General features: G+C 60.8%; 228 protein-coding genes, 2 tRNA genes and 2 pseudogenes (2 of these 232 cut by a window edge). 123 read left to right on the top strand and 109 right to left on the bottom strand.

The window, feature by feature from the left end; translation table 11 throughout:
- The 4 genes from H4W29_RS05135 to H4W29_RS05120 form a co-directional block, all read left to right on the top strand.
- On the top strand, positions 1-1,739 hold the 3' portion of the coding sequence (locus H4W29_RS05135) for an acyl-CoA dehydrogenase family protein (RefSeq protein WP_192727966.1). Its footprint begins 40 nt before the window's first position; 1,739 of the gene's 1,779 nt are visible here — the last part of the coding sequence; its start codon lies off the left edge, out of view; it ends in the stop codon at positions 1,737-1,739.
- A gap of 10 nt (positions 1,740-1,749) precedes the next feature.
- Entirely contained in the window at positions 1,750-2,502 is a 753-nt protein-coding gene (locus H4W29_RS05130) for a crotonase/enoyl-CoA hydratase family protein (RefSeq protein ID WP_192727965.1), read from the top strand.
- Between the two features lie 292 nt (positions 2,503-2,794).
- Positions 2,795-3,160 (top strand): ArsR/SmtB family transcription factor, encoded by a 366-nt coding sequence (locus H4W29_RS05125; RefSeq protein WP_192727964.1) that lies wholly within the window; start codon positions 2,795-2,797, stop codon positions 3,158-3,160.
- Positions 3,161-3,164: 4 nt separating this feature from the next.
- On the top strand, positions 3,165-3,638 hold the full coding sequence (locus H4W29_RS05120; protein ID WP_192727963.1) for an SRPBCC family protein: 474 nt from the start codon (positions 3,165-3,167) through the stop codon (positions 3,636-3,638).
- 3 nt (positions 3,639-3,641) lie between these two features.
- On the opposite strand, the gene H4W29_RS05115 is transcribed toward H4W29_RS05120, so the two are convergent.
- Positions 3,642-4,892 (bottom strand): class I SAM-dependent RNA methyltransferase, encoded by a 1,251-nt coding sequence (locus H4W29_RS05115; RefSeq protein WP_192727962.1) that lies wholly within the window; start codon positions 4,890-4,892, stop codon positions 3,642-3,644.
- Complete coding sequence (locus H4W29_RS05110) at positions 4,889-5,635, bottom strand: TlyA family RNA methyltransferase (RefSeq protein WP_192727961.1); 747 nt, start codon at positions 5,633-5,635, stop codon at positions 4,889-4,891. The genes H4W29_RS05115 and H4W29_RS05110 overlap by 4 nt, the downstream gene beginning before the upstream one ends.
- A gap of 313 nt (positions 5,636-5,948) precedes the next feature.
- Here H4W29_RS05110 and H4W29_RS05105 point away from each other — a divergent pair, with 313 nt between their 5' ends.
- The gene (locus tag H4W29_RS05105; RefSeq protein WP_192727960.1) at positions 5,949-7,892 is read left to right on the top strand and encodes a methyl-accepting chemotaxis protein; all 1,944 of its coding nucleotides are present in this window, start codon (positions 5,949-5,951) and stop codon (positions 7,890-7,892) included.
- A 67-nt stretch (positions 7,893-7,959) separates the two neighbouring features.
- On the opposite strand, the gene H4W29_RS05100 is transcribed toward H4W29_RS05105, so the two are convergent.
- Positions 7,960-8,835 (bottom strand): AraC family transcriptional regulator, encoded by an 876-nt coding sequence (locus H4W29_RS05100; RefSeq protein ID WP_192727959.1) that lies wholly within the window; start codon positions 8,833-8,835, stop codon positions 7,960-7,962.
- A 174-nt stretch (positions 8,836-9,009) separates the two neighbouring features.
- Between H4W29_RS05100 and H4W29_RS05095 the strand changes: the two genes are divergently transcribed.
- The gene (locus tag H4W29_RS05095) at positions 9,010-9,747 is read left to right on the top strand and encodes an SDR family oxidoreductase (protein WP_192727958.1); all 738 of its coding nucleotides are present in this window, start codon (positions 9,010-9,012) and stop codon (positions 9,745-9,747) included.
- 77 nt (positions 9,748-9,824) lie between these two features.
- The gene (locus tag H4W29_RS05090; protein ID WP_246517284.1) at positions 9,825-10,088 is read left to right on the top strand and encodes an Atu4866 domain-containing protein; all 264 of its coding nucleotides are present in this window, start codon (positions 9,825-9,827) and stop codon (positions 10,086-10,088) included.
- Positions 10,089-10,111: 23 nt separating this feature from the next.
- Here H4W29_RS05090 and dxs read toward each other — a convergent pair whose 3' ends face one another.
- The 5 genes from dxs to H4W29_RS05065 all read right to left on the bottom strand — a co-directional run bounded on the left by dxs (position 10,112) and on the right by H4W29_RS05065 (position 15,190).
- Entirely contained in the window at positions 10,112-12,028 is a 1,917-nt protein-coding gene (dxs, locus tag H4W29_RS05085) for a 1-deoxy-D-xylulose-5-phosphate synthase (RefSeq protein WP_192727956.1), read from the bottom strand.
- A 101-nt stretch (positions 12,029-12,129) separates the two neighbouring features.
- Positions 12,130-13,053: a pirin family protein gene (locus tag H4W29_RS05080; RefSeq protein ID WP_192727955.1), complete on the bottom strand. Its 924-nt coding sequence runs from the start codon at positions 13,051-13,053 to the stop codon at positions 12,130-12,132.
- A gap of 90 nt (positions 13,054-13,143) precedes the next feature.
- A complete protein-coding gene (locus tag H4W29_RS05075; protein WP_192727954.1) occupies positions 13,144-13,911 on the bottom strand; it encodes an SDR family NAD(P)-dependent oxidoreductase in 768 nt (255 codons plus the stop codon).
- 89 nt (positions 13,912-14,000) lie between these two features.
- Entirely contained in the window at positions 14,001-14,252 is a 252-nt protein-coding gene (locus tag H4W29_RS05070; RefSeq protein ID WP_003545921.1) for an exodeoxyribonuclease VII small subunit, read from the bottom strand.
- A 2-nt stretch (positions 14,253-14,254) separates the two neighbouring features.
- On the bottom strand, positions 14,255-15,190 hold the full coding sequence (locus H4W29_RS05065; protein WP_192727953.1) for a histone deacetylase family protein: 936 nt from the start codon (positions 15,188-15,190) through the stop codon (positions 14,255-14,257).
- Positions 15,191-15,377: 187 nt separating this feature from the next.
- Here H4W29_RS05065 and H4W29_RS05060 point away from each other — a divergent pair, with 187 nt between their 5' ends.
- Entirely contained in the window at positions 15,378-15,779 is a 402-nt protein-coding gene (locus H4W29_RS05060) for an acyl-CoA thioesterase (protein WP_192727952.1), read from the top strand.
- Here H4W29_RS05060 and H4W29_RS05055 read toward each other — a convergent pair.
- The 3 genes from H4W29_RS05055 to H4W29_RS05045 are packed head-to-tail and all read right to left on the bottom strand — an operon-like array spanning position 15,776 to position 17,645.
- Positions 15,776-16,339, bottom strand: a complete 564-nt coding sequence (locus H4W29_RS05055; protein WP_192727951.1) for a biotin transporter BioY — start codon at positions 16,337-16,339, stop codon at positions 15,776-15,778. The genes H4W29_RS05060 and H4W29_RS05055 overlap by 4 nt on opposite strands.
- 23 nt (positions 16,340-16,362) lie before the next feature.
- Complete coding sequence (locus H4W29_RS05050; protein ID WP_192727950.1) at positions 16,363-16,971, bottom strand: CbiQ family ECF transporter T component; 609 nt, start codon at positions 16,969-16,971, stop codon at positions 16,363-16,365.
- A complete protein-coding gene (locus H4W29_RS05045; RefSeq protein ID WP_192727949.1) occupies positions 16,971-17,645 on the bottom strand; it encodes an energy-coupling factor ABC transporter ATP-binding protein in 675 nt (224 codons plus the stop codon). The genes H4W29_RS05050 and H4W29_RS05045 overlap by 1 nt, the downstream gene beginning before the upstream one ends.
- Before the next feature lie 125 nt (positions 17,646-17,770).
- Here H4W29_RS05045 and H4W29_RS05040 point away from each other — a divergent pair, with 125 nt between their 5' ends.
- Positions 17,771-18,961: a winged helix-turn-helix domain-containing protein gene (locus H4W29_RS05040; protein ID WP_192727948.1), complete on the top strand. Its 1,191-nt coding sequence runs from the start codon at positions 17,771-17,773 to the stop codon at positions 18,959-18,961.
- Between the two features lie 30 nt (positions 18,962-18,991).
- Here the strand turns inward: H4W29_RS05040 and ribB are convergent, their stop codons facing one another.
- The 3 genes from ribB to H4W29_RS05025 form a co-directional block, all read right to left on the bottom strand.
- Positions 18,992-20,095, bottom strand: a complete 1,104-nt coding sequence (gene ribB, locus H4W29_RS05035) for a 3,4-dihydroxy-2-butanone-4-phosphate synthase (protein WP_192727947.1) — start codon at positions 20,093-20,095, stop codon at positions 18,992-18,994.
- Positions 20,096-20,105: 10 nt separating this feature from the next.
- Positions 20,106-21,203, bottom strand: a complete 1,098-nt coding sequence (aroC, locus tag H4W29_RS05030) for a chorismate synthase (protein WP_192727946.1) — start codon at positions 21,201-21,203, stop codon at positions 20,106-20,108.
- A gap of 172 nt (positions 21,204-21,375) precedes the next feature.
- Positions 21,376-24,549 (bottom strand): bifunctional diguanylate cyclase/phosphodiesterase, encoded by a 3,174-nt coding sequence (locus H4W29_RS05025; protein WP_192727945.1) that lies wholly within the window; start codon positions 24,547-24,549, stop codon positions 21,376-21,378.
- A 246-nt stretch (positions 24,550-24,795) separates the two neighbouring features.
- Between H4W29_RS05025 and H4W29_RS05020 the strand changes: the two genes are divergently transcribed.
- Entirely contained in the window at positions 24,796-25,056 is a 261-nt protein-coding gene (locus H4W29_RS05020; protein WP_112542941.1) for a DUF1344 domain-containing protein, read from the top strand.
- A gap of 16 nt (positions 25,057-25,072) precedes the next feature.
- Here the strand turns inward: H4W29_RS05020 and H4W29_RS05015 are convergent, their stop codons facing one another.
- From H4W29_RS05015 to H4W29_RS05000, 4 genes are all read right to left on the bottom strand, one after another.
- Positions 25,073-25,432: a phosphoglycerate mutase family protein gene (locus H4W29_RS05015; protein WP_192727944.1), complete on the bottom strand. Its 360-nt coding sequence runs from the start codon at positions 25,430-25,432 to the stop codon at positions 25,073-25,075.
- Positions 25,433-25,463: 31 nt separating this feature from the next.
- Complete coding sequence (gene fabI, locus H4W29_RS05010) at positions 25,464-26,282, bottom strand: enoyl-ACP reductase FabI (RefSeq protein ID WP_112573377.1); 819 nt, start codon at positions 26,280-26,282, stop codon at positions 25,464-25,466.
- Between the two features lie 122 nt (positions 26,283-26,404).
- Positions 26,405-27,598, bottom strand: coding sequence for a DnaJ C-terminal domain-containing protein (locus tag H4W29_RS05005; protein ID WP_192727943.1), 1,194 nt, complete (start codon positions 27,596-27,598; stop codon positions 26,405-26,407).
- 286 nt (positions 27,599-27,884) lie between these two features.
- Entirely contained in the window at positions 27,885-28,343 is a 459-nt protein-coding gene (locus H4W29_RS05000) for an RT0821/Lpp0805 family surface protein (RefSeq protein ID WP_192727942.1), read from the bottom strand.
- A gap of 64 nt (positions 28,344-28,407) precedes the next feature.
- Between H4W29_RS05000 and pdxH the strand changes: the two genes are divergently transcribed.
- The gene (gene pdxH / locus H4W29_RS04995; RefSeq protein WP_192727941.1) at positions 28,408-29,028 is read left to right on the top strand and encodes a pyridoxamine 5'-phosphate oxidase; all 621 of its coding nucleotides are present in this window, start codon (positions 28,408-28,410) and stop codon (positions 29,026-29,028) included.
- Positions 29,029-29,033: 5 nt separating this feature from the next.
- Here pdxH and H4W29_RS04990 read toward each other — a convergent pair whose 3' ends face one another.
- A complete protein-coding gene (locus tag H4W29_RS04990; RefSeq protein ID WP_192727940.1) occupies positions 29,034-30,068 on the bottom strand; it encodes a polysaccharide deacetylase family protein in 1,035 nt (344 codons plus the stop codon).
- A 233-nt stretch (positions 30,069-30,301) separates the two neighbouring features.
- On the opposite strand from H4W29_RS04990, the gene H4W29_RS04985 reads away from it, so the two are divergent.
- Together H4W29_RS04985 and H4W29_RS04980 are read left to right on the top strand one after the other, a co-directional pair.
- Entirely contained in the window at positions 30,302-31,588 is a 1,287-nt protein-coding gene (locus H4W29_RS04985; protein ID WP_192727939.1) for a D-alanyl-D-alanine carboxypeptidase family protein, read from the top strand.
- Between the two features lie 63 nt (positions 31,589-31,651).
- On the top strand, positions 31,652-31,960 hold the full coding sequence (locus H4W29_RS04980; protein WP_192727938.1) for a nucleoside triphosphate pyrophosphohydrolase family protein: 309 nt from the start codon (positions 31,652-31,654) through the stop codon (positions 31,958-31,960).
- On the opposite strand, the gene H4W29_RS04975 is transcribed toward H4W29_RS04980, so the two are convergent.
- The 4 genes from H4W29_RS04975 to H4W29_RS04960 all read right to left on the bottom strand — a co-directional run bounded on the left by H4W29_RS04975 (position 31,941) and on the right by H4W29_RS04960 (position 35,267).
- On the bottom strand, positions 31,941-32,567 hold the full coding sequence (locus H4W29_RS04975) for a hypothetical protein (protein ID WP_192727937.1): 627 nt from the start codon (positions 32,565-32,567) through the stop codon (positions 31,941-31,943). The genes H4W29_RS04980 and H4W29_RS04975 overlap by 20 nt on opposite strands.
- Before the next feature lie 42 nt (positions 32,568-32,609).
- Complete coding sequence (locus tag H4W29_RS04970) at positions 32,610-33,098, bottom strand: GNAT family N-acetyltransferase (protein ID WP_192727936.1); 489 nt, start codon at positions 33,096-33,098, stop codon at positions 32,610-32,612.
- A 12-nt stretch (positions 33,099-33,110) separates the two neighbouring features.
- Positions 33,111-34,526: a metalloprotease TldD gene (gene tldD, locus H4W29_RS04965; RefSeq protein ID WP_192727935.1), complete on the bottom strand. Its 1,416-nt coding sequence runs from the start codon at positions 34,524-34,526 to the stop codon at positions 33,111-33,113.
- Positions 34,527-34,604: 78 nt separating this feature from the next.
- Positions 34,605-35,267 carry an invasion associated locus B family protein gene (locus tag H4W29_RS04960; protein WP_192727934.1) on the bottom strand — a complete coding sequence of 221 codons (663 nt, stop codon included), beginning with the start codon at positions 35,265-35,267 and terminating at the stop codon, positions 34,605-34,607.
- A gap of 314 nt (positions 35,268-35,581) precedes the next feature.
- On the opposite strand from H4W29_RS04960, the gene coxB reads away from it, so the two are divergent.
- The 6 genes from coxB to H4W29_RS04930 all read left to right on the top strand — a co-directional run bounded on the left by coxB (position 35,582) and on the right by H4W29_RS04930 (position 40,902).
- The gene (gene coxB / locus H4W29_RS04955; RefSeq protein ID WP_192727933.1) at positions 35,582-36,475 is read left to right on the top strand and encodes a cytochrome c oxidase subunit II; all 894 of its coding nucleotides are present in this window, start codon (positions 35,582-35,584) and stop codon (positions 36,473-36,475) included.
- A 16-nt stretch (positions 36,476-36,491) separates the two neighbouring features.
- On the top strand, positions 36,492-38,195 hold the full coding sequence (gene ctaD, locus H4W29_RS04950; protein ID WP_192727932.1) for a cytochrome c oxidase subunit I: 1,704 nt from the start codon (positions 36,492-36,494) through the stop codon (positions 38,193-38,195).
- A 67-nt stretch (positions 38,196-38,262) separates the two neighbouring features.
- Positions 38,263-39,219 (top strand): heme o synthase, encoded by a 957-nt coding sequence (locus H4W29_RS04945; RefSeq protein WP_192730673.1) that lies wholly within the window; start codon positions 38,263-38,265, stop codon positions 39,217-39,219.
- The gene (locus tag H4W29_RS04940) at positions 39,219-39,356 is read left to right on the top strand and encodes a cytochrome c oxidase system small membrane protein (RefSeq protein ID WP_192727931.1); all 138 of its coding nucleotides are present in this window, start codon (positions 39,219-39,221) and stop codon (positions 39,354-39,356) included. Before H4W29_RS04945 ends, H4W29_RS04940 begins: the two co-directional genes overlap by 1 nt.
- A 4-nt stretch (positions 39,357-39,360) precedes the next feature.
- Positions 39,361-39,966, top strand: a complete 606-nt coding sequence (locus H4W29_RS04935) for a cytochrome c oxidase assembly protein (protein WP_192727930.1) — start codon at positions 39,361-39,363, stop codon at positions 39,964-39,966.
- A gap of 57 nt (positions 39,967-40,023) precedes the next feature.
- On the top strand, positions 40,024-40,902 hold the full coding sequence (locus H4W29_RS04930) for a cytochrome c oxidase subunit 3 (protein ID WP_113323078.1): 879 nt from the start codon (positions 40,024-40,026) through the stop codon (positions 40,900-40,902).
- Positions 40,903-41,083: 181 nt separating this feature from the next.
- Here H4W29_RS04930 and H4W29_RS04925 read toward each other — a convergent pair whose 3' ends face one another.
- Positions 41,084-41,725, bottom strand: coding sequence for a chloramphenicol phosphotransferase CPT family protein (locus H4W29_RS04925; protein WP_192727929.1), 642 nt, complete (start codon positions 41,723-41,725; stop codon positions 41,084-41,086).
- Between the two features lie 224 nt (positions 41,726-41,949).
- On the opposite strand from H4W29_RS04925, the gene H4W29_RS04920 reads away from it, so the two are divergent.
- The 5 genes from H4W29_RS04920 (at position 41,950) to rnhA (ending at position 45,626) form a co-directional block, all read left to right on the top strand.
- Positions 41,950-42,330, top strand: a complete 381-nt coding sequence (locus H4W29_RS04920) for a DUF983 domain-containing protein (RefSeq protein WP_007817996.1) — start codon at positions 41,950-41,952, stop codon at positions 42,328-42,330.
- Positions 42,323-43,075: an SURF1 family protein gene (locus H4W29_RS04915; protein WP_192727928.1), complete on the top strand. Its 753-nt coding sequence runs from the start codon at positions 42,323-42,325 to the stop codon at positions 43,073-43,075. Before H4W29_RS04920 ends, H4W29_RS04915 begins: the two co-directional genes overlap by 8 nt.
- Before the next feature lie 61 nt (positions 43,076-43,136).
- Positions 43,137-44,141 (top strand): 4-hydroxy-3-methylbut-2-enyl diphosphate reductase, encoded by a 1,005-nt coding sequence (ispH, locus tag H4W29_RS04910; protein ID WP_037105628.1) that lies wholly within the window; start codon positions 43,137-43,139, stop codon positions 44,139-44,141.
- 70 nt (positions 44,142-44,211) lie between these two features.
- Entirely contained in the window at positions 44,212-45,177 is a 966-nt protein-coding gene (locus H4W29_RS04905) for a homoserine kinase (protein WP_192727927.1), read from the top strand.
- Positions 45,174-45,626 (top strand): ribonuclease HI, encoded by a 453-nt coding sequence (rnhA, locus tag H4W29_RS04900; protein WP_113323084.1) that lies wholly within the window; start codon positions 45,174-45,176, stop codon positions 45,624-45,626. Before H4W29_RS04905 ends, rnhA begins: the two co-directional genes overlap by 4 nt.
- On the opposite strand, the gene H4W29_RS04895 is transcribed toward rnhA, so the two are convergent.
- From H4W29_RS04895 to H4W29_RS04885, 3 genes are all read right to left on the bottom strand, one after another.
- Positions 45,627-46,703: a zinc-binding metallopeptidase family protein gene (locus H4W29_RS04895; RefSeq protein ID WP_192727926.1), complete on the bottom strand. Its 1,077-nt coding sequence runs from the start codon at positions 46,701-46,703 to the stop codon at positions 45,627-45,629.
- 87 nt (positions 46,704-46,790) lie between these two features.
- Positions 46,791-46,982, bottom strand: coding sequence for a CsbD family protein (locus H4W29_RS04890; RefSeq protein WP_007818007.1), 192 nt, complete (start codon positions 46,980-46,982; stop codon positions 46,791-46,793).
- An 89-nt stretch (positions 46,983-47,071) separates the two neighbouring features.
- A complete protein-coding gene (locus tag H4W29_RS04885; protein WP_007818010.1) occupies positions 47,072-47,677 on the bottom strand; it encodes a YqgE/AlgH family protein in 606 nt (201 codons plus the stop codon).
- Positions 47,678-47,818: 141 nt separating this feature from the next.
- Here H4W29_RS04885 and H4W29_RS04880 point away from each other — a divergent pair, with 141 nt between their 5' ends.
- The 6 genes from H4W29_RS04880 (at position 47,819) to H4W29_RS04860 (ending at position 52,078) form a co-directional block, all read left to right on the top strand.
- Positions 47,819-48,658, top strand: coding sequence for a protein-disulfide reductase DsbD domain-containing protein (locus H4W29_RS04880; protein WP_192727925.1), 840 nt, complete (start codon positions 47,819-47,821; stop codon positions 48,656-48,658).
- A gap of 71 nt (positions 48,659-48,729) precedes the next feature.
- Positions 48,730-49,215, top strand: coding sequence for a peroxiredoxin (locus tag H4W29_RS04875; protein WP_192727924.1), 486 nt, complete (start codon positions 48,730-48,732; stop codon positions 49,213-49,215).
- A 213-nt stretch (positions 49,216-49,428) separates the two neighbouring features.
- Complete coding sequence (locus H4W29_RS34645) at positions 49,429-49,557, top strand: hypothetical protein (protein ID WP_281401181.1); 129 nt, start codon at positions 49,429-49,431, stop codon at positions 49,555-49,557.
- A complete protein-coding gene (locus tag H4W29_RS04870; protein ID WP_192727923.1) occupies positions 49,554-50,294 on the top strand; it encodes a metal ABC transporter ATP-binding protein in 741 nt (246 codons plus the stop codon). Before H4W29_RS34645 ends, H4W29_RS04870 begins: the two co-directional genes overlap by 4 nt.
- Positions 50,291-51,163 (top strand): metal ABC transporter permease, encoded by an 873-nt coding sequence (locus H4W29_RS04865; protein ID WP_192727922.1) that lies wholly within the window; start codon positions 50,291-50,293, stop codon positions 51,161-51,163. Before H4W29_RS04870 ends, H4W29_RS04865 begins: the two co-directional genes overlap by 4 nt.
- Before the next feature lie 15 nt (positions 51,164-51,178).
- Positions 51,179-52,078, top strand: a complete 900-nt coding sequence (locus H4W29_RS04860; protein ID WP_192727921.1) for a metal ABC transporter solute-binding protein, Zn/Mn family — start codon at positions 51,179-51,181, stop codon at positions 52,076-52,078.
- Positions 52,079-52,090: 12 nt separating this feature from the next.
- Here the strand turns inward: H4W29_RS04860 and H4W29_RS04855 are convergent, their stop codons facing one another.
- The 5 genes from H4W29_RS04855 to thrC form a co-directional block, all read right to left on the bottom strand.
- On the bottom strand, positions 52,091-52,399 hold the full coding sequence (locus H4W29_RS04855) for a Dabb family protein (RefSeq protein WP_192727920.1): 309 nt from the start codon (positions 52,397-52,399) through the stop codon (positions 52,091-52,093).
- Positions 52,400-52,497: 98 nt separating this feature from the next.
- Entirely contained in the window at positions 52,498-55,410 is a 2,913-nt protein-coding gene (locus H4W29_RS04850) for a sensor domain-containing phosphodiesterase (RefSeq protein ID WP_192727919.1), read from the bottom strand.
- Positions 55,407-56,021, bottom strand: coding sequence for a GNAT family N-acetyltransferase (locus H4W29_RS04845; protein WP_113323094.1), 615 nt, complete (start codon positions 56,019-56,021; stop codon positions 55,407-55,409). The genes H4W29_RS04850 and H4W29_RS04845 overlap by 4 nt, the downstream gene beginning before the upstream one ends.
- A 30-nt stretch (positions 56,022-56,051) precedes the next feature.
- On the bottom strand, positions 56,052-57,350 hold the full coding sequence (locus tag H4W29_RS04840) for a M16 family metallopeptidase (protein WP_192727918.1): 1,299 nt from the start codon (positions 57,348-57,350) through the stop codon (positions 56,052-56,054).
- Positions 57,351-57,377: 27 nt separating this feature from the next.
- On the bottom strand, positions 57,378-58,778 hold the full coding sequence (gene thrC, locus H4W29_RS04835; RefSeq protein WP_192727917.1) for a threonine synthase: 1,401 nt from the start codon (positions 58,776-58,778) through the stop codon (positions 57,378-57,380).
- 264 nt (positions 58,779-59,042) lie between these two features.
- Between thrC and H4W29_RS04830 the strand changes: the two genes are divergently transcribed.
- On the top strand, positions 59,043-59,729 hold the full coding sequence (locus H4W29_RS04830; protein WP_192730672.1) for a hypothetical protein: 687 nt from the start codon (positions 59,043-59,045) through the stop codon (positions 59,727-59,729).
- Positions 59,730-59,861: 132 nt separating this feature from the next.
- On the opposite strand, the gene H4W29_RS04825 is transcribed toward H4W29_RS04830, so the two are convergent.
- On the bottom strand, positions 59,862-60,551 hold the full coding sequence (locus tag H4W29_RS04825) for an HAD family hydrolase (RefSeq protein WP_192727916.1): 690 nt from the start codon (positions 60,549-60,551) through the stop codon (positions 59,862-59,864).
- Positions 60,552-60,712: 161 nt separating this feature from the next.
- Between H4W29_RS04825 and H4W29_RS04820 the strand changes: the two genes are divergently transcribed.
- Positions 60,713-61,381: a GntR family transcriptional regulator gene (locus tag H4W29_RS04820; RefSeq protein WP_192727915.1), complete on the top strand. Its 669-nt coding sequence runs from the start codon at positions 60,713-60,715 to the stop codon at positions 61,379-61,381.
- A 169-nt stretch (positions 61,382-61,550) separates the two neighbouring features.
- On the opposite strand, the gene H4W29_RS04815 is transcribed toward H4W29_RS04820, so the two are convergent.
- A complete protein-coding gene (locus H4W29_RS04815; RefSeq protein ID WP_192727914.1) occupies positions 61,551-62,237 on the bottom strand; it encodes an ArsR/SmtB family transcription factor in 687 nt (228 codons plus the stop codon).
- A gap of 78 nt (positions 62,238-62,315) precedes the next feature.
- On the opposite strand from H4W29_RS04815, the gene H4W29_RS04810 reads away from it, so the two are divergent.
- The 3 genes from H4W29_RS04810 to H4W29_RS04800 all read left to right on the top strand — a co-directional run bounded on the left by H4W29_RS04810 (position 62,316) and on the right by H4W29_RS04800 (position 64,281).
- Positions 62,316-62,645: an NIPSNAP family protein gene (locus tag H4W29_RS04810; RefSeq protein WP_192727913.1), complete on the top strand. Its 330-nt coding sequence runs from the start codon at positions 62,316-62,318 to the stop codon at positions 62,643-62,645.
- On the top strand, positions 62,642-63,001 hold the full coding sequence (locus H4W29_RS04805; protein ID WP_192727912.1) for an antibiotic biosynthesis monooxygenase family protein: 360 nt from the start codon (positions 62,642-62,644) through the stop codon (positions 62,999-63,001). Before H4W29_RS04810 ends, H4W29_RS04805 begins: the two co-directional genes overlap by 4 nt.
- A gap of 149 nt (positions 63,002-63,150) precedes the next feature.
- Positions 63,151-64,281: a site-specific DNA-methyltransferase gene (locus H4W29_RS04800; RefSeq protein WP_192727911.1), complete on the top strand. Its 1,131-nt coding sequence runs from the start codon at positions 63,151-63,153 to the stop codon at positions 64,279-64,281.
- A 126-nt stretch (positions 64,282-64,407) separates the two neighbouring features.
- Here H4W29_RS04800 and H4W29_RS04795 read toward each other — a convergent pair whose 3' ends face one another.
- The 3 genes from H4W29_RS04795 to mutY are packed head-to-tail and all read right to left on the bottom strand — an operon-like array spanning position 64,408 to position 66,485.
- The gene (locus tag H4W29_RS04795; RefSeq protein WP_192727910.1) at positions 64,408-64,773 is read right to left on the bottom strand and encodes a nuclear transport factor 2 family protein; all 366 of its coding nucleotides are present in this window, start codon (positions 64,771-64,773) and stop codon (positions 64,408-64,410) included.
- A 3-nt stretch (positions 64,774-64,776) separates the two neighbouring features.
- The gene (locus H4W29_RS04790; RefSeq protein WP_192727909.1) at positions 64,777-65,391 is read right to left on the bottom strand and encodes an HAD family hydrolase; all 615 of its coding nucleotides are present in this window, start codon (positions 65,389-65,391) and stop codon (positions 64,777-64,779) included.
- A 2-nt stretch (positions 65,392-65,393) separates the two neighbouring features.
- Positions 65,394-66,485: an A/G-specific adenine glycosylase gene (mutY, locus tag H4W29_RS04785; RefSeq protein ID WP_192727908.1), complete on the bottom strand. Its 1,092-nt coding sequence runs from the start codon at positions 66,483-66,485 to the stop codon at positions 65,394-65,396.
- A gap of 97 nt (positions 66,486-66,582) precedes the next feature.
- Between mutY and H4W29_RS04780 the strand changes: the two genes are divergently transcribed.
- The 6 genes from H4W29_RS04780 to ppdK all read left to right on the top strand — a co-directional run bounded on the left by H4W29_RS04780 (position 66,583) and on the right by ppdK (position 75,270).
- The gene (locus H4W29_RS04780; RefSeq protein ID WP_192727907.1) at positions 66,583-67,071 is read left to right on the top strand and encodes a DUF721 domain-containing protein; all 489 of its coding nucleotides are present in this window, start codon (positions 66,583-66,585) and stop codon (positions 67,069-67,071) included.
- A gap of 58 nt (positions 67,072-67,129) precedes the next feature.
- Entirely contained in the window at positions 67,130-67,354 is a 225-nt protein-coding gene (relB, locus tag H4W29_RS04775; RefSeq protein ID WP_192727906.1) for a type II toxin-antitoxin system RelB family antitoxin, read from the top strand.
- Entirely contained in the window at positions 67,338-67,607 is a 270-nt protein-coding gene (locus tag H4W29_RS04770; RefSeq protein ID WP_192727905.1) for a type II toxin-antitoxin system RelE family toxin, read from the top strand. The genes relB and H4W29_RS04770 overlap by 17 nt, the downstream gene beginning before the upstream one ends.
- Before the next feature lie 139 nt (positions 67,608-67,746).
- Positions 67,747-68,445 carry a DsbA family protein gene (locus H4W29_RS04765; RefSeq protein WP_192727904.1) on the top strand — a complete coding sequence of 233 codons (699 nt, stop codon included), beginning with the start codon at positions 67,747-67,749 and terminating at the stop codon, positions 68,443-68,445.
- 258 nt (positions 68,446-68,703) lie between these two features.
- Positions 68,704-72,162, top strand: a complete 3,459-nt coding sequence (locus H4W29_RS04760; RefSeq protein WP_192727903.1) for a chromosome segregation SMC family protein — start codon at positions 68,704-68,706, stop codon at positions 72,160-72,162.
- A gap of 441 nt (positions 72,163-72,603) precedes the next feature.
- Positions 72,604-75,270 (top strand): pyruvate, phosphate dikinase, encoded by a 2,667-nt coding sequence (gene ppdK, locus H4W29_RS04755; RefSeq protein ID WP_192727902.1) that lies wholly within the window; start codon positions 72,604-72,606, stop codon positions 75,268-75,270.
- Here ppdK and H4W29_RS04750 read toward each other — a convergent pair.
- Both H4W29_RS04750 and H4W29_RS04745 read right to left on the bottom strand, forming a co-directional pair.
- Entirely contained in the window at positions 75,264-75,539 is a 276-nt protein-coding gene (locus H4W29_RS04750; protein ID WP_037105558.1) for a hypothetical protein, read from the bottom strand. The two genes, ppdK and H4W29_RS04750, sit on opposite strands and share 7 nt — an antisense overlap.
- A gap of 67 nt (positions 75,540-75,606) precedes the next feature.
- Positions 75,607-75,804, bottom strand: a complete 198-nt coding sequence (locus H4W29_RS04745; protein ID WP_192727901.1) for a hypothetical protein — start codon at positions 75,802-75,804, stop codon at positions 75,607-75,609.
- A gap of 109 nt (positions 75,805-75,913) precedes the next feature.
- On the opposite strand from H4W29_RS04745, the gene H4W29_RS04740 reads away from it, so the two are divergent.
- Positions 75,914-76,159 (top strand): hypothetical protein, encoded by a 246-nt coding sequence (locus H4W29_RS04740; RefSeq protein ID WP_007818080.1) that lies wholly within the window; start codon positions 75,914-75,916, stop codon positions 76,157-76,159.
- Positions 76,160-76,265: 106 nt separating this feature from the next.
- Here H4W29_RS04740 and H4W29_RS04735 read toward each other — a convergent pair whose 3' ends face one another.
- The gene (locus H4W29_RS04735; RefSeq protein WP_192727900.1) at positions 76,266-76,655 is read right to left on the bottom strand and encodes a hypothetical protein; all 390 of its coding nucleotides are present in this window, start codon (positions 76,653-76,655) and stop codon (positions 76,266-76,268) included.
- A gap of 225 nt (positions 76,656-76,880) precedes the next feature.
- Here H4W29_RS04735 and H4W29_RS04730 point away from each other — a divergent pair, with 225 nt between their 5' ends.
- Entirely contained in the window at positions 76,881-77,786 is a 906-nt protein-coding gene (locus tag H4W29_RS04730) for a DUF1499 domain-containing protein (RefSeq protein ID WP_192727899.1), read from the top strand.
- A 169-nt stretch (positions 77,787-77,955) separates the two neighbouring features.
- On the opposite strand, the gene H4W29_RS04725 is transcribed toward H4W29_RS04730, so the two are convergent.
- Genes H4W29_RS04725 through H4W29_RS04715 form a run of 3 tightly spaced genes read right to left on the bottom strand, consistent with a single transcriptional unit; the run spans position 77,956 to position 79,626 of the window.
- Complete coding sequence (locus H4W29_RS04725; protein ID WP_192727898.1) at positions 77,956-78,411, bottom strand: thiol-disulfide oxidoreductase DCC family protein; 456 nt, start codon at positions 78,409-78,411, stop codon at positions 77,956-77,958.
- A 1-nt stretch (position 78,412) separates the two neighbouring features.
- Positions 78,413-79,327 (bottom strand): MBL fold metallo-hydrolase, encoded by a 915-nt coding sequence (locus H4W29_RS04720; RefSeq protein WP_192727897.1) that lies wholly within the window; start codon positions 79,325-79,327, stop codon positions 78,413-78,415.
- Positions 79,328-79,329: 2 nt separating this feature from the next.
- Positions 79,330-79,626: a cupin domain-containing protein gene (locus tag H4W29_RS04715; protein WP_192727896.1), complete on the bottom strand. Its 297-nt coding sequence runs from the start codon at positions 79,624-79,626 to the stop codon at positions 79,330-79,332.
- Positions 79,627-79,784: 158 nt separating this feature from the next.
- Between H4W29_RS04715 and H4W29_RS04710 the strand changes: the two genes are divergently transcribed.
- Positions 79,785-79,859, top strand: a tRNA-Gln gene (locus tag H4W29_RS04710).
- 129 nt (positions 79,860-79,988) lie between these two features.
- On the opposite strand, the gene H4W29_RS04705 is transcribed toward H4W29_RS04710, so the two are convergent.
- The gene (locus H4W29_RS04705) at positions 79,989-80,399 is read right to left on the bottom strand and encodes a hypothetical protein (RefSeq protein ID WP_183745036.1); all 411 of its coding nucleotides are present in this window, start codon (positions 80,397-80,399) and stop codon (positions 79,989-79,991) included.
- Between the two features lie 261 nt (positions 80,400-80,660).
- Here H4W29_RS04705 and H4W29_RS04700 point away from each other — a divergent pair.
- Together H4W29_RS04700 and H4W29_RS04695 are read left to right on the top strand one after the other, a co-directional pair.
- A tRNA-Pro gene (locus H4W29_RS04700) sits at positions 80,661-80,737 on the top strand.
- Positions 80,738-81,441: 704 nt separating this feature from the next.
- Positions 81,442-81,627 carry a hypothetical protein gene (locus tag H4W29_RS04695; RefSeq protein ID WP_192727895.1) on the top strand — a complete coding sequence of 62 codons (186 nt, stop codon included), beginning with the start codon at positions 81,442-81,444 and terminating at the stop codon, positions 81,625-81,627.
- Between the two features lie 330 nt (positions 81,628-81,957).
- On the opposite strand, the gene yghU is transcribed toward H4W29_RS04695, so the two are convergent.
- Complete coding sequence (gene yghU, locus H4W29_RS04690; RefSeq protein ID WP_192727894.1) at positions 81,958-82,836, bottom strand: glutathione-dependent disulfide-bond oxidoreductase; 879 nt, start codon at positions 82,834-82,836, stop codon at positions 81,958-81,960.
- A 141-nt stretch (positions 82,837-82,977) separates the two neighbouring features.
- A complete protein-coding gene (locus H4W29_RS04685) occupies positions 82,978-83,643 on the bottom strand; it encodes a GNAT family N-acetyltransferase (protein WP_192727893.1) in 666 nt (221 codons plus the stop codon).
- A 106-nt stretch (positions 83,644-83,749) separates the two neighbouring features.
- Here H4W29_RS04685 and pdxR point away from each other — a divergent pair, with 106 nt between their 5' ends.
- Positions 83,750-85,156 carry a MocR-like pyridoxine biosynthesis transcription factor PdxR gene (gene pdxR, locus H4W29_RS04680; protein WP_192727892.1) on the top strand — a complete coding sequence of 469 codons (1,407 nt, stop codon included), beginning with the start codon at positions 83,750-83,752 and terminating at the stop codon, positions 85,154-85,156.
- A gap of 51 nt (positions 85,157-85,207) precedes the next feature.
- On the opposite strand, the gene H4W29_RS04675 is transcribed toward pdxR, so the two are convergent.
- A complete protein-coding gene (locus tag H4W29_RS04675) occupies positions 85,208-86,713 on the bottom strand; it encodes a DegQ family serine endoprotease (RefSeq protein ID WP_192727891.1) in 1,506 nt (501 codons plus the stop codon).
- Positions 86,714-87,234: 521 nt separating this feature from the next.
- On the opposite strand from H4W29_RS04675, the gene H4W29_RS04670 reads away from it, so the two are divergent.
- Positions 87,235-88,287 carry a LacI family DNA-binding transcriptional regulator gene (locus tag H4W29_RS04670; protein WP_113015054.1) on the top strand — a complete coding sequence of 351 codons (1,053 nt, stop codon included), beginning with the start codon at positions 87,235-87,237 and terminating at the stop codon, positions 88,285-88,287.
- Positions 88,288-88,314: 27 nt separating this feature from the next.
- Here H4W29_RS04670 and cysN read toward each other — a convergent pair whose 3' ends face one another.
- Genes cysN through H4W29_RS04655 form a run of 3 tightly spaced genes read right to left on the bottom strand, consistent with a single transcriptional unit; the run spans position 88,315 to position 91,515 of the window.
- Positions 88,315-89,799: a sulfate adenylyltransferase subunit CysN gene (gene cysN, locus H4W29_RS04665; protein WP_112543003.1), complete on the bottom strand. Its 1,485-nt coding sequence runs from the start codon at positions 89,797-89,799 to the stop codon at positions 88,315-88,317.
- Between the two features lies 1 nt (position 89,800).
- Entirely contained in the window at positions 89,801-90,754 is a 954-nt protein-coding gene (gene cysD, locus H4W29_RS04660; protein WP_192727890.1) for a sulfate adenylyltransferase subunit CysD, read from the bottom strand.
- Between the two features lie 17 nt (positions 90,755-90,771).
- Positions 90,772-91,515, bottom strand: a complete 744-nt coding sequence (locus H4W29_RS04655; RefSeq protein WP_192727889.1) for a phosphoadenylyl-sulfate reductase — start codon at positions 91,513-91,515, stop codon at positions 90,772-90,774.
- Positions 91,516-91,935: 420 nt separating this feature from the next.
- On the opposite strand from H4W29_RS04655, the gene H4W29_RS04650 reads away from it, so the two are divergent.
- The gene (locus H4W29_RS04650) at positions 91,936-92,382 is read left to right on the top strand and encodes an RrF2 family transcriptional regulator (RefSeq protein WP_007818882.1); all 447 of its coding nucleotides are present in this window, start codon (positions 91,936-91,938) and stop codon (positions 92,380-92,382) included.
- On the opposite strand, the gene H4W29_RS04645 is transcribed toward H4W29_RS04650, so the two are convergent.
- Positions 92,383-93,726 carry a chloride channel protein gene (locus H4W29_RS04645; RefSeq protein ID WP_192727888.1) on the bottom strand — a complete coding sequence of 448 codons (1,344 nt, stop codon included), beginning with the start codon at positions 93,724-93,726 and terminating at the stop codon, positions 92,383-92,385.
- A gap of 142 nt (positions 93,727-93,868) precedes the next feature.
- Here H4W29_RS04645 and H4W29_RS04640 point away from each other — a divergent pair, with 142 nt between their 5' ends.
- The 4 genes and pseudogenes from H4W29_RS04640 to H4W29_RS34285 form a co-directional block, all read left to right on the top strand.
- Complete coding sequence (locus tag H4W29_RS04640) at positions 93,869-94,255, top strand: DUF6152 family protein (RefSeq protein ID WP_192727887.1); 387 nt, start codon at positions 93,869-93,871, stop codon at positions 94,253-94,255.
- A 7-nt stretch (positions 94,256-94,262) separates the two neighbouring features.
- On the top strand, positions 94,263-94,733 hold the full coding sequence (locus H4W29_RS04635; RefSeq protein ID WP_192727886.1) for a DUF6644 family protein: 471 nt from the start codon (positions 94,263-94,265) through the stop codon (positions 94,731-94,733).
- Between the two features lie 615 nt (positions 94,734-95,348).
- Entirely contained in the window at positions 95,349-97,505 is a 2,157-nt protein-coding gene (locus tag H4W29_RS04630; RefSeq protein ID WP_246517123.1) for a methyl-accepting chemotaxis protein, read from the top strand.
- A gap of 119 nt (positions 97,506-97,624) precedes the next feature.
- Positions 97,625-97,714, top strand: a pseudogene (locus H4W29_RS34285) (type II toxin-antitoxin system RelE/ParE family toxin); the annotation flags it as partial.
- Here the strand turns inward: H4W29_RS34285 and betA are convergent.
- The 3 genes from betA to betI are packed head-to-tail and all read right to left on the bottom strand — an operon-like array spanning position 97,715 to position 101,505.
- Positions 97,715-99,367 carry a choline dehydrogenase gene (gene betA, locus H4W29_RS04625; protein ID WP_192727884.1) on the bottom strand — a complete coding sequence of 551 codons (1,653 nt, stop codon included), beginning with the start codon at positions 99,365-99,367 and terminating at the stop codon, positions 97,715-97,717. It lies immediately after the preceding pseudogene.
- A 52-nt stretch (positions 99,368-99,419) separates the two neighbouring features.
- Entirely contained in the window at positions 99,420-100,883 is a 1,464-nt protein-coding gene (gene betB / locus H4W29_RS04620; RefSeq protein WP_192727883.1) for a betaine-aldehyde dehydrogenase, read from the bottom strand.
- 34 nt (positions 100,884-100,917) lie between these two features.
- Entirely contained in the window at positions 100,918-101,505 is a 588-nt protein-coding gene (gene betI, locus H4W29_RS04615; protein ID WP_192727882.1) for a transcriptional regulator BetI, read from the bottom strand.
- A gap of 141 nt (positions 101,506-101,646) precedes the next feature.
- On the opposite strand from betI, the gene H4W29_RS04610 reads away from it, so the two are divergent.
- From H4W29_RS04610 to H4W29_RS04595, 4 genes are all read left to right on the top strand, one after another.
- On the top strand, positions 101,647-102,195 hold the full coding sequence (locus tag H4W29_RS04610) for an HdeD family acid-resistance protein (protein WP_192727881.1): 549 nt from the start codon (positions 101,647-101,649) through the stop codon (positions 102,193-102,195).
- A 213-nt stretch (positions 102,196-102,408) separates the two neighbouring features.
- Positions 102,409-102,651 carry a ribbon-helix-helix domain-containing protein gene (locus H4W29_RS04605; RefSeq protein WP_192727880.1) on the top strand — a complete coding sequence of 81 codons (243 nt, stop codon included), beginning with the start codon at positions 102,409-102,411 and terminating at the stop codon, positions 102,649-102,651.
- Positions 102,652-102,804: 153 nt separating this feature from the next.
- Positions 102,805-104,610, top strand: a complete 1,806-nt coding sequence (locus H4W29_RS04600; RefSeq protein ID WP_210332142.1) for a GGDEF domain-containing protein — start codon at positions 102,805-102,807, stop codon at positions 104,608-104,610.
- A gap of 78 nt (positions 104,611-104,688) precedes the next feature.
- Positions 104,689-105,687 carry an NAD(P)H-quinone oxidoreductase gene (locus H4W29_RS04595; RefSeq protein WP_192727879.1) on the top strand — a complete coding sequence of 333 codons (999 nt, stop codon included), beginning with the start codon at positions 104,689-104,691 and terminating at the stop codon, positions 105,685-105,687.
- On the opposite strand, the gene H4W29_RS04590 is transcribed toward H4W29_RS04595, so the two are convergent.
- Complete coding sequence (locus H4W29_RS04590) at positions 105,668-107,092, bottom strand: MFS transporter (protein WP_192727878.1); 1,425 nt, start codon at positions 107,090-107,092, stop codon at positions 105,668-105,670. The genes H4W29_RS04595 and H4W29_RS04590 overlap by 20 nt on opposite strands.
- A 102-nt stretch (positions 107,093-107,194) precedes the next feature.
- On the opposite strand from H4W29_RS04590, the gene H4W29_RS04585 reads away from it, so the two are divergent.
- Entirely contained in the window at positions 107,195-107,818 is a 624-nt protein-coding gene (locus tag H4W29_RS04585) for a helix-turn-helix transcriptional regulator (protein ID WP_192727877.1), read from the top strand.
- Position 107,819: 1 nt separating this feature from the next.
- On the opposite strand, the gene H4W29_RS04580 is transcribed toward H4W29_RS04585, so the two are convergent.
- Positions 107,820-109,031 carry an MFS transporter gene (locus H4W29_RS04580; protein ID WP_192727876.1) on the bottom strand — a complete coding sequence of 404 codons (1,212 nt, stop codon included), beginning with the start codon at positions 109,029-109,031 and terminating at the stop codon, positions 107,820-107,822.
- Positions 109,032-109,228: 197 nt separating this feature from the next.
- Between H4W29_RS04580 and H4W29_RS04575 the strand changes: the two genes are divergently transcribed.
- Both H4W29_RS04575 and H4W29_RS04570 read left to right on the top strand, forming a co-directional pair.
- Positions 109,229-110,236 carry an asparaginase gene (locus H4W29_RS04575; RefSeq protein WP_192727875.1) on the top strand — a complete coding sequence of 336 codons (1,008 nt, stop codon included), beginning with the start codon at positions 109,229-109,231 and terminating at the stop codon, positions 110,234-110,236.
- Between the two features lie 27 nt (positions 110,237-110,263).
- The gene (locus tag H4W29_RS04570) at positions 110,264-111,253 is read left to right on the top strand and encodes a hypothetical protein (RefSeq protein WP_192727874.1); all 990 of its coding nucleotides are present in this window, start codon (positions 110,264-110,266) and stop codon (positions 111,251-111,253) included.
- A 43-nt stretch (positions 111,254-111,296) separates the two neighbouring features.
- On the opposite strand, the gene H4W29_RS04565 is transcribed toward H4W29_RS04570, so the two are convergent.
- Positions 111,297-112,052 (bottom strand): DeoR/GlpR family DNA-binding transcription regulator, encoded by a 756-nt coding sequence (locus H4W29_RS04565; RefSeq protein WP_192727873.1) that lies wholly within the window; start codon positions 112,050-112,052, stop codon positions 111,297-111,299.
- Between the two features lie 123 nt (positions 112,053-112,175).
- On the opposite strand from H4W29_RS04565, the gene H4W29_RS04560 reads away from it, so the two are divergent.
- Together H4W29_RS04560 and H4W29_RS04555 are read left to right on the top strand one after the other, a co-directional pair.
- Positions 112,176-112,532, top strand: coding sequence for a DUF4406 domain-containing protein (locus H4W29_RS04560; protein WP_192727872.1), 357 nt, complete (start codon positions 112,176-112,178; stop codon positions 112,530-112,532).
- A 104-nt stretch (positions 112,533-112,636) separates the two neighbouring features.
- Complete coding sequence (locus H4W29_RS04555) at positions 112,637-113,257, top strand: glutathione S-transferase family protein (protein WP_192727871.1); 621 nt, start codon at positions 112,637-112,639, stop codon at positions 113,255-113,257.
- Here the strand turns inward: H4W29_RS04555 and H4W29_RS04550 are convergent.
- A complete protein-coding gene (locus tag H4W29_RS04550) occupies positions 113,254-113,607 on the bottom strand; it encodes an MmcQ/YjbR family DNA-binding protein (protein ID WP_192727870.1) in 354 nt (117 codons plus the stop codon). The two genes, H4W29_RS04555 and H4W29_RS04550, sit on opposite strands and share 4 nt — an antisense overlap.
- Before the next feature lie 42 nt (positions 113,608-113,649).
- Positions 113,650-113,844, bottom strand: coding sequence for a hypothetical protein (locus H4W29_RS04545; protein ID WP_192727869.1), 195 nt, complete (start codon positions 113,842-113,844; stop codon positions 113,650-113,652).
- A 168-nt stretch (positions 113,845-114,012) separates the two neighbouring features.
- Here H4W29_RS04545 and H4W29_RS04540 point away from each other — a divergent pair, with 168 nt between their 5' ends.
- Positions 114,013-114,909 (top strand): LysR substrate-binding domain-containing protein, encoded by an 897-nt coding sequence (locus H4W29_RS04540; protein WP_192727868.1) that lies wholly within the window; start codon positions 114,013-114,015, stop codon positions 114,907-114,909.
- A 2-nt stretch (positions 114,910-114,911) separates the two neighbouring features.
- Here the strand turns inward: H4W29_RS04540 and H4W29_RS04535 are convergent, their stop codons facing one another.
- A complete protein-coding gene (locus H4W29_RS04535) occupies positions 114,912-115,577 on the bottom strand; it encodes a glutathione S-transferase family protein (protein ID WP_192727867.1) in 666 nt (221 codons plus the stop codon).
- A 97-nt stretch (positions 115,578-115,674) separates the two neighbouring features.
- Positions 115,675-117,057, bottom strand: coding sequence for a TIGR03808 family TAT-translocated repetitive protein (locus H4W29_RS04530; protein WP_192727866.1), 1,383 nt, complete (start codon positions 117,055-117,057; stop codon positions 115,675-115,677).
- A 225-nt stretch (positions 117,058-117,282) separates the two neighbouring features.
- Between H4W29_RS04530 and H4W29_RS04525 the strand changes: the two genes are divergently transcribed.
- Positions 117,283-119,580: a putative bifunctional diguanylate cyclase/phosphodiesterase gene (locus tag H4W29_RS04525; RefSeq protein WP_192727865.1), complete on the top strand. Its 2,298-nt coding sequence runs from the start codon at positions 117,283-117,285 to the stop codon at positions 119,578-119,580.
- Here the strand turns inward: H4W29_RS04525 and H4W29_RS04520 are convergent, their stop codons facing one another.
- Positions 119,581-120,552, bottom strand: a complete 972-nt coding sequence (locus H4W29_RS04520; RefSeq protein ID WP_192727864.1) for a glycerophosphodiester phosphodiesterase family protein — start codon at positions 120,550-120,552, stop codon at positions 119,581-119,583.
- Between the two features lie 139 nt (positions 120,553-120,691).
- Here H4W29_RS04520 and H4W29_RS04515 point away from each other — a divergent pair, with 139 nt between their 5' ends.
- A complete protein-coding gene (locus tag H4W29_RS04515; RefSeq protein ID WP_192727863.1) occupies positions 120,692-121,258 on the top strand; it encodes a dienelactone hydrolase family protein in 567 nt (188 codons plus the stop codon).
- A 5-nt stretch (positions 121,259-121,263) separates the two neighbouring features.
- On the opposite strand, the gene H4W29_RS04510 is transcribed toward H4W29_RS04515, so the two are convergent.
- Positions 121,264-121,860, bottom strand: coding sequence for a DUF922 domain-containing Zn-dependent protease (locus tag H4W29_RS04510; protein ID WP_192727862.1), 597 nt, complete (start codon positions 121,858-121,860; stop codon positions 121,264-121,266).
- A gap of 158 nt (positions 121,861-122,018) precedes the next feature.
- Here H4W29_RS04510 and H4W29_RS04505 point away from each other — a divergent pair, with 158 nt between their 5' ends.
- The 5 genes from H4W29_RS04505 (at position 122,019) to H4W29_RS04485 (ending at position 127,884) form a co-directional block, all read left to right on the top strand.
- A complete protein-coding gene (locus tag H4W29_RS04505; protein ID WP_192727861.1) occupies positions 122,019-123,029 on the top strand; it encodes a ligase-associated DNA damage response exonuclease in 1,011 nt (336 codons plus the stop codon).
- A 229-nt stretch (positions 123,030-123,258) separates the two neighbouring features.
- Positions 123,259-124,884, top strand: coding sequence for a cisplatin damage response ATP-dependent DNA ligase (locus H4W29_RS04500; RefSeq protein WP_192727860.1), 1,626 nt, complete (start codon positions 123,259-123,261; stop codon positions 124,882-124,884).
- Between the two features lie 115 nt (positions 124,885-124,999).
- On the top strand, positions 125,000-125,923 hold the full coding sequence (locus H4W29_RS04495) for an alpha/beta hydrolase family protein (RefSeq protein ID WP_192727859.1): 924 nt from the start codon (positions 125,000-125,002) through the stop codon (positions 125,921-125,923).
- 146 nt (positions 125,924-126,069) lie between these two features.
- Positions 126,070-126,882 carry a L,D-transpeptidase gene (locus tag H4W29_RS04490; protein ID WP_192727858.1) on the top strand — a complete coding sequence of 271 codons (813 nt, stop codon included), beginning with the start codon at positions 126,070-126,072 and terminating at the stop codon, positions 126,880-126,882.
- Between the two features lie 276 nt (positions 126,883-127,158).
- The gene (locus H4W29_RS04485) at positions 127,159-127,884 is read left to right on the top strand and encodes a L,D-transpeptidase (RefSeq protein ID WP_192727857.1); all 726 of its coding nucleotides are present in this window, start codon (positions 127,159-127,161) and stop codon (positions 127,882-127,884) included.
- A gap of 151 nt (positions 127,885-128,035) precedes the next feature.
- Here the strand turns inward: H4W29_RS04485 and H4W29_RS04480 are convergent, their stop codons facing one another.
- On the bottom strand, positions 128,036-128,998 hold the full coding sequence (locus H4W29_RS04480) for a LysR family transcriptional regulator (RefSeq protein WP_192727856.1): 963 nt from the start codon (positions 128,996-128,998) through the stop codon (positions 128,036-128,038).
- Positions 128,999-129,121: 123 nt separating this feature from the next.
- On the opposite strand from H4W29_RS04480, the gene H4W29_RS04475 reads away from it, so the two are divergent.
- Entirely contained in the window at positions 129,122-130,522 is a 1,401-nt protein-coding gene (locus tag H4W29_RS04475; protein ID WP_192727855.1) for an MFS transporter, read from the top strand.
- A 61-nt stretch (positions 130,523-130,583) separates the two neighbouring features.
- On the opposite strand, the gene H4W29_RS04470 is transcribed toward H4W29_RS04475, so the two are convergent.
- Positions 130,584-131,060: a MarR family winged helix-turn-helix transcriptional regulator gene (locus H4W29_RS04470; protein ID WP_192727854.1), complete on the bottom strand. Its 477-nt coding sequence runs from the start codon at positions 131,058-131,060 to the stop codon at positions 130,584-130,586.
- Positions 131,061-131,187: 127 nt separating this feature from the next.
- Between H4W29_RS04470 and H4W29_RS04465 the strand changes: the two genes are divergently transcribed.
- Positions 131,188-131,610, top strand: a complete 423-nt coding sequence (locus tag H4W29_RS04465; RefSeq protein WP_113427204.1) for an organic hydroperoxide resistance protein — start codon at positions 131,188-131,190, stop codon at positions 131,608-131,610.
- A gap of 57 nt (positions 131,611-131,667) precedes the next feature.
- Here H4W29_RS04465 and H4W29_RS04460 read toward each other — a convergent pair whose 3' ends face one another.
- Entirely contained in the window at positions 131,668-132,966 is a 1,299-nt protein-coding gene (locus H4W29_RS04460) for a cytochrome-c peroxidase (RefSeq protein ID WP_192727853.1), read from the bottom strand.
- 211 nt (positions 132,967-133,177) lie between these two features.
- On the opposite strand from H4W29_RS04460, the gene H4W29_RS04455 reads away from it, so the two are divergent.
- Entirely contained in the window at positions 133,178-134,722 is a 1,545-nt protein-coding gene (locus H4W29_RS04455; RefSeq protein WP_192727852.1) for an acid phosphatase, read from the top strand.
- Between the two features lie 64 nt (positions 134,723-134,786).
- Here H4W29_RS04455 and H4W29_RS04450 read toward each other — a convergent pair whose 3' ends face one another.
- The 3 genes from H4W29_RS04450 to H4W29_RS04440 form a co-directional block, all read right to left on the bottom strand.
- Positions 134,787-135,782, bottom strand: a complete 996-nt coding sequence (locus tag H4W29_RS04450) for an aldo/keto reductase (RefSeq protein ID WP_192730670.1) — start codon at positions 135,780-135,782, stop codon at positions 134,787-134,789.
- Positions 135,751-136,158, bottom strand: a complete 408-nt coding sequence (locus tag H4W29_RS04445) for a MerR family transcriptional regulator (protein ID WP_192727851.1) — start codon at positions 136,156-136,158, stop codon at positions 135,751-135,753. The genes H4W29_RS04450 and H4W29_RS04445 overlap by 32 nt, the downstream gene beginning before the upstream one ends.
- Before the next feature lie 112 nt (positions 136,159-136,270).
- Entirely contained in the window at positions 136,271-136,717 is a 447-nt protein-coding gene (locus H4W29_RS04440) for a MarR family winged helix-turn-helix transcriptional regulator (RefSeq protein ID WP_192727850.1), read from the bottom strand.
- 90 nt (positions 136,718-136,807) lie between these two features.
- Between H4W29_RS04440 and H4W29_RS04435 the strand changes: the two genes are divergently transcribed.
- The 3 genes from H4W29_RS04435 (at position 136,808) to H4W29_RS04425 (ending at position 138,941) form a co-directional block, all read left to right on the top strand.
- On the top strand, positions 136,808-137,551 hold the full coding sequence (locus tag H4W29_RS04435; protein WP_192727849.1) for a DUF899 domain-containing protein: 744 nt from the start codon (positions 136,808-136,810) through the stop codon (positions 137,549-137,551).
- 33 nt (positions 137,552-137,584) lie between these two features.
- A complete protein-coding gene (locus H4W29_RS04430; protein ID WP_192727848.1) occupies positions 137,585-138,049 on the top strand; it encodes a DUF1579 domain-containing protein in 465 nt (154 codons plus the stop codon).
- A 115-nt stretch (positions 138,050-138,164) separates the two neighbouring features.
- Positions 138,165-138,941, top strand: coding sequence for a VOC family protein (locus tag H4W29_RS04425; protein WP_192727847.1), 777 nt, complete (start codon positions 138,165-138,167; stop codon positions 138,939-138,941).
- Positions 138,942-139,099: 158 nt separating this feature from the next.
- Here the strand turns inward: H4W29_RS04425 and H4W29_RS04420 are convergent, their stop codons facing one another.
- Positions 139,100-140,623: an ABC-F family ATP-binding cassette domain-containing protein gene (locus H4W29_RS04420; RefSeq protein ID WP_192727846.1), complete on the bottom strand. Its 1,524-nt coding sequence runs from the start codon at positions 140,621-140,623 to the stop codon at positions 139,100-139,102.
- A 383-nt stretch (positions 140,624-141,006) separates the two neighbouring features.
- On the opposite strand from H4W29_RS04420, the gene H4W29_RS04415 reads away from it, so the two are divergent.
- The 3 genes from H4W29_RS04415 to H4W29_RS04405 all read left to right on the top strand — a co-directional run bounded on the left by H4W29_RS04415 (position 141,007) and on the right by H4W29_RS04405 (position 142,525).
- Positions 141,007-141,510: a GNAT family N-acetyltransferase gene (locus H4W29_RS04415; protein ID WP_192727845.1), complete on the top strand. Its 504-nt coding sequence runs from the start codon at positions 141,007-141,009 to the stop codon at positions 141,508-141,510.
- Between the two features lie 51 nt (positions 141,511-141,561).
- A complete protein-coding gene (locus H4W29_RS04410; protein WP_192727844.1) occupies positions 141,562-142,056 on the top strand; it encodes a metal-dependent hydrolase in 495 nt (164 codons plus the stop codon).
- Positions 142,057-142,222: 166 nt separating this feature from the next.
- Positions 142,223-142,525, top strand: a complete 303-nt coding sequence (locus H4W29_RS04405) for an alkylphosphonate utilization protein (RefSeq protein ID WP_183735631.1) — start codon at positions 142,223-142,225, stop codon at positions 142,523-142,525.
- Between the two features lie 95 nt (positions 142,526-142,620).
- Here the strand turns inward: H4W29_RS04405 and H4W29_RS04400 are convergent, their stop codons facing one another.
- Positions 142,621-144,183 carry a helicase HerA-like C-terminal domain-containing protein gene (locus tag H4W29_RS04400; RefSeq protein ID WP_192727843.1) on the bottom strand — a complete coding sequence of 521 codons (1,563 nt, stop codon included), beginning with the start codon at positions 144,181-144,183 and terminating at the stop codon, positions 142,621-142,623.
- A gap of 227 nt (positions 144,184-144,410) precedes the next feature.
- Here H4W29_RS04400 and H4W29_RS04395 point away from each other — a divergent pair, with 227 nt between their 5' ends.
- From H4W29_RS04395 to H4W29_RS04375, 5 genes are all read left to right on the top strand, one after another.
- The gene (locus H4W29_RS04395) at positions 144,411-144,803 is read left to right on the top strand and encodes a hypothetical protein (RefSeq protein WP_192727842.1); all 393 of its coding nucleotides are present in this window, start codon (positions 144,411-144,413) and stop codon (positions 144,801-144,803) included.
- An 81-nt stretch (positions 144,804-144,884) separates the two neighbouring features.
- Positions 144,885-146,246, top strand: a complete 1,362-nt coding sequence (locus tag H4W29_RS04390; RefSeq protein ID WP_192727841.1) for a metallophosphoesterase family protein — start codon at positions 144,885-144,887, stop codon at positions 146,244-146,246.
- A gap of 81 nt (positions 146,247-146,327) precedes the next feature.
- Complete coding sequence (locus H4W29_RS04385; RefSeq protein ID WP_192727840.1) at positions 146,328-147,206, top strand: MurR/RpiR family transcriptional regulator; 879 nt, start codon at positions 146,328-146,330, stop codon at positions 147,204-147,206.
- 347 nt (positions 147,207-147,553) lie between these two features.
- Positions 147,554-149,722, top strand: a complete 2,169-nt coding sequence (locus tag H4W29_RS04380) for a TonB-dependent receptor family protein (protein ID WP_192727839.1) — start codon at positions 147,554-147,556, stop codon at positions 149,720-149,722.
- Between the two features lie 253 nt (positions 149,723-149,975).
- Positions 149,976-150,269, top strand: coding sequence for a hypothetical protein (locus H4W29_RS04375; protein ID WP_192727838.1), 294 nt, complete (start codon positions 149,976-149,978; stop codon positions 150,267-150,269).
- Positions 150,270-150,292: 23 nt separating this feature from the next.
- Here the strand turns inward: H4W29_RS04375 and zwf are convergent, their stop codons facing one another.
- The 4 genes from zwf to H4W29_RS04355 all read right to left on the bottom strand — a co-directional run bounded on the left by zwf (position 150,293) and on the right by H4W29_RS04355 (position 154,296).
- Complete coding sequence (zwf, locus tag H4W29_RS04370) at positions 150,293-151,801, bottom strand: glucose-6-phosphate dehydrogenase (RefSeq protein ID WP_192727837.1); 1,509 nt, start codon at positions 151,799-151,801, stop codon at positions 150,293-150,295.
- Between the two features lie 188 nt (positions 151,802-151,989).
- Positions 151,990-152,706 (bottom strand): hypothetical protein, encoded by a 717-nt coding sequence (locus H4W29_RS04365; RefSeq protein WP_192727836.1) that lies wholly within the window; start codon positions 152,704-152,706, stop codon positions 151,990-151,992.
- A gap of 218 nt (positions 152,707-152,924) precedes the next feature.
- The gene (gene tam, locus H4W29_RS04360; protein ID WP_192727835.1) at positions 152,925-153,695 is read right to left on the bottom strand and encodes a trans-aconitate 2-methyltransferase; all 771 of its coding nucleotides are present in this window, start codon (positions 153,693-153,695) and stop codon (positions 152,925-152,927) included.
- Positions 153,696-153,831: 136 nt separating this feature from the next.
- Positions 153,832-154,296 (bottom strand): cupin domain-containing protein, encoded by a 465-nt coding sequence (locus H4W29_RS04355; RefSeq protein ID WP_192727834.1) that lies wholly within the window; start codon positions 154,294-154,296, stop codon positions 153,832-153,834.
- Between the two features lie 272 nt (positions 154,297-154,568).
- Between H4W29_RS04355 and H4W29_RS04350 the strand changes: the two genes are divergently transcribed.
- The gene (locus tag H4W29_RS04350) at positions 154,569-155,387 is read left to right on the top strand and encodes a sugar phosphate isomerase/epimerase family protein (protein WP_192727833.1); all 819 of its coding nucleotides are present in this window, start codon (positions 154,569-154,571) and stop codon (positions 155,385-155,387) included.
- 42 nt (positions 155,388-155,429) lie between these two features.
- On the opposite strand, the gene tet is transcribed toward H4W29_RS04350, so the two are convergent.
- Complete coding sequence (tet, locus tag H4W29_RS04345) at positions 155,430-156,608, bottom strand: Tet(A)/Tet(B)/Tet(C) family tetracycline efflux MFS transporter (RefSeq protein ID WP_192727832.1); 1,179 nt, start codon at positions 156,606-156,608, stop codon at positions 155,430-155,432.
- Positions 156,609-156,685: 77 nt separating this feature from the next.
- On the opposite strand from tet, the gene tetR reads away from it, so the two are divergent.
- Positions 156,686-157,297, top strand: coding sequence for a tetracycline resistance transcriptional repressor TetR (gene tetR / locus H4W29_RS04340; protein ID WP_192727831.1), 612 nt, complete (start codon positions 156,686-156,688; stop codon positions 157,295-157,297).
- Between the two features lie 3 nt (positions 157,298-157,300).
- Here tetR and H4W29_RS04335 read toward each other — a convergent pair whose 3' ends face one another.
- Positions 157,301-158,215, bottom strand: coding sequence for an adenylate/guanylate cyclase domain-containing protein (locus H4W29_RS04335; RefSeq protein WP_192727830.1), 915 nt, complete (start codon positions 158,213-158,215; stop codon positions 157,301-157,303).
- 107 nt (positions 158,216-158,322) lie between these two features.
- Entirely contained in the window at positions 158,323-159,363 is a 1,041-nt protein-coding gene (locus tag H4W29_RS04330; protein WP_192727829.1) for a zinc-dependent alcohol dehydrogenase family protein, read from the bottom strand.
- A gap of 251 nt (positions 159,364-159,614) precedes the next feature.
- On the opposite strand from H4W29_RS04330, the gene H4W29_RS04325 reads away from it, so the two are divergent.
- Positions 159,615-160,502 (top strand): branched-chain amino acid aminotransferase, encoded by an 888-nt coding sequence (locus H4W29_RS04325; protein WP_192727828.1) that lies wholly within the window; start codon positions 159,615-159,617, stop codon positions 160,500-160,502.
- 11 nt (positions 160,503-160,513) lie between these two features.
- On the opposite strand, the gene H4W29_RS04320 is transcribed toward H4W29_RS04325, so the two are convergent.
- From H4W29_RS04320 to H4W29_RS04310, 3 genes are all read right to left on the bottom strand, one after another.
- On the bottom strand, positions 160,514-161,695 hold the full coding sequence (locus H4W29_RS04320; protein WP_376776578.1) for an adenylate/guanylate cyclase domain-containing protein: 1,182 nt from the start codon (positions 161,693-161,695) through the stop codon (positions 160,514-160,516).
- 45 nt (positions 161,696-161,740) lie between these two features.
- Positions 161,741-163,363: an MDR family MFS transporter gene (locus H4W29_RS04315; RefSeq protein WP_192727826.1), complete on the bottom strand. Its 1,623-nt coding sequence runs from the start codon at positions 163,361-163,363 to the stop codon at positions 161,741-161,743.
- Between the two features lie 77 nt (positions 163,364-163,440).
- On the bottom strand, positions 163,441-164,655 hold the full coding sequence (locus H4W29_RS04310) for an HlyD family secretion protein (RefSeq protein WP_192727825.1): 1,215 nt from the start codon (positions 164,653-164,655) through the stop codon (positions 163,441-163,443).
- A 137-nt stretch (positions 164,656-164,792) separates the two neighbouring features.
- Here H4W29_RS04310 and H4W29_RS04305 point away from each other — a divergent pair, with 137 nt between their 5' ends.
- On the top strand, positions 164,793-165,695 hold the full coding sequence (locus H4W29_RS04305) for a LysR family transcriptional regulator (protein WP_192727824.1): 903 nt from the start codon (positions 164,793-164,795) through the stop codon (positions 165,693-165,695).
- Positions 165,696-165,794: 99 nt separating this feature from the next.
- Here H4W29_RS04305 and H4W29_RS04300 read toward each other — a convergent pair whose 3' ends face one another.
- The gene (locus tag H4W29_RS04300; protein ID WP_192727823.1) at positions 165,795-167,024 is read right to left on the bottom strand and encodes an MFS transporter; all 1,230 of its coding nucleotides are present in this window, start codon (positions 167,022-167,024) and stop codon (positions 165,795-165,797) included.
- Between the two features lie 187 nt (positions 167,025-167,211).
- Here H4W29_RS04300 and H4W29_RS04295 point away from each other — a divergent pair, with 187 nt between their 5' ends.
- Positions 167,212-167,559: a nuclear transport factor 2 family protein gene (locus H4W29_RS04295; RefSeq protein WP_192727822.1), complete on the top strand. Its 348-nt coding sequence runs from the start codon at positions 167,212-167,214 to the stop codon at positions 167,557-167,559.
- Here H4W29_RS04295 and H4W29_RS04290 read toward each other — a convergent pair.
- The 3 genes from H4W29_RS04290 to H4W29_RS04280 all read right to left on the bottom strand — a co-directional run bounded on the left by H4W29_RS04290 (position 167,556) and on the right by H4W29_RS04280 (position 170,740).
- Positions 167,556-168,287 carry a sulfite exporter TauE/SafE family protein gene (locus H4W29_RS04290; protein ID WP_192727821.1) on the bottom strand — a complete coding sequence of 244 codons (732 nt, stop codon included), beginning with the start codon at positions 168,285-168,287 and terminating at the stop codon, positions 167,556-167,558. The two genes, H4W29_RS04295 and H4W29_RS04290, sit on opposite strands and share 4 nt — an antisense overlap.
- A 71-nt stretch (positions 168,288-168,358) precedes the next feature.
- Positions 168,359-169,063: a class I SAM-dependent methyltransferase gene (locus H4W29_RS04285; protein WP_210332141.1), complete on the bottom strand. Its 705-nt coding sequence runs from the start codon at positions 169,061-169,063 to the stop codon at positions 168,359-168,361.
- 135 nt (positions 169,064-169,198) lie between these two features.
- On the bottom strand, positions 169,199-170,740 hold the full coding sequence (locus tag H4W29_RS04280; RefSeq protein WP_246517117.1) for a coiled-coil domain-containing protein: 1,542 nt from the start codon (positions 170,738-170,740) through the stop codon (positions 169,199-169,201).
- Between the two features lie 503 nt (positions 170,741-171,243).
- On the opposite strand from H4W29_RS04280, the gene H4W29_RS04275 reads away from it, so the two are divergent.
- The 5 genes from H4W29_RS04275 (at position 171,244) to H4W29_RS04255 (ending at position 173,927) form a co-directional block, all read left to right on the top strand.
- On the top strand, positions 171,244-171,846 hold the full coding sequence (locus tag H4W29_RS04275; RefSeq protein WP_192727819.1) for a superoxide dismutase: 603 nt from the start codon (positions 171,244-171,246) through the stop codon (positions 171,844-171,846).
- A 157-nt stretch (positions 171,847-172,003) separates the two neighbouring features.
- Positions 172,004-172,327: an ArsR/SmtB family transcription factor gene (locus tag H4W29_RS04270; RefSeq protein WP_192727818.1), complete on the top strand. Its 324-nt coding sequence runs from the start codon at positions 172,004-172,006 to the stop codon at positions 172,325-172,327.
- Positions 172,324-172,734 (top strand): SRPBCC family protein, encoded by a 411-nt coding sequence (locus H4W29_RS04265; RefSeq protein WP_192727817.1) that lies wholly within the window; start codon positions 172,324-172,326, stop codon positions 172,732-172,734. The genes H4W29_RS04270 and H4W29_RS04265 overlap by 4 nt, the downstream gene beginning before the upstream one ends.
- A gap of 41 nt (positions 172,735-172,775) precedes the next feature.
- On the top strand, positions 172,776-172,997 hold the full coding sequence (locus H4W29_RS04260; protein ID WP_192727816.1) for a hypothetical protein: 222 nt from the start codon (positions 172,776-172,778) through the stop codon (positions 172,995-172,997).
- Between the two features lie 84 nt (positions 172,998-173,081).
- Positions 173,082-173,927 (top strand): metallophosphoesterase, encoded by an 846-nt coding sequence (locus H4W29_RS04255; protein ID WP_192727815.1) that lies wholly within the window; start codon positions 173,082-173,084, stop codon positions 173,925-173,927.
- Here the strand turns inward: H4W29_RS04255 and H4W29_RS04250 are convergent.
- Entirely contained in the window at positions 173,924-174,838 is a 915-nt protein-coding gene (locus H4W29_RS04250) for an AraC family transcriptional regulator (protein WP_192727814.1), read from the bottom strand. The genes H4W29_RS04255 and H4W29_RS04250 overlap by 4 nt on opposite strands.
- A gap of 158 nt (positions 174,839-174,996) precedes the next feature.
- Between H4W29_RS04250 and H4W29_RS04245 the strand changes: the two genes are divergently transcribed.
- Positions 174,997-175,767 carry an SDR family NAD(P)-dependent oxidoreductase gene (locus H4W29_RS04245; protein ID WP_192727813.1) on the top strand — a complete coding sequence of 257 codons (771 nt, stop codon included), beginning with the start codon at positions 174,997-174,999 and terminating at the stop codon, positions 175,765-175,767.
- A 37-nt stretch (positions 175,768-175,804) separates the two neighbouring features.
- Here H4W29_RS04245 and H4W29_RS04240 read toward each other — a convergent pair whose 3' ends face one another.
- Positions 175,805-176,506 (bottom strand): helix-turn-helix transcriptional regulator, encoded by a 702-nt coding sequence (locus H4W29_RS04240; RefSeq protein ID WP_192727812.1) that lies wholly within the window; start codon positions 176,504-176,506, stop codon positions 175,805-175,807.
- Positions 176,507-176,633: 127 nt separating this feature from the next.
- On the opposite strand from H4W29_RS04240, the gene H4W29_RS04235 reads away from it, so the two are divergent.
- From H4W29_RS04235 to H4W29_RS04220, 4 genes are all read left to right on the top strand, one after another.
- Complete coding sequence (locus H4W29_RS04235) at positions 176,634-177,269, top strand: LysE family translocator (protein ID WP_192727811.1); 636 nt, start codon at positions 176,634-176,636, stop codon at positions 177,267-177,269.
- Positions 177,270-177,403: 134 nt separating this feature from the next.
- On the top strand, positions 177,404-177,847 hold the full coding sequence (locus tag H4W29_RS04230; RefSeq protein ID WP_192727810.1) for a c-type cytochrome: 444 nt from the start codon (positions 177,404-177,406) through the stop codon (positions 177,845-177,847).
- Between the two features lie 127 nt (positions 177,848-177,974).
- Positions 177,975-178,889: a cytochrome c gene (locus H4W29_RS04225; RefSeq protein WP_192727809.1), complete on the top strand. Its 915-nt coding sequence runs from the start codon at positions 177,975-177,977 to the stop codon at positions 178,887-178,889.
- 39 nt (positions 178,890-178,928) lie between these two features.
- A complete protein-coding gene (locus tag H4W29_RS04220; RefSeq protein ID WP_192727808.1) occupies positions 178,929-179,207 on the top strand; it encodes a hypothetical protein in 279 nt (92 codons plus the stop codon).
- 18 nt (positions 179,208-179,225) lie between these two features.
- Here the strand turns inward: H4W29_RS04220 and H4W29_RS04215 are convergent, their stop codons facing one another.
- The 5 genes from H4W29_RS04215 to H4W29_RS04195 all read right to left on the bottom strand — a co-directional run bounded on the left by H4W29_RS04215 (position 179,226) and on the right by H4W29_RS04195 (position 182,653).
- Positions 179,226-179,804 carry a type 1 glutamine amidotransferase family protein gene (locus H4W29_RS04215; RefSeq protein WP_192727807.1) on the bottom strand — a complete coding sequence of 193 codons (579 nt, stop codon included), beginning with the start codon at positions 179,802-179,804 and terminating at the stop codon, positions 179,226-179,228.
- A gap of 40 nt (positions 179,805-179,844) precedes the next feature.
- On the bottom strand, positions 179,845-180,339 hold the full coding sequence (locus H4W29_RS04210) for a GNAT family N-acetyltransferase (RefSeq protein WP_192727806.1): 495 nt from the start codon (positions 180,337-180,339) through the stop codon (positions 179,845-179,847).
- A gap of 216 nt (positions 180,340-180,555) precedes the next feature.
- A complete protein-coding gene (locus tag H4W29_RS04205) occupies positions 180,556-181,101 on the bottom strand; it encodes a redoxin family protein (protein ID WP_192727805.1) in 546 nt (181 codons plus the stop codon).
- Positions 181,102-181,253: 152 nt separating this feature from the next.
- Entirely contained in the window at positions 181,254-181,970 is a 717-nt protein-coding gene (locus tag H4W29_RS04200; protein ID WP_192727804.1) for a hypothetical protein, read from the bottom strand.
- Positions 181,971-182,011: 41 nt separating this feature from the next.
- On the bottom strand, positions 182,012-182,653 hold the full coding sequence (locus tag H4W29_RS04195) for a MarR family winged helix-turn-helix transcriptional regulator (protein ID WP_192727803.1): 642 nt from the start codon (positions 182,651-182,653) through the stop codon (positions 182,012-182,014).
- A 114-nt stretch (positions 182,654-182,767) separates the two neighbouring features.
- Between H4W29_RS04195 and dmeR the strand changes: the two genes are divergently transcribed.
- From dmeR to bla, 3 genes are all read left to right on the top strand, one after another.
- Positions 182,768-183,040 (top strand): Ni(II)/Co(II)-sensing transcriptional repressor DmeR, encoded by a 273-nt coding sequence (gene dmeR / locus H4W29_RS04190; protein WP_007816163.1) that lies wholly within the window; start codon positions 182,768-182,770, stop codon positions 183,038-183,040.
- A gap of 29 nt (positions 183,041-183,069) precedes the next feature.
- A complete protein-coding gene (gene dmeF, locus H4W29_RS04185) occupies positions 183,070-184,029 on the top strand; it encodes a CDF family Co(II)/Ni(II) efflux transporter DmeF (protein ID WP_192727802.1) in 960 nt (319 codons plus the stop codon).
- Between the two features lie 71 nt (positions 184,030-184,100).
- Positions 184,101-184,985 carry a class A beta-lactamase gene (gene bla, locus H4W29_RS04180; RefSeq protein ID WP_192727801.1) on the top strand — a complete coding sequence of 295 codons (885 nt, stop codon included), beginning with the start codon at positions 184,101-184,103 and terminating at the stop codon, positions 184,983-184,985.
- 122 nt (positions 184,986-185,107) lie between these two features.
- Here the strand turns inward: bla and H4W29_RS04175 are convergent, their stop codons facing one another.
- The 4 genes from H4W29_RS04175 to H4W29_RS04160 all read right to left on the bottom strand — a co-directional run bounded on the left by H4W29_RS04175 (position 185,108) and on the right by H4W29_RS04160 (position 190,240).
- Positions 185,108-185,611: a hypothetical protein gene (locus H4W29_RS04175; RefSeq protein ID WP_246517115.1), complete on the bottom strand. Its 504-nt coding sequence runs from the start codon at positions 185,609-185,611 to the stop codon at positions 185,108-185,110.
- Positions 185,612-185,686: 75 nt separating this feature from the next.
- The gene (locus tag H4W29_RS04170; RefSeq protein ID WP_192727800.1) at positions 185,687-188,026 is read right to left on the bottom strand and encodes a glucose/quinate/shikimate family membrane-bound PQQ-dependent dehydrogenase; all 2,340 of its coding nucleotides are present in this window, start codon (positions 188,024-188,026) and stop codon (positions 185,687-185,689) included.
- 121 nt (positions 188,027-188,147) lie between these two features.
- On the bottom strand, positions 188,148-188,693 hold the full coding sequence (locus tag H4W29_RS04165) for a glutathione peroxidase (RefSeq protein WP_281401175.1): 546 nt from the start codon (positions 188,691-188,693) through the stop codon (positions 188,148-188,150).
- 44 nt (positions 188,694-188,737) lie between these two features.
- Positions 188,738-190,240 carry a protein adenylyltransferase SelO gene (locus H4W29_RS04160; RefSeq protein ID WP_192727798.1) on the bottom strand — a complete coding sequence of 501 codons (1,503 nt, stop codon included), beginning with the start codon at positions 190,238-190,240 and terminating at the stop codon, positions 188,738-188,740.
- A gap of 259 nt (positions 190,241-190,499) precedes the next feature.
- Here H4W29_RS04160 and H4W29_RS04155 point away from each other — a divergent pair, with 259 nt between their 5' ends.
- Positions 190,500-191,954, top strand: coding sequence for a DHA2 family efflux MFS transporter permease subunit (locus H4W29_RS04155; protein WP_192727797.1), 1,455 nt, complete (start codon positions 190,500-190,502; stop codon positions 191,952-191,954).
- A gap of 16 nt (positions 191,955-191,970) precedes the next feature.
- On the opposite strand, the gene H4W29_RS04150 is transcribed toward H4W29_RS04155, so the two are convergent.
- Together H4W29_RS04150 and H4W29_RS04145 are read right to left on the bottom strand one after the other, a co-directional pair.
- A complete protein-coding gene (locus H4W29_RS04150; RefSeq protein ID WP_210332140.1) occupies positions 191,971-192,210 on the bottom strand; it encodes a hypothetical protein in 240 nt (79 codons plus the stop codon).
- A gap of 18 nt (positions 192,211-192,228) precedes the next feature.
- On the bottom strand, positions 192,229-193,176 hold the full coding sequence (locus H4W29_RS04145) for a homocysteine S-methyltransferase family protein (protein WP_192727796.1): 948 nt from the start codon (positions 193,174-193,176) through the stop codon (positions 192,229-192,231).
- 218 nt (positions 193,177-193,394) lie between these two features.
- Here H4W29_RS04145 and H4W29_RS04140 point away from each other — a divergent pair, with 218 nt between their 5' ends.
- A complete protein-coding gene (locus H4W29_RS04140) occupies positions 193,395-194,075 on the top strand; it encodes a TetR/AcrR family transcriptional regulator (RefSeq protein WP_192727795.1) in 681 nt (226 codons plus the stop codon).
- A gap of 2 nt (positions 194,076-194,077) precedes the next feature.
- Here the strand turns inward: H4W29_RS04140 and H4W29_RS04135 are convergent, their stop codons facing one another.
- Together H4W29_RS04135 and H4W29_RS04130 are read right to left on the bottom strand one after the other, a co-directional pair.
- Positions 194,078-194,599 (bottom strand): DUF1697 domain-containing protein, encoded by a 522-nt coding sequence (locus H4W29_RS04135; protein WP_192727794.1) that lies wholly within the window; start codon positions 194,597-194,599, stop codon positions 194,078-194,080.
- 230 nt (positions 194,600-194,829) lie between these two features.
- On the bottom strand, positions 194,830-196,938 hold the full coding sequence (locus H4W29_RS04130; RefSeq protein WP_192727793.1) for a S9 family peptidase: 2,109 nt from the start codon (positions 196,936-196,938) through the stop codon (positions 194,830-194,832).
- Between the two features lie 233 nt (positions 196,939-197,171).
- Here H4W29_RS04130 and H4W29_RS04125 point away from each other — a divergent pair, with 233 nt between their 5' ends.
- On the top strand, positions 197,172-197,564 hold the full coding sequence (locus tag H4W29_RS04125) for a DUF930 domain-containing protein (RefSeq protein ID WP_192727792.1): 393 nt from the start codon (positions 197,172-197,174) through the stop codon (positions 197,562-197,564).
- Positions 197,565-197,716: 152 nt separating this feature from the next.
- Positions 197,717-198,499 (top strand): polysaccharide deacetylase family protein, encoded by a 783-nt coding sequence (locus tag H4W29_RS04120; RefSeq protein ID WP_192727791.1) that lies wholly within the window; start codon positions 197,717-197,719, stop codon positions 198,497-198,499.
- Positions 198,500-198,535: 36 nt separating this feature from the next.
- On the opposite strand, the gene H4W29_RS04115 is transcribed toward H4W29_RS04120, so the two are convergent.
- From H4W29_RS04115 to H4W29_RS04105, 3 genes and pseudogenes are all read right to left on the bottom strand, one after another.
- On the bottom strand, positions 198,536-199,828 hold the full coding sequence (locus tag H4W29_RS04115; protein WP_192727790.1) for an NAD(P)/FAD-dependent oxidoreductase: 1,293 nt from the start codon (positions 199,826-199,828) through the stop codon (positions 198,536-198,538).
- Positions 199,829-199,852: 24 nt separating this feature from the next.
- Positions 199,853-201,019, bottom strand: a complete 1,167-nt coding sequence (locus tag H4W29_RS04110) for an AI-2E family transporter (protein ID WP_192727789.1) — start codon at positions 201,017-201,019, stop codon at positions 199,853-199,855.
- 80 nt (positions 201,020-201,099) lie between these two features.
- Positions 201,100-201,999 (bottom strand): annotated as a pseudogene (locus tag H4W29_RS04105) (LysR family transcriptional regulator).
- A gap of 96 nt (positions 202,000-202,095) precedes the next feature.
- On the opposite strand from H4W29_RS04105, the gene H4W29_RS04100 reads away from it, so the two are divergent.
- Positions 202,096-203,169 carry an aldo/keto reductase gene (locus H4W29_RS04100; RefSeq protein WP_192727788.1) on the top strand — a complete coding sequence of 358 codons (1,074 nt, stop codon included), beginning with the start codon at positions 202,096-202,098 and terminating at the stop codon, positions 203,167-203,169.
- 99 nt (positions 203,170-203,268) lie between these two features.
- On the opposite strand, the gene H4W29_RS04095 is transcribed toward H4W29_RS04100, so the two are convergent.
- Both H4W29_RS04095 and H4W29_RS04090 read right to left on the bottom strand, forming a co-directional pair.
- On the bottom strand, positions 203,269-206,085 hold the full coding sequence (locus H4W29_RS04095; RefSeq protein ID WP_192727787.1) for a phospholipase D-like domain-containing protein: 2,817 nt from the start codon (positions 206,083-206,085) through the stop codon (positions 203,269-203,271).
- A gap of 234 nt (positions 206,086-206,319) precedes the next feature.
- The gene (locus H4W29_RS04090) at positions 206,320-207,276 is read right to left on the bottom strand and encodes a VOC family protein (protein ID WP_192727786.1); all 957 of its coding nucleotides are present in this window, start codon (positions 207,274-207,276) and stop codon (positions 206,320-206,322) included.
- A 197-nt stretch (positions 207,277-207,473) separates the two neighbouring features.
- On the opposite strand from H4W29_RS04090, the gene H4W29_RS04085 reads away from it, so the two are divergent.
- The 5 genes from H4W29_RS04085 (at position 207,474) to H4W29_RS04065 (ending at position 210,389) form a co-directional block, all read left to right on the top strand.
- Positions 207,474-207,884: a universal stress protein gene (locus H4W29_RS04085; protein WP_192727785.1), complete on the top strand. Its 411-nt coding sequence runs from the start codon at positions 207,474-207,476 to the stop codon at positions 207,882-207,884.
- A gap of 11 nt (positions 207,885-207,895) precedes the next feature.
- Complete coding sequence (locus H4W29_RS04080) at positions 207,896-208,216, top strand: TraR/DksA family transcriptional regulator (protein WP_192727784.1); 321 nt, start codon at positions 207,896-207,898, stop codon at positions 208,214-208,216.
- 120 nt (positions 208,217-208,336) lie between these two features.
- Positions 208,337-209,005 (top strand): PAQR family membrane homeostasis protein TrhA, encoded by a 669-nt coding sequence (gene trhA, locus H4W29_RS04075; RefSeq protein WP_192727783.1) that lies wholly within the window; start codon positions 208,337-208,339, stop codon positions 209,003-209,005.
- Between the two features lie 72 nt (positions 209,006-209,077).
- Positions 209,078-209,587: a GNAT family N-acetyltransferase gene (locus tag H4W29_RS04070; RefSeq protein ID WP_192727782.1), complete on the top strand. Its 510-nt coding sequence runs from the start codon at positions 209,078-209,080 to the stop codon at positions 209,585-209,587.
- Positions 209,588-209,690: 103 nt separating this feature from the next.
- Positions 209,691-210,389, top strand: a complete 699-nt coding sequence (locus H4W29_RS04065; RefSeq protein WP_192727781.1) for a pentapeptide repeat-containing protein — start codon at positions 209,691-209,693, stop codon at positions 210,387-210,389.
- Positions 210,390-210,450: 61 nt separating this feature from the next.
- Here H4W29_RS04065 and H4W29_RS04060 read toward each other — a convergent pair whose 3' ends face one another.
- Both H4W29_RS04060 and H4W29_RS04055 read right to left on the bottom strand, forming a co-directional pair.
- On the bottom strand, positions 210,451-211,197 hold the full coding sequence (locus H4W29_RS04060) for a class I SAM-dependent methyltransferase (RefSeq protein ID WP_192727780.1): 747 nt from the start codon (positions 211,195-211,197) through the stop codon (positions 210,451-210,453).
- Positions 211,194-211,733, bottom strand: a complete 540-nt coding sequence (locus tag H4W29_RS04055; RefSeq protein ID WP_192727779.1) for a GNAT family N-acetyltransferase — start codon at positions 211,731-211,733, stop codon at positions 211,194-211,196. Before H4W29_RS04055 ends, H4W29_RS04060 begins: the two co-directional genes overlap by 4 nt.
- Before the next feature lie 76 nt (positions 211,734-211,809).
- Between H4W29_RS04055 and H4W29_RS04050 the strand changes: the two genes are divergently transcribed.
- Entirely contained in the window at positions 211,810-212,877 is a 1,068-nt protein-coding gene (locus H4W29_RS04050; RefSeq protein WP_192727778.1) for an NAD(P)/FAD-dependent oxidoreductase, read from the top strand.
- A 44-nt stretch (positions 212,878-212,921) separates the two neighbouring features.
- Here the strand turns inward: H4W29_RS04050 and msrB are convergent, their stop codons facing one another.
- Entirely contained in the window at positions 212,922-213,335 is a 414-nt protein-coding gene (gene msrB / locus H4W29_RS04045; protein WP_192727777.1) for a peptide-methionine (R)-S-oxide reductase MsrB, read from the bottom strand.
- A 216-nt stretch (positions 213,336-213,551) separates the two neighbouring features.
- Here msrB and H4W29_RS04040 point away from each other — a divergent pair, with 216 nt between their 5' ends.
- The 10 genes from H4W29_RS04040 (at position 213,552) to H4W29_RS03995 (ending at position 221,872) form a co-directional block, all read left to right on the top strand.
- A complete protein-coding gene (locus tag H4W29_RS04040) occupies positions 213,552-213,755 on the top strand; it encodes a hypothetical protein (protein ID WP_192727776.1) in 204 nt (67 codons plus the stop codon).
- Between the two features lie 133 nt (positions 213,756-213,888).
- Positions 213,889-216,246, top strand: a complete 2,358-nt coding sequence (locus tag H4W29_RS04035; protein ID WP_192727775.1) for a putative monovalent cation/H+ antiporter subunit A — start codon at positions 213,889-213,891, stop codon at positions 216,244-216,246.
- 265 nt (positions 216,247-216,511) lie between these two features.
- Positions 216,512-216,931: a Na+/H+ antiporter subunit B gene (locus H4W29_RS04030; protein ID WP_192727774.1), complete on the top strand. Its 420-nt coding sequence runs from the start codon at positions 216,512-216,514 to the stop codon at positions 216,929-216,931.
- Positions 216,931-217,308, top strand: a complete 378-nt coding sequence (locus H4W29_RS04025; protein ID WP_192727773.1) for a Na+/H+ antiporter subunit C — start codon at positions 216,931-216,933, stop codon at positions 217,306-217,308. The genes H4W29_RS04030 and H4W29_RS04025 overlap by 1 nt, the downstream gene beginning before the upstream one ends.
- Before the next feature lie 301 nt (positions 217,309-217,609).
- Positions 217,610-219,157 carry a Na+/H+ antiporter subunit D gene (locus H4W29_RS04020; protein ID WP_192727772.1) on the top strand — a complete coding sequence of 516 codons (1,548 nt, stop codon included), beginning with the start codon at positions 217,610-217,612 and terminating at the stop codon, positions 219,155-219,157.
- Positions 219,154-219,633 carry a Na+/H+ antiporter subunit E gene (locus H4W29_RS04015; RefSeq protein ID WP_192727771.1) on the top strand — a complete coding sequence of 160 codons (480 nt, stop codon included), beginning with the start codon at positions 219,154-219,156 and terminating at the stop codon, positions 219,631-219,633. The genes H4W29_RS04020 and H4W29_RS04015 overlap by 4 nt, the downstream gene beginning before the upstream one ends.
- Positions 219,630-219,950, top strand: coding sequence for a cation:proton antiporter (locus H4W29_RS04010; RefSeq protein WP_192727770.1), 321 nt, complete (start codon positions 219,630-219,632; stop codon positions 219,948-219,950). Before H4W29_RS04015 ends, H4W29_RS04010 begins: the two co-directional genes overlap by 4 nt.
- On the top strand, positions 219,950-220,282 hold the full coding sequence (gene mnhG, locus H4W29_RS04005; RefSeq protein WP_192730668.1) for a monovalent cation/H(+) antiporter subunit G: 333 nt from the start codon (positions 219,950-219,952) through the stop codon (positions 220,280-220,282). The genes H4W29_RS04010 and mnhG overlap by 1 nt, the downstream gene beginning before the upstream one ends.
- Before the next feature lie 437 nt (positions 220,283-220,719).
- On the top strand, positions 220,720-221,151 hold the full coding sequence (locus tag H4W29_RS04000; RefSeq protein ID WP_007821525.1) for a Ros/MucR family transcriptional regulator: 432 nt from the start codon (positions 220,720-220,722) through the stop codon (positions 221,149-221,151).
- Positions 221,152-221,446: 295 nt separating this feature from the next.
- Positions 221,447-221,872, top strand: a complete 426-nt coding sequence (locus H4W29_RS03995) for a YciI family protein (protein ID WP_192727769.1) — start codon at positions 221,447-221,449, stop codon at positions 221,870-221,872.
- Positions 221,873-221,962: 90 nt separating this feature from the next.
- Here H4W29_RS03995 and H4W29_RS03990 read toward each other — a convergent pair whose 3' ends face one another.
- On the bottom strand, positions 221,963-222,023 hold the end of the coding sequence (locus tag H4W29_RS03990) for a SufE family protein (protein WP_192727768.1). It continues 362 nt past the right edge of the window; only the last 61 of its 423 coding nucleotides appear in the window; its start codon lies off the right edge, out of view — the gene reads right to left on this strand; it ends in the stop codon at positions 221,963-221,965.

Genomic DNA, 222,023 nt, shown 5'->3' with positions numbered 1-222,023 from the left:
AGCATGTCGCCGGCATGGCAGAGGCGATCGACAGTGGCCTTTTGGGCGATCTTGGCGAGGATCTCGTCGATGCCATCCTGGCCGAGGCGGGACGATTCGCCACGGAGGAAATCGCCCCTCTGGCCGACATAGGCGACCGCCAGGGCGCCCGCCTTTCCAACGGTGAGGTGAAGACGCCGGACGGCTGGCGCGATCTCTACCGCAACTGGGCAGCCGGCGGCTGGAACGGCCTGACCGCGCCGGAAGAATTCGGCGGGCAGGCCTTGCCGCATATGCTGAATGTAGCAGCGTTGGAGATGTGGAATTCCGGCTCCATGGCTTTCGCGCTCTGCCCGACACTGACCATGGGCGCGATCGAGGCCCTGAATGTACATGGCAGTGCCGCCCTCAAGGAAAAATATCTGGCGCGCATGGTGTCCGGTGAATGGACCGGCACGATGAACCTCACGGAACCTCATGCCGGTTCCGATCTCGGCGTCCTGAAGGCGCGTGCCGAACGCCGCGACGACGGCAGCTACCGCATCTTCGGCCAGAAGATCTTCATCACCTGGGGCGAGCATGACGCGGCCGACAACATCATTCATCTCGTGCTCGCCCGCCTGCCGGGTGCACCTGCTGGCACGCGCGGCATCTCGCTCTTCCTCGTGCCGAAATTCCTCGTCAATGATGACGGCTCGCTCGGTGCCCGCAATGATCTTCACTGCCATTCACTGGAGCACAAGCTCGGCATCCACGGCTCGCCCACCTGCACCATGATCTACGGCGACGGCAAATTCGGTGACGAGAAGGGGGCGATCGGCTGGCTGATCGGCGAGGAGAACAAGGGTCTCGCGTGCATGTTCACGATGATGAATAACGCCCGCCTCGCTGTCGGCATGCAGGGTGTCGCGATCTGCGAGGCGGCGACGCAGAAGGCGATCGCCTATGCCAGGGAGCGCACGCAGGGCAAGGCCCCTGGCTGGAGCGGCTCCGGTATGAGCCCGATCATCGACCATCCCGATGTCATCAGGATGCTGCTGACCATGAAGGCCCTGACGCAGGGCTCGCGCGCCATCGCCTATGCCTGCGCACACGCGATCGACATGGCTCATCGCGCCAATGAGCGACGCGAATACTGGCAGGAGCGCGCTGCGCTGCTTACGCCGATTGCCAAATCCTTCGCGACGGATGCAGGCGTCGATGTCGCCTCCCTCGGCATCCAGGTGCACGGCGGTATGGGTTTCATTGAGGAGACAGGCGCTGCCCGTTATCTCCGCGATGCGCGCATCGCCCCGATCTACGAAGGCACGAACGGTATTCAGGCGATCGATCTTGTCACCCGCAAACTGCCTTTGTCTGATGGCAAGCAGGTCAGGGGCTTTATTGCCGAGCTGAAGGCGATCGCAGAGGCTGTCCGCAGTTCAAACCTCGACGGTTTCGGCGCGACGGCCGACAGGGTGGATTCCGCCCTTGCAGATCTGGAGGAGGCGACAAGCTGGCTTCTCGCGCGCCTTGCCGAGGGCAAGTCAGCCGAGACCCTGTCGGGCGCAACGCCCTATCAACGTCTGTTCGGCCTTGCTCTCACCGGCTGCTATCTCGCCAAAGGCGGCCTTGCCCGCACCGCGGAAGGGGCAGGCGAGGGCCGCATCGCGCTCTGCCGTTTCGTAGCCGAAAACCTTTTGTCCGAAACAGCGGCGCTGAAAGACCGTGTCGTCAACGGTGCCGACAGCCTTGCCGCTGCCCGCGCCGTTCTTGCTTAAGGAGCTGAAAATGAGCGATCCCATCATCATCGAACGGTCTGCAGATCATCCGGCCGTCCAGCTCATCCGTTTCAACCGGCCGGAAAAGAAGAATGCCTTCACTCGCGCCATGTACCGTACCATGACCGACGCGCTGAATACGGCCAATGCCGATACCGATATCCGGGTGACGGTCTTTCTCGGCACCGAAGGCTGCTTCTCGGCCGGCAATGATATCAGCGATTTTCTCGCCGTGGCCATGGGCGGCAGCATGGGCCAGGAACTGATCGATTTTCTCTATGCACTCGTCAATGCCGAAAAGCCGCTCGTCTCGGGCGTCGATGGTCTGGCGATCGGCATCGGCACGACGCTCAACCTGCATTGCGACCTGACTGTTGCCTCTGACCGCAGCCATTTCCGCACGCCCTTCGTCGATCTGGCGCTGGTCCCGGAGGCGGGCTCGAGCCTGATCGTCCCGCGCATTATGGGCCATCAGCGCGCCTTCGCCATGCTCGTTGCCGGCGAGGCCTTGATGGCTGAGGATGCGAAGGAAGCCGGCCTGATCTGGAAGGTGACGACGCCGGAAGAGGTGGAAGGCCAGACGATCGCTGCGGCCGCAAAGCTTGCCGCCAAACCGCCGGAAGCGTTGAAGATCGCTCGCGACCTCGTTGGCGGCCCGCGGGAGGAGATCATCGCGCGCATCGATGAAGAGGCCCGCCACTTCGCCGCCCGCATGAGAAGTGATGAGGCGCGCGCTGCCTTCGAGGCTTTCATGCGCCGCTGAACCCTAAAAATCAGTGGTTATTATCGGATGCGAATTTAAAGCCTCTCTTAAGCACAGTCTAACTACTGAATAGAGGATGGTTCCCCCGAACTGTCCGGGCCGGTGACGTGTTTCGTACGATCCCCTGTCCGAATTCATCCAACGTCTATCGCCCGTTCGCAGCGCGCTTAACCCCCGCGCTGCGAAACCGTTGGCGACGCGCATCCCAGCCACGTACCCCTTCATCTGCAATAGTTAGGTGTTTGCCGAACTATTTATTGACTCTCGCCATCTCATATCTATAGTTAGGTATATGCCTAACCAATCGCATGTACTTGATTTGATGTTTCAGGCGCTGGCCGACCCCGCCCGGCGCAGCATGGTGGACCGGCTCTGCAAAGGGCCAGCCTCTGTAAAAGAGCTGGCGGAGCCATTGTCCATGGCGCTGCCTTCCGTTCTCCAGCATCTGCAGATGCTGGAAGCGAGCGGCCTCGTGCGTTCGGAAAAAACCGGCCGCGTGCGTACCTGCCGGATCGAGCCGCAGGCGCTGCGCTCCGCCGAAGCCTGGATCAACGAGCGCCGCACGCTCTGGGAGCACCGTCTCGACAGGCTGGGCGCATATCTCGAAGCCAATCCGGAAATGCCTGACAAACCCGAGAAGCAGAACGAAAAGGAGTAAGACCATGCAGGAAGAGTACAGCACCCTTCATTCCACCTTCTCCATCGAGCGCACCTATGATGTGCCGGCCCCGCGTGTCTTCGCCGCCTGGTCCGATCCGAAGGCGCGCCTGCAGTGGGAAGCGATCGGCGAGAACTTCACCACCACTTATACGGAGAATGATTTCCGCGTCGGCGGCCGCGATATCAGCCGGTTCAACTTCGGCAAGAGTGACGAATATGTCGCCGACGCCCGCTATGAGGATATCGTCAGGGATCGCCGCATCATCTACGCCTATACGATGTCCCACAATGAGCGGCGCATCTCCTCGTCGCTGACGACAATCAGCCTGACGCCGGTGGCTGAAGGCACGCATGTCGTGGTGACGGAGCAGATCACCATCCTCGACGGCGGCGACAAGGTGGAATACCGCCAGGCCGGCATCGCCGGACAACTCGACCAGCTCGGCCGCTATCTCGCCGGCGAAAAGGTCGGCTGACCGCTACTTTTCCAGCGTTGCCACTACCTCGACATGCGAGGTCCAGAGGAACTGGTCGATGGGCGTGACTGATGTAATCCGGTAGCCGCCCTCGACCAGGATGGCGAGGTCGCGGGCAAGCGTCAGCGGATTGCAGCTGACGGCCACGACCTTCTTGACGATCGAGCGCGCCAGCTCCTTGCACTGGAACTCCGCGCCTGCCCGTGGCGGATCGAAGACGACGGCGTCGAAGACTTTGAGCTCCGAGGTCATCAGCGGGCGGCGGAAGAGATCGCGCTTTTCGACGGTCACCGGCTTCAGGCCCTGCGTATTGCGCGCCGCGTAGTCGAGTGCCGCAATCGCCTTGCCGTCGCCTTCAACGGCATGCACGCGGCCGAGACGGGCAAGCTGCAGCGAAAAGGTGCCGGCGCCGGCAAAGAGATCGGCGATCCGCTTGGCCTTGCCGACATGCGCAAGCACCAGCTTTGCCATTGCCTCTTCGGCGGGCTTCGTCGCCTGCGTGAAGCCGCCGGCAGGCGGAGAGACCCGGATACCGCCGAACTCGACGATCGGCTTGGCCGGCTCGATCAGGATTTCACCATCAAGAGAGACGCGGGCAATGCCGCGAAGGCCGAGTACGACCTCGACGGCCTTGCGACGCTGCTGGTCCGACAGCTTCTTGACGCCCTCTACCGAGAGATCGAGGCCCGACAAGGTCTCCAGAACTGCGATGCGGAAAGCATCGGCATTGGTCGCGACCGCCGCTCCAACCGCCTTGATCGCCGGCAGCCGGGAGATGATCCCCGCCGACGAGATGGGACATTCCTCTATGGCGACGATGTGATGGCTTTCGGCCTGGTTGAAACCAACAAGCATATCCTTTTCGGTCTTGCGTGCCGCAAAGACGACGCGCCGACGTTCGCCGGGATGGGCGGCAACGATTTCGCCGACCTCGGGCGTCAGTCCCTTGGATTTCAGCGCATCGATGACGAGCTGCCGCTTGAAGGCGCGATAGGGCACATCTGCCATATGCTGCAGTGTGCAGCCGCCGCAGGTGCCGTTGACTCCGTCCGGCCCGAAATGCCGGCAGGGCGGCTCCTGCCGGTCGGCGGAGGCTGACGCGATCGACATGACCGTGCCCTGGTTCTTGACGCGGGCGATCGCGACCGTCTCTCCCGGCAGCGTGAAGGGCACATAGACAGGTCCGTCCTTGCCGTTGGCGATACCGTCGCCCTGTGCGCCGAGCCTGTCGATGGTGATGGTTTCCGTGCTCACGCTTTTGTCCCTGCCAATAGAAATTCCTGATTGCCGTCTCCGCCCGAAATGGGCGAGGGGATGAGCCCGAAACTCTTCCAGCCCATATCTTTAGTGAACCATCGCTCCAGCTCAGCCGCCACGGCCGGGCCGGAAGTCGGATCCTTGAGCAGCCCGCCCTTGCCGATCGCCTCGCGCCCCGCCTCGAATTGCGGCTTGACGAGGATCGCTGCAAGCGCTGCCGGCTCTGCAATATCGAGCGCCGGAGCAAGCGCCAGTTTCAGCGAGATGAACGAGACGTCGGAGACGATGAAATCCACGGGCTGGCCGATATCCTCAGCCGTCAGATTGCGGGCATTGAGCCCTTCGATATTGGTCACGCGCGGATCTGCCGATATCCTCGGATGTATCTGCCCGTGGCCGACATCGATTGCCGTCACATGCGCAGCTCCCCGCTCCAGCAGCACTTCCGTGAAGCCGCCGGTCGAAGCGCCGACATCGAGACAGTGCCGTCCCGCCGGGTCGAGCCCGAAGTGATCGAGTGCTGCCACCAGCTTCAATGCTGCGCGCGAAACATAATCCTGCGCCGGGTCGTCGATCTCGATTGCCGCATTGGCGCCGAAGACGGCGCCGGCCTTCGTCACCACCTTGCCGGCGACCTTCACCGTGCCACGTGCCACGGCGTCTCGCGCCCGCGAGCGGCTCGCAAAGAGGCCGAGGGTGACGAGAAGCTGGTCGAGGCGCTGGCTGTTTTGATCTGACATCGGCTGTGAATGACCGTCAAAGCCGCCGGTTGCAAGCATTTTGTTGGCCTCACGGATATGTCGGTACGGCCTCGTATCGCCGGAACTGCAATAATCCGAACCAACTTGTGCTGCGACGCACAAATTTAAACAATTTTAAAGCCCGCTCGCATAGGTTCCCTTTGATTGCAGCGGTTCGCGTTTGAATCGCTTCGGGCCATGAAGGCTTGCGCGTCCTCCCCGCCGATCATGTTCCTCATCAAGAAGTCTTGTGGCTGCGTACTTCGCGTGGCCGCCCCTTGTCGCGCCTGATGTCGCCAGGAGAAATTGACCGATGTTCGCTCGAAACATATCTTTGAACGGTAAGCTTGCGGCCACTTTCGCAGCACTCATCCTTATTTTCGTATCCGTTTCCGCTTTCGTCTATTCCAAGGCAACGACCTCGGCGAGCGCCTCCGCCGAGCAGGAAAAATCCGAACTTCTGGTCAACCAGATCGACGACGCGCTGCAGGCCATGCTTGAACAGGCCGTCAACCTGCGCGGCTTCATTCTCTTTCGCAGCGACAGCACCTATGGCGATATTTTCGCCAATCGCGAGCGCATGCTGAAGGCGATTGCCGCTGCAAAGCAGACTGCCGCTTCCCAGCCTGAGCTCGTCTCGATGATCGACGACATGCAGAAGGCTGCAGACCTTTATTTCCACGAGCTCGCCGAGCCGCAGGCCAAGGCCCGCAAGGAAACAGAAACGCCGATCGCGGAGGTCGTCAAGATCGGTGTCAACGCCACGAAGGGCCAGCTCGACGGCTTCCGCGCCGCTTCCGCCAAGATCAAATCCCTCGCCCGCGACAAGTCCATTGCGCTCGCTGCGGCTCAGGCGGATGCCAACAGCGATCTCAAGACCACGCTTCTCGCCGGCGGCATTGCCGCGGCGGTCGCCGCTGCCGCTCTCGCCTGGGCTCTGTCGCGCACCATCGTTCGCCCGATCGTCGGCATGACGGCCGCCATGGACCGTCTGGCCGGCGGCGACCACCATATCGAAGTTCCGGCGACCGACCGTCAGGACGAAGTCGGCCGCATGGCCCAGTCCGTGCTGGTCTTCAAGGATGCTGCAATCGAAAAGCAGCAGCTGGCCGGTGAAACCGACCGCATGCGTGGCGAAGCCGAGCGTCAGCGCCAGATGAGCGACGAGCAGAAGGCCCGTGAAGAAGGCGAGATCCGCTTTGCGGTCGAAGCTCTGGCCGGCGGTCTTGCCGGCCTTGCCGTTGGCGATGTCGCAGCCCGCATCCACACGCCGTTCGCGCCGCAGTACGATAGCCTGCGCAACGATTTCAACAACGCCGTCGAAAAGCTGCAGGCTGCCTTGCAGTCCGTTGGCCGCAACGCTTCGGCGATCAACGCCGGCGCAGGTGAAATCCGTTCTGCTGCCGACGATCTCGCCCACCGTACCGAGCAGCAGGCCGCTGCTGTCGAGGAGACCGCCGCCGCTCTCGAAGAAGTCACGACCACCGTCCGCGACTCCGCCAAGCGTGCCGAAGATGTCGGCAACCTTGTTGAGCGCACCCGCCTCGGCGCTGAAAAGTCCGGCGAAGTCGTCCGTAAGGCGGTTTCGGCCATGCAGCAGATCGAAAAGTCCTCGGGCGAGATCTCCAACATCATCGGTGTCATCGACGACATCGCTTTCCAGACCAACCTTCTGGCGCTGAACGCCGGCGTCGAAGCAGCACGTGCCGGTGAAGCCGGAAAGGGCTTTGCGGTCGTCGCACAGGAAGTCCGCGAACTCGCCCAGCGTTCTGCAAACGCCGCCAAGGAAATCAAGGCGCTGATCAACACGTCGAGCGAACAGGTCAATTCCGGCGTCGGCCTCGTCGGCGAAACCGGCAAGGCGCTGGAAGCGATTGTCGCCGAGGTTCAGGAAATCAACCGCCATGTCGGCGCGATCGTCACCGCGACCCGCGAACAGTCGATCGGCCTGCAGGAGATCAACACCGCCGTCAACAACATGGACCAGGGCACCCAGCAGAACGCGGCCATGGTCGAAGAGCAGACGGCTGCAAGCCATGCGCTCGCACAGGAAGCTTCCGCCCTCGACGATCTGCTGCGCCAGTTCAAGCTTGGCGCCCAGACTGCCGCTCCGGTTCAGCGGACGGTTGCTGCAACCGCTGCGTCGCGCCCGGTCGCCTCTCCGGCCCGCGCGCTTGCCAGCAAGGTCACCAAGGCCTTCGGCGGCAAGCAGGCGACGGCTGCCGCCGTCGTCCAGGAAGACTGGACCGAGTTCTGAGAGCGATCTCTCCGGATGGATGAAAAGGGCAGGGCGGCATTCGGTGCCGCCCTTTCCATTTTTGGAGTTAACCGGCGGAAGCGCGCATCCGCTCGATATCGCGCCGCGGCGGAACATTATGGACGCGCACATAGTCCCGGCTGAACTGCGAAGGGCTGTCATAGCCGACACGGAAACCTGCCTCGGCAGCACTCAACCCTTCCGCCACCATCAGCCGTCGCGCCTCCTGCAGGCGAAGCTGGGTGCGGAACTGCAGTGGGCTCATCGCCATGACAGTCTTGAAATGCTCATAGAAGGATGAGGCGCTCATGCCCGCCACCGAAGCCAGATGCTCGATGGCAAAGGGCTCGTTGAAATTCTTCCGCACGAAATCGATCGCTCGACCGATCTGGTTGAGCCTGCTTTCGCCATTGGCGATCTGCCGCAAGAGAGCGCCCTGCGGCCCGCGGATGAGCCGGTAGAGAATTTCCCGCTCGATAAGCGGCGCCAGAACCTCCGCATCCTCGAGTGTATCGAGCAGGCGCAACAGCCGCACGGCCGCGTCAACAAGCTCAGGCGTCGTGGCGCTGACGCCGGCCGCAGGGCTTTCCGGCATGCGCCCCTCTACGGCAGGCAGCATTTCGGCGAGCATGCCGCGGTCGAGTTGCAGCCGCAGGCACAGGTATGGCCGGTTGGCGCTCGCCTCGACGACGGCGCCGATGACGGGCAGGTCGACACCGACGACGAGATAGTGCGCGGCATCATAGACGTGAGCGATGTCGCCGATCACGGCCCGCTTGCGCCCCTGCGCCACGATGCAGAGCGAAGGTTCGTAGAGCGTATGGATCGGTTCGGTGCGGGCGGAGGATCGTATGATTCCGACCCGTGGCAGCGCCGTGTCGAAGTTCCCGTCCGTCTCGGTGTGGCGATCAATCAGATCCGCAAGTTCGGCAATCTTTTCCATGAAAGCAGCATGAACCTTGCTGTCGCAAATGCCAAGCGCCTGAAGCGGCTTTCGGAAGATCGTGCAAGAAATCCGGAAAAGCTTGCTATCGGTTTCTGCCCTTCAAGCCCAAGCTCATGCGCATGGATCGGCAGCATCCGGCTGCGGTCCCGATTGAAGCATGAGGAAAAGAACATGACGGGTATCAAAGGCAAGACAATTCTCATCACTGGCGCCAGCAGCGGCATCGGCGCCGGCACCGCACGCGAACTGGGTGCTGCCGGCGCCAAGCTGATGATCGGCGCACGCCGCACCGACCGGCTGGAAGAGCTGGCAAAGGAAATCCGCGCGGGTGGCGGCACGGTCGAGTTCCGCGCGCTCGACATCACCGACCGGGCCGATACCGAGGCTTTCGCCAGGGCAGCGGTCGAGGCTTTCGGCGGCATCGATGTTCTCGTCAACAATGCCGGCGTCATGCCGCTGTCGCTGATGTCGTCGCTTAAGGTGGAGGAATGGGACCGGATGATCGACGTCAACATCAGGGGCGTGCTCTACGGCATTGCCGCGGTGTTGCCGATCATGAATGCACAGGAGCGCGGCCAGATTATCAACGTCTCCTCGGTCGGCGGCTTGGCGGTGGTGCCGACGGCTGCCGTCTACTGCGCCACGAAATATGCGGTGCGGGCGATTTCCGATGGCCTGCGTCAGGAAAACAGGAAGCTTCGCGTCACCTGCATCTATCCCGGCGTCGTCGAATCCGAATTGGCCGATACGATCACCGAACCTTTCTCGGCCGAAGCCATGGTCGCCTTCCGCGAGATAGCTCTGAAGCCCGATGCCATTGCCCGGGCGATCCGTTTCGCCATCGAGCAGCCCGAGGATGTCGATGTCAACGACATCACCGTGCGCCCGACGGCGAGCGTGGGACTGTGATCATGCAGATCCGCGGGGCTCTCGCCGTGGCGATGCTTTCGCTTGCCGCCTCATCCGCTCTTTCAGAGGAAACGAAAATGCAGAACCGTCCCTATCTCGGCCCCTATCTCGGAATGTGGATTACCGGTGACGGGCACATCCGCCAGGAACTGTTGCCGAACGGCCGTTATGACGAGGCGCGCGGCACACGAAAGAGTGCCTACCGGGGTCGCTATGAAGTGACCGGGGACCATATCGAATATTGGGACGATACAGGCTTTACCGCCGATGGCGACTTCATCGGTGACGTGCTGCATCACGGCGGAATGATCTTCTACCGTGATGGCAAAAAGCCCGAGTGAGAAAAGCCTGTCGGCGTGCCGCCTTAACCGGCCACGCCGACCGCAACACCACGTCCGAGCGCGTTGAACACCGTCGAGACGATGCCGGCACGGTCGAGACCGGCATGGGCGATCATCGCTTCCGGCTTAGCCTGCTCCATCCAGATATCGGGCATGACGAGCGAACGCACCTTCAGGCCGCGATCAAGCAACCCATCCATCGCCATGAACTGCATCACCTGGCTGCCGAAGCCGCCGACAGCGCCTTCTTCGACGGTGATGAGGATCTCGTGGTGGCGGGCAAGCTGGCGGATAAGGGCGTGGTCGAGCGGCTTTGCGAAACGCGCATCGGCAACCGTCGTCGAAAGGCCAGCGGCATCGAGGTCTTCGGCCGCCAGCAGACAGTCGGCAAGCCGCGTGCCGAAGGAAAGAAGCGCAACCTTGGTGCCTTCCTTGACGATACGGCCCTTGCCGATCTCGAGAATCTGGCCGCGCTCGGGCATGTCGACGCCGACACCTTCGCCGCGCGGATAGCGGAACGAGATCGGGCCGGCATCATAGGCAACGGCGGTACGCACCATATGCTTCAATTCCGCCTCGTCAGCGGCGGCCATGACGACGAAGCCGGGCAGGGTGGCGAGGAAGGCGGTGTCGAAGGAACCCGCATGCGTCGGTCCGTCAGCGCCGACAAATCCGGCACGGTCGATCGGGAAGCGCACGGGCAGGCCCTGAATCGCCACATCATGCACGACCTGGTCATAGGCGCGCTGCAGGAAGGTGGAGTAGAGCGCTGCAAACGGCTTGAAACCTTCCGCAGCAAGGCCGGCGGCAAAGGTCACGGCATGCTGTTCGGCAATGCCGACGTCGAAACAGCGTGACGGGAAAATCTCGGCGAACTTGTCGAGGCCGGTGCCGGTCGGCATGGCGGCAGTAATGCCGACAACGCGGTCGTCGAGTGTTGCTTCCTGGACCAGCGTCTCGGCGAAGACATTGGTATAGCTCGGTGCATTCGGCTTCACCTTCGCCTGCGTGCCGGTGATGACATCGAATTTGTTGACGCCATGATATTTGTCGGCTGCAGCTTCCGCCGGCGCATAGCCCTTGCCCTTTTGCGTCACGACATGGATCAGCACCGGACCGTTGGCATTATCGCGCACATTGCGCAGCACGGGCAGAAGGTGATCGAAGGAATGACCGTCGATCGGCCCGATATGATAAAAGCCCATCTCCTCAAACATCGTGCCGCCGGTCACGTAGCCGCGGGCATGCTCGACGGCACGAGTAATCGCCCGGTCGATGTTCTTGCCGAGATAGGCCGTCAGTTTCTTGCCGAAGTCGCGGAAGCCCATATAGGTACGGCCGGACGCAAGGCGGGCGAGATAGGCGCTCATTGCCCCGGTCGGCGGCGCGATCGACATGTCGTTGTCGTTGAGAATGACGATCAGGCGGGCATCGAGCGCGCCGGCATTGTTCAACGCCTCATAGGCCATGCCGGCCGACAGTGCACCGTCGCCGATAACGGCGATCACGCGGCGATCCGTCTTGTCGATATCGGCAGCAACAGCCATGCCGAGGCCTGCGGAAATCGAAGTCGAGGAATGTGCGGCGCCGAAGGGATCGTATTCGCTTTCGGCCCGGCGGGTGAAGCCGGACAGCCCGTTTTCCTGGCGCAGCGTCCGGATCCGGTCGCGGCGCCCGGTCAGGATCTTGTGCGGATAACATTGATGGCCGACATCGAAGATCAGCCGGTCGTCAGGCGTATTGAAGACGTTGTGGATGGCGATCGTCAGTTCCACCACGCCGAGACCCGCGCCGAGATGCCCACCGGTGCGGGAAACGGCGTCGATCATTTCGTCCCTGACTTCGCGTGCCAGCTGCGGCAGGTCGCGGTCCTCGAGCTTGCGCAGGTCGGCCGGATAGGTGACCTGGTCGAGCAGCGGGGTCTTCGGGGATTGTGTCACGGGCGGGGCTCTTCTTTGACTGATCGGCTTTGCTTTATTCGATTGAATTGCGGCAAAACAACTACTTTTGCATAACCGCAAGTTTTTCACCTTAGAGCACTTCAGCCCTCCGGCAAAGGCACGAATTCCTCTTCGTCGCCGGGAACGATATCGAAACGGCCGGTGCGCCACTCCTCCTTGGCCTTCTCGATACGCTCTTTCGAGGAGGACACGAAATTCCACCATATGTAACGCTTCGAGTTCAGCGCCGCACCGCCAAACAGCATCAGATGACAGCCCTCGGCGCCCGCTTCGAGCGTGATCGCATCGCCGGGCCGGAAGACGAGAAGCTGGTCGGCCGCGAACCGGTCGCCGGCAATGACGACCTCACCTGAGAGTACATAGACCGCACGCTCTTCATGGGCCGCGCCGAAGGGAAATTTCGAGCCCGGCTGCAGAGAAACGTCGGCATAGAGCGTATCGGTGAAGACCTCCACCGGCGATTTCAGCCCTTCGAACGAGCCGATGACAACGCGGCCGGTCACCCCTCCATCGTCGATAACAGGCATGTCGCTCTTTTCGGTGTGGGCGAAAGAGGGGGCGATCTCCTCCTTGTCGTCGGGCAGCGCCAGCCATGTCTGCAGGCCGGACATGGACAGCGGATGGCCGCGCAGATTGTCCGGCGTGCGCTCGGAATGCACGATGCCGCGACCGGCCGTCATCAGGTTGATGTCGCCGGGCCGGATGACCTTTTCCGTCCCGAGACTGTCGAGATGGCGGATTTCGCCGTCGAAGAGGTAGGTGACCGTCGAAAGCCCGATATGCGGATGCGGCTTCACATCCAGCGCTTCATTCGGCTTGAGGATCGCCGGCCCCATGCGATCGAAGAAGATGAACGGCCCGACGAGCCGGCGCTGGCGCGTCGGCAGGGCGCGGCGCACCTGGAAGCCGCCGATATCGCTGGTGCGCGGAATGATCAGGTTCTCGATCGCGTCACAGGCGAAGGCATCGCCGGGGAGGGGGTCTTTACCGGGGAAGAAGGACATGGCGCACTCCGATCACAAAGGCTTGGAGCCACAGATAGCGCCTGCCGGTCTGTGGCGAAAGGGCCAGTTTGTCAGATAGCGGTGAAGCGCTCAGATCGCCGTGAAGCCATTATCCACGAAAAGATGCGCCCCATTGACGAAGATCGATTCATCGCTGGCAAGATAGAGCGCTGCGCGAGCGACATCTTCCGGCTCGCCGATCCGGCCCTGCTGCGCGGCAATCGCTGCGTCCGAAACATCAACGCCATGCGCCTGCAATTCCTTCACCTCGCGCAGGCCATGTGGCGTGCGGATGAAGCCGGGGCAGACGGCATTGCAGCGGATATTGCGGTCCCGGAATTCCACCGCGATGGCACGCGCAAACATATGCACCGCACCCTTCGTCGTATCGTAAAGCACTTCCATCGGCGTGGCGGCAACCGCCGAGATCGACGAGGTGCAGACGATCGATCCGCCGCCGGCTTCGATCATCTTCGGCAGCACTGCCTTGGTCATCAGGAACATCGAGCGCACGTTGACGGCGTGCAACCAGTCCCATTCCTGCAGCGTGGTTTCTAGGAAAGGCTTGATGACGATCGTGCCGGCATGATTGAAAAGCACCGTGACCGGGCCATAGCGCTCTTCAACGCCGGCAACCGCTTCGTTGACGGCTCCTTCTTCGGAAACATCGGCTGTCCAGTAGTCGGCCTCGCCGCCGGCAGCACGGATCTCATTGACGGTTTTCGCCGCCGCCTCGCCATTGCGATCGATGATGGCGACGCGCGCGCCCTCAGCCGCAAAGAGCTTCGAGGCAGCGCCGCCCATGCCGGTCGCACCACCTGAGATAATGGCGACCTTGCCCTTCAATCTGTCCGTCATCTTGCTGTTCCCTTGATGTTTATCGAGGGATCATAGATCGGTCGGAAGCCGGTCGCCAAGCGTCTTAAAAGGGAGTTTCGGTACGCGCTTCAAGCGCCGTCGAGCGGCTCCACGCCCTGCGGCTTGCCGGCGCGGTCGAGGCGGATCTTCTCGATGCGGTTTTCGGCGGCCGAAAGCAGTGTCTCGCAATGCTTCTTCAGTGCTTCGCCGCGCTCATAGATCTCGATGGATTCATCCAGCGCCACGTCGCCGCGTTCGAGGCGTGCAACGATGCTTTCGAGTTCGGCAACCGCCTTTTCGAAGGAAAGACCGGAAACCTCCGGCTTGGCACTGTCAGTCATTCTCAACCCTTCATCATTCTGAGGATATGCATGCCCGCCGACTCGGCTAGGCCTTCCAGATCATACCCGCCTTCGAGCAGGCTGACGACCCGGTTATTGGCGCTGCGGTCGGCAACTTCGAGAAGCCGGCCCGTGGCCCAGTCGAAATCCTCGCCTGTCAGGTTGATCTGCGCCAGCGGATCGCGGTGATGCGCGTCGAAACCGGCCGAAATGATTATGAGGTCGGGCCGGAAATCGGTAAGCGCCGGCAGCACGCGCGACTTGAAGGCCTCGCGGAAATGATCGCTGCCGACATTGGGCGAAAGCGGCGCATTGACGATCGTTCCATGCGCACCATTCTCGTCCTTGGCCCCCGTGCCGGGATAAAGCGGCATCTGATGGGTGGAACAGAAGAGCACGGAAGGATCGTCCCAGAAGATATCCTGCGTGCCGTTGCCGTGATGCACGTCCCAGTCGACGATGGCGACGCGCTCGGCACCGTGAGCCTTCTGCGCATGGCGGGCGGCGATTGCCGCATTGTTGAAGAAGCAGAAGCCCATCGCCGTCATCTTCTCGGCGTGATGTCCCGGCGGCCGAGCAGCGACGAACACATTGTCCGCCTTGCCGCGGAACACGTCGTCGACGGCGGCCATCGCCCCGCCGATGCCGGTCAGCGCCGCCTGCAGGCTCTTTTGGCTGGCATAGGTATCGGCTTCGAGCTGGTTGATCTTGTCTTCCTCTTCCGGAATCTGCCGCATGACAGCGATCAGATGCTCTTCCGGATGCGCAAGCAGCACGGCATCTTCATTCGCCTGCGGGGCTTCCTTTCGATCGAGACGCTCGAAATTCGGATGCTCCAGCGCCACATTGAGCGCGCGGATACGGTCGGAGCGCTCGGGATGGCCAGACGGCGTCACGTGCTCGAGAAAGATGGGATGTTCGTAAAGACGGGTGCTCATGCCGGCACTCTATCGGTCACAAATGTCATGATCCACAGCAGATGGGGCACTGTCTGCTGATTTCAACAAGCCGCATTGTCGCGGTCAACACTCCGCATCCCCGCGTTTACGCTATTTTAATTGTTTCGTTTACATCGCCGGACCCCATGCTAGGCTCACTGCGATAACCTGCAAGGCAGACCTGTAAATGAGTAAGACGAACCGCCCGGACATGATGGAGATACGCGTACCGTTTCGTGATGTGGATATGAACGGCCAGATGTTTCTGGCGTCCTATATTTCCTATGCCGAATCCGTACTTGCAAGCTTCTGGTCGTCGCGGCCCGATGTCGAGGATGAGCCCGTCTATACTCCCGGCAAGGTTTCCTGCATCCTTCACCGCCCGCTGCACTATCACGAGACGGTCACCTTCACCGCCGGCGTTGACAAGATCGGCGTACGTTCCATCGGCTTCCTCATCGCCTTCGAGATTGACGACGAGCGTGCCGCGGAGGTGGAAATCGTCTGGCAGGCGCACACCCGCGAGGATGGTTCGCCAGCCGCACTTCCCGAAGAAACACGCGACTGGCTCTACAGCTTCCTGGATTAGATTCGGACCGGCAGTAGCGGATAGCCGACCATCACGGCCCGGCCAACAAGTGCTGCGACGAAGGCCTTGATGACGTCACCCGGGATGAAGGCCATGCTGCCCACGAAGGCCTGCGTCAGGCCGATATTGGCGGCAAATGCCAAATAAAGGATGCCGAAGGCATAGAGCACGACGATGCCGCCGATCATGGCGGCAAGGAAGAAGCTCACCGTCTGTACCAGTCCGGACTGGTCGCTATGAACCAGCCGTTCGCTGAGAAAGCCCGTGGCGAAAGCGGCAAAGGCCCAGCCGATCAGAAAGCCCGAGGTCGGAGCGACAAATGCCGCAAATCCACCGCGGCCGCCCGAAAGTACCGGCAGGCCGATCGCGACAAGCACCAGCACGATCAGCACGGCGACCGCGCTGCGCCTTGCGCCGAGCACGACGCCCGCCATCATGACACCAAGCGATTGCGCCGTGATCGGTACAGGAATGAAACCCAGATAGATGGGCGGCAGCAGGCCGAGAGCCACGATGATCGCGGCGAAAAGAGCGGCAAGAACGAGGTCGCGCGTGCTCATCGTCATCTCCAATTCATAAGTCGTTAACTGACATGCCGCCGAATGCCGCGCGCGTCAATCGCAGCAGCGATGTTATCCGCATCCCTCAGCGTCAAAATGATGAGCGGGATAAGGATCGTCGCCGGCCGTACTTTCAGCCCGCGTGCCGCATGTGCCTCGCTGAGTGCGTGGTAGCGGGCAATAATATCTGGCACGAAACGCAGAACGAGACCGACTGCAAGCCCTACGTCGTCGGCCTTCACCCAGCCGGTCCGCTCCAGTGGTCGGGCAAGTGCCGTTATCTCATCCATGAATTGCGTGATCGTCGTCGTCGCGGTTACGGCGGCAGCAAAGAGCATCAGGGCCGTCAGTCGCAGCAGGGCGACCAGTGCATCGTGCCAGGGATTGAAGAGGAGAGTGAAGAGCGCCACGAACGCGATGGTCAAGAAGATCGGCTTCAACCGGGTAGCTGATTCTTTCAACGGCAGGCCGACGCTCCGATAGATCAGAGCCGTCAGCAGAGTGACGATGACGAGCAGCGGAAGATTGTCGCCAAGAAACAGCACGAAGCCGAGCAGGAAGAGGGAAAAGATCTTTGCCCGGGGCGAAAGCCGATGCAGGGCGCTGTCGCCGTCGACATAGAGCGATTGCATCAGACGGCGAGCTCCCTGTAGCGGGCGATCGCATCCGTTGCCGGCGCGTCGGCCGCCAGCCTGCCCTCATGGAATAGGAGTACGCGCTCGAAACCGGATATCAGCTCGAGATCATGGGTGATGACGACGACATTTTCTTCGAGCCCATCGATGGTCGTCTGTACTAGCGCGCGGTTGCGCAGATCGAGCTGGTTGGTCGGCTCGTCGAGGATGAGGATATCGGGACCGGTCGCAAGCACCGAGCAAAGCGCTGCGATCTGCAGCTCGCCGCCCGAAAGCTCGTGCGCGCGGCGACTGGCCAGTTCCCTGGCGTTGAAGCGAGCCAGCACCAGCTCGACCTTTCTTTCGATCTCTGCCTTGGTGAAGCCGCGGCCCTTGAGCCCGAAAGCGATGTCGTCCTTGACGACCGGCAGGATGATCTGGTTCTGCGGCGACTGGAAGATGAAGCCGACATCGGCAAGCGCCGTCTTCTCGTCGCGCGTATCCCGTCCATTGACAATAACCTTGCCTGTGGTGGGTTTCATGAGCCCGTTGATCATCCGCGCGAAGGTCGTCTTGCCCGAACCATTGAGCCCGATGACGCCGAGACGGTTTTCGGTAAGAGACAATGTGAGCGGCTCGACCGCAACCCTTGCTCCGAAGCTGGCGCCCGCGCTGTCGAAACGAATATCCAAATATGGTCCCCTTGTTAGAGCCCTTGCTTCTATAAGCCGGCGGCCATGCGATAAAGGATCAAAATCAAATCATCGCGAATATGCTATCGGGTGGCTAGGAAGATTTTCCGCGCTATGATGGCGGTATGACGAATCTGCTCTCCAATTCCGACGCCCGCCGTATTTTTCTCGCCAAGCAGGGACTGAGCGCGCCTCCGAACCGCGCATTGACCAAGGCCGGCCTGCTGGACCTCATTCACGATCTCGGCTTCGTACAGGTGGACAGCATCCAGACGGTGGAGCGCGCCCATCATCAGATCCTTTTTTCCCGCAACCAGACGTATCGGCGCGAACATTTGACTGCGCTTCTGGAAAAGGATGGTGCGCTCTTCGAGCATTGGACGCATGATGCCTCCATCCTGCCGAGCGCTTTTTTCAAATACTGGAAGCACAAATTCCGCGATGAGGAACTGGCAATCGTCGAGCGCTGGCGCAAGTGGCGCGGCGAGGGCTTCGAAGCCTCCTTCGAGGAGACCTATGACCGCGTCGTCAAGGACGGGGCGATCCTGGCGCGCGACCTGAAAGCGGATGGCCACGTCTCCGGCGGCTGGTGGAATTGGCATCCGAACAAGACGGCGCTCGAATATTTCTGGCGCACCGGCAAATTCGCCATCGCCGGCCGCTCCAATTTCCAGAAGATCTACGATCTCGCCGAGCGCGTCATCCCTGCCGAATTCCACGCGCCGGAGGTCAGTCGCGAGGATTTCGTGGACTGGGCTTGCCGCAGTGCGCTCGCCCGCCTCGGCTTTGCCACCCACGGTGAAATCGCCGCCTTCTGGGATCTGCTGTCGCCGGATGAAGCAAAGGCCTGGGTGGCGGAACATCGCGATGAGCTGACCGAAGTACTGATCGAGCCGGCGCTTGGCGGCAAGCCGCGCTCCTCATGGGCATCAGCCGATTTCCTTGGCACGCTCGATAGCTACCCGGAAGCGCCGCCGCGAATCCGGGTGCTTAGCCCGTTTGATCCGATGATCCGGGACAGAAACCGAACGGAACGACTGTTCGGTTTCTTCTACCGTATCGAGATCTTCGTGCCGGAGCCGAAGCGCGAATACGGCTATTACGTATTTCCGCTCCTGGAAGGCGACAGGCTCATCGGCCGTATCGACATGAAAGCCGACAGGAAGAAGGGCACGCTGGATGTGAAGCGGCTGTGGCTGGAACCGCGTGTGAGAGCGTCCGCGGGGCGGCTTGAAAAGCTGGACGCGGAACTGGGGCGCCTGGCGCGCTTCGCCGGTGTGGAGAAAGTCGTCTATCTGGACGGCTGGAAAGGATAATCTCTTCTCCCCGCGGGGAGAAGGGCACAATCAGCAGATCTGGGTGGTGGAAATCTTGATGCCGAAGCCTTCCAGGCCGACATAGTGCCGTTCGCGGCTGGTCATCAGCTTGATGGAGCTGACGCCGAGATCCTTAAGGATCTGCGCACCGAGGCCGATTTCCAGCCATTCACTGTCACGTGTCTGTGCTTCGGCATGTGCCTCACGGCCTTGATTGCGCGCCTTGCGGCCGTTGTCGTAATGGCCGACTCCAACAGAGCCTTCACGCAGGTAGACGATGATGCCGCGGCCCTCCTCGGCGATCTTCTGCATATAGAAGTCGACCGGCTTGCGCTTGCCGAACAGGTCGTCGGCTACGTTTTCCGGATGCAGGCGCACCGGAATATCGACACCGTCCCTGATATCGCCAAAGACGACGGCGAGATGCTGCATCGGATCCCACGGCAAGGAGTAGGTATGCGCCTTGGCCCTGCCGAACGGCGTCTCGATATCGAAGCTTGAGCCGAGCTCGATCAGCGTTTCCTTGCGCTGGCGATAGGCGATGAGGTCGGCGACCGAAAGAAGCTTCAGCCCGTGCTGTTCGGCGAAATCCACGACCTGCGGGCCGCGCGTCACCGTGCCGTCGTCATTGACGAGTTCGGAGATAACGCCGATCGGCGGCAGGCCGGCAAGCTTGCAGAGATCGACCGCCGCTTCCGTATGGCCGGAACGCATCAGCACGCCGCCTTCGCGGGAGACCAGCGGGAAGATATGGCCGGGGCGAACGAAATCCGACGCGCCGACATTCGGATTGGCAAGATTGCGCACCGTCAGCGTGCGGTCGTCGGCGGAAATGCCCGTCGTCGTACCGTGCTTGAAGTCGACGGAAACGGTGAAGGCGGTCGTATGGGCGGAATCGTTTTCCGCCACCATGGCGTTGAGGTTCAGGCGTTTCGCCTCCTCTTTCGGCATCGGCGCGCAGACGATGCCTGACGTGTGGCGCACGATGAAGGCCATCTTTTCAGGCGTCGCATGCACGGCGGCAACGATCAGGTCACCCTCGTTTTCACGATCATTGTCATCCATGACGACGACGATCTCACCGGCTTCAAAGGCCCTGATGGCATCGACAACGCGCTTCTGATCATAAGGCATGGGACAAATCCTATTTCAGCCGGCCGGTCTGGCCGCGGTCGCGAAGATAGTGATCGGCAATGGCGCAGGCGATCATCGCCTCGCCGATCGGCACGGCGCGAATACCGACGCAGGGGTCATGGCGGCCCTTTGTGCGGATATCGACATTCTTGCCGTCGGCATCGATCGACTGCCGTTCGGTGAGAATGGAAGAGGTCGGCTTGACGGCAAAGCGGGCGACCACCGGCTGGCCAGTCGAAATGCCGCCAAGGATACCACCGGCATTGTTTGACAGGAAGATCGGCTGACCGTCATTACCCATGCGCATCTCGTCGGCATTGTCCTCGCCGCTTGTCTCCGCGGCGGCAAAACCGTTGCCGATTTCCACACCCTTCACAGCATTGATCGACATCAGCAGCGAAGCGATATCCTGGTCGAGCTTGCTGTAAATCGGTGCGCCGAGACCTGCCGGAACGCCCTCGGCGATCACCTCGATGACGGCGCCGATGGAAGAGCCGGCCTTGCGGATGCCGTCGAGATACTCTTCCCAGACGGGCACGATCTCGGCATCGGGGGAGAAGAACGGGTTTTGCCCGACCTGATCCCAATCCCAGTTGGCGTGGTTGATTTTGTGTTTACCGATCTGCACCAGCGCGCCACGGATGGTGACACCAGGCACGACGAGCCGGGCAATGCCGCCGGCTGCGACGCGGGCAGCGGTCTCGCGGGCAGACGAACGGCCGCCGCCGCGATAGTCGCGAATGCCGTATTTCGTATCATAAGTATAGTCGGCATGGCCGGGCCGATACTGCCGGGCGATCTCGCCGTAGTCCTTGGAACGCTGGTCGGTATTCTCGATTAGCATGGAGATCGGCGTTCCGGTCGAAATCATCGTCTCGCCGTCGGCGTCCATCATGACGCCGGAGAGAACTTTCACGAGGTCGTCTTCGCGCCGCTGGGTGACGAAACGGCTCTGGCCTGGCTTGCGCTTGTCGAGCCAGACCTGCAGGTCTTCGAGCTTGAAGCGCAGCCCCGGAGGGCAGCCGTCGACGACGGCGCCGAGCGCCGGCCCGTGGCTTTCGCCCCAGGTGGTTACACGGAAGAGGTGACCGAATGTATTGTGCGACATGTGTTCCCGCCGGACGCGCGGAGCCGGTCGTCACCGGCCGCGCCATTACTTAAAAAGGCGCGACACTCATAGGCTAAAAAGCCGTTCAGGCAAAAGCCTTTCTTTGCGTCTGATGATGCGATCAGGGAAATGGTATTTCCCGTATTTGCGACCGATAGCCTCGGCTTCAGCACTAGGACGCCAGCAGCCAGGCCGTGCCACGCGCCTCGATGGCGAAATCGTCGAAGGAGAGGGGGCGTGCGAAGGCGTAACCCTGCAGGAGATCGCAGCCGAGATCGCGCAGCAGTTCGGCATGATCAAGCGTCTCGACACCCTCGGCCACCGTCTCCACGCCGAGCGAGCGGGCAATCTCGATGATGGAGCTGACGAGCGCGCGCTCCTGCGAGGAGGAGACGATAGGCTTTACGAGCTGGCGGTCGATCTTCAGCCGCTTCGGCTTGAGCTTGAGCAGTGACACGATCGAGGTATGGCCAGTACCGAAATCGTCGATCTCGATATCGATACCGAGTGCCTTGATCCGTTCGAGATTCTGCGAAACCACGTCCTCGCTTTCGTCGAGGAAGATGGATTCCACCAGTTCGAACGAAATTTCGCCGGGACGGATCTGCAGGCCACTAAGCGATTCCAGAAGGCTGCCATCATGCAGACGCCGCGCCGAAACGTTGACGGAGATTTTCGGTACGAAGATGCCCTGTGCCGCCCAGCGCATCTTGTCGCGCAGTGCGGTTTCCAGGACGATGCGATCGAGCGTCTGTACGACGTTGATCTCGTCGGCAATACGCAGGAATTTGTCCGGCGTGAGCAAGCCCTTGGAGGGATGATGCCAGCGCACCAGCGCCTCCACGCCCGTCAGCTTCATCGAGCGTGCACAGAACTGCGGCTGGTACCAGGCAGTGAACTCGCCATTGTCGATGCCGGCAAGGATCTCATCGGCCGTGCGTTTATTGTTGATGATATCGGCCTGCAGATTGTGGTTGAAGAATTCGAAACGGTTACGGCCGAGGCTCTTGGCGCGATAGAGCGCGATGTCGGCATTGATCAGCACCTTGCGGGCATCGACATGAATGCCGTTCGCCAGCGCAATGCCGATCGACACGCCGCAACGGCAGGGAAAACCCTGGAAATCGATCGGCTGGCGCATTTCCTCGATGACGCGGCCTGCAAGTTCCGCCATCTCCGTGTCGCCCACGTCGAAGGAGAGGATGACGAACTCGTCGCCGCCGATACGCGCAACGACATCACTGGCACGCAGATTTCTGGAAAGCACGCGTGAAGCATGCACCAGCATCGCGTCGCCGGCGGCATGGCCCAGCGTGTCGTTGATTTCCTTGAAACGGTCGAGGTCGATATGCAGGATCGCGAATTTCTGCCGCTCGCTGCGGCCGGCATCCGTCAGGTTTTCCAGCGCGATATCGAGCTTGCGGCGGTTGGCGAGCGAAGTCAGCGGGTCGTGCAGGGAATTGTGCTCGATCCTGGTCTTGGCGAGTTCCAACTCGATATTCTTGGTGATCGCCTCATCCTTCGCGGCCTTGAGGCGCAGCGTCATCAATGCATCCTCGGTCGAATCGAAGGCGATGCCGATGATCTTCATCTCGCCGGTCGGCGTGCGGTGCACCTTGCCGACGGAACGCACGTAGCGCACGCCGCCATTTTCGTCCGGCACGCGACAGACGAGCGTATGCGTGTCTCCAAGCTGCTTGAAATGCCGGGCGCTTTCGAGCGCGAGCCCGCGGTCATCAGGGTGGATGCAGGAAAGCCAGGCGTCTTCCGTTACGAAGGCATTGCTTTGCTTCAACCCATAGAGCTCGTGCATCCGCTCGTCCCAGATCGAGCCTCTCTTGCCGAGAATTGCCTCCCAGATGCCGCATTGATAGGAATCGAGCGCCAGATCGAGCTTGCCGGAGAGTTCGGCAAGCTCCGCCTCACGGCTTGAAAGTTCTTCCAGCGCGAGTTCCAGTTCGGCATTCTTGAGCTCGCTCGTTTCCTTGGCAAGGCGAAGGGTGCTGGTGACTTCCGCATCTGCCGTCACGTCCCAGACGATGCCGATCGTCTTTCCTGTGCCGCCGGCATCCGTATAGAAGGCGCCGATGGAGCGCAGGTGGCGAATGCGGCCGTCTTCCCGCATCACCCTGTATTGCGCCGTGCAGGCTTCTCCCGCAATGCTGCAACCGAAGAAATGAACCTCGGCGATTTCGCGGTCTTCGGGCACAATCGTCGAAAGCCACACGTCCAGTGGTCGGCTGCCTTCGGTCGCTTTGAGGCCGTGAAGGACGGATGCTCGTGCATCCCAGGCAAGGTTCGTGGCATTCTCCTGCAACTCCCATATGCCGATCCGGGAGGATTCCAGCGCCAGGTTGAGGCGCTGCGAGAGTTCCAGAAGTTTGGCTTCGCGAGCCTCGAGTTGCACGATGTTGCGGTTGCGTTCGCCAAGCAACAACGTGGCGAAGAAGATCGGGATGATGATCACGCAGCCTGCGGCTACGATGATCAGTCGCAATTCACGCTGGTTGCCGGGAACCGCATGCCAGCCGGCGTTCGGCACCGCAGCCAGCTCCCATCGCCCGCCCGCAAAGCTCATTTTGCGCCGAAGCGGATCCTTCTTGTAGATATCGGCAGGACCGAAGAAAGGCGCGGCCGTTTCGTCCGGAATGCCGATGTCGCGCACCGCGATCGACAGATGGTCGAGATGCGGATAGCGCTCCCGGTTTTCGCTGTTGCGCGCGGGCTTCAAGCCGGTCGCCTCGTAGAACATGTTCTGGTCGACGACCACCTCGACCGCGCCCCAGATACGACGCTGTCCGTTCTGCTTGACGAAAACCGGGAAGAAGATCGCGAAGGCGTCTTCTGCATCCGTCGTCTTGAAAGGACCATAGAAGCGGGCCGACTGGTCGCCGGTATTGCGGCTGATCGACATGCGCTCCATCAGCCGCTCGCGCACATCCTTGCCGATCCTGTCTCTACCGGATTGCGCCGGATAGACCGCCTTGACAATGAAATCAGGCGCGACCGCAATATGGATGAAATGCGGGTTCTGGATCAGCAGCCAGTTGATCTGCCGCTCCATCTCCACCTCGTTCGTCTGCGTGCTGAGCGAGATCAGGTTGGAAAGGTCGCGGACGGCAGTAATGTCCATGTTGATCTGCGCCATCATGCGGGCACGGATCAGGTTCGTCTCGTTTTCAGTGCGGATCTGCAGCTCGCGCAGATAGGCGGCAGTATTGGCACCGTCGAGTGCAAAGCCGACGGCAATAACGACAACCGCCACGAGGGCGGAAACCAGCAGCGAGACGCGCGTATTCTTCAGAACACGCCGCAGCTGGTTGCCGTTGCTCAGCCGGAATTGCAAATCACACACCCCTACATTCGCGCTGACTTTAGGGTGCAGGGGTTAATTTACGATTGCGCGCATTCGCGCCTGCTAAATCGCGTAAACAGAGAGAAAAAGACGGTTAATCGAGCCTCTTGATTATCCGTAAAATCCTATTCATCAATTGGGCGCCGAAAGCCATTCTTCCGGGCAATTTTCGCCATATTCAGGAGTTTATCTGTGGCCACTCGATATCAATGGCAGCGCTTCAAAGGGATTGCCGACATGCGTTTCGTTATTGCTACGCTTCTGGCCACGGCAAATTTTCTTTCGCCCATGAGCAGTTTTGCCGAGAGCGCCGATGTCGAGGCGACGATCAAGAAGGTCGACACGACCAATCTCGTCCTGACGCTCGATGATGGCAAGACCTATCAGGCGCCTGAGGAATTCGATTTCGAAGGCCTGAAGGCCGGCGTCAAGGTTGTGATCTTCTATACGGAAGTCGACGGCAAGCGCGTCATCAACGATCTCGACATCGTCAAGTAAGCACGCCCCATCTGGGCTAGACCCAGCCGATCAGGCTCTGCGACGTCTCGATCTTCAAAATCCGGTCCTGCGGGATTTCGCCTTCAGAGGCGACGTCCTTCGGCAGATTGGAGATTATCTTGAACAAGCTTCTGATGACACCGCCATGGGTGACGCAGACGGTCGGCCGGTCGACCGAATTCAGCCATGCGCCGGTCCGCCATGACATGATCTCGTAGCTTTCCGCATCCTCGCCCCTTAGGACCGCCGCAAGGGCGATCCCGTTCTGTCTGGCCTGTTCGCGGCCGATCGTATTGATCGGAATATCCTTCTGCCCCTGCAGGCGACGTTCCGCATTCCAGTCGGTCTGGCCGTGTCTGATCACATAGATGAGCACGGGGATCGGCTCCGCTTGGGGATAGGACGCCTCAGTCCTTGATGACGGAAATATCAGGCGCGTCCACAGCCTTCATGCCGATGACATGATAGCCGCTGTCGGCATGATGCACTTCACCCGTCACAGAACGCGACAGGTCCGAGAGAAGGTAGAGGCCGACATCGCCCACTTCCTCGATGGTCACGGTGCGGCGCAGCGGCGCATTATACTCGTTCCACTTGAGGATATAGCGAAAATCGCCAATACCGGAGGCAGCCAGCGTCTTGATCGGCCCTGCCGAAACGGCGTTGACTCGGATGTTCTTCGGTCCGAGGTCGACGGCGAGATACTTGACGCTCGCTTCAAGGGCAGCCTTGGCGACACCCATGACATTGTAGTTCGGCATCACCTTTTCTGCACCGTAATAGGTGAGGGTGAGCATCGAACCGCCTTCCGTCATCAGCTTCTCGGCGCGGCGAGCAACCGACGTGAAGGAGTAGACGGAGATCTGCATGGTCTTGGCGAAGTTATCAGGCGTCGTATCGACATAACGGCCTGTCAGCTCGTCCTTGTCGGAGAAGCCGATCGCGTGCACGATGAAATCGATCTTGCCCCACAGCTTCTCGACGTTCTCGAAAACGGCATCGATCGTGGATTCGTCGCTGACGTCGCAATGGCCCACCATGACGGCGCCGATTTCGGCAGCCAGCGGCTCCACGCGCTTCTTCAGGGCATCGCCCTGATAGGTGAATGCAACTTCTCCGCCCTGCGCATGAATGGCCTTGGCAATACCCCACGCAATCGAACGATTGTTGGCGACACCCATGATGACGCCGCGTTTGCCTGCCATGAGGCCGGATGCTTGAGCCATATTTCGCTTCCCTAGGAATTCTGATGATCCTGCCTATGGCATAGGCCGTTAATCGGTTCAAGCAGGCCCAAGATCATCAACTGTTAGGGATCGTAACAAAGGGTGCGATTGTCACCAAAATTTCATAAAAACAGCCCTTCACGCATGCTGCGCATGAGATCAGTGACTTTGGCGTCGGGTTTTTCCCACAACATAATACGCAACTCGACGACGAGATCGCCTTTTCCGCCGCTGTCGTTGGGCAGGCCCTGGTCGGGAATGCGGATCGTCTTGTCGGAGCCCGACCATGCAGGGATCGTTACATTGAGTGGTCCCTGTGGACCGTCAACACGCGCCTCGGTACCAAGCACCGCGTTTTCGATATTGAGCGGCAGCACGACATGCACGTCGAAACCATCGACGGTGAAGCGCGGATCGGGCGCGATGTGGATATTGATGACGGCGTCGCCGCGCTGCATGCCCGGCAGCTTGAATCCCTGACCCTTGAGCCGGACCTGATGGCCTTCAGTCGTTCCGGCCGGCAGTGCGAAGCCGACTTCGCGTCCCTCGGGAAGGGAAACCGTCGTCCAGCTTCCCTTCATGATGTCTTCGATCGTCACGGTCGCGGTCGCCACCTCATCCGGGGCCTTCTCAAGGCCAGGCTGGCCGGCGCCGGTGAAGCGGCGCACAAGCGAGGTCAGCAGGCTGAGCGGTAGCGACATGTTGGCGCCCGCACCAGTGGTGGCCTCTATATGCTCTTCCTCCGCCTTGGCGGATTCGGCCTCCGTGGTTTCCTGTTCCGGCTGCTTTGTCGCTTCTGTTGCATGCGGTTTGGCTTGTGGTTGCTGCGAATGCGCCTGCTGGGCGTGCGGTTGCGTCTGTGCGCCGGCGGTGCGGGTCGCCTGTGCGCCAAAAATGCGTTCGACCATCTCTTCTGCGGCTTCGGTTGCACCTGCCTGCTGCTGTTTGGCACCTGCTGCTGTGGCCTTCTGCGCATTGGCATTGGCGCGCGCAAGTTCTTCCATCACGCGCTCGGCATTGGCCTGCGCGGCCTTGGCGCGAGCGGCGGCCTCACGGGCAGCCTGGCGCTGCTGCATGATCGTCTGCTCCTGCTTCTTGGCTTCTGCCATGCGCACGGCGCTGTCGAAGAGATTGCGCTTCCTCGGATCTTTCAACGTTTCATAGGCGCGGCCGATCTCGGCGAAACGAGCGGTCGCCGTCGGGTCGCCCTGATTGTGATCGGGATGCACGGCCTTGGCCATGTTGCGCCAGGCAGCCTTGATTTCGTCCGCTCCTGCGTCGCGCTTGACGCCCAGCACCTTGTATGGATCACGCATTGTTCGCACCGCCGCTGTCGCAATCCGGGAGGCATGTTCCTCGTGGCCGTTCCGGAAACCGAATCTCAACTCATGACGCGCCGTCCGGTTCGCTCTCGCGACGGGAAAGCCCGCTCGTTGGGCGATCGTGCGGAAGAGTTGCTAATCACTTCTTATTTCCGACGTTGGATATGGGGTGTTTTGCCGCGAATGGTTAGCCTTTCACTAAACATTGAGGCGAATCGGCACGGCGCATTAACCCTGACGTGTCAGGGCGCATCGTGCCGAAACAAGTGGCCAGACGGGATCAGCTTTCCGGCTGGAAGCTCAGAAGCTGCCAGTTGCCGCCGCCGACAAGGCAGGTCTTGCCATAGAATTTGGCGATGCCGACATAGGAATGCCGCGTCGTGCGGAACTGGCGGCAAACCTGGCCGGCGTTATTATTCTCGACGATCGTGTCGATGATGCCGGCACTGCCGGTAGACGCATTGGCCCAGGGAAGCGGTTGTCCCTCGAGCTTCTGGATATCGGCAGACGTCACGGCGTTGCGCACCGTCATCTCGTCGGAAAGCGTATCCGTGCTGGGGGCGGGCTGCGGCACCGTGCCGGTCGCAACTGAACGATCCACCTTTGCCGAACTCAGGAAGTCGAACCCTCCGGTCATGCAGCCGGAAAGGGACAGAATCGCGATACCGACGATGGAGAGCCTGACGCTGCGGCGCAGCGAACCCTTTGTATGGCGATGTGTCTTTGCTATGACTTCCACCCTGTATCCTTCCCTAGCTTCAAAAGCTGGGTCAGTTTTCATAAACCGCGGGATTTGAATTAATATGTCGGCAAACGGGTTAACAGGTGGTGACTTTACCGAAAGTGAAGAGCCCTTCAAGCTCTTTGGGGAGTGGCTGAAGGAGGCGGAGGCTTCCGAAGTCAACGACCCCAATGCTGTCGCGCTCGCGACGGTCGATGAAGATGGGCTGCCCAATGTCCGCATGGTTCTCCTGAAGGGTTTCGATACTGACGGATTCGTCTTCTACACGAATTTCGAGAGTCAGAAAGGTCGCGAAATCTTGGGACAGAAGAAAGCTGCCATGTGTTTCCACTGGAAAACGCTGCGCCGTCAGGTGCGCGTTCGCGGCCCTGTCGAACTGGTCACCGACGCAGAGGCCGACGCCTACTTTGCGACGCGTGCCCGCGGCAGTCGTATCGGCGCCTGGGCTTCCAAGCAGTCGCGCCCGCTCGAAAGCCGCTTCGCGCTGGAAAAGGCCGTTGCCGAATATACGGCGCGTTATGCCATTGGCGACATTCCGCGCCCGTCTTACTGGTCTGGTTTCCGGATCCGGCCGACCTCGATCGAGTTCTGGAAAGACCAGAAATTTCGCCTGCACGACCGCATCGAGTTTCGTCGGTCGACGCCTGAAGGGGCTTGGGACAAGGTGCGAATGTACCCTTAAGGGGGTTATTTTCCGAGCAGTTTCAAGGGAATGCCTGATGCCAGCGCCGAGACATAGCGCGGCTTCTGGTAAAAGCCGTTGAGCGAGATGCGCGGCATGTAGGTGGGCAGGCTTGGGGTCGGAAAGCCCGGCTGCGTTGTTACCGCGATGGCAAAGCCGAGCTTTGCCGCGAGGTCCGCTTCGCGGCCTGTTGTTGCCTCCGTCGTGCCGTAGGGAAAAGCGATCGTCCGGGGGCGAGTGCCGGTGATCGACTCGACATAATCGGCCGAGATTTCCATCTCGATCCGAGCTTCCGCATGCGGCAGGCGGGCAAGCGCCCGGTGGCTGATCGTATGGGCGCCAAGACTGGCGAGCGGGCTTGCCGCGAGCTCGCGCAGTTCCTGTGGCTCCATGACCAGTTCCCGCGTGATATCGACCGGCTCTATACCGTGGCACCGCGCCAGTGCATCCACCTCCGAGATGGCGCGACTTTCGTCCTGCCTGTGGATAAACTCGGCAAGCCGGTCGAAGGCGTCCCATTTCCGGACGGGAGTATCGAGCGCCAGCCTCTCTCTGCCTTGGCCGAAATTGAACTCGATGCTGTTCTCCCTGCCGAGCAGCACCGCCAGCGTCTCCCACCAGATGCTGTGCGAGCTTTCGGCAAACCCTTGCGCAACGAAAACCGTAAAGGGTGCGCCATGCCGTTCGAAAACGGGTAGGGCATGGACGAAATTGTTGCGATACCCATCATCCAGCGTGAAGGCGGCGAATAGGCGATCGTCCTGCGGGTCCGACAAGAGGGAGGGCACCGCATCGAGCGGCACGAAACGATAGCCGCTCCGCTTCAGCCGCCGGAGCGTCGCATCCAGAAATTCCGGCGTGATTTCAAGATGTTGGTTCGGCTCGAACGGTTGGGCAATATGCGGGCGTACATGATGGAGCGTGAAGATGACGACGCGTCCGCGGGCCTCTTTCACGAGCCCGGCGGCATTCGCCAGCCAGGCCGCTTCCAGCCCGCCGCCGATCGCGATGCGCTTCAGACGCCGCTTCCACTGCCCCATTTTTCCCGTGACCCCGCTTTGAATTCGTGTCACACAGACTAACAATGCCGCCGTTAAACCTTGCTGAATCCGGGTTGGAAAGCTGTTTATTTACCGGCCCTTAACCAAGCGAAACAAAAGCTTGGAAAAAACTTGGGCGTTGCCTCAAAGTCGCGCCAGATTATGGGCATCTGTCACAATACGGGACATAATTTCGGTTGTAGCGACTAGCCGGATATAATGAGGGGAAGTGCATGAGAAGGCTTTTGGCTGCCATTTTGACCGCGACGCTGGCAATTACTGCACCCGTTGCGGCCTTTGCCGGAAGCGCTTCCCTCGTGCTCGATGCCCGCACCGGCAAGGTCCTTGCGTCCGAAAACGGTGATACGCTGAACCACCCGGCCTCGCTGACGAAGATGATGACGCTTTATCTCACCTTCGAGGCGCTCAATCGCGGCAAGATCACCTGGGATACACCGATCACCATGTCGAAATATGCGGCCTCGCGTCCGCCGACGAAGCTCGGCGTGAAAGCGGGCGGTACGATCACCGTGCGTGAGGCGGTCTATGGCATGATCGTCAAGTCGGCCAACGATGCTGCTGCCGCCATCGGTGAAAAACTCGGCGGTTCGGAAAGCAATTTCGCCCGGCTCATGACCCAGAAGGCCCGCCAGCTCGGCATGAGCCGCACGGTCTTCGTCAATGCATCCGGCCTGCCGGACAAGCGCCAGATTACGACGGCGCGCGACATGTCCACGCTCGCCGTGGCGCTGTTGAAGAATTATCCCAGCGAGTATCGTCTCTTCTCCATCGCAAGCTTCAATTTCCGTGGCCAGACCATCCGCGGCCACAACAATCTCATGTATCGCTATCAGGGCATGGACGGCATCAAGACCGGTTACACCAATGCCTCCGGCTTCAACATCGTCAGCGCCGTGAAGGACGGCAATCGCCGCGTGGTCGGCGTGGTACTCGGCGGGCGCACGGCCCGCAGCCGCGACGCCAAGATGGCCGGATTGTTCGACCGCTATATGGGACGTGCCTCCTCCGGCGGCGCCAAGCTGACCGCCAGCATCAATGCAAAACAGCAAGTCGAGGTCGCCTCGGCCGCGGATGAAACCGATGTTCCTGCGCCGGCGAGCGCGCCGCGCGTTGCGGACGAGGCAGCAACACTCGCACCGAAGGCGCTCGGCTTTGCCAATGACGGCGTTATCCCGCTGGAGCGCCCGGCGGCAATGGACGAGATCATGAACGCCGGCAAGGCGGCGAAAGCGCCGGCCGGTAAGGCAGGTGGCTGGCAAATCCAGATCTCGGCTGCCCCGAGCGCCGATGCTGCCCGTGCGCTTCTTGCGCAGGCGCAGTCCGAGGCAGGTGCGCCGCTCGTTTCCGCCTCGCCCTACACCGAAGCTGTTGGGAAGGGGCCTAACACGATTTACCGCGCCCGTTTCGTCGGCTTCCAGAGCAAGGAAGATGCTACCTCCGCCTGCGATGCCCTGAAGAAGCGCTCATACGACTGCATGCTTCTGCCGAACCAAGGCTGAGCTGGCTGCTCTGGACAATTTCCGGGAATCGGCGCTCTCCTCATAAACAAAAGGAGAACGCCCATGCTGCAACGGCTCGCCGACCAGTTCGAAACTTCATCCTCCGCCTACGCCGCCGCCAACGACATCGAGCGTGATGCCGACTGGTTTCTGCTGAAACTGCAGGAGGAGATGGGTGAACTCACCCAGGCCTGGAACCGCCTGACCGGCCGCGGCCGTGCCAAAGGTCGCTCGCCCGAGGAGATGGAGCGCGACCTCGCCGACGAGACTGCCGATATTCTCGGCCATGTCCTGCTCTTCGCCCGTCGCCATGAGGTCGATCTTGCCGCTGCAATCGAGCGAAAATGGAAATTCAAGCCTTCGGCGCATTAGCGTTTCCTGCTTCACCTCTTTGCGCGATCCACCATTGGCATTGTTCTTCTGTATAGCCGAGCAGACGCCCCAGGCGGTACTCGCTTTCGCCCGTCCAACGCCTTTCGCGCATCAGCTCGGTATAGGCGTCGAACCGCCATTCTTCTTTCGGCAGCGCGTAGAGAATGCGAACCAGGCGAAACTTGCCCTCAACGATTGGCTCGACCCGTTCGATGATTGCACCGCTATCGACGTAGGGCTGAAAGTAGACTCGGACCTTCTTTAAAATCCCCGAACTTTCTTCGTCCGAAAACATGGCGAATGGCTTGTGGCCATCCAGCATCAGGGCGAGCTCGAAATTGGTATGGACCAGATAGGGCACGCTATCGATCCATTGCGGCCGGGTGAGCACAACCCCACCATCCGGTTCGGGAAAGGGGAGGCCCAGCATCGAGGACAGCGCGTCCAGCTCACCTATCTCAAGGTAGAAGAGATGCTCTGCCAGCTCGGGCGTTTCTACATCGAGAATGGCCGCAACAACCTCCATCGGAGCCTCGAAGCGCATCTCGTGGGCCGAGCAACCCGTCTCGGGTGACAGGAATTTCAGCAGAAATGTTTCCGTCGCCAAGCAACGCCCCATCGGCTCGAGGTTCTATTGCTTGAGGCTAGCCTAAATTGTCCGCCGATAGAACTTGCTGTCGACAGCCATCCGCGGGAATGTTCGCGGCAGGCCCTGGCTGGCAATCTCGGAAAAACCGTTCTTTTCATAGAACCGATGCGCGGCGACGAACTTGTCCGTCGTGCCGAGGAAGATATCGGTCACGCCCACGTCGCGGGCATGGGCAAGGAGCGCCTCGAGCAGCCGGGTGGCCACACCATGTTCGCGGCCCCGCACCTCGACGGCCACGAACATCTTTCGAAGGGCCGCCTGGTTGTTGCCGATATCCTTGAGGCCTACCGTGCCGACGATGGCGCCGTCTTTGACCGCCACCCAGAACTGGCCTTTGCCCGACTGATAGAAATCGGGAATGACGCGCAGGTCCGGCTGCGCGTCGGCGGTGATGTCGATGCCGAATTCTTCACGCTGGATCGGCAGGATGACCGAAATTACGCCGTCGGCATCGTCAGGAGAGAAGGTTCTGATCTCGATTTCGGCCATGATCGCACCGCCTCAGGCCTGCGTGCCGCCGACTGTGACCTGATCCATGCGCAGGTGCGGCTGGCCGACGCCGACAGGCACCCATTGGCCTGCCTTGCCGCAATTGCCGATGCCGGTATCGAGCTTCATGTCGTTGCCGATCATCGACACGCGCTTCATCGCATCCGGGCCGTTGCCGATCAGCATGGCGCCCTTGATCGGTGCGCCGATCTTGCCGTTCTCGATAAGATAGGCCTCAGTGCAGCCAAAGACGAACTTGCCCGATGTGATATCCACCTGACCGCCGCCGAAAGAGACGGCATAGACGCCCTTCTTGACCGAAGCGATGATCTCTTCCGGCGTCTTGTCGCCGCCGAGCATATAGGTGTTGGTCATGCGCGGCATCGGCACATGCGCATAGCCCTGGCGGCGGCCGTTGCCGGTCGGTGCCAGGCCCATCAGCCGGGCGTTCTGCCGGTCCTGCATATAGCCGACGAGCTTGCCGTTTTCGATCAGCACGTTGTAGGCGGACGGTGTGCCTTCGTCGTCGATGGTGATCGAACCGCGGCGGCTGTCGATCGTGCCGTCATCGACGACGGTGACACCAGGTGCCGCTACCATCTGGCCGAGAAGACCGGCAAAGGCCGAGGTCTTCTTGCGGTTGAAGTCGCCCTCGAGCCCGTGGCCGACGGCTTCGTGCAGCATCACACCCGGCCAGCCGGAGCCGAGCACCACATCCATCGTACCTGCTGGCGCATCGATCGCCTCAAGATTGACGAGCGCCTGCCGCAGAGCCTCGTCGGCCCCGCGCTGCCAGCTTCCGGTCGCGATGAAATCGCCGAAGCCGACGCGGCCGCCCTGGCCATAGGAGCCGCTCTCCTGCCGGTCGCCTTCGCCGACCATGACGGAGATGTTGATGCGCGTCATCGGACGGACGTCCTGCACCCGATGGCCGTCGGCGCGCAGGATATCGACCACCTGCCAGCTTGCCGCAACCGAAGCCGTGACCTGCCGCACTTTGTCGTTCTTGCCGCGCAGATAGGCGTCGATATCGGTCAGCACCTTCACCTTCTCCTCGAAGGTCGGCGAACCGATCGGGTTCTCGTCGGTGTAGAGCTTCAGGTTGGTGCCCTGGGGGGCGGCTGCGTAGGAGCCGGAATAGCCGCGTGTGACGGCGCCCACCGCATCTGCAGCGCGCTTTAGCGCCGAAACGGAAAGGTCGCCCGCATGCGCATAACCGACGGCCTCGCCCGCGACTGCTCGCAGGCCAAAACCCTGTTCGGTGTTGAAGCTGCCGCCCTTGAGGCGGCCATTGTCGAAGGTCAGCGATTCCGCCTGCGCGTGCTCGATGAAGAGCTCGCCGTCATCGGCGCCGGAAAGCGCCTCGGCAACATGCTTGCGCATCGTCGCTTCATCGGCATCAAAAAGCGTCAGGAGATCGGTGGTCATGGTTTTATGCTCCGCAAGAAGAGCGGTAATGCTCAATAGCCGATGTAGGTCTGATGCACTGCGCGAGCAAGCCCCGCATCAGGGCAGGGCGTCATAGCCTTCTGCGAAGCCCTTGAGGTCGACGGGGATGCCGATGCCTTCTTCCGGCGTCTGGAAGACGATGAAGGTTGCCTGCGCGCCGCTGCGGAACGTCTTCAAGAGCTCGTCCTCGAGAACGACTTCGGCATAGCAGCCGTCGGCGAAGCAGCGCACGAAATAGGCGCGGCCGATATCCTTGCCGTCGACATTGAGGCCGAGGCCGTTGGGCAGCAGCACGCCGAGCGGCGCCAGCACGCGCAGGATCTTCGACTTGCGGTCAGCCGTCTTCAGGACGACGACGGAGAGACCCACTTCCGGACGGTCTTCGGCGATGACATTCTGCATCAGCGCGCACTGCTCGGTCGAGGCGCCAGCGGGCTTGTCGCAGACGACGGACCATGCGCCATGGTTGGAACGGACCGTGCCGGGAGCCGGCGGCTGAGCCTGGCTGGGCGTCACCTGCTCGACGTTCGGCGTCGCAGACGGTGCAGGCTGCTGTGCCGGGGCGGGCTTCGGAGCGGGCGTGGCAGGACGCGACTGCGCGGGCGTCGGCGTCTGCTGCGCGAAAACGGGGCTCGTCGCGGCGGTCGCGATGCCTGCGGCCAGAACAAAAGGCCGCGCGAGGGAACGGAAACCCATGAAAACCTCTGGATATCGAATCATTGCCGCTATTTGTGAAGCTGCCCACAGAAAATGAAAAGCCCCACCCCGTGAAAACCGGGGGACTGCGGCAGAAATAGGACCTCGCCAAAAGAATGTGCAGCGGGCGGATTGGCCCTGAAGCACGTTTTTCGTATGCTGATGAAAAGCTTGCAATGTTTTGCCGTGGCTGAGGAGGCAGTCTTTGAGCAAATATGCCGCATAGACAATTGCTTCTGCCTGTTGCGGCGGATGCCAAACTGTGGTTTGAAGCGCAGAAGATGGCAAGGATTCTGCATCCGATTTGATGCAGATCAGCGCTCGAGGGAGATTACAAGGTGATTAAGAAGGCTTTTGCAGCTCTGACCGCGCTGGTCTGTCTGCTTTTTGCTTCCGGCACATATGCCGATCAGCCGATGCCGTGGCAGGCTACCCTGCAGCCGGCAGCAACGCCGATCATGCGGGAGATCCACTGGTTCGAACAATACACGCTGTGGTTCATCGTTCCGATCACGCTGTTTGTTCTCGTTCTCCTTCTGGTCGTCTGTTTCAAGTTCCGTGCTTCGGCAAACCCGGTTCCCTCCAAGACGAGCCACAATACGGTGATCGAAGTTATCTGGACCGTGGGGCCGGTCTTGATACTTCTTTTCCTCGCTATTCCCTCCTTCACGCTGCTGACCGCGCAGCTCACCCTGCCGGAAAACCCTGATGTGACCATCAAGGCGACCGCGACCCAGTGGCAGTGGAACTACGAATATGAAGGTTCGGGTGAAACGCCCGTCGCCTTCGACTCCTATCTTCTGAAGGAGCCGGATCGTGCCGCTGCCGGCAAGACCGATCTTGCCGTCTATCCGCGCCTGCTCGCCGTCGACAACGAACTCGTGCTGCCGGTCAACAAGACCGTTCGCGTTCTCGTCACCGCCGCGCCGACCGACGTTATCCACGCTTTCGCCATGCCGTCCTTCGGCGTCAAGATCGATGCCGTTCCGGGCCGCCTGAACGAAACCTGGTTCCGCGCCGAGCGTGAGGGCCTGTTCTACGGCCAGTGTTCCGAGCTTTGCGGTAAGGACCACGCGTTCATGCCGATCGCCATCCGCGTCGTCTCCGAGGACAAGTACAAGCAGTGGCTGGCTTCGGCCGCGACCGACTTGCCCGGCGCCTACAAGACACTGATCGCCGCTGCCGATGGTTCTGCAAAGACCGTCGATGTCGCTGAAAACGTCGCAAAGTAAGATAGGGATCGGGACAATGGCTGGACCTTCCGCTCACGACGATCATTCTCATGATCACCACGCTCATGACGCCCACGCGCATGACGACCATCACGATCACTCTCATACGCCGAGCTTTGCCGACCGCTGGTTCTTCTCCACGAACCATAAGGATATCGGCACGCTCTACCTGATCTTCGCGATCTTTGCCGGTATCATCGGAGGCCTTCTCTCCGTTGCCATGCGCATGGAGCTGCAGGAGCCGGGCATCCAGATCTTCCACGGCCTGGCCTCAATGGTCTACGGCTTCGAAGGCGATGCCGCCATCGATGGCGCCAAGCACATGTTCAACGTCTTCACCACCGCTCACGCGCTGATCATGATCTTCTTCATGGTCATGCCGGCGATGATCGGCGGTTTCGCCAACTGGATGGTGCCGATCATGATCGGCGCGCCGGATATGGCTTTCCCGCGTCTGAACAACATTTCCTTCTGGCTGATCGTTCCGGCCTTCCTGCTGCTGGTCATCTCGATGTTCGTCGAAGGCCCGGCCGGCGCATATGGCGCAGGCGGCGGCTGGACCATGTATCCGCCGCTCGCCGTCGGCGGTCAGCCGGGACCGGCGGTCGACCTGGCGATATTCTCGCTGCACATTGCCGGCGCCTCGTCGATCCTCGGTGCGATCAACTTCATCACCACGATCCTCAACATGCGCGCTCCCGGCATGACGCTGCACAAGATGCCGCTCTTTGCCTGGGCCGTTCTGATCACCGCCTTCCTGCTGCTGCTCTCGCTGCCGGTTCTGGCTGGCGCCATCACCATGGTGCTCACCGACCGTAACTTCGGCACCGCCTTCTTCGCGCCGGAAGGCGGCGGTGACCCGATCCTCTACCAGCACCTGTTCTGGTTCTTCGGTCACCCGGAAGTCTACATCCTGATCCTGCCGGGCTTCGGCATCGTCAGCCATATCGTTTCCACCTTCTCCAAGAAGCCGGTCTTCGGCTATCTCGGCATGGCCTACGCCATGGTCGCCATCGGCGCCGTCGGCTTCGTCGTCTGGGCTCACCACATGTATACGGTCGGCCTGTCGCTCGACGCGCAGCGCTATTTCGTCTTCGCAACGATGGTCATCGCCGTTCCGACGGGTGTGAAGATCTTCTCCTGGATCGCGACGATGTGGGGTGGCTCGATCACCTTCCGCACGCCGATGATCTGGGCGATCGGCTTCATCTTCCTCTTCACCGTCGGTGGTGTCACGGGCGTCCAGCTCGCAAACGCCGGCCTCGACCGCTCGCTGCATGACACCTATTACGTCGTGGCTCACTTCCACTACGTTCTGTCGCTCGGCGCCGTCTTCGCCATCTTCGCTGCCTGGTATTACTGGTTCCCGAAGATGACCGGCTACATGTACAGCGAATTCCTCGGCAAGCTGCATTTCTGGGTCATGTTCGTCGGCGTGAACCTCGTGTTCTTCCCGCAGCACTTCCTCGGCCTTGCCGGCATGCCGCGCCGCTACATCGACTATCCGGATGCATTTGCCGGCTGGAATTATGTCTCGTCGATCGGCTCCTACATCTCCTTCGTCGGCGTGATCATCTTCCTCGTCGGTGTCTGGGAAGCCTTCGCCAGGAAGCGCGTTGCCGGTGACAATCCGTGGGGCGAGGGCGCAACGACCCTCGAGTGGCAGCTGCCTTCGCCGCCGCCCTACCATCAGTGGGAACAGCTTCCGCGCATCAAGTAAGATGCTGAAATCCCGGACGCCGCAGCCCCCTGCGGCGTCTGGCAATTCATTTATTCAGGACGGAATGATGACGGTAATCGACAATCACGAGGCTCTTGCTGAAGACGGCGACTTTCGTCTGTCGGAAGCCAGTGCACGCGATTATTTCGAGCTTCTGAAGCCGCGGGTCATGTCGCTCGTGGTCTTCACGGCCTTTGCCGGCCTGGTGCTGGCGCCGGACCACATCAATCCCGTTCTCGGCCTGATCGCTATTCTCTGCATTGCCGTCGGCGCCGGCGCATCGGGTGCGCTGAACATGTGGTATGACGCCGACATCGACGCCGTTATGAGCCGCACCGCAAAGCGCCCGATCCCGGCCGGCCGCATCATGCCCAAGGAGGCGCTTGCCTTCGGCCTCGTGCTCTCCTGCTTCTCGGTGACGATCCTCGGTCTTGCGGTCAACTGGCTGTCGGCCTTTATCCTCGCCTTCACCATCTTCTTTTATGTCGTGATCTATACGATGTGGCTGAAGCGCTCGACGCCGCAGAACATCGTTATCGGTGGCGCGGCCGGTGCTTTCCCGCCGATGATCGGCTGGGCGTGCGTGACCAATTCGGTCACCATCGAAAGCACGGTTCTATTCCTCATCATCTTCCTGTGGACGCCGGCGCATTTCTGGGCGCTCGCCCTCTTCAAGATGCGAGACTACGAAGCGGTGGGCGTGCCAATGCTGCCGAATGTTTCGGGTGAGCGCACCACCAAGCATCAGATCGTTGCCTATGCCGTGCTGACGGCCATCTGTGCAGTGCTGCCGACCTTCCTTGGCTTTGCCAGTGTCGGTTATGGTGTGGTTGCCGCAGTACTCGGCGCGGCCTTCATATACTGTTCCATCGCCGTCTGGCGCATGCCTGACGGCGATCTCAAGATGATCCCGGCGAAGAAGCTGTTCGGCTTCTCGATCTTCTATCTCTTCGCCGTATTCTCCGCGCTGATGCTCGACCGGCTGGTTGCCATGCTGGGTTCGTATGCAGGAGGCTCGTTCTGATGGAATTGGTCAAGCTTACAGAAGCGCAGCGCAAGTCGCGCCGCAACCGCAACATTGCGCTCGGTGTCGTACTCGCCGGCCTGGTGGTTCTTTTCTACGTCATCACCATCGTCAAGTTCCTCGGGCATGGGGGCTGATGGGATGAGCGACGCCGTCAACGCACCGAAGAAGCCGCGCAACAATGCTGCCGTCGTCTTCATGTGCCTAAGCTTCGTCGTCGGCATGGGTGCGGCGAGCTATGCGGCCGTGCCGCTCTATCGCCTTTTCTGCCAGGTGACCGGCTATAACGGCACCACGCAGCGTGTTGATCAGGTTTCGAGCGTCATTCTCGACCGCACGATGCGCGTCACCTTCGATGCGAACGTCGCTCCCGGCCTGCAGTGGGAATTCAAGCCGGTCGAGCGCGAGGTCAATCCGAAGATCGGCGAGACTATCCAGGTCAATTTCATCGCCGAAAACCGTTCCAACGAAACCCAGCGCGGCCAGGCGATCTTCAACGTGACGCCGGGCGAGGCGGGCGCCTATTTCAACAAGGTGCAATGTTTCTGCTTTAATGAAACGGACCTGAAACCGGGCGAAAAGCTTGAAATGCCGGTCGTGTTCTACATCGATCCGGAAATTACCAAGGCCGCGGAATCGAAAAGCATTCGCACGGTCACGCTTTCGTATACGTTCTATCCCAAAGAGGGTCCGAAGCCGGTGGCTTCGAATGAAGGTGGAACGGAAAAGACTGAAAAGAAACTTTGATTGAGGAGTGTTTCCGGCGGTGCCGGAAGCGGAGAAGGAAGACACCGGGGATCTGACATGGCCGATGCTCATCAGAAGAATCACGACTATCACATCATAGCTCCGAGCCCATGGCCGATACTGGCCTCGCTCGGCGCATTCCTGATGGCCTTTGGCGGCGTCGGCTACATGCGCTACCTGAACGGCGGCTCGCTGCACGTTTTCGGTATCGAATGGGCCCATCCGTGGCTCTTCTTCATCGGGCTGGCTGTCGTTTTCTACGTCATGTACGGCTGGTGGTCCGACACCGTGAAGGAGGCCCATGAGGGTGCTCATACACGCGTCGTGTCGCTGCACCTGCGCTACGGCATGATCATGTTCATCGCTTCGGAAGTGATGTTCTTCGTCGCCTGGTTCTGGGCCTATTTCGACGCCAGCCTCTTTCCGCACGAAGCCATCCAGGCTTCGCGCCTTGCCTATACCGGCGGTGTCTGGCCGCCGAAGGGCATCGAGGTTCTCGATCCCTGGCACCTGCCGATCTACAATACCGTCATCCTGCTGCTCTCTGGCACGACGGTGACCTGGGCGCACCACGCTCTGCTGCATAACGACCGCAAGGGCCTTATCCAGGGTCTGACGCTGACGGTCCTGCTTGGCGTGCTCTTCTCCTCCGTCCAGGCCTATGAATATGCTCATGCTCCGTTCGAGTTCCGCAACTCGATCTACGGCGCGACCTTCTTCATGGCCACCGGTTTCCACGGCTTCCACGTTCTGGTCGGCACCATCTTCCTGCTGGTCTGCCTCCTTCGTGCGTTGCGCGGCGACTTTACGCCGAAGCAGCACTTCGGCTTCGAGGCGGCTGCCTGGTACTGGCACTTCGTCGACGTCGTCTGGCTGTTCCTGTTCTTCTGTATCTACGTCTGGGGCGGCTGGGGAGCTCCGGTCGCTGCAGGCTGATCGAGGCCGAATTGAAATCAGAAAAGGCGGGTGCCACTGGCCCCCGCCTTTTTCTTTGTCTCAGAGATAGAGCATCTCCGTCGTTCCTCGAAACACGAAAACGCTCTATCTCCCTGTTTTCACGCAATTCCGGACGCAAGACCGCTGCACACTTTTGCTGGAATTGCTCTGGCTCGTCATCCTACCGTTGACCAGCCAGCCTCTCGAAGGCCGAAGGCTCGGGAATGCCGAGATCCAGCTGATGGCGGATCGCCTCAGCGCATTCGAGCGCGGTCAGTACCGATGTATCGACCTCCATGTCGTAGAGGCCGGGACGATGAACCTCGTCCTGCCAGCGCTGCACTGGTTCCGGCACGGGTGTCTCGCCGGTGGCGCGCAGGTAGAGGGTCTCACGCCCTTCCTCTGCGATTTCCCGCCGCTGCATGATCGCCTCGATCGGACATTTGACGCCAACGAACAGCACGGGAAAACCGTCCAGTCGTCTGGCGCAGTCGCCGAGGATGCCGAGTGGCTGTGAGTAGCTGTCATGGTGGCCGAGGTCGGAGACGACGTTGAGCCCCAATCCGGCATGGATGGCGATCGATTCATAAAGCGCCGCATAGAGGAACGGCACGAGTTCTTCGAGATCCGGCCGTTCTCCGCCGGGCCTCAATCCGATACCGGGCAAGTAGCGCTTCGGCGTCATGGCATTATAGGTGTCGACGCCGAGGTTGATCCACGGCCCCTCGAATTCTTCCTGGATTGCGCGCGCAATGCTGGATTTGCCGCTTCGCGGCGCGCCGTTCAGGATAATGATCTGTCCGGCATGGCTATCGTTGGTCATCAGTCTTCTTCTTCTGTTTGGCGCGAATCATTACAGCGCCGCACGTCCTTCCGGACGAGCAAAGGACGCTGTAACACTTTGAATTGCTGCATAATTCTTTAAATCGAATCCGATTTGAGGAATTATGCAGCGGGCGAAACCGCGCAGGCATTTCCATTCGGGATGCGAATACTTTATGGGAGAGTTAAGGCAGACGACAAAAAGCCGCCTGCATGGAGATCGATATGAACGAAGATAGCGCGCAATTTCCGCCGGTCGATCCGGTCAAGACCGGCATCAAGGGATGCTGCCCGCGCTGCGGTCATGGGCAGCTCTTCGATGGCGTGCTCGGCCTGAAACCGAACTGCGCCGCCTGCGGGCTGGATTATTCCTTCGCCGATGCAGGCGATGGGCCCGCCGTTTTCGTCATCCTCATCGTCGGCTTCATCATCATCGGTTCGGTGCTCTGGCTGCAGGTCAATTATGCCCCGCCGATCTGGGTTCATATTCTGCTCTTTGCCCCGCTCACAATCATACTCTCGCTGCTGGCGCTGCGCTGGTGCAAGGGCATCCTCATCGCCATGCAATATCGCCACAATGCCCGCGAGGGACGCTTGAGTGACTGACATCGAGAGTCCGGCCCCGCGCCGCAAGCTGCCGGTCTTGACCGGCATAACGGTTCTCATCGCTCTCGCCATCCTGATTTCGCTCGGCACCTGGCAGGTGGAACGTCTTCACTGGAAGGAAGGCCTGCTCGCCGATATCGCAGAGCGCCGAGCCGCGGCCCCGGTTCCACTTGCCGATATCGAGACCATGGCTGCTCAGGGCGGCGATATCGAATACCGCACGGTCACCGCCACCGGCCGCTATATCAACAACAAGGAGCGCCACTTCTTCGCCACCTGGCGCGGCCAGACCGGTTATTACATCTACACGCCGCTGCAGCTTGCGGACGGGCGCTACCTCTTCGTCAACAGAGGCTTCGTTCCCTATGAGAACAAGGAGCCGGAAATGCGCATGCAGGGCCAGTTGACCGGTCAGCAGACCGTAACCGGCCTCGCGCGCGCCAAACTCCCCGGCAAACCCTCCTCGCTTGTGCCCGACAATGACGTGGCGAAGAACATCTTCTACTGGAAAGATCTCGACGTGATGGCCTCGAGTGTCGACCTCGACAAGGGTAGCGTCGTGCCCTTCTTCGTCGACGCCGATTCCACGCCCAACCCGGCGGGCTTTCCGATCGGCGGTGTCACGCAGGTCGATCTGCCGAACGACCATCTGCAATATGCTTTCACCTGGTACGGGCTGGCTGCGGTGCTTCTCGTTGTCGTTGCCATCTCCTGGTTTCGTCCCCGCAAGGGTGCAGCGCAATAGTATCGCTTCAATTCCGACCCATATTGGGTTAGAGGTCCCTGAAGCTTAACCTGGGTATGTTATGAACATTGCGGCAAAACCTCCGTTGACGATCAGGCTCTGCGGTCCGCGCGGCTTCTGCGCTGGCGTCGATCGGGCGATCCAGATCGTTGTGCTGGCACTGAAGGCTTACGGCGCGCCTGTATATGTCCGCCACGAGATCGTCCATAACCGCTATGTCGTGGAAGGTTTGGAAGCCAAGGGAGCTGTCTTCGTTGAGGAGCTTGACGAGATCCCGGCGGAACACCGTGCCCAGCCGGTCGTCTTTTCCGCCCATGGCGTGCCGAAATCCGTGCCCGAGGATGCGAATGCCCGCAACCTCTTCTATCTCGACGCAACCTGTCCGCTGGTCTCCAAGGTCCACAAGCAGGCGATGCGCCATAATCGCCTCGGCCGCCATGTCGTCCTGATCGGCCACGCCGGTCATCCCGAAGTGATCGGCACCATGGGTCAGTTGCCCGAAGGCACTGTTTCGCTCATCGAAACTGTCGAGGATGCGGACGTTTATCAGCCTGATGATCCCGATAATCTCGGCTATGTCACGCAGACGACGCTTTCGGTCGACGATACCGCCGGCGTCATCAAACGGCTGGAAGAGCGTTTCCCCAAGCTGCAGGCACCGGCTGCCGATTCCATCTGCTATGCCACGACCAACCGCCAGGAAGTGGTGAAGGAAGCGGCCCCCGGCTGCGATCTTTTCATCATTGTCGGCGCGCCGAATTCGTCCAATTCCAAGCGGCTCGTCGAAGTGGCGCTCCGCGCAGGGGCGAAGAAGTCGATCCTCGTGCAGCGGGCTTCCGAGCTCGACTGGGATGAGATCGGCCCGATTGCCACGCTCGGACTGTCCGCCGGCGCTTCCGCCCCGGAAGTGATCGTCAACGAGATCATCGAGGCCTTCCGCACCCGCTTCGATGCCCGCGTCGAGCTTGCCGAAACCGTGCAGGAAAACGAGCATTTCCTCGTCAATCGCGAACTGCGCAGCCTTGAATTGACGACGGCTGACATGGCATTCGTGAATGGAGAATAAGGAGGCGAGGGTGGCCACCCGCTCTGTCCCGCCTACCTGATGACACCGCTTCTACAGTGAGATACCCACCTTGGCAGTTTATACCGATATCGCCGAAGACGATCTGAGATGGTTTCTCACCGAATATGATGCCGGTACGCTGCTCTCCTACAAGGGCATCGCGGAAGGCGTGGAGAATTCCAATTTCCTGCTGCACACATCCAAGGCGCCGCTCATCCTGACACTCTACGAAAAGCGGGTGGAAAAGAGCGATCTGCCTTTCTTCCTCGGCCTGATGCAGCATCTGTCAGCCGGCGGCCTGTCCTGCCCGCTGCCGCTGCCGCGCAAGGACGGCGCGCTGCTCGGCACGCTGTCGGGCCGTCCCGCCGCCCTTATATCCTTTCTGGAAGGCATGTGGCTCAGAAAGCCGGAGGCCAAACACTGCCGCGAAGTCGGCAAGGCGCTGGCGCAGATGCATGTTGCTGGCGAAGGTTTTGCACTGACGCGGCCAAATGCCTTGTCGCTGGAAGGCTGGCAGGTGCTGTGGGACAAGTCGGAAGCACGCGCCGATGAAGTCGAGCCTGGGCTGCAGAACGAGATCCGCAGCGAGCTCAATTTCCTGCGGGCCCATTGGCCGAAGGATTTGCCTGATGGCGTCATCCACGCCGATCTTTTCCCCGACAACGTCTTCTTCCTCGGTGACGAGCTCTCGGGCCTCATCGATTTCTATTTCGCCTGTAATGATCTGCTCGCCTATGACGTCTCGATCTGCCTCAATGCCTGGTGCTTCGAGAAGGACGGCGCCTACAACATCACCAAGGGCATGCAGATGCTGGAAGGGTACCAGAGCGTACGGCCATTGAGCGAGGCGGAGATCAAAGCTCTGCCGGTTCTTTCCCGTGGCTCGGCGCTGCGCTTCTTCCTGACCCGTCTTTACGACTGGCTGACGACGCCCGAGGGTGCGATGGTCACCAAGAAGGATCCGCTGGAATATCTGCGCAAGCTGCGCTTCCACCGCCAGATTTCCTCGCCCGTCGAATATGGACTGAGCCTATGAAGCACATCGATATCTTTACCGACGGGGCATGCTCCGGCAATCCCGGCCCCGGCGGGTGGGGCGCTGTGCTGCGCTACGGCGAGGTCGAAAGGGAACTCTCCGGCGGCGAGGCTGAAACCACCAACAACCGCATGGAACTCCTGGCTGCCATTTCCGCACTGACTGCCCTGAAGGAGCCCTGCGAGGTCGATCTCTATACTGACAGCGCCTATGTGAAAGACGGCATATCCAAGTGGATATTCGGCTGGAAGAAAAACGGCTGGAGAACCTCGGACAATAAGCCGGTGAAGAATGCCGAACTCTGGCAGGCGCTGGAAGAGGCCCGCAACCGGCACAAGGTAACCCTCCATTGGGTCAAGGGTCACGCCGGCCATCCTGAAAATGAACGTGCTGATGAACTCGCCCGCAAGGGTATGGAGCCGTTCAAGAAGAGCAAGAAGGCAGGCTGATCAATCCGCCTGCTGCTGCTCCACGGCCGCGTTCTGTATCAGCCGGTGCATATATTCCAGCTTCGTCACGACAGGCGGAGACAGCACGAAGGGATAGGAATCCGGCTGTCCCATGCTGCGCTGGATCGCGTTGATCGCAAGGCTGAGTGGCACCCAGGCGCCGACGAGCTGTTCGGCGCTTTGCGCTCGATAGGGATTGAAATCCACCTCACCAGCGATCTCTTCATGCCCGCGCGGATCGATCGCGATGCCGAAGCTACGCGCCGTTTCCAGCGTATCGACGATGTGCAGGTAGTGCGCGAAGCATTCTGCGAAATCTTCCCAGGGGTGGACGGAGGCATAGGCGCTGATGAAGTTCTCTTGCCAGCCTGCAACTGGCCCATTGGCATAACGATCCTGTAGTGCGGCGCCATAGTCCTGTTGCTCATTGCCGAAGACTGCGCGGAATTCGTCGAACCCATTGCGGTCGCGGACCAGCTTGTTCCAGACGAAGTGTCCGGTCTCGTGACGGAAATGGCCGAGCAGCGTGCGATAAGGTTCATCCATCGCCGTGCGGGCCTGCTCGCGGGTCACGTCGTCTGCTTCCGCTGCGCGGATCGCGATCAGCCCGTCCTCATGGCCGGTCATCGCCGGTACGACATTGCCGTCATTCTGCACAATGTCTTCGAGGAAATCGAAAACGAGGCCGCCCTGCGGGTCTTCCTGCCGGTCGGGATGCGGCAAGTTCCAGCGCAGTAGCGAATAGAAGAGGTGGCGTTGCGCCTGGCTGATGCGGCGCCAGCGGTCGATGCCGTCTTGCGTGTCGGTATTCGGCACCAGCCGGTTATGCCGGCAGGCGATGCAAAAATCATTGCCGTCATCGACCAGCCAGTTGCAGATGTCGAGGCCCGCATTGGCACAGAACTGCACGAGCCGGTCCGGATCGGAGACCAGCTGCCAGTTCGCCTCGTCGCGCGATTCCAGCGCATGCATGGAAAGATCGCCCGCAAAGAAGCCGAGGCGGTGGTTGCAGCGCACGCACTGCCTGTTGTCGAAATGGATGATCTGATCGCAATTGTCGCAGGCAAACAGCCTCATGGCAGCCCCCCTACAGGCAGGATATGACGGAAAATGCCCGCCGCACACGGATGCGACAGGCATTGCACATATGAATGAAATGGGGCGTCAAAGCCGGTCGACAGCGCCCTTCAGCTTGTCCTTGACCTTGCCGCTTGCGACCTGGGCCTTGCCCTTGGCTTCCTGCATGCCACCCTTGGCCTGCATTTCGCGGTTGCCGGTGGCCTTGCCGGCCGCCTTCTTCGCCTTGCCGGCCATCTCATTGACTTTGCCGGAAATCTTGTCGCCAGTGCTACCCATTTGTGTGTCTCCTCTCGGATCACGGACGGAGTATCCGTGTTTGCCGACAGAAAACGCTAATGAACGAGTTTCGTTCCGGAATGATGCAGTCAGGCGTGGCCGGCTTCGGCCGAAAGCATGGCAGGCGTGATACCCATGCTGGCAAGCGCCCGCTCATACTTGTCATCGAGGCAGCGATCGAAGATCAACTCTTCATTGGCCGCGCAATTGAGCCAGCCATTGGAGGCCACCTCGTTTTCGAGCTGGCCCGCACCCCAGGAGGAATAGCCGAGCAGCATGGTGGCCCGCTTCGGACCGCCGCCCTTGGAGATCGCGCGCACGATATCGAGCGTCGCCGTCAGGCAGATATCGTCACTGACGGGAATGGAGGAGTCGCTGACATAATCGTCGGAATGCAACACGAAACCACGACCGCTCTCGACCGGCCCACCGGTCTGGATAGGAAACTCCCGTGCATCTTTCGGCAGCACGATGGAATCTTCCTGCTTGATCATATCGAGATGCAGCAGGACATCGGTGAAGGTGAGACTCTGCGGGCGATTGATGACGAAGCCCATGGCCCCTGCATCCGAGTGGGCGCAGATGTAAATTACTGTGCGCGCGAAGTTGCGATCCTCCATGCCCGGCATGGCGATCAGAAACTGACCGTCGAAAAATCCGCGTTCCCGTCTGTTCTTCAGCGTTGCTAGGGACATGGTTCCTCCTGCCGCCAGACCGCACAAAGGCTCCGACAATAGAAACATGGGGCAATGTCACAAATCAATCAACTGAAAATGAAGATTTAAATGGGCGGGACTTCTGGCGGCAATTGGCAAGTTTCGGTAAACCCTTGTTCCATGAGAGTTATTTCATTGCTTGTGCGCGCGCCATTAATTGCGGTCATTTCGGCTGCGTCCATGCTCGGATTGTTGCGTCCGGCGCCTGCCGAAATGAGTGACTGGGTGCAGAACGAGGGCGGCCGGATGCGTCTCGTGGCACTGCCGCCGGACGCTGCCGGCCATATAAGGGCAGGCCTGCAGATCGAGCCGAAACCTGGCTGGATCACCTATTGGCGTGAACCGGGCAATAACGGCATCCCGCCGCAGATCACCATCGCACCGCAAAGCGGCGTCACGCTTGACGCCATTTCCTATCCCGTTCCGAAACATATCTCCAGCGGCAAGGTCGAGGACATCGGCTATGAGACGCCGGTGACCCTGCCATTATCGCTGACGGCTTCGAAAGCGGGGCCGGTCGTTCTCGACGCCACCGCTTTCATCGGCATCTGCAAGGATATCTGCATTCCTTTCCAGGCGCAGCTTTCACTGAAATTTGGCGCTGCCGCCCAGTCGCGCCCGCAGGAGGAGATGATTCTTCAGAGCGCTGCTGCCCGCCTTCCCGAAGCGCCGTCTGCCGATTTCGAGGTCGTGGCACACGCGATGTCATCCGACCTGAAGCAACTCTCGCTTAAAGTTACTCTGCCGGAAGCAGGGAATGGAACGCCCGAAATCATCGTCACCGGGCCGAGCGGCTATGCCTTCACCAAGCAGATGAATGTGGGGCGCAACGGCAGGGCCTATTCCGCCGATATCGCCATCGGGAAGCTACCGAAGAATTACGATATCAAGGGCAAGCAGTGGGGAGTGCTCATCGTTGACGGCGCCCGCGCCATGGAAACCACGCTTGTCTTTGATTGACCGCATCTTATAGTCCCTCTCAATCCCCATGCGGTCTTGCCCGCAACCAGCCAGAACCGAGGAGAAAATCCATGACGATCGCGATCGGCGACAAGCTTCCTGCCGCCACCTTCAAGGAAAAGACCGCCGACGGCCCGGTGGAAACCACCACCGAGCAGCTTTTTGCTGGCAAGCGCGTCGTGCTGTTCGCCGTACCCGGCGCTTTTACGCCCACCTGTTCATTGAACCACCTGCCGGGCTATCTGGAAAACCGCGACGCCATCCTCGCCAGGGGCGTTGACGACATCGCCGTTCTCGCCGTTAACGACTGGCATGTCATGGGCGCCTGGGCGCAGTCTTCGGGCGGCCTCGGCAAGATCCATTTCCTCGCCGACTGGGATGCCGGCTTCACCAAGGCAGTCGGCCTCGATGCCGATCTCTCCGCCGGTGGCCTCGGCGTGCGCTCCAAGCGTTATTCCATGCTGATCGAGGACGGTGTCGTGAAGTCGCTTAATGTCGAGGAATCGCCCGGCCAGGCAACGGTTTCCGGTGCTGCGGCGATGCTCGAACAGCTCTGAGCAGGAAAAGCTCCTGTTGTTACGCAAGGGCGCCTTTTGGCGCCCTTTTTTATTTGATCGCTGAAGTAAGCGTCAATGTCGCGACGATACGGCATCTCTTGCGGCGCTGAGGATGTCGCGCCGGGCATCCGCTTGCGCAAAGAACATCCTTGCCTCATTTTTGCCGTAATCGTTATAACATAACCGTAATGTTATTACGTATAAGGATTGAGAATGCCGCCCGACCAGGAACGTTTCGCCGTCAGTCTCCTCGGGCAATCGGCGCCTATGCGCGTCTGCTTCGTGGTTGCCATCGTGGCGCTTCTCTGGCTCGCGATCCATTGGGCGATCCTCCTGCCATGAGCGCGCCAGTCATCCGTCTCGACAATCTGACGGTCTCCTATGATCGTCATCCTGCAGTCCATCATCTCTCCGGCACTTTCCAGCCCGGCAGCCTGACAGCAATCGCCGGGCCGAATGGGGCGGGAAAATCCACGTTGCTGAAGGCGATCATGGGGGAGTTGCGCCCCGCCGAAGGGCGGGTGGAGCACCTGATGCAACGCACTGATTTCGGCTATCTTCCGCAGGCGGCTGACATCAACAGGCGTTTCCCGATCTCGGTGCTGGATACGGTGCTGCTCGGAAACTGGCGTTCGGCCGGTGCCTTTGGCCGTATGGCAAAGCGGGACACTGCGCGCGCTCGCACCGCACTCGCTACCGTCGGTCTGGAAGGATTCGAAAGGCGCCATATCGGCTCACTTTCGGCCGGCCAGTTCCAGCGCGTGCTCTTTGCCCGCCTGCTGCTGCAGGATGCGCGCATCATCCTGCTTGACGAACCCTTCACTGCCATCGACACCCGCACGACGAGGGATCTGCTCGACATTGTCGTCCGCTGGCATGGCGACGGGCGGACGGTGATTGCTGTGCTCCATGATTTCGCACAGGTGAGGGCGCATTTCCCGGAAACCCTGCTGCTCGCCCGCCGGCTGATCGGCTGGGGGCCGACGCAGGAGGTTATGTCATCTGTCAATCTTCTGCAGGCCTGCGCCATGGCCGAACGCTGGGATGAGGATGCTGAAGCCTGCGAGCCGGCGGCATGACGGCCTACGATATCTTCTTCGCCCCCTTCGCCGACTATGGCTTCATGCGCCGCGCGCTCGTCGCCTGCCTATGTCTCAGTCTCGGGTCCGGCCCCATCGGCGTCTTTCTCATGCTTCGCCGCATGAGCCTGATGGGGGACGCGATGAGCCATGCCGTGCTGCCGGGAGCGGCAATTGGTTATCTCGTTGCCGGCTCGCTGTCGCTGACGGCAATGGGCATTGGTGGTCTCGTTGCCGGTCTCTCCGTCGCGCTGCTATCAGGTGTCGTCAGCCGCATGACCGTGCTGCAGGAGGATGCGAGTTTCGCAAGCTTCTATCTGGCGTCACTGGCCTTGGGTGTCCTCATCGTTTCCTTGCGCGGTTCGAACATCGATCTGCTGCATGTACTTTTCGGCACCATCCTTGCCATCGACGCGCCGGCACTGACGCAGATCGGCGCCATCACGTCGGTTACATTGCTGGCGCTCGCGATCGTCTATCGCCCGCTGGTCGCGGAATGTTTTGATCCGGGCTTCCTGCGCGCCGTCGGCGGGCGCGGGCCGGTCTATCATTTCCTCTTTCTGTTGCTTGTGGTGCTGAACCTTGTCGCGAGCTTCCAGGCGCTTGGCACGCTGATGGCCGTCGGCCTTATGATGCTGCCGGCCGCGATCGCACAGCTCTGGTCGCGCAGTCTGCCGGCCATGATGATGACAGCGGCGGCAAGTGCAGCGGCATCCGGCTATCTTGGGCTCATCACCTCCTATCATCTCGAACTTGCCTCCGGCCCGACGATCATCATGACGGCGGCGCTGCTCTATGGCCTCTCCATCTTCTTCGCGCCGTCGGGCCTTGCCCGACGCTTCTTCCCCCGCCCGCATCTGAAGGGCTGATACCAGGAGACATCGATGTTACCTAGAAGACTGCTTCTCTCCGCCGCCTTGCCGGTGCTGATGACGCTTTCGGCCGTGCCGGCTTCGGCCGAAACGCTGAAGGTCGTTGCCTCCTTCACCGTGCTTGCCGATGTCGTCCGACAGGTCGGCGGCGATCACGTCAAGGTCACGAGCCTCGTCGGTCCGAACGGCGATCCCCATGAGTTCGAGCCGGCGCCGGCCGATGCCAAGGCGCTGAATGCTGCAAAAGTTACCTTCGTCAGCGGCGAGGGGTTGGAAGGCTGGATGGACCGCCTCATCACCGCCTCCGGCTACAAGGGAAATCCGGTCACAGTGTCCGAAGGCATCAACACCCGCACGATGGAAGAGGATGGTAAAACCGTCACCGATCCGCATGTCTGGAACAGCCCTGTCAATGTGAAGGTCTGGGTCGCCAATATCGAGAAGGCACTTTCCGCAGCCGATCCGGCCGATGCCGCCGCCTTCAAGGCGAATGCCGAGAAATACACCAGGAAGCTTGACGAACTGGACGGCTATGCACATTCCAAGTTCGACAAGATCGCCAATGATCGCCGCAAGGTGCTGACCAGCCACGATGCCTTCGGCTATTTCGGCCGGGAATACAATGTCAGCTTCTTGGCACCCCTCGGCCTCTCCACCGAAAGCGAAGCATCGGCCGCCGACGTTGCCAAGCTGATCGAGCAGATCAAGCAGGAACACGTGAAAACCTATTTCTTCGAGAATTCCAACGATCCGCGCCTCGTCAAGCAGGTTGCCACTGCGACGGGCGCCGAGCCGGGCGGTGAACTCTATGTCGAATCTCTCTCGGACTCAAAAGGCCCAGCCCCGACCTACGAGAAGATGTTCCGCTACAATGTCGACCAGCTCTCCGCAGCGATGGCGAAGTCGAGCTGAGCTGACGGGATCTTAGATAACGAGATCGAAAACCAGGAGGCCCGCCAGGCCTCCATCCGTCGACGAGACAATGCGCTCGCCGACGGTCACATGCTCGGGATGCACGAGATAGGTATCGCGTGCCTCGGGGCTTTCGAAGGTCACGGCAAAGCCGTCGACGAAACCGCCATGCAGTCCCTCGGGTGAAACATTCGGCCCGTATTTGATGTCAAGAATTCCCGGGATCACCTGCTTCAGCGCCACGATGGCGTCGAACAGCGCCTGCTTATCGTCAGGCGTCATAGCGCTCTTCAGCCGCATGAATACGCAGTGCAGGATCATAAGGTGCCTCCCGGTTGTGTTTTCGGGCAGAATAGCGGCAGCGTTGGAGAGGGCAAGGCAGTAAACCGCGTCCTCCCCCTATTCCTCTGCGGGGATGCTCAGGCCCGCTTCGTCAGCGGAAACCGTTCTCTCAGCAGCCGCAGCACCGATTCCGACGGCATTGGTGGGCCGAAGAGATAACTCTGCCCGTAGCTGCAGCCCATCTTGGCAAGCTCGATCGCATCCTCGTTGGACTCGATGCCTTCGGCCACCACTTTCATGTCCAGCTCGCGCGCCATGGAAATCACCGATTTCAAGATGGTCGCCTTCTTGTCGCTGTTGTCGCGAACCAGCGCCTTATCGAGCTTGATCGTGTCGAAGGGGAAGCGGGTCAGGTAGGCGAGCGAGGAATAGCCGGTGCCGAAATCGTCAAGCGCGAGGCCAAGACCAGCTTCCTTCAGCTTCTGCAGTACGAGACGAGCCTGTTCCGGATTTTCCATCACCATGGATTCTGTCAGTTCCAGCTTCAGCCGCGAAGGATCGCAATGGGTCTTGGCCAGTACCGAACGGACGTCGTCGTAAAGATCGTTGTTGAGAAGCTGCACGCTCGACAGATTGATCGAGACGAAGATCGGCAGCTCGCCGGTCTGGTTCTGCCAACCCATCAGGTCGTTGGTCGCCTGCTCCAGCGCGAAGATGCCGAGCGCACCGATAATGTCGGACGCTTCGGCGATCGGGATGAATTCCGACGGCGGGATGTTGCCGCGCTTGGGATGTTCCCAGCGCATCAGCGCTTCGAAGCCGGCAATCTCGACATCCTCCAGCCGCGCAATCGGCTGGTAGACCATCGAAAGTTCCTTGCGCTCGATGGCACGGCGCAGATCCGATTCAAGCTGCAGGCGGTCGGTGCCGAAATCACGGAAAGCCGGCTGGAAGGGCTCCACGCGATTGCCGCCAGCACGTTTGGCCCGGTACATGGCAAGCTCGGCATCGCTGAGCAGACCCGACGCGCTCTCCTGCTGGTCCACCCAGGAGGTGAGACCGATGGAGGCGGTCAGGATGATCTCGCGGTTGGAGAAATTGATCGGTACCATGATTGCCTTGCTCATCGCATCGGCAAAATCGGCAACCTTGGCCGGATCGTGCTCGGAAACGAGGATGACGCCGAACTGGTCGCCGGAAAGGCGCGCCAGCGTATCCTGCGGTTTCAGGAGGCGACGCAGGCGGCGGGTGAGCGCGATCAGAATATTGTCACCGGCTGCGACACCGAGGGAATCATTGACCAGCTTGTAGCGGTCGATGTCGATCACCATGACGGTCGGGCGCAGCGTCTCGCCGCCCGGCGCCAGTGTCAGCACCGACTGCAGGCGGTCTATGAAGACCTGTCGGTTCGGCAGGCCCGTCAGGTTGTCGTGCAGCGCATCGTGCAGCAGCCGCTCGACGGAATTCTTCTGCTCGGTCACATCGACGATCGTGCCGACGCAGCGGATGATTTCGCCGTTCGAGCCGAGCACCGGCCGGGCACGGATCAGGAGCCAGTGAAAGTGCCCGTCTTCGGCGCGGATGCGGAACTCGTGGTTCAGCCGGCCGCGGCGATGTTCCAGGAGCACATCAAGCGTTGCCCGGAAACGGTCGCGATCGTCGGGGTGCAGCCGCGGCAGCCAGTTGCGCGCCGCGCCATGCATCGTGCCCGGTGAAAGCCCGAGTTTTACGGAAACATCGGGAATGGTGACGACGCGATCGCGCGCCACATCCCAATCCCAGACCATGTCGCCCGAGCCCGTCAGCGCCAGCGATTGACGCTCGAGATCGGAGAAGAGACCTTGCTGGAAGGCGCCTCCCGCAAAGGCATGCTGCATGACGGTGAAGCCGATCAAGAGCACGATCAGCACGAGGCCGCCGCCGAGTGCGGGCTGGATGATGTCATTGTCAAGCCGGCCGGTGATCGTCATCCACGCGCCGAACAGCCAGACGAGCGTCAGCGCCCATGCCGGCACGAGCAGGATGGCGCGGTCATAGCGGTTGAAGCCGAGATAGATGATCAGCAGCAGGCCGGTCGCCGCTGTCAGTGCGAAAGATAGACGGGCAATGCCGGCCGCAATCGACGGATCGTAGATCGCAACGCCGAAGAGCAGGGCAAGACCCAGCACCCAGGCAAGCGTGGCGTAGCCGAGATGCACATGCCATCGGTTGAGATTGAGATAAGTGAACAGGAAGATGACGAAACTGGAGGCGAGCGCCACCTCCGCACAGGCGCGCCATATTCGTTGATCCGCTGAGGCGACACTGATCAGCTTTCCGAGAAAGCCGAAGTCGACGCAGATATAGCCGAGTACCGCCCAGGCGAGAGCCGCCGTCGCCGGCAGCATCGAGGTTCCCTTCACGACGAAGAGGATCGTCAGGAACACCGCGAGCAGGCCGGCAATGCCGAGCACGATGCCGCGATAGAGCGTGAAGGCGTTGATCGTGTCCTTGTAAGCGTCTGGCTCCCACAGATAGATCTGTGGCAACTCCGGCGTGGCAAGCTCGGCAACGAAGGTGATGACAGCGCCTGGGTTCAGCGTGATGCGGAAGACGTCGGCCTCATCGCTCGGCTGGCGGTCGAGCGCAAAACCTTCGCTTGGCGTGATCGCAATAATGCGCTGCGAGCCGAGATCGGGCCAGAACAGCTTGGAATTGACGAGGCGGAAGTGCGGCGCGACGATAACGCGTTCGAGCTGCTCCTCGGAGACGTTAGCGAGCGCAAAGACCGCCCAGTCGCCCTGATGGTTTTCCGAGCTCGCGCGCACCTCGATACGCCGGCGGATACCATCGGCGCCGGCAGCGGTGGAAACCTGGAAGGCCTCGCCCTGGTTGGCGTAGATTTCCGTCGTGGCAGTCAGGTCCAGCGCAGTATCGTCGCGGGAAATCTTTACCGGTTCGGCCGCCTGCACAGTTCCCGCCGCAAGGGCGAACACCGACAGGAGAAGGGCTGCGATCACCGCGATCACTCGTCCGGACGGTGACGTCAGCAGCATGCGGTCTTTGTTCATCGGCTGTTGGGTTTCCTGCCTGTATCCGCGTCGGTGGCCAAGCGTGAAAACATCACGTGATCATGCCACTGACCGTTGATCTTCAAATATCCGCGCAGGTAGCCTTCCCGCTGGAACCCGGCTTTCTCAAGCAGGCGAATGCTCCGTGCGTTATCTGGAATACAGGCTGCTTCGATACGGTGCAACTCAAGCCCTGTGAAGATATAGGGAATAACCAATTGAAGTGCGGCGAACATATGTCCCTGGCCGGCATAACGCTCGCCCATCCAGTAGCCAATCATGCAGCTTTGGGCGGCTCCCCGGCGGATATAGCCGATGGTGATGCCGCCAACGAGCGTCATATCCTTTCTCAGAAAAATGAAGAGCGGGATCGCCTGTCCCGAAGCATATTCCTGCTTGCCCCGGATGACGCGGGCGCGAAACGAGCCTTCGGTCAGCTCGTCGCGCCGCCATGTCGGCTCCCAGGGTTCCAGAAAACGGCGGCTGTCGGCGCGCAGCCGGTGCCACTGATTGAAATCCTGGTAGCGCGGCAGGCGCAGGACATATTTGTCGTTTTCGAGTTCGACCGCTTCAGGCTGTCGCGACAGGAACCGAAAAACCGATTTTGGCATCGATAACCCCCGGCGCAACGTATGTGTCGGTCAGCGGCTTGCCTGCTTCGTCTTCGGTGCCGGAACCGAAAGCGAGGCAGTGATGTCTTCCATCGGGGCAAGCTGCTCGAGCGGACCGATCGCCGAAAGCGTCGGGACGGTATCGTAGAAAAGGCGACCGGCAAGATCGGTCAGGCGCTCGATGGTGATACCCTCCAGTCGCTCCATCATTTCCGGATTGGAGATCGGACGGCCATAGAGCATCATCTGCCGGGCGACCTGGCCGGCGCGGGCGGCGGGGCTTTCCTGGCCCATGAGGAGCTGGGCGCGGATCTGTGCCCGGGCACGCTCGATTTCCTTCTGGTGAATGCTGTCTGCCGACTTGTGCAGCTCGTCGATGATGACGGGCACCAGCTCCGGCAGATTCTCGCCACCGGTTGCGGCATGGATGCCGAAGATGCCGGTATCGGAAAAGCCCCAGTGGAAAGCGTAGACGGAGTAACAGAGGCCGCGAAACTCGCGTACTTCCTGGAAGAGGCGGGAGGACATGCCGCCGCCGAGGATATTGGCGAGGATCTGCGAGCAGTAGAAATCGCGGGCATGATAGGCCTTGCCCTCGAAGCCCAGCAGGATCTGCGCGTCCATGAGGTCGCGCGGCTCGCGCACATTGCCGCCGATATAACGGGCGGCTTCCATGACCGGCGGCGCGTTGGGCGTGGTCGGCAGGCTGGCGAAGCGGTCTTCGACCAAGCGAACGAATTCGTCATGCTCGACGGCGCCCGCCGCCACCACGAACATCCGGTCGGTCGTATAGTTGCGACCGAGATAGGTGCGGATCTGCTGCGGCGTGAAGGAAACGACGGTTTCCGGTGTGCCGAGGATCGGTCGTCCGAGCGTCTGGCCACGATAGGCGACCTCGGAGAAGCGGTCGAAGACGACGTCGTCGGGCGTGTCGTTGGCCGCGTTGATCTCCTGCAGGATGACCTGCTTCTCGCGCTCCAGCTCTTCTTCCTCGAAGGCGGACTCCGTCAGGATATCGGCGAGGATATCGACGGCGAGCGGCACGTGATCCTTCAGAACGCGGGCATAGTAAGAGGTCGTCTCAGTGGAGGTCGCGGCGTTTACTTCGCCGCCGACATCCTCGATTTCCTCGGCGATCTCACGGGCGGAACGTCGTGCCGTTCCCTTGAAGGCCATGTGTTCGAGCAGGTGGGCAATGCCGTGTTCGTCTTCCGTCTCGTTGCGCGAACCTGATTTGATCCAGACTCCGAGCGCAGCGCTTTCAAGGTGCGGCATGGTCTGTGTGACTACTGTCAGCCCGGATTTGAGCCGGGTGCACTCAACTGTCATGTGCTATCTTTCTGCGCCTGCCGTCATCTAGCTGCGGGCATGCTTGCCGATAAAGGTTTCAACCGCTTTGAGCTCGGGCTCGATGATCTGGAAGCGCTCCTCCCTGTGCATCACATCAGCAAGCCACGTCGGAAGCGCCGGGTCAATACCGGAGGCGGATTTTACGGCAGCCGGGAATTTCGCCGGATGGGCGGTGGCAAGCGTCACCATCGGGGTATTAGGCTTTTCCCTCTTGGCGGCCACGAAGACGCCGATCGCCGAATGCGGATCGAGCAGATAGCCGGTTTCCGCGTAGGTCTTGCGGATCGTTTCCGCCACCTGTCGTTCGCTTGCGCGGCCGGCGCGGAAATCCTTCTTGATGAATTTCAGCGCTTCGGGCGAGATCTCGAAACCATTGGATTGCTTGAGGCTTTCCATGGCGGCGCGAACCTTGGAGGCATCGCGGTCATAGGCTTCGAACAGCAGCCGTTCGAAGTTGGAGGATATCTGGATATCCATGGAAGGCGAGGTGGTGGCCTTCACCGCCTTCATGTCATAACGGCCGGTCTTCAGCGTTCGCGCCAGGATATCGTTCTCATTGGTGGCGATGACGAGCTTGTCGATCGGCAAGCCCATGCGCTTGGCACAGTAGCCGGCGAAGATATCGCCGAAATTCCCAGTCGGTACCGTGAACGAGATCTTCCGATCCGGTCCGCCGAGTGCGATCGCCGTTGTGAAATAATAGACGATCTGCGCCATGATGCGCGCCCAGTTGATCGAGTTGACGCCCGAAAGCTTTACCTTGTCGCGGAAGGCAACGTCATTGAACATGGCTTTGACGAGGTTCTGGCAATCGTCGAAATTGCCCTCGACGGCAAGCGCATGCACATTGCCTGATGTCGACGTCGTCATCTGCCGCTGTTGTACTGGCGAAACCTTGCCATGCGGGAAGAGGATGAAAATGTCGGTGCGCTCGCGGCCCGCGAAGGCGTCGATCGCAGCCCCACCGGTATCGCCCGAAGTGGCGCCGACGATAGTCGCCCGCTCGCCGCGCTTTTCCAGCGCATAATCCATCAGGCGGGCAAGAAGCTGCATCGCCACATCCTTGAAGGCGAGTGTCGTGCCGTGGAAGAGTTCCATCACGAAACTGTTCGGGCCGGTCTGGATCAGCGGCGCGATCGCCGGATGGCGGAAAGTGCCGTAGGCCTCGTCGATCATCGCCCGGAAGGTTTCATCGGGGATTTCGCCATTGGTGAAGGGCGAAAGGATGGTGAAGGCAATCTCCTGATAGGTCTTGCCGCGCAGCGCGCGGATTTCCTTCTTGGAAAAGCTCGGCCATTTGCGGGGAACGTAGAGCCCGCCATCGCGCGCCAGCCCCGCCAGAAGGGCGTCGCAAAAGCCGAGGGAAGGGGCCTCGCCGCGGGTCGAGATATAGTCCACGTTCGTCATCCTTGATCTATGGCTGGAGAAATTCCGTGCGCAAACGGGACGCTGCCGTTCCGCCGAAAAGAGGGGGCTTAACGGCCTGCTGGGGCAGTGTCGCAGGTATCCTATTGAAGTTGCCCGCAGCCGGCGCCGAAAAGTGCATCAAAACGGTGCTTACCCAATCGATTTTTCTTTGCGCCGCTGATATAGACCATCGCCAACTGTCATGAAAGGCCTTGCGCGAAAGTCGCAAGCACCTAGAAGAAAAGCGTTTGCAAGGGGTGGAATATCGTGCTCGGCAAGGTCTCTCGTCTCATCGTTTCCGCATTCCTTTTTGCGGCTCTTGCCGGCTGCAATTCGCTCGGCCTCGGCGGCGACAGCAAGCCTGAAGCCGCAACTGCGAGCAGCGGCCCCGCTCCGCTTCAGCCGAACGGCAATGCCCAGATCATGCCGGTCGCGCCGACCAGTCCTTCGTCGAACCAGGCCCCGATCGGCACCGGCATTACCGCGCAAGGAACGGTCGCACCTGTTGTGCAGGGTGCATGCCCGCAGATCTTCATGCGTGACCAGGACGCGATCTACCGCACCTATGCGAAAGGTGCGAAGACCGGTGATCCGCAGCAGGTCGTCTTCCAGGCATCTTTCGGTGACTATAGCCGCCAGTGCATGCTCAACGACACGGCGCTCTCCATGACCGTCGTGGCGCAGCTTCGTCTTGTTGCCGGCCCAGGCGGCACGCCAGGCCCGGTCACGCTGCCGATCCGGATCTCGGTGCTGGATGGACAGGACGTCCTGTCGTCCGAAGTCGTCAATTTCCCGACGCAGATCCCGGCCGGCGCGCCGGCCACGCAGGTCATCTTCCGCCACGAGGGCATCAAGATGCCGGTCGGCTCCGGGGCGCTGGTCCGGGTCAATGTCGGCTTCGACAATCAGCCCGCCAAGAACGTCAAAAACTCCAAGAAGAAAAGCAGCTGAGGCGCCGGCTGCTGACAATCGGTCAGCCCTAATGGCGTCGCGAAAGCGGGCGCGCCTCTGCAAGCAAAAAACCCGTTGCGTGAATAAGAGCTGCCGCTTCTTGCAGGCATTAGGGCGGCGAAGCCGCTGCCCTTAGAGCACGCCTTCCCACTCTGCCAATGCGGCGACAACGCCTGGCAGATCGTTCATGCGGGAAATCACCGTCTCCGCACCAGCATCCGTCAGCTTATCAGCATGCGAGGGATAAGTGTGCGAACCGCCGGTAAAGCCGATCACCCGCATGCCGGCAGCGCGTGCAGCATGAACACCATGCGTAGAATCTTCGACGACGACGGTCCTGGAAGGCGAAACGCCCATCTGGCTTGCACCATGCAGGAAGATATCCGGCTTCGGCTTGGCGCGGTCGGGGCCGAGATCCTTGGCAGAGAAGATGTTCGGCGCAAAGAGCTGCTTCAGGCCGACCTTACCCAGCATCATGTCGAGCCGCCGGCTCGAGGAGTTCGAACAGATGCAGCGCTTCATCGAGAGGCGGCTGACGGCGAATTCGACGCCGGGAATGGCCTGGACTTCCTGTTCGAGCCTGATGTCGAGAAGTTTCTGAGACTGATCGAGCAGCGATGCCGAGAGCGGGATGCTGGCTTCCCGTTCGATCTGGAAGAGGATGTCCTGCCATGTGAGGCCGGCGAAACGCTCGTTCATTTCCTCGATGCTGATCGGATAGCCTGCTTCCGTCAGCAGCTTGGATTCAACATCCGCCGCAATGATTTCGGAATCGACCAGAACGCCGTCGCAGTCGAAGATGATGAGGTCGAAGCCGTCCATATACTCATGCCTTGTTTGGGGATGATGCGGCTTTACACGATGGCCGCTGAAAGCTCAACCGATGGCGAGACATGGCTGGAATGCACAGTGCGAGCAGCTTTGCGGGGGAGCGGCTTTCATGCCACCTCGACAAGCCCTGCAGGGCTCGCTACTTGATGGCAATGAGCAGGGAACCTGAAGACACCATCGCCGCGCGCATTGCCCGCGTGCTTGCAGAGCGCATCGTGCATGGCGAGCTTGCGCCCGGTGCGCGTCTTCGTCAGGACCATGTTGCCGAGGAATTCGAGACCAGCCATGTGCCGGTGCGCGAGGCCTTTCGCCGGCTCGAGGCGCAGGGCCTGGCGATCAGTGAGCCGCGCCGTGGTGTACGCGTCGCCTCATTCGATCTCGCCGAAGTGCGAGAAGTGGCCGAAATGCGTGCTGCCCTCGAAGTGCTCGCCCTGAAGCACGCCATCCGCCACCTGACGCCCGCCATCTTCGATGCCGCCGAAGAGGCGACGCGCGAGGGCGATGCCGCTGCCGATGTGCATGCTTGGGAAGAGGCGAACCGCCGCTTCCACCGCCTGATCCTCACCCCTTGCGCGATGCCGCGCCTGCTGGCCTCGATCGATGACCTGCATGCGGCAAGCGCTCGCTTCCTGTTCTCCGCCTGGCGATCGGGCTGGGAAAAGCGGACCGATCACGACCATCGCGCTATCCTTGCCGCACTTCGCCAAGGCAAGGCGGAGGAGGCTGCTGCCATCCTCCAGAAGCATGTGCAGTGGATTGGGCGCGCGCCGCAGCCCGCTCAAAAGGGCGGCGAGCGGGAAGCTTTTGCCATCGTCGGCTAAAGTCTCAAAATTATAGAATTTCTTAGCATGTGAATTCTCCCAATTCGGGGGAATTCCGCGTGCCTTTGCGCTTTTCCGTGATCCAATTGCATTCAGGTTCTGCGTACCCGAGCGAGCTTGGCACCACGGTCGCTCGCAAGCATTTCAGGAATACGCTTATCGCGCCTTGTTAGCCTTCCAGCGGAAAAAGCTTGAGAAACTGCCGCTCGCCTTCCGGCGAAAAGACCACCGATCGACTTTCCGGCATCCGCCGCGCCCAGCCCTTTTCCATCAAATTCGCAAGCAGCGCCTTGCCGAGGCTGCCGGCAAGATGGGCACGGCGTTCACTCCAGTCGAGGCAGGAGCGGCAGAGCGGCCGGCGCGAGGATTTGAGGCTGCCGACGTCGATGCCGATGCATTGCAGATCGCTCTCGCCCCTGGCCGTCACGGCAAGCCCGTCGCCGATGGCATCGATCGATCCGGATGCAACCAGGCTGTCCAGCATGCGCACGCCAAAATCACCAGCGAGATGGTCGTAGCAGATGCGCGCCTTGCGCAGCGCCGGATCCTTAGGGCCGGGCTGGTGGCGCAGATGCCCTCGGCTTGCTGCAAGGCCCATCATGCTTTCGATCAGCCGGGCCACGGCCTCATCGGCCAGCGTGAAATAGCGGTGCCGCCCCTGTTTACGCTGAGCCAGCAGCCCGCCGGTTTCGAGCTTCGAAAGATGAGTGCTGGCAGTCTGCAGCGTGATGCCGCCGGCTGCCGCAAGTTCGGTCGCGGTCAGCGCACGACCGCCGGTCAGCGCCGCCAGCATATTAGCGCGCGCTGGATCGCCGATGAGTGCGCCGATCTGCGCTATGTCGGGTCCTTCCTTCATACTTCGATCGTAACCGAAGCATCTTCGTATCGCAATGTGCGAAAACGCCTCTCATACGAAACACGAAAGGAGAAAGCGATGATCACCTGCTTCATCCGCTACGAGATCGACCCCTTCCGCAAGGATGCTTTTGCCGAATATGCCCGCAACTGGGGACAGGCGATCCCGAGAAACGGCGCCGACCTGATCGGCTATTACGGCCCGCATGAGGGCTCGGCAACAACGGCTTACGGTGTCTACAATATCGAAAGCCTCGCGGCCTACGAGGCCTATCGCGCCAGGCTTGCTGCCGATCCGCTCGGCCGGGAGAATTACGAATTTGCCCGCCGCGAGCGCTTCATCGTGAAAGAGGACCGCATCTTTCTGAAGAACGTCTCGGCCCCTCATGCGAAGCTCGTGCTGCCATGATCGCCGTTATCTTCGAGGTTATCCCCTATGTTGGCGAGCGCCATCGATATCTGGACCTTGCCGGCGAACTCAGATCCGAGCTCGAAAAGATTGATGGCTTCATTTCTATCGAGCGTTTCGAGAGCCTGACGATGCGCGGCAAAATCCTCTCGCTTTCCTTCTTCCAGGATGAAGAGGCGCTGCGCGAGTGGCGCAACCTCGAAGCCCATCGGGCGGCCCAGAAGGCTGGCCGCAACGGCATTTTTGCCGATTATCGCCTGCGCATCGGCCATATCGTCAGGGACTACGGCATGGTCGAGCGCACTGAGGCGCCTGAGGATAGCAGGCAGGTCCACATACTCTCGGCGGCGGAGTGAAATCGGGGCGGGCGCAGCCGAGTGTCCGCCTCTTTCTTGTAGGTAAACCGGAATATTTTCCCGAAACGGGTCGGTGCTTCAGGCTTTGGTAACCAACTTGCGTAACCATAACGGACAGTTAAGCGTAAAGCGTATGAGTGAGTATCTACATGGCGTCTGTATTTCCGCTTGCCGACCTCAAGACTTCCGTCAAGCCGGGCTCCTGGGTCGACACGATCATCAAGGGTGATTGCGTTGCAGCCCTTGAGGCTCTTCCCAGCCAGTCCGTTGACGTCATCTTCGCCGATCCGCCCTACAATCTGCAACTTGGTGGCACACTGCACCGGCCGGACCAGTCGCTGGTCGATGCCGTTGATGACGAGTGGGATCAGTTCGCCTCCTTCGAGGCCTATGACGCCTTCACCCGCGCCTGGCTGCTTGCCTGCCGCCGCGTCCTGAAGCCGACGGGCACGATCTGGGTCATCGGTTCCTATCACAACATTTTCCGCGTCGGTGCCACGCTGCAGGATCTGAACTTCTGGATCCTGAACGACATCGTCTGGCGCAAGACCAACCCGATGCCGAACTTCAAGGGCCGTCGTTTCCAGAACGCCCACGAGACGATGATCTGGGCAAGCCCGAACGCCAAGGCCAAGGGCTACACTTTCAACTATGATGCCATGAAGGCGGCCAATGACGATGTGCAGATGCGCTCCGACTGGCTCTTCCCGATTTGCAGCGGCAACGAGCGCCTGAAGGGCGAGGACGGCAAGAAAGCCCATCCGACGCAAAAGCCGGAAGCATTGCTCGCCCGTGTCATCATGGCCTCGTCCAAGCCTGGCGATATCATCCTCGATCCCTTCTTCGGTTCGGGAACGACCGGCGCCGTCGCCAAGCGTCTCGGCCGCCATTTCGTCGGCATCGAGCGTGAGCAGGACTATATCGATGCGGCCTCCGCCCGCATCGCCGCCGTCGAGCCGCTCGGCAAGGCGGAACTGACCGTGATGACCGGCAAGAAGGCTGAAGCCCGCGTCGCCTTCAACGTGCTGGTCGAAAGCGGCCTCATCAAGCCCGGCCAGGTACTGACGGACGCAAAACGGCGCTACAGCGCCGTCGTGCGCGCCGATGGCACGGTCGCCGCTGGTGGCGAGGCCGGCTCCATTCATCGCCTCGGCGCGAAAGTGCAGGGCCTTGATGCATGCAACGGATGGACCTTCTGGCACTTCGACGATGGGCAAACCCTGCGCCCGATCGACGAATTGCGGTCCGTCATCCGCAGTGACCTTGCAAAGGTGGGTTGAGCAACCTCCTTGCAAGGACAGGACCAAGCCTCTTCCGGTTTGTACCTCCAGTTAGGGAAGAGGCATAAAAGAAAGCCCGGGGCCGAAAGACCCCGGGCTTCCTATTATTAACGCTAAGATCCCGCGTCAGAATTCCTGGTAATCGGTCACCTCGACGCGCGTAACCTTGCCGTCCTCGTTGAAAGTGATCGTTTCCTCGCCTTCGCGGATCAGCGGCTTGCCGGTCTTGCTGTGTGTTGCTCGAACGGACCACACGGCGCGGCCGGAGAACGGCGTCAGCGTCTCGACCACAGAATTCTCCGCCGTCTGGTCCGGGTAGTCGTCGAAGTAGCGGCGGAATGCGGCCATGATCTCGGCCCGGCCGGCAAGGCTGCCGACGCCGTTAGAGACATAAGTGGCATCCTCGGCAAACCAGTTCTCGATCTCGGGAAAATCTAGATCGTTGATCGCGGTGTGGAAGCGGTCAATGGCCGCTGCGGGGTCGAAGGCCATGGCTCAGGCCTTCAGTCCATAGGTGGCGAGATCGGCGCGCAGCTTGTCGGCGCCGGTAAAGAGCACGGCATTCCAGCCGGCAGCCTTCGCACCCTCGACATTGACAGGCGCGTCGTCAATGAAGATCGTCGCGGCCGGATCGAGGTCGAAGCTCTTGGTATGCGTTTCGTAGATCGCGATGTCAGGCTTGATGAGGCCGACATCGCCGGAAACGGTCACACCACGGGGCTTCCTAAGGAAGGGAAAGCGCTCCTGAGCCTCGCGGAACGTATCGGAGGCGAAATTCGTCAGCATGGTCACATCCCGACCCTCGTTGATGAAACCTTCCATGATTGCGACGCTGTCTTCATAGGCATGCGGCACCATCTCGTGCCAGTTCTTGCGGAAGGCGCGGATATGCTCTTCGCGGGTCGGATGCTGTGCGATCAGCAACGCTTCGGCATCCGCCCAGGTGCGGCCGCGGTCCTGTTCGATGTTCCAGTCGTGCGTGCAGATATTGGCGAAAAACCAGTTGCGCTCGGCCTCATCGGGAATGAGGCGGCTGAAGGGAATATGCGGGTCGTAATGAATAAGAACTTTGCCAATATCGAAAACGATATGCTTGATGTCGTTTGCCATAATCATCCCTTGGCTGTTTTGAACGCGAGAGGAATAGCCGCTGCGATCGCTTTTTTCATGATAGTCGGCAGCGCCTGAGCTTCAAGATTTGTAACCGGCTCCCACCAGCCGTCATCGATTTTAAGGCGATTGGCAATTGCCACTCGGAAGATCGAAAGCCTGAGCTCGAAATGGGTGAAGACGTGGGTGACGCTGCCGGCGCTCTCCCAGTCAGCCTTGAAGGGCGCCGCTTCGGCTGAGGTCTCGCCATCCTGCCGCGCGGTCCATGCCGTCGTCGGAATTTCCGTCATGCCGCCGAGCAGCCCGCTTTCGACACGCCGCCGCAGCAGGATATCGCCATCTGAGGTGACTGCCACGAAGGCCGCACCCCGCCGGATCGGCTTTTCCTTCTTGGTGGCCTTGACTGGAAACTGCTCGGGATCATGCAGGCTGAGCGCCTCGCACGATCCGTTGAACGGACAGAGCGAGCAGGCCGGGCGCTTCGGCGTGCAGATCGTGGCGCCGAGATCCATCATCGCCTGGGCGAAATCGCCGGGTCGGTCGGCTGGCGTCAGCAGAGCCACCTTCTGGCGCATCAGCGGCTTGGCGGCTGGAAGCGGCGTGGCGATGGCATAGAGCCTGGAGATGACCCGCTCCACATTGCCGTCCATCACGGCCGCCTGCCGGTTAAAGGCGATGGCCGCGACCGCAGCCGCCGTATAGTCGCCGATGCCGGGCAGCGCTTTCAGGCCTTCTTCGGTGTCGGGAAAGATGCCGTCATGCTGGCTCGCGACGGCCTCGGCGCATTTCTTGAGATTGCGTGCCCGCGCGTAATATCCAAGCCCTGCCCAGGCTGCCATCACCAGCTCGCTCGGCGCATTGGCGAGATCGGTCACCGTTGGCCATTTCGCCAGGAAATTGGCGAAATAGGGTTTGACCGCCTGCACCGTCGTCTGCTGCAGCATCACCTCGGACAGCCAGACGTGATAGGGATCGGCCTTGATGCCGCGTCTGGCCATCGGCGGCGAAACCCGCCAGGGCAGGTCGCGATGATGGCGGTCGTACCATTCGAGAAGAGGGGAGGCGGTCGGCGCGTCCGGTGTGCGTATCGTCATTATTTGCCGCAATCGGGGGAAGTGCTCTATACTTGGCAAAGCAAAGCGGCGTGATCAAGCCGATGGCCTCGAATGGCCATCGCTTACCAAGGTTTCGATGAGTTATCCACGCAAAGATGGGAAGCAGATTTCCGAGCTGACGAACGGCATCATCGATCCCGTTCTCGCCCGCCGTGCCGGCATCAACAGCGCGCTTCTCGGCTCATGGGACGAAATCGCCGGCGAGGACTTCGCCGATTGCACCCGACCGGAAAAGATCGCCTGGGCCCGCGGCGGCGATGACGGCAGCTTCCGCCCGGGCGTGCTGACGGTTGCCTGCGAAGGCGCGCGCGCTCTTTTTCTGACCCATGCGCAAGGCGAACTCATCCAGCGCATCAACAGCTTCTTCGGCTTCGCCGCCGTCCACCAACTCCGCATCGTCCAGAAGCCGGTCTACCAGCCGGTCAAACGCTCCCGCACGCCACCGCCTTTGAAGGGCGAAGCCGCCCGCAAGCTGGAAGGCATGATGCAGGGCATAGAGGATGACAAATTGCGCCAGGCGATCGCTCGTCTGGGTACGGCAGTATTGGGCAAGCGGGGCAAATAGATTTCGTTTGGTATCGGACTGGCCCAATGCTATACATGTATAGCAAACGGAGGCAGCCATGCTTGCTTTAAGATTGCCGCCGGAAATTGAAGCTCGGCTGGATGCGCTTGCAAAACGCACTGGGCGAAGCAAGAGTTTCTATGCGCGGCAGGCCATTCTCGAACACCTTGACGATATGGAAGATATCTTCCTTGCAGAAAAGCGTCTCGAGGAGTTCCGCAAGGGAGAAACCGATACAGTGCCGCTCCCGGAGTTGATGAAGCGGTATGGCGTGGAGAATTGAGTTTCACCGGGCTGCCGAGCGTGAGCTCGAAAAGCTCGGTCGCGACGCTGTTAGTCGCATCCTCCGCTTTCTGAACGATCGCGTTGCTAAGCTGGACGATCCAAGATCGCTCGGGGAGGCGCTGAAGGGATCCGAATTGGGAAATTTTTGGAAATACCGCGTCGGAGACTATCGCGTGATTGCCGATATCGACGACGGCGCGGTACGGATTCTGGTTGTGCGCGTTGGCAATCGCCGCGATGTGTATCGATAACACCAAATCCTGCACGGTTTTAAAGCTTCGTCTTTCGCAGGTCACAATTCTTTGAAGAAAGTTGGCGAAGCGTGCCTTGTTCGCGGCTTCTGGCCGTTATATCGCACAACTAGCTGCCACACTTGTTTATGGGGAACCCATGCGCATCTCTGAAATGCAACTGACGAAACGCCAGCTTCTGGGCGGTGTCGCCGCCGCAACCGCATCCATGGCGGTATACGGTACGGCGCAGGCGCAAGCAGCCCCGGAAATCCCGAAGCCGGACGGCGATGTTGACATGGCCAAGGTGCTGGAGCCTGGCGCGCTGCCGGAAATGGCACTCGGCAAATCCGATGCCCCGGTCAAGATCGTCGAATATATGTCGATGACCTGCCCGCATTGCGCCCACTTCCACAACACGACCTTCGATACCATCAAGCAGAAATACATCGACACCGGCAAGGTCGAGTTCATCCTGCGCGAATTCCCCTTCGATCCGCGCGCTGCCGCCGCCTTCATGCTCGCCCGCTGCAACCCGCAGAAGCCGGAAGAGCTCGCAACGCCGGAACAGTATTTCCCGATGGTCGCCATGCTCTTCAAGCAGCAGCAGGTCTGGGCTGCCGCCGATGATGGCCGTGCTGCGCTGCTGCAGATGTCGAAGCTTGCCGGATTTACTGAGGATAGCTTCACGAAGTGCTTGACGAACCAGAAACTGCTGGATGAAGTGAATGCCACGCGGGAACGGGGTTCCAAGGATTTTGGCGTCAATGCCACGCCGACGTTCCTCATCAATGGCAAGCGCTATTCTGGAGACATGCCGGTTGACACCATGTCGGCCCTCATCGACAGCCTCCTCTGATCCGTACCGTTTTGCGAAGGCGGGCGACGGCGAAAGCCGTGCGCCCGCTTTTTGTTTTGAGCGCAGCTTGTGGGTGCGGCCCCCTCATCCGCCTGCCGGCACCTTCTCCCCGAGGGGAGAAGGGGGACGCTGCCTACTTTTCGCTTCCATTATTCGACGGAAGATGTGGGCACGGCGTTTGCCGCAAGTCTCTTCTCCCCAGCGGGGAGAAGGTGCCGGCAGGCGGATGAGGGGGCTTTCTGCCACGGAGCTCCCCGCATGAAGTTCAACAAGCTCCGCCTTATCGGCTTCAAGTCCTTCGTGGAACCGACCGAATTCATCATCGAGCGCGGCCTCACCGGCGTCGTCGGCCCGAATGGCTGCGGGAAGTCCAATCTCGTCGAGGCCCTGCGCTGGGTCATGGGCGAGAATTCCTACAAGAACATGCGCGCGTCCGGCATGGATGACGTGATCTTTTCCGGTTCCGGAAACCGCCCGGCGCGCAACACCGCCGAAGTCGCGCTCTATCTTGATAACGGCGAGCGCACTGCACCCGCCGCCTTCAACGACAGCGATGAAATCCAGGTCACCCGCCGCATCGAGCGCGAGCAGGGGTCGATTTACCGCATCAACGGCAAGGAAAGCCGCGCCAAGGATGTGCAGCTTCTTTTTGCGGATGCTTCCACCGGCGCTCGCTCTCCTTCCATGGTCGGGCAGGGGCGCATCGGTGAGCTGATCGCCGCAAAGCCGCAGGCCCGCCGCCAGTTGCTGGAAGAGGCCGCCGGCATTTCCGGCCTGCACTCCCGCCGCCACGAGGCCGAGCTTCGCCTGCGTGCCGCCGAAAGCAATCTGGAACGGCTGGATGACGTCACCTCGCAGCTCGAAAGCCAGATCGAGAGCCTGAAGCGCCAGGCCCGCCAGGCAAACCGTTTCAAGACGCTCTCTGCCGATATCCGCGCCCGCGAGGCGATGCTCTTGCATATCCGCTGGGTGCAGGCAAAGGAAGCCGAGGCCGAGTCCGACAGCGCGCTGAACCAGGCAACCGTCGTCGTTGCCGAGAAGGCGCAGATCCAGATGAATGCGGCAAAGGACCAGGGCATCGCCGCCCTGAAGCTGCCCGAACTGCGCGAGGGCGAGGCGCGAGCGGCTGCCGCACTCCAGCGCCTGCAGATCGCCCGCAGCCAGCTCGAAGAGGATGCCAACCGCATCCTGCGCCGCCGCGATGAACTCACTCGCCGTCTGGCGCAACTTGCCGAAGACATCAGACGCGAGGAGCGGCTTGTCGCCGATAATGCCACGTTCCTTGCGAGACTCGATGCCGAAGAGGCCGATATTGCTGAAATTCTGGCCGATTCCGGCCGTTATGCCGAAGAGACGCAGCGGGCTTTCGAAGAGGCGGCCGCCAAACTTGCCGACAGCGAGCGTATCTTCACCACCCTGACCGCAGAGCGCGCTGAAGCCGCAGCCGGACGCAATCAGCTGGAACGCGCAATTCGCGACCTCGCTGACCGCAAGCTGCGGCTCGAACGCCAGATGGACGATGCCAATCGCGAACTCGCCGGTGTCGGGGAGAGGATCGCGACTCTGCCTGACCCGGAAGAAAAGCGCGCAGTGGTGGAGGCCGGCGAGATTGCTGTCGCCGAGGCCGAAGCGGCGATCCAGTCTGTCGAACTGGCGCTGGCCAAGGCGCGCGAGACGGAAGCGCTCTCCCGCGCTCCGGTCGATCAGGCACGCAGCAAGCTCAACGCGCTTGAGACGGAAGCACGCACCATCCAGCGCATGCTGGCAGGCGCCGCTGCTGGCGAATTCCCGCCGGTTGCCGAAGTGCTGAAAGTCGATCGCGGTTTCGAAACGGCGCTCGGTGCCGCCCTTGGAGATGACCTCGAATCCCCCCTCGACCCGAATGCGCCTGCCCACTGGTCGGAAAATGGCGATGGCGCCGGCGATCCGGGACTGCCTGCCGGTACCGAGCCGCTGCTGAACCATGTTCGAGCACCTGCCACGCTGATCCGTCGTCTGCGCCAGATTGGCTTGGCGACCGCCACCGATGTGCCGCGTCTGATGAAGGAGCTCAAGGCCGGCCAGCAGCTGGTCACCAGGGAAGGCGCCGTCTATCGCTGGGATGGCCATGTCACCGGTGCGGACGCACCGAGTGCGGCCGCTCTTCGTCTCGCCCAGAAGAACCGCCTTGCTGAACTCGAAGGTGAGGCGGAACTTGCTCGCGATGTTCTGACCGAGGCAGAGGAGCGCCTTGCCGCTGCTGCCGATACGATCCGAGAAGAAGAGCGCAGGCTCACTGACGCCCGCGACATGAACCGCCTGTCCGCCCGTCATCTGGCCGAGGCACGCGAGGCTCTGGCTGCTGCGGAGCGCGCTTCGGGCGACCTTATTCGTCGCCGCGACGTCATCGCCGAAGCCGTCAGCCAGTTGCAGGCGCAGCTCGAAGATGTCGCCGTTCAGGAAGAAAATGCCCGCATCGAGCTGGAGGATGCGCCAGATCTAACCGCGCTCGATGACCGGCTGCGCTTCCAGCAGGCCGAAGTCGCGACCGATCGCGGTGCGCTTGCTGAAACACGCGCGCGCCATGAAAGCCTCAACCGCGAGAACGATGCGCGCCAGCGCCGCATCGTCGCCATCGGCCAGGAGCGCGAAACATGGCGCCAGCGCGCTGCAAGCGCTGAAGATCACATCGCCACGCTGCGCGAGCGCGAGGAGGAGGCCCGAGAGGAGGCTGCCGAGCTCGAAATGGCGCCTGATGAATTTGACGACAAGCGCCGCGCTTTACTAACGGAATTGCAGAAGGCCGAGGAGGCCCGCCGTCATGCCGCTGATCTGCTGGCGGAGGCCGAACTGCTGCAGCGTGACGCCGACCACAAGGCGGCGACCGCGCTTTCGGAACTCGCCGAAAGCCGCGAGCGCCGCGGCCGCGCCGAGGAACGCCTCGTCTCCGCACGCGAGAAACGACAGGAGAGCGAACAGCGCATTCGCGAGACACTGAATGTGCAGCCGCATGAGGCGATGCGCCTTGCCGACCGGCCGGGACTGCAGACCCTGCCGGATCCGCGCGAGGTCGAACGCGAGGTGGAGCGACTGCGGATGGAGCGCGAGCGGTTGGGTGCGGTCAACCTGCGCGCCGACGAGGAGCAGAAGGAACTCAGCGAGAAGCTGGAAGCGCTCATCAAGGAACGTGACGACGTCATCGACGCCATCAGAAAGCTGCGCGGGGCGATCCAGAGCCTGAACCGCGAAGGCCGTGAGCGCCTGATCGCCGCCTTCGATGTCGTCAACGCCCAATTCCAGCGCCTCTTCACCCACCTCTTCGGCGGTGGCACAGCGGAATTGCAACTGATCGAATCCGACGATCCGCTGGAAGCTGGTCTCGAAATTCTTGCCCGCCCGCCCGGCAAAAAGCCACAGACCATGACGCTGCTCTCGGGTGGCGAACAGGCGCTGACGGCGATGGCTTTGATCTTCGCCGTCTTCCTCACCAATCCCGCGCCCATCTGCGTGCTGGACGAAGTGGACGCGCCGCTCGATGACCACAATGTCGAGCGTTACTGCAATCTGATGGACGAGATGGCGGCTTCCACCGAGACCCGATTCGTCATCATTACCCACAACCCCATCACCATGGCGCGCATGAATCGCCTCTTTGGCGTCACGATGGCCGAGCAGGGTGTTTCTCAACTTGTCTCGGTCGATTTGCAGACCGCAGAGCGTCTCCGTGAGACGGCTTGAGGGGGCATTTTAATTAAAGACCAAAAAAGGTCACCCTGACATCGGGTGCGTACCCCATTTGGGTGATGCTCTTTTGCGTGTATTGCATTAGAAGTTGTTTTATCGCAACCGCGCCGTTACGGATAAGTAGCAATCGGTCGTTGTGATCCGTTGAATTTGCAATGCTGTCTTCGGGTTGGGGATAGGCCCCGAAGGTCACAAGGCATAAATGGACCCCCCGTCCGGTTTTCCTGGCCGGACGGAAACAAGGCTTTGCGGGACCGTTGTTGCAGTCCCGCAAAGCTTTTTTTATGCGCCTTCGCTGCGCCTCATCAGTTTCAATCGTTTGATTTTTTATCCTGTTACAGATTTATTGTGCGGCGCAACATTTCGCCGCATTTGTCGATTTTCATTTCAACACCAAGGGATTAAGCTGGTCCCCGAAATGGTGTTGGGGGGAAGATGACCAAGTGGGTCTATACGTTCGGCAACGGGCAGGCTGAAGGCCGGGCGCGAGACAAGGAGATCCTTGGCGGCAAGGGCGCCAATCTTGCCGAAATGTGCAGCCTCGGCTTGCCGGTTCCTCCCGGACTCACCATCATCAGCGAAGCCTGCAGCACCTATTACAAGAACGGCCGCAAGATCGATCGAGCGCTGAAGGAGCAGGTGCTCGCAGGCATTGCGGGTATCGAGGAGATTACAGGCCGCCGTTTCGGTGCGGGCAAACAGCCTCTTTTGCTCTCCGTTCGCTCAGGTGCCCGTGTTTCCATGCCGGGCATGATGGATACGGTGCTCAATCTCGGCCTGAATGACGAGACGGTGCAGGCCCTCGGCCATGATGCCGGCGACGCGCGCTTTGCCTGGGACAGCTATCGCCGCTTCATCCAGATGTATGCCGATGTCGTTATGGGGCTCGGCAATGATCTCTTCGAGGAAATCCTCGAGGACGAGAAGGGGCGCCTTGGCCACGAGTTCGATACCGAACTCAACGCTTCCGAATGGCAGCATGTCGTTTCGCTCTACAAGGCGCTGATCGAGGAAGAGCTGGATGAGGCTTTCCCGCAGGATCCTGCGGTACAGCTCTGGGGTGCTGTCGGCGCGGTGTTTTCTAGCTGGATGAGCGCACGTGCCGTTACCTATCGCCACCTTCATAATATTCCGGAAGCCTGGGGCACGGCGGTCAACATCCAGGCGATGGTCTTCGGCAATCTCGGCAACGCGTCTGCCACGGGTGTCGCCTTCACGCGCAATCCCTCGACCGGGCAGAAGCTGCTTTACGGCGAGTTCCTCGTCAATGCACAGGGCGAAGACGTCGTCGCCGGCATCCGCACGCCGCAGAGCATCACAGAGGAGGGGCGTATAGCCTCAGGTTCCGAAAAGCCCTCGATGGAAAAGCTGATGCCGGAGGCCTTTGCCGAGTTCGGCCGCATCTGCGATCGGCTCGAAGCCCATTACCGCGATATGCAGGACATCGAATTCACCATCGAGCGCGGCAAGCTCTGGATGCTGCAGACGCGTTCCGGCAAACGTTCGACACGGGCAGCCATGAAGATTGCCGTCGACATGGTGGACGAAGGCGTCATCACCGAGGAAGAAGCCGTCCTGCGCATCGAGCCTTCGACGCTCGACCAGCTTCTGCATCCGACCATCGATCCCCGCGTTACCCGTCAGGTAATCGGCTCCGGCCTGCCGGCTTCGCCCGGTGCAGCGACCGGCGAGATCGTTTTCACGGCGGAAGAGGCCGTTGAGGCAGAGTCGGAAGGTCGCAAGGTCATCCTGCTGCGCGTCGAGACGAGCCCTGAAGACATTCACGGCATGCATGCGGCCGAAGGCATTCTGACGACGCGCGGCGGTATGACCAGCCATGCGGCCGTCGTTGCCCGCGGCATGGGCATCCCCTGCGTCGTCGGCGCCGGCACCATGCGCATCGACGCCCGCAATGAGCGGCTGATTGGCGTCGGCGTCACGCTGAAAAAGGGCGATGTCATCACCATCGACGGCTCCGCCGGCCAGGTCCTTAAGGGCGAGGTGCCGATGATCCAGCCGGAACTGTCGGGCGATTTCGGCCGCATCATGGGTTGGGCGGACCGCGCCCGCCGCATGACTGTGCGCACCAACGCAGACACGCCCGCCGACGCCCGCGCCGCCCGCTCCTTCGGTGCCGAAGGCATCGGCCTATGCCGCACCGAACACATGTTCTTCGAGGGCGAGCGCATCCATGTCATGCGCGAGATGATCCTGGCCGAGGACGAGAAGGGCAGGCGGGGCGCGCTCGACAAGCTCCTGCCGATGCAGCGGGGCGATTTCACCAGCCTGTTCACCGTCATGCACGGCCTGCCGGTAACGATCCGCTTGCTCGATCCTCCGCTGCACGAATTTTTGCCGAAGAGTGATGAGGAGATCGCCGAGGTCGCCTATGCCATGGGCATGGAGCCTTCGGCCCTGCGCCAGCGCGTCGATGCACTGCACGAGTTCAATCCCATGCTCGGCCATCGCGGCTGCCGCCTTGCCATCTCCTATCCTGAAATCGTCGAGATGCAGGCCCGCGCCATCTTCGAGGCGGCGGTTGCCGCGGCACAGGAAACGGGGGCCGCCGTCGTTCCCGAAATCATGGTGCCGCTCGTCGGTCTGCGCTCCGAGCTCGATTACGTGAAGGCGAAGATCGATGCGGTTGCACTGGATGTCATGTCGGAAGCCAGGATGCGTATCGATTATCTGGTCGGCACGATGATCGAACTGCCGCGTGCCGCATTGCGCGCCCATGTCATTGCCGAAGCAGCCGAGTTCTTCTCCTTCGGCACCAACGACCTGACGCAGACGACCTTCGGCATTTCACGCGACGATGCCTCGGCCTTCATTCCGACCTACCAGCGCAAGGGCATCATCGAGCATGATCCCTTCATATCCCTGGATTTCGATGGAGTAGGGGAGCTGATCCGCATCGCTGCGGAGCGCGGCCGGCGCACGCGCAACGATATGAAGCTCGGCATCTGCGGTGAACATGGCGGCGATCCCGCCTCGATCCATTTCTGCGAGACGATCGGTCTCGACTACGTCTCCTGCTCGCCTTTCCGCGTGCCGATTGCGCGGCTTGCAGCCGCGCAGGCGGTGATTTCAGGCGCTCAGTGACGGTAGCGATAGTAGCGCGGATAAACGTAGGGACCGTTCAGATTATAGGCCATGTCGGCCATAACCCAGTCGCTGTCGTAGCGGGCCTGCGCGCGGCGGTCGAGATCGATGCGCTGCAGGCAGTTTGCAAAGCCGTCCGTTCCGCGCTTGAAGCCGTAGCCGAGGCAGGTCTGTTCGTCACGTGCCCGGCGCTCCTCGGGCGTCAGGGTCTGGCAGGCGGCAAGCCCGGCGGCCAGAACGGCAAGAAGCGGCAGAACATATGGGCGCATCGGTCTATTCCTTGAGCATGAACGTCCGACCAAGAAAATCCATCTGCCAGGCGCCGTCAACCTGATATCAAGCCGCGCCCGCTGGGTCGCCAATCGGCAACAGCGCCGGGTCAAGCGGCCGGCCTTCCGGGTTCTTCGTATCGCTCGGGTCGCGTGCCGGCGCCAGCGGTGGTTTTTCCTGAATGCGGTCACGAATACCAGGGGTCGGCTTCGGGCCGAGCGGCTTCTTTGCGCCGGACGTGTGAATCGGATCTCTTTTCGGCATGATTCGCCTCCTTCACTGAGGAGGGAACGACAGGATACATGCTTGGTTCCACTTTCGTCGCCATGCGTTCCTATGTAAGAGCAGAGACAGCAGCACTGGAAAGAGCACTATGGCGATCCGCGATCGATTCTCGAAGAAACTCACCTGCCCCCAATGCGGCAATAGCGGTTTTGCCGAAGCCTCCGAGATCGACGATGCCAAGCGCAAGACCCCCGACTTCAAGGTGGATCAGCTGCCGCGCGGTTTCTTCGTGCAGCGCCCTTCGGTCCATCAGGAAACGTTCATGCTGAAATGCGAATGCGGCCGCAAGTTTCCTTTCCGCTCGTTGGCGGAAGCTGCAGCCGGCCGCGATTAAGGCATGTCGCGCAAAACTGTGCAGCGGTTTTGCGATAACGACATGCGTAAAACAAAGAGCTAAAGCGCGGCGGCCGAATCCTAGAGATCGCGACACGCTTTAGAATTCAGATCCGCTCGAGAACCTCGATGAAGGCATCGGCGAAACGCACCAGATGTTCAGTATCGTGATCGGGCGCCTGCATGCGGATTTCCGTGCCATTCTGGTCGAGCAGTGCCAGAACCACGCGCATCTTCTTGTCCGAGGTCGGGATGCGCAGCACGGCGATTCGCCTGCAATCCTCAACAAGCCCCGCCGCCGGCAGGTCGAAGAGGAACTCACCATGGGTTTCGGCAGCAGCTTTGCGCACCGCTTCGCAGAATCCGGCCTCGCCATCGGCATAGCCTTCCAGCGAAAGTTCGAGTTCGAGAAGTTCCAGCGGCAGGAGCGGCTCAGCACGCTCGATGCCGCTAAGCGAGGATGCCTGCGGCCTTTCCCTCATTTCGGACGAGATCATCTGTCTCTCCTGTTTCGTGGGACATGTATCAGACCCCGGCAGAATGGCCTTTTTACGGCATATCAGCAATAGCTTACGGAAGGAATGCCCTCAGGCTTGGACCTTTGACGTGGATTGCGTTGGCAATGCTCAGACAAGAGTTTCAATTTAGACGAATCTTGCACTAGAAAAGTCGTTGGCAGCTGGCGCGTCCGATGCGTCGCTGCCGACCAACCGGTAAGTTTGATGGCCATCCGTTTCGATCGTCCCGTTTCCAGCGCTGCCCGCTTTTCGCGGCACTTCGGGGCGTTTGCGCTTGTGCTTTCGATGGCGGTGCTGATAGCCCATCGCTTCGGCGGTCTGGCAACACCCTATCTCGTTCTGGTACTGCTCGTTTCCGTCGGCTGCGCGATCCTCGCGACCCTGTTGGCCGCCATCGGCCTGCGCAGCCTCTGGATGACCGGTGCCGAAGGTGGATTGAATGCGCTGGCGGCGCTCATTTATGCCGCTTTTCCGCTCGGTATCGGCGCCTTTGCGGCGGAGCGCTATTTCACTCTGCCGGCGATCTATGACGTGACGACGGATACGGCCACCGCACCAGACTGGCTGTCGACGCCGCAGGCCGACCAGATCTGGCTGCCCCGCGAACCCGTCGTGACGTCAGGCGACCGCGAGAGGCAGCTTGCCGCCTATCCGGAGCTCACGGGCCGCCGTTACGACGGCGCGCTCGACCGTGTTCTCGAAGCCGTAAAGAAGGTCGCCAAGCAAAACGGCATCACCATCACCAAGAGCGAAGGCGACACGACGCCCGGCCGCGAACTTGAAGACAAGCCCGTTCCGCCGCAGCCGGAAAGCGGTGTGGCCGATTCGCCCGATGTCATCCCCGTGCCGACGCCGCGCCCCTATGAGGACGATGTGGCGAAGCTGATCCGCGGCGCCAATGGCGTGATCCTGCAAGGCACGACCCGCACCTTCATCCTCGGTCTGCGTTTCGATTTCATCATCCGCCTGCGCGAAGAGGCCGAAACCACCTTCGTCGACGTGCGCGTCGCCTCCCGCTATGGCCAGCACGATCTCGGCTTCAGCGCCGAAGAGGCCGAGCAATATCTTGGTGCCCTCGATTCAGAACTTCTGGGGATCGCGGGTGGGTGAGGCCCGGTGCTGCGGAGCAGCAGCAATCGATCCAGTGAATCGATTGCAGGGCCGAACGCCCTGAGCCACGCGAAGGGCCGGGATACGGTGAGGCATATTAAAACACCCCTACTACAAACCTCTCCTGGAATGCGACGAGCCAGCAAGTCCCGTGCGGTCCAGCGCACGCCTACCCCAGAAACCGCTCCCGCACTTCAGCCGTCGGCACCATGCAAGTCTCCCGTCGCCCCGCTATCCTCAGCCGGTTTCGCGCAACCACCCCATAGGCTGCATCCGCAATCCGCCGCGGCACGATCCGCAACACCCCGGCCAGAGCCCACGGCATGCCAAGCCCCTCCAGCATCCGGATCGTCGCATCGGACTTATAATAAGCCCGTCCCCTGTCGAGCAGCAGGTTGGTCTCATAGTCCCGCGTCTCCAGCCCGTAATGCCGGTAGAGCGCCTCGCCAAGCGGCGTCTGGGCGACGATAAAGCGGTAGCGTTTTTCTCTATCCCGCTTCAGCAGGAACTGTACCCAGCCGGAGCAGAAGACACATTCGCCATCGAAAAGGAGCAGCGGCTTGTCGTCCGCAAAAGCCGGCACGGATGGGTCGTCGCGGTAGCTATAATCCGAATGCTCCGCCACCTCAGCCTCCTGCCAGCCGATAATGCGCAACGAGGGAAGGCGGCCTGTCGGCTGTTACCTTGCCGCGCTCCATCAGTTCCTCGATATGCGCCAGCACCGAAAGGGCCGCCGCACCATGCAGCCGCTTATCGGTATCGCGGTAGATCACCTCGACCATCTTGGGGATGGTGCTGTCCCCCGCCCGGATGCGCTCGATGATGGAGCGCTCCCGCAGGCGCCGGTGTGTCTTCAACCCGCGCAGGAAAGGCGCAGGCGAAGTCACCGGCCCTCCATGGCCGGGCAGCAGCAGCTTGTCGTCACGGGCGATCAGCTTGTCGAGCGAGGCCATATAGTCCGCCATGGAGCCATCCGGCGGCGCCACGATCGTCGTTGCCCAAGCCATCACATGGTCGGCCGAAAACAGGATGCTGCTGCCCTCAAGCGCGAAGGCCGCGTGATTGGCAGTGTGACCAGGCGTCAGAATCCCCGTCAGAGCCCAGCCATCGCCCGAAATCGTCTGCCCGTCACGAATAGAGACATCGGGCACGAAATCCGTATCCGAGCTTTCGGCAAAGGGATTGATCTCGCCTTCGCGCAGCGGCCGCGAGGGGCGGTGCGGTCCTTCGCCAACCGTCAGTGCTCCCGTTTTTTCCTTCAGCCGTTTTGCAAGCGGCGAGTGGTCCCGATGGGTGTGGCTGACGAAAATATGTGTCACCTGGCGGCCGGAAAGCGCTGCCATCAGCGCTTCGAAATGCGCCTCGTCCTCCGGCCCGGGATCGATGACAGCGACCGATGCGCCGCCGACGATATAACTGTTGGTGCCGCGGAAGGTGAAAGGGCTCGGATTATTCGCCGTCAGGCGCTGGATGCCGGCTGTGATTGGAACCGCCCGCCCGTAAGCCGGATCGAAGAAAAGATCGAAGTTCGCGCCGGACATGTCTATTTATATTCGATCTCGATGAAGGACATGGGCTGCTCGCCCGCATTGACGACATTGTGCTCCGTGCCGGCCTCGCGGCGATAGGCAGCCCCTTTAGCGACATCCACCCGCCTGCCTCCCTCTGCATCCTCGATCAGGAACTGGCAATCGGTCATCGGCACGACCACATAGCCAAACCCATGCGTATGAACGCCGGTATCGGCACCCGGCTCGAAATCCCACTGGGTGATACGCACGACGGCATCATCGAGGATCAGCGTCGCAAGCGCCGGCGGACGGGCGCGATATTGGCTCAACGGTATCTCCATTGGCGGTGTCTATGCTTTAAGTCCTACCATGCCGGCATGGCCGCGCATACAAATATGACGTCGCAGTGAACTTAGTGATTGTGGCGCAGTCCGACCTTTGCTAATCAGGCCACGTTTTGGCGAAGCGGCATTCGCTTCAGCTCTGGTGGGGCGTAGCCAAGCGGTAAGGCAGCGGTTTTTGGTACCGCCATCCCCTGGTTCGAATCCAGGCGCCCCAGCCACAATCCAGGTAATCGAATATCCCTGCTGTCAAGCCTCACGAGGCTTTCACACTTCTCGCCGCCACGACAAAGAGAACCCGCCGATTTTCACCGGCGGGCGCAAGTCATACAAAACTCAAGCAGTCGAACTTACTTCTGTTCCGGCGCCAGGAATTCGGCGCAGTAGGAAGGACCGTTCACACCGGGGATATCGGTAACGGTACGAATGTCACGGATCGTATAGTCGGAATTGGTGGTGATTTCGGCCTGGCAGCGCAGGTAGAGCGTGCGGGCGCTCGCAATCTGCTTGCCGCGCTTACCGTCAGCACCTTCGGCATATTTTGCGGGTACGCGCACCGTCTTGTAACCGCCCTTCCAGGTGTAGATCGTCGACGAGCCTTCGTCGCGGTCGCTGAGCGGCGGGCCGTAAGCGGCAAAGAACTTGCCGGCCGACTGGCCGACCCAGCGTGCCTCGATCGGGTTGCCGGCAGAAGGTATGGTGGTGCATCCGGCAAGCGCAATCGCAAGCGCGGCGGCCCCGGTCATGGTGCGGAGTTTCATCGTGTCGTCCCTGATATCTAGCCAGTGGCTGCGAAGCTGCCTTCGCGACGGTTTCGCCTGTCCCGTCAAGCCCTTTAGCGTGTAACCCGGCAAAAGAAAATTGCCTGTTCGGCGCTTGTGAAGAATTTGCCGAGGGTGTGGCTTTTTGCTGCATGGCCGGCTGAAAGGTCCTGTCACGAGCCTGTCAAAAATTCCCATGCCTTTTTGAATTTTGGCGCTTGCGCAACATGATAGGCCGGTCTATAGAGGCGCCGCTGGTCACGGAGTGTAGCGCAGTCTGGTAGCGCACCACGTTCGGGACGTGGGGGTCGAGTGTTCGAATCACTCCACTCCGACCAGCCGAAAAGCCCGCGAAAGCGGGCTTTTTTCTTTTGTGGTATCGCTGTGTGAAAATTCAAGGCAATGAATGGTCACTTCTTCCACCCGGCTCGGCCGGTGGTGAATGCAACGGCCCCGGCGTTCGACTTCGCGACCCGGCTTGACCGCTATCTTCAATAGCTGCAGGACAGCGCGTTGGTCGGCCTGAAGCCCTGGCTACAGGCAGGATTCACCGAAGTCCTGGGCTGATACTGGAAATCGGCACGATTTGAAGTTTGGTGCGTCGTGCAGGCTGAGACTAGAGTGGTCAGCCAGATCAACGCCACGCCTATTATCAGTGTCTGAAATCTGCTCATCTTGGTCACCTTCCCGTGGCAAAGCGCCTGAACGCAAAATGTCGCTCCCTTAGACGGATGCGAGAGCCATCACGAACACTTGACCGCTCCCGGACTGATGCGCCGACAAGGAGAAGCGTCGTGCAAAAATACTGCGCGCATATGGGGCTTGAATACAAACTCGAGAGCATTCTGGTCTAGTGACTGCCCCGGTGCGCCGGCATCAGGATGAGCAAGGCAGACCTCACCGGCGCCGGTATTCACCGAGGCCCGACAGACTCTGTTTCTTCCTCCGCCCACCAATTTGAAATAGCCAAAACGTTAAATTTTAGACATTGCTAACGAACAAATAGACGCTAAGCTGGTTTCCTTCGGAGGAGGAAGCATCAATGAAGAAGATGAACAATCGACAAGTTCGAATTCCCGGCCCGAAAGATCAGGATATCACGGAGCATTGCCGAAAATTCGGAATAGGCCCGGCCGAGGAGAAGAAGCTGAAGAAGCTCCTGGGCCATCGGGCGCCACTCCACGAGATCCAGGCGAATGCTCCGACGCCTCAGCCGAAGTGGCGCTAAGCGCTGTTTCACCCAAAGCTCTGCCCATGACCGTCGACGCCAGTCCGCTCTGGCGCAGGTGAGAAGTTTTCCCACTTCCCGGATGCCTGAAATAAAAAGCCCCGCCGGTGGCTTTCGGCGGGGTAGATGGGGAAAGCTCTCCGAAAGGTGGCAGGAGAGCTTGGGCATTTCAGCAAGACTGGAAGAATGAGGCGAGGGCACTTTTGCCGGATTCGGTACAGTTCGCTTAAAAACCCGTAATTTTTAGTGGGAAAAATGCGATCCTGGCCTCACGCCGTTTTTTCGGCAGGGGCAGGCGCGCGCTAAGGCGCGCGCGCCGGTCCGAACAGGTTAGCCGGCGGCCTGCAGCTTGTCCTGCGTCTTCGTTTCGAAGTCGCTGGCGTCATGGCGTTCGTGAAGCTGGCTGGAGGGCTCGCCGCTGACGCGATTGACCATGCGGCCGCGCTTGACGGCGGGCCGGTCGCCGATCAGATCGGCCCAGCGCTTCATGTTCTTGTATTCCTGCACTTGCAGGAATTCGGCAGAATCACCGTACATCCAGCCCTTCACGAGGCCGCCATACCAGGGCCAGATCGCCATGTCGGCGATGGTGAACTCGTCGCCGGCGATATATTCGCTTTCGGCGAGACGCCGGTCGAGCACGTCGAGCTGGCGCTTGGTCTCCATGGCGAAACGGTTGATCGCATATTCGATCTTCGTCGGCGCATAGGCATAGAAATGGCCGAAGCCGCCGCCGAGATAGGGCGCGCTGCCGACCTGCCAGAGGAGCCAGGAGAAACATTCAGCGCGCTTGGCCGGATCGGTCGGCAGGAAGGCGCCGAATTTTTCCGCAAGGTAGGTGAGGATCGCGCCGGATTCGAAGATACGAACAGGCTTTTCGCCACTGCGGTCCATTAGCGCCGGGATCTTGGAGTTCGGGTTGACCTCGACGAAACCGCTGCCGAACTGGTTGCCATCGCCGATCCTGATCAGCCAGGCATCGTATTCCGCGCCGCTATGGCCAAGCGCCAGCAGCTCTTCCAGCATGATCGTCACTTTCACGCCATTCGGCGTTCCAAGCGAATAGAGCTGCAGCGGGTGCCGGCCGACCGGCAGTTCCTTCTCACGGGTCGGCCCGGCAATAGGGCGGTTGATGCTGGCGAACTGGCCGCCGTTTTCCTTATCCCAGGTCCAGATCTTGGGGGGCGTATACTCGGACGAACTGGTCATATGAGCTCCTGACAGAACAACTTCGTGCTTTGCATGAAAGGCCCAATCCTTAACCTCAATTGGGACCCCTGAACATATTGGTAGCAATGAAGTTATTGTCATCGGGGCGACGGCTTTTTAATTGCCGCCGCCAGAGCCACGTTAGAAGCTGAGCTTGCTTTTTTGCTGTCCCTCGGCATCGAAGTTTTCAGGCGCCAGCCATGCCTCATAGCCGGCCTTCAGCTTCGGCCAGTCGCTGTCGGTCATGGCAAACCAGGCAGTGTCGCGGTTGCGGCCCTTCTGCACCATGTGCTGACGGAAAACGCCTTCGAAGGCGAAGCCGAAGCGCTGTGCTGCGCGCTTGGACGGTTCGTTGAGATTGTTGCACTTCCATTCGAAGCGCCGGTAGCCGAGCGTGTCGAAGACATAAGCGGCGCAGAGATAGAGCGCTTCGGTCGCCACCCGCTTGCGGGCGATCTCAGGTCCCCAGAGAATATTGCCGATCTCGATCACGCCATTGGCGGTGTCGATCCGCATCAGCCCCTGCCGGCCTTCGGCGCGTCCCGTCGCCTTGTCGATCACGGCAAAGAACAGCGGGTCTTCGCTTGCGACGGACTTTTCCAGCCAGGGCGTGAAGGCTGCCATATCAGCCGGCGCTACTTCGAAGAGATAGCGGAAGCGATCCTCCGCGCCCGGCTGCTGCGCCGAACGGAGCAGATCGGCGCCGTGCTTTGCGGCGTCCAGCGGTTCCAGTCGGGTGTAGCGGCCTTCAATCGGGGCGCGGGCGGGGCGGGCAACACCCTTCCAGTCGGCAAGATCTTTTGTCATATCCGTCATTCCATTGAATTTATGCATTGAACTCCGACTGCTCTTGCCTTGCAAATGGACTGGAGTAAAAGTCCAGTTTTGAACTTTCTGGCAGACCAGTTGACGCATGACATCGGCACCCACATGGTTGAGCCTCGATCGAAACGGCGGTGACCTGACCGGGCAAATCTATCGAAGCCTGCGCGATCGTATCCTGCTTGGCCAGCTTCCGGCCGGCCATAAGCTGCCATCGACCCGTGCCTTTGCGGCTTCCCTCGGTGTTGCACGCTCAACGGCGGTAGAGGCCTATGACCGCCTAAGATCCGAAGGTTATATCGAGGCGTCTGCGGGTGCAGCGACGCGGGTTGCCGCGCTTGAACGAATGCGGCCCGAGCACCAAAGGGACGAGCGTGCTCCCGTTGAGGAAAAAAGATCGGACCGGCCTTCCTATCGTGGCCTGTTCCGGCCCGGCGTGCCCGATGTATCGGATTTCCCGCATGCCGCCTGGAGCCGTCATCTTGCCGCACGCAGCCGCTCGCTGCGCACCCATCAGCTCGGCTATGAGAACCCGACTGGTATCCGCGAGCTGCGTGAAGCCATCCTTGAGCATATTTCTGCGACGCGCAGCGTGGTCGCCGAGCCGGAGCAGATCATGATCATGCCCTCCACGCGCGCAGCGATCGACATGCTGGCGAGGTCAATGCTGCGAAGGAGCGGGCGCAAGACCGCGTGGATGGAGGATCCTGGCTACCCCGCTGCCCGCCTGCTGCTCGGCGATGCCGGCGCCGACATCGTGCCTGTCCCCTGCGATGAGCAGGGCATCGACGTATCGAAGGCGGAAGGCCCGCAGCCGGCGCTGATCTATGTGACGCCATCCCATCAATACCCGACCGGCGCCACGCTCAGTCTGCCGCGCCGGCTGGCGCTGCTCGAGGCTGCGGGCCGTCACGAGAGCCTTATCGTCGAGGATGATTACGACAGCGATTTTCAATATGGCTCGCGACCGATTGCCGCCTTGCAGGGCATCGACAGGGCGGAGGCCGTTGCCTATGTCGGTACCTTCTCGAAGGTGCTGGCACCCGGCCTGCGTGTTGCCTATGCCGTTGTACCGCGCTGGCTGGTGTCAGAGGCTTCCGAGGCGTTGCACCGCAGGGGAGTGGCCGTCTCCACCCATATCCAGGCGGCACTTGCCGATTTCATCAACGAGGGCCGTCTGCGCGCCTATCTGCGGCGCATGAACCAGCAATATGCTGAGCGCATGGCCCGGACGGTAGAGATGCTGGAGAGCCATTTTGGAGGAAAACTTACCGTTTCGGGCGGCAACGGCGGACTGCAGCTTGCGGCCTGGTTCCGCGATGGGACGGTGGATGACCGGGCGTTTGTCGCGAAAATGAATACATCAGGATATGGTCTGATGCCGATGTCGGGTTTCTTTATCGGCACATCTGCCCCCGGCATTCTCTTCGGTATCTCGCAAGCGGAAGCAGCTGCCGTCCAAAGACTGGCAGCCGATCTCAAGTTGATGCTTGATTAGAAACAACTGCGCCCGGAGCGGGTCCGGGCGCAGCGCTCACGTGGGTGCCCCTCAAGCGGCGGCGAAGGGCACGGCCACGAAGGTCTTGTTGCCGCCGCGTTCGATCAGGAGCAGCACCGACTTGCGGCCAGATTTGCCGGCGTCGGCAACGGCGGTCTTGACATCACGGGCATCGTGCACCGGCTTGTCGTTGACTGAGACGATCACGTCACCGGGCTGGATGCCGGCAGCAGCGGCTGACTTGTCCGGGTTGACGTTGGCAACGACGGCGCCCGCAACGCTGTGGGGCAGGTTCAGCTGCTGGCGGATATCAGGCGTCAGGTCAGCAAGGCCGATGCCGAGGCTCGGCTGACCGGCAGCCTGGCCCGGATCATCGCTGCTTTCGACGGCGGCCTGCTTCTGCGTGTCTTCATTGCCGCCGACGGTCACGTTGAGATCGACCGTCTTGCCGTCACGCCAGACGGCCAGCGTTTCCTTCGCACCCGGCGACAGGTCGGCAACGAGGCGCGACAGGTCCTTCGGTGTCTTGACATTTTCACTGCCGACGGCGGTTACGATGTCACCCGTCTTGACGCCGGCATGGGCAGCAGGCGTCCCGTTGGTAACGGCGGCAACCAGCGCGCCTTCAGCCTTGGAGAGACCGACGGCATCGGCGACATCCTGCGTGACCGGCTGGATCTGCACGCCGAGATAGCCGTGATCGATCGAACCGTCCTTCTGCAGCTTGGCAACGATCGTCTTTGCTTCAGATGAAGGAATGGCGAAGCCGACGCCGACGCTGCCGCCGTTCGGCGAATAGATGGCGGTATTGATGCCGACGACATTGCCGTCACGATCGACCAGCGGGCCGCCGGAATTGCCATGGTTGATCGGCGCATCGATCTGGATGAAATCGTCATAGGGGCCGCTATGCAGGTCGCGGCCGCGGGCAGAGACGATGCCCGCCGTTACCGTGGTGCCGATGCCGAACGGATTGCCGATGGCAAGGATCTGGTCGCCGAGCTTCAGCTTGTCGGAATCGCCCCAGGCGACGGTGGCAAGCGGATGCGGAGCCTGGACCTTCAGAACGGCGAGGTCGGACTTGGGATCGGCGCCGAGCAGCTTGGCCGGCAGTTCGGTACCGTCGTCGAGCGTGACCTTGATGTCGATGGCGTTGTCGATGACGTGGTTGTTGGTAACGATCACGCCGTCGGGGCTGATGACGAAACCGGAGCCGAGCGCCATGGCATGCTGCTGCGGCTGTTGCTGCTGCGGTGCCTGATGCGGTAGTGGAATACCCTGCTGTTCGAAGAATTGCCGGAACTGCTCGTCCATCGGCGAACCGTCTGCACTGGCATTGGTGGCCTTCATCGTGGTGGTGATGGTTACAACGGCCGGCTTGTCGGCATCGACGACGGCAGCAAAGGAGCCGCTGGAGGTAAGAGCGCCCCCTGCCTCAGCCGGCGCGGCAAGAGCCGTCGAGGAAGAGGAAAGGGCAAACGGCAGGGAGGCCGCGCCGAGAACGATGGCCGCTCCGACAAGTGCTGCGGCCCGGTGCTTGCGAAGAATGTTTGACATAGTGGAAGTCCCTTGCGAGAGCGTTGGCATTGAATGGCGTCTTGGTTCCATGCCATGGACCTTGGCGTCAACGAGTATTTCCACCAGCTTTTACCGTTGATTACTTATATTTCGCCTGTATGATTTGGCGAATACTATGATCGGTAAGAATTGGCGCTTGATACCTATATGATCCGTTCTGCGGGATTTACAAATTAAACATTGATCATGTTTATATTACGGTATCGTAACACATTACTATAATTTAATCTTGACTGGCCAAGCATTGCCGAAATTATCCCGGCGCTCGTGTTGCCTGCCTCGCGAGGCGCCAGAATAGTGAAATATATTCCACTTTTCCGTGATCCATCAGCCTGCAAGCGACGTATTAAACCGAAACATTTGCGATATTTGTTCATGTTTTTTCGCGTTTCGGTTGAGATGGACTTTAAAATGTTAGTAGACTCTAAATTAATTTTTCTTCAGAAAGGGAAGGCTGCGAATCGACGGGAGGCGGGGCTCGCGGTGGCATGCGGGAAGCGATGAGGGATTCAGTGAAGCCGGGGCGGGAAAAGAAGCGCGGTTCCCATGTGAAGCTGAGCGACGTCGCAAAGAGGGTAGGGGTCAGTCCGATCACCATCTCGCGCGCGCTTCGCAACCCCGAAATCGTCTCAGAAGAGCTGCGCGAGGTCATCCTGCGCACTGTCGACGAAATGGGTTACATCCCCAATCTTGCGGCTCGCGCGCTTGCCGGCCGTCACAGCGGCATCGTCGGCGTCATAACGCCCTCGCTTCACCACCCCTGCTTTACCGGCGTGATGATGGGCATCGAGGAGCGGTTGCGCGCTACGGATCTGCGCGTGCAATATGCCAACACCCTCAACGACGCTGATCAGGAAATCAGCCAGTTCAAATCCTTCCTGGCGCAGAAGCCGGCCGGGATCATCCTCGTGAACGCGGAATATTATGACGGCCTTGCGATGCTGATGGATGCAGCCGCCTTTCCGGTCGCCCATGTTGCCGATCTCAGCCAGCCGCCGGAAACGCTGCTTGTCGGCATGTCGCATCATGTGGCCGCGACAGCCGCCACCCGTTTCCTCCTGTCGAAAGGATACAAGCGGATTGGTTTCATCGGCGGGATAAGCGACATTCGCTCGCGCCGTAGTCGTGCGGGACATGAGGAGGCGATGCGCCAGGCCGGCCTCGGCAATCCATCGCTGATGCACGGCGTCGACGGCTCCACGAGCATCGGTCTCGGACGGCGACTGTTCACCGAGTTGCTGGAGCGGATGCCTGATCTCGATGCGATCCTCGCGCAAAACGACGATCTCGCTCTTGGCGCTCTGATCGAGTGCAATGAACGCGGCATCAAGGTGCCGGATGATTTCGGTATCTGCGGCTTCAACGATCTGGAGTTCGCGCAGTTTACCTCGCCATCCCTGACGACGGTGCATGTTCCGCGTCATGACCTCGGCCGCCGCGCCGCCGATATGCTGCTGCGCGCCATCCGCGAGGAGCCGCCGGAAGAGCAGAGGGTCGATCTCGGCTTCTCGATCATCGAGCGCGGGTCGACACGCTCGATGCCGAAGCAATAAAAAAGGGGCCGATCGGCCCCTTTTTTCTTAGATATCGCTTGCCGCGCTCGACCAGAGTTCGGCCGCTTCCGATGCCGTCATGCGGCGCACCTCCGCTTCGTGGCTGCGCTTGGCGAACAACTCGCTTGCCATGATCTGCTCGGCGAGATCGGCCGGAAGCGACAGGATCACGCGGGCATCATTGCCATGAAGGCCGCTGACGTCGGCGCGCTTCCCGGTCACCATGCCGCCGGCGATCGTGTTGTTGGTCTCCGGGTCGATCAGGATGAAGGAGCCGGTGGCCCGGTTCTGTTCATAGGGATCGAAGATCGCGGCTTCGTCGAAAACCAGGCGCACCTTGCCGATGGCGTTCATGTAGAGCCGCTGAGCCGAGTTCCAGGTGCCGCTCTTCAGTTCCAGCTGGCTGACGGGTTCGACCTGGACACGCTGGCGGCGCGAGCCGCTCTTCAGCCAGTAGCGCTTGCCGGCTTCAATGCCTTCAGGCTGCAGGGCAACGACCTGTGCGTCGAAGGAAAGACCGGTCTGCGGCTGGCTGTCGATCGAGACGATCATGTCGCCGCGTGCCACATCCACCTGACGGTCGAGAACGAGCGTGATCGCGTCACCGGCAACGGCCGCATTGCGCACCAGATCGAAGGTGACGATCTTGGTCACATTGGCGACCATGCCCGACGGCAGGATCATGACGCTGTCACCAGGCTTCACCGAACCGCCGGCAACCGTGCCCTGATAGCCGCGAAAGCTTTCGCCGGGGCGCGAGACGCGCTGTACCGAGAGGCGGAAGCCGGTCGACTGGCCGGAGCGCACGGTTGCGTGTTCCAGCGTCTCGACCAGCGTCGGGCCGTTATACCACGGCATGGCTGCCTGGCCGGAATAGACGACGTTCTCGCCCTTCAATGCCGACATCGGGATCGCGGTGATCTGCTTGACGCCAAGCGACAGCGCAAATTCCTTGAACTCGTGGGTGATCTTGTCGAAGCCGGCACGGTCATAGTTCGTCAGGTCGATCTTGTTGACGGCGAGTACGAACTGCTTGATGCCGAGCAAGGAGGCGATCGTCGCATGGCGGCGCGTCTGCTCGAGAATGCCGGCGCGGGCATCGACCAGCAATACGGCAAGATCGGCGGTCGAAGCGCCGGTCGCCATGTTGCGGGTATACTGCTCGTGGCCGGGTGTGTCGGCGACGATGAAGGAGCGCTTGTCGGTCGAGAAATAGCGATAGGCGACATCGATGGTGATGCCCTGTTCGCGCTCGGCCTGCAGGCCGTCGAGCAACAGCGCGAAATCGGGCAGGCCGAGATCGTTCTGCTTGCCGGTGGAATCGCGGCGAAGCGCTGCTGCCTGGTCTTCCTTGACTGCCTTGGTGTCCCAGAGCAGGCGGCCGATCAGGGTAGACTTGCCGTCATCGACGCTGCCGCAGGTGATGAGGCGCAACGGGCGCGAGTCGCGCACGGCCTTCAGAGGCTCGGCGGCGGGCACGGCGACGACGTTTGCGGGAATTGCTGCACTCATCTCAGAAATATCCTTCACGCTTCTTCTTTTCCATGGAGCCGGACTGGTCGCGGTCGATGGCGCGGCCCTGGCGCTCGGAAACCGTGGCGATCTCCAGCTCCGCGATAATGTCTTCAAGGGTAGTAGCGGTCGAGCGGATCGCGCCCGTCAGCGGGAAGCAGCCGAGCGTGCGGAAGCGGATGAAGTCTTCCTGCTTGGTTTCGCCGGGCAGCAGCTCCAGGCGCGGATCGGAGGCCGCTATCATCATGCCGTCGCGCTCGACATAAGGGCGCTTGGCCGCGAAATAGAGCGGCACGATCGGAATTTCCTCGGCCTGGATGTAGCGCCAGATGTCGACCTCGGTCCAGTTCGATAGCGGGAAAACGCGCACGCTCTCTCCCTTGCGGATCTGGCCGTTATAGACATTCCAGAGTTCCGGGCGCTGGTTACGCGGATCCCAGCGATGATCGGGCGTGCGGAAGGAATAGATGCGTTCCTTGGCGCGGGAAGCTTCCTCATCGCGCCGCGCGCCGCCGAAGGCTGCGTCGTACTGGCCGGCATCCAGCGCATTGCGCAGCGCTTCCGTCTTCATGATGTCGGTATAGCGGGCAGAGCCAAAGGTGAAGGGCGTGATATTTTCAGCCGCCCCGCGTGGATTGATGTACTCGATCAGGTCGAGATCGTATTTCTTCACAATCTCGTTGCGGAAGGTGATCATCTCCGCGAACTTCCAGCCAGTGTTGACGTGCAGCAGCGGGAAGGGCACGCGGCCGGGATAGAAGGCCTTGCGGGCAAGATGCAGCAGAACGGAGGAATCCTTGCCGATCGAATAGAGCATCACGGGACGCTCGAATTCGGCAGCAACTTCGCGGAAGATGTGGATCGCTTCGTTTTCCAGGGCTTTCAGATGCGGGTCGAGCGGCGGCTTGGCGCTCTGCGGATTGGTCAGTTCCGTATCCTGACGGGTATCGGGCATAAAATACTCCAGACTTCTTATTGCTGCACGGCGATCGACACCGCCTCTTCGGCGACATGCAGACCGCATTCGCGCTTTTCGTCCTGTTCCCACCACCAGCGGCCGGCACGTTCGGGCTCACCGGGCTTGATGGCGCGGGTGCAAGGCTCGCAGCCGATCGAGGGATAGCCGCGGGCATGCAGCGGGTTTATCGGCACACCGTTGTCGGCGACGAAGGCCTTGATCCTGTCGATGTCCCAATCGGCGAGCGGGTTGACCTTCAAGAGGTGTCGCTCTGCGTCATATTCGGCAAAGGGCGTCTCGGCGCGATTGGCCGATTGGCCGCGGCGCAGGCCGGTAATCCAGATCGTCGCGCCTGCCAGCGCCCGCGCAAGCGGCTTCAGCTTGCGCACGCCACAACAGGCATGCCTGGCTTCGACGCTCTCGTAGAAACCGTTCATGCCGTATTTCGCCGCGTAAGCGTCGATGTCGGCCTGCTCCGGTTCATAGCGGGTGATGTGAATGTCGTACTGGCTCTCGGTCTCGTCGATAAGCGCAAGCGTTTGGGGGAAAAGCCGGCCCGTCTGCAGCGTAACGACATCGATCGGCAGGCGATGCGTGCCGATTTCGGCTGATATGACCTGGTCCTCGATGCCGAGCGAAGTGGTGAAGACCACACGCCCGCCAAGGCCGGCGACAAACGAAAGCCGGCCAGCAAGGTCGAGACCCGAAAGCTTGTCAGCCAAAGCCTCGGCTTCTTCGATCGGATTGATAACAGTCATGGGGGATCCTGTCCTTGATATTGGCCGGAGTATTACAGCTGAAGGGCGGATCGGACAGAAAAAGGGATTTCGAAAGGACTGCTTAGCGGAGCAAATATCTCTCCCATCCTGCCGCAATGCAGAAAAGCAGCCGCCGGCGCAGAAAGGACGCCTCGAACTTAATGTCTATAGAAATAGTAGTGTTACACGGCGCCTGTCAATTGGAAATTTGAATTGATGGCAGGAATGATGAAAATTGCCCTCTTTTGACATAGATTATCAGCTGTTGGCCGAGGGTGAAAAACGGGGCCAAAATACTTGTCTCTCAAGGCTTTTTCCAGTGCGTTCAAATTCCGTTCATGCTGGCCGTGCGATAGAGGCAGTTAGCTTTTTTGGCGATGTCGGGATTCGACACCGCTCTGTGTGTGTCGACGGTCCGAGATGATTACGCAAAAGGCAAAATATGCGCTGCGGGCGCTGACGGTTCTGGCGGAAGCTGCGGCTGACGAGCCGGTCATGATCTCCGACATTGCCGTGCAGCAAAAGATCCCGAAGAAGTTTCTGGAACAGATCCTGCTCGACCTCAAACATCACGGCATCGTCGTCAGCCGCCGCGGCAAGCAGGGCGGATACCTGCTGCTGAAGCCGGCCCACAGCATCACCTTCGGGGAAATCCTGCGTATCATCGATGGCCCGATCGCGCCGCTGCCCTGCCTGTCGATCACCGCCTACCGCAAGTGCGATGATTGTGACGGAGAGCAGACGTGCCAAATTCGCCACGTCTTCGCCAAGGTAGCGGACGCCACCCGCAAGGTGCTGTTCTCGACGACGATTGCCGATGCTGTCGGCACCAAGCGCGGTGCGGAAGTTACCCGGCTGCTTGCCTGATCAGCCTTCCGCCACTTCCTTCGCGCGCCGCGCCCGGATCGCCGCGGCAATGAAGACCCGCGACAGGCCGTGATAGAGCGGCTCGCGAGACAGAATGCGCGAGGTGACATAACCGATCATCGAAACAGCCATGATCGGTATGACGGCCTGATGATCTCCCGTCATTTCCAGAATGATGACGAAGGCCGTCATCGGCGCCTGCACGACGCCGGAGAAATAGCCTGCCATGCCGAGAATGGCCGCAAGCGCGATACCGCTTCCCATCAGATATCCGACGGTGCTGCCGAAGCCGGCGCCGACCGCGAGCGACGGCGCGAAGATGCCGCCCGGGATGCCGGAGAGCATCGAAAGAAAGCTCGCCAGCAACTTTTCGACGAAAAAGAGCGGAGGTAAGACCTGGCCCTCGACAGCGCCCTTTGCCTGTTCGTACCCGGTGCCAAAGGTCGCACCGCCGGAAATGACGCCGATCACGGCAACGGCAAGACCGCAGGCCGTCGCCAGCATCAACATGCGCCGCAACGGCTGCGAATGCGCCCAGCGGCGGACATGCTGCCCGATGTGAAGCGCCATCCCGCTGAAGGCCGCTCCAAGCACGCCACCGCCGATCCCGCAAATGAGGACCAGTTCCCAGTCTCGCATCGTCGCAGGCGCGACGGAGGTCGTGCCAAAATAGTTGTAGCTGCCGGCAAGCCCGAGCGCGGCCAGACCCGAGAGAATGACTGCAGTCAGTACCAGCCCGTTTGCACGCGATTCATAGGTCCTGCTCATCTCTTCTATCGCAAAGACGATGCCGGCGAGCGGCGTGTTGAAGGCAGCGGCAATACCCGCCGCGGAGCCGGCAAGGATCAGCCCTCGTGCCTGCGCCATGCCGCCGAACCGGGCGACGGCCAGCATGATGGAGGCTCCGACCTGCACCGTTGGCCCCTCGCGGCCGATCGATGCGCCACTGAAGAGCCCAAGCACGGTCAGCACGATCTTGCCGAAAGCCAGCCGTAGCGACAGAAGGCGCGTCCGGTCGTCCTCCTCGCGCAGGTGCCGCGCTGCTATCGCCTGCGGAATGCCGCTGCCCTGCGAGTTCGGGAAGAGCGTTATCGCAAGATAGGCCGACAGCATGAAACCGAGAGGGGTGATGACCAGCGGCAGCAGAAAGCTCCATTCGCCCGAAGCGGTCGTGGCCGAAAAGGCTTTCTGCGCGAGATCGGCAAGTTTGGCGAAGCCGACGCTGATAATGCCGATCGCGAGCGCCCCGCACCAGAAGATCAGCCGCGGCCGCCAGAGCGAAAAGGAACCCCACAGGACGCGGGATCGGCGGAGGAGTCTGGACTTGCGGTACAACACTGGCATGCCGGGGGAGATGTTGAATATGATCTCTTCCTAAACCTGTTTGCCGGCGCAGGACCACCCCTTTCTTCAAGATTTGGTGAAATGCCTTCCTTTCCGCCGTCCATGCTCCACCTGCCCGTGCATTCGGGTAGGGAGAAACATCATGTTTGGACTTTCGGGAAAGAGAGCGCTGGCGGCTGTCCTGCTGTCGGCTACAGTCGCAACCGGTGCTGCGGCCCATCACGGCTGGTCATGGGCGGAAGCGGACCAGATCGAGCTTCGCGGCACCATCCAGCAGATCTCGATGGGCGGGCCGCATCCGACGCTCGATGTTGCAACCGTTGATGACGGTGTCTGGCGCGTCGAGCTTGGCAATCCGCGCCAGACGGAACGCGCCGGTTTCGTGGAAGGTGTCGCAAAGCCTGGCGATCAGGTCATAGCGCTCGGAAACCGTTCGCAGGACCGTACAGAGAAGCGGCTGAAGGCGGTGCGCATCACCATTGGTGAAAAGCGCTACGATATCTATCCGGAACGCATCCAGACGAACTGAAGTCGTCATGGAGCTTCTCGAATGGCTGGCTGCCACCACGCTCGCGGTCGAGCTTCGGCGCTCCGCGACACTTTACATGTTCGTCAATGCCGCCCATATCCTGGCAATCGGCCTTCTGGTGGGCGCTATCCTGCCGCTTGATCTCAGGCTTGCAGGTTTGTTCGAGAAGGTGCCATTGGAAGTCATCGCGCCATTCCTGTCCCGCTCGGCCGGCGTCGGCCTCGCCCTGGCTTTGCTGACCGGCTTCTGCCTCTTCAGCGTCCGCCCGGGTGAGTATGCCGCCAATCCCGCCTTCCTCGCCAAGCTCGGACTAATCGCTTTCGGTATCCTCAATGTGCTGGTGGTTCATGCCGGGCAGGGCTGGCGAACCGCAATCACGATCGGCATCGTCCGTCCCGCCATGCGGTTCTCCGCGGCTCTTTCGGCGATGATATGGATCGCCGCTGTCGTCGCCGGCAGGTGGATTGGTTTTCTCTGACGTGGCCGTCCGCCTGATGTCGCTCAACTGCGCCGTCGGCGGGCAGCCCCTGCCGAAACGGCGCCGACGAGCATCCGCCGTTTCTTGTGACCAGGCAGATCGACAAATGGCCTCAACCATTCCGTCAGGCACCATCCCAATCCATGGCCCGTCCTCCTTAGAGGACATGCCTTCCCACCTATTGGTTGATTAACCCTCGATTCGCCAAAGTAGCGCTAGTCTCAGTTAGGCACGCATGACTGATTCGCCAAAGAGTGCAAGACGTGGGGCTCAGTGTCCATTCGCACACTGACGATCGTCGGTCTAAAGTTGCGTCGGTCCCTGCGCATGGCATCTGGCGAAAAAACCGAGAGCTGCAAGCCAGTCATATTGTAACCTGCAAGCGTTTAATTCAATTTTTATCGTTTTCGCACAAGCTCATAATATCTTTGAACGCAACGGGTTTCGGGTAGGCAATTCGGTTGCTGCAGGAAGCATTTGTTGAGCTTCGACGAAGCATAAATCAGGCCGTGATTGCTATCTTTTGGGGTAATTAAAGTGAAAATTTCGATCAAGCACACTTTGGTTCTAGCTTTTGTGGGATTAAGTCTTGCAGTCATTGGACTTGTCGGCAGCATGCTGCAGCAGGAAGTTCGCGTCTATCAGAATTCCACACGGCTTTCGGAGCTCACTCAACTCGACGCGAGGCTGTTCGATGCACTGCTCGGATTGCGCGGCGAGCGCGGTGCTATTTCGTCGGCCATCAAACTCGAGCCCTCTGAAACGCAATCCAGCCTGGTCAACCTCGAAGCGGGGCGAAAGAGTGTCGATCCCGCGTTTGCAGCGATCAAAGACTTGAATGACGACAGCGATTCGACCGTGCTGCGGACCTCGCTTTCCCCTGTCCTTCAGGGGTACAGTCAATGGATGTCCTTCCGTCAGCAGATCGACGCGGCTCTGAAAATGCCGGTCGCTAATCGTGACCCCGCCTTGGCCGCACAGGTTCTGCCACTGGCGGATAAGATGCTGGGCGACCTCGAAAAGGCCGCCAACGACGTCGAGGCTGCCATCAATGCGCGCGAGCCCGGAATGATGATGTTCACGCAGCTTCGCTCGCTTGCATGGTCGGCCCGCACTAATGCCGGATCGGCAAACTCGACATTTGTGGGTGCGATTATCGCCAAAGAAGCTTTGCCTGCCGGCAAGCTTGCGGAAATCGCTCTCCTGGATGCGAAGGTCAATTTTGCATGGAGTGTCATCACGCAGATAGTACGCAGCCCGGCAACGCCTGCGCCGCTCGTGAAATTGTACGACACCGCGCAGACGACCTACTTTGCCGGACCCTTTGCGGATCAGCGGGTAGCAGCGATCAAATCTTTCCAGGCCAGTCAGCCGATGAACATCGCCGTCGACGAATGGCGCAAACCTGCAGGCCCGGCGCAGGCTTCGCTCGCAGACATCGCAGCAGCGGCGCTGACGGAGATGACGAACGCAACGTCTGAAAATGTTTCCGCCGCAACGCAGTCGATCATTATTTATGGTGTCGCCACACTCCTTACATTTGCTCTGTCGATCGCCGGAATCATGATGGTAGTTTTTCGTGTCGCCAATCCGATTAGCATGCTGACGGCGGTCATGCGCAAGCTGGCAAGCGGGGACCTTTCGGTTGTCGTCTCTGGCGCCAACAGAACGGACGAGATCGGCGAGATGGCCCGCGCGGTCGAAGTGTTCAAGCAGGCCGCGCTTCACAACAAGAACCTGGAAGCAGAAGCGGAGCGTTCGCGCCAGGCGTCCGAGATCGAGCGTATCGCCCTCCAGCAAAAGGTGGAACGCGAGGCGGAAGAGCGTTTGACGCAGGCGACATCGGGACTTGCCGACGGTCTCAAGCGTCTCGCCTCCGGCGATATGTTGTGCGAAATCGACGAGGTCTTCAGCGAACAATTCGAGACGCTTCGCCACGACTTCAACGATTCCGTGCGCCAGTTGCGTACTACGCTTGAAAGTGTGAGCCATACTGCGCGCAGCGTTCGCAGCGGCAGCGGCGAAATTTCGACCGCCTCGGACCAGCTTTCCAAGCGCACCGAACAGCAGGCTGCGTCGCTGGAAGAAACGGCGGCCGCGCTGGAGCAAGTCACGACCAACGTCAAGCAGACATCGGAACGCGCCAGCGAAGCACGCGAGATGGTCCGTCATGCGAGCGCTCGTGCGGAAACCTCCCGGGAAGTGGTATCGAACGCTGTCGATGCCATGCAGAAGATCGAAACCGCATCCAGCCAGATCAGCAACATCATCGGTGTCATCGATGAGATCGCGTTCCAGACCAACCTTCTTGCGCTGAACGCCGGTGTCGAGGCAGCCCGGGCGGGCGAAGCCGGTAAGGGCTTTGCGGTTGTGGCTCAGGAAGTTCGTGAGCTTGCCCAGCGTTCTGCCCATGCGGCCAAGGAAATCAAGACGCTGATCGGCAACTCCGAGGCTGCGGTCAATCAGGGTGTTACTCTGGTCAACAATACCGGCGACGGTTTGAAGGAAATCGCGCAACTGGTTGTGGCGATAAACCAGCATATGGAAGCGATCGCAGTTGCCGCCAAGGAACAGGCATCCGGTCTTTCCGAAATCAATACATCCGTGAACCATATGGATCAGGTCACGCAGCAGAACGCCGCGATGGTCGAAGAGATGAACGCCGCCGGAGCAGGTCTCGCGGAAGAAAGCGGTCGTCTTTCCGAATTGCTGGCCCAGTTCCAGATGCGAACGCAGAGAGAGCAAGGCCGAAAGGTATCTCGCGCGGCCTGAAGCCGGATGATTTCAGGTCGAATCGACCTGAAATCTGAACCCGTCTCTCAATCAAAAAGATAAGAGCGGGATGCCGAAAACCGCGCAAACTTTCTGGCATCCCGCTCTAGTTTTTTTTACCATTCGGCTCGGCTGGGTATGTCATCCTTTTCAAAGCGACCGTCATCGTGCTCGCCGTCCGTCACCACCGCGAAGACGACTACCACTGACTACCGGTCGCTCACCGCCGCGCGCGGATTGATCCACGGCTCCTGATTGGATCGTGCCATCAGCTGTTTGCCGAGAATATGATCTGCGGCCTTCTCGCCCGTCATGATCGACGGACCATTCAGATTGCCATAGGTGACATGCGGGAAGATCGAGCTGTCTGCGACGCGCAAGCCGTCCACGCCGATCACCCGCGTGTCGGGATCGACCACCGCCATCGGGTCGTCCTTCGGCCCCATCCGGCAAGTGCCGCAGGGGTGGTAAGCGCTTTCCAGGTGTTCGCGCAGGAAGGCGTCGATCTCATCGTCCGTCTGAACCTTCTCGCCCGGCTGGATTTCCGGACCGCGATAATGGTCGAAAGCCTTCTGGCCGAAGATCTCGCGCGTCAGGCGCACGCAGTGGCGGAACTTCTCCCAGTCCTCGGCATGGCTCATATAGTTGAAGCGCAGCACCGGATCGGCCTTTGGATCGGCGGAGCGCAGCGTGACGTTGCCCCGTGATTTCGACAGATTGTAGCCGACATGCACCTGGAAGCCGTGTGTATTGGCCGCCGCCTTGCCGTCATAGCTGATGGCGACCGGCAGGAAATGATACTGGATATCCGGCTGCTTCAGCCCCGGCGCGGAACGCAGGAAGGCGCAGGCCTCGAACTGGTTGGAAGCGCCGAGGCCGCCCTTGGAAAGCAGCCATTGCGTACCGGCAACCCCCTGCCAGAACCATGGCAGCCAGGAATAGAGCGACACCGGCTTCGTCGAGATCTGCTGGAAATAGAATTCCATATGGTCCTGCAGATTGGCGCCGACGCCCGGCCGGTCGACGTTTACCTCGATGCCCATGTCCTGTAGATGCCCGCCGGGGCCGATGCCTGACAGCATCAAGAGCTTCGGCGAGTTGAAGGCGGAGGCCGAGACGATCACCTCGCGATTGGCCTTGACGATCTCGGTTGCGCCGCCGCGCTCGATCTCGACGCCGGTCGCGCGGCCGTTCTCGATGATGATCCTGCGCGCAAAGCCCTTGACGAGTTCGACGTTCGGCCGCTTCAGCGCCGGCTTCAGATAGGCGCTCGCCGCCGACCAGCGCCGGCCGCGATGGATGGTCTGTTCCATCAGCCCGAAGCCTTCCTGTTTCGAGCCGTTATAATCCTCGGTCGTCTCGAAGCCGGCCTGTTTTCCGGCATCGATGAAGGCGTGAAACAGTGGGTTCTTCACCACGCCGCGCTGCACATGCAGCGGCCCGTCCGTGCCGCGCCAGCCTTCTTCCCCGCCTTTCGAATGTTCCATGCGCTTGAAATAGGGCAGCACGTCCGCATAGGCCCAGCCATTCGCGCCCAGTTCTTCCCATCGGTTGTAGTCTTCCGCGTGCCCGCGCACGTAGACCATGCCATTGATGGAGGAGGAACCGCCGATCACCTTGCCGCGCGGCGCGGTGATGCGCCGGTTGTTGAGGTTCGGCTCGGGCTCGGAAAGATAGCCCCAGTTATAACGCTTCATGCTCATCGGCCAGGCAAGGGCCGCCGGCATCTGGATGAACGGCCCGAAATCCGAGCCGCCAGCCTCGATGACGATGACCGTGTTCTTGCCGTCTTCCGAAAGCCGGTAGGCCAGTGCCGAGCCTGCCGAGCCGGAGCCTACGATGACGAAATCTGCCTGTTGCATGCTGTTCCCTTTGGATTGTCGTGTGCAACGGATGCGTCGATTTTGGATGGGCTCAGTACGGCGAGGCGACCGGCCCCATGCCGACATAAACCGTCTTCAGCTCGCTATAGTGCTCGAGTGCGGCCAGCGAATTCTCCCGTCCGAAGCCCGATTGCTTCGATCCCCCGAAGGGAATTTCCACCGGGCAGAGATTGTAGGTATTGATCCAGAGCGTGCCGGCTTCCAGCTGGTCGACGACGCGGTGCGCGCGAGTCAAATCGGCGGTGAAGACGCCCCCCGAAAGGCCGAATTCCGTCGTGTTGGCGCGCTTGATGACTTCGGATTCGTCATCGAAATCGAGCACGCACATGACGGGGCCGAAGATTTCTTCGCGGGCAATCGTCATGCCATCGGTCACATCGGCAAAGACGGTCGGCTGCACGTAATAGCCTTCGCCCGTCACATGGTTCGGAATGCCGCCTCCGGTCACCAGCGTGGCACCCTCGGCCTTGCCCTTCTCGATATAGGCGAGCACCTTCTCGCGCTGCGCCCAAGAGACCATTGGACCAAGCTGTGTGGCCTCGTCCATCGGGTCGCCGATGAGGATTGCTTCGGTGCGCGTCTTCAGCCGCTTCAGGAATTCGCCCTTGATCTTCTTCTGCACGAAGACACGCGTGCCGTTGGAGCAGACCTGACCCGTGGAATAGAAATTGCCGAGCATCGCGCCACCGACGGCGCTGTCGAGATCGGCATCGTCGAAGACGATCAGCGGCGACTTGCCGCCAAGCTCCATCGTCACATGCTTGAGCTGGCCCGCGGCCGCGGCAGCCACCTTGCGCCCGGTTGGAACCGACCCGGTCAACGAAACCTTGGCGACATCGGGATGGTTGACGAGCAGCGGTCCGGTATCCCGGTCGCCTTGGATGACGTTGTAGAGCCCCTTCGGCAGGCCGGCCTCATGCAGGATCTCGGCAATGGCAAGTGCGCCGAGCGGCGTGGTTTCCGAGGGCTTGAAGATCATGGCATTGCCGGCAACCAGCGCTGGCGCACCCTTCCAGCAGGCGATCTGCTGCGGATAGTTCCAGGCACCGATGCCGACGCAGACGCCGAGCGGCACGCGTTTCGTATAGGCAAAGTCCTGGCCGAGCGGGATATGCGAGCCATTCAGCCCCGCGGGCGCTACGCCGCCGAAGAATTCGAAGGCATCGGCGCCCGAGGTCGGGTCGGCGACAACGGTTTCCTGGATCGGCTTGCCGGTATCGAGCGTCTCCAGCTCCGAAAGCTCGCGGTTGCGCTCGCGCATGATCTCGGCCGCGCGCTTCAGTATGCGCCCGCGCGCCATCGGGCTCATGGCCGCCCATTCCGGCTGCGCGCGTTTGGCAGCCGCGATCGCTTTTTCGACGATAGCAGGCGTTGCGGCATGGAGCCGGGCGATCACTTCGCCGGTTGCCGGATAGATGCTTTCGATGAGGGTGCCGCTGTCATCCTCGACATATTCCCCGTCGATGAAGTGCGATGCTTTCGGCTGGGCTTTCATGTCGCTGGTCCCTGGCTGGTTGTCATGGTGTCGTTCATTTGCCGGTGCGGGCAAGCTGCATCGTCACGTAATCCTCCGTCAGCGCGATCGAGGCTGTAATGCCGATCGGTGCCGATTTCAGACTTTGCCGGATATAGAGCCCGTCGATCATCGCGGCCGCGCCCTCGGCGATGCGTTCTGCGGCATCATCAGGGCAAAGCGCCTTGAGGGCTGCAAGCAGGTTGGAGCGCAGGCGCCGCGCGTAGATGACGAGGAAACGCCGTGTCTCCTCGGATCGCTGTGCCTCGGCATAGAAGGCAAGCCAGGCGGCAATCGTCTGCGGTGCGAACTGGTCGGCGTTAAAGCTGACGCGGATGATGGCCGAGACCCGCTCCCGCGGTGTTATCGCTTGCCCCAGTGCCGCCACCGCGTTGTCGCGCAACTGGCGTAAAAGGAAACGAACCGTCTCGATCAGCAGCTGTTCCTTGCTGCCGAAGTAGTGGTGGGCAAGAGCTGGCGAGACCCCAGCTCGCCGGGCGATATCGGACATGGTGACGGTCAGCGAGCCGTGATCGCCAATCACCCGCAGCGCTGCATCCACAAGCGCCTTGCGGCGCACCGGTTCCATTCCGACCTTCGGCAAGCTCTGTTCTCCCGAGAATGGATTGAAGCGTATTTTTGATTGACTGATCAATCAATAAAAATCTTTCGCCGGATTGATCCGGATCACCTCTTTTCGCGATAAATTGCTGCAGCATATCTCCAGCAATCAGGAGGTGCGCCAATGGCCAATATTTACGACGGAATGCCTGAATCCCCATTGCGGTCGAAATGGGTGTGGTTCGTCGGTCTCGGCGTATTGCTTCTCATCTGCGGCCTCATCGCTCTCAGCAACCTGCTGATGGCGACCGTCGCTTCGGTCTTTTATGTCGGCATGCTGATGCTGGCAGGCGGTGTCATCTATCTCATCCACGCCTTCCAGGTGCGCGGTTGGGATCATGTGCTCTTCTGGGCGTTGAGTGGTGTGCTTTATGTGCTCGCGGGCGTCTGCGCCTTCATTAACCCCATCCTCACCTCGGCTGCCTTGACCCTGTTTCTGGCCATAGCGCTGCTCATTGCCGGTGTTTTCCGCCTTTTTGTCGGCATGCGGATGCGGCCGCTCAAGGGCTGGGGCTGGATCGTTGCGAGCGGCCTGATTACCGCTCTCGCAGGCTTCGTGATCGCGCTTGGCTGGCCCGTCAACAGCCTGTGGATCCTCGGTCTCTTCCTAGCGGTCGATCTTGTCGTTCAGGGCTGGACAATGCTCGCCTTCGGCCTAGGTATCCGCTCTTGAAACTGTGGAGAGAGGCGGGCCGGTGATCCGATTCGGCCGTTTCTCTTTTGACAAGAACATGACGGGGTACTAAAATTCTACGATTGAGGGTCGGCTCCGCAGAAGAGCCGCCTCATGTGCTGAGGCACTTCGGCATTGGCGTTTGTCGCCTTGAGAAGCCGAAAATGGACCCCCGAGGCAGTCTCTGCCGAAATAGAATGGGAGGAGAATTCCATGCCGATGGTCACCGTTTCCATCTCACCGCTCCAGGCAGCCGGCATTCGCGATGCTGTCGATCAAGGTGGATATGCATCGAGCAGCGAAGTCGTGCGCGAAGCACTGCGCCTGTGGGACGCCACCCGCAAACTGGGTGAATATCGCAGCGAGGTTCTGGCCGATGAAAGCGCACCCGGAGGCGGCAAATGCGTCGCCGATATGTTCGCCGATCATGAAGCCGAGCATCGCCGTTTGGCCTGAATAAGCTGTTGATTGTAAAATCAAAAATCTAACAAGCGCTTGGCGTGCATGAGCGGTTGCGTGTTCATGAAAGTTTCATATTGAGGAAAGGGTTCGTTGACCCTTCTGCTCCATTGTCCGGCCGAAAAAGAAAAGGTCACAGTGGAGATTGGCATGTCTTTGGCTGCCAGCGTCGAACCGGGTGTCGTGCGTCGTTATGCCAGCGATCAGATCGTTACCCTCGCCAAACTTGTCGTTGAAAATGCGTTTCAGCCGATTGTCGAAGCCGGTACCGGTACGGTCTTCGGTTATGAATCCCTCATGCGCGGGCAGGAGCGTATCGGCTTCGAAACGCCGATCGAAATTCTCGACGAAGCCCATGAAACCGGCCAGCTCCTGCAGCTTGAGCAGATGGTCGCCAACCGCGCGCTCGCCAAATTCGCGACGCTCTCGAACTTCGCGACGGCCACGCTTTTCCTCAATCTCGACGTTCGCCTCATCCCGCATGGCAATCGCCTTGTCGAGAGCCTGCTGCTACAGCTGAAAACGGCGAATATCCCGCCGTCCTCCGTCTGCTTCGAATTCTCCGAGCGCTTCGACAATACCAGCGTACCCGAATTCGCCGATCTCGTCTCGCGCCTGCGCAAGGCCGGCTTCAAGCTGGCGATCGACGATTTCGGCGTCGGTCATGGCGAGATGAAGCTGCTCTGCGACTATTCCGTCGATTACCTGAAGATCGATCGCCATTTCGTCGCCGATATCGACCGCAGCCCGCGCAAGCGCCACCTGCTGAAGAGCATCGTCAACATGGCCCACGTGCTCGGCACCCGGGTGATCGCCGAGGGCATCGAGACGGAAGCCGAATTCATCGTCTGTCGCGATTATGGCGTCGATCTCGTGCAGGGTTGGTTCATCTCGCGCCCGTCGACGCATATCTCGGAGCTCGTGCCGGCCTTCCCGCACCTGCAGGAACTCGGCAAGAACAAGGGCAACAGCCAGTCGCTCGACGAGATCCTCATCCGCAAGCAGATCGAAATGCTGCCGACCGTCTATGAGAGCGACGCGATCGATACCGTCTTCGAACTCTTCCGCCGCAATCCGCGCCAGGCCTATTTCCCTGTTCTCAATGCCAATGGCGAGCCGCGCGGCATCATTCACGAGCATCACCTAAAAGAATACATCTATCAGCCCTTCGGCCGCGACCTTCTGAAGAACAAGGACTACGAGCGCACTATCTCGCATTTCGTCGAGCGTGCGCCCATCGTCGGCCTCGACAGCGATGCTGATCAGTTGATGGTGATCTTCGCCAATATGGAAGGCAGCAACTGCCTGATCCTCACCGACAACATGCGCTATGCCGGCGTCGTCTCCGCCGCTTCGCTGATCAAGGTCATCAATGAGAAGCAACTGAAGACAGCACAGGACCAGAATCCGCTGACCGGCCTGCCGGGCAACCGCGCCATCCGCGATTTCATGCGCCATTCCGGCCGCGACGGCGATGAAGTGCGCCACTTCTGCTATTGCGACTTCGATAACTTCAAGCCCTTCAACGATGCCTACGGCTTTCATCTCGGCGACCATGCGATCTCGCTCTTTGCCGCACTGATGCGCCGCTATTTCTTTGCCGAGCGTCACTTCCTTGGCCATGTCGGCGGCGACGATTTCTTCATCGGCGTCGTCGGCTGGACGAAGGAGGAACTGACGGAAATCCTCGATCGTCTTATCAGCGATTTCCACGATGACGTGCTCGATCTCTATTCGGATGAGGACCGCGCTGCCGGCCGTATCCACGGTCACGATCGCGCCGGCGCGGAAGCCTTCTTCCCGTTGATGCGCTGCTCGATTGGCGTTCTCGAACTGCCGGAAGGTCTCGTTATCGATGATATCAATCGCGTCAGCGCCGAGATCGCCCAGGTGAAGTCGAGCGCCAAGGAGAGCGAAGAAGGCCTCGTATTCCATACGTTAGGCGAGGCGAATTGACGCCTTTGCCACTTCCGGCCTTCCCAAGCTCCAGACCCTGATTTATCTCCAATACTGCGGAATAGGGAGAGCCGGATCATGTCGCTACCGTCGCAAATGCGTTTTGTCGATCTGCCGTCTTTCGGCGGGCCGGAGGCGATGGTCATTGTGGATGGACCGGTGCCGGTGCCCTCAGAAGGCCAGATCCTCGTTCGTACCGAAGCGGTCGGCGTCAACCGCCCCGATATTTCCCAGCGCCAGGGCAGCTATCCGCCGCCGAAGGATGCAAGCCCCATTCTCGGCTTGGAACTCGCCGGAGAGATCGTCGCGATCGGTCCCGGCGTGACCGGCTATTCGCTGGGCGACAAGGTCTGCGGCCTCGCCAATGGCGGCGCCTATGCCGAATATTGCCTTCTGCCCGCCGGCCAGGCTCTGCCTTTCCCCAGGGGTTATGATGCGGTGAAGGCAGCGGCTCTTCCGGAGACCTTCTTCACCGTCTGGGCAAACCTTTTTCAGATGGCCGGCCTGACCGAAGGCGAGAAAGTACTGATCCATGGCGGCACCAGTGGCATCGGCACGACCGCCATCCAGCTCGCCAAGGCTTTCGGTGCCGAGGTCTATGCGACCGCCGGCTCGAAGGAAAAGTGTGAGGCTTGCGAGAGGCTCGGCGCCAAGCGCGCCATCAACTACCGGGAAGAGGATTTCGCCGCCGTCGTCAGGCAAGAGACCGGCCAGGGCGTCGATATCGTCCTCGATATGATCGGTGCGGCCTATTTCGAGAAGAACATCGCCTCGCTGGCGAAGGACGGCTGCCTCTCCATCATCGCCTTCCTGCAGGGCGCGGTCGCTGAAAAGGTCAACCTGGCGCCGATCATGGTCAAGCGCCTGACGGTGACCGGCTCCACCATGCGTCCGCGCACGGCGGAGGAGAAGCGGGCGATCCGCGACGATCTCCTCTCCGAGGTCTGGCCGCTTCTGGAAGCCGGCACGGTCGCACCCGTCATCTACGAGACCTTTGCATTCGAGGACGTGGCTGCTGCCCATCGGCTGATGGAAAGCAGCAACCATATCGGCAAGATCATGCTGAAACTCGCCTGAGAGATAACGCCGCGCCGACAGCGATCACGCCCGGCAGTGCCATGACGAGATAGAGCCAGCTCGCCGCCGATAGCGCGCCTGCAATGCCGCCCGGCTCGACCAGTCCAGCGCCATTGGCGATGACGCCGGCAAAGGCTGCCCCGAAGGCGCTGCCGAGCGAGCTCATGGTCGGGATGGCGGCTGAAGCCTTGTCCTGCTCGCTGTCGGCGACCAGCTTCAACACCTTGGCGACGAGATGCGCCCAGCCGAGGCCTACACCAAAACCCATCATGAACATGGCGACTGCTGCCGGTCCGAGGATGATAAGATGCGCCTCAGGGTTCTCGCGGGCAAGGAAGATGGCGAGCAAGGCTGTCGCTGCGGCTTCGGTTGAGCAGCCCGCAACGATCGCGGCGTTGGCTTTCCTGCCGGAGAAGGAGCCGCTGAGGAAGGCCGCCACCGTCCAGCCGAGGGCGACGAGAGCTACCAGATAGCCTGAAATCAGCGGCGTTACCCCGTGCAGAACCTGCAGGAAATAGGGAATGAAGATATCGCTGACGAGAACGAAGTTGAGGCCGAGCATCGTCAGATAGACCCGTGATATCGGCTGGCTCAGCGTCACCGCGCCTAATGGCAGCAGCCGGTTCATTCCCCTGCGTTCCATGACGAGCATGGCGCCGACGGCAACGACCGAAACGGCGATCAGCCCGATCTTGGTCGTCATCATCTCGGTTGTCCCTGCGGTGCTGACCAGCAGCACTGCCCCAAGCAGCAGGCAGATCTGCGCGACAGGCATCTTTGCCTGTTCACGGTCGTCCTCGGCCTGCGGCAAGAGCCGCGGCGCCAGCACTGCCATCAACACGCCGAGCGGGACGAGCACGGCAAAGGCGTAGCGCCAGGCGCTGCCGTGCGCGAAGAAGCCGCCAAGTGTCGGGCCAATGACGGTCGAAACACCCCAGATCGCCGCATAGAGGGTCGACGCTTTGGGCCAGAGCGGCTCGGGATAGACGAAGCGGATGAAGGCGTAACAGAGGGCGGCGAGCGCGCCGGTGCCGAAACCTTGCACCGTTCGGCCGATCAGCACGACAGGCATCGAGGGTGCTGCGGCACAAAGCAGGCTGCCGACGCCGAAGATCACTGCCGCGATCACGTAGACACTGCGCAGCCCGATATTCCTCGGCCGCATCGCCATGAAGATCGAACCCAGAATGGTGGCGGCGATGTAAAGCGTCGTGACAAGCGAAAACAGCTCCAGCCCGCCGACATCGCGCACGATGCTCGGCGCTATCGTCGCCGTAATGTAACTTTCGACGGCAGAGATCGTCATGCCGCCGCCAAGCATCAATGTCGCCGGCAGCAGCGATGGAGAAAAGAGCTGGAAGGCGGAGGTTGACGAGCGAGGTGGCTCCAATGCGGTCTCGGACATAATGAAATCCTTGCGTTTTTCCCGACCTATGGTTATTTTCCAAGTTATGAATTGGAAAATTACATGGGCATCGAATTAAAACAAGAGATAACTTGGAAAAATATGCGCCAGTCTCCTGTCAACCGCATCCTGATCCTGTTGAAGACCGAGGGGCCGCAGCTCGCCGCTGCGGTCGGTGATGCACTCGGCATATCAGGCGAGGCCGCCCGTCAGCAACTTGCCAAAATGGCGGAAGAGGGGCTGGTGGAACCTGTGACGGTCGCGGCAAAGGGTAGGGGACGTCCGAAGCAGCTCTGGCACCTGACGGTCGAAGGTAACAGCCATTTCCCGGACGGTCATGCCGAACTGACGGCGAACCTGCTGACGACCGTTGCCACGCAGCTCGGTCCCGCCGCGCTCGATACTGTCATTGCCGCTCGCGAAAACGAAACGCTGCAGCGCTACCGCGACGAACTGGCTGGCAGGGCGGATCTTGCCGCCCGCGTCGAGGGGCTGGCCGCCATCCGAAGCCGTGAGGGCTATATGGCTGATAGCTGGCAGGAGGAGGATGGATCATTGATGCTTGTCGAAAACCATTGTCCGATCTGTGCGGCGGCGGCGGTCTGCGCCGGCTTCTGCCGTTCGGAAATCGAAACCTTCCGCAGTGTGCTTTCGGCGAATGTCGAGCGCAGCGAGCATATCCTGCTCGGCGCGCGCCGCTGTGCTTATCGGATTACACCAAGGTAATTTAAGCGGGCTGGCGCACGCGACTGCCGCTTTCCAGATAGAGCAGGATCACGATGGTTATGGTGCCGACGGCGGCGCCGACGAAGGCGGTACCGGAATAATCCGTCACGGCTGTTCCCAGCGCAAAAAGTCCTGCTGCTACACCGATGCCGATGAAGGTGTTGAGAGAGATCAGCGAGCTGCCGAGGCCTGGTCGGTCGGCGATGAGGTCTTGCAGATAGGTGATAGGCAGGCTGAGGATGGCAGCCGCCCCGCAGGCGTTGAGACCGAGCAGCGCATAGAGCTGCCAGGGCGCGGTGGCAAAGCCAAGCAGCACCAGATAGAGGCAATAGAGCACCGTGCCTGATGCCAGCACATGCGCGGTTTGGAAGCGCCGCTGCACCAGGCCCCACATCATCATGAAGGGCATCTCGAGGAAGGCCGTCAGGCCTGAGAGAAAGCCAACATCGACGACGCTGCCGCCGATCTTATGCATGATGATGAGCGGCGACACCATTCCGTTCAGCCGCTGCAGGCCGAGCAACAGGGACATGACGAAGACGCGGATGAAGACATCGGGGGCAAAGACGCGTTTCAGGGAGGCGAAGAATCCCGGCTGGTTCGGGATCGTCTCGCGCACCGGGCCGTTGCCGGGCGCGAAGAAGAAATAGAGGCAGAAGCAGATAAGGCTCGCCACTGCCGCCACACCATAGGCCGGCGTCATCGATGGCGAAGTGACCAGAGCAAGCCCGACCAGCCCGGGCGCCACCGCCCAGGAACCGGAATAGAGCGCCCGCACCGTCGAGGTGATGGCGACCGCTTCACTGCGGACCAGCTGATTGGTGCGCGCCCTGACACTCGCAAAGAGCAGCGAATAGGTGGAGTTGCTCATCGGCACGAGGAAGAGCACCGAGAAGATGAAGACGGCAGGGCTATGAATGAGCGCGATCGATCCGAAGCCGATGATGCCGGCAACGGAAAGGGCAAGCACCAGCGGCCGCCTTTCCGTCAGCCTGTCCGACCATATGCCGAGCGTCAGGCTGATCGAGACATTGACGACGGCAGCAAAGAAGACAAGCGCCGAATAGGCGCCGTCACTCATGCCGAGTTCGCTGATGCCGATGATCGACTGGTAGGGAACCGTCGACGCATAGGTGAAGGCGAGTGCCACCAGCGTGACGGTTGGAATGCGGATGCGGCTGTCGCGGATGATGGAGGAAAACGAGGATGGCATGAGAATGAGTCCTGACACCCCACCTTTAGCCCCATCGCGCCTACACGGAAAACGATAGTTTGACGCACCAGCAGTCACTTCGTGTGATGGCTGTTTAGATGCTGTGATTGGCCGTCATCAGGCGCAAATTCCATTGGCTTTCAGAGATGGAGGGGCTATGCCTGCAGTCTGTTTGCCCACAATCCGGATTCTTGCCCATGCCCAATCCCGTCCTCGTCGAAGTCACCAGGGGCTCGCTTGTCGAAAGCCGTCACAGCGGTTCGGTAGCGGTCGTGGATGGCGATGGTCGTGTCGCCTTTTCGCTCGGCAATATCGAGGCAAATGTCTTCCCGCGCTCGGCCTGCAAGGCGATGCAGGCGCTGCCGCTGGTCGAAAGTGGCGCGGCCGACGCCTATGGCTTCGGTGACAAGGAGTTGGCGCTCGCCTGTTCCTCGCATAGCGGCGAGGACGAGCATGTGGCGCTTGCCGCCTCCATGCTCTCGCGGGCCGGCCGTGACGTGGAGGCTCTGGAATGTGGCGCGCACTGGTCTTCCGACCAGAGGACGCTGATCCACCAGGCGCGCACACTGGAGAAGCCGACCGCGCTTCACAACAATTGCTCCGGCAAACATTCTGGCTTCGTCTGCGTCTGCTGCCATCAGGGCATCGATAGCAAGGGTTATGTCGGCTACGATCATCCGCTGCAGCAGCAGATCCGCGACGCCATGGAGAACCTGACGGGTGCTGCACTCGGTCATGACGTCTGCGGCACCGACGGCTGCTCCATTCCGACCTACGCCGTGCCGCTGAAGGCGCTTGCCCATGGTTTTGCGAAGATGGCGACGGGTCATGGCCTTGGCCCAGAACGTGCGAAAGCTTCCCGCCGGCTCATCGAAGCCTGCATGGCCGAGCCCTTCTATGTGGCCGGCACCGGCCGTGCCTGCACCGAGCTGATGCAGATCGCCCCCGGACGGATCTTTTGCAAGACGGGCGCGGAAGGCGTCTTCTGTGCCGCCATCCCGGAACAGGGCATTGCGATTGCATTGAAGTGTGATGACGGCACCACGCGTGCTGCCGAAGCCATGGTTGCTGCGACGCTTGCCCGCTACTTCGAGAAGGGCGGCAAGGAACATGCTGCGCTGACCGCTCTGGCAAATAAATCGATGCGCAACTGGAACGGCATCCATGTCGGCGATGTCAGGGTGACCGCGGCTTTGACCGAGTGAGCGCGGATCAACAAGGAAAATATCTGCGTGGCAAGATTCGGGTCGTTCGGCGTCGTTGCCGTCATGGCATTCTGGGCAGGGGTTGGGTGCGCACAGGCGGCAGAATCCTCCGGCGGTTCGCCTAACCCGCTCCTCGGCAGTTTGACGACTGAATCCAAATGTCAAATCCTGGTCGACGCGATGCGCGACAATAACCAGACCGTCATCAATGAGGGTGCCAATGCCGTCATTGTATCGGTGATGGAGCATTTCGATGTCATAAGGCAGAAATTCGGCGAGAGGGAAGCCCAGCAGCTCATCGAACGATCATTCAGGGGATGCCTCAGTCATCCCGATGAAACAATCTTCAGCCAGGGGCGCGCCTCGTTTCAATCGATTCTTCAAGAGATAAGCCAGCCTGGCTACGGCGACGAACCTGGGCTGGATGATGTCGCCGTTCCCGCAAATGTGCAGGCAACGGCCGCAAAGCTGCAGGCGATACTGCCCAACGGACCGGTCGCACTAGAGGCCAGCATTACGAGGACGAGCAGCACAAGACCTGGCCACCAGGTCACCCTCGTCGTCAAACCAGGTAAAAGCGGGACGACCCGGGTTCGGGAAGTCTATAGTCCAAGCTTCGTCATGGACCGTGAACAGGTGGGTCCAGTGCAGCTGAAATCCAAAAACAACCAGCGGGGCTTACACGGCCCTCAGGAAAACCAGAGGATAACGATCACGACAGCATTGACATTGACCGTCTCGGCTTGGGCTGCTGATGCCTCCTTTTCCTTCGATACGGAAATGTCGGGAGGAGCCGGGCTTCAAGAAACCTCCTGCATGATTGGCCGGTCGGTCGAGGCGAAGACTGTCCACGCTGCTCTTGAAGGCCGCGCCTGGCCGCTGCAGTGCGACCATACAAGCTGGAAGGAAAGCGGATATTATATCGAGGAACTTCGCTACTTCTTGGTCACGCACAGTCAATCCGATGATCTCGGCGCCTCTGATTACTCGATCGACCGCATCGAAATCACACGTTAAATCGTAGGTCGAGTGTCACGCTGTTCTCTGTCTCACAGGGCAATCACGCTGCCACGATCGTAGCGTTGAGATCGCGATAGGGCTTCAGCCGTTCGGCTGTCATCTCGGCTGGCACGATCAGTCCCGCCACGTCGGAAATTCCAAGCACTGGGCAGGGTGAGACGAGGTCGAACTTCTCTTCGGTTAGCAGGACATGGGTTTCGGCCGAGCAACGGGCGATATGCCGTTTGATTGCCGCTTCCTCGAAATCGCCGGTGGAAAGTCCATGCACCGGATGGGTCGCCGTGACGCCGAGGAAGAAGAGATCGGGGCGCAGTTGCGAGATCGCCGCCACCGCCGCTGCCCCTGTCGCCACCATGGAATGCTTGTAGAGCCTGCCGCCGCAGAGGATCACCTCGGCCGTCGGGTGATGCTCCAGCTCGGCGGCGATCGTCGGGCTGTGGGTGGCGATCGTGAAGGCAATGTCACGTGGCAGGTGACGGGCAATTTCCGCCGTGGTCGTGCCACCGTCGAGAAAGACCATCTGCCCGGCCTTCACCATCTGCGCCGCTCTCGCGCCGAGCCGCGCCTTGATGTCGGAAGCGACGTCGCGGCGGGCTGTGAAGTCGGGCAGATCAGGAGCAATGGGTAAGGCCCCGCCATGCACGCGCTTCAATAGCCCTTCCGCCGCCATTTCCCGCAGGTCACGGCGGATCGTGTCTTCCGACAATTCGAAATCCTCGGCCACGCGCTTGGCGATCACCTGCCCGTCGCGGCGAAGGAAGTCGAGAATGAGGGCTTTGCGTTGGCTGGTCAGCATGAATGATCCTGCACGAAAATTTACGAACTATCGTGAATATGCACGAATTGACTCGACATTCAAGAAATATCATGCATTTTCGTGAAATCCCGTGCATGAGGCCGGGAGTTAATGGAGTAGATCATGTTGATTTTGATTGCCGGGCCTTACAGGTCCGGAACGGGCGATGACCCAACAAAGATGGCTGCCAATCTCAAGCGCCTCGAGGCGCCGTCGCACGCGCTCTTCAAGGCAGGCCATGTGCCGATGATCGGCGAATGGGTGGCCTTGCCGATCTGGCATGCCGCCGGCGGCAAATCGGTGGGTGACGATCTCTACGAGGAAATCTTCCATCCGGTCGCAGGCAGGCTGCTGCAGCTTTGCGAGGGCGTTCTGCGCCTGCCGGGCGATTCCAAGGGTGCCGATAATGACGTGCGCATCGCCACCGAGCGCGGCATTCCCGTCTGGTATCGGCTGGAGGACGTGCCGGGTTGCGCTTGAGGCCCTGCCTCGTCTTCCCGACAGGGATAAGAGAAAGCGCCCCTGGCGTCTTTCGCCGGTCCTGAAACTCGCGCTATAAGGCTCCCCGAAAGGGGAGTCTCACCATGCTCACACTCTATTTCGCACCGGGAACCTGCGCGCTTGCAAGCCTCATCGCCCTGGAGGAATCCGGCCTTTCCTTCGATACGAAGAAGGTCAATACGCGGGAGAACGAGCAGCGCTCGGAAGCCTATCTGAAGATCAATCCGAAGGGCCGCGTTCCCGCACTTGCGACCGACCGCGGCGTGCTGACCGAGTCGACGGCGATCCTCGCCTATATCGCCCAGATGGCGCCCGCCGCCAAGCTCGCGCCGCTCGACGACCCGTTCGAGTTTGCCCGGCTGCAGGCTTTCAACGGGTATATCTCTTCCACCGTGCATGTGAACCATGCCCACCGCCCGCGCGGCTCCCGCTGGGCCGATGATGAAGCCGCGCTGGAATCCATGAAGGCCAAGGTGCCGCAGACCATGGGCGAAAGCTTCGAGCTGATCGAGGCAGCCATGTTCAGGGGACCATGGGTGATGGGTGACAACTATACGGTCGCCGATCCCTATCTCTTCGTCATGACGAGCTGGCTGCCATCCGATGGCGTCGATCCCACGCGCTTCCCCAGGGTAAGCGAACACTATGCCCGCATGCTGGAGCGCCCGGCCGTCCAGCGAGCATTGGCACGCGAAAAAGCCTAAGCGCGGTAGGCCGAAATCAACTTCTTTGGCGCCCGGTACGTCCAGGCGTCGATCAGCCGCTGCTTGAGCTCATCGTCGCCAATAGCGGCGATCCGGACCGGCAGATGCGGCCAGCCGACATAATGGTTCGTCTGAAAGTAGATGTCGGGCGCCATCGTCAGCAGGTGTTCCTTGTGATCGATCGGGATCGAGATGACCACCGTTTCGTCGTCCTTGACCGCGACGAAACTTTTGCCCCCGACCTTCAGCGCCAGGTTGCCATAGGATGTACTTTCCTCGATGCCGGGGAGTCCCGCCTCCTTTGCCAGCCGCTTCAACCGCGCCAGAATGCTGTTCACGCTCTCCGTCATCTTATCCGCCCTGAATGTTCCCGGCGGAAACCTATCATATATTCAAGTGTATTTCTCTAGTTGTCGTTGCAGAGGGCGTTTGGGCGCGGGTGGCGGCAGAGGCAGGTCCGCAAGCTCCCGCTGCGACATGGCGGCGATGTCGGGATGATCGAGAAGATCTTCATCTCCATCATATTCGCTTTGCGAGACCCTGGCAGCAGGGTCCGATTGGCTTAAGAAAAACTTCAGCAATGACATCTTGCTCTCGCTTTCTGAGGCTCAGCTCGACTTTGGTGCAAAGGATTTCGATTGCGATGACGCTTTGCATCTTGCTGCTATGGAGATGATTGTTTTATGAAGTCAATATCGGCCGCGAACGCCTGCTTTTCAATTGAGATTACCGGTTTCTTGCTATAGGAAAACTATATGAGAAATCTCAACTCGGTGCATCTCAACGGTCTTCGCACGTTGGAAGCCGTCGGTCGGCTTGGCTCGCTTCAAGCGGCGGCGGATGAACTCGGCGTTTCCGTCGGCGCCGTCAGCCAGCAGGTTATCAAGGCCGAAGCCCAGCTTGGCCGGCTGCTCTTCGAACGCACGCCGAAGGGAATGTTGGCAACGGAAGCAGCCGCTCCCGTTCTTGCCGCCCTGAACGAAGGCTTCCTGCGTCTTGCAGAAGCCGTCTCGATGGCGCAGCGCAAGGACGAATGTATCCTGACCATTTCGGTGGCCCCTGTTCTCGCCGCGCGCTGGCTGGTCTGCCGGCTGGACAGGTTCATGGAGCGCCACCCCGAAATCAACCTGCGTCTCGATGCAACGACCAAGCTTGTCAATCTGGCCGCCTCCGATATCGATGTTGCCATCCGCGTTGGCAAGGGCCATTGGCCGGGCGTGAAGGTCGAACATCTTCTGGAGCAGGTGGTGTTTCCCGTCTGCTCTCCCGAGATGGCCGCGAGGCTGAAGGAGCCGGCCGACATCCTGAAACTGCCGGCCGTCATCGATGCCCATGCCATGTTCACATGGGATGTCTGGATGCAGGCAGCCGGTCTCTCTGGCGAGCCGCCCGCCGTGCGCCATGTGTTCACCGATGCCTCGCTTTGCCTCGATTCGGCGATTGCCGGGCAGGGCGTGATGCTCGCCTGGCAGACGCTCGCCGGCTATTCGCTGCAGGAAGGCCGGCTGGTCGCACCCTTCGGCATCCGGGCCAATACCGGCGACGGCTATTATTTCGTGACAGCAGAAGGCAGCCGCGAGTCGAAGAAGGTACGCGACTTCAAGACCTGGATCCGCGAGGAAATGGCTGAAACAGCCGCGATCTTCGGCTGACCTCAGACCTCGATCGGCTCCAGCGAGCGCTTGCGTTGCATTTCCAGATAGGCCGGGCGTGATTGGCAGCGCTTGATCCAGGCGTCGATGTTCGGATGTGCCTCAAAGAGTGCGGTTTCGCTCTGGGCATAGCGCAGCACTTCCGCGATGTTGAGGTCGACGACCGTGAAGCGTCCGCCGACGATCCAGTCCTTGCCCTCGAGATGCTTTTCGAGAACAGCAAGCGGCCGCTTCATGGTGCGGCACGCGACATCGATCACCGCGCGTCCTGCCTCGGAGTTTTCCCTGCCGTCATCGTAGGTGGAGACGATCTTACCGGTGTTGCCATCGAGCTCGGAAACTGCCCACACCGTCCACATCGTCATCAAACCGTCTTCCTCGACGGTTTTGCCACCGAGGTCGCCGCCATACTTGCGCGCGAGATAGAGGTTGATCGCCAGAGACTCGTTCAGCACGAGATCGCCATCCTTGATGGCGGGGATAAGCGCCATCGGGTTCAGCGCAAGGAAGTTCGGCGACAGAGTATTGATAGGCGCGTCCGGCGAGAGCGGGTTGGCAAGCCGTTTGGCCTGCAACACCGGCACCGACTGGAATTCGATCCCGAGTTCCTCGGCCATCCAGTAAACGCGGGCCGCACGCGAGCGGTAAACCCCATAAATCGTCAGCATGGAAATGTCCCCTTCTTCGACCTGCCGAACCTAAGGCCAGCGCGACCATGAAGGAAGCATCTGCGGATGATACATCGATGAAAGCTTTTGATAGCGCTCAGGAAATCCGGTTTCGCTCAACGGTCAGCTGTTTATAGCGCGAGCTACCGTCAGCAAGCTCGTCAGAAACCTGCTTCTCCCACTCGAATCCCATCACAGCGCCCTTGCCCATCTCCTGGAAGATGTTGTCGGTGATGACGGCCGAACCGGCGCCTTCGGCAACGGAGACTGCGCAGCCGACCGGCGACTTGCGCACGACGTTGCCGTTGACGACGACATTGCGCAGATAAGGCCCCCAGCCGATCTGCAGCCCCCAGCGCGGCGCATCTTCGATGACATTGCCTGACACCAGCGTATCGGCCTCTGCCGCAATGCCGATGCCGAAGCCGACCTCGTGCTTGTAAGGTCCTTTGAGCGTCAGGTTGCGGATGACGTTGCCCGTCACACTTGCCAGCCGGCCGCCCTGGTCGAAATTGGCAATCGAGATGCCGTTTGCCGCCCCGTCGATCACATTGCCGGAGACGACCGCGCCGACGAATTCGAACTCCACATAGATCGCCGTCTCGCCGGAGCGGCGGCACTGGTTGTTGCTGATCAGGATGTTGGAGCCGGAATTGGCACGAACCGCGGTAAAGGCGCAGTCGGAGATCTGGTTATCAGTCACCGTCACGCCATCGGCACGGAAGATATTGATACCGTTGCCGTTTTCGCCCGTGCCGCCGTCATTGGCGCGGATATTGAAGACCCGGTTGCCGGAAACGATCGTGCCATCCTCGGCCTTCTTCCAGCGATGCACCAGAATGCCGCCATTGCCGCAATCCGAAACCGTATTGCCTGATATCGAAAGCCCTGCAGATTCCACCGCATAAATGCCGGACTGCCCTGCGCCGGAGATCTTGCTGCGCTCGATCCGCCCGCCGCAGCCCTCGAGCTGCAGCGCGTGTTTGCGGCTGCCGACAATCTCGCAATTGTCGATCAGCACCTCGCCGACGCCAGTGAACTGGACGAGGGCGCCGGCATAGTCGGCGAGCGAACGGTTCGATCCGTCGATGACCAGATTGGAAAGCTCGATGCGGCCGACATTGTCAGCAGCGAAGAGGTGACCTTCGCCGGTATAGACGATCCGCGTCGCACCGGGCACGCCTGATATGCGCGTATTATCCGGCAGCGTCAGGTTGGAGATGCGATAGGTGCCTGATGGCAGAAAGAGCGGTACGTTCTCGCGCGCCGCTTTCTCGATCATCTGCTGCAGGTTGCGGTTCTTCTTGTCGCCGCTTTCGGGAATGGCGCGATACTGCGCCGCATCGATCGACCCGCGCATGCCGGGCTGCTCCGCACTGAGCGGAGCCGCAGAAGCGCGCGGCACCAATATGGTCGCTCCGGAGGCTGCCATCATGCCAAGTATATCCCGTCGGGAGACTTTGCTGAAATCTTTCTTCATGTCATGGCCTTAGGCAGGATTCATGCCAGCTGAAATGCTTCTTTTCGGCACATGTCCGCAACAGCAGAATAACTGTCGGTCGAGTTGCAAGCGAAACCCAAAAATATTGTCGTCTTGTTCACCTTTCCATTTAAGCACCCCGAAGGAAATGCTCGTTATTTTAGAAAGCGGTTTCAATTGTGATTATTGTGGATAGGCCTGCGGTTACCGGGAGAAAACAGCGTCATGAAAGGAATGGGTGCCCGGCGTTGGGAATCTGGTGACAGCTTCAGTGCCGAGACACAACGTATCGTAGCTGCCACGGAGGCAATGATGGCGGCGACTGCCCATCATCTTTCCGAAGGCATAGAGAACCTCCGCCTCAAGGCGATCGTCCACGAGCTTCCCGATTTTCTTTACGTCAAGGACCGCGACAGCCGCTTCGTCTTCGCCAATGCTGTCGTGGCGCGCAGCCACGGGCTGGAGAACGCTGCCGAGATCGCCGGCAAGCGTGATTTTGATCTGTTCGATTTTGAGACGGCCCGCCGGTGTTTCGATGTCGAGCAAGAGATCATGTCGGGCGGCGAGCCCCGCATCGACATGGAAGAACTCGTGCCGATGCCGGATGGCGGCACCATGTGTCGCCTGACTTCCAAGATACCGCTGCGCAACGATCGCGGCGAGGTCGTCGGGCTCATCGGTGTGTCTCGCGATATCACCGAGCGCAAACGCCAGGAGGAACTCTATCGCGGCCAGGCGAACTTGCTGGAAATGATCGCCCGCAACGAACCGCTGCCGATGATCCTCGAAGCGCTGGTGCTGATGATCGAACGGCAGATGACCGGCATTTCCGGCTCCGTACTCTTGCTCGACAGCGAGGGCACCCGGCTTTACCACGGCGCGGCTCCCAATTTGCCCGGCGCCTACAGCCGCATGATCGACGGCGTTGTCATCGGCCCGAAGGTGGGCTCCTGCGGCACGGCAGCCTGGCGTGGCGAAACCATCATCGTCGAGGACGTCATGGCCGATCCGCTCTGGGAGGATTTCCGGGCGATGGTCAGCCAGTTCGGCTTCCGCTCCTGCTGGTCCACGCCGATCTGCACCTCGCAGAAGAATGTCCTCGGCACCTTCGCGCTTTACTCCAAAGAGACGCGACGCCCGACCGAACACGAGATGAAGCTGGTGGCGCTCGCCACCCATATCGCCGGCATCGCTATCGAGCGCAAGCGCGTCGATGACCGCATCCATTTCATGGCCCATCACGATGATCTGACGGGCCTGCCGAACCGCGCCTTCCTGAAGGAGCGCATGGCGAAGATCCTCGATCAGGCCCGGCGCAACAACCGCAAGGTCACCGTTGCCTATATCGATCTCGACAATTTCAAGGAGATCAACGACACGAGCGGCCACGCCGCCGGCGACGAGGTGCTCAAGGAGACTGCTGCCCGCATGGCAAACTGCGTGCGCGCCTCCGATATGGTGGTACGCCTCGGCGGCGATGAATTCCTCGTCGTGCTCGTCCACCAGTCCAGCCACGATGCCGGCATCATGCGGCGCCTGCGGGAGCTGCAAAAAGCGATTTCCAAGCCTGTACGCTCCGAAACCGGTGAGATCGCCGTCACATCGAGCATCGGCATTGCCGCCTTCCCGTGGGATGGTGCGACGCCTGAAGAATTGCTCACCAATGCTGACCGCGCCATGTACCGTGCCAAGCAGCTTGGCCGCAACACGCTGCAATACCACGACGGCGTCGTGAGCAATCCGGTCGATCTGCCGCTCAGCGAGCAGGAGGAACTGCGCCAGGCGATCATCGCCAATCAGCTCTTCCTGCTCTACCAGCCGCAGGTCGATGTCGTGACCGGCCGCATCACCGGCCTCGAAGCCCTGGTGCGCTGGAACCATCCGACCAAGGGCGTGATACCGCCCGTCAATTTCATTCCGCTTGCGGAAGAAACCGGCCTCATCGTGCCGCTCGGCCTCTGGGTGCTGAACGAGGCCTGTCGCCAGGCCCGGGCCTGGCAGGACATGGGCCTGACGCCACTGACCATTGCCGTCAATGTCTCGCCCAAGCAGTTTACCGATCCGGATTTCGCATCCCACGTCGCCGAAGCGATCGATAGCCATAGGCTCAATGCGCGCTGGCTGGAGTTGGAGGTGACCGAAAGCGTCATCATGCATGATGCCGCCCGTGCGCTCGCCATCATGCTGTCGCTGCGTGCGCTCGGCGTGCGCCTGTCGATCGATGATTTCGGCGCCGGTTATTCCTCGCTTGCCGCATTGAAGACCTTTCCTTTCGACCGGTTGAAGATGGACCGCTCGCTCGTTGAGGCTCTGCCCGCCGATGAGACCGCCGTCGCCATCGCATCGGCCGTCATTTCCCTCGCCCAGACTTTGAAGCTCTCGGTTCTCGCCGAAGGCGTGGAAACCGATGCGCAGCTGGAATTCCTGCGCCATGCCAGATGCGAGGAGGCGCAGGGCTATCGCTTCTCCAAGCCTGTCGCGCCGGAAGAGATCGTCGTCATGTTGTTGGCGCGAGGCGCCTGATCACTTCACCAGATTGGCGATCGTCTCGATCTCGTTCGTCCATATGCCGCCGGAATAATTGTCAGGCAGTTGCGCGAAGCGTTCGGCAGTGTCGATACCGGTCGAAAAGCCGCCACCGTGATAGGGGCCGATGACGAAGACTTGCGTATTTGCGTCCTGCATGCGCTTGAGGAACCTGTCCGGCCAGCCCCAAAGCCAGGGCGCATAATTGATCGGAACCAGCATCATCACATTCTTGCAATCATCAGGCAGAATGCCCGTCCAGCCATAGCCGATATAGCCGGTAAGGCAGCCCATCAGGCTGGCGCGCGAAGCCGTGCGGATATCGGGCGCCAGCTGCCGGAGCCGGTCGATCGGCTCGTCGCCGCCATAGACGATGATCCTGATGCGTCGTTCAGCGGGCAGGCCGTTCAGCACGGCCGCGAGCTTTTCGCCCTCGGAGGGGTCGCGGCTTTTGACGTTGATGAGCAGATGTTTGTCCGGGAAGGTGGAAAGCACCTCGTCAAGGGTCGGCATCTGACCGACGCCTTTGCCACGGAAAGGGAAACTCTTGCCGCCATCGGCCGTGTAGCCATAACCGATGTCGAGTGTCTTCATCTCGACCATGGAATGTTCGCGCGTGACGCCATGCCCATCCGTGCGGCAATCGAGCGTCCAGTCGTGGAAGACGGCGAACTGCCCGTCGGTCGTCGGATGCACGTCGACCTCCACTACATCGGCACCGGCATCGAATCCCGCCCGCATGGATCGGATTGTGTTCTCCAGATAATCATGCTTCGGCGGCAGCATGCGCGCGGCGGTGCAGGTGTCGTTCTTGAGACCCGTCTCATCGAAGCGCTGGGCGATGCCGCGATGCGCCAGAAGCAGTGGCTTGCCCTCGCGATGTTCGGCTAAAAAGCTGGTATTATTGAGATAAACTGCGGCGGCAAAGGCGAGAATTGCCACGCCTGTATATTTGAGCTTCCGTCCCATCATCCCCTCCGGTCGCGCCTCGCAAAGGGCTATAAAGCGATTCCGGTGGTTCTTTGGCTCATTTGCGGCTTTTGTGGGTAAAGTCTCGCCTTCACGTTGCAGAAATCCTATGTTGACCCAGCAAAGTAGGGAGGTAGCGATGGCGGCGATTGTACTTTTTCATTCGGTCTACGGGTTTCGGTCCCTTGAACGCGATGCCGCGGCGCGCCTGCGTGCTGCGGGCCACGAGGTTGTCACGCCCGACCTTTACGAGGGCGGGGTAGGGCAGACCATCGAGGAAGGTTTCGCTATCCGCGAGGAAATCGGCCGGGCCGAGCTTTGCAGGCGCGCCGAAAAGGCGGTCGCCGACCTGCCGGCATCGGCCGTGCTCGGCGGCTTCTCCATGGGGGCGGGCATTGCCGCAAGCCTCTGGCCGAGCCGACCGCAGACATCGGGCATGCTACTGCTGCACGGCACCGCCGAGATTCCTGCCAATGCGCGCGAGGGCATTCCCGTTCAGGTCCACCTTGCCGATCCCGACGAATACGAGCCGGCGGATGAAGTAGCCGCGTGGCGTGCGCATGCCGCGAGAGCCAATATCAGCCTGGAGGTTTTCCTCTATCCCGGCGTCGGTCATCTCTATACCGATCCGTCGCTGCCTGACTATGATGCAAAGGCGGCGGAGGCCACCTGGAGCCGCGTCGACGCTTTCCTCGCCGCGCTCTGAACCGGTCAGGGACCGTTCACCAGCTTCAGGATGAGCTGCTGGATATTGCCGCCTTCACTCATTTCTACGCGGTCGAAATCCCGGCCGCGCTGGCGCTGCTTGTTGGAGAGCTCGCCGAGCCGCACCGTCAGCTCTGGCCTGATCTTCTTGCAGCCGGGATCATCAGGCACGGAGAAGCCGTTGCTCAGCGTCTCGATCTCTTTCACCATCTCGATGATCGTCTCGCCATGCCAGCGCTCATGGATGCGCACGCCGGCCATGAAGCTATCCCAGCTTGCCTTGGTAGCCGCCGGCAGGTCGTTCGGCGCTTTCGGCAGCGTATAGATGATGGTGAGCTTCGGCTTCGCGTAGGTAAGGGTGCAGGCGCTGCCCTGCTGTTCGTATTTGCGCGTCCAGGTCAGCTTGAAAGTCGTATGCGCGATCACTCGTCCTGACCCAGCCTGCGGCCCGTGTTCGCCGATGGACCGGTAGAGTTCCATGCCGGTGCGGCCGGTGATCGCGTAGGCCTTCACTTCCTCACTCGGCTGCCAGTCGGTCGCCGCGGCCGCAGCAGGTAACATCAGCCCGAGCGCCGCCAATGCATATCCGAAAATAGTCCTCATACGCCTCTCATCTGCTTCCCTGCTGTAGCGCGGGCGAAGCTAACGAGGCTTGTAGGCGGATGCAATGGACGGGAGCGCCGCAAGGCTCGCCTTCACGGCTAAATTTGACGGTGCGTATCCCTCTGGCGCTAAACACATTTCCCACTATCTTTGCTGTCATGAGACCAGACGCGCTGCTCTATCCCGCCCCCGAAGGGCTCTATTGCCCGGAAGGCGGCTTCTATGTCGATCCTGTGCGGCCGGTGGAGCGGGCGCTCATCACCCATGGCCATTCAGATCACGCGCGTCCAGGTCATGTGAATGTGCTCGCCACCCGCCAGACGCTCGACATCATGCGCATCCGCTACGGCGACGGCTTCTCAGTCAGCGAACAGCCGGTCGCTTTCGGGGAGGAGCTCGTCGTCAACGGCGTGAAGGTTAGCTTCCATCCCGCCGGCCATGTGCTCGGTTCGGCTCAGATCGCCATCGAGAAGAATGGCACACGCATCGTCGTATCGGGCGACTACAAGCGCCGCCCCGACCCGACCTGCCAAGCCTATGTTCCGGTGCCCTGCGATGTCTTCATCACCGAGGCGACCTTCGGCCTGCCGGTCTTCCACCATCCCGATCCGATCGACGAGACCGGCAAGTTGCTCGCCTCGCTGCGCCAGTTTCCCGAACGCACGCACCTCGTCGGCGCCTATGCGCTCGGCAAGGCGCAGCGCGTCATCCGCTTGCTGCGCGATACCGGCTACGGCGAACCGATCTATATCCACGGCGCCATGGAACGGCTCTGCGATTATTATATCAGCCAGGGCATCGGTCTCGGCCAACTGTTGCCGGCCACCATCGAAAGCCGCGACAGCTCCATCTTCAAGGGCGCCGTCGTCATCGGCCCGTCCTCCGCCTTCGCCGACCGCTGGGCCCGCCGCTTCAACGATCCGCTGCCTTCCTTCGCCTCCGGCTGGATGATGGTGCGCCAGCGCGCCAAGCAGCTTGGCGTCGAACTGCCGCTCGTCATTTCCGACCACTGCGACTGGCCGGAACTGACCGAGACGATCACCGAGCTCGCCCCGCAGGAGGTCTGGGTTACTCATGGCCGCGAGGAGGCGCTGGTTCGCTGGTGCGAGCTGCAGGGCATCAAGGCCAAGCCGCTGCATCTGGTGGGCTATGAGGATGAGGGGGATTGAGGATGGTGTTCGTGGCTGAAAACCCCTCATCACGAATCGCAAAGTTCAGCGAGCGGCCGACCAAACATCCCTTCTCCCCAGCGGGGAGAAGGTGGCGGCAGCCGGATGAGGGGGCCGCACGGCAAGAGCTATCTGTCACACGAGCAATTCACATTCGGCGCTGGAGGCCCCCTCATCCGACCCTTCGGGCCACCTTCTCCCCGCGGGGGAGAAGGGATGGAGGCTCAAAATGAAAGCCTTTGCCGACCTGCTCGACCGTCTGGTCCTCACCCCCAGCCGCAATGGCAAGCTGAAGCTTCTGACTGACTATTTCCGCGACACTCCGGACCCTGACCGTGGTTACGGCCTTGCCGCCATCGCCGGCACGCTCGAAGTGCGCGACGTCAAGCCCGCCATGTTGCGCGATCTGGTGCTGGAGCGCATGGACGAGGTGCTCTTCCACTATTCCTATGATTATGTCGGCGATCTTGCCGAAACCATCTCGCTGGTCTGGGACAATGAGCGCGATATCGACCGCTCCGCATTTGCCCAGCCGCGCCTCGGCGAAGTGGTCGTCAGGATGAATTCGCTCGGCCGCACCGAGGTGCGCAGCTTCGTGCGCGACCTGCTCGACCGCCTCGATTCCTCCGGCCGCTTCGCCTTCATCAAACTCACGACCGGAGCGCTGCGCATTGGCGTTTCCGCCCGGCTTGCCAAGCAGGCGCTCGCCGATCTTGGCGACAAGGATGTGACCGAGATCGAAACCCTCTGGCATGGCCTGCAGCCGCCTTATGAATCGCTCTTCAAATGGCTGGAAGGCGGAGAAGAAAAACCGGTGCTTGCAACGCCCGCCATCTTCCATTCCGTCATGCTTGCCAATCCGGTGGAGGAGGGGGATCTCGATAGTCTCGACCCCGCCAATTATGCAGCCGAGTGGAAATGGGATGGCATCCGCGTCCAGCTCTCCCGCTCCGGCGAGACGCGCAGGATCTATTCCCGTTCCGGCGATGATATCTCCGGCGTCTTTCCTGATATTCTTGATTCAATCAGCTTTTCCGGCGTCATCGATGGCGAGCTTCTGGTCGGCGGAACGGCGCGTTCCAACAATCCGACCCGCACCTTCTCCGATCTCCAGCAGCGCCTGAACCGCAAGACGGTGACGTCAAGGATGCTGGAGGAATATCCGGCTTTCATCCGCGCTTACGACATGCTTTTCGACGGTGAGCAGGATGTGCGCGGCAAGAACTATATCGAGCGTCGCGACCGGCTCTCGGAAATTATCGAGCGCGCTCCGCATGATCGCTTCGACCTTTCGCCATTGGTGCCGTTCTCCACCTGGGAGCAGTTGGACGATCTGCGCGCCACCCCGCCCGATCCCGTTATCGAAGGCGTGATGATCAAGCGCCGCGACAGCATCTATCAGGCCGGCCGCATGAAGGGGCCGTGGTTCAAGTGGAAGCGCAATCCGTACAATGTCGATGCGGTGCTGATGTATGCCCAGCGCGGCCACGGCAAGCGCTCCAGCTATTATTCGGATTTCACCTTCGGCGTCTGGGCGGATGACGAGGATGGCGAACAGCTTGTCCCCGTCGGCAAGGCCTATTTCGGCTTCACCGATGCCGAGCTCGAAATGCTGGACAAGTTCGTGCGTAATAACACGACCGAGCGCTTCGGCCCGGTCAGGGCAGTGCGGGCGGATAAGGAGTTCGGCTTCGTGGTGGAGGTCGCCTTCGAGGGAATCAATCGCTCCACTCGCCACAAGTCGGGCGTCGCGATGCGCTTCCCTCGCATCGCGAGATTGCGCCCCGACAAGCCCTCCTACGAGGCCGATCGCCTGCGCACGCTCATTGCTATGATCGACGCCAAGGCGGGTTGATATCATCTGCCTGCGCAAAAATGACGCAGGCCCCCCGTTTTCAACAGCATGTGTATTGGCGGTAACGTTCATCCGGTGCAGATTTTTTGAGCCGGGGAAATGATGGGTGCCGCGTATGAGCTCGCAAGAACGAAATGCCTTTTTCCGTCAACGCCGCGGCCTGCTTGCAGGCATGGCCGGCTCTTTTTTGTTGCCTGGCCTTGCGAATGCCTTCGATGTTCCCGACGTTCCGAGGCTCGCCAAGCATGACTATGCCAGTGTCCGTCATCACTTTCGCACCAAGCTGCTGCAGAAAGGGCCGGCGCCGGACAAATACGAGCCGCTGACAGCACCTGCCGACGCCGACCGGATCTTCTACCGCTCCGGCTACGGCGGCGAGCTGGAGCTGACGGCCTGGGTGTCTAAATACAAGCGCGAGAGCAAGCCGAAGCCCGGCATCCTCTTCCTTCACGGCGGCAATGCCATGGGCGTGGGCCACTGGCAGCTCATGAAGCCCTACATGGATGCCGGTTATGTCGTGATGATGCCGTCCATGCGCGGCGAGAACGGCCAGATGGGAAATTTCTCAGGCTTCTATGACGAGGTAGACGACGTGCTCGCCGCGACCGAGCGCCTGCGCCATCTGCCGGGCGTCGATCCCGAGCGTCTCTTCATCGCCGGCCATAGCGTCGGCGGCACGCTGACCATGCTGACGGCCATGAGTACGCATCATTTTCGGGCGGCCGTGCCGATTTCAGGTAACGCGGATGCCTTCCGGTTCTTCAACCGCTATCCTGAAGACATCCGCTTCGACGATTCCAACGCGCATGAATTCGAGGTACGCACGGCGCTTTGCTATGCGCACAGCTTCAAGTGCCCGGTGCGCGTGCTGCACGGCACGGAAGAGTCTCACTTCAACGATCGCGCCGATCTGCTTGTCTCGCGCGCCCGTGCTGCAGGCACGCATATTGAAGCCGATACGGTCGCCGGCAACCATACCTCGGCGCTGCCGGCCGAGATCGCACAGAGCATCCAGTTCTTCCACGGTGTGGCGGCCTGATAGCTGCCGGATGCGGGCCCGGCAAGGGCCTGCTTCACCGTCTTTTTCAGCCGGTTTCAGCTTCGGGCACCAGCCTCGCGCCAGCCGCGAATGCCATCCTGCGAGCAGATAATGCTGTCTCCGTGATCGCTGATGAGGGTGGTTTCATGAATTTTCTGCGCCGGGCTTTCCCCTTTGCCGGGCTTGCGGCTGCCGCAACGATGCTCAGCGGCTGCAACATTCTCGTTCCCGATGTTGCAGCCGATTCCCCGGCGCGCTTCGTGCTGGAAACTTCTCCGGTCTTCTACCAGCCGCCGGGTGTCGATCCACGCCGCGTCAAGCCGATACCCGATCAGCCGGTGCCCCAGACGCGCGAACTCTACAAGACGCAGTTCCACCAGACCTACGGCCTGCCGGTCAGCAATCCGCTGCGCCTCGATATGGACCGATACAGCCAGGTGAGGGATGGCGATTTTACGTTGCCGGCCATCCCCGCCAGCCGCATCCAGCCGGAATATCTGCGCCAAGAGGTCGATTACCAGACCAACGAGCGCCCCGGCACGATCGTTGTCGATACCAAGGACCGTTTCCTCTATTTCGTCGAAGGCAATGGCAAGGCTATGCGCTATGGCGTCGGCCTCGGCCGCGAGGGCTACGCCTGGAAGGGCCGTGGCGTCATCCAGTGGAAGCAGAAGTGGCCGCGCTGGACGCCGCCGGCCGAAATGGTGTCGCGCCAGCCGGAAGTCCGGTCCTTCTCTGCGGAAAACGGCGGCATGAATCCGGGCCTCCAAAATCCGCTCGGCGCGCGCGCCATGTATATTTTCAAGAACGGCCAGGACACGCTCTATCGCATCCACGGCACGCCTGACTGGCAGTCGATCGGCAAGGCGGTTTCCTCCGGCTGTGTACGCATGCTCAATCAGGATGTGGTCGACCTCTACGATCGCGTGCCGGCCAAGTCCGAGATCGTGGTGATGTAGGGCTGCAACAGGGCAGGTGAGATCGTCTGCCCGGAGCCGGACACGTCTGCGTGATGCTATGGTTTATTCAGCACAAGCCGATAGATCTTTCCTACTGCATAATTCCTTAAATCGGAATCGCTTTAAGGATAAAATTATGCAGCAGTTTAAAGTGCTACAGCGTCCTTTGCGCGTCTGAAGACGCGCGGCGCTGTAGTCGATTTCGGCATTGGACGAATCAGGGGTGAGCTGCGTTTATGGTAAACCCCGCATCACGAAGGAAATCAGTCCCGCGTCATGAGCCTCGATAAACCTCTCTCCCGTCGTAGCTTTCTTTCCTTTTCGGCTTTGACAGCGGCTTCCGCGCTGGCAGGCTGTGCCTCCACGTCGAATACGGTCGAAAATGGCGGCATGTCGATCAGCTACCGTTCGCCTTTCCGCGCGTTCCAGACGACGACCGTACCCGGCGAAGCAGAACTTGCCGTCATGTACGGTCCAATCGAAGACGGCGGCTTCCTCATCCCCGCCGTTCCCTATCAGCAGATCGATCCGCGCTACTACCGCCAGCAGGTCGTGGACCCAACGGGCCAGCCGCCCGGTACCATCGTCGTCGATACCCCCTCGCGATTCCTTTATCTCGTCCAGCCCGGCGGCATGGCGATGCGCTACGGCGTCGGCATTGGCCGCGAAGGTTTCGCGTGGTCGGGCAATGGTGTCATCCAGTGGAAGCAGAAATGGCCGCGCTGGAAGCCGCCGAATGAGATGGTCGCCCGCCAGCCGGAGCTTGCGAAATACTCGATCGAACGCGGCGGCATGGAACCTGGTCTCCTGAACCCGCTCGGTGCGCGCGCGCTCTACATCTTCTCGAACAACGAAGATACGCTCTACCGCCTGCACGGCAACCCGGAATGGCGCTCCATCGGCAAGGCCGTCTCGTCCGGCTGCGTGCGCCTGCTCAACCAGGACATCATCGACCTCTACGATCGCGTTCCCAACAAAACCCCGATCGTTGTTTGGCAGTGAGGAGTGATGCCGCGCAGCGGCAACAATCGATCCAGTGAATCGATTGTAACGACGAACGCCCGGAGCCCAAGCGAAGGGCTGAGCGGTGCCTACCCTAAAACAAAAAGCCGCTCGTCAAACGGGCGGCTTTTTGTTTGGCTTCGAAATCAAATCAAGCCGCTTCAGCGCAAATCCCAGCCTTGCACCCTGAGGCAAGCAGCGCCTTGTCCGCCACTTCGACAAACAATCGCCGGAACCACGACGCCCGCTCATCCGCCCTGTCCACCCGCCGGTACAGCATCGACACTGGATCGGCCGGCAGCTCAACCGGCGGCATCGAGACCTCGAGATTGTGAAGCTGCGCCATGCAGCGTCCCAGTGATTCCGGCACGATGGCAATCGACGGCATCGCTCTCAGCGCCGGCGGCACCGCAGAATAGCGGGGCACCGTCGCCACCACGTTGCGGCTCAAGCCCACCTTGTCGAGCGCAGCGTCGACCGCTGTCGTCGCACTACCGACGAAGGAGATGGCGATATGCGGCGCGGCGACGAAATCCTCGACGCTGATCGGCGGCTTCAGCTTCAATTGCTGCGGATCGTAAATGGCGATCGAACACTGCTCGAACAGCGGCATGCGGATATGCCATGAGGCGGGTTCGCCATGGACGGAAATGCTGAATTCGTAGGCGCCGTCATCGAGCATCTGCGCCGCATCGCGCTTGTCGGCAGCAACGCCCACGAGCCGTGCGCCCGGCGCAAGCTGACGCAGCCGTGCAACCAACGGGCCGAAGAAGGCGGTTTCCAGATTGTCGCACATGCCGACGCGGAATTCGCCCTGCCATGTCGATGGGTCGAAGCCTTTGGGCGGGCGGATCGCCCGTTCGATGCCGGAAAGCGCATCCTCGATCGCCGGTGCGATGGCGAGCGCCCTCGCTGTCGGCTGCAGGCCGCGGCCGACGCGTATGAAGAGTTCATCGTCCAGCGCCTCGCGTAGCCGCTTGAGAGCGGCCGAAAGTCCGGGCTGGCCGAGCAGCAGCCTTTCGGCAGCGCGGCTGACATTGCGCTCCTGCATCAACACCGAGAAAGCGAGCAGGAGATTCAGATCAATTTTGCGAAGGACAGCATCATTCATCATTATGAGTAATACCTGACATGGCTACTATCAATTTGCAATAGGGTTTGAAGCTGTACATTTTCTCGTTCCCTGCCGCCCCCCAGCCTCCCGGCGAAGGCGGCAGCAAAGAAGGAACCGAGATCGATGACCAATTCCCCATCTCCGCGCGGAGCCGGCCTGGCGTTGCTGCTGCTCTGCGCTGCGAATTTCCTTGATGCTATGGATGTTTCCACCATCGGGGTCGCCCTGCCTGCCATCCAGACCGAACTTGGTATGCCGCCAACCTCGCTTCAATGGGCCGTCAGCGCCTATGTGCTGGGTTACGGCGGGTTTTTGCTGCTCGGCGGCCGTGTCGCCGACCTCTTCGGCCACCGCCGCGTCTTCCTCTGGTCGCTCGGCATCTTCGCGGCCGCCAGCATTGCCGGCGGTTTCGTCGATAGCGGCCCGACGCTGATCGCTGCCCGCCTGGTAAAAGGCATCGCCGCAGCCTTTACCGCCCCGGCGGCGCTTGCCCTGCTGCTCTCCGTCTTCGGCGAGGGCGAAAAGCGGGCCAAGGCGCTCGGCGTCTTCGCCTCGACGGGTGCCACCGGCTTTGTGCTCGGTATGGTGCTCGGCGGTGCCGCCACCCTCGTGAGCTGGCGGGCAACGCTCGTCATGGGCGCTCCGGTCGCGATCCTCACGCTGGCGATCGCTCCCTTTGTCCTGCCTCCGGATGCGCGGCGCGGCGAGGGACGCAAGCATTTCGACTGGGCGGGCGCCTTGACGATCACCCCCGGCCTGCTGCTCTTCGTCTTCGGCATTACCAACGCTGCCGCAGTCGGCTGGAATGACTTCTTAACCTGGGGCTCGCTCGTTGCTTCCGTGGTGCTGATCGCACTCTTCCTGATCGTCGAATCGCGCCATGCCGATCCCATGGTGCCGCTGCATATCTTCCGCCGGGCAAAGCTCAGCCATGCCAATGCCATCGCCGCTTTGTTCCAGGGCGCCTATGTCGGCTTCCAGTTCATCGCCACGCTCTACTATCAGGATGTGATCGGCTGGTCGGCCTTTGCCACCGGCTTCTGTTTCGCTTTCGGCGGTGTCTGCGTGATGTTCCTTGCACCGCGTTTTGCCACTGTCGCGCAGAACCGCGGCACGACGGGCCTGATGGCGGTTGGCGTCGGGCTGCAGGCGACGAGCTATATCCTCTGGGTTGCTCTGGTCGGCCACATCGATCCGATCATCCTGGTTGCCTTGAACCAGATCCCGCTCGGCGTCGGTTATGCCATGACTTATCCGGCAATCCAGGTTGCAGCACTGTCTGACGTCGAGGAAGACAAGTCCGGCCTTGCCTCCGGCCTGCTCTTCGCTTCCTTCCAGATCGGCGGCGGCATCGTGCTTGCGGCCGCTTCCGCCATCTTCGCCGCAGCCCCGCACTTCGGCTGGGACCCTTACGTCGGCGGCATCGTCTTCGTGGCGCTGCTGGCGATCCTGATCACTCTGCTTGCCGCTGTCGGCCCGAAGACCGCCACGCTTCGCCCGCAGGCCTATCAGGCAGCGGAATAATGCAAATTGCCCGCGCCGGGTGGCGCGGGCATCTTCTTTCAGTCCGTGATCAAGTCACGGCCTATATGCTTGCGTTGAGGTTTCCGCGCAGCCGGCTCAGCATGTCACGCATGACCGCCATTTCCTCCAGCGTGCAGCCGATCGCCTCGCCGATCGAAGACATGATCATATTGACCTCGCCCCTCATCGCCTGACCTTTCGGCGTCAGCGACACGATGACCTGCCGCTCGTCGCGGGAATCGCGGGTGCGCTTGATGAGGCCGTTCTGCTCCAGCCGCTTGAGCAGAGGGGAGAGCGTGCCGGAATCGAGATCGAGCTGCTCTCCGATCGTCTTGACCGGCAGTTCGGCTTTTTCCCATAGAACCAGCATGACGAGATATTGCGGATAAGTGAGACCCACCCTGTCGAGTATGGGCTTGTAGGCGCGGGTAAAGGCATGCGCCGTCGCGTAGACCGCGAAACAGAGCTGCTTCTCCAGCCGCTTTTCCTCTTCCGGTATTTCCATCACTTTCGCAGTTCTCGCTTTCATCGCTGCCATCCCTAGAGGTCTCATTGTCCTCTTTTCAAATTCTGAATGCAATTTGCAAAATTCACTTGCGTGCAATTTAATTGGACATTATTAAAAACTCAACCCGAACGAACGGGGCTAACCAAAGGAGATTGTCATGCCTATTCTCTATACGACCAAAGCTTCCGCCACCGGTGGCCGCGCCGGCCGCGCCGTTTCCGAAAACGGCGTTCTCGACGTCACGCTGACCGTGCCGAAGGAACTCGGCGGCGACGGCGCAACCGGCACCAATCCCGAACAGCTCTTCGCAGCCGGTTATTCGGCTTGCTTCCTCGGTGCTTTGAAATTTGTGGCCGGCAAGGAAAAGGTCAAGATTCCCGAGGAAACCACCGTCTCCGCAACCGTCGGCATCGGCCCGCGTGAAGATGGCACCGGTTTCGGGATCGAAGTGGCCCTGACCGTCAACATCCCGGGCGTCGACCGCGAAACTGCTGAAAAGCTCGCAGCTGCGGCCCACATCGTCTGCCCTTACAGCCACGCCATGCGCACCTCGACCGAAGTTCCGGTCACAGTCGCCTGATTACTTGCTGCGCCAGTGAATAAAGGCCGGGGCATTGCTCCGGCCTTTTCTTTTGAATTAATGCGCCGCCCGCTGTTCCGGCCCGGGCAACTGATCGGCATCAGTCAGAGTGCCCAGGAAAGCGACGATATCGTCGATTTCCGATTCAGTCAGTGCCGGCGGATCGCCGGGCTTGCGGCCGAAGGGCGGGTCCTGATTGAGATTGCCCCAATAGGCCTCGGGTATATCGTCATATTTGCGGATCGTGCCGTCGGCGTTTTTCGGATACCAGCGGCCCGGATCGCTGTCGCGCGTGGCATAGAAGGAGACGACATCGCGCAGTGAATGGAAATAGCCATTGTGGAAGAAGCTCTTCTTGAGCGCCACATTGCGCAGAGTCGGCGTACGGAACAGGCCGCAGTATTCCGGCCGATCCTTGAAATCGGTACGCTGAGGGCCGCAAAGGCCGAGGTCGTGATAGTCAGGATCGTTGTTGGCCGGGATCGCCATGTTGCGCGGCACTGCGAGACCGAGGAAGCCGAAGTCGGAAAATTGCGGCGGCTCCCCATCATTGGCGGGCTCGCTCAGATGGCAGCTCGAACAGTTTCCCTTGGCCGGATCTTCGAAGAGCTCGCGCCCGTGAAGCTCCTGCGCCGTCAGAGTGCCCTTGCCGGCAAGAAAGGTGTCATAGCGGCTGGAATAGGGATAGAAGTCTGCGCCGCTCTGCTCGAAAGTGCTGAGCGCCTCGACTGCTCCCTGGAAGGCATCCCCTGCATTGCCGAAGACATCCTGGCCAAAAATCTCCTTGAAATCACCGGCATAGGCTGCTTTGCTGAGCGAGGCGACGACCTGGCTTTCGTCCTTGTTGCCCATTTCGAAAGGCGAAAGCAGCGGGATCTTCGCCTGGTCGTAGCCATGGTCCACGCGCCCGTCCCAGGTCAGGCCGCCGGTCGGCCCATTGTCGACGCTCTCGTCGCCTTCGTCTTCGGAATCGTAGAAATGCTCGGTAAAGGAGGGGACGGCCTGCAGGTAGCGTAAGGTCGGCACGGCGCGCAGTCCCGGCTGGTCCATATGCGGCCCGCCCATTTCGATCGGCGTTGCGGAAGCTGGGGCGAAACCATGATGCGGATCGTGGCAGGAGGCGCAGGCCTGCATGCCGGAGGCCGAAAGAGAGGAATCGAAGAACATCTTGCGGCCGAGTTCCGTCAGCGCCTCAGCGCGGGCATAGGCTTGCGCCCGCGACATGGGGCCGGGGTGCACGCCGCCGGTGACGGCCGCGCTGCTTTGCCGCAGGGGCAAAAGGCCAAAACCGAGCGCACTGACCGCCAGACCAAGCGCCAGGCCAGACCGCAGAAGCCAGATAATCTTTGTCGCCATGTCAGCGATTCCAATGGGTTAACATGATGCACGCTCATGATCGAACCTGACTGCAACAGATTGATGACGCGCGCGTACCGGCCGCTGCAACAACCCGCCCGATGTCACAAAGCTGATAGATGGCGGGAATAGCGTCTCGCCTGCGCTTGGGTCTTCCACGTCCGCCCGGCGCCCCTCTAGCCACGCCCCCTTAGCCATGAGGTATCCCGCCATGACCAGACTGAAATTCCTCCGCAATCTTTCGCTGGCCGGCTCGGCCATGCTGCCGCTGGCGCTTGCCACGGCCGCCCATGCAGCGCCCGCCGGCATGGACAAAATCCAGAATATCGTCGTCATCTACGCTGAAAACCGCAGTTTCGATAACCTCTATGGCAGCTTTCCGGGTGCCAACGGCCTCGCCAACGCAAGCGAAAGCCAGGCACGCCAGCTCGATCGCGATGGCGCACCGCTCGCCGAACTGCCGCCGGCCTGGGGCGGCTTGACCGCCAAGGGTGTGACACCCGCGATCACCGAGGCGCAGTCCGCCCACCTCGCCAATGCCGTCTTCTCGATCGACGATCCCAAGGGCTTCGCGCAGCCGACCAATGTCATCACCCGCGACCTCTGGCACCGCTTCTACCAGGAGCAGATGCAGATCGACGGCGGCAAGAACGACAAGTTCGTCGCCTGGGCTGATTCCGGCAGCCTTGTCATGGGCCACTATGACGGCTCGATCCTGCCCATGTGGCAGGTCGCCAAGAAATACGTCCTCGCCGATAACTTCTTCCAGGGCGGCTTCGGCGGCTCATTCTTCAACCACTTCCAGCTGATCTGCGCCTGCGCACCCTATTATGCGGATGCCGACAAGAGCCCCGCCAAGCCCACGATCGCCAAGGTCGATGCCGACGGCATTTCGCTGACCGTTGCCGAAAATGCCCCAAAATCCGCGCTCGACGGTGCCCCGAAATTCGTCTCCGACGGCAACCTCACGCCGGATTTCTATGCCGTCAACACCATGCAGCCGCCCTACCAGCCGAGCGCCAATGCTCCGGCCAAGGATGGCGATGCAGCCTATGCTGATCCCTCGCAGCCCAACACCTTGCCGCCGCAGCACGAAATCACCATCGGTGACCTGCTGTCGCTGAAGGGCGTCACCTGGGCATGGTATAGCGGCGCCTGGCAGGCAGCGCTCGATGGCAAGAACGCCACGCCGGTGCCGAACTTCCAGTTCCACCATCAGCCCTTCAACTATTTCGCCAACTTCGCGCCGGGCACGCCCGCCCGCGCCGAACATCTGAAGGACGGCGGCCTCGGTGGCGAAGCCTTCATCAAGGATATCGACGACGGCAAACTGCCGGCCGTTTCCTTCTACAAGCCGCAGGGCAACCTCAACGAACATGGCGGTTACGCCGATGTTTCGAGTGGTGACCAGCACCTCGCCGATCTCGTCTCCCATCTCGAAAAGAGTCCGCAATGGGGCCACATGCTCGTCATCGTCACCTATGACGAAAACGGCGGCTTCTGGGATCACGTCGCTCCGCCGAAGGCCGACCGCTGGGGCCCTGGCAACCGCATTCCGGCCTTCATCATCTCGCCCTATGCCAAGGCCGGCATGATCGACCATACGCAATATGACACGACCTCGATCCTGCGCCTGATCACGGCCCGTTACGACCTGCCGGTGCTGCCGGGTCTGCTTGCCCGCGACAAGGCGCTGGCGCTGAACAACGAGCCGCCGATGGGCAACCTGACGGCATCGCTCGACCTGACGCGCTGATCGTCACGATAATACTGTCTTCTCCCCAGACGTTGGGGAGAAGACTTCATGCTTTCCGGATGTCTTATCCATTGAGCGCGCGCATGCCGACTTCGCTGTAGCGATCTCCGACAGCGCGGGGCAGGGCGCCGGCGATTTCCTCGAGATCCTGCTGCGTCAGATCAACGGCAGCCGCTCCGAGGTTTTCGTCGAGCCGTGTGCGGCGGCGAGTTCCGGGAATAGGCACGATATCTTCGCCCTGAGCCATCACCCAGGCGAGCGCCAGTTGCGCCGGTGTTGCGTCCTTGCGGCGCGCGATCTCTTCGACCACAGCGACAAGTTCGAGATTGCGCTTGAAATTGTCACCCATGAACCGCGGCGAACTGCGTCTGTAGTCGTCGGACGCGAGTTCGTCGACGGACTTGATCGCTCCGGACAGGAAGCCGCGTCCGAGCGGTGAATAGGCGACAAGCCCGATCCCGAGTTCACGAAGGGTCTGCAGCACGCCGTCTTCCGGTTCGCGCGACCAGAGCGAATATTCGCTTTGAACGGCAGCAATGGGATGCACGGCATGCGCCCTGCGGATCGTCTCGGCGCTGGCTTCCGACAGGCCGATATGCCGGACCTTGCCGGCTTCGACGAGTTCCTTCATCGCGCCCACCGTCTCTTCGATCGGCGTATCGGGATCGACACGGTGGAGATAGTAGAGGTCGATATGGTCGACGCCGAGCCGCCGCAAAGACCCTTCGCAGGATGCCTTTGCATAGTCTGGCCGTCCGTTGGCCGATTGGGCGCTGACGCCGGGCATCGCTCCAGCTGCGCGTACGATGCCGAACTTGGTTGCCAGTACCACCTGGTCACGCCGGTCCTTGATCGCTTCCCCAACAAGTTCTTCGTTGGTGTGCGGACCATAGGTATCGGCCGTATCGAGCAGGGTGACACCGCACTCAAGCGCATGATGGATCGTGGCGATCGCCTCACCTCTATCGTCCGCCGTTGCGCCATAGGCCCAGTTCATGCCCATGCAGCCGAGGCCGATCGACCCGACCTCAAGTCCTTGCCCGAGCCGGCGTGTCTGCAATCTTCCGTTTGTCATCTCTCATCCTTTCTTCCGCCTCCTCATAGGAGGCGATTTTGCCGTCGAGGACGCGAAGGCAGGATTCGAGATCGGCCACATGGGCCCGGACATGCTCACGATGCTTCTTGAGCATCTCGCGACGCTCGCCGAAAGTGGCTTTCCCGCTACCGGCAAGCTTTGCATAAAGCAGCATGTCGCGGATCGGCATGCCGGTCGTCTTCAGACGGCCGAGAAACTCGATCCAGGAAAGGATTGAAGCGTCGTAGTCGCGTTGTCCGGATCGGTCGCGATCGGCATAGGGCAGCAGGCCGATACGCTCGTAATAACGCAGCGTATGAGCTGACAGACCGCACCGTTTCGCGAGGTCGCTGATCTTCATGAAACACCTGTTCTCGTCACGACGCCAAGGAAGCTACGGCTTTGAGCGCACTCTAAGTCAAGAGGCTTTTTGCGGCCAATTTTGCAGCCGTCTATCCCGCGCCTTGTAGGGTTCACGCCAGGTACTGCAAGTCCCGCCTCAGCCCATCCGCATCGCCATTTGGCAGCTTTGCTTCCAGCGCAGCATGCGTGCTTTCCCAGATCGGCAGAGCCTTTTGCAGCGCCGTCCGCCCTTCATCCGTCAGGCAGAGGAGGCGGCCGCGCCGGTCCCTCGGATTCTGCACCACATTGACGAAACCCTTGCGCTGCAGCGGCTTTAGCGCCGCCGTCAGTGTCGTCTGATCCATAGCGAGCAGGCTTGCGACCGGTCCCATCGGTGGCGGTTCCGGTCGGTTCAGGGACATCAGCAGCGAGAACTGGCCGTTGGTGAGGCCGACGGGCCGCAATGCATCGTCGAACAGCCTTGCGAGCGCACGGGCTACGCGCTGCACATGCAGGCACAGGCACGTATCCCGCACCAGAAGCGTCGTAGAAAAAGGAATCGCGATCGAGTTTGACATGATCTATTTCTATTGATATCAATGTATTTAGTCAAGGAGAGGAGACTATCTGCCGGAAAATGCCTGCCGCGCCGGAGGAGGGCGTAGATCATGTTGAACAAGGTGACTCAAAATCCCGCCGTTTCCCGCGAGGAATGGCTTGAAGCCCGCCGAGCTTTGCTCCTGAGAGAGAAAGAGGCGACGCATCTCAGAGACAAAGTGAATGCCGAGCGCATGGCTTTGCCTTGGGTGAAAGTAGACAAGAACTACACGTTCGATACGCCCCAGGGGCCGAAATCGCTCGCCGACCTTTTCGATGGCCGCAGCCAGCTCATGGTCTATCACTTCATGTTCGGCCCTGAATGGGAGGCCGGTTGCCCCGGCTGCTCGTTCCTCGCCGATCATCTCGACGGCACGCTGCCGCACTTGAACCACCACGACGTCACACTTGTCGCCGTCGCCCGCGCACCACTTGCCAAGATCGAGGCCTACAAGCAGCGCATGGGTTGGAAATTCCCCTGGGTTTCGTCCTTCGGCAGCGATTTCAACTTCGACTATCACGTATCTTTCACGCCTGAGGACCTTGCCAAAGACAAGGTCTTTTATAATTTCTCTCCGATAGCGCCCTCTGACGCCAATGATGAGCTGCCCGGACTTTCGGCCTTTTACCGGAATGAGAAGGGCGAAGTGTTCCATACCTATTCGAGCTATGCCCGCGGCGCCGAAGAGATCCTTGGTACGCTGATGATCCTGGATCACGCGCCCAAGGGCCGCAACGAAGATTCGACCATGGATTTCGTGAAGCGTCACGATGAATATGAGGAAGCCCCCCAAGCCTCATCCAGCTGCCACTAGACCCAGCCATCCATCATCCGGAGGAGAAGGACGATGAAGACTGCAGAAGTGCTGAAGGAGCATGCTTTCCTGGAGAGAATGGTCGGTCACTGGACCGTTGCCGCTTCGGACATGACCGGCGACAAGCCTTGGCAGGAGAGCGTGCGCTCCCTGCAAGGCATCTGGTTCGTTGCCGAAGGAGCCGGTGAAATGACCGACGGCAAGCAGGCAACGACGATCCTGACCCTCGGCTACGACTCGAGCAAAAGCAAATATGTAGGCAGCTGGATCGGCTCGATGATGGACTACATGTGGACCTATGAGGGCGAGATCGAGCCCTCGGGTAATGTTCTGTCGCTCTATACCAGGGGACCGGCCTTCGAAGGCGACGGCCTTGCCGACTATCGCGAGCAGATCGCCTTCCTCGACGACAACGCCAGAACCTTCACATCGAGCGTCAGGGAAGCCGACGGCACCTGGAAGCAGTTCATGGAAGTCAAATATACCCGCAAGGGCTGAAATCGCCGGGGCATATCGATGAGAGCAATTCCAGCAAAGCCGCGAGAGCGGTTTTGCGCGCGGAATTGCCTGAGAACAAAGCGACAGAACTCAAGCGTGGACCCAGGAGGGCACGATGTCCGATACACATGGCAAATTCATATGGTGTGAACTGATGACGCCCGACCCGGATGCGGCGAAGAAATTCTACGGCTCCGTCATTGGCTGGACTTCATCGCCGATGCCGGCGGAAGACCAGCCACAATATTCGATCTTCGAGGCGAACGGTGTTCCCTCAGTCGGCATGATGCCCTTTCCGGCCGAGCTGGAAGGTCAGGGCATTCCCCCGAACTGGACCGCCTATCTCTGTGTCGATGATGTCGATCAGACGGCAAAAGATTATGAGGCAAATGGCGGCACCGTGCGCCGCCCGCCAGCTGATATCCCAGGTATCGGTCGTTTCGCCGTCGTCGCCGATCCGCAGGGTGCCGTTCTCTGCATCATGACACCGATCCCGCCGGAAACCCCGCGTCCGGAAGTCCCTGTCGGCACACCAGGCCATATCGGCTGGTACGAGCTCTATGCCACCGATGGCGCCAAGGCCTTCGATTTCTATTCCAAGCTCTTCGGCTGGACGAAGGATCAGGACTTCGACATGGGGCCGATGGGCGTCTACCACATCTTCGCCGAGCACGGAAAACAGACCGGCGGCATGATGACCCGCCCGCCGGAAATCAAAATGTCCTTTTGGACCTATTATTTCACTGTGCCGGCGCTCGATGCCGCGATCGACCGCATCAACGCGGGCGGTGGCAAGGTAGTCAACGGCCCGATGGAAGTCCCCGGCTCCTGGGTCTGCCAGGCCATGGACCCGCAGGGCGCGTTTTTCTGTCTGTCGGCTGAGAAGCGGTAGGATTTGCTGGTTACAGGGGGCGAGCAATTCATTTGCAGCCCCTCATCCGTCTGCCAGCACCTTTCCCCGAGGGGAGCAGGGATGTTCCGGACGTTCTCTGCCTTCTTCCCGGCGGGGAGAAGGTGGCGCGAAGGTTCGGATGAGGGCGCGACAGCTGCCTATCCAGCCCCCACACTCGCAAAGAACCCTCCCGGGCTCTCAACCTCCACCAGTCTCTTCCGCTCGATCAGCCAGAAGCGGTTGCCGACTGCCCGTACGAAGCTGCGGTCGTGGGACACCAGCAGGCAGCTCGCCTCATGCGCCATCAACTCGCTTTCCAGCGCCTCCTGCCCTTCGATATCGAGGTGGTTGGTGGGCTCGTCGAGCAGGTAGAAGTTCGGCTGCGTCAGTCTGAGCACCAGCATGCCGAGCCGTGCCTTCTGCCCGCCCGAGAGCAGTTTGACCGGCTTGCCCTGCATCTCGATCGTCATGCCGGCGCCGGCAAGCAGCGAGCGCGCCCGCTGGTCGCCGACATCGAAGCGGCGGATGATCGTCTGCAGCGGCGTATCGGCATCGCTGAGATCGGCAAGCAGCTGGTCGCCATAGCCGAGCACCAGCGAGGGCGTGGCCTTGATGTCGGCCTTTGCCGTTTCCGGTTCTGCGATCGCTGCCCTGAGCATGGAGACGAGCCGCGACTTGCCGGCGCCGTTGAGGCCCAGCAACACGATGCGGTCGCCTTGGCAGATGAACTGCTTTCCCGTGCGGAAGAGCAGCGTACCATCTGGCATCGTGACCTCTGCATCCTCGAGCGTGACGAGGACCTTCGCATGCGTGCCCCTGTTGGCAAGGCGGATCGCGCCTGCCGAACGCTCCAGATGCGCGGGTTTGGCGGTTTCCTCCAACTTCTCGGCGCGCTGCTTCAGCTGCTTTGTCTTGACCACCAGCAGGTCGCTGCCGGAGTTGATGCCGATATTGTTGAGCTTGGCCGCCTGTTTACGCAGCTGCTCGACCGTCTTCATATCCTTCTCGTAGCGTCGCGCGTCGGACGCATCAGCCTCGTCGAGTGCCGCTCTCGCCCGGCTATAGGACAGGGAGAAGACCGGCGATTGCTCCGGCCGCAGGAAGAGCGTTCGGTTGGTCGTCGCATCGAGGAAGGCGCGGTCATGGCTGGAGATGATCACGGGCGTATCGCGTGGCAGTGCGTTCAGCCAGCTTTCCACCTGCGCGATCTTTTCGAGGTCGAGATGGTTGGTCGGTTCGTCGAGCAGCAGCACGTCCGGTTCGTTCACGGAGGTGCGGGCGATCAGTGCCAGCCGTTGCCAGCCGCCGCTGAGCTGTCGGAGCGGCCGTTCGCGCAACTCTTCCGGCACTTCGAGCGATTCCAGCACGACATCCGCACGCCAGCTTTCGCCGTCAGCCTGATCAGGAGGAAGGGCGAGAAGCACGGCATCGCGGAAACTGGCGTCGAGAAGTGCCGGCGGCACGTTCTGCTCCACATGGCCGATGGTGAGCCCGCGCGCCTTGGTGATCTCGCCTTCGGTCGGTTCCAGCTTGCCCGTCACGAGATTGAGCAGGGTAGATTTGCCGCGCCCATTCGCCGCCACGAGGCCAATCCGGTCGCCGGCATTGACGACGAGATTGAGCTTCGAAAACAGCGGCGCGGACAGCACGATGCCGAGATTGCGGATATTGATGAGGGTCATGATCGTATCCTGGTCTTGCCAAGCGATCGCGCATATCCGGGGCTTCCAGCCATCGACGGAAAAGCGCGTTATGCTTGGCGGATGATGAAATGCTTGCAGCTTGAACGGCGGGCATTCAGGTGCAGCAGTGCCACTAGGGGCAGACCAGGAGGAGATTTGCGAGAAACGGTCTCTGGTCAGCCCTGCAAACGCATCTGCAGGGCGTTGACTGGGCCACGCTGGCGATGATGCCGGAAATAGATATTCACGCGCAGCCCTCCTTTCTTTCTCGGTTGCACGAGGGAATACCATTGCTTGCGTCTGGAAACAAGGGATCACGATGGCAGTAAACACGCTCAGATGGTATGAAGGGCCTTCATCATCCGGGATCGGGGGACGTGGGGATGATTTCCGTTTCAAGGGCAGACAGCACAGAGGATTTCGTCATCGCCGCCGGCTTCTGCGAGGCGCTCGGTGCCCTGGATGTGGAGATGGGACGTGATCATGGCGTTCGTGCCGAGATTGTCATGACGCTTTTTCACGGCGAAAATCATGAAAGCCTCGCCCGGAAATACGGCTCCGATGAAGCGATAATGCTCCTCGCACGGTGGGAAGGAGCGCCGGCGGGCTGCATCGCACTCGCGCCATTCGAGACGCATGCCATGGAGATTCATAAATTCTACGTGGACCCCGCTTTTCGCGGCCGGGGCATCGGCAATCTGCTGATGCGAAGGGTATTCGAGGAAGCAAAAAAGACCGGCCGCTCCACTATGCTCGTCAATACCGCTGCCTATCTGAAAAGTGCGCTCTCGCTCTATGAAGCCTTCGGCTTTACCCATTGCCCGCCTTTTCACACCGTGCCGGCTGAAATCAGCCACACCGAAGTCTTCATGTCGCGGCCGCTTTGATCCCGACACAATCGCTTCTTAGCGATGTCAGACATCACGGGGAGGCACCGCATGCTCATCGCGCATCTGCCGACAGGTTATATCCTCGGAACTGCCGCGCGCGCGTCGTCCTCCGCCATGATGGCGACGGCGCTGATCGGCAGCGTCATGCCGGATTTTGACATGATCTATTTCTACGCCTCCGGCGGACGGGTTCATCACCATGCCTATGTCACGCATTGGCCGCTCTTCTGGCTGGTCTCGGCGATCCTTATCCTGCCGCTCCTCAAATGGCTTCGTCCGGCCTGGCTCGCTGCAGGTTGCGTCTTCTTCGCAGCCGCCATGCTGCATATGGTCATGGACACGATCGCGGCACCGCTCTTTTGGTTGGCACCTTTTTCCTTTCGCGAATTCGAGTTGGTTCGAGTCCCCGCAACCCATGCCAGCTGGATCATGAGCTTCCTGCTTCACTGGACATTCCTGCTGGAAATCTCGATTTGCCTTTCGGCGCTCGCACTCTTCCTGATGCGCCGCCGCCGTGCCGAAGCTGATCGATCTGCGGTCTGACCACAGGGAGGATGGCGCGCAGGTCGCGTTACCGCAAAGGCCGGAACACCTGATTGTGACCGGACACATTTCGCCGGCCTGTTTGCCACTATAGTTGCACAACACCCTGTGATCGTTATAAGCGGCCGTCGATGGACTGAGGAAATTCCAGATCGAGGACGAAGTGATGGCAGGCGGTGACGACGAATATGTTTATGACGAGGCGACAGGCGAATGGCGCCCTGCTTCTGAGATGGCTGCAGCCGCGCAGGCTGCGTCCGAGGTTCGCGACGCCTCCGGAAACGTGTTGAAAGACGGCGATTCCGTCACGCTTATCAAAGACCTGAAAGTAAAAGGCGCCAATCAGACACTGAAGCAGGGCACTGTCATCCGCTCGATCCGTCTGACGGATAATCCGGAGGAGATCGACTGCCGTCACGATACGATCAAGGGCCTCGTCCTGCGCACGGAATTTGTCCGTAAGCGCTGATTAAGGCATGTCGCGCGGCGATTTTGCGCGACCTGTGTAAAACAGGGATTTAAAGCGCGGCAAGCGGATCTGAAAGATTGCGCCGCGCTTTGGTCTTAGCGCTTCAGGCTGCCGAGGATGCCGCGCACCAGCGCCCGGCCGACCTGGGTCGCCACCGTGCGCGCAACGCTCTTCATCGCTGCTTCCATGACCGTTTCACGCTGATAGCCGGCGCGGCCTCGAGACTGGCCGCGGGCGGGCTGGTCGTCATCGCTGCCGCCAAAGCCGGGCAGCGTCCAGCCGGACGTGGTGCTGCCTTCCTGTGGCGCCGGGGCCTCTTCCTGCGCCCGCTTGGCGGCTTCGGAATCAGCCGCCTTCTTGGCACGTGCGGCGAGCATTTCGAAAGCGGATTCGCGGTCGACATCCTCGTCATAGACGCCGAGCACGGGGCTATGGTCCATCACCTGCTGGCGCTCGGCGTCACTCACCGGTCCGACGCGGCCGGATGGAGGGCGGATCAGCGTTCGCTCGACGATCGACGGCGCGCCCTTGGCTTCCAGCGTCGAGACCAGCGCCTCGCCGGTGCCGAGAGTGGTGATGACGGTGGCGCAATCGAAGGCGGGGTTCGGGCGGAAGGTGTCGGCGGCCGTCTTCACGGCCTTCTGCTCGCGCGGCGAATAGGCGCGCAGCGCATGCTGCAGGCGGTTGCCGAGCTGGGCGAGCACCGTTTCCGGCACGTCGAGCGGGTTCTGCGTGACGAAATAGACGCCGACGCCCTTGGAACGGATTAGGCGCACGACCTGTTCGACGCGCTCGACCAGCACCTTCGGCGCATCGTTGAAGAGCAGATGCGCTTCGTCGAAGAAGAACACCAGCTTCGGCTTGTCGGGATCGCCGACCTCCGGCAGTTCCTCGAAGAGTTCGGAAAGCAGCCACAGCAGGAAGGTGGCATAAAGGCGGGGGTTCATCATCAGCTTGTCGGCGGCAAGCACCGAGATCTGCCCGTAGCCATTGTTCGACGTGCGCATGATGTCGGAAATCTTCAGCGCGGGCTCGCCGAAGAAATGTTCGGCGCCCTGCTGTTCCAGCACCAGCAGCGCGCGCTGGATGGAACCGACGGAGGCCTTGGAAATCAGCCCGAACTGGTTGGAAAGCTCTGACGCATTCTCACCCATATAGTTGAGCAGCGCCGTGAAATCCTTGAGGTCGAGCAGCGGCAGGCCGGCCTTGTCGGCGATCTTGAAGGCGATGTTGATGACGCCTTCCTGCGGCTCGGAAGCATCCATCAGCCGGGCAAGCAGCAGCGGTCCCATCTCGGCGACCGTCGTGCGCACCCGATGGCCCTTTTCGCCGAAGAGGTCCCAGAAGATGACCGGGAACTGGTCGAATTCATAGTCGGCAAAGCCGATCTGCTCGGCGCGCTTGGTGAGAAAATCCTTCGGCTCGCCTTTGGCGGCGATGCCCGAGAGGTCGCCCTTGATGTCGGCGGCGAAAACCGGCACGCCGGCTTTCGCAAAGCCCTCGGCCAGCACCTGCAGGGTCACCGTCTTGCCGGTACCGGTGGCGCCGGTCACCAGGCCGTGCCGGTTGCCGAACTTGAGGTCGAGATATTCGCCCTTGTTGATGCTGTCATCAGGATTGCGGCTTGCGCCGATGAAAATCTTGCCGTCCTCGAGCATGTAAAAATGTCTCCTCGGTCGATGCCGCAGCTCAGTTCCAGAATATGCGATGATCCTCTTTTCGCACATTCATGCAAATATCGTTTCTCTGTTATAAGCAGGCGACGGGAGACGGACAACTGTCTGCGTTAAAAGGAAAAGCAGGAGCGGAGACCTTGGAAAGCGACGCTTGAGTTGCCGCCTCGATTCGATTACGTTGACGTTAACGTCAAAATAGGAGGCAGACGATGAATGAGATTGTGACTGAAATCGCCAATCGTGTGGGCATTGCGCCTGACCTGGCCGAAAAGGCGCTCGGCATGATGCTCGGCTTCCTGCAGCGCGAGGCGGCCGATGGCCCGGTCGCCGAGATGATCGAGAAGATCCCGGGCGCCACCGAACTCGTCGCCCAGTTCAACGGCGAAGGCGCCGGCGGCGGCGGTCTGCTCGGCGGCCTCATGAGCGCGCTCGGCGGCGGCGGCATCATGGGCCTCGGCCAGCAGCTGATGAGCGAAGGCCTCGGTATGAGCGAAATCACCTCGCTCGCCAAGGAAACCATCGCGATTGCCAAGGAACACGCCGGCGAAGAGGTGGTCGATCAGGTTGTCGCTTCCGTTCCCGGCCTCAGCCAGTTCGTCTGAGGCGTTCCATGATTTCCACAAGCCCCCGGCACTGTCCGGGGGCTTTGTTTTTTGGCATTTTCCCTTTTCTGTGTGTGTTTGATGACCGATGCATCCCCGATCAAAGCCTTGTTGCCCAAATCGGGCGGCCATCAATTCGTGCTCTACGGCGATTCCTGCTCGGGCGTTGCCGGCGCCCCGCACGAGCGAACCTTCGCATCGGTGAATGCTGTCCTGCGCAGGCTTGAGCCCCAGCCGCAGTTCATCCTCTTTCCAGGCGACGAGATCATCGGCCTGACGGCGGATGAGGCATCGCTGCGCGCCCAGTGGCGGCACTGGTTCGACGTCGAGATGGCTTGGCTCGACCGAACGAACATTCCGATGTGGCATACGACCGGCAATCATACGACCTATGACGAGATGAGCGAGGCCGTGTTCCGCGACACGCTAGGCCTCCCGGCAAACGGGCCGGCAGGGCAGGAGGGGCTCGCCTATTGGGTTCGCCGCGGCGATCTGCTCATGGTCTTCGTCCATACGCTCTGGAGCGGTCTCGGCGGCGAAGGTCATGTCGAAACGGAGTGGCTGGAGGCGACGCTGAAGGACCATGCTGATGCTCGCTATAAGCTGGTGCTTGGCCATCATCCGGTCTTTCCGGTCAATGGTTATGCCGGCACCTACCAACGCGAGATCGGCCATGAATATGCTGAGCGCTTCTGGGATATTCTCGTGGAGGCCAATGTCTTGGCCTATTGCTGCAGCCATATCCTGGCTTTCGATGTACAGGCTCACCGCGGTGTGCTGCAGATATGCACGGCAGGCGCCGGCACCGCGCATAGAATGCCCGAGGGCGTCGAATATCTCCATTGCATCCAGGCAACCCTCGATGAGGGCGACAGCCTGCGCTATCAGGTTCTCGATACCGAAGGCGTTGTGCGCGAGCGCCTGCAATGGCCTCCCGTCGTTGCAAGCAAAGATCGATGGAACGGCCTTGCCCATGGCGTGAATGACGCTCTCTGGTCGGGTCCGATGGACGCGGATCGGATCGTTGAATTCCGCCTAAGCGGTCGGATGGCCTCGGGCGCTTGCGCGTCCCAGCAGACGATCTTCTCGGCTTTCGGCGATGAAGGCTTGGCGCCCCTATGGCTCGGCCTGCGCGGCAGGCAGCAGCAGTTGACGCTCATCCTTGGCCGCGATCCCGGGCGCAGCCCCTATTATTTCTTCGGACCTGACCTGCCGCCGGGCAAGGAATTCGATCTCCACATTCTTCTCCATGGCGGCATGGGGCCGGGCGGTGTGCTCTGGCGACGCGATGGCAGAGAGGCCTGGTCGTCCTTCGAGGCGATCGCCTCGTCGGGGCTTCAACGCCTTGTCTGGCCGTCGCGCTGGAGCGTCGGCCACGGCCAGAAAGGTGAGGGCGACCGGCAGTTCATGGGCGAGAGCCTGAGCTTAAGTATTGCAGGTTGAGAAACGCGTGATCGGTTTCTTGTTTCGCTATGCACCAAAGTCGGTTATTCGGCCTTCTGAATATCATCTAGGGAAGGGCGGATGAACGGAATCGATCGATCGTCATCGATACTGAGAGAGCATTTCGAAGAGCACAGGACAAAGCTCAGCCGATCGGAGCTCGCGGTGGCGGAGCATCTGGTGAAGATGCCGATCGACGTGCTGATTTTCCGGAGCGCCGAGGAGATCGCCGCCGAAACCGGCACCAGCGATGCGACGGTCATCAGAACTGCCAAGCGCCTCGGCTTTTCCGGCCTGCCGGAGCTGAAGCGGGTATCGGGCCGCGTCATGGCGCGCACCATTTCTACCAGCGAGCGTCTGGAGCAGCGTTTCCGCGCCACCGGCGACGATCTGGAAAAGGTTGCAACGCAGATGTTTGCGACCGCCCGTGAGGTTCTGACTTCCACGGAGGAGCAGATGGATGGCGCGGTGCTCGCCTCCGCCATCTCAATCGTCGAAGAGGCCGATACGGTCTGGTGTATCGGCATGGGAACGGCAGAGGTCGAGGCGCGCCATTGCGCCATCGCGCTCAGTCGCGCCGGCGTGCGCACCCGCTGTTCCAGCGCCTCGGGCTTTACGCTCGCCAATGAGCTGATCGATCTGCGTCCCGCCGATGTCATCGTCATGTTTCACGCCGTGCGCGAGACGGCCGAATTCAAGCTCATCGTCCGGCAGCTCGGGGATATCGGCTGCAAGGTCATTCTGGTCTGCGGCGTGCAGTTGCGTGCTAAATATGCCGACAAGGTCTCGGCCATTTTGACCTGCATTGGTTCGCCCTCGAAGCTTGCAAGCTGGAGCATCGGCGCCATCGTTATCGCCGATCTCCTTGCCTATGGCGTAGCGGTCCGCAACCAGCAGCAGGCGACGGATGCCAAGAAGCGCCTTGCAGACCTGCGCGATCAGGCGCTCGGCAACGACTGACCTTCGCGACGATCTCTTTGCAATTCCACCCGCATGAAAATAAACATGAGAAATCCAGTTATGTTTATTGAAATACAAACTACAATATTGTAGTCACCACGACATGGCGCCGTGCCGCAGCGGCGCTGACTGTCGGGGTTTTTGCATGACGCGCCTGTTTCATCGCAGCAAGACGGCTGAAGTCCGTTCCTTCTCCCATAAGACCGTGCCCAGACGCCGATACCGGCATAGCGGCTGACATCGTCAGATAATCGTTCAACAAAAACAGTCTCTTGCACCGGAATGCCCAGGCATTTCCGGCAAGGTCCCCTATTGCCCTGACTTCTCGAACGCCTACGGAAAACCCCATGATTGCCCCCAAATTCCAAGGAAAGCAGCTCGTTCTCACCGTCGCCCTTCTGGCGTCCGCCACATCGGCGCTGGCGCAGGAGGCCGCTAACGGCCCCGTCACTCAGCTCGAAACGATCAAGATCACCGGCAACTGGCTGGAAGAGCCGAACGAGGAAAAGGTATTGAAACATCCGGGTGCCCGCACGATCCTCGATCGTGAACAGTTTGAAGAGCGAGGTGCGCAGGATATCCGCGATGCGCTGAACCAGATCCCCGGCGTCCAGGTGCAGGAAGCCAACGGCACCGGCGGCAGCGATGTGTCGCTGAATCTCGGCGTGCGCGGCCTGACCTCGCGCCTGTCGCCACGCTCCACCGTATTGATGGACGGCATCCCGCTCGCCTATGCGCCCTATGGCCAGCCGCAGCTTTCGCTCTTTCCATTGACGCTCGGAAATGTCGAAACGATCGACGTCGTGCGAGGGGCCGGCTCCGTACGCTACGGACCGCAGAATGTCGGCGGCATCATCAATTTCGTCACCCGTCCGATCCCGGAGGATTTCACCGCGCGCTTCTCCTCGGGCGCGGAGATCGCCGGCAATAACGGCCACGTCAAGGCGACACCGAATTTCCTGATCGGTGGCACCAATGATGACGGCCTTGGTGCGGCCGTTCTCTATTCCGGCATCCATGGCGAGGGCTATCGCGACGCCAACGACCGCACCGATATCGATGATATCATCGCCAAGGGCGCTTACGAGTTTTCGGATACGGACAAGCTCGGCATCCAGTTCCACCACTACGAGGGCGAGGGCAAGATGCCCGGCGGCCTGACAAGCGCCGAATATGATGCCGATCCCTACCAGTCCACACGCCGCTATGACGATTTCAGCGGCCGCCGCAACGATATCTCGCTGCGTTACCAGCATGATGACGGCGACAACAATTTCGAAGTGCTGACCTACTACGTGGATTCCTTCCGCGGCAGCCATGTGGAACAGCAGGGCACAGGCGCCAGCGCCGGCCTCTATCGCCTGACGTCTGCCCCGCGCAGCTACAGCTATTTCGGTATCGAGCCGCGCTATTCCCGCCTGTTCGAGCTCGGCGGCATCACCCAGGAGGTGACCGTCGGCTATCGGTATCTCTGGGAAGAAAGCTCGGAAGTCGCGTCCCGCACGGCTTTCTACAACAGAGCCTCGGGCATCGATCCGACCACGCGTAGCTCGCCGACCTACCAGACGAGCGATGGCGGCACGATAGCCCATGCTTTCTACATCGACGACAAGATCGAGATCGGCGACTGGACCATCACACCGGGCATTCGGTACGAGATGATCAGCACGCACAACGATGTCGTGAATTTCGGCACCAGTGGTGCGGTCACTAGCTCGCTCTCTCCCTCGGTCGAGGCGAACGAAGCCCTGCCGACATTGTCGGCTTCCTACCGGCTCACCAATGAGCTGACCGTCTTCGGCAATGTCGGCGTCTCCTTCGGCCCACAGCAGTACAGCCAGCTCGCATCCACCACGGATGGCCTGCATCCCGAGAAGGCGACGACCTACGAAATCGGCCTGCATTATGAGGGCGATACCTGGAATGCTGAGCTGACTGCCTTCAATATCGACTTCGACAAGGAACTCTATCTCGGTCGCACCATCGTCGGCGAAGGCATCTGGACCGATCTCGGCGCCACCCGCCACCGCGGCATCGAATCCGCCATCAACTACGATATCGGCGATGTCGTGCCCGCACTCGACGGCCTGTCGCTGTCGGCAAGCTACACCTACACCGAGGCGACTTATGAAGCCGGCGCCTTCGAAGGCCGCGACCTGCCGTTCTATTCGCGTCAGGTCGCCTCGCTCGGCGCGCGCTACCGCTACGATGACTGGATCCTCAATGCCGACCTGCAGGCCCAGTCAAAGCAGCATTCGCCGGGATCTGCCGATGCCGGCGCGACCTATGTGACGGACGAGGACGCGACGGGCCGTCTCGGCGATATTCCAGGCTACGGCACCCTCAACCTGCGCGTCGCCTATCAGCCGGAAGACAAGAAGAATGCCCCGCAATTTGCCTTCGGCGTGAAGAACCTGTTCGACAAGGAGTATTTCACGCGCTCGACGGACAATAATGGCGGCAAGTTCGTGGGTCAGCCGCGCACATTCTTCGTCAACGCATCGATCGCCTTTTAAAGCATGTCACGCAAAAGTGTGCAGCGGTTTTGTGGTAACGACATGCGAAAACAAGAGCCTAAAGCGTGGCAAACGAATCCTGGAGATCGCGACACGCTTTAAGGGCCTGATCAATCCATCCGCCGGATGGAAATCCGCACTGACCTTTCCTAGATAAAGAGGTGCCGTATTTTTTCACCGACGGCCGGGATCAGCTGGGACGATGGATACCCAAATCCCGTTTCATATCGGCCAGATAAGAAGGAATATGATCATGCGTATGGTCATTGCAGCAGCCTCGATCATTCTCCTCGGTTTCGCCGCCCCGGCCTTCTCCCAGGCCCTCGGTGATATGGACTATTCCGGCCGCTTTGGCGGCATGCCGCCCGGCACGGTGCCGGACGCGGAATCAAGTAATGCTTTTTCGATTCCGCTCGATCCCGTCGAGAGCGACAATATAACCGTCGTCATTCCGTCCGACCGGACGGCTTGCCCGCGGCCTGGCACGCGCGCCTATCGCACGGCCGAGCGTGACGGCACGCTGGCTACCGCCTGCCGCCAACGGTAAGTTAAATTCCAGTGCAGGAACGGTTATTTGCCGTTCTTGTGCAGGATCACGCCAAGCTCATGCCACTCACGCCCGTCTCGCTGGATAAGCTCGTCGGCGCAGGCCGGTCCCATGCTGCCGGGTGCGTAAGGGTCCGGCACGCTCTGATCTTTCGCCCATTCGTCCAGAAAGGGCTGCACCGCCGCCCAGCCGGCCTCAATGCCGTCGGCGCGCTGGAACAGCGTCTGGTCGCCGATGAAGAGGTCGTAGAGTAGAGATTCATAGCCGGTCGTCTTGCCGATATCGAATTTGTCGGCATAGCGGAAATCCAGCGAGACCGGCACGGTGTCGACGGATTGTCCTGGCGACTTGATGGAAATCTCCATGCTCATGCCCTCATCGGGCTGCACCTGGATGACGAGCCTGTTCGGCGGCAGGCGGCGGTTGACCTCCGTTTCGCGAAACTGCGCGAAGGGAACCGGCTGGAAGGTGATGACGATCTCCGTATCGCGTGCCGTCATCGCCTTGCCGGTGCGCAGATAGAAGGGAACGCCAGCCCAGCGCCACGTATCGGCATAGAGCTTCAGCGCCACATAGGTCTCGGTCTTGCTGGTGGGCGAGATATCCTTCGTATCGCGATAGGCGGGCAAGTCGGTGCCATTCAGCGGACCGGCCGTGTAAGCCCCGCGCACGCCGTTCGCCTTGGCTTCCTCTGGTGTATAGATGCGCAGAGCCTTCAGCACCTTGCTCTTCTCGTTGCGGATCGCCTCGGCGTCGAAACTGTTCGGCGGCTCCATGGCGATCATTGCCAGAAGCTGGAAGAGATGGTTGGGGATCATGTCGCGCAGCGCGCCGGTCGCATCATAGAACTTCCCGCGCGTGCCGACATCGACGATCTCCGAGGCGGTGATCTGCACGTGGTCGATATAGCGATTGTTCCACAGCGACTCGATCATCATGTTGGCGAAACGCGCCGTCATCAGGTTCTGCACCGTTTCCTTGCCGAGGAAATGGTCGAGCCGGTAGACTTGGCTTTCCTCCACGCGGGCGAGGATGCGCTCGTTCAAAGCGCGGGCCGAGGCGAGATCGGTGCCGAAGGGCTTCTCGATCGCAATACGACGGAAGCAACCGCCGCTTTCGTCCATCAGTCCGAGATCGGCAAGTTTCTCGACGATTGGCCCGAAGAAGCTTGGCGGCACGGCGAGATAAAAGGCCGCATTGCAGGTCTTGCCAAGCCGCTTGCCGATTTCGAGGAAGATATCGTCCTTGGTGAAATCGCCCTGCAGATAGGAGATGCGCGATCGCAGGCTCTCCCAGGCTTCATCCTTCGCGCTCGCCTCCTCGCCTTCGAGATGGGCGAGAAAAGCATCCAGCCGCTGGCGCAGGAATTCGTCGTCGCCGGGCTCGATGCCGACGCCGAGGATGTTCAGGTCCTGGCCGACGAGGCGGCTGCGGGTGAGATTGATGATGGCAGGAACCAGCAGTCGCCGTGTCAGGTCGCCGGTGGCGCCGAAGATGACGAGAGTGACGGGCGGGGTGGGGTGAGCGTCCATGCGTGTCATCTCCAGCTTAATTCTCCCGGCCGAATATAAAGCGCTTCCGCTTTACCGCAAGAGAACCTGCAGCCCAATGATAACAAGCATTTGACAGGGTGATCTGAACGCGGCGCAATATCCTGAAAACAGTTCCGGGGCCGAAGCCCCGGAGACGATGCCGATGAAATCTGTTTCGCCAGAGCAGCTTAGCTGGTCTTGGCGTTGTCCGTGTTGTTGTCCGTTGCCGGCTTCTGGGTAGTGGACGTATTATCCGTCGTCGTGTCCGTCTTAGTGCCGGTCTGTGTGGCCGGCTTTGTGTCGGTCTTCACCGGCCAGGTGATGTAGTAATTCTGTGTGCCGACCTGTCCGAAATAGACTTCGTTGCCGGTGCCCTTTTCGATGAAGCTGCCGTTTTCGCTTCTAACCAGGCGTCCGTGCGAATCGCGCTGCAGATGGTCGCGCAGGAAGTCATTCCAGTCTTCAGTCTTGATCGCCGTGCCCTTCTTCTGGTCGACATCGGCTTCCTTGGGATCGGTCACGTCCCAGGCCTTGATCGAAACGCCCCGGGTCGGGTCGGTGACCGTCAGCTGGCCCTTCTTGAAAGCGGCAAGCATGGCGGCTTCCTGGCTGCCTTCGCCCTTGGCGTCTGCCGCAGCCGTCATGTTCTGGCGCAGCAGCGCCATGAAGGAGGCAGTGGTGATATCGGTGCTGGCGGTGGTGTTGCCGGAGGTATCCGTCGATCCGGCCTTGCCGGCATTGATCTTGTCGAGCATGACCGACAGCGCCGAGCGCGTCTGCGAGGGAAGGCTGGAATAGTCGTGATCGGTCGTGCTGCTGGAGCTGCTCTCCGAAGAGCCGCCCTTGATCGTCTGCAACGCAATCTGCGCCGTCATAAGCCTCATGTTGGAAACGGAAGAAACCATCTGAAAATCTCTTTGTCGGGCCTCGCACTGGTGGCGCAAAGGCGTTTAAAGAATAGCGATCGACGCTGGCGGCGTCGCGAAAGCACGTCTGGATTGAGAAATCCCAGGACGAACCGCTACACTTCAAACTTTGCGTGTGGCTTGCGAATGGCGGACAAAATTTCGCCGGCAGCGATCACGCGGACTGCTGCCGGCGTCATAGAAATCAGAATTTCCGGTCAGGCCTTCACGGCCACCATGAACAAGCGCGGGAACTTGAGCAGCACCTTGCCGTCAGCAGCCTTCGGATAGACGCGGTCTATACGCTCGAGATAGTCGGCCAGAAACGCCTCGCGATGTTCTTCGCCGGCATGGTCGAGATAGGGGCGCAGGCCCGTTCCCTTGACCCATTCGACGATCGCCGCGGCATTGTCCATCGGGTGATTGTAGATCGTGTGCCAGATGTCGACGCGGGAGGATTTGGCGATCAGCCGGCTGTAATAGGTCGATGGCGGCGGAAGCACATTGCGCCGCACGTTTTTCTGCTCGAAGGCGGCCTTCCACGGACCGGCATGGGCCGTTTCCTCCATCGTCAGATGGCTCGGCTCGCCGAGATTGTCGGGCATCTGCACGGCAAGCACGCCGCCCGGCGCCAGCCCGTCCATCAGCCGGTCGAAAATATCGAGATGGTTGGGCAGCCACTGGAACACTGCATTGGCAAAGAGCAGGTCCGCCGGCTCCGAGGGCTGCCAGGTCGAAAGGTTGGCCTCTACGAAAGCCGTGCCCGGCAGGCGCTTGCGGGCCGCCTCCAGCATGTTCAGGTCGCTGTCGAGACCCGACACATTTTGCGCGCCATAGCGGTCAATGATCAGCTCTGTCGAATTGCCTGGTCCACAGCCGAGATCGACCGCGTGGCGCAACTCCGTCAGCGGTACCTGCGCCAGCAGGTCACGCGCCGGGCGGGTGCGTTCATCCTCGAATTTCACATATTGGCTGGCTGACCACGCCATCGTCTTTCTCCTGATATCAGGCCACGTCCTCGACGCGGCGGATGCGAAACTTGTCGATGTTGCGGGGAACTCGCCGGCGATCGCCTCCAGAATGTCCGTTGGTGCCGCCAGGCCGACCAAAGCGCGATATCCGCGATCAGGCAGCCAGGATCGTGATCCCATGCGCGTTTGCTGCCGCCCGCATGCGTGCCACCGTTTCCGGTGATGGGCTGCCTTGCGGCTGTTCAGTAACGCCCTCGGTCTCGATAAATTCGGCCATGTCGCGGTCGACGATGGCAGAAAAGACCACCGGGACGGTTCCGTTGTTGGAATAGCCGTGCACCATGAAGGGTGCGATGGTGACGATGTCGCCGGCGCCGGCTTCGATCTCTTCCGGTCCAGTATCGGTCAGCCGCCAGATCGTCAGCGTACCCTCGATGATCCGGAAGACTTCCGGGCTCGCATGCGCGTGACGCGGTGTGTGGCCGCCGGGCTCAACGGTCACGTCGAAGATGTTGAGCCAGTTGCCTGTCAGGCGAGCCCGTCGCTCGACCTTGTCGCCCAGCACGAAGAAGCTTTTCGCCTCCGTCCGGGCATCTGTTTTCACAAATGAGTTGGACATGATGTCTCTTTCTTGTTCTTGCGGGGCGGTCCGATAGACCTTCGCGGCCCTTTTGGCAACCGCCGCAAAATCGGGGCAGGGCGGAAAGTATGCGGCTTTCGCGCGCTTTCAGGCTCTGAAGCCGACGGCGATCATATCGGTATGGCTTCACCGCTTCGCAAGTGCGACAGGTTGGCCACTGCCATTACTGTAATATCTGCGACATAGAAGAGGTGCATAGAACCCGCCGATCCTTCCCTGCCAATCCGGCATACCATCAGCGGAGCAACCCCATGTCTTCTCTTCCCGTCGTCGGCGCTGCCATGACGATCGACGAACTCGAAAACCATCGTGACTGGCTCTTTGAAAAGTCCCGCGATCTCGAACTGCAGAGCTTCATCGATGCAGATGTTCTGAATGGTGATTGGACCCTGCGTGCCAATCGCGCCAGGAAGCTGCTCGACGGCTACAAGGGCCGCGTCGGTATTCATGGCCCGTTCTGGGGCTTCATCATTGCCTCACAGGATCCGGATATCCGCGCGGTCGTCTCCCGCCGCATGCTGCAGGGCCTCGATGTCTGCGCCGCGATCGGCGGCACGCATATGGTCGTCCACAGCCCCTATACGACCTGGAGCTACAACAACCTCGACAATAACGAGGGCGAACGCGAAAAGATCGTTGAATACTGCCATCAGACGATGCGCGATGCGGTGAAGCGTGCCGAGGAAATCGGCTGCACCCTCGTCATCGAGAATATCGAAGACAAGGACCCGCATATCCGCGTGGCACTGGCTGAAAGCTTCAACTCGCCGGCCGTCTCCGTCTCCATCGACACCGGCCATGCACACTACGCCCACGGCTCCACCGGCGCCCCGCCGGTCGATTATTACGTCCGTGCCGCCGGCAGCCGCCTAGGCCACGTGCACCTGCAGGATGCCGATGGCTATGCCGACCGCCACTGGGCGCTCGGCGAAGGCACTGTCAACTGGCGTGCGGTTTTCGCAGCGCTTGCCAAGGTCGAAAGCAATCCGCGTCTGATTATCGAGATCAAGGACAAGTCGAAGATCATCGCTTCGGCCGAATACCTGGCTTCGATCGGCGTCGCCCAATAACCGAAGCAGACGGCGGGATGATCATCCCGCCGTCGCTCGCTTTCAGGCCGTGGCATCTTTCGGCCGGCGCGTGAAGGCAACCGGCAGGCAGAGCACGTAGAAACCCGCGCCAAGGACCCAGACAAGCCCGGGGAAAATATCGCGCGAAGCGAAGTAGATCGTGCTGATCGCCAGTGGCCCGACGATCGAGGCGAGGCTCGTCATGCTCGCAAGCAGCCCCTGCGCACGCCCCTGATGATCGCTGTCGACACGCCCTGTCACCAGAGACTGCAGGGCCGGAGCCCCGATGCCGCCGAGGCAGAAGAGCGGCATCAGCAGGAAGGCCATCCAGCCCTGTGTCACCAGCGCGATGATGATATAGGCTGCGCTGTCGGCGATGATGCCGATCAGGAGTGTCCGGTGCTCGCCCCATCGCTCGCTGATCGGTCCGGCGATGAAGGCCTGCACGACAGCATGGAAGAAGCCGAAAGCGGCGAGCGAGAGGCCGACCATCATCGGCGGCCAGGAAAATTTGTCCTGACCATAGAGAACCCAGATTGTGCCGCCGACCTCGCCGACAAGCGCAAGGATGAAATAGGCGCCGGCAAGAGGCAGCAGCAACCGGTAGCCCAGCAGCCAGCGGAAATGCGCCAGCGGCGAAAACTCTTGGCTCTCGGCTTCCGCACCGGTCCTGTGCGTCTCCGGCAGAAGGAAGAGGGCCATCAGCAGGTTGGCTGCATTGAGCCCGGCAGCGGCGATGAAGGGCAGTCGCACGGAGAATTCGCCAAGCACGCCGCCAATCGCCGGCCCGGCAATGAAGCCGATGCCGAAGCAGGCGCTCAACTGGCCGAAGCGACGCGTGCGCTCGGCATCTTCGGTAATGTCGGTCACGCAGGCGGCAGCGACCGCATTGCTGGCACCGGTAATGCCGGCGATCGCCCTGCCGATGAAGAGCAGCCAAAGCGACGGCGCAAGGGCCATGAACACATAGTCGACCGCCGCACCGGCTAGCGACAGCATCAGCACCGGCTTGCGGCCGAAGCGATCCGACAGCGAGCCGAGCACCGGCGAGAAGATGAACTGCATCAGTGCATAGAGCGCCAGAAAGGCGCCGAACCGCCAGCCGAGATTGTCGGTATGGCCGACATCCTCCAGCAGCCGCGGAAAGATCGGCAGGGTGAGGCCAATCCCAGCGGCATCGAGGATCACGGTGGCATAGATGACGGTGAGCGCTTTTTTCATGGGATCATCGGAAAATTTATCACTGATAAGCTCCTTATCGCTGATAAATTGAAATGGCAACAGGGAATGGGAACAGGATGAAGGTGGACCGGGCGCAGATCGTCGATGAAGCGCTGAAGCTCTTGAACGAGGTGGGCATCGATGCGCTCTCCACGCGGCTGCTCGCCGATCGGCTGAATGTGCGCCAGCCCGCGCTTTACTGGCATTTCAAGAGCAAGCGGGCGCTCATAGAAGCCATGGCCGAGGAGATCATGACGCGCGGCCACACCCACGACTGGCCGGTCGTGCCTGAGAACTGGCGGGACTTCGTGCTCGAAAACACCCGTGATTTCCGTCGCACGCTCCTGAGCTATCGCGATGGCGGCCGCGTGCATGCCGGCACGGAAACCAGTCCGCAGGATCTTCCCAATGTCGAAGCCCATATCGCAGTCCTTGTCGGAGCAGGCATGGAAGCGGAATTCGCCATGGAGTTACTCGTCGCCATCGCCCGCTACACCGTCGGCTGTGTCATCGAGGAGCAGGCCGAGCCGCCGCCGGAGCGGGAAAAGCTCGATGCTGCAGCCGCCGATTTCCCGCTGACGCACCGGGCGATCACGCATTATCGCAATTGCGGTCACGAGGCCTTCTTCGAGGCCGGCCTGCGGATGATGATCGACGGCGCCGCCCTTCGGTTGTCGCGGGACACCTAAGTCTCAGTCGCGCATCGCCCAGCGAATGCCGGCGGCGACCGAAAGCCCCAGCAGTGGCCATATTGCCCAGAATGTCCCGTGCCATGTCAGCATGTTGATAGCGACGATGCCGACCCCGATGACGGCAAACGCGGCGACGCGCTGATCGAACCGGTCCTGCCTCCGTACCCATATCATTGCCGTCACGAAGGCGAAGGCAAGCATCGGCCAGACGGCCCAGAACTCGCCTTCCCAAGTGACGATGTTGATGAAGATGAGCACTGCGCCGATAAGAGCGAGAATGCCGCCGAGCTTACGCAGCCTGCCGCGCGGGCGCAGCGCCGGGACCGGTCTTGGTGCTGGGATTTCGACGGGCCGTTCGGGAGCGGCTGCCGGCTTCCGCGGTTCCGCGCTGATATCGCCGATGCGCACGGCATAGCTCGGCACGGCATCGGCAACGTTCTTCATCTCCAATGCCCCCAGAAAGTCGAACCCGACAGCCACCTTGTTTCGCACTTGGTCATAGACCGTGTTCGAGATCACGATCCCGCCGGCCGGCGCGGATGCCTGCAGGCGGGCAGCGATATTGACGCCATCGCCATAGATATCCTCGCCTTCGACGATGACGTCGCCGAGATTGATGCCGATGCGGAAGAGCATGCGCCCATCCGTGGGCCGCGCTGCATTCTTGCCTGCTAGCTCGTTCTGCACGTCGATCGCCGCCCGCACCGCTTCGACAACGCTCGGGAAATCGGCCAGCAATCCGTCGCCCCAGGTATTGACCACGCGTCCGCCATGCGAGGCGATGAGGCGAGACATGGCATCGCGATAATGCTTGAGCATGGCGAGCGTGCCTTCCTCATCCGCGCCCATCAAGCGCGTATAATCCTGCACGTCGGCTGCAAAGATCGTCGTCAGCTTGCGTTGTGTCTCGCTCATGAAATCCCCCATCGCCGCGGGCATACTGCTGGCTTCGTCAACCTATAGGTGGGATCGCAATCTTGCTTCTGGTAGTCCGCACTGGTGCGAACAGCCGTCCCACATTTCTAGAACTGCGTAATCACGCTGATGCCCGTGCCTTCGGCCTTGTCGAGCGTCATCAGTGCCGGCACTGCCTCTTCAAGGCTGATGCGTTTGCCGATCAGTTTCTGCGGCGCGATCTTGCCGGCGGCGAGCATGGAAAGCATCGCGTCGTAGCGCCATGCCTGCATGCCGTGGCTGCCGTAGATTTCCAGCTCATGGCCGATCACCTGGGCCATCGGGATCTGCGGCGTCGAATGCTCGCCGAGCATCAGCCCTACCTGCACATGCCGGCCGCGCCGGCGCAGGTTCTTGATCGAATTGAAGCAGGTGACAGGGTGCCCGAGCGCATCGATGGAAACATGCGCGCCACCCTTAGTGATCTCGCGCACCGCCTCCGCCACGTCGGCGACCGCGGAAGCATTGATCATGGCGACCGCCCCGCATTCGCGCGCAAAGGCAAGCTTCTCCTCGGAAATATCGACAGCGATGGCGTTGGCTCCAAGTGCCGTCGCGATCATGATCGCCGAGAGCCCCACGCCGCCGCAGCCATGTACGGCGATCCATTCGCCGGGGCCGGTGCGTGCCTGGTCGGCGACGGCGCGAAAAGAGGTGGCGAAGCGGCAGCCAAGGCTTGCCGCCGTCGCATCGTCCACACTTTCAGGCAGGTGCACGAGATTGGTATCGGCATAGTCGATGCCGACATATTCCGCGAAGGAGCCCCAATGGGTGAAGCCCGGCTGAAACTGGTTGGGGCAGACCTGCTGGTTGCCGGAATGGCATTCGCTGCAATGGCCGCAGCCGGAAACGAAGGGCACCGTCACCCGGTCGCCGACCTTGAAGCGCACGACGCCCTTGCCGGTTGCGACGATCTTGCCGGCAAGCTCGTGGCCCGGCACATGCGGCAGACGGATATCCGGATCATGGCCCATCCAGCCGTGCCAGTCGCTGCGGCAGAGCCCAGTCGCTCCGACCTTGATGACCACACCGTCTTCCGAAGGCGTCGGGTCCGGCACGGTGCGGATCTCAGGCGCCTGTTCGAAGGCTTCGTAATACATGGCTTTCATCTGACTTCTCCTCGAACAGCACAGGCGTATCGTCATCCATGATGGCATGCGGCGAGGGTTTTCATCCAGTCGCCTTTCCATCATTTTCCCTTATGCACCCATCGTTTTAGCACCATGACACGCGCATCAATATTTCAATCGTAATGCGGTCTCCGGCATTTTCTTGCTTCGATGTTTCAACCGTCAATTTACGCTTGACCACCCCCGAAAGGGAGGATTTTGCTTTGCTGACTTCATAAGGAGAGCCGCAGATGCCCGTCGATACGTCACCGCGCACGACCACCTGGACCTATGTGGACGGAGAGTGGATTGCCGGCAACCCGCCGCTGATCGGGCCAACCTCTCACGCCATGTGGCTGGGTTCTACTGTCTTCGACGGCGCCCGCTGGTTCGATGGCATTGCGCCGGATCTCGACCTTCATTGCCAGCGTATCAACCGTTCCGCCGTTGCCATGGGCCTGAAGCCGGTGAAGACTGCTGAAGAGATCGAGGCGCTTGCCTGGGATGGCGTGAAGAAATTCGACGGCAAGACGCCGATCTATATCAAGCCGATGTATTGGGGCGAGCATGGTTCGCCGGGCAGTGTCGTGGCCGTTGATGGCGAATCCACCCGCTTCGCGCTCTGCTTGTTCGAAGCGGCGATGGGCGGCCATGGCGGCTCTTCGCTGACCGTCTCGCCCTACCGCCGCCCCACGCCGGAAACCGCGATGACCGATGCCAAGGCAGGCGCGCTCTATCCGAACAGCGGCCGGGCGATTGCCGAAGCGAGAAGCCGCGGCTTCGATAATGCGCTGATGCGTGACATGAACGGCAATGTGGTCGAAACCGCTTCCTCGAACGTCTTCATGGTCAGGGACGGCGTCGTCTTCACGCCGATTGCCAACCGTACCTTCCTCGCCGGCATCACGCGGTTCCGCGTCCTCGGCCTGCTGCGCAAGGCGGGCTTCGACGTGCGCGAGGCCACTCTTTCTGTCGAGGATTTCATGGGTGCCGACGAGATTTTCACGTCCGGCAACTATTCGAAGGTCGTCGGTGTCAACAGGCTTGACGGCCGCAATTTCCAGGAAGGCCCGGTTACCCGCAAGGCGCTGGAACTCTATATGAACTGGGCTTACGGGCGCGGCGGGAATGAGGAGTAGTGCGACGCTGCCTAGCGTCTCACTGCATAAAGCTCTACCCCATCCGTGAAGCCTTTTAATCTGTGGCTTCCCGCCGACACGGCGTACTCAGGGCGCACCTCATTGAAAAAGTCCTGCGACATCAGCAGGGCTTCCCCAAGCTCGCTGCACACGCCCTGAATACGGCTGACGAGATTCACGTCTCCGCCGATCAGCGTGAAATCCAGCCGCCGGCCTGAGCCGATATTGCCGTAGCTGACCTCGCCATGATGCAGCGCGATGCCGGCCTTGGCGCCGATCCCATCGTAGTTGAACCCATCGAGCGCTTCGAGGATCGCCCGCGCCGCCGTAAGCGCGGCATTGCAGGTTCGGGCTGCATCGTAGCCGGGGAAGAAGGCGAGCACTGCATCGCCCATGAATTTCAGCACTTCGCCGCCTTCGCGCGTGATTGCCGGAATGACGTGGTCGAAATAGGCGTTCAGCAGGCCGAGCACGGTTTCGCCCGGCACCCGGTTGGAGAGTTCGGTAAAGCCGCGCAGGTCGCAAAGCAGGAGGGCGGCCTGCATGGATTCGATCTCGCCCTGGCGGATCTGGCCTGCAAGGATGCGGCTTGCCGTCATCGGACCGATATAGGTGTCGAGCAGGCTGAGTTCGACCTGCCGCAGGATGCGGAGTTCGCTGGTATTGCGTAGCGCCGGCACGATACGTTCGATCACTTGCATCTCCGAAGCGGTGAAGCCGCCCGGCCGTTTGGTGCCGAAGATGGCCGCGCTGACCGGACCGTCGGCATTGCAGAGCGGGGCAAGCATCAGTTGCACGAGCTCGCGCCCGGCGAAGATGTCGAGATGCTGCCAACGGCCATGCGGGCTTTTGCCCGGCCCTGCGATCAGCATCTCGCGTGTTTCGAAAACTCTGTGCAGCGGCGTGTTGGCAATGGCGAGCCGTGCGCCATGCTCACGGTCATGAATCTCCACCGGTTCGCCTGGCGCCCAGGCGATGGTGCGCCCGATGAATTCCGGGTGCAACGTCATGAGATGAAGCGTCAGCCGGTCGACGGGAACGCCGAGCGCCCGCAGGCGGCGGCCGAGACCGGAGACGAGGCCCGGCTCATCGAGAGCGTGACATTCGTCGCCGGTCAGCCATTCGATGAGGTCGAGCGCGGCAGTCGTGTTGCGGCTGCCGGCCGATGCCTTGGTTTCAACGGCATATTCGATGTCGAGCAGATTGTTCACAGGTGTTTCCTCCTTGTGGCGCGGTGCTCAGTGCGCGCCGCCGCCGGAGATCTGGCCGGGCTTTTTGAGAAGCAGGGTGGCAAGCAAGGCGATGACAAGGGCGATGCCGAGCAGGAAGAAAGTATCGCTGAAGGCCATGATATTGGCCTGTCTGCGCAGTTTCAGTGCGATGGCAACGACTGCCTTGTGCGTGGCAAGCGCCTGATCGCCGACGCCGTGGCTCATGAAGTAGCCGGTAAGCTTTGCAATGCGGTCGCGGGTGGCTTCCTCGAAGACGGAGACAGAATTGGTCAGGATATTCGAGTGGAACTGCTCGCGCTTCGAGAGGAAGGTCTGCAGCGAAGCGATGCCGACTGCGCCGCCGAGATTGCGCATCATGTTGAAAAGGGCGGAAGCGGAACCCGCATTCTCCTGTTCGATACCAGCAGTGGCAATCGCCGAGAGCGGTGTGAAGACCAGCGCCTGGCCGACGGCACGCACGACATTCGGCCAAAAGAGCTGGTCGCTCGCATAGTCGCCGGTCATGTGCACGTTCATGAAGTTCGAGGCGGCAAAGAGCGCAAAGCCGACGATGATCAGCAGGCGGATGTCGAAGCGCTTCATCAGGCGCGGCACCAGCGGGATCAGCACGAGCTGCGGAATGCCGGTCCAGGCGAGGACAAAGCCGATCTGTTCGGAATTGTAACCCTGGATGCGGGTCAGGTAGATCGGCAGCACGAAGACGGAGCCATAAAGCGCGATGCCCAGCAGGAAATTCGCAAGTATGCCGAAACCGAAATTGCGGCGGGCAAACAGACGCAGGTTCAAGAGCGGATGGGAAACCTTCAATTCGATGATCAGGAAGAGCGTCAGCGAGATGGCGGCGATAATGGAGAGGCGGACGATGAAATCGGAGCCGAACCAGTCTTCCTTGTTGCCTTCTTCCAGCACGGTCTGCAGTGCGGCGAGGCCGATCGCCATGGTGATGATGCCGGGCCAGTCGCCCTTGGCGAGCAGGCCGAGGTTCATCGGCGCACGGTCGAGCGAGGCCCAGAGCATGCCGACCATCAGCGCGCCGGGTACGAGATTGATATAGAAGATATATTCCCAGCCCCAGTTTTCGGTAAAATAGCCGCCGATGGTCGGACCGATCGCCGGAGCGAAGGTGGCCGACAGCGCAAAGAGCGCAAGGCCGATCGGCTGCTTCGGCTTGGGCAGGAGCGTGATGATGATGGTGAAGGCCATCGGGATCAGCACGCCGCCGGTGAAGCCCTGGATCGCACGCAGGATGATCATTTGCTGCAGATTGACAGCAAAGGCGCAGGCGACCGAAAAGACCAGGAAAAGGATGGCGTTGACCAGCAGGTAGTTGCGCACCGAAAAGACGCGCGCAAGCCAGGCGCTGAGCGGAATGACGACAATCTCGGCGATCAGGTAGGAGGTCGAGATCCAGCCGCCATCGTCGGTGCCGGCGCCGATGGCGCCCTGGATGTCCGCAAGCGAAGCATTGACGATCTGGATGTTGAGGATCGCCATGAAGGCGCCGAGCGTCGAGCCGACGACGGCTGTCCACATGCGAAGCGGGCTCATGGCAGGTTTGGCAGCGGGGACGGCCGCAGCGGCGGGACGCGCGACCGAATTGCTGTTTGCGGCGATCTGAAGCGTAGCCATGACTTATCTCCTTCCGGCTCTGCGGAAAACTCTCTCACGACGCTGTTCGGGTGATAATTGACGAAGAAACGGAAGGATCATCCAGCAGGAGTGGATAATCCTTCCGCCGCGGCCGCGGAGGTCTGAGCGGCCTTGGTATCGACTTCGGGGATAACCGACATGCCCGAGCGCAGCAGGCCGGCAAGGCGTTCGTCGTCGATGACGATCTTGACCGGGATGCGCTGGACGATCTTGGTGAAGTTGCCCGTAGCATTGTCGGGCGGCAGCAGCGAGAATTCGAGGCCGCTTGCCGGCGAGACGCTGTCGACATGGCCCTTGATCGCGACATCAGGGAAGCTGTCGACCCTGATCTCGACCATCTGGCCGGGGCGCACGAAGGTCAGCTGCGTTTCCTTGAAATTGGCAACGACATAGACCGCATGCAGCGGCACGACCGCCATCAGTTGCGTACCCGAGGTGACATACTGGCCGACGCGGATCGAGCGGGCGCCGACCGTGCCGTCAACGGCCGCGACAATCTCAGTATAGGAGAGGTTGAGCTCGGCCTGGCCGGCGGCGGCAACGGCGCGGTCGCGCTGGGCGAGCGCCTGTTCGCGCTGCGTCTGCAGCACCGGCACCTTGTTCTCGGCGGCAACCACAGCGGCCTGATCGCGCTCGACGGCGGCGGCGGCCTGATCCTTCTGCGACTGGCTCTGTTCGGCGCGGGACTGCGTGCCGGCGCCGTTGGTGATCAGCCGGCTGGCGCGCTCGGCATCGGACTGGGCGAAGACAAGCGAAGCCCGTGAGGCATCGAGCGTTGCGTGTGCCTGTGCGATGATCGACTGTTGCAGCGAAATCTGGGCGTCGAGATTAGTAACGGCGGCTTCGGCCGCCTTCACCTCCGCCTTGGCCTGCGAGAGCGCTGCCTGGAAATCGCGGTCGTCGATGCGGGCGAGAACCTGCCCAGCCTTGACGGTATCGTTGTCGTTGACGAGCACTTCCTTGATATAGCCGGCAACCTTCGGCGCGATGGTCGTGTAGTCCGCCTTCACATAGGCATCGTCGGTGGATTCGATGAAGCGGCCGACCGTCCAGTAGCGATAGCCGAAATCGCCTGCGAAGGCGGCACCGGCAAGCAGGGCTGCAGCGATAACGGTGCGCTTGATGAGCTTGCGGCCGGGCTTTTTCGGAGTTTCCGCGGCCGCTGCGGCTGCAGCCATTGCTTCTGCAGCTGGTGCTGCAGCTTCGGCGGTAGGGCCGATCCCACCCTGCTGGGCATTCTTGAAAGCATCGTTGCGGGGCAGTTCAACCATTGTCCTTCTCCATTCGTCTTGGCCTCGTCCGTGCGAAGCCATGTTCGATGCGTTGAAGATGGACCCAGCAGTGCTTTCTGATAATCTGCTGTTTTCCGGAAGGATCATCAACTCTCAGCGGATAATCGAGGAACAATATGGATCGGCTGACCAGCCTCACAGTCTTCGGTCGGGTGGTGGAGTGCGGCGGTTTTTCAGCGGCAGCAAGACGCCTCAACATGTCCGTCACCATGGTGGGTAACCATGTGCAATCATTGGAAGATCGCCTCGGCGTGCGGCTCCTGAACCGTACGACTCGCAAAGTGAGCCTGACCGAAACAGGCAAATATTATTACGAGCGCTCGTCGCAGATCCTGGCCGACCTGGAGGAAGCGGACCGCGCTGCCGGTGCACTGAGTTCCACGCCGCGCGGCACGCTGAGATTCTACACGAGCAGCGCCATCGTCCGCTTCCTGCTGCCTGTCATCAACGAGTTCATGACGCTTTATCCGGCCGTGCAGATCGATTTCAGTATCGGCGAGCGGTCGGTGGATATGATCGAGGATGGTTATGATCTGGTGATCCGCACGACGCCGTCGCCGGATTCGAGCCTCGTTGCGCGCAAGCTGACGCCATGGCGGCATTTCCTCGTCTGCTCGCCGGATTATCTGAAAACTCACGCCATGCCGACGACACCGGCTGAAGTCGCCGAGCACAATTGCCTGCAATACGCTTATTATCCCTTTGGCGAAGAATGGCGTTTCGAGGATGCCGAGGGACGGCAGGAGAGCGTCAAGGTGGGCGGCAGCATCATTTCCAACAGCGCGGAGACTCTGCGTTATCTGGTGCTGAATGGGCAGGGCATCTTCCTCGCCCCAAGCTTCGTCGTGTCAGAGGATCTGGAGGCCGGCCGCATGGTGCAGATGATGCCGGATTATCGCGGGGTCGAGATCCATATCAACGCCGTCTATCCGAACCGCAGCCATCTTCCGACCAAGGTGCGGCTATTCCTTGACATGCTGGTGGATCGCTTCGCCGAACACCGCAAATGGATGGCATGAAAGCGTTCGCTGCGACTGTTAATCCCGCCGGCACGGACGGGTCGATGATAGTCCTGGCGAAATCGGGGCGTCGATATGATCTGCCGAAAAGCATGAGGCTCAGCCTTCCTCGTCCTTCGTCCGCACCAACCATGTGAAGGCCGCACCCGCGAGCAGCAGGACGCTGGTACCGAGAAAGACAGCCGGCATGCCGATATGCCCGCCGACGAAGCCGCCGAGAACAGGCCCGGCGACCTGTCCCACATACTGCGAAGAGATGGACAGCCCAAGAATGCTGCCGGCAGCACTATCAGGCACACTATGCCGGATGACCGCGGTGATGCAGGGCAACAGCCCGCCGAGCGCCAGGCCCATCAGGAAGCGCAGGCCGATCAGCTGCCACGAGGCGGTTACGAAGGCTTGCGGTATGAGCAGCAGTCCGGCAACCGCGAGCGCGCCGGCAATGACCGGCCAGTGGCCGATCCGGTCTGCGAGCTTGCCGAGCCGCGAGGCCGAGAGGATGCTGCCGAGCGCTGCCGCCGACATGACAATGCCGGCCGCCATCGTCACCTGTCCCTGATCGGGGACGAGCTGCGCCACATAGACGGTGATGATCGGCTCGATCGACATATTGGCGAGCATCAGCAGCAGCCCGGTCGCGAGCATCGCGACGACAGGCCCCTTGTCGGGAATGGATTTCCAGCCGCCGGACGCCTTGGCCGCCTGTTTGCGGACCGCCGACTTCTCCTCCTTGATCAGAAAAGTCGTCGCCAGGAAGGCGAGGAAGATCATGCCGCCGGCCGCCAGAAACGTGCCGCGGATGCCGATAATGGGCGGCAGCGCTCCACCGATCAGCGGACCGACGAGATTGCCGGCCATGATTCCGGATGAGAGCACGCCGAGCGCCCAGGCGGACCGGTCTTTCGGCGTCTGTGTCGCCACCAGCACCATCGAGCCCGAGGCATAACCGCCCGCCAGGCCGACGAAAAGGCGCAGCGCCACGAGTTGCCAGACGCTGCCGGCCATGCCCATCAGCGAGATGGCGATCGTCATGCCGAGGCTTGCGCGCACCAGCATCAGCTTGCGTCCATAGATGTCGCCGAGCCGGCCCCAGAGCGGTGCCACGCATGCGGCGGCAAAGAAGGTCGCGCCATAGGCGATGCCAGACCACTGCACGATCGCCGCATGCTCGCTCACGCCAAGCTCTTCCACGTAAAGCGGAAGGAAGGGAAGCAGCAGCGTCATTGCAACGATGGTCGTGAACGAGCCAAGGAGCGAGATGACGAGATTGCGTTTCCAGTAAGCGGAGCCGGGCGCCACCTCTGCGGCGTCCCATTGCGTGTCGGTCATTGCGGATCTTCTTCGGTACAGTCTGGCTAGCGCCAAGATGAGGCGACCCTCACTTTACGCACTACACTGAGGGCTGCCAAGGACGGATTCCACCCGATCAGACCTGCTGGCAGCGGAAAGCCCTTGAATATCCCGATTTCGCCTCTAGCTGATTGCAATATGCAATCGGTAATATCGAGGAGCAGACATGAGCAACAGAAACGAACACCGCGCCCAGATGCTGCGCGATCTCTATGCAGCCTATATTGATCACCGCAAGGATATTGTCAGCGCGATGCTGACCGAGGATTTTACCTTTTCCAGTCCGCAGGATGATCATATCGACCGCGCCGCCTATTTCGAGCGCTGCTGGCCGAACGAGCCGGCGCTAAGCGCCTTCGACATCGAGTTCCTGGCGGTTCAGGGGGATGACGGGGTCGTGCGTTACCGCGCCGAAATGACCAACGGCAAAGCCTTCCGCAACATGGAGAGCTTTCGTTTCGCCGGTGACAGGATAGCCTCTGTCGATGTCTATTTCGGCCGCAACACGGCTTAGAAGAACCGCAGGAGCGATGTCGCGATAATGACGATCGAAACTGCGATCATCAGCGGTTTCACCGGCAGCCGCTTGACGAGGATTGCCCCGAAGGGTGCAGCGATCACGCCGCCGATGATCAGACCTACCGCAGAGCCAAGCTCCGACCAGCCTAGCGCCAGCATGAAGGTGATCGAAATGATCAGCGTCACCGCGAATTCGGTGAAATTGGTCGATCCGATCACCCGCTTCGGATCATGGCCGCGGCCGACCAGCGAACTGGTAACGATCGGTCCCCATCCGCCGCCGCCGATCGCATCCAACACGCCGCCGCAAAGCCCAACGGGCGGCACCATCCAGTCGCGGACATCGCGCTTCGGTGTCGGGTGGAAGGCTTTCCAGAGGATCACGAGACCGATGGCGATCAGATAGGCCGAAACGAAGGGCTCAATGACCTTGCCATCGACATTGGCAAGCAGGAAGGCGCCGGACGCCCCGCCGATCATGCCGGCGGGTGCGAGCCGCGCCACGAGCTTCCAGTCGACATTGCGGTGCCAGACATGAGAAATGCCTGATGCGGCCGTCGTGAACATCTCCGTCACATGCGTCATCGCGCTGGCATTGGCGACCGGCACGCCGAGCGCAAGCAGGCTGGACGTCGAGAGCACGCCGAAGGCCATGCCGAGCGCGCCATCGACGATCTGCGCGCAGAAACCGACGATGATGAAGAGGAAGAAATCGGTGCTCATGAAAATCCTTGGCGAACAAAGGGCCGAGCGAAGGCAAGACTGAAACAGTTAAGGGCGGAAAAAGTTTCGTCTCAAGCGTCAGGCGAGCGCCGTTTCAGGCGGATGACCTTGAAGAAGCCGTTCGGGAAAACCGGCAATATTTCAATGGCATCGAAACCGCTCTTGCGCGCCCAGTCGGTGATCTGGCTGATCCGGAAAGACGAGCTCCAGCCGATCCGCCGCGCAAGCGGGGCCACTGCCTCCTCGATCGCTCCCTGCAGCCCTGCACCGTCGCCGAGCTTACTGGCCAGGATGATCTCGCCGCCCGGCCGCAAAACGCGGGCGCATTCATCGAGCGCCCGTTCCGGCTCGGGAATGAGCGTGATGACGAAAGGCAGGCAGACAGCATCGAAAGACTGGTCCTCGAAGGCGAGTGCATGGGCGTCCATCACCTGCAATTGCCGGATATGGAAGAGCTTCTGCCTGATGACCTTTTCCCGTGCTCTGGCGATCATATGCTCGGAAATGTCGATGCCTGTCACCCGGGATCGCCGGGGATAGTAGGGGAGCACCAGCCCGGTGCCGACGCCGATTTCCAGAATGTCCGTACCGGCGTCAGCCGCAAGCCGCGCCAGCGTGCGATGCCCGTCGCGCAGGAGACCGCGATAGACCTGGTCATAGACCGGTGCCCAGCGCTGATAGATCTTCTGCTGGTCTTCCGCCTGATTTTGACCTTGTCCCCGATTTCGAACTTGTCCCCGATTTCGAACTTGTCCCCGATTTCGAACTTGTCCCATGAGAGCGCCTCCTCCAGACCCTGCCTTCAAACTCGTAAAGGCAGGCTCTGGTTCCGGCGACTGGGCAAAGGATCTGTCAGATGTACTGTTTTCGCCTTCGGCGGAAAGTTCTCTTCCCGCCGAAGAGCGCTTCGATCACTCCGCCGGCGTGCGCAGATTGGTTTCGATGGCGGCGAGTTCGTCATTGATCGAGCCGGCGACAATGCCGTTGCCGCGCAGCGACTTGTTGGAAATGTCGATCATCGGCGCGAAGGTAGCGGCCGGCATCCGGACCTCCTCCTTCACGGGCTCTTCGACGGGCAGGGCGTCTGCGAGGCTCGGGCGATCGCCGCGAGCCACTTCGAGCTGGCCGCTGAGGATGGCGCGTTCGGCGCGGAGCTGGCGGATTTCCGACTTGGCGATTTCGAGGCTCGTCCGCAGCTGGCTGATTTCGTAGCGGTCCGTATCGAGGCGCGTATCCAGATCGTGCTTGAAGGCTTCGATCTCGCGGTCGCGCTTGCTGCGCTGGCTTTCGGCCTCGCGCAGCTTCATCACCAGATCGTTGCTGTGGGCAGCGAGCTCGCGGCGTGCCGCTTCGCTTTCCGTGCCGTTGAGGCGAACGCGGTTGAGTTCGTCGGTCATCCGCTCCAGGCGCGCCAGCGCCGTGGCGAGTTCGCCCTTCGTACGCTTCAGTTCCGCGCGGGTCGACTGCAGCTCCTCGTCCGTCATCTTGTTGCGGCTGTTGGCGGTCGACAGCAGCTTCTCGACGAGCTCGGATTTCGAGCCGATCGCCTCGTGCTTGGTGCGCAGGTTTGCGAGTTCGAGCGTCGAGGAGGTTTCCAGCGTTTCGAATTCGGCTTCCAGGCGGCGATAGCGCTCCTCGGAAGCGGCGAGATCCTGCTTCAGGTTGGCGACGGAGGACTGCAGGCCGCGCGTCAGCGCCTCGTACTCCGAAAGATTGGTCTTGAGGTGGCTGCGCTCTTCGTTGAGGCGGGCGATTTCTCGAAGCTGGATGCTGTTTTCGCGACGCGAGCTTTCGGCGAGCAACTGATGGGCCGTGGTTTCCAGCTCAAGCTTCTCGCGGGTGCTCGCGAGTTCCCGGCTGCGCGCATCATGATCCTGTTGCGTGCGGCGAAGCTGTGCGGAAACCTCGTCGAACTGCAGCGCCCGGTCGCGGATCTCGCGCTCGGCATCGATCAGTCGCGCCTCGACGACGGTGAATTCTTCCCGCGTCAGCTCGTGCACGCCCTGCAGCTTCACCAGTTCTTCGCGGTAAGTGCCAGCCTCGACGCGAAGCTGGCTGCCGTCGAGCGTCAGTTCCTTGTTGTCGGCCGTCAGGCGCTGGTTTTCCTGATCGGCCTTTCGCCGCGCATTGCTCTCATAGTCGAGCAGCGAGCTCAAACGCGAACATTCGGCCCTTAGTGCGCCCGTTTCGTTGAGCGAGTGGCTGTGCGCGCCGAGCAGCGAGGAGACCCGTTCCTGCAGCGATGTCAGGCTGACCAGCAGCTCTTCGGAGGACTGCTTGTTCTCCTCGATTGCCGTGCCGAAAGCCTGGAAATCATCGACTTCCGAAACGCTGTACTGGACCGGCGGCCGATCCACCAGAGCTGTCTGCTCGGTGACGGATGGTAGCTGGCGATGGCTGGATACTCTCAAACCCGACTTGACGGGTTCTTCATTACGACGAAAAAAGCTCATGACCATCACACGCCCCGAAGTTGATGTCAGAAGTCCCTGAAATGATTTATGCAATGCTAATTAAGTGATTCCTATCAAAAGTTGCGCTAACGCTCTTTGATAGCCCTGGATTGCATCTAAGACGCGCTACCCATCGCCTGTCAAAAGCGCCCAAAAGAAATTAACAGTTTTTTATTGAAATATCGGCTGTCTCCCCTAAACGCGGCTACGGATACGAGCGTGCCTCATTTTCCAGGCGCGATAACCGGAATGTGAGCGTCGCGAGGAGAGGGATTTTATTCCTTTGCATGCCAGTCCTCGTCATCTCGTCACGCTGCTTTCATATCCCGGAAAGCGCAACATCCCCCGGTGATTTATGCGCGCGGAGAGAGCTCGTGACGAGAGGCAAATTTTCCTCGAAGCGGTTGTTTTTTGATAATTCGCCGGTTGCCTCTCAATGCTTCCCCTCCTATGTTCCGCCTCACCTGCCGATGACGCAATCTATTGCCAAGAGGAGATCTGATATGGCTTTCGAATTGCCTGAACTTCCCTATGACTACGAAGCCCTTGCTCCCTTCATGTCGAAGGAGACGCTGGAGTTCCACCACGACAAGCACCACAAGGCTTATGTCGACAACGGCAACAAGCTTGCAGCGGAAGCCGGCCTCGCCGATCTCTCCCTGGAAGAGGTCGTCAAGAAGTCCTTCGGCACCAATGCCGGCCTGTTCAACAATGCTGCTCAGCACTACAACCACATCCATTTCTGGAAGTGGATGAAGAAGGGCGGCGGCGGCAACAAGCTGCCGGGCAAGCTCGAAGCTGCCTTCAACTCCGATCTCGGCGGCTATGACAAGTTCAAGGCCGATTTCGCCAATGCCGGCGCCACCCAGTTCGGCTCGGGCTGGGCCTGGGTTTCCGTCAAGAACGGCAAGCTCGAAATCTCCAAGACCCCGAATGGCGAAAACCCGCTCGTTCACGGGGCCACCCCGATCCTCGGCGTCGACGTCTGGGAACACTCCTACTACATCGACTACCGGAACGCCCGTCCGAAGTACCTCGAAGCCTTCGTCGACAGCCTCATCAACTGGGACTACGTCCTCGAGCGCTACGAAGCGGCAACGAAGTAAGCACTTCCGAACACCTGATTTTCAGCACCCGGCGCTGCAAGCGCCGGGTGTTTTCGTTTCTGCTTCGGTTTTCCTTCAATCCATTGTCAAATACGGCTTGACTTATCCATACCCGATTGGCTATCGATTATTCATAGCCAATCGGGTATGAATTAAGATGTCTGACACCCAAGATGCGCTTTTCAGGGCGCTTTCCGATCCGACCCGTCGAGGCATCTTCGAGCGCCTGTGTCGTGAAGGTGAGAAGACAGTCGGCGCCCTGACGGCTCGCGCCGGTGTTTCTCAGCCGGTTGTTTCGAAACATCTGGCAGTGCTCAAGACTGCCGGCCTTGTCCGCGACCGCCACGAGGGTCGCCAGACGCATTACAGCGCCGAGATCAAGGCTCTTGCCCCTCTGGCGGACTGGACGACGGAGATGGCCGGCTTCTGGGAGAGCCGGTTCGACGCTTTGGAAGATTTGCTCAAAAGGATGGACCAATGAACGACACCGCAACCGAGATCCGCTCCGTCATCGTCGAGCGGGAGATCGCCTTCCCGCCGGAAAAGATCTGGCGCGCGCTCACCCAACCGCATCTGATCCAGGAATGGCTGATGAAAAACGACTTCAAGCTCGTTCCGGACCATCGTTTCAAGCTCACCGCCGAGTGGGGCTCCGTCGACTGCCGGGTATTGGAAATCGAGCCGAACAGGACGCTTGCCTATACCTGGGATGCCTACGGCCTCGAAAGTACCGTCACCTGGACCCTGACACCCATCGGCTCGGGCACGCATCTGCGCATGGAACAAGCCGGCTTCCGTCCGGATCAGGAACAGGCCTACCAGGGCGCCAAGTTCGGCTGGCAGCGCTTCTTCGAAAATCTGGAACAGGTGCTGGCGCGCGCCGACTGATCCAGGACGAACGGCGTCTGATTGTCTAAGGAGGAAGAATAATGAACTGGAACAAGGCGATCCGTCAGCTTCACCGTTGGCTGTCCATCATCTTCACGATGACTGTCATTGCCAATTTCGCCGCCATGGCGGTGGGCACCCCGCCTGCCTTTGTGGTCTACTCGCCGCTACCACCGCTTTTCCTGCTTTTGTTCAGTGGCCTCTACATGTTCGCATTGCCCTATTTTACGGGCCGGCGTGAGCAGGCATCAGCCGCAACCTGAGGCATCGCAAGGGCTTCTTATCGAAATGCCGCGACTGGCAGCGCCGTCACATCGCTGTCATTCGCGGCCTCTACATCACGCCGCATGTCATCAGCCGATCTTCCCCTTTTCCGCTTCGGCATCATCGCCGATCCGCAATATGCTGCCCTCGAACCGCAGGTCGAGATGGGGCGCTATTACGCCAACGGCTTGGCCAAGGTCGGTGCCGCCATCGAGACCTTCAACGGCGAGGAACTGAGCTTCGTCATGACGCTCGGCGATATCATCGACCGCGATTTCAAGAGCTTCGACGATATCCTGCCGGTCTATGACGCGATGCATCACGAAGCGTTCTTCCTGCTCGGCAATCACGATTTCGGAGTCGCCCCCGAGCATCTGGAAAAGGTCGTGGAACGGGTCGGCATGCCGGCACCCTATTACAGCTTCCGGCGCCACGGTTTCCGCTTCATCGCGCTCAACGGCAATGAGGTTAGCACCTTCGCGCCGCCGAAAGACCATCCCCACCGTGCGCTTGGCCGTGAGCGTCTGGCGGCTCTGCGGGCAGCCGGCGCCGATAACGCGCATGAGTGGAACGCATCGCTGAGCGACGAACAATTCGCCTGGCTGGCGGGCGAGATTGAACAGGCGAAGGCCGCAGGCGAGAAGGTGATCGTCATGAATCACTTCCCCGTCTATCCACCCTGCGAACACGACATGTGGGACCGCGAGCGCATTGTCGAGCTTCTGTCCTCGCAGGAAAACGTCGTCGCCTATCTCAACGGCCATAACCATGTCGGCAATTACGGCAAGGTTGCCGGCTGCCACTTCGTCAATTTCAAGGGCGTGGTCGATACCGAGAGCGAAAACACCTTCGCCATCATCGATGTCCACGCTGATAGGATGGAAATCCGCGGTTTCGGCCGCGAGGATAGCCGCACGCTCAACTACTAAGCTACTTCCGTTGCGATCCCCGCTGGCTGTGCCCGATGCTCCTGCGCGTCCTTCTTCGGCGGCGTGCCGAACATGCGCGAATATTCGCGGCTGAACTGCGAGGCACTTTCATAGCCTACCTGATAGGCGGCATTGGCAGCGTTGATGCCATCGGCCACCATCAGCCGCCGCGCCTCCAGAAGCCGCAACTGCTTCTGATATTGCAGCGGGCTCATAGAGGTCAGCATCTTGAAATGCTGGTGGAAGGAGGAAGGGCTCATTCGCGCTGCCGCTGCAAGCTGCTCCACGCGCACGGGCGCCGTGAAATTATCGCGCAAGATATGGATGGCATCGGCCACACGCCGTGTCCGGCTGCCGGGCAGCGCCAGCTTGCAGATCTCGCTGCCGTTTTCGCCGGAGAGCAGCCAGAAGCTGATCTCGCGCAGGATCGACTGTCGCAGGATCGGGATAGATTTCGGCGTGCCGAGCATGCGCATCAGCCGCAGGATGCAATCCTGCAGCTCCGTTCCGAAATTCTGGACGAAAACTCCCGGACCGCCGTCCCCCGATGGCTTCGGCGGAGCTTCCATCGCCTCCAGAACCTCGCGCAGAATGGTGACGTCGAGCTCCAGCGTCAGCGCGATCATCGGCCGCTCCGGGCTTGCCTCGATCACCTGGCCGAAGGCCGGCATCTCGACACTGATGACAAGCGACTGCATGGCACTATAGGTGAAAAGCCGTTCTCCGAACATGATCTGCTTGGCGCCATCGACGATGATGCAAAGCGCCGGCTTGTAGATCGCCGGCTTCGGCATGGTGAGCGTGGAAGAGCGCATCAGATAGAAGCCGGGCAGGGCGGTCGCATAGAGCCCGTCGCCGCCGCCATGGCTGTCCATATATTGGGTGAGCGCTGTCTTGATTTCATTGGACATCGTCATTCTCCGGATGGCGGCCTTGCCCGCCATCTTACTCCGTCGACGGGAGGCGACAACCTGTCTGGAGGAATAGGCAAGAAGTTCGAGGCTTTCGGCATTCAAGAAAAGGGGTGTCAGGACCTAGATTCCAGTCATTCGAACAAGGTGTAACCGAGATGACCGATCAGAACACGAATTCGAAAATCGCAATCGTCACCGGCGGCAGCCGCGGTCTTGGCCGCAACACCGTCGTCAGTCTCGCCCATGATGGCGTCGACGTGATCTTCACCTACAATTCCAACCGCGCCGAGGCCGACAAGGTCGTCGCCGAAATCGAAGCGCTCGGCCGCAAGGCCGCCGCCCTGCAGCTCGATACTGGCAATGTCGCCACCTTCGATGCTTTCGTGGACAATGTCCGCTCGATACTGAAAGGCTGGGGCCGCGAGCGTTTCAACTTCCTCGTCAACAATGCCGGCACCAGCTACCACGCCTCGATAACAGAGACGACCGAGGAGGAAATGGACAAGCTCTACAATATCCATTTCAAGGGCGTCTTCTTCCTGACGCAGAAGCTGCTGCCTGTCATTGCCGATGGCGGCCGCATCGTCAATCTCTCCAGCGGCCTTGCCCGCGTCGCCGTCCCGGGCTCTTCGGCTTACGGTTCGCTGAAGGGCGCCGTCGAGGTGCTGACGCGCTACATGGCCAATGAGCTCGGCGCCCGCGGCATTGCCGTCAACACCGTCGCACCGGGCGCAATCGCCACCGATTTCAGTGGCGGCATGGTGCGCGACAATCCGGAGATCAACCGCAGGGTTGCTTCAATGACGGCGCTTGGCCGCGTCGGCGTGCCTGACGATATCGGCCCGATGATCGCCTCGCTGCTGACGGAGGCCAACCGCTGGGTCAACGCCCAGCGCATCGAGGTTTCCGGCGGCATGGCGCTCTGATTGCCCCTTCTCTAGACGGAAGGATCAGTGAGCTACCTTAGGCGTTGGCCGCGAGAGGCTTTTCCGTCCAACTCTCGGTCCATAGCGCGCGCAAGCCGTCGCCTTCACCCTTGAAGAAGACGTCGGCCTCGGCACAGGCCTCCACCCGGTCGCTGCGAAAGTTGCGGATCGCCTGCCTGAGTTCGCACCAGGCGACGATATTGGCGGTCTGGGAATAATAGATCAGTGCAATCGGGCGGATCATTCGCTCGGTCGCGCGTCCCATTTCGTCGCGATAGGAGAGCGCGAGCTTGCGCTCGTCACGGATCGCCCTGCGCACGATGGCAAGGTCCAAACCGGCAGGGGCGGGCGCTACCGTGCCCCAGGCATAGAGTGCCTTGTTTTCCATCGCCTGTCGCAGCGGCGGCGGCACCGCGCCGGCGAGCTTCTGGTTGACGCGCCGGGCGGCGAGCTTCAGCTCTTCGTCGCCGGTGCGCTCCAAAAGCGCCAGCGACAGCACGATCGCTTCCGTCTCCTCGATCGAAAACATCAGAGGCGGCAGGTCGAAACCCGGCCGCATAATGTAGCCGATGCCGCGCCCGCCTTCGATCGGCACCCGCATTGCCTGCAGAGCGGCGATATCGCGGTAGATCGAGCGGACCGTCACTTCAAGCTTCCCGGCCATGATGGCCGCAGTCATCGGCTTCTTCGCCAGCCGCAATATCTGGATAATCTCGAAAAGCCTGGAGGCCTTGCGCATTTGCCGCCCTTTCTCCAACGCTCCTGACAATACACTGTCAGTTGGGCTGCCGTATAGAGCTGTCTATCGAATTGAAATTCAATGCGCTTCCTCAAAAGCGTGACTGAAAGCGGGACGGACAACTGACATGGATTATCACCAAAGCCTCTGGCTCTACTTCACCCTTCTCTTCGGCATCATCATCGTGCCCGGCATGGACATGCTTTTCGTGCTCGCCAACTCGCTGACGGGCGGCACCAAACGCGGGCTGGCCGCCACCAGCGGCATCATGTTCGGCGGGGCGGTGCATTCTGCCTATGGCGCGGCGGGGGTGGGCATTCTCGTTGCCATGCTGCCTGGTGTCTTCAACCTGCTGCTCTTTGCCGGCGTCGCCTATATGATCTGGATCGGCATTTCGCTGATGAAGAGCTCGATCAAAGTCGAGGCGGTCGGCCCCGGCACGGCGCGCTCCACCTGGAAGGCGTTCCGGCAGGGGGCAGTCACCTGCCTCGTCAATCCCAAGGCCTACATCTTCGTACTGGCCGTTTATCCGCAGTTCATAAAGCCGGAATATGGGCCGATCTGGCTGCAGGGGCTGATCATGGGCATCATGACCGTGCTCACACAGCTTGCCGTCTACGGTAGCCTTGCCATGACGGCTGGCCGCAGCCGAGACCTCCTGGTGTCCAATCCGAATACGACCGCCGTCATCGGCCGTCTCGCGGGCCTGCTGCTTGTCGTCATTTCCGCGATAAGCCTCTGGCAGGGGTGGAAGACGGCCTGATCCTGTCTATGTTTATCACGTTGTTTTTATGAGGATCCGGCCAAACGTGACTATGCGGCCACATGGATTTTGTCATGATCGCGGTGCAGATTGCCCTCGGCCGGCTTCGCCGGCGGAACAATGGAGAGAGAATAATGAATTGGAAAGCAGTAGCGGCGGCTGTGGCGTTCGCCGGCATTGCCCTCGGTTCGGCCATGGCTGTCGACGGCACGCATGACGCACGCATTGGAATGATGAAACAGATCGGTGGTGCCGCAGGCGCGTTGTCCGCCATCGCCAAGGGCACCAAGCCCTATGATGCGGATGCCGTCAAGGCGGCGCTGACGACGATCGCCACCACGGCGAAGGCCTTCCCGGACCAGTTCAAGCCAGGCACCGAGACGGGCGACGAGGAAGCAAGCCCGAAGATCTGGGAAAACATGGATGACTTCAAGGCACGCGCCGCGAAGCTGTCTACCGACGCCGAAACCGTGCTCGCCCAGCTTCCGGCTGATGCTGCCGGCGTCGGCGCGGCGCTGAACACCCTCGGCGGCAATTGCGGTGGCTGTCATCAGCTCTATCGCATCAAGAAGGACTAGGCGATAGAGCTATTCTCCCATGATCCCGTAATCCGCACCGGCTCTTGCCGCCGGTGCGGATCGCTTTATTCTCCTTGGCAGTGGGCCGGGGAACGCCCTGAACATTGATAGCAAGGAGAGGCGGCGCATGGTCCGCAGGTTCATCCGCTTTGTGCTCTGTCTCATCGGCGTCGGCGTGATCGGCGGCGCAGTTTTCTATTTCGTAACCGCGCCGGATCCGCTGCCGGAAAGCCACTGGGCCAATCTCGGCGCGCCTGATGTCGCGAATGGTGAAAAGGTTTTCTGGGCCGGCGGCTGCGTCAGCTGTCATGCCACGCCCGGCGCGCAAGGCGATGCGAAACTCACGCTGGCCGGCGGCCTCGCCCTGAAGAGCCCCTTCGGCACCTTCCATGTGCCCAATATTTCCCCGGATGAGCAGGTCGGCATCGGCCGCTGGACGCTCGCTCAGTTCGGCAATGCCATGAAGCGCGGCGTCGGCCCCAACGGGCAGCATCTCTACCCGTCCTTCCCCTATGGTTCCTACACGCGCATGAGCGACAAGGACGTCAACGATCTCTTCGCCTATCTGAAAACGCTGCCGAAGAGCAGCAACGTTGCCCCGCCGCACGAATTGCCGTTCCCCTTCAACATCCGCCTGGCGCTTGGCGGCTGGAAGCTCCTCTATTTCAACGACCAGCCGCGCGTCGTGCTTGCCAATGCCGATGATAAGGTGAAGCGTGGCCAGTATCTGGTCGAGGGCCTCGGCCATTGCGGCGAATGCCACACCCCACGCGATTTCCTCGGTGGCTTCGTCCGCGACCAATGGCTCGCCGGCGCGCCGAACCCGGAAGGCAAGGGCCGCATACCCGATATTACGCCGGGCTCTAAGAGTGTCGGCTCCTGGAGCGAGGCTGATATCACCAACTACCTGCAAACCGGCTTCACCCCCGATTTCGACTCCGCCGGCGGTCAGATGGTGGACGTGCAGCAGAACATCGCCCATCTGCCGCAGTCCGATATCGAGGCGATCTCCGCCTATCTGAAGGCGGTTCCAAGCAAGTAGCGTCTGCCTGGGGCAAGCGCCGCAGGCCACACTGCCACCATGAAGAACCCGACCCTTGAGGAAACAGACGCCGCGATTGCTCACATGCAGGACCGGCTGGCCGCGCGCAATGCCGTTCTAGCGCGCTGGTTTTCCGATACGCTGGCTGTCATGGAGGCAAAAATCGCGAGCCGCCTCGATGATCCCGGCGATCTGGCACAGGCAAGGGCTGCGGCCTTTCTGTTCGTAAAGAGGGCGCTTCACCAATGGGCGACCCGCCCGGTGCATGAAGTGGCGCCCGGAGACAGCCTGCCGAAAGAGGTTCGACGGCTCAAATGATTGGCATGCTTGGGGCGTTCAGGCCGCCTTCGGCTGATGCTCCGCACCAAAGATCTGCACATAGGTGTCGAGCTCTTCGCTGCCGAAGCCGAGCGCCCGGTAGATCTCTGCGGTAAAGGTAATCGGCGCCGAACCCGGCGCAGTGACGATCATGCCGGAGCGAACCGCCTGCGGTCCCTCACGGTAATGCGCCTGGCCATGATAGCCCTCGGCGCTGGCGAGGAAGTCGGGGGCGTTGCTGGTATGGGCAACCTGATCAAGAGCACCGGCACGCGCCAGCGCCAGCGTCCCGCCGCAGATCGCAGCGGTGAGCTTGCCGCGCGCGATGAAGTCGTTGATCACAGGCGAAAGGTCGGGCGTCTTTTCCGTCTCCCAGATCGTGCCGCCGCAGATGACCAGCGCATCGAAAGCGTCACCATGCAGGTTCTCGGCTACCGCATCGGGTGCCACCCGCATGCCGCCCATGGAGCGCACTTCCGCGCCGCCGGGACTTGCCGTCACCACGTCGAAGCCGAAATGGGTGCGGGCGGAGGCAGCAAGCTGCCCCACTTCCCAGTCCGCGAAGCCTTCGGTCAGAACCACCGCCAGTCGGGTCATGCTTTCCTCCCTTGCAAGATGGCCGAGCGGCTGGAGCCACTCACGACAGAGCCTGCATATAGCGCATGCCGGTGACCGGGCGAGGGGTGAAATCCATCTGTTCGTAGAAACGATGAGCCTTGAGATTGCCGGTCGCGGCACTCACGGAGAGGTAATCGCAGCCTGCAATGCGCGCCGTTTCCCGGGCGCGGTCGACGAGAAGCTGACCTGTGCCATGGCCGCGATGGCCGTCGCGCACGAAAAGGTGATGCAGATCCATGCCGCGCTTGCCTTCCTGTGCCCTGTAGAGCGGAACGAGAATGGCGTAGCCGATCAGCCCGTCGCTACCGTCAGCGACGAGGGCCGAAATCCATGGCGTCGGGCCGAAGAGATCGCGCTCGAGCTGTTCCGGCGTCGAGGCCGATATGTCGCCATGATGGGCAGCAAGCAGGCCGATCATTTCGTGGAGTTCGCAGATGTCGCGGGGTTTTGCAGCGCGGATCGTCACCACCGGCGGGCGCATGAGCGATATTTCGCTGTCTTCGATTTCAAGCATGGTCTTCGCGTCCTTTTTACGTTTATGCCGCCAGGACGCTGCCGATACAACAAAGCCGCCTGACGGCGGCTTGTTGACATTGTGATCTGTCTCGGCCGCCCTTTACAGGTACAGCCAAAAATACGAGCGGTTATGGTGCGCGTTCTTGATCATGCGCCATAGATTCTCCGAAACCGCCTATTTGTCAATGGCAGTTTGGCCTCAGATCGGAGGCGATCAGGCGGCACCTGCTGGCGCGGCACAGATACCTGCCACACAGCCCTCTGCATTTTCATCTGGTGTCGCCGCCGGAACGGGTGCTGCAAGCGCCATGCCGATGCGAGCACCAAGCGCGATATCGTCCTCGACGCCGAATGCATGATGCAGGATCGCACCGTCACGGCCGATCAGCACGGAGGAGGGCGTGCCCCTGAAACCATAGCGGCGCATCGTCACCGGTATGTCGGACTGCCCGTCGGCCTGATCGACACCGATGGGCGAGGTCAGCCGGTATTCGTGAATGAAAGCCTTGAGCACGGTTGGCGTCATCGCCTCGTGATGTTCGAAGACCGTGTGCAGGCCGATGACCTGGAGATCCGTGTTGGCGAAGATGCGCTCGATGCGGCGCACCTGCGGCAGGCTTTCAGCCACGCAGCCCGGGCAAAGCAATTGGAAACTGTGCAGGAAGATCACCTTGCCGCGCAGTCCGGCGATGGAGAACGGCCGCGGTGTGTTTAACCATTGGCTGACCGAAAGTTCCGGTGCGAGTGTCAGGTCGGACATGTCGAAATCCTTGATCTTTGGGCAGGTGCTTGCGTCATCAGTTGCATCCGGGGCGGAAAGCAATAAACCTGCCTGGTGTTTTCTCTTCTCTATTTGCCTGGAGAGAGGAAAGAGCCGGTCCGGCGATGGCAGTCGACGGACCGGCGACCCGCTCACTTCTCAGGCATGACCTTACCCGGCAGGCTGAGATTGCCGGAGGCGACCTTGAAGACATTGTCGACGCAAAGCAGCGGTGCATGCAGGTTGCCGTTGACCTTCAGCCCTGCCGTCACGCCATCATAGGATGCGCTGGTAATGCCGCCGAGCAGTGACAGCGGGATGGCGACATCGACGCGGTCGCCCTTCAGCACCGTCGGATAATCCGGGCTGTCGATCAGCAGCGGAACGCCCGGCCACGTGGCGGGAAGTTTCGGCTTGGCGCCGTCAGGGATGTCGGTCACCTTCAATCCGCCGGCGCAGGCCTTATCCTCGTTGAGCACGACCCAGTGCGGATGCCAGACATCGCGGTTCTTGCCCTTATAGGCCGCGTCGTCGAAGTCCGGATGAAACGTGACGGCCAGCGCCACGATGCCCTGATCTCTGTCGAAGCCGATATCGCCGCTGTTGAGCGATGTCGGCCAGACATAGGCATAGACGCCGGAGCCCTCGAACTTGCCGGTCGCTGCGGGTTTCTCAGCGCCGGCTTCACCGCGTACGCGGGTCGAGAAGATCGCCTTGTCGCCCTTGGTGACGATTTCGGTTTCGATGATGTCGAACGAGGCTTTCACGCCTTCGGACGGTTCGGCCGTAACGGGATGGGCCACAGCTGAGCCGAGCCAAAGCGATAGCGTTCCGGCGATGGCTGCGCCGGTGATCAACTGCCTTAACATTTTGAGTTTCCTTCTCTTTCTATGTTGCCTGGAGAGTGCGCCTATCCTTTTTCAAATGCGTCCCAGGTGGCAGCCCGGGTTGCTGGATCGGCGGTTTCATGGTCGCGGCAGTCGATGCGCAGTTCATTTCTGCCGAAGGCCGCGTTCACGAAATTGCAGTGGTGCGGTTTGGCCGCACCGGAATGCTGGTAGGGACGGAAGTAACGACAGCTCGTGCACATCCGCTGGATTGGTATGGCATCTGCCTCCTGCAGATGCCGGATCATCTTGACGAGCGACAGCAGCAGGCCTTCCTGCTCGCCTGGGGAAAGCGAGCGGGCTGCTTCCATCGCTGCCGTTTCGATCGGCGAAACGGAGCCGAATGCCGCCTTTCCCTCCGCCGTGATGTGGATCGCGGTGGCACGTTTGTCGCCGGGAGCACTCGCCTTGGCGACGAGCCCCTTGCGCTCCAGTGCCGCAATCGAATCCGTCGCCGTCGGCTGCGAGACGCCGAGATGCGCCGCAATCTCCTTCACCCGCGCACTATCGCGGCCGGCGAGGAATTCGAGGATCGCTAGCTGCGTCGGCTTCAGCCCGGCCTTTTCGGCCTTCGACCATTCGTCGCTGCGCATCGCGATCGCGATGCGAGTCAGGCCTTCGCTGATGCGGTTGTCGATCGAGGTGGGGTCTTTAGGCGTTTCCATGCGTTTAATATATAGGAGTCCTATCTAATTTCAAGGACTGCTGCGCTGTATTGCCGCTTTCGTTTTTCGAGGAGATAATATAGGATACCCCCCTATCCTACATCAGAGACTTCGATGTCCCATACGACCCATCAGAAGAAGAAACTCATTGCCCGCGTCAGCCGTATCCGCGGGCAGCTCGAGGCGGTCGAACGCGCACTGGAGGGCGAACGTCCCTGTGGCGAGATTCTTCAGCTTCTCGCCTCCGTGCGCGGCGCGCTGACGGGTCTCACGGGCGAGGTGCTGGACGACCATCTGCACGAACATGTGCTGCATGCCGCCGACGAGAAGGCGAGGGCTGAGGCGGTCGAGGAGATATCGGAAGTATTGCGAACCTATATCCGCTAAGCCGGATCGATATCGATAAGGAGCTGGTAATGAGTGCCGGAACGAATAGCTACGGACATGAGCACGTCTTCCTGGGACAGGACCATGCCCGCAACGAACGCCGCATCTGGCTTGTGATCGCGCTGACGGCAGTCATGATGGTGGTCGAGATCGGCGCCGGCACGATCTACGGCTCGATGGCGCTGGTCGCCGACGGCTGGCATATGTCCACCCATGCCAGCGCGTTGCTCATTTCTGCGCTCGCCTATCTCTTCGCCCGCAAGCAGGCCCGCAATCCGCGCTTCACGTTCGGCACCGGCAAGCTCGGCGATCTCGCCGGTTTTGCAAGTGCCATCATTTTGGCGATGATCGCGCTGCTGATGGGCTGGGAAAGTTTCCTGCGCATTATGTCGCCCGTGCCGATCAGCTTCAGCCAGGCGATTGCGGTGGCCGTCATCGGTCTTGCCGTCAACCTCGTCAGTGCCTGGCTCCTCAGTGGTGGCGGCCACGACCACCACCATCACGGTCATGGGCATGATCACCATCACGATCATCATCATGCCCATGGCCATGATCACCATGGTCATGCGGACAACAATATCCGCTCCGCCTATATGCACGTCATCGCCGACGCGCTGACCTCGGTGCTTGCCATCGCCGCGCTCACCTTCGGCAGCCTCTATGGCTGGCTTTGGCTTGATCCGCTGATGGGCATTGTCGGCGCTCTGATCATCGCGCAATGGGCCTGGGGGCTGATGAAATCGTCAGGCGCCGTGCTGCTCGACGTGCTCTCGGAAGGAGAAACGCTGCCGGAAGAAATCCGCGGAGCGATCGAAGGCGACGGCGACCGCATCACCGATCTTCATGTCTGGCAGGTCGGTCCCGGCCACCATGCCGCGATTGTCGCGGTGCTGACGCCGCAGCCGCGCGATACCGCCTTCTACAAGGAAAGACTCGCGAGCCTGGACGAGTTGTCGCATGTGACCGTGGAGGTCACACGCGCTGCCTGATCCTGCCAAAAAGCCGAGATGCCGCCGCAATCGGGCCTTACGCCTGTGATCCTGATTCCCCGGAGGTCTTCATGAATCACAGCCTCACCCGCCGCAGCTTCATGGGCTCCGCCTTGCTGCTGCCTGCGCTGGGCTTTGCGTCTCGCGTGCGCGCCGAGCAACAGAATGACGATATCGACAAGCGGCTTGCAGCGCTTGAAGCGCGCATTGGCGGGCGCCTCGGGGTTTCCGTTCTCGACAGCGACACGAATATCTCCTTCGGCTATCGCGGCAGCGAGCCCTTCGCCATGTGCAGCACCTTCAAGGTTCTGGCCGCAGGCCTCGTTCTTGCCCGTGTCGACAAAGGCGATGAGAGCCTCGACCGGCGTATCACCTACGGCAAGGACAAGCTCGTCACCTATTCCCCCGAGACAGAAAAGCATGCGGGCGGCGACGGCATGACGATGGCTGAGATCTGCAAGGCCGGCATTACGCTGAGCGACAACACGGCCGGCAATCTGATGCTGGAAAGTTTTGGCGGCCCGGCCGCGCTCACCGACTGGCTGCGCTCCATCGGTGACGGCACGACAAGGCTCGACCGCATGGAGACCGCGCTGAACGAAGCCACAAAAGGCGATCCGCGCGACACCACGACGCCGGATGCAATGCTGGATTCTCTTGGCAATATCGCGCTCGGCTCGGTTCTGGCAGAAACCTCTGCAAATCAGCTGATCGACTGGATGATCGCAAACACGACCGGCGGAGCGTGCCTGCGCGCAGGCTTGCCCGACGATTGGAAGATCGGTGACAAGACCGGCACGGGCGACAATGGTTCTGCCGGCGATATTGCCATCATCTGGCCCCCCAAACGCGGCCCAATCGTTGCCGCTGTCTACATCGGGGAGGCGACCGTGAAGATGGATGAATTCAATCCCGTCTTTGCCGAAATCGGCAAGATGATTACCGAGATGGTGTAAGAGAGGCGGATTGATTTTCTACGATCTTTTCCGTCGGGCTGTCGGATCGGATAAGGCCGGACATCGATCATCGAAATGCCGCGGTGCATCGCTGCCCGCGGCTTCTTAAATTTGCGTTGCGATCAAGCGGCCGAATTCTGGTCGGTGGTCTGCGTGCTCGTCGATTGCGCAGCGGCAGGTTCCTTGTTGCCGTCTCCGCCATCCTCGATACCGGCGAGTTCGCGCTTGATCTGTTCGGCGATTTCCTTCTCGATCGCTTCGCGCTGATCGGCCGGCATGGCCTTCAGGTCGTCTTCCGTCAGTCCGTGTGCTTCGAGATACCGCGCACGGATGAATTCCGCCGGGTCCATGTTGCTCCATTCGGAGAACTGATCGACCAGGCTCTTATGCGCGGCCTTGGCTGCGGCCTCTGCCTCCGATGGCGGGTTGATATAGGTCTCGTTGCCGGCCTGCACGGCCCACATCGTATTGGCGATGGAAGGCGGGGTCGTGCTCGGCTGCAGACCGGCGCCGGATTGATTGCGGGTACTGCCGCCGAATTCCTCGGTCTGTTTGTTCTTGGATTTGCCCTGCTCGAAAAGCGAACCAAGGCCGGAATAAATTGAAAGGCTGCTACCGATTTCCATGAAAAAATCCCCCTGAAAACTGCAGCAGCATGATGGGGTAAGCCTGCCCGGAGCTTGTGTCTCTCCTCCGCCGTACTACGGCAGCGTGTAGGCGATCACATAATCGCCGGGCTTGGTGCCGACCGAACCATGCCCGCCGGCGACCATGACGATATATTGCTTGTTGTCATCGGTCGTATAGGTCATCGGCGTCGCCTGTCCGCCGGCCGGAAGACGTGCTTCCCAGAGCTGGCGTCCGTTCGTCACGTCATAGGCGCGCAGATAGTTGTCCACGGCGGCACCGAGGAAGGCGACGCCGCCCTTGGTCACCATTGGCCCGCCGATGCCGGGCACGCCAACCTTGAAGGGAAGGGGCAGCGGCGTCATGTCGTGCACCGTGCCGTTCTTGTGCATATAGGCGATGCGGCCGGTGCGGAGATCGACGCCCGCGACATAGCCCCATGGCGGCGCCTGGCAGGGGATCTGCAGCGGCCCGAGGAACGGACCCATGAACACGCCGTAGGGCGCGCCATCATCGCGGTTGAGGCCCTGTTCGCTGCCCTTCTCATCCTGCCCGCGCGGCGGAATATCGGCGGCCGGCACGAGGCGCGAGGTGAAGGCGAGGTAGGTCGGCATGCCGAACATCACCTGTCGTTCGGGATCGACGGCGACCGAGCCCCAGTTGAAGGTGCCGAAATTGCCGGGATAGACGATCGTTCCCTGCAGCGAAGGCGGCGTGTAGCGGCCCTCATATTTGAGGCGGTGGAAATCGATGCGGCAGGCAAGCTGGTCGAACAGCGAGACACCCCACATATCCTTTTCCTGCAGCGGCTCCGGCGAGAAGGTGAGATCGGAGATTGGCTGCGTCGGCGCCGTGTGATCCTCCGGGATAGCGCCATCAGGCGCCGGAATTTCCTTGAAGGGAATGATCGGCTGGCCGGTGCGCCGGTCGAGCACGTAGATGTCGCCTTGCTTGGTGGGTGCCACCAGCGCCGGCACCACTGATCCGTCCTGTTTCGTCAGATCAAGCAGCACTGGTTGGGCAGGTACGTCCATGTCCCAGAGATCATGGTGGACGAATTGCTGCACCCAGCGCAGCTGGCCGGTGTTGATGTCGAGCGCCACGACGGAAGAAGAGAACTTCTCGACATCGGCGCTGCGGTTCATACCGAGCTGGTCCGGCACCTGGTTGCCAAGCGGGATATAGACCATGCCGAGCTGGTCATCGACGCTGAAGACCGACCAGCTGTTCGGCGAATTCGTCGTGTAGTGCTGTCCCTCGGGCAGCGGCGTCGTCTGGTCCGGATTGCCGGAGTCCCAGTTCCAGATCAGCGCACCGCTGTTGATGTCATAGGCGCGGATGACGCCGGACTGTTCTTTCGTCGAATAATTATCGTTGACCGCCCCGCCGATGATGATCTTGCCCGCGACGGCGACCGGCGGCGAGGTGGAATAGTAGTAACCGGCCGGATTGTATTGCATGCCGGTCTGGAGATGCAGCACGCCCTGTTCCGCAAAGCCCGTGCAGATCTGCCCGTTGGTCGCATCGAGCGCGATCAGCCGTGCATCCGAAGTCGGCAGGTAGACGCGCTCCTTGCAGGGCTGGCCGGCAGGTATCGCTTCATCGCTGTAATAGGTCACACCGCGGCAGGTCTGGTGCTGCCGGTCCGGGTTCATGCCGGAATTGGCGTCGTATTTCCATTTCTGCTGGCCGTTCCTGGCATCGAGCGCAATCGCCCAGTTGTGCGGCGTGCAGAGATAGAGCGTGTCGCCCACCTTCAGTGGCGTCACCTGATAGGTCGTTTCCCCGACATCGTCAGGCCGCTTCACGTCGCCGGTCTGGTAGCGCCACGCCTCTTTCAGGCTGGAGACATTCTGTACGGTGATCTGGTCCAGCGGCGAATAGCGCTGGCCGTAGGGCGTGCGGCCATATTGGTGCCATTCGCCATCGGGCACATTGCCGCCGAAGGCGGGCGTTGTGGCAACAGTCTGTATCGGCAGATCGCCCGCGAGGTCATGCGGATCCGTCGTCATCGAATAGAGGGCGACGATGATGGCGGCGATCACAGGAATGGCGAGCGGCCAGGGATTGGCGCCGTAATAGGTACCGGTCGGGCTGCGAAAGCCGAGCGGCCGGCGGATCCACGGCGTCAGCAGCCAGATCCCGAAGAGGATGATGAGGCCGCCGCGCGGACCGAGCTGCCACCAGTCGAACCCCACCTCCCAGATCGCCCAGGCGAGTGCAACGACCACGAGCACCGCATAGACCCAGAGCGCCACCGCCTTGCGCATGAGAAGCAGGCCTGCCGTCAGCAGGAACATCAACCCCGCGAAGAGATAGAAGACGCTGCCGCCAAGCGTGACGAGCCAGAGCCCGCCGGCGCCTAGCGCCAGTCCGAAAATGATGAAAAGGATGGAGGTAATGACGATTGCCATAAGGCAGTCTCCCGCTGGTTAGCCGGATCGGAGGATGGCGAAAAACATACGCCGATCAGGCAGATAGAGCGGGAGGCTTACCTTTCAACCGCCACAATTGGCAGCGGCTGCGGTCGTCGTGTCAGGCTTTTGCAAGCTCGCGGTCGATCGCCGAGACGAGGCGGTTATCGTCCGCCGTCACGTCAGGGGCGAAACGGGCAACGACCTTGCCGTTGCGGCCGACGAGGAATTTCTCGAAGTTCCAGAGCACTTCGTTGTCGTCGGAGGCGAGACCGGCGCCCTTAAGCCGTTCGCGCATCGGTCCTTCGCCTGTCGTTTCCACATCGGAGCCGGTCAGATTCTTGTAGAGCGGGTGCTTGTCCGGTCCCTTGACGGAAATCTTCGAGAACATCGGGAAATCGACGCCGAAGGTGCTGGTGCAGAAATCCAGGATTTCCGCGTCCGTGCCCGGCTCCTGGCCCTTGAAGTCATTGGCCGGGAAGCCGGCGATGACGAAGCCCCTCTCGCGCTTGTCGGCATAGAGCTTTTCAAGCCCTTCATATTGCACCGTCAGGCCGCATTTGGAGGCGACGTTGACGATGAGCAGCACCTGGCCGCGATATTCGTTGAGCGTCGTCTCGCGGCCCTGAACGGTCTTGACCGGAATATCGAGAAGATCAGTCATCATTATCTCCCTTTAGTATGACCCAGTTGATATCGACTTGTCTGAAATCAGGTTCCGCAGAAGGTCTGGAGCACCCGCTCTTCGGGCTTCGGCGGGTCCATATAGGCCGCAAATGCCGGCTGCTCGTCATAGGGGTTCGAAAGCACAGTCAGCAGCGCCTCGAACAACGAGAAATCGCCGTCCTGAACCGCCGCCTCGATCGCCTGCTCGACCCGATGGTTGCGCGGAATGAAGGCCGGGTTGACCTGCTTCATCGCGACAGCCCGATCACTGGGCGTCTGCGGATCGCGCGAAAGCCGCTCGCGCCAGCGCGCCAGCCACTCGGCGGTGGCAGCCGGTTCGCGGAAGGTCGATGCGAATATGGCCTCAGCCGCCTCGTCGCCTGCAACAGCCGACAGCCGCCGGAAAGTCAGCGTAAAATCCGCGCCCTCAGCCTGCATCAGCGCCAGCAACGACTGGATGAGTTCCAGATCGCCGTCTTCGGTTGAAGTCAGGCCGATCTTGCCGCGCATGCCTTGCAGCCAATAGGCGTGGAAACGTTCGCCATAGGCCTTGATGATGGCGTTGGCATGCTCGATCGCCTTGTCTTTGTCGGCATCGATCAGCGGCAGCAGCGCTTCGCCGAGCCGCGCCAGGTTCCATTGCCCGATGCCCGGCTGATTGGCATAGGCATAGCGCCCGTGCTGGTCGATCGACGAGAAGACCTTCATCGGATCGTAGATATCCATGAAGGCACAGGGACCGAAATCGATCGTCTCGCCCGAGATCGTCATATTGTCGGTGTTCATCACCCCGTGGATGAAGCCCACCTGCAGCCAGCGGGCGATCAGCGCCGCTTGCCGGTCGCAGACTGCCTCGTAAAGGGCTAGATAGGGGGGCTCCGCTGTCTTCAGCTCGGGATAGTGCCGTTCGATCACATGATCGGCGAGTGCCTTGATGCCGTCCTCGTCGCCTGACGCGGCGAGATACTGGAAGGTGCCGACGCGGATATGGCTTGCCGCCACGCGAGTAAAGACGGCGCCCGGCAAGACGTCCTCGCGCCTGACGCCTTCGCCGGTCAGCACAGCCGCGAGCGCCCGTGTGGCCGGAATGCCGAGCGCAAACATCGCCTCGCTGATGATATATTCACGCAGCACCGGGCCGAGAGCTGCCCGTCCGTCACCTCGCCGGGAAAAGGGCGTCTGTCCCGCGCCCTTGAGCTGAATGTCGCGGCGCTGGCCGCTGCGGTCGATCACTTCGCCGAGCAGGATCGCCCGCCCGTCGCCGAGCAGCGGCACGAAGTGGCCGAATTGGTGGCCGGCATAAGCCATCGCCAGCGGTTCGGCGCCTTTGGGCACGAGATTGCCGGAAAAGATTGCAGCGCCGTCGCGCTTCAGAATGTCGACATCGAGCCCCAGCTCTTTGGCGAGCGGCTCGTTGAGCTTGATCAGCCAGGGCTCGGCCACCTGTGTTGGCGCCTGTAAGGCGAAGAAGTTCTGCGGTAGCCGCACATAGCTGTTATCGAAGCCGAAGGCCGTATCCGGCCGTTTTTTCTGCAGGGCGGAGGTCATGGCTAATAGGTAGGGCTGCAGATGCTGTCACGCAAGCCGATTTTGGCCCGAAACCTTTCCCTTCACGAAGGGCAAAAAAGTGCAAGGAATGGTGATCTGTCTTTACCTCTCGGCAAAGCAGATGTGCCATAAAAGACATAGCGCCGCCATGATTGCAGGCGTATAGCAAAACCATCTCCTCTTGGCATTTTTGCCATGTCATCCCCGCGGCCCTGTCGCCCCGTGTGCTCCGCTGCGCCTTTGCGAGTGATCCCTGACGATGTCGGATCAGATCTATCATGCGCCGATGGTTCGGCGCGCAGCACCCAATTTCCGGGTGATCGCGATGATTGTCGCGAGTGCCATGCTCATGGAAAATGTCGACGCAACCGTGCTGGCGACCGCGCTGCCGACGATGGCGCGCGATTTCGGCGTTGACGCACCGGCCATGTCGATCGCCCTGACCTCCTATCTGCTCAGCCTTGCGATCTTCATCCCCGCCAGCGGCCGTGTGGCGGATAGTTTCGGTTCGCGCACCGTCTTCCGCTCTGCGATCGCCGTTTTCGTGGCTGGCTCCATCCTCTGCGCCTTCGCGCCGACCTTGCCGTTCCTCGTGCTTGCCCGCCTGCTGCAGGGCATCGGCGGCGCCATGATGATGCCTGTCGGCCGCCTGGTGCTGATGCGCAGCGTTGACCGCAAGGATATGGTCAGTGCCATGTCCTGGCTTTTGGTGCCGGCGCTGATCGGCCCGATCGTCGGCCCGCCGCTCGGCGGCTTCATCGTCACCTATCTCGACTGGCGCTGGATCTTCTACATCAACGTGCCGATCGGCATCATCGGCATGATCTTCGTGTCGATCTATATCGACGAGGTGAAGGGCAAGGCTGCCGGCCCCTTCGATACGATCGGCTTCATCCTCTCGGGCATTTCGCTCGGCTCGATGCTTTTCGGCTTTGAGCTGTCGAGCCATGAAGGGCAGGGCTCGTTCGCGATCTTCCTCATCGCCATCGGCCTGCTCTTCGGCATTGCTTATCTCCGCCATGCCCGCAAACATCCTTCGCCGATCATGGATTTCTCGCTGATGAAGGTGCCGAGCTTCGGCACCTCGGTCATCGCCGGTTCGCTGACGCGCATCACGCAGGGCGCGCAGCCCTTCCTGCTCCCGCTGCTCTTCCAGATCGGCTTCGGTCTTTCGGCTGCCGCCGCGGGTCAGATCGTCATTTCCACGGCACTTGGTGCGCTGTTCATGAAGCCTCTGGCAAAGGCCGTCTTCCGCCGCGTCGGTTTCCGCCGAAGCCTTATTATCAACGGCATTCTCGGCACGATCGGTTATGGTCTCTGCGCCGCCTTCCGGCCGGATTGGCCGATGCCGCTGATCTTCATCGCGCTGGTGCTCAGCGCCTTCTTCATGTCGTTCCAGTTCACGGCCTATAATACCATCGCCTATGACGAGATCAGCCAGGAACGCATGAGCTCGGCAACGAGCTTCTACACCACCTTCCAGCAGCTGATGCTCTCGCTCGGCATCTGCATCGGCGCACTGGCGCTGCATGCCTCCATGGCGTTCAACGATGTCGAAACGCCGGAGCTTGGCGATTTCTCCGCCGCCTTCATCGTGGTTGCGATCATTTCGATCAGCGCTACCATCTGGAATCTGCGATTCTCGCCGACCGCCGGCGAAGAGATCAGCGGTTACAAGGCCAAGCATAAGAAAGGCGCCGCAGCCGGAAGCTGAGGCGCCTTCCTCTTCGTCAGAGGCCGACAGGCTCCCGCAATCGCCTGCGCCGCAACGGACGCCCCTTGCGTTGGTCCGCCTGAAGCCCGTAGGCCATGCGGCCGTCGAGGTCCTCGAAAGCTGCAAGATCCATATCCTGCAATGCCACCTCCACAGCCGCCTCCGGTTCGGCTTGCGTCTGCCGCCCTGTGATCGCAAGCCACAGATCACGCCAGCTGCGCTGGCGCGTCATTGCCCCCACCATCGTCACTATCATGCCCTCCTGCTCGTCCCGTCACGCCGCCTGTGGCAGGCAGGCCTCGCAGATCGCCGCAACGTGCCTGTGGTCGGTGCCGCAGCAGCCGCCGAGCACGCGCACCTGCGGCATGCGGCGAAGAAGTTCGCGGTAGCGCCGGCCGAGATCGGCAGGATCGCCCGCATCCAGCACCTCGCTGTTATCGAGTTGCTCATGGCTCATGGTCGAGGCATTGGCGCGGATGCCGGAAATGCGCTTCACCCAGGCGCTGCCATGATCGAGCGCCCCTTCGAAATGGGTCGGGTGAGCGCAATTGATCATGTAATAGGCCGGCGATCCGCCGGTCGCCGCATCCGTCGTCTCGATGGCGTCCTGAAGGCTGCGGCCGGTCACCAGCCTGCCGTCGGTCTCCAGCGTGAAGGAGATGGCGCAGGGCATGCCGAGCGTCTTGGCTGCGCGCGCGATGCCGATCGCCTCGTCGATGTTGGTCAACGTGAAGGCGGCGACCATATCGGCCTCCGTGCCGGCGAAGGTCTCGATCTGAAAGGCGTGGTAGTCCTCCGCTTCGTCGGCGCTCATCACGCCCGCCTTGTAGCCGTCGCCGCGCGGGCCGATCGCGCCGCTGATGACGATCGGCTGCTCCGGCCGTTCATAGACGCCACGCAGGTCGACGAGCAGGTCGACCGCTTGCTCGTTTGCCGCTTGGAGCGCTTCGGTCGTGTAGTTGAGCTTCTGACCCCAGTCCGGATTGGCACGCCATGTGGCGGTATCGAGCACGAAGCCCGTACCGTGTCGCCGGGCAATACCCAGATAGCGGCGATAGTAGTTCTTCGTGCGCTCCCGCCCGTCCTCGGATGCCAGCAATACGAAGGAGGCGAAATGCGGAAGCTCGATGCCTTCGTGAAAGATCATCGTGGTTTCCATGCCGCCATCGCTAATGAAGGTGCCGCCCTTTAGCTGCGGCAGCCCATGCCTGTACTTTGCCATTGTGAAACCTCTCCTGTCGCGGCGCCTGCAATGGCTGCCGTCGATGGTGATGTTCTGACGCTTAATCTGATGCCAAACTAGGCGACTTGCGGTATACTACAGCGGGTTTCGAATTTGCGGATTGAAATCAATCCCTTGCATGGGCCTATGCTGCCGGGGGCGGAACCAGGCCTGATCTTGCTGCGCAGAAAACTGTACCGCGGGTACAGGAGGGGAACATGCGAAAGGGCGAGGAAACGCGGAATCGCATTCTTGACGTGGCGGAAGCAGCGGTCTTGCAGAAGGGTTTCGGCGGCACCTCCATTGAGGAACTGATCGTCGAAACAGGCATTACCAAGAGCGGCTTCTTTTACCACTTCAAGGACAAGAACGAGCTCGCAAAAGCGCTGCTCAACCGCTACATCGAGAACGACGAACGCATCTATGACGAGATCTTCAGCCGCGCGCGCGATCTGATGGACGATCCGCTGCAATCCTTTCTGCTGGGCTTGAAGCTGCTTTCCGAACTGGTGGCCGACCTGCCAAACGGGCATCCGGGCTGCCTCGTGGCGACTGTCTGCTATTACGAGCGGCTCTTCGATCGCGAAATACAGGAGACCAACCGCAATGCCGTCCTCGCCTGGCGCCGCCGCTTCGGCCGCATGTTCCGCGAGATCATGGAAGTCTATTCGCCGCGCGAGCCCGTGGACGTCGACCAGCTCGCCGATATGGTCTCTTCGGTGCTGGAAGGCGGCATCGTTCTCTCAAAAACGCTGAAGGAGCCGAATACGCTCGCCGAACAGGTGCTGATGCTGCGCACCTTCGTGAGGATGCTCTTCCTGCCTGCCATCGAGTCGCCGCTCGTTGCCGTCAGGCACGACCACATCTATGGCGCGGTGAGGAGTGGCGGACAGCTTTAGATTTAACGGTCTTCCAGCTCAGCCGCCAGGCCGGCGAGCTTGCGCACGGTGTTGAGATTGCGGGAGGTGCCCGCCTTCAATGCCGGCAGCTTCAGCTTCGATCGGCCGGAGCCGATAGGATAGTGCACATAGATCTCGCGCCCTGCGAGTTTCGCTTCCTCGCCGTCGGGCGCCATCATCTTGTCCAAGGCATCCTTGGGCGCTGTCTCGGGCAAGAAATACACCAGCAGAAAATTTGGCTTGGCCTCGGGGAAGGGCGCGTGGGCGATGATGCTGTCAAGCTCCTTGCGGCTGCGCACCATCACGCCTGGTCGCTTGCCCATCTTCTTGCCCAACGCTTCGTCGAGCTTCTCCTCGACCACCTTTTCGGCATCATCCGAGCGGAACAGGACGTTGCCGCTCTGGATGTAGGTCTTCACATCCGTAAAGCCGAGGCTTTCGCATATCGCCTTCAGCTCGGCCATCGGCAGCGAACCGGTGCCGCCGACGTTCACGGCGCGCAGCAGGGCAATGTAGACGGGCATTTCTCTCTCCCTCTTGGAGCATGTGCCGTGTGGCACCCCCCTCTGCCCTGCCGGGCATCTCCCCCACAAGGAGGGAGATTGGCTGGGCGCACCGACTTGCCCAACAGCTCACGTTTCAGCACGGCGAAACGTTAGACGGGCACGAAGGGTTTGGCCACTTGTGATCTCCCCACCTGTGGGGGAGATGCCCGGCAGGGCAGAGGGGGTGCAACACGGTGCACCCTAACCTCTCACATCTTGCCCGCTACCTTGATCGCAAATGCATATTCGAATGCGATCTCTTCCAGCCGCTGGAAACGGCCGGAAGCACCGCCATGGCCGGCGTCCATGTTGGTCTTGAGCAGGATGGGCGCGGCACCCGTCGTCTTGTCGCGCAGCTTTGCGACCCACTTCGCCGGCTCCCAATAGGTGACGCGCGGGTCCGTCAGGCCGCCAAGCGCCAGGATCGGCGGGTAGGGTTTCGCGCCGACATTGTCATAGGGCGAATAGGCGGCAATCTGCTCGTATTCTTCGCGGCTTTCGATCGGGTTGCCCCATTCCGGCCATTCCGGCGGAGTGAGCGGCAGCGTATCGTCGAGCATGGTGTTCAGGACGTCGACGAAGGGAACGGCGGCGATGAGGCCGGCGAATTTCTCCGGCGCCATGTTGGCGACAGCGCCCATCAGCATGCCGCCGGCAGACCCGCCCTCGGCGATAATGTTCGCGTAGGATGTGAACTTCTGCTGATTCAGATAGTCAGCGGCAGCGATGAAGTCCTTGAAGGTGTTCGTCTTCTTGTCCATCTTGCCGTCTTCGTACCAGGCAAAGCCCTTGTCCTTGCCGCCGCGGATATGGGCGATGGCATAGACGAAGCCGCGATCGGCGAGCGACAGGCAATTGGTGTTGAAGCCGGCCGGAATGGTGATGCCATAGGCGCCGTAGCCGTAGAGCAGGCAGGGCGCGGAACCATCGAGCGGCATATCCTTGCGATAGAGCAGGGTCACCGGTACCTTTTCGCCGTCCCATGCCGGCGCGAAGACGCGGCGGGTGACATAGTCGTCAGGGTTATGACCTGAAGGCACTTCCTGGGTCTTCAAGAGCGTGCGCTCGCGAGTGACCATATTGTAGTCGTAGAGCTGCGAGGGCGTCGTCATCGAGGAATAGGAGAAGCGGATGACGTCAGTGTCATATTCGGCGGCACCCGAAAGGCCGAGCGAATAGGCTTCTTCGTCGAAGGCGATTGCATGTTCTTCGCCGCTGCGGCGGTCGCGGATCATGATCTGCGGCAGGCCGTCCTTGCGCTCGAGCCACAGGAGGTGGCGGGCATATGCCATGTGGCTGATGATCAGAGTGCCCGGCTTGTGCGGCACGACCTCGCGCCAGTTCTCCTTGCCCGGCTTGTCAACGGGCGTTTCCATGATCTTGAAATCCTTGGCGCCGCCGTCATTGGTGAGAATGTAGAAGACGTCGCCGCCTTCCGTCAGCGAATATTCGATGCCTTCTTCGCGCACCGCCACCAGCTTCGGCTCGGCGTTCAGGTCCTTCGTCGACAAGAGGCGATATTCGCTCGTCTCGTGGTCATGGATGTCGATGTAAATGAAGTCGTCGAGCAGCGAGCCGCCGACGCCCATGAAGAAGCCGGCATCCGCCTCCTCGTAAACCAGCCGGTCTTCGCTCTGCGGCGTGCCGAGGATATGGTGGAAAACCTTCGACGGGCGGTGGTTCTCGTCGAGCGCCGAATAGAAGAAGCTCTTCCCGTCGGGCGCCCAGACCCCGCCGCCACCGGTATTCTCGATCACGTCGGACAGGTCTTCGAGGCTCGAAAGATCGCGAACCCTGAGCGTGAAGAATTCCGAGCCCTTGTCGTCATAGCCCCAGATGCCGCGGCTGTGGTCCGTGCAATGGTCGAGGCCGGCGAGCCGGAAATAAGCCTTGCCGGCGGCTTCCTTGTCGCCGTCGAGAAGGATGGTGCGGATCGTCTCGTCCTTGACGTCGCCATCGCGCGGAATGCGGAAATAGCGCGGCTGCTCGCCGCCGGTGACAAAGGACGTGCCGTAGGCGTGAGGACCATCCTTCATCGGCACCGAGCTGTCGTCTTCCTTGATGCGGCCGCGCATTTCGGCAAATAGCGCCTTCTGCAGCGGCTTGGTGTCTTCCATGGCCGCGTTCATGTAGCCGTTTTCGGCTTCCAGATGGGCGCGGATATCCGGGTCGAGGATGGAGGGATCCTTGAACATGGCCTGCCAGTTGTCGGCCCGCAGCCAGGCATAATCGTCGGTGCGCGTTATGCCGTGGCGCGTGTCGGAGACGGGTCTTTTTTCAGCGGCGGGCGGGGCGGGCAGGTTCTTGAAAGCGGTCAAGGAAAGCTCCGTAAAGGGCGGTATCGGTGGGCAAGAGATAGAGGTGCTGCAGGTCAGGATCAAGCGTCGGCCGGTGAACCTTATTGAGACAAATTGGCCGGCGCGTTGCCTTGATGTCACCACATTGTTTAAGAATGTCCGCTAGCGCTGCGCGAAAATTGCACCCGCATCGGGCCTCCGGCAAGTGTCCGGCGGCATTATGACGAATACATAACAGTAAAGGTTTCTCCGTAATGTCGAAACGTCTGGTCCTGTTTGTGTCGCTTGCAGGCCTTGCCGCCTCGTCCGCCCTTGCTGTCGATCCCGCCATCAAGAAGCAGCTCGAAAAACTGGATCCGGCCACCCGCCTCGAGCAGAGCTGCGATACCGAAGCCATGAGCCGCATCAACAAGGACGGCACAGGCTTCCGGCCGGATAAGGTCATCGCGTACACATTCAAGGACCCGATCCCGAGCGACGACCGCCTCGAAGCCCCCGGCGCCGTCTTCCGCAGCAAGGGCGATTGGTATCACCTTTCCTACACCTGCATTACCGGCCCGCAGCACATCAATGTGCGCGACCTGCAGTACAAGATCGGTGACAAGGTGCCGAAGGATAAGTGGACCAAATATTATCTCTACGATTGAGTCCTCGACCTCTCTCCCGCATTCCGTGACACGCACAGGAATGCGGACAGATTGAGACATGAGCCGTTCGCGCTGGGCGGCATCAGGCCACATAGCCCGCTTCATTTCTTTGTTTTAATACTGACTAAAACATCAACTGAATCTGATTCTTCATGAAACTCTTTCTTCTTGGTTCTGCGCTGCTCCTGGCTGCCTCGTCGGCATCCGCCGCCGAAACGCTTGCCCCTGCCGTGACCGCCCACTCACCGGTGGCAGCCGGCCCGAAGCTCGTTGAGCCTCATCTGCACATTGCTCGCTCCAACATATCAGGTCATGCCCGCATTGCGCTGACCTTCGATGCCTGCATGGGCGAGGCCGATGAGCGCATCCTCTCCACGCTCGTCAACGAGCGCATCCCGGCGACGATCTTCGTCACCGCCCGTTGGCTGAAGCGCAATCCGAAGGCGGTTGCCGTTTTTCTGCAGAATCCCGACCTTTTCGAACTGGAAAATCACGGCGAGAAGCATATCCCGGCAATCGACAAGCCGGTGCTCGTCTATGGCATCGCATCCGCCGGCTCGCCCGATGCCGTCAGGCAGGAGGTGGAGGGCGGTGCCGCCGCCATGGTTGCGTCGGGCATTCCGGCGCCCCGCTGGTTCCGTGGCTCGACCGCCAAATATGATCTCTCGGCCATCGGCCAGATCCGCGCGATGGGCTACCGCATTGCCGGCTATTCCGTGAATGGCGACGGCGGCTCGCTGCTCGGTGCCGCGGTTACCGAAAAGCGCATTTCCTCGGCCAAGGATGGCGACGTCGTCATCTCCCACATCAACCAGCCGACCCATGCGGCCGGCGAGGGTGTCGCCAGAGCGCTCGTCGATCTCAAGGCCAAGGGCACGGAATTCGTCCGACTGCAGGACGTTGCCGATACGGGCGACGACAAAACGACGGAATAGAGCAATTCCGGCAAGACGGTGCAGTGGTTTTGGAGCTTATCTCAGTTCGTCTCCGGTCCGCATCCAATCCGCCGCGAAACTCCGCACAGTCGGCGCATCCCTGTCGAGGGCGAAGTCCTCGAACCAGTCGCGATACATGCCGGCGAGCATTGCCCCAATCATCTGCGCGGCGAGGTAGGAGAAGGTGATGCCGTTGCCGCCATAACCATAGGCGGCATAGACGCCGCTCATGCCAGGCAGCGGGCCGATCAGCGGCAGTCCGTCCGCCGTCTCGCCGAATGTGCCGCACCAGGCGTGCTCCACACGCGTATCCGCCTTCGGCCACAGCCGCTTCAGTTTCTCCCGGATCGCCATGACCTTTCCCGGCAGCTTGCGGTCGCGCTCTTCGGGATCGGTGGTGTCGTCGTCCTCGCCGCCGGCGATGATACGGTTGTCGGTGGTGGTGCGCACGTAGAGATAGGGATGGCTGTCTTCCCAGAGCAGCATGCCGTCGCGCCAGAGATCATCAGGCTTCTGCGGCACGGTGGCGAGCGCCCAGCTGGAACTGGTGTGATGCAGCTTCGGCATATCGAGGCCGGGCATGGAATAGCCGGTCGCCAGCACCACGTGCCGCGCTTCGATCACATGGGCGCCGTTCGTCTCAGCCGTCACATGTCCGCCTTCGCTGTGAAGCCCGGTCACCGAGGCATTGATCAACTGCGCACCGCGCGAAAAGGCAATCTGCAGCAGGGCCCGGGTGAGCAGCAGCGGGTCGGCCTCCGCCGAACCCGGCGAGCGGATCGCCGCATCGCGGTCGAATTCATATTGGGTAAGGAGATCGGGATGTTCGAGATAATGGCCCGGCAGTCCCGCCCGGCGGCGAAGCTGTCGTTCCTCCATCAGTTCGCGCGCACCCTCATGATTATTGGCGAAGTAGAGCGTGTTGCGGGGCTGGAAACCGCAGGTAATCCCGTGGGCGGCAATCAGCTTGGCAAGCCCCGCGACACAGGCAGCACTGCGGCGATAAATGCCGGCCGCCCGCTCGAAGCCGTAGAGGGTTTCCAGCTCACCGAGCGTGCGGTCGATCTCCCATTGCAGCATGGCCGTGCTTGCCGCGGTGCTGCCGAACCCCGGCTGCTCGCGGTCGATGACGACGACCGAAAAGCCGCGCGCCGTCAGATGTTCGGCGGCAAGCGCACCGGTTATCCCCCCGCCGATGATGGCGATATCGGTCTTGAAGCTCTGTTCGAGCGGCTGATAGGCCGGTCGCACGCTGTTCCTGCCCCAGAGCGAGCAGCCGCCTACGAGTTCATCGTGGGTGGCTTCGTTGAGATGCAAGTCGGATGCCACGGGCTTGTCTCCGGTCGCTATCGGTTACTTCGGCAGTTGCGGCTGCGGTCTTTCCTCGATCACCAGTTCCTCGATGATGGTCATGACGATGAGCGAAAGCGGCAAGGCCAGCATCGCGCCCACCGCTCCCCACATCCATGTCCAGAAGATGATCGCCAGGAAGACGATGAACGGGTTGATCTCCAGGCGCCTGCCCATGACAGCGGGGAAAATCAGGTTCTCCATCACAAGGTGAACAGTGAAGAAGGCTGCAGCCGGCATAAGGCCGATAATGACGCCGTCATGGGCGATGATGCCGGCAATGGCGACCGCAAGGGTCATCATCGTTATGCCGAGATAGGGAATGAAGCTCGAAAGAAAGGCGAAGAAGCCCCAGAGGACGGGCATGGAGAGCCCGCCCGCATAGGCGATGACAGTCATCACGATGCCGAGAGCCACATAGATCAGCGAGGCCGTCGCGAAATAGAAGCCAAGCGCCTGTTCCACGGCATTGATGACCCGGATCGCCGCCAGCCGCTGCGCACGTTCGCGGAAGGTCATGATGATCGTCCTGCGCAGGCTCACGCGGCTCGCCAGAAAGAGCAGCAGCGCCGCAAAGAAGATCAGCCCCTGCACCAGCGCCGGCGTCAGGTTGGTCGTTACGACATGCAGTACGTTTCCGGTGTTTTCGAGCAGCGCATCGATGGACATAGGCCCGCCCTGGAAGGTGGCGGGCGTGATGTGCAGCCATTCGATCCGCTCCAGATAGGGCATGATGCGTTGGGTTGTGCGCTCGATGAAACCAGGCGCTTCATTGGCAAGCGTCGTCAGGGGACCGGCAAGCGAATTGATCAGCAGGATGATGACGAGCGCGACAGCGAAGGAAAGGAGTGCCGCATTGGCAAGCCGCGGCACGCCGAGCTTTGAAAGCTTTTCTGCCGCCATGCCGAGGATCATGCCGACGACCACAGCGAGCGTGATCGGGATCAGGATCAGCGACATCATATAGACGGCGGCAAGCCCGAGGATGCCGAAGATGCCGATGATGGCCCAGGCCATGCTGACATCGAGCCCGTCCTTCTCGACGCGACGCATCGGTGCAGGCGGAAGTTCCTCGGCGGCTTCCTGAAGCGTTCGTGCCCATGCACTGGTATGGCGTTCGCCGAGGCGGATCTTGTTTGCCTGTTTCCGGATGCCGTTGGCGATTCCCATGTGCGATATGTCCCCGAAGCCCCATTGCTTCGGCAATCAACGCACAAGGGTTGCCGCCGGTTCCCCGAGCATCGAGCCCCTTAGGCGGCCCGCTGCCGCGCGATGAAATCCACGAAGGCGCGCAGCGGTGGCGGCATCTGGCGCCGGCTTGGATAATAGAGGTGAAAGCCGGGAAAGGGCGGCGTCCAGTCATCGAGCAGGCTCACCAGCCGGCCGGCGGCGATATGTTCCGCCACGTGATAGTCGAAGAGATAACCGATGCCGACACCATCGAGCACGGTCCGCAGCATCAGGTCGTTATCGGTGGTGCTGAGCGGTCCTGAGACGGCCACCTCGAGCTTCTCGTCGCCGCGTTCGAATTCCTAGTGATAAAGGCTGCCATCCGTCGGCCAGCGGGAGACGACGCAAGAGTGGTCGCGCAGGTCCCGCGGCGTGTCCGGCATCCCGTGGCGCGCGATATAGTGGGGCGAGGCGACGACGACGAGCCGCATCTCGCCGCCGAGCTTCACGCTCACCATGTCCTTTTCCACCATCTCGCCCAGCCGGATGCCGGCATCGAAGCGGTCGGCGACAATATCGGAAAGTTTGTCATCCACGATGATGTCCATGACGATATCGGGATAGGCCGCATGGAAAGGCGCAATCAGCGGCGCCAGCCTGTTTACGATCGCAACCCGCGGCGCGTTGATGCGCAATAGGCCGGCCGGCGTATCACGCAGCGCCGACACATCCGCCACCGCCTGGTCGAGATCGGCAAGCGCCGGCAGCAACCTTGAAAGCAGCCGCTGGCCTGCCTCGCTCGGTGCCACGCTACGGGTCGTGCGGTTGAGAAGCCGGATGCCCATCCGCTCCTCCAGGGTGCGGATCGTCTGGCTGAGCGCGGAGGCCGATATGCCGAGCCGGGCAGCCGCACGGGCAAAATTGCCGTGCTCGGCGACTGCGGCAAAGGCCCTGAGTTCCGCATAGTCGCTGCCGCGCATTATGATCTCTTTTCTAAAGAAGTCATGCCGATAATGTAGCATTGTTGTCAGTATCGGCAAGGCGCATCTTCTGTCTGCAAACACAGGAGATCATCCATGACTGATACATTGTCCCTTGACCGCTACCGTCTCCTCGGCCGTTCCGGCCTGCGCGTTTCGCCGCTGTCGCTCGGCGCCATGACCTTCGGAACCGACTGGGGCTGGGGTGCAGATGAGCAGGAGTCGCGCCGCATGTTCGACACCTATGTCGATCGCGGCGGCAATTTCATCGATACCGCCAATCAATATACCGGCGGCACTTCGGAAAAACTCGTCGGCCGCTTTGCCGAAGGCCGCCGCGACGAGCTGGTGATTGCCACCAAATATACGATCACCTCGCGCCCGAAAGATCCGAACTCCGGCGGCAATCACCGCCGCAGCATGGTCCGTTCGGTGGAAGACAGCCTGAAGCGGCTGAATACCGATTACATCGATCTCTTCTATCTGCACGCCTGGGACTTCACGACCTCGGTCGAAGAGGTGATGCGCGGGCTCGACGATCTCGTTACTGCCGGCAAGATTGTCTATGTCGGCATCTCCGACACACCCGCCTGGCAGGTTGCACGCATGCAGACGCTCGCAGACCTGCGGGGTTGGTCGCCGCTGGTCGCCCTCCAGATCGAATACAGCCTGATCGAGCGCACGGTGGAGCGCGAACTGATCCCGATGGCGCAGGAACTCGGTCTCGGTGTCATTCCGTGGTCGCCGCTCGGCATGGGCGTCCTGACCGGCAAATACAGCCGCTCCGATCTCGATATCGGTGCCGGCACGGCGAGCGCCGTCGGTACTCGCAAGAATGTCGCTGCCGGTAACGGTTCGCTGACTGAACGCAATCTCGGCATTGCCGATGTCGTGAAAGAGATCGCCGCCGAAATCGGCAAGACGCCGGCACAGGTGGCGATTGCCTGGACACTCACCAATCCGGCCGTGACTTCGCCGATCATGGGTGTGAAGACGATGACCCAGCTCGAAGACAATCTCGGTGCCCTCGATGTCGTGCTGTCGGACGAGCATCGTGCCCGCCTTGCCGAGGCAAGCGCCATCATTCTCGGCTTCCCGCATGATTTCCTTGCCAAGCCACTGACGCGCGGCGTCATGTTCGGCGAGGTGACCATCGAGCCCCGTCGTTGAATTCCAAAGCATCCAATGAAAATGGCGCCGGAAACGGCGCCATTTGTCGTCTGCTTCGAAAGCGCAGCCCGCGCTCCAATCCTTCATACTGCTGCGAGGTCACCGCCCAAGCGCGATCGAAAGCGGGACGGCAATGTAGCCTGACGGCGGTGCCGTTTCCCCTCCGGCCGGTGCAAGCACCGGCGGCGGCAGATTTTCGTCTATTTTCGCCGGGCCGATACGGTTCCAGTCGTAGAGGAAGATTTCCTCGTAGAATTTGGCGATCTCGACATCATAGAAGATCAGGCTCGCATCGCGGTTGAAGCCGGTGCCGGCTGTTGTCCAGTTGTGGCTGCCCATCAGCACGGCTTCGCTGTCGATGATGATTCCCTTGGTATGACAGTTCTTCTGTTTGCGGATCTTGTTGGTGTCGAAACCGTAATCCTTGGCATTGCTGATCACGTCGCGGTCCTCGGAGCCGAAGCTGCGGAAGATGATGCGAACGTCGAGTCCGCCCTTCTGCTTTTCGAGCAGCGCATCCAGAAGCCGGCGATAGTTGTCGCCTACCGTCCTGGTATTGAAGCTCTGGTTCTGGAAGTAGATCCGGCTCTTGGCCGATTGGATGAATGGCAATACGACGTCGATATAGTTGTCGGGTGTCAGGATTGGCTGCACGTCGATTGTGCGCTCGCCGGTCAGCGGCTGGAAATAGCGCGGCTTCTGAGGCGCTTCGAGCGTGTCCATGGCAAGATTGGCCGGCAGGAAGACCAGCTGTTCCGGCACGATACCTGCCTCCGTTACCGTCTTGGCCTCTGCCAGATCGCGCAGAATATGCTCCTCATAGAGTTTGCTGAGCTCGGCGTTTTCAAGGATGGCATGCCATTCGCGATTGTAGAGCCGCAGCGCAGATGCCTCGTCATCCTTGTTTGTCAAAGGCGCGACGTTGGGCTGGTTGGAGCTTTGCCAGTTGCCGCTTGAAAGCCACATGGCATTGTGGTCGCGCACGGCGACCTTGATATGGTAGGCTGAATCGAAGATGCCGTTTCTGCCGACGCTCGCCGGTGCGAAATCGAACTTGCTGCCCTTCGCATCGCGGATCTGCGCGACCGCTTCGGCATCCGTCAGATCGCCGTCATGCACCTTGCCGCCCATCTGCAGCACCATGGAGATGGTTTCAGCCTGGCCCTTGACCGCATCCAGCACGCCAGTGGCGACATTCGTCGCTCCGAAATCGTACATGGCAACGACCAGCGACTTCCGGGTCTTCGACAGGAACGGACCGAGCTGCGGCCAGCTCGCGTCAGGCCCGGTATGGATGACGAATTTGCCGCTGACCGGGCGCCGGGTCAGTGGCAGATCGTCGCGCGGCTCGTAATTCGTATGCCAACTCGCCGTCGCGGCCTCGTCTAAATCGATGCCGAAGAGATCCTGTGCCGAGGCGACAGTGATGTCGGTGCGAACGCCATCGATGTAATCAGGCAGTTTCGTGCGGCCGCGCGCTTCCAGGGCGCCCAATTCGAGCTTGCGATTGACCGCGATCACGACGGCGCGCTGATCGGTGATCTCGCCATTCTCGAAGCGGTAGCCCGGCTTGATTGCGACGACGTCCTCGCGATTGGCAAACCGGGATCTCGCGCTGCGCACCGCTGCAAACACCTGCTCCTTGGTCGGCATCGCGATCGGCGCAACGGCCGCCGGATCCGTACCGGAACCAGTCGCATCTACGACGATGGCAGGCCCGGAAGCGGAGAGTGTCGGCCCGCCAGCGAGTGATGATTGCAGCGCAGCGGTGTCCAGTTCGACTGTGATCTTCAATGGTACCGTGAATGTCACCTTGCCGCTGCTGGTGCCGCTTCCGCTTCCCTCGTTATTGCTCATTGTGATCTCCCCGTTCAATGGCTGGAGCAGTCCGCGAGCGCGTTGCAGGCAGCGCTGCAACACGGCTGCAGGCACCGCGTCATTCTCGATGAATTCGGTGCCGCTGTAGTGAAGCCCCGTCACCCTGCCGGTGACGATGTCGAGCAGCGGAGAGCCGGAATTGCCGCCGAGGGTGGAGCAGGAGTGGGTGACACGGTTCTCATCCGCGGCCAGCAGATTGCCGACCGCAAGCCGCTTCTTGGTGAAGACGCCGCCAAAGATCTTTTCGGCAAGCCTCTGGTCGGAGAAGCGGGAATCGCTGGCGGGATAGCCGATTGCAGCGACGGGCAGGTTGCGCACCGGCAGATCTGCGGCAAGGTCAAGTTTCACGCGGCCGACCGGCGAGGACTTCTGCTTCAGTTTCAAAAAGGCGACATCAGGCCCGCTTTCCGGCGCGACCCAGACAATGCTCTCAATTTTTACCTCGTCGCTGACATCATTGCCGTATTCTTCCAGGAAATCGATGTTGACGCCGATCTCGCGGCGCGCGTCGAAACCGATCTTGAACTTGAATCCGGTGCCGCTTGCTTCGGCGAAAAGATTGGCCACATGGCGGTTGGTGACAACGAGGCCATCGTCGATCACCCAGGCCGTGCCGGCATAATCGCGATCGGCATTGCTTACATCGACACGGCCGATCGAGACCATCGCCCGGTTCACATTCGCGGCGTTTTCCGTGAGGATGCGGCGCCACGCCCTGGCCTCCTCGCGGGCGCTGTCGATATCGACTGCATTGTTCTTGACGAGGAAAACCGGCGTGCCCACGGCAAAGACGATTGTCTCGTCATTGCCAACAGGTGGAGGCCCGACATCCACCCCTTCCTCGACAGGCTGATCTCTGTTCATCAGGGCGCGCACGCCCCCGTAGCGCACGTTCATGGCGCGGCCGGCTTCGCTGAGCCATTCAGGTTTTTCGGCGCTGCGCATCAGCGCTTTGATATCGGCCTGCACATCAGGCGGGCTGGCTGCGGCGACCTGCTGCGCCACCAGCTTGACACGCTGGGAGTCCTCCACTGTCATTCTGCCTCCTCAGTCCGTGAGCGGACACTTCGTTGGGGATGCGATCGGGAATGGCTGCGAAATCTATTGAGGGTTGTAAACTAGATGGATACGCCCAGTTTATTACAGCGGCATGATGGCGTCGAGGCCCGCTGCATCGCCAAGATGCAGTGATTGGTAATTGCCTGAAAACAAAAGGATCGTTGCGGAAAATTCCGAAACGATCCTTCAGATACCTCGTGATCGGTGGTTGCCTTATGCTGAAAGCGTAAGCCCGATGCCCCACGGGTCTTTCAGGAAGACGCCGCCGTCGCGCTTCTCGCTCTTGATCTCAAGCTCGTCGAGCTTGGAAACGGCCTTGTTTAGCGTCTCTTTGTCATTGAAACGGATCTTATAGTCGGAAAGTCCGGTCATGTGGTCGGCGCGGGTACCGGCGCCGCGGCTGTTCCAGATATTGGCGGCGAGATGGTGGTGATAGCCGCCGCTCGCAAAGAAGCTTGCGCTCGGATAACGGGCCATCACCTTCAGGCCAAGCACGTCGCGATAGAAGGCATCCGCCTGCGGAATGTCGCCGACCTGCAGATGGATGTGACCGATCGCGGTACCGTCAGCCATCCCGGTCCAGGTATCCTCTGGTGCACTGTTGTAGAGCGCCTGCAGGTCGAGCCGCTGCGTCGCCATTTCCACCATGCCGTCCGGGTGGAACTTCCAGCTTTCATGCGGCCGGTCTGCATAGATTTCGATGCCGTTGCCTTCCGGGTCGGAAAGGTAGATCGCCTCGCTGACCAGATGGTCGGATGCGCCTTCGATGGCAACATTGTTGTGGGCGGCGTGGCGCAGCCAGCGGGCAAGTTCGATGCGGTTTGGCATCAGGAAAGCGGTGTGAAAGAGGCCGGCGGCGTTGCGGGGGGCCTCGCGCGCATTGCTATCCGTTGTCAGCGTCAACAGCGGCAGGCCGGCAACGCCAAGAACTTCGCCGCTTGCGGTCTTTTCGAGCATCGAAAGGCCAAGCTTCTTCTGATAGAAACCGGAGACCGCGGCCAGGTCTTTCACGACCAGATGCGACTGGTCGATATAGGCAGGGCGCGTCAGCGCATAGGAGGTTTCAGTCGATGTCATGGGGTAATCTCCTGCCCTGGAATTGAAAGGCGTACCGGCGGTGGCGGCAAATGTGCCGCCCGTAGCGAGCGCGAGGAATTGTCGCCGGTCCATTCGCCTGTAAGCTCCCCTCGGCTGCTGTACTTGATCCCTATATGGCGCATTCTCATTGTTCACAGAAGGCCCGTTTTTGACGATGAAGCGTTCTGCAAACATTGACGATGGCTCGCGCCCACTTGATATCAGTCAATGCGCTTTATCTATCCAGAGAGGAGGTTGACGACGAAGATCAACACCTCAAGGAGGATCGCATGTACAAGAAGATTATCGTTCCAGTTGAGATCGGCGGCATCGAAAAAGGCGAGAAGATTTTCCGCAAGGCGGCAATGCTGCTCGACAATGGCGGCGAGATCATCCTCCTCAATGTCGTCGAGGATATTCCGACCTATGTCGCCATCGAATTGCCGGGAAACGTCGTCGAGGGCGCCATGAAGGAAGGCCGCGACCGGCTGAATGAGCTCGTTGCCAAGACCGGCATTCCGGCCACCGTCGAAGTCCGCAACGGCCCGCCCGCCGACGGCATTCTTGCCGCGGCGGAAAGCCACGGCGCCGACCTCATCATGATCGCCTCGCATATTCCCGATTTCTACAATTATTTCATCGGTGCCACCGCCGACCGCGTGGTGCGACACGCCAGGTGCTCGGTGCTGGTGGATCGGTAGGACGTCAAGCCATGGATATGAAACTTCAGGAAAAGATCCTGCGCGACCGCTGGCACGAACTGACCGCGCGCCTGCGCAAGATCGACACGGATCTCGGCCGCACCAAGGCGACCGATGACGACGACCGCGCGATTGAAAACGAGAATGACGAAGTGCTGGAAGGTCTGGGCCAGGCGGGCGAAGACGAGTTGCGCGCCATCGACGCCGCCCTCGAACGTATCGCCAAGGGCACCTACGGCACCTGCGCCCGCTGCGGTGCTGCGATCTCCGAGGCCCGTCTTGCAGTGCTGCCACAGACGCCGCTCTGCGAGGATTGCGCGGCGGGTAGGTAAGTACGCCATCAAAAACGAGCATGGCTCGTCACAAAGATTTAACCCGACGCCACCGGGCGTCCGGTTGCGCCCTCGCCAATTCAGTGCGACGATCGCCTCACTCTGAGCAAGGGTGCGCGCATGGGCGAGTTCAACGGCATTCGCTGGGCCTACGACAGATATGAACTGATCGCTGACGGCATCGTCCACGGCGTCGGCCTGTTCTTTGCGCTGATCGGCGTAACCGTGCTGATCTTCTACGCCACCCTCTGGAGCCCCGCCGGTGCGCTGGTTGCTGCCTGGATTTATGGCGTGGGGCTGGTGCTGACGCTCGGCATTTCCTTTTCCTACAATATCTGGCCGGTCTCGCGCACCAAATGGTATCTGCGCCGGCTCGATCACTCGGCGATCTTCATTCTGATCGCCGCCACCTATACCCCTTTTTTGGAGCGAGGTGCCGATGATCCGCTGCTGATGGGCACGCTGATCGTCATCTGGGCGATCGCCGCCTTCGGCATCTTCGTCAAATGTGTTTTTCCGGGCAAGTATGACCGACTGGCGATCCTGCTTTATCTCGCCATGGGCTGGAGCGGTGTCTTGGTGGCCGAGCCGGTCGCCTCGCGCATTCCCTATGCTTCCATGCTGCTGATCGTTATCGGCGGTATCATTTATTCCCTGGGCGTCGTCTTCCATGTCTGGGAGAGGTTGCGCTTCCAGAATGCGATCTGGCATGGCTTCGTGGTGGCAGCTGCCGCCGTGCATTATTCGGCCGTGCTGACCTGTTTCAGTCTGCCGGTCCCCGCCTTCTGATATCTGGCGTTTACATCGGCCTGCACCCAGCGTATGCCCCGGCAGAAGACCATTCCGAACCGGGCCTGCCAAATGACTGTTACCGTTCTTATCCGGGACGCCGCCGAAGCTGATCTTCCAGCTATCAGAGATATCTACAATCACGCCGTCGAGCACACCACCGCGATCTGGAACGAGACGCTTGTTGATCTCGACAACCGGCTGGAATGGTTCAAGGCGCGCAAGGGCAGGGGCTTTCCGGTCATCGTCGCCGAAATGGACGGCAAGGTCGCCGGTTACGCCTCCTATGGCGATTGGCGCACCTTCGATGGCTACCGCCACACGGTCGAACATTCCGTCTATGTCGACAAGGATTGCCGTGGTGCCGGCATCGGCGAAAAGCTGATGCGCGCATTGATCGAGCGTGCGAGCGCCGGCAATGTTCACGTCATGATCGCCGGCATCGAGGCCGAAAATGCCGCCTCCATCAAACTGCACGCAAAACTCGGCTTCCGCATCGCCGGCACATTTTCCGAGGTCGGCATCAAATTCGGCCGCTGGCTGGATCTCACCTGCATGGAATTGCGCGTTCCGAAAGCCTGACGGGCCATCGCCAGATTGATTGCCGGCGGGGACTAACCATATTTTTATCGTAGTCTGCGCCTTGTAGAAATCTCTGGTGGCGCGACTCGCGGAGGAGAGGTTGATGTTTGGACGCTCGGTGCTAGGTCTTTCGGCTTTTCTGGCCATGGCAGCCTATTCGCTGCCGGTGATGGCGGCCAGTTGCGGCAGCACGGCTTCGCCTGAACTCGACTGGCAGGAGTGTAACAAGAAGAACCTGATGCTTCAGGGCAGCGACCTCCAGGGCGCCAATCTGGCCGGCACGGATTTCTCGCTGACGGATCTCGGCGGTGCCAACCTCAAATCCGCCAATGCGGAAAAGGCGACCTTCGTGCGCGCCTCGCTTGAAGGCGCCACCGTGCAGGGCGCGAACTTCGGAAAAATCGAAGCCTATCGATCGACTTTTGCCAGGGCCATCGCCGATGGTGCAAGCTTTGCCGGGGCGGAGTTGCAGCGGGCCGATTTCACCGGGGCGCAGCTGACGAAGGCCAATTTCGAGAAGGCCGAACTGGGGAGGGCCAATTTCGACAAGGCGGTGCTGACAGGCGTCAGCTTCGCGCTCGCCAATCTCTCCCGCGCCGATCTGACGGGCGCAAGCTTTGAAGGTCCGATCAGCTTCGACCGCGCCTTCATGTTTCTGACCCGCATCGAGGGTCTGGATCTGTCCGCCGCGACCGGCCTGCAGCAGGCGCAGATAGACCTTGCCTGCGGCGATTCCTCGACAAAGCTGCCTTCGGGGCTTTCCGTCCCTTCAGATTGGCCTTGCCCGCAGGAGCAGGACTAATTCCAGCAAAAGCGTGTAGCGGTTTTGCGCTCGGAATTGCGTGGAAACAGGGCCCTTTGGTTCAGGCGAGACGACCAACCGGAATGATCTCGCGCGACTGCGCATGGAACGGGTTGCCTTCCCAGTCGCCGTACCATGCATCGACGGTGAGCCCGGCATCGCTGATCATTCGCGCAAGCTTGTCGCGCGGCGTGTAGAGGATTTTCGAGCGCCCGGCGAAGTGTTCGCCGGGCGAGAGTACCCGATAGCCGTTCTCATAGGAAAGAATGCCGGTCGCCTCATCATAATGCGACTTGTCCGAGGCCTCGATCGCACCGAGTTCCGCATGTTCGAGCTGGCGCACACGGCCGTGGCGCACGTCGCGCTCCCCGCGGAAACCGGGATTGCGCGTATCGAACACGAACCGACCGGTAGGGCTGAGATGTGCGGCAATTGTCGCAAGGGTGGAGCGCTGGTCCTCTTCCGTCAGGAAGACCTGGAACGCATGGCCCGTCAGCACGATGAGATCGTATTTCTTCCCGAGGCGAACGGTGCGGGCGTCACCCTCGACCCATTCCACCTTGTCGCCGGCCGGCCGCGTCCTGGCGATGTCGAGCATCGCGGCAGCAGGATCGACGCCCGTGACGTTGCGCGTTGCGGCGAGCGCTGCCGTCAGCTCGCCGGTGCCGCAGCCGAGGTCGAGCGCGGAATTGGCGCCTTCCGCAAGCCTCATGCAGAAGTCGAAATCCGGTCCCCAGCGATTGGCCGTATCGTAGAATTGCGCAAGTGAAGGATCGCGGTAGAGGGGATCGTCGGAAATCGTGCTCATGCGCCTGAATTCTTCTCGCTGATGTAGAGATAGCGTTCCACTGTCTCGCCGGCCGCATTCTGCTTGCTGAAGACCTCCCGTCGCTGATGCACCCGCCCGGCGACCTTCTGCGAGGGAAGATTTTCCAGGCTGACGATACTGACGAGGCGCGACAGTCCCATGACTGAGAAGGCGTGATCGCGGCAGGCAAGCGCGGCCTCGGTGGCATAGCCCTTGCCCCAATAATCCGGCCAGAGATGGTAGCCGAGCTCCGGCTCCATGCCGCGTGACGTGTCCTGCAGCGTGATCCCGCAGTCGCCGAGCAGATCGCCGCTCTCGCGATCGATCACGGCCCAGAGGCCGAAGCCATTTTTCTCATAGCTTCCGAAGGCGAGCCTGTCGAAGAAATCGCGCGTTGCTGCGGCATCCTTCACGGAAGGGTAATACCGCATGCACAAAGGATCGGCGAAAATGCGCTCGAGCGCCGGCAGGTCCGAAACAGTGATTTCTCGCAACACCAGCCTGTCGCTGCGCAGGATTTCCCGGATGATGGACATTGTTTCATCCCTCTGTCATGGAGCACGCCTAAGCCGCGCCCATCGCTTCCTCCCGATTTATAGGAGAGCTCCTGCCATGGCATCTGTAAAGATACGCGTCATCATTATCGGCGCCGGCATCGTCGGCGCTTCGCTCGCCTTCCATTTCGCCCGGCGTGGAGCCACTGTCCATGTGGTGGAGGAGAATGCGCAAGCCGGTAGCGGCGTGACGGCACGTGCCTTCGGTTGGGTGAATATCATCAACATCGCGCCGGGAGCGGTCAATTACCGCCTGGTGCAGGAAGCGCTCGCCGACTATGCCCGGCTGCAAGCCGATCTGCCGGATGCTTTTGTCGCCGCACGTCCCGGCTCGCTGTTCTGGCTCAAAGGTACTGCCGAAACCGAAGCCTTTGCCGCAGCCCATCGCGCCGCAGGCACGGATGTCGAACTGGTCGATGCCGCAAGGATCGCGAGATGGGAGCCCAATCTGCTTGAGCCCCCTGCCTGCGCGATCTTCTCGCCACGCGATCTCGCGCTCGACCCTGCAAGGCTGTCACGCAACCTGATCGATGCCGCCGGCGTAGCTGCCATCCATGGCCGGAAGGTCGAAAGCCTCATCCTTTCGGGTGACCGGGTGCGTGGCGTGCGTCTGGCCGATGGCACGATCGAGGCCGATCTTGTGATCCTCGCCGGCGGAACGGCAGTTGACCGCCTGACGGAAAGCCTGGGCTTCCGGACCGGCGTCGAAGCCTCGCCCTCGATCATCCTTCGCTACGGCTGCGCGGAGCCTGTCGTGAACCGTATTCTCCGCGGCCCTGGCCTGGAAATCCGCCAGTCGGCGGACAACATGCTGCATGTTGCTAAGGGCTTTATCGATGATACCGCAGAGAACGCACCGGAAAGGGTTGGTTGGCGGATCTTGAAGGTCATGCGTGACCGCCTGCGCCTGCCCGAAGGCGTGTCACTGGTCGAGGCGGCTGCCGGTTACCGGCCCGTCTTTTCCGACGGAATGCCGCGGCTCGGTTTCCTGCCCGGCATCGAGGGCGCCTATGTCGCCGTCGGCCATCCAGGCGTCATTCTCGCACCGCTGCTCGGCCGGCTTGCCGCAGAGCATGTGCTGGAAGACCGGCGCTCGCCGCTCATCCCATCCGCCGGCCTGATATAAAAAAAGCGGACCCGTGGGTCCGCTTTTCTTTTAGTTACAAGCCTTTACTTGCCGGGCTCGAAAACCATCGCATGCCCGTTGATGCAGTAGCGCAGGCCGGTCGGCGGCGGTCCGTCAGGGAAGACGTGACCGAGATGGGCCTCGCAGGTACCGCAGCGGATCTCTGTGCGCACCATGCCGTAGGTGGTGTCGCGGTGTTCGGTCACGGACTCTGGAGAGACCGGCTCGAAATAGCTCGGCCAGCCGCATCCGGCATCGAACTTCGTGTCGGAGCGGAAGAGCGGCGCATTGCAACTGACGCAGCGGTAGAGACCGGTCTCGAAGGAATCCCAGTAGGGACCGGTAAAAGCGCGTTCGGTGCCGTGCTGGCGCGTGATGCGATACTGCTCGGGAGTCAGCAGTTCCTTCCATTCGTCATCGGTCTTGTGAACTTTTGGTGTGGTAGTCGTTTCGGCCATGGAGTGCTCCTTTCGCCGATGGGGGCAATCTCTTTTCGTGCGCAAATGTGGTGCGCTGAGCACGATTGATCAAGTCTGGGATCAGCCCTCACAATCAAACCTGCCGCGTCAAGGCCCCAATTGCCATCTACCCAATTCGGGGGAAGACGACGAATCACCCGTGCTTTATCTTTAGTGTGCCATTAAGCTTAATGCTGCGTGTTTCGGGGACAAACGGTGTTTCATACTCTGATGATTGTTCTGTACGGCGCAGTCGCCGCAATCGCCCTGGGCGTGACCCTTCTGGAAGGCTGGGTCAATCACGACCGCTGGACGGTGCATCGCATTGCCGGGCTGATCGCCTGCATTCTCTGGCCTTTGCCGCTTGCTTTCTTCATCCTGCACGGCTCCTTTTCCCGTCTCGTCACGCGCCTTTCCTGAACGTAAAGCCTGCGAAAACCGCCGCCTGCATCCATTGCGGGTTGCCGAAATTGCTTGAGGCTGGCAGCCGATTCACCTAAGCCTTTGGAAAAGGCTGATTGCCGGCTTTCATCCGTGCTCACGGGGAGGGGACATGGCCGATGTCACGGCTCTGACATTTCTGGCCCTGTGTCTGCCGTTGATCGGCGCTCTCGTGGCTCCCTTCATCATTCGCGCCTTCGGCGCAGGCGGCGCCTGGCTGCTCGCCGTCGCCCCTTTGCTCGCCTTCCTGCATTTCCTACATCTCGTGCCGCAGATCGCTCAGGGCGAAATCATAACCGGCGGTTATGACTGGGTGCCGGGCCTGGGCCTGCGCTTTTCCTGGTTCCTTGACGGGTTGTCGCTCACCTTCGCCCTGCTCATCACCGGCATCGGCACGCTGATCGTGCTTTATGCCGGCGGATATCTGAAGGGCCATCCGGACCACGGCCGGTTCTTCTCCTTCATCTTCCTCTTCATGGGCGCGATGCTCGGCGTCGTGGTGTCGGACAGTTTCCTGATGTTTTTCATCTTCTGGGAGCTCACTTCGATTACCTCCTTCCTGCTGATCGGCTTCGACCATGAACGGGAGGCGGCACGCCGCGCCGCTTTGCAGGCACTCGTCGTCACCGGCGGGGGAGGGCTGCTGCTGCTTGCCGGCTTGCTCCTGCTCTGGGGACAGACAGGCGTTGCGCAGCTGTCGGAACTGATGCCGTTCGGCGATGTCGTCAGGGGCAGTCCGCTCTATTTCGCAACCCTGTTGCTGGTGCTCGCTGGCGCCTTCACCAAATCGGCACAGTTTCCATTTCACTTCTGGCTGCCGAACGCCATGGAAGCGCCCACACCCGTTTCGGCCTATCTGCATTCCGCCACCATGGTAAAGGCCGGCGTCTACCTGCTGATGCGGCTGAATCCGGTCATGGGCGCAACACCTGCGTGGGAGACCCTGCTGCCCGTCTTTGGCGGCCTGACGCTCGTCACTGGCTCGGTGCTTGCGATCCGCCAGACGGATCTGAAGCTGAAACTCGCCTATACGACCGTCTCTTCGCTTGGCCTGCTGGTGCTGCTGACCGGCTTCGGTTCAGATTATGCTATCGAAGCGGCAGCGCTCTATCTGGTGGCGCATTCGCTCTTCAAGGGTGCGCTCTTCATGATCGCCGGCATCATCGACCATGAAACTGGCACGCGGAACATTACCCGCCTGCGAGGCCTGCGAAAGGCCATGCCGCTGACCTTCACGATCGCCATGGCCGCCGCCCTTTCCATGGCCGGCCTGCCGCCCTTCTTCGGTTTTCTCGCCAAGGAGGAAATCTATACCGCCATCGCCGGCAGTGACCTCTATCCTATCCTCGTCACGGCCATCGCCGTCTTCGCCAATGCCCTGATGTTCGCGATCGCCTTTGCGGTGGGACTGAGACCTTTCGTCGGCAGGTTGGTGGAGACGCCCAAACATCCGCATGAGGCGCCGGTCCTGCTCTGGCTCGGCCCTGCCGTCCTTGCTCTGGCAGGTCCGCTTGCCGCACTCTTTTCCGGTGTCACCCATAGCGCGATCTCCTCTCCCATGGCCTCCGCCATTGCCGGCGCTCCCAAGGAGCTCTCCATTTCGCTGACCCCGCATATCGGCCTACCGCTTGCCTTGTCGTTGCTGACGATCCTGCTCGGCATCGCTGTCTACTGGCAGCTCGATCGTTCCCGTACGTTCGTCGCGTACGTGCTGCACTCCGCGCGTGGCCCGGATCGCGGTTTCGATCATTTCATCGCCGGACTCGTCCGTTTCGCCCATGGCGTCATCGGCGTCGTCCAGCCGAGACGTCTCGATCTCTATGTCGCCTGCACCTTTGTCTGTGTGGCTGCGATCCTGCTCGTGCCGCTCGTTACCCATGACGGACTGCCGCTCGGCCTTGTGTGGCCTACAGACCTGCGCCTGCGTGAAGCGGGCATCATGCTCATCGCCATGCTCGGCCTTATCGCCGTGCTGATCGCCCGCGACCGGTTGACGGCGATCGTCTCACTCGGCATTCAGGGTTTTGCTGTCGCGCTGATCTTCCTGCTCTTCGGCGCCCCGGATCTCGCCTTCACCCAGTTCATGGTCGAAACGCTCGCGGTCGTCATCCTCGCCCTCGTCATGACCCGTCTGCGCCTGTCGCCGACCGATTCGCGCCACGGCGCCCGCCGCCTCTTCGATATCGCGCTTTCACTCGCCTGCGGCCTCGGCTTCGCGCTGCTTTTGATGCGTGCCACGGAAGCACCGTTCAACTCGGCGCTTAGCGATTTCTTCAATGCCCATTCGAAGCTGATCGCCCACGGCGCCAATGTCGTGAACGTCATCATCGTCGATTTCCGCGGCACGGACACGCTTGGCGAAATCGCCGTCGTGGCGGTGACGGGCCTCGCCATCCTCGCGCTCATCCGCATCCGCGGCAATACGGAGCGCCGGCTGGCGACGAACGATCCAGATGCGGAGGAGGCATGAGACAGGTCTCTTTGGAATCTGATTCTGTCCTCGCAGCGAATGCAGCGTTCGAGGTATCGCGAGACGTTACCGTTTCCCCTCATTCCTGTGCTTGTCACAGGAATCCAGCCTGCCCAAGTCCTTGGGCAGGAGAGACTCTTTGGTTTGCTGCAAATGAGTCATTCACGACGCAGACGCGTCGTGGCTGGATTCCTGTGACAAGCACAGGAATGAGGGAGGTTGGTAGACGTCCCCGGCCTTCTCAGCCTCTTTGTGGAGGCACGCGATGAACACCCTCATCTTCCGTACGGTCGCCCCCTTCATCACCGCGCTGATGCTGCTTTTTTCCCTTTTTATCCTGCTGCGCGGCCACAATGAGCCGGGTGGCGGCTTCATCGGCGGGCTGATCGCCGCTTCGGCTCTGGCGATCTACGGCATTGCCTTTGGTGTGGAGGCAGTGCGTCGGGCGATCCGTTTCCACCCGCTGGCGATTGCCGGCTTCGGTCTGCTGCTCTCCTGTCTCGCCGGCCTGATCTCTATCGTCTTTGCCGTGCCCTTCATGACTGGCCTCTGGGTCTATCCCGTCCTGGCAGGCGTGGAAGTGCCGCTCTCCAGCGTCATGCTCTTTGATCTCGGCGTCTATTTCGTGGTGCTCGGCGCCGTCGCCTCGATCGCGCTGGCGCTGGAAGAAAGGGAGGCGGACTGATGGAAGCGCTCTTTGCCATCCTCGTCGGCCTGTTCTTTTCGGCTGCCATCTATCTGATCCTGTCGCGCTTCTCGATCCGCATCATGCTCGGCATCGCCATTCTCGGCAACGCCGTGAACCTGCTGATCTTCACGGCAGGGCGGCTGACCCGCGTAGTGCCGCCGATCATACCCGCCGGGGCCGACATGCTGCCATCAGGCGCGGCCAATCCGCTGCCGCAGGCGTTGATCCTGACAGCCATCGTCATCTCGTTTTCCTTCCTCGCTTTTCTGCTGGTGCTGACTTACCGCGCCTATCAGGAGCTCGGCACTGACGATACGACCCGCATGCACGATGCCGAACCCGAAGAGCGGCCGCTGCCGCCTGTGGGGTATTGAGGATGGTTGTGCGGATGCTCACCCCCCTCTGCCCTGCCGGGCTGCCAGGGTCGAGCCACGGGTCTCGACCCGTCCTTCGGACCCCCCACAAGGAGGGAGATTGGCAAGTGGCGGGGCTTTCGCACGTCGCTGACGTTGCGCAGCTTCCAACGCCTATTGTTTGGGGAAGCCCGCGCTTCCAGCCGATCTCCCTCCTTGTGGGGGGTCCGAAGGACGGGTCGAGACCCGTGGCTCGACCCTGGCAGCCCGGCAGGGCAGAGGGGGGTGCTCATCCGCCGACCATCAAGGGAGGCACTCCCTGATGGCCGCTCCCGTCACCGACCTCTCGACCGCCATGGTCACCACCCCGGTCCCGCCAGCCCACTGGCTGGCGATCCTGCCGGTCGTGCTCTGCATCAGCCTCGGCGCGCTGCTCCTGATGCTGCGCGGCCTTCCCCGACTGCAGGCATGGATCGCCATCGCCGGCCTTGCCGGGCTTCTTCTTCTCGACACCGCTCTGTTGCGACAGGTCGTCGAACACGGTCCGCTCACCATGGTCATGGGCCGCTGGCTGCCGCCCTTCGGCATCGCTTTTACGGTCGATGTCTTCAGCGCGCTGATGGCGCTGGCCGCAGCGGTCGCTGCCCTGGCTGCCGGCATCTATGCCCTGTCAGATACCACCGAAAGCGGCCGGCGATACGGTTTCTTCCCGCTGCTGATGCTGCTGATGGCAGGTGTCACCGGCGCCTTCCTGACCGGCGATATTTTCAACCTCTATGTCTGGTTCGAGGTGTTGCTCATCTCCTCCTTCGGCCTGCTGATCCTCGGTTCCGAACGGGCGCAGATCGATGGCGCGCTGAAATATGCGGTGCTGAACCTCATCGCCACGACGCTGTTCCTCATTGCTGTCGGTATCCTCTATGCGAGTTTCGGCACGCTCAATATGGCCGACATCGCCGAGCGGGCAGCAGGCTTGAGCGCCACCGCACCGCTGATGACGCTCGCCTGTCTGTTCCTGCTCGCCTTCGCCATGAAGGCAGCGGCCTTTCCGGTCAATTTCTGGCTGCCGGCCTCCTATCACACGCCGCGCATTGCCGTTTCCGCGCTCTTCGCCGGCCTGCTGACCAAGGTCGGCATCTATGCGCTGCTGCGTGTCCTGATCATGCTGCTGCCGGCCGAGCGCGATGAGCTCAGTCTGCTGATAGCTGTCGTCGGGGCCTTGACCGTTCTCGTCGGCGCATTGGGCGCGCTCGCCGAGACCGACCTGCGTCGTCTGCTCGGCTATGTGGTGATCTCGGGCATCGGCAACATGCTGGTCGGTGCCGCACTCGGCACCGCCGATGGCCTCGGCGGCGCGGTCTTCTATGCGCTGCATTCGGTGGTGCTGATGACGGCGCTCTATCTTCTGGCCGGCGAAGCGGGCAGGCGGGGCGGTTCCTTCTCGCTGGCCGCGCTCGCCGGTCTCTATCGCCAGAGTGGCTGGTTTGCCGCGATTTCGCTTATGCTGCTCCTGGCCGCCAGCGGCCTGCCGCCCTTTTCCGGCTTCTGGCCGAAGGTGCTGCTGGTCAAGGCCTCGCTCGATGTCGGCGCCGGGTGGCTGGCGGGCGCGATCCTGCTCGGCGGCTTCCTGCTGACAATCGCCTGTGGCCGCGTCTTCCTGTTTGCCTATTGGCGTCCCGCCCCCCAGATGCTCCCGCCGGTGCGAACCGGCTGGACGGCCGGCCTGCCGCTTGCTGGTTTGACGATCCTCGTCATCGGCTTTGGCGTCCTGCCGGAGCAATTGCTGCAGCTCGCGCGCTCCGCCGCTGACGGGCTTGCCGATCCCTCCGCCTATATCTTCTCGGTCTTTCCGGAAGGGACTATACGATGATCGTCCTGTTCCTCAGTCTGCCGCTTGCCATTGCCTGGGTCGCCGTGACCGGCAGCGCCTCGCCGCATAATTTCGTTTTCGGCCTCGCCCTCTCGCTGCTGTCGCTCGCCGTCGTGCGCGAGGCCTTTGCCGACCGTTCGCCGCCGCGCCGCATCCGCCCGCTGCACATCCTTCTGCTTGCCGGCCTTTTCCTGAAGGAGCTGGCGCTTTCGGCCTGGCGGGTGGCGCTGACGGTGCTTTCGCCGCGTATGCAGCTTACTCCCGGCATTCTCGCATTCCCGTTGACGGTGACGGATGATTTCCAGATCACTCTGCTTGCCAACCTCATCACGCTCACGCCCGGCACACTTTCGGTCGATGTGTCAGAGGATCGACGTACGCTCTATGTGCACGCACTGGACTGTGCCGATCCGCTGGCGCTCAGACGCGATATTGCTGACGGGTTCGAGCGCCGTATCATGGAGGCCTTCGGATGATAACGCCCGCCGCCATCGTTTCCACTGCCGCAATCGCAGCGCTTGGTATTCTTTGCGTGGCGCTCTTGATTACGGTCTGGCGGGTTGTTGTCGGCCCCAGCCTGCCGGATCGCATCCTGGCGCTCGACATGCTGACGGGCATCGCCATCGGCTTCATCGCCGTCGTCGCGGTGCGCACCGGCTTCTCGCTTTACATCGATATCGCCATTGCGCTCGGCCTCGTCGGCTTTCTGGCAACCGTCGCCTTCGCCCGTTTCGTGCTCTCGCGCGGTACGGTGGGAGACGCTGGGTCCGGGACGCGAAGGAGGGGCAAATGATGCTGGATTATGCGCTTGCTGTTGTCACCGCCGTCCTGCTGCTGGCGGGTGCCTTCTTCGCGCTGGTGGCTGCAATCGGCATCGTGCGCCTGCCGGATCTCTATACGCGCATGCACGCCGCGTCCAAGGCCGGCACGGTCGGTTCCGGCTTGTTGTTGCTTGCCGCCGGGCTTTACTCGGGCGAACTTGCTGTGCTTGCAAGAGCGCTGGCCGGTTTCCTCTTCTTCATCCTGACGGCACCGGTTTCTGCACACCTTCTTGCGAGAGCTTCGCATATATCAGGGCATTTTCCAGCCGATATCTCAGTACGTGACGATATGCGAATGCGCTGAGGGCGGGGCTACTCAGAATTTTAAGCAATTTTACGCAAACTTATGCACCGGAAGTACGAGTAAAGCTTGCTGAACTGCTGACCAATTCTTTGTGATGGATTTTTTTTCTAGGAAAATCACAATTAATAATTGGCCTTTTGCGAAAACGATGCTATTTGAAAATCCAAGTAGAGTTCTGATTGTGAATTAGAATCGTACTGCTTCCAAGTCCCCTAGCCTTGATTACCAATGTCTAACTGGGTGACGGCCTGGAAGAATACGTAGTAGCTCACCTTCAGGCAGTATTGGTGCAGAGTGCGGCCTTCGGAATCTAGGGGTGGATTTCCGGTTTTTCGAAACAAAGGCTCTAACCTGCGCTTTTGCTGTTTGGCTCTACGACGAGGGTTCTTCGTCTTTTGGGAGAAGGACCGTTTGAGCATGCTAACAGGAGAAAGAATATGACGGATATGGCGACCGGCAATGCGCCGGAGCTGCTTGTGGAACTGACGGCCGATATCGTCGCGGCCTATGTCAGCAACCACGTTGTCCCGGTCAGCGACCTGGCCAATCTGATTTCCGATGTACACTCGGCATTGAGCAACACATCCGTACCGCAGCCGGTGGCAGCGGTCGTCGAAAAGCAGAAGCCTGCAGTCTCTGTCCGCAAGTCCGTACAGGACGAGCAGATTACGTGCCTGGAATGCGGTGGCAACTTCAAGTCCTTGAAGCGCCACCTGATGACGCATCACAATCTCGCGCCGGAAGAATATCGCGAGAAGTGGGACCTGCCTGCCGATTACCCGATGGTAGCCCCGGCCTATGCCGAAGCGCGTTCGCGCCTCGCAAAGGAAATGGGCCTGGGACAGCGCCGCAAGCGCGGCCGCGGCTGAGTATTAGACCGCTTGACGATAAAGAGCCGGGCCTGCTGCCCGGCTTTTTTGTATTTGCCGGTCGTCTCTTCCCATGACTTTTGGCCTTGTTATTTATCTTCAAAAAAAGCGCGGTAAAAAATGTCGGTCTGGTGATTGCTCATCCGTCTCTAAGACAATTCCAGCAAAAGTGCACAGCGGTTTTGTATTCGGAATTACGTGAGAACAAAGAGATCGAGCATCTCCGTGTTTCGAAGGAAACGGAGATATCAAGACAGGCAGGCGCTCATGCCGCCGTATGAGAGGAGAAGAGACAATGCGCGTAATGGTCATCGTCAAGGCGACAGCAGACAGTGAAGCGGGCGTCATGCCCTCGACTGAACTTCTGGAGGCCATGGGCAAGTATAACGAGGATCTGGTCAATGCCGGCATCATGCTGGCGGGCGAAGGCCTGCATCCGTCTTCCAAGGGAAAGCGCGTCGCCTTCGATGGCCCGAAGCGCTTGGTGATTGACGGCCCCTTCGCCGAGACCAAGGAACTGATTGCCGGTTATTGGCTGTGGCAGGTCAAGGACATGGATGAGGCCTTGGAATGGGTCAAGCGCTGCCCCAATCCGATGCCCGGTCCGAGCGAGATCGAAATCCGCCAGGTCTTCGAAGCTGCCGATTTCGGCGAAGCCTTCACGCCGGAGCTTGTCGAGCAGGAAGAGCGCCTGCGCGAAAGAATGGCTGAGGGCAAGTAATCCCATCCGAAGATGTTGTATGTGGGCGCCCGCGGAAATCTGCGGGCGCTCAGCCTTAGCCACTTCTGTATTTATGCCTGCTGCGCGCCCTCAGGCGACAGCGCGCACACGCGCTTCCTCGCGGATGCGGTTCACCATCGAGCGCAGCCCG

This window comes from Rhizobium viscosum (assembly GCF_014873945.1).
Lineage (GTDB): Bacteria > Pseudomonadota > Alphaproteobacteria > Rhizobiales > Rhizobiaceae > Rhizobium > Rhizobium viscosum.
Note: the sequence above shows the minus strand (reverse complement) of the source record. Positions and strands in the feature narration are given on the sequence as shown.

Coding starts and splice junctions, on each gene's coding strand:
- H4W29_RS04545 (WP_192727869.1), bottom strand. CDS start 113,844: ATGTCATTGCTGAAGTTTTTCTTAAGCCAATCGGACCCTGCTGCCAGG.
- H4W29_RS04120 (WP_192727791.1), top strand. CDS start 197,717: ATGAAACTCTTTCTTCTTGGTTCTGCGCTGCTCCTGGCTGCCTCGTCG.
- H4W29_RS05070 (WP_003545921.1), bottom strand. CDS start 14,252: ATGACTGACAGTGCCAAGCCGGAGGTTTCCGGTCTTTCCTTCGAAAAG.
- H4W29_RS04575 (WP_192727875.1), top strand. CDS start 109,229: ATGCCCAATCCCGTCCTCGTCGAAGTCACCAGGGGCTCGCTTGTCGAA.
- H4W29_RS03995 (WP_192727769.1), top strand. CDS start 221,447: ATGCGCGTAATGGTCATCGTCAAGGCGACAGCAGACAGTGAAGCGGGC.
- H4W29_RS04280 (WP_246517117.1), bottom strand. CDS start 170,740: ATGAGCTTTTTTCGTCGTAATGAAGAACCCGTCAAGTCGGGTTTGAGA.
- H4W29_RS04735 (WP_192727900.1), bottom strand. CDS start 76,655: ATGATCTCGTCCGAAATGAGGGAAAGGCCGCAGGCATCCTCGCTTAGC.
- H4W29_RS04485 (WP_192727857.1), top strand. CDS start 127,159: ATGAGCCTCGATAAACCTCTCTCCCGTCGTAGCTTTCTTTCCTTTTCG.
- mutY (WP_192727908.1), bottom strand. CDS start 66,485: ATGACGATACGCACACCGGACGCGCCGACCGCCTCCCCTCTTCTCGAA.
- thrC (WP_192727917.1), bottom strand. CDS start 58,778: ATGACGAACGTGGACTATATCTCGACCCGCGGCGAGGCCCCTTCCCTC.
- zwf (WP_192727837.1), bottom strand. CDS start 151,801: ATGGACGCTCACCCCACCCCGCCCGTCACTCTCGTCATCTTCGGCGCC.
- H4W29_RS04770 (WP_192727905.1), top strand. CDS start 67,338: ATGGCGTGGAGAATTGAGTTTCACCGGGCTGCCGAGCGTGAGCTCGAA.
- H4W29_RS04355 (WP_192727834.1), bottom strand. CDS start 154,296: ATGTCCAACTCATTTGTGAAAACAGATGCCCGGACGGAGGCGAAAAGC.
- H4W29_RS04930 (WP_113323078.1), top strand. CDS start 40,024: ATGGCCGATGCTCATCAGAAGAATCACGACTATCACATCATAGCTCCG.
- H4W29_RS04435 (WP_192727849.1), top strand. CDS start 136,808: ATGTTGAACAAGGTGACTCAAAATCCCGCCGTTTCCCGCGAGGAATGG.
- H4W29_RS04165 (WP_281401175.1), bottom strand. CDS start 188,693: ATGATGACTGATCTTCTCGATATTCCGGTCAAGACCGTTCAGGGCCGC.
- H4W29_RS05040 (WP_192727948.1), top strand. CDS start 17,771: ATGACGAATCTGCTCTCCAATTCCGACGCCCGCCGTATTTTTCTCGCC.
- H4W29_RS04585 (WP_192727877.1), top strand. CDS start 107,195: ATGCGCCAGTCTCCTGTCAACCGCATCCTGATCCTGTTGAAGACCGAG.
- H4W29_RS04365 (WP_192727836.1), bottom strand. CDS start 152,706: ATGGTTTCTTCCGTTTCCAACATGAGGCTTATGACGGCGCAGATTGCG.
- ribB (WP_192727947.1), bottom strand. CDS start 20,095: ATGCCTTATGATCAGAAGCGCGTTGTCGATGCCATCAGGGCCTTTGAA.
- H4W29_RS04845 (WP_113323094.1), bottom strand. CDS start 56,021: ATGCCAAAATCGGTTTTTCGGTTCCTGTCGCGACAGCCTGAAGCGGTC.
- H4W29_RS04410 (WP_192727844.1), top strand. CDS start 141,562: ATGCTCATCGCGCATCTGCCGACAGGTTATATCCTCGGAACTGCCGCG.
- H4W29_RS04870 (WP_192727923.1), top strand. CDS start 49,554: ATGAGCGCGCCAGTCATCCGTCTCGACAATCTGACGGTCTCCTATGAT.
- H4W29_RS04520 (WP_192727864.1), bottom strand. CDS start 120,552: ATGGGACGGAAGCTCAAATATACAGGCGTGGCAATTCTCGCCTTTGCC.
- H4W29_RS04240 (WP_192727812.1), bottom strand. CDS start 176,506: ATGCGCAAGGCCTCCAGGCTTTTCGAGATTATCCAGATATTGCGGCTG.
- H4W29_RS04425 (WP_192727847.1), top strand. CDS start 138,165: ATGTCCGATACACATGGCAAATTCATATGGTGTGAACTGATGACGCCC.
- H4W29_RS04220 (WP_192727808.1), top strand. CDS start 178,929: ATGAAGAACCCGACCCTTGAGGAAACAGACGCCGCGATTGCTCACATG.
- H4W29_RS04170 (WP_192727800.1), bottom strand. CDS start 188,026: ATGGCAATCGTCATTACCTCCATCCTTTTCATCATTTTCGGACTGGCG.
- H4W29_RS04270 (WP_192727818.1), top strand. CDS start 172,004: ATGTCTGACACCCAAGATGCGCTTTTCAGGGCGCTTTCCGATCCGACC.
- cysD (WP_192727890.1), bottom strand. CDS start 90,754: ATGCCCGATACCCGTCAGGATACGGAACTGACCAATCCGCAGAGCGCC.
- H4W29_RS04525 (WP_192727865.1), top strand. CDS start 117,283: ATGAAAGGAATGGGTGCCCGGCGTTGGGAATCTGGTGACAGCTTCAGT.
- H4W29_RS04820 (WP_192727915.1), top strand. CDS start 60,713: ATGAGCAGGGAACCTGAAGACACCATCGCCGCGCGCATTGCCCGCGTG.
- H4W29_RS05005 (WP_192727943.1), bottom strand. CDS start 27,598: ATGCGTGATCCATACAAGGTGCTGGGCGTCAAGCGCGACGCAGGAGCG.
- H4W29_RS05095 (WP_192727958.1), top strand. CDS start 9,010: ATGACGGGTATCAAAGGCAAGACAATTCTCATCACTGGCGCCAGCAGC.
- H4W29_RS04885 (WP_007818010.1), bottom strand. CDS start 47,677: ATGTCCCTAGCAACGCTGAAGAACAGACGGGAACGCGGATTTTTCGAC.
- H4W29_RS04210 (WP_192727806.1), bottom strand. CDS start 180,339: ATGCTTGAAATCGAAGACAGCGAAATATCGCTCATGCGCCCGCCGGTG.
- H4W29_RS04465 (WP_113427204.1), top strand. CDS start 131,188: ATGCCTATTCTCTATACGACCAAAGCTTCCGCCACCGGTGGCCGCGCC.
- H4W29_RS04055 (WP_192727779.1), bottom strand. CDS start 211,733: ATGTCCATCATCCGGGAAATCCTGCGCAGCGACAGGCTGGTGTTGCGA.
- H4W29_RS04795 (WP_192727910.1), bottom strand. CDS start 64,773: ATGGCCTTCGACCCCGCAGCGGCCATTGACCGCTTCCACACCGCGATC.
- H4W29_RS04675 (WP_192727891.1), bottom strand. CDS start 86,713: ATGTCAAACATTCTTCGCAAGCACCGGGCCGCAGCACTTGTCGGAGCG.
- H4W29_RS04135 (WP_192727794.1), bottom strand. CDS start 194,599: ATGCCCGTCTACATTGCCCTGCTGCGCGCCGTGAACGTCGGCGGCACC.
- H4W29_RS04540 (WP_192727868.1), top strand. CDS start 114,013: ATGAGAAATCTCAACTCGGTGCATCTCAACGGTCTTCGCACGTTGGAA.
- mnhG (WP_192730668.1), top strand. CDS start 219,950: ATGCTGGATTATGCGCTTGCTGTTGTCACCGCCGTCCTGCTGCTGGCG.
- H4W29_RS05110 (WP_192727961.1), bottom strand. CDS start 5,635: ATGTCAGATCAAAACAGCCAGCGCCTCGACCAGCTTCTCGTCACCCTC.
- H4W29_RS04480 (WP_192727856.1), bottom strand. CDS start 128,998: ATGATGAATGATGCTGTCCTTCGCAAAATTGATCTGAATCTCCTGCTC.
- H4W29_RS04650 (WP_007818882.1), top strand. CDS start 91,936: ATGATTACGCAAAAGGCAAAATATGCGCTGCGGGCGCTGACGGTTCTG.
- H4W29_RS04920 (WP_007817996.1), top strand. CDS start 41,950: ATGAACGAAGATAGCGCGCAATTTCCGCCGGTCGATCCGGTCAAGACC.
- H4W29_RS04890 (WP_007818007.1), bottom strand. CDS start 46,982: ATGGGTAGCACTGGCGACAAGATTTCCGGCAAAGTCAATGAGATGGCC.
- H4W29_RS04375 (WP_192727838.1), top strand. CDS start 149,976: ATGCGTATGGTCATTGCAGCAGCCTCGATCATTCTCCTCGGTTTCGCC.
- H4W29_RS04155 (WP_192727797.1), top strand. CDS start 190,500: ATGTCGGATCAGATCTATCATGCGCCGATGGTTCGGCGCGCAGCACCC.
- H4W29_RS04070 (WP_192727782.1), top strand. CDS start 209,078: ATGACTGTTACCGTTCTTATCCGGGACGCCGCCGAAGCTGATCTTCCA.
- H4W29_RS04880 (WP_192727925.1), top strand. CDS start 47,819: ATGAGAGTTATTTCATTGCTTGTGCGCGCGCCATTAATTGCGGTCATT.
- H4W29_RS04670 (WP_113015054.1), top strand. CDS start 87,235: ATGAGGGATTCAGTGAAGCCGGGGCGGGAAAAGAAGCGCGGTTCCCAT.
- H4W29_RS05060 (WP_192727952.1), top strand. CDS start 15,378: ATGAGTAAGACGAACCGCCCGGACATGATGGAGATACGCGTACCGTTT.
- H4W29_RS04025 (WP_192727773.1), top strand. CDS start 216,931: ATGGAAGCGCTCTTTGCCATCCTCGTCGGCCTGTTCTTTTCGGCTGCC.
- tetR (WP_192727831.1), top strand. CDS start 156,686: ATGAAGGTGGACCGGGCGCAGATCGTCGATGAAGCGCTGAAGCTCTTG.
- H4W29_RS04090 (WP_192727786.1), bottom strand. CDS start 207,276: ATGGACCGGCGACAATTCCTCGCGCTCGCTACGGGCGGCACATTTGCC.
- H4W29_RS04245 (WP_192727813.1), top strand. CDS start 174,997: ATGACCGATCAGAACACGAATTCGAAAATCGCAATCGTCACCGGCGGC.
- H4W29_RS05080 (WP_192727955.1), bottom strand. CDS start 13,053: ATGTCCTTCTTCCCCGGTAAAGACCCCCTCCCCGGCGATGCCTTCGCC.
- H4W29_RS04110 (WP_192727789.1), bottom strand. CDS start 201,019: ATGGGAATCGCCAACGGCATCCGGAAACAGGCAAACAAGATCCGCCTC.
- H4W29_RS04415 (WP_192727845.1), top strand. CDS start 141,007: ATGATTTCCGTTTCAAGGGCAGACAGCACAGAGGATTTCGTCATCGCC.
- H4W29_RS04980 (WP_192727938.1), top strand. CDS start 31,652: ATGCTGCAACGGCTCGCCGACCAGTTCGAAACTTCATCCTCCGCCTAC.
- H4W29_RS04235 (WP_192727811.1), top strand. CDS start 176,634: ATGGATTATCACCAAAGCCTCTGGCTCTACTTCACCCTTCTCTTCGGC.
- H4W29_RS04385 (WP_192727840.1), top strand. CDS start 146,328: ATGAACGGAATCGATCGATCGTCATCGATACTGAGAGAGCATTTCGAA.
- H4W29_RS05120 (WP_192727963.1), top strand. CDS start 3,165: ATGCAGGAAGAGTACAGCACCCTTCATTCCACCTTCTCCATCGAGCGC.
- H4W29_RS04765 (WP_192727904.1), top strand. CDS start 67,747: ATGCGCATCTCTGAAATGCAACTGACGAAACGCCAGCTTCTGGGCGGT.
- H4W29_RS04875 (WP_192727924.1), top strand. CDS start 48,730: ATGACGATCGCGATCGGCGACAAGCTTCCTGCCGCCACCTTCAAGGAA.
- H4W29_RS04780 (WP_192727907.1), top strand. CDS start 66,583: ATGAGTTATCCACGCAAAGATGGGAAGCAGATTTCCGAGCTGACGAAC.
- H4W29_RS04200 (WP_192727804.1), bottom strand. CDS start 181,970: ATGTTAAGGCAGTTGATCACCGGCGCAGCCATCGCCGGAACGCTATCG.
- H4W29_RS04740 (WP_007818080.1), top strand. CDS start 75,914: ATGGCGATCCGCGATCGATTCTCGAAGAAACTCACCTGCCCCCAATGC.
- H4W29_RS04300 (WP_192727823.1), bottom strand. CDS start 167,024: ATGACCGACACGCAATGGGACGCCGCAGAGGTGGCGCCCGGCTCCGCT.
- H4W29_RS04550 (WP_192727870.1), bottom strand. CDS start 113,607: ATGACGGAGAGCGTGAACAGCATTCTGGCGCGGTTGAAGCGGCTGGCA.
- H4W29_RS05020 (WP_112542941.1), top strand. CDS start 24,796: ATGCGTTTCGTTATTGCTACGCTTCTGGCCACGGCAAATTTTCTTTCG.
- H4W29_RS34645 (WP_281401181.1), top strand. CDS start 49,429: ATGCCGCCCGACCAGGAACGTTTCGCCGTCAGTCTCCTCGGGCAATCG.
- H4W29_RS04285 (WP_210332141.1), bottom strand. CDS start 169,063: ATGGGACAAGTTCGAAATCGGGGACAAGTTCGAAATCGGGGACAAGTT.
- msrB (WP_192727777.1), bottom strand. CDS start 213,335: ATGGCCGAAACGACTACCACACCAAAAGTTCACAAGACCGATGACGAA.
- H4W29_RS04790 (WP_192727909.1), bottom strand. CDS start 65,391: ATGGCAAACGACATCAAGCATATCGTTTTCGATATTGGCAAAGTTCTT.
- H4W29_RS04630 (WP_246517123.1), top strand. CDS start 95,349: ATGCTGCAGCAGGAAGTTCGCGTCTATCAGAATTCCACACGGCTTTCG.
- H4W29_RS04515 (WP_192727863.1), top strand. CDS start 120,692: ATGGCGGCGATTGTACTTTTTCATTCGGTCTACGGGTTTCGGTCCCTT.
- H4W29_RS04705 (WP_183745036.1), bottom strand. CDS start 80,399: ATGAAACTCCGCACCATGACCGGGGCCGCCGCGCTTGCGATTGCGCTT.
- H4W29_RS04645 (WP_192727888.1), bottom strand. CDS start 93,726: ATGCCAGTGTTGTACCGCAAGTCCAGACTCCTCCGCCGATCCCGCGTC.
- H4W29_RS04150 (WP_210332140.1), bottom strand. CDS start 192,210: ATGATAGTGACGATGGTGGGGGCAATGACGCGCCAGCGCAGCTGGCGT.
- H4W29_RS04175 (WP_246517115.1), bottom strand. CDS start 185,611: ATGGAAATCGGTAGCAGCCTTTCAATTTATTCCGGCCTTGGTTCGCTT.
- H4W29_RS04685 (WP_192727893.1), bottom strand. CDS start 83,643: ATGACAAAAGATCTTGCCGACTGGAAGGGTGTTGCCCGCCCCGCCCGC.
- H4W29_RS04315 (WP_192727826.1), bottom strand. CDS start 163,363: ATGGCTACGCTTCAGATCGCCGCAAACAGCAATTCGGTCGCGCGTCCC.
- H4W29_RS04000 (WP_007821525.1), top strand. CDS start 220,720: ATGACGGATATGGCGACCGGCAATGCGCCGGAGCTGCTTGTGGAACTG.
- H4W29_RS04430 (WP_192727848.1), top strand. CDS start 137,585: ATGAAGACTGCAGAAGTGCTGAAGGAGCATGCTTTCCTGGAGAGAATG.
- H4W29_RS05075 (WP_192727954.1), bottom strand. CDS start 13,911: ATGACGGACAGATTGAAGGGCAAGGTCGCCATTATCTCAGGTGGTGCG.
- H4W29_RS04060 (WP_192727780.1), bottom strand. CDS start 211,197: ATGAGCACGATTTCCGACGATCCCCTCTACCGCGATCCTTCACTTGCG.
- H4W29_RS04605 (WP_192727880.1), top strand. CDS start 102,409: ATGCCGATGGTCACCGTTTCCATCTCACCGCTCCAGGCAGCCGGCATT.
- H4W29_RS04560 (WP_192727872.1), top strand. CDS start 112,176: ATGTTGATTTTGATTGCCGGGCCTTACAGGTCCGGAACGGGCGATGAC.
- H4W29_RS04985 (WP_192727939.1), top strand. CDS start 30,302: ATGAGAAGGCTTTTGGCTGCCATTTTGACCGCGACGCTGGCAATTACT.
- H4W29_RS04635 (WP_192727886.1), top strand. CDS start 94,263: ATGGAGCTTCTCGAATGGCTGGCTGCCACCACGCTCGCGGTCGAGCTT.
- H4W29_RS04305 (WP_192727824.1), top strand. CDS start 164,793: ATGGATCGGCTGACCAGCCTCACAGTCTTCGGTCGGGTGGTGGAGTGC.
- tldD (WP_192727935.1), bottom strand. CDS start 34,526: ATGACCACCGATCTCCTGACGCTTTTTGATGCCGATGAAGCGACGATG.
- H4W29_RS04460 (WP_192727853.1), bottom strand. CDS start 132,966: ATGGCGACAAAGATTATCTGGCTTCTGCGGTCTGGCCTGGCGCTTGGT.
- ispH (WP_037105628.1), top strand. CDS start 43,137: ATGAACATTGCGGCAAAACCTCCGTTGACGATCAGGCTCTGCGGTCCG.
- H4W29_RS04990 (WP_192727940.1), bottom strand. CDS start 30,068: ATGGGGCAGTGGAAGCGGCGTCTGAAGCGCATCGCGATCGGCGGCGGG.
- H4W29_RS04535 (WP_192727867.1), bottom strand. CDS start 115,577: ATGCTGACGATTTATGGGGTTTACCGCTCGCGTGCGGCCCGCGTTTAC.
- H4W29_RS04555 (WP_192727871.1), top strand. CDS start 112,637: ATGCTCACACTCTATTTCGCACCGGGAACCTGCGCGCTTGCAAGCCTC.
- aroC (WP_192727946.1), bottom strand. CDS start 21,203: ATGTCGCACAATACATTCGGTCACCTCTTCCGTGTAACCACCTGGGGC.
- H4W29_RS04800 (WP_192727911.1), top strand. CDS start 63,151: ATGGCGTCTGTATTTCCGCTTGCCGACCTCAAGACTTCCGTCAAGCCG.
- H4W29_RS04395 (WP_192727842.1), top strand. CDS start 144,411: ATGAATGAGATTGTGACTGAAATCGCCAATCGTGTGGGCATTGCGCCT.
- H4W29_RS04655 (WP_192727889.1), bottom strand. CDS start 91,515: ATGACTGTTATCAATCCGATCGAAGAAGCCGAGGCTTTGGCTGACAAG.
- H4W29_RS04100 (WP_192727788.1), top strand. CDS start 202,096: ATGACTGATACATTGTCCCTTGACCGCTACCGTCTCCTCGGCCGTTCC.
- H4W29_RS04020 (WP_192727772.1), top strand. CDS start 217,610: ATGGCCGCTCCCGTCACCGACCTCTCGACCGCCATGGTCACCACCCCG.
- H4W29_RS04265 (WP_192727817.1), top strand. CDS start 172,324: ATGAACGACACCGCAACCGAGATCCGCTCCGTCATCGTCGAGCGGGAG.
- H4W29_RS04495 (WP_192727859.1), top strand. CDS start 125,000: ATGAGCTCGCAAGAACGAAATGCCTTTTTCCGTCAACGCCGCGGCCTG.
- H4W29_RS04825 (WP_192727916.1), bottom strand. CDS start 60,551: ATGGACGGCTTCGACCTCATCATCTTCGACTGCGACGGCGTTCTGGTC.
- H4W29_RS04255 (WP_192727815.1), top strand. CDS start 173,082: ATGTCATCAGCCGATCTTCCCCTTTTCCGCTTCGGCATCATCGCCGAT.
- H4W29_RS04940 (WP_192727931.1), top strand. CDS start 39,219: ATGGAATTGGTCAAGCTTACAGAAGCGCAGCGCAAGTCGCGCCGCAAC.
- H4W29_RS04145 (WP_192727796.1), bottom strand. CDS start 193,176: ATGGCAAAGTACAGGCATGGGCTGCCGCAGCTAAAGGGCGGCACCTTC.
- H4W29_RS05100 (WP_192727959.1), bottom strand. CDS start 8,835: ATGGAAAAGATTGCCGAACTTGCGGATCTGATTGATCGCCACACCGAG.
- H4W29_RS04470 (WP_192727854.1), bottom strand. CDS start 131,060: ATGGCAGCGATGAAAGCGAGAACTGCGAAAGTGATGGAAATACCGGAA.
- H4W29_RS04250 (WP_192727814.1), bottom strand. CDS start 174,838: ATGTCCAATGAAATCAAGACAGCGCTCACCCAATATATGGACAGCCAT.
- H4W29_RS04195 (WP_192727803.1), bottom strand. CDS start 182,653: ATGGAAACGCCTAAAGACCCCACCTCGATCGACAACCGCATCAGCGAA.
- H4W29_RS04850 (WP_192727919.1), bottom strand. CDS start 55,410: ATGAACAAAGACCGCATGCTGCTGACGTCACCGTCCGGACGAGTGATC.
- H4W29_RS04080 (WP_192727784.1), top strand. CDS start 207,896: ATGGATATGAAACTTCAGGAAAAGATCCTGCGCGACCGCTGGCACGAA.
- H4W29_RS04405 (WP_183735631.1), top strand. CDS start 142,223: ATGGCAGGCGGTGACGACGAATATGTTTATGACGAGGCGACAGGCGAA.
- H4W29_RS04970 (WP_192727936.1), bottom strand. CDS start 33,098: ATGGCCGAAATCGAGATCAGAACCTTCTCTCCTGACGATGCCGACGGC.
- H4W29_RS04580 (WP_192727876.1), bottom strand. CDS start 109,031: ATGCCATCCTCGTTTTCCTCCATCATCCGCGACAGCCGCATCCGCATT.
- betB (WP_192727883.1), bottom strand. CDS start 100,883: ATGAAAGCCCAGCCGAAAGCATCGCACTTCATCGACGGGGAATATGTC.
- H4W29_RS04960 (WP_192727934.1), bottom strand. CDS start 35,267: ATGATTCGATATCCAGAGGTTTTCATGGGTTTCCGTTCCCTCGCGCGG.
- H4W29_RS04205 (WP_192727805.1), bottom strand. CDS start 181,101: ATGTCCGACCTGACACTCGCACCGGAACTTTCGGTCAGCCAATGGTTA.
- H4W29_RS04260 (WP_192727816.1), top strand. CDS start 172,776: ATGAACTGGAACAAGGCGATCCGTCAGCTTCACCGTTGGCTGTCCATC.
- H4W29_RS04510 (WP_192727862.1), bottom strand. CDS start 121,860: ATGAGGACTATTTTCGGATATGCATTGGCGGCGCTCGGGCTGATGTTA.
- H4W29_RS04530 (WP_192727866.1), bottom strand. CDS start 117,057: ATGAAGAAAGATTTCAGCAAAGTCTCCCGACGGGATATACTTGGCATG.
- H4W29_RS04750 (WP_037105558.1), bottom strand. CDS start 75,539: ATGCGCCCATATGTTCTGCCGCTTCTTGCCGTTCTGGCCGCCGGGCTT.
- rnhA (WP_113323084.1), top strand. CDS start 45,174: ATGAAGCACATCGATATCTTTACCGACGGGGCATGCTCCGGCAATCCC.
- H4W29_RS04610 (WP_192727881.1), top strand. CDS start 101,647: ATGGCCAATATTTACGACGGAATGCCTGAATCCCCATTGCGGTCGAAA.
- relB (WP_192727906.1), top strand. CDS start 67,130: ATGCTTGCTTTAAGATTGCCGCCGGAAATTGAAGCTCGGCTGGATGCG.
- tet (WP_192727832.1), bottom strand. CDS start 156,608: ATGAAAAAAGCGCTCACCGTCATCTATGCCACCGTGATCCTCGATGCC.
- fabI (WP_112573377.1), bottom strand. CDS start 26,282: ATGGCTCAAGCATCCGGCCTCATGGCAGGCAAACGCGGCGTCATCATG.
- H4W29_RS04925 (WP_192727929.1), bottom strand. CDS start 41,725: ATGACCAACGATAGCCATGCCGGACAGATCATTATCCTGAACGGCGCG.
- H4W29_RS04445 (WP_192727851.1), bottom strand. CDS start 136,158: ATGAAGATCAGCGACCTCGCGAAACGGTGCGGTCTGTCAGCTCATACG.
- H4W29_RS05050 (WP_192727950.1), bottom strand. CDS start 16,971: ATGCAATCGCTCTATGTCGACGGCGACAGCGCCCTGCATCGGCTTTCG.
- H4W29_RS04350 (WP_192727833.1), top strand. CDS start 154,569: ATGTCTTCTCTTCCCGTCGTCGGCGCTGCCATGACGATCGACGAACTC.
- H4W29_RS04865 (WP_192727922.1), top strand. CDS start 50,291: ATGACGGCCTACGATATCTTCTTCGCCCCCTTCGCCGACTATGGCTTC.
- H4W29_RS05130 (WP_192727965.1), top strand. CDS start 1,750: ATGAGCGATCCCATCATCATCGAACGGTCTGCAGATCATCCGGCCGTC.
- H4W29_RS05055 (WP_192727951.1), bottom strand. CDS start 16,339: ATGAGCACGCGCGACCTCGTTCTTGCCGCTCTTTTCGCCGCGATCATC.
- H4W29_RS04015 (WP_192727771.1), top strand. CDS start 219,154: ATGATCGTCCTGTTCCTCAGTCTGCCGCTTGCCATTGCCTGGGTCGCC.
- H4W29_RS04035 (WP_192727775.1), top strand. CDS start 213,889: ATGGCCGATGTCACGGCTCTGACATTTCTGGCCCTGTGTCTGCCGTTG.
- H4W29_RS04050 (WP_192727778.1), top strand. CDS start 211,810: ATGGCATCTGTAAAGATACGCGTCATCATTATCGGCGCCGGCATCGTC.
- H4W29_RS04695 (WP_192727895.1), top strand. CDS start 81,442: ATGAAGAAGATGAACAATCGACAAGTTCGAATTCCCGGCCCGAAAGAT.
- H4W29_RS04730 (WP_192727899.1), top strand. CDS start 76,881: ATGGCCATCCGTTTCGATCGTCCCGTTTCCAGCGCTGCCCGCTTTTCG.
- H4W29_RS04505 (WP_192727861.1), top strand. CDS start 122,019: ATGAGACCAGACGCGCTGCTCTATCCCGCCCCCGAAGGGCTCTATTGC.
- H4W29_RS04030 (WP_192727774.1), top strand. CDS start 216,512: ATGAACACCCTCATCTTCCGTACGGTCGCCCCCTTCATCACCGCGCTG.
- H4W29_RS04455 (WP_192727852.1), top strand. CDS start 133,178: ATGACCAGACTGAAATTCCTCCGCAATCTTTCGCTGGCCGGCTCGGCC.
- H4W29_RS04440 (WP_192727850.1), bottom strand. CDS start 136,717: ATGTCAAACTCGATCGCGATTCCTTTTTCTACGACGCTTCTGGTGCGG.
- H4W29_RS04500 (WP_192727860.1), top strand. CDS start 123,259: ATGAAAGCCTTTGCCGACCTGCTCGACCGTCTGGTCCTCACCCCCAGC.
- dmeF (WP_192727802.1), top strand. CDS start 183,070: ATGAGTGCCGGAACGAATAGCTACGGACATGAGCACGTCTTCCTGGGA.
- tam (WP_192727835.1), bottom strand. CDS start 153,695: ATGGCGTGGTCAGCCAGCCAATATGTGAAATTCGAGGATGAACGCACC.
- H4W29_RS04590 (WP_192727878.1), bottom strand. CDS start 107,092: ATGTCCGAGACCGCATTGGAGCCACCTCGCTCGTCAACCTCCGCCTTC.
- H4W29_RS05125 (WP_192727964.1), top strand. CDS start 2,795: ATGCCTAACCAATCGCATGTACTTGATTTGATGTTTCAGGCGCTGGCC.
- cysN (WP_112543003.1), bottom strand. CDS start 89,799: ATGAGTGCAGCAATTCCCGCAAACGTCGTCGCCGTGCCCGCCGCCGAG.
- H4W29_RS04805 (WP_192727912.1), top strand. CDS start 62,642: ATGATCGCCGTTATCTTCGAGGTTATCCCCTATGTTGGCGAGCGCCAT.
- H4W29_RS04720 (WP_192727897.1), bottom strand. CDS start 79,327: ATGTCCGGCGCGAACTTCGATCTTTTCTTCGATCCGGCTTACGGGCGG.
- H4W29_RS04475 (WP_192727855.1), top strand. CDS start 129,122: ATGACCAATTCCCCATCTCCGCGCGGAGCCGGCCTGGCGTTGCTGCTG.
- H4W29_RS04125 (WP_192727792.1), top strand. CDS start 197,172: ATGTCGAAACGTCTGGTCCTGTTTGTGTCGCTTGCAGGCCTTGCCGCC.
- H4W29_RS04760 (WP_192727903.1), top strand. CDS start 68,704: ATGAAGTTCAACAAGCTCCGCCTTATCGGCTTCAAGTCCTTCGTGGAA.
- H4W29_RS05105 (WP_192727960.1), top strand. CDS start 5,949: ATGTTCGCTCGAAACATATCTTTGAACGGTAAGCTTGCGGCCACTTTC.
- H4W29_RS04275 (WP_192727819.1), top strand. CDS start 171,244: ATGGCTTTCGAATTGCCTGAACTTCCCTATGACTACGAAGCCCTTGCT.
- H4W29_RS04945 (WP_192730673.1), top strand. CDS start 38,263: ATGACGGTAATCGACAATCACGAGGCTCTTGCTGAAGACGGCGACTTT.
- H4W29_RS04310 (WP_192727825.1), bottom strand. CDS start 164,655: ATGGTTGAACTGCCCCGCAACGATGCTTTCAAGAATGCCCAGCAGGGT.
- H4W29_RS05065 (WP_192727953.1), bottom strand. CDS start 15,190: ATGAGCACCCGTCTTTACGAACATCCCATCTTTCTCGAGCACGTGACG.
- H4W29_RS04935 (WP_192727930.1), top strand. CDS start 39,361: ATGAGCGACGCCGTCAACGCACCGAAGAAGCCGCGCAACAATGCTGCC.
- H4W29_RS04065 (WP_192727781.1), top strand. CDS start 209,691: ATGTTTGGACGCTCGGTGCTAGGTCTTTCGGCTTTTCTGGCCATGGCA.
- H4W29_RS04840 (WP_192727918.1), bottom strand. CDS start 57,350: ATGACAGTTGAGTGCACCCGGCTCAAATCCGGGCTGACAGTAGTCACA.
- H4W29_RS04095 (WP_192727787.1), bottom strand. CDS start 206,085: ATGACAGTGGAGGACTCCCAGCGTGTCAAGCTGGTGGCGCAGCAGGTC.
- H4W29_RS04330 (WP_192727829.1), bottom strand. CDS start 159,363: ATGAAAGCCATGTATTACGAAGCCTTCGAACAGGCGCCTGAGATCCGC.
- H4W29_RS04390 (WP_192727841.1), top strand. CDS start 144,885: ATGACCGATGCATCCCCGATCAAAGCCTTGTTGCCCAAATCGGGCGGC.
- H4W29_RS04160 (WP_192727798.1), bottom strand. CDS start 190,240: ATGACCTCCGCCCTGCAGAAAAAACGGCCGGATACGGCCTTCGGCTTC.
- H4W29_RS04230 (WP_192727810.1), top strand. CDS start 177,404: ATGAATTGGAAAGCAGTAGCGGCGGCTGTGGCGTTCGCCGGCATTGCC.
- H4W29_RS04325 (WP_192727828.1), top strand. CDS start 159,615: ATGCCCGTCGATACGTCACCGCGCACGACCACCTGGACCTATGTGGAC.
- H4W29_RS04600 (WP_210332142.1), top strand. CDS start 102,805: ATGTCTTTGGCTGCCAGCGTCGAACCGGGTGTCGTGCGTCGTTATGCC.
- ppdK (WP_192727902.1), top strand. CDS start 72,604: ATGACCAAGTGGGTCTATACGTTCGGCAACGGGCAGGCTGAAGGCCGG.
- H4W29_RS04490 (WP_192727858.1), top strand. CDS start 126,070: ATGAATTTTCTGCGCCGGGCTTTCCCCTTTGCCGGGCTTGCGGCTGCC.
- H4W29_RS04860 (WP_192727921.1), top strand. CDS start 51,179: ATGTTACCTAGAAGACTGCTTCTCTCCGCCGCCTTGCCGGTGCTGATG.
- dmeR (WP_007816163.1), top strand. CDS start 182,768: ATGTCCCATACGACCCATCAGAAGAAGAAACTCATTGCCCGCGTCAGC.
- H4W29_RS04420 (WP_192727846.1), bottom strand. CDS start 140,623: ATGACCCTCATCAATATCCGCAATCTCGGCATCGTGCTGTCCGCGCCG.
- H4W29_RS04010 (WP_192727770.1), top strand. CDS start 219,630: ATGATAACGCCCGCCGCCATCGTTTCCACTGCCGCAATCGCAGCGCTT.
- H4W29_RS04745 (WP_192727901.1), bottom strand. CDS start 75,804: ATGCCGAAAAGAGATCCGATTCACACGTCCGGCGCAAAGAAGCCGCTC.
- H4W29_RS04380 (WP_192727839.1), top strand. CDS start 147,554: ATGATTGCCCCCAAATTCCAAGGAAAGCAGCTCGTTCTCACCGTCGCC.
- ctaD (WP_192727932.1), top strand. CDS start 36,492: ATGGCTGGACCTTCCGCTCACGACGATCATTCTCATGATCACCACGCT.
- bla (WP_192727801.1), top strand. CDS start 184,101: ATGAATCACAGCCTCACCCGCCGCAGCTTCATGGGCTCCGCCTTGCTG.
- pdxR (WP_192727892.1), top strand. CDS start 83,750: ATGACATCGGCACCCACATGGTTGAGCCTCGATCGAAACGGCGGTGAC.
- H4W29_RS05090 (WP_246517284.1), top strand. CDS start 9,825: ATGCAGAACCGTCCCTATCTCGGCCCCTATCTCGGAATGTGGATTACC.
- yghU (WP_192727894.1), bottom strand. CDS start 82,836: ATGACCAGTTCGTCCGAGTATACGCCCCCCAAGATCTGGACCTGGGAT.
- betA (WP_192727884.1), bottom strand. CDS start 99,367: ATGCAACAGGCAGATTTCGTCATCGTAGGCTCCGGCTCGGCAGGCTCG.
- H4W29_RS04085 (WP_192727785.1), top strand. CDS start 207,474: ATGTACAAGAAGATTATCGTTCCAGTTGAGATCGGCGGCATCGAAAAA.
- H4W29_RS04640 (WP_192727887.1), top strand. CDS start 93,869: ATGTTTGGACTTTCGGGAAAGAGAGCGCTGGCGGCTGTCCTGCTGTCG.
- H4W29_RS04225 (WP_192727809.1), top strand. CDS start 177,975: ATGGTCCGCAGGTTCATCCGCTTTGTGCTCTGTCTCATCGGCGTCGGC.
- H4W29_RS04400 (WP_192727843.1), bottom strand. CDS start 144,183: ATGCTCGAGGACGGCAAGATTTTCATCGGCGCAAGCCGCAATCCTGAT.
- pdxH (WP_192727941.1), top strand. CDS start 28,408: ATGTCGGCAAACGGGTTAACAGGTGGTGACTTTACCGAAAGTGAAGAG.
- H4W29_RS04595 (WP_192727879.1), top strand. CDS start 104,689: ATGTCGCTACCGTCGCAAATGCGTTTTGTCGATCTGCCGTCTTTCGGC.
- H4W29_RS04815 (WP_192727914.1), bottom strand. CDS start 62,237: ATGAAGGAAGGACCCGACATAGCGCAGATCGGCGCACTCATCGGCGAT.
- H4W29_RS04895 (WP_192727926.1), bottom strand. CDS start 46,703: ATGAGGCTGTTTGCCTGCGACAATTGCGATCAGATCATCCATTTCGAC.
- trhA (WP_192727783.1), top strand. CDS start 208,337: ATGGGCGAGTTCAACGGCATTCGCTGGGCCTACGACAGATATGAACTG.
- H4W29_RS04810 (WP_192727913.1), top strand. CDS start 62,316: ATGATCACCTGCTTCATCCGCTACGAGATCGACCCCTTCCGCAAGGAT.
- H4W29_RS04140 (WP_192727795.1), top strand. CDS start 193,395: ATGCGAAAGGGCGAGGAAACGCGGAATCGCATTCTTGACGTGGCGGAA.
- H4W29_RS04855 (WP_192727920.1), bottom strand. CDS start 52,399: ATGATCCTGCACTGCGTATTCATGCGGCTGAAGAGCGCTATGACGCCT.
- H4W29_RS04215 (WP_192727807.1), bottom strand. CDS start 179,804: ATGACCCGACTGGCGGTGGTTCTGACCGAAGGCTTCGCGGACTGGGAA.
- H4W29_RS04335 (WP_192727830.1), bottom strand. CDS start 158,215: ATGAGCGAGACACAACGCAAGCTGACGACGATCTTTGCAGCCGACGTG.
- H4W29_RS04290 (WP_192727821.1), bottom strand. CDS start 168,287: ATGAGCACCGATTTCTTCCTCTTCATCATCGTCGGTTTCTGCGCGCAG.
- H4W29_RS04295 (WP_192727822.1), top strand. CDS start 167,212: ATGAGCAACAGAAACGAACACCGCGCCCAGATGCTGCGCGATCTCTAT.
- H4W29_RS04565 (WP_192727873.1), bottom strand. CDS start 112,052: ATGCTGACCAGCCAACGCAAAGCCCTCATTCTCGACTTCCTTCGCCGC.